Below are 164,790 nucleotides of genomic sequence, written 5' to 3' on the forward strand. Positions count from 1 at the left end.
TCGCCTCTGACGCAGGCCGGCTTGGTAGCCCTGGTTCGATGGTTCTATTTTTGCTGCTTAGTCATGCCTTAACAGTATGGGCCGGGTATGGGCCTCAGTGAGCACCACGCATTTCAACAAACGCTTTTTCCCCTTCGGGAGGTAAATGAGCCGCTGAAACGGCAAGCCTTTAGCCTTGAGCTCGGGATAGCGGAGCCAACCAGGATTTCTTGCGTCAATCCCCAGGGGCAATTGTCCAATCCCTCCAATTCGCAAGCCCGTCGTCACCATCATATAACCGATATAGTCATAAACGGGATCAATAGTAGACAGAGTCGGAGATAGCTGTAGGTATTCGTCGTTACTCAAGACAACTGCGGCAATGGTGGGTACTAAAGACGTCGCTAAATTTGCCTCCCAAGGGGCTGATGTAAATAGCGTAGTTACCGATGGGGCACGATCATAGCGTTCAAGCCAGGGAAGATTTTCGACGTATGTGCCGGACAGGCGCTGCCCAAGCGGCCGCGAGGCGATCCTCAATCCGCACCAGGTTGATGGCCGGAGCAGTAGTCGCGGTGCGCCGAATGCCCGGTGACCGTGCCGTCGATGGCGATGGTGCTGCAGGTAGAAGGATCGGGCGGCGCTCAAGATGTCGATGAGGGTTTCGGGACCGGTCATCTTTTCTTACATACGCCATATCTCGCGAATCAGTGCCAAAGCTATCGCTGGCTCACTCGAAGCTAGAAAGATCCAAAATATCCGTGGGAGTAAATGTGGGAGTAATTTTCAAGCATGAAAAAGCCCAACTTTTCCAGATTGGGCTAACTCATTGAAAAATATGGTCGGGACGGAGTGATTCGAACACTCGACCCCTAGCACCCCATGCTAGTGCGCTACCGGACTGCGCTACGCCCCGACTAGGCGTGGAACCTGTTCTTCATCTCGAAGAACGCTCAAGAATATATCGCAAGCTTTTGAAAACTGGAAGTATTCAAACGCAGTAAATTATTTCTTGAGGACAATCAGCACGTCTTCCAACTCAGCAATCATCTGCCGAATCATCTGCTTGTACTGAGTGGTGTCGTCTTTGGCTTCATCGCCGGACAAACGCAGGCGCGCGCCGCCGATGGTGAAACCCTGATCGTAAAGGAGCGCGCGGATCTGCCGGATCATCAGCACGTCTTGTCGCTGATAATACCGGCGGTTTCCGCGGCGTTTGACGGGGTTGAGTTGAGGAAACTCCTGCTCCCAGTAGCGCAGCACGTGTGGTTTTACCGCACACAGCTCGCTGACTTCACCAATGGTGAAGTAGCGTTTGCCTGGGATGACGGGTAGCTCGTCGTTATGACTTGGTTCCAGCATAAGCCTCAACTCGGGCCTTCAACTTCTGCCCTGGACGAAAGGTGACCACACGGCGAGCCGTGATCGGGATTTCTTCACCCGTTTTCGGATTGCGGCCAGGCCGCTGGCGTTTGTCCCGAAGGTCGAAATTGCCGAAACCGGACAATTTGACTTGTTCGTTGTCTTCTAGAGCGTGCCTGATTTCTTCAAAGAACAGTTCGACCAATTCCTTGGCCTCCCGTTTATTCAGGCCCAACTCCTCATACAGACGTTCCGCCATCTCAGCTTTCGTCAGAGCCCCCATACGTCACTTCCTTAACGTGGCGTTCAACCTTTGTTCGAGCGAGGTGAGGATATTTTGCGTCGTGTTATTCACCTCATCGTCATTAAGAGTGCGCGATGGATGCTGCCAGGTCAAGCCAACTGCAAGGCTTTTTCTATCAGGATCAATGCCTTTACCCTGATACACGTCAAATAGCCTGAGGTCCGTCAGCCATTCCCCTGCATTTTCACGGATTACGTCCAGTACGGCGCTGGCGGCGACGTCTTTTTCGGCGATCAGTGCAAGGTCACGACGCACTTCAGGAAAGCGCGACAACTCCTGGAATTTAGGCATTTTACCCAACGCCACTTCGGCCAGAACCAGCTCGAAGACGAAGACCGGACGGTCGAGACCGAGGGTTTTCGACAATTCAGGGTGGATCGCACCGACGTAACCCACCAGACGACCTTCACGCTCGATGCGTGCGGTCTGACCCGGATGCAGCGCCGGGTGCTTGCCTGGCACGAACGTGAACGAATCCAGCGCACCAGCGAAGCCCAACACCGCTTCCACATCAGCCTTGACGTCGAAGAAGTCCACGACATCGCGACCTTGCGCCCAGCCTTCCGGCAGACGACTACCGCAAACCACACCGGCCAGCATCGACTCTTGCTTCAAGCCTTCCAGCTGACCCACGAAACGCAGGCCGCTTTCGAACAGGCGGACGCGATCCTGTTGACGGTTCAGGTTGTGCTGAAGCGCCTTGACCAGACCCGGCCACAGGGACGAACGCATGGCCGCCATGTCGTTGGAGATCGGGTTGGCCAGCAACAGCGGTTCAACACCCGGATTAAACAGTTCGAACTGTTTCGGATCGATGAAGCTGTAGGTGATCGCTTCCTGATAACCACGAGCCACCAGCAGGCGGCGCAGTTCAGGCAGGTCGCTACGGGCTTCAGCCTTGGCTTGCGGTGCCAGGCGGGCTTGCGGGTAACGAACCGGCAGACGGTTGTAACCGTACAAACGGGCCAGCTCTTCGATCAGATCGACTTCCAGGCTGATATCGAAGCGATGGCTTGGCACTTCTACGCGCCACTGCCCTGCCCCATCAGCAGAAACAGCCAGGCCCAAGCCATTGAGCAGACGCTCAACTTCGACCGGATCCATTTCCATACCCAGCATCTGGGTGATGCGTTGCGCGCGCAGGGTCACCGGCGCGATTTTCGGCAGGTGCTGCTCGCTCACGGTTTCGGTGATCGGGCCGGCTTCGCCGCCAGTGATTTCCAGCAGCAGGCCCGTGGCGCGCTCCATGGCTTCACGGGCTAACTGCCAATCCACGCCACGCTCGTAGCGATGCGAGGCGTCGGTGTGCAGGCCATAGGAACGGGCTTTGCCAGCGACAGCAATCTGATCGAAGAACGCGCTTTCGAGGAACACGTCGCGAGTGGTCGCGGTGTTGACGCCGCTGTGCTCGCCACCCATCACGCCAGCAATGGCCAACGCGCGGGTGTGGTCGGCGATCACCAGCGTATCGCTACGCAGGCTGACTTCCTGACCGTCGAGCAGCACCAGCTTCTCGCCTTCTTCGGCCATGCGCACGCGGATGCCGCCATTGATTTCGGCGAGGTCGAACGCGTGCAGCGGTTGACCCAGTTCCAGCATCACGTAGTTAGTGATGTCGACGGCAGCGTCGATGCTGCGCACGTCGCCACGACGCAAGCGCTCAACCATCCACAGCGGTGTCGGCTTGGACAGGTCGACGTTACGGATCACACGACCCAGGTAACGCGGACAAGCGGCTGGCGCCAGCACTTCAATCGAACGCACTTCATCGTGTACGGCTGGCACTACAGGCACCACTGGACGGGTGACTTCAGCGTTATACAGCGCGCCGACTTCACGAGCCAGACCGGCCAGGGACAGGCAATCGCCACGGTTCGGGGTCAGGTCGACCTCGATGCTGGCGTCGTCCAGGCCCAGGTATTCACGAATGTCCTGACCGACCGGCGCATCGGCCGGCAATTCCATCAAGCCATCGTTGCCTTCACCGACTTGCAGCTCGGCTTGCGAGCACAGCATGCCGTTGGATTCAACGCCACGCAGCTTGGCTTTCTTGATTTTGAAATCGCCAGGCAGTTCGGCACCGATCATGGCGAACGGGATCTTCAGGCCCGGGCGCACGTTAGGCGCTCCGCAAACGATCTGAAAAGTCTCCGAGCCATTGCTGACCTGACAAACTCGCAACTTGTCGGCGTCTGGGTGCTGCTCGGTGCTCAGCACCTCGCCCACCACAACACCGGTGAATTCACCGGCGGCCGGCGTAACGCTATCGACCTCAAGACCGGCCATCGACAGACGAGCAACCAGCTCGTCGCGACTTACCTGCGGGCTTACCCAGCCACGCAGCCATTGTTCACTGAATTTCATCCTGCTCTCCTAAGAATTCGTTACGACTAGCGAAATTGCGCGAGGAACCGCAAGTCGTTGTCGAAGAACAGACGCAAGTCGTTCACGCCGTAACGCAGCATGGCCAGACGCTCAACGCCCATGCCGAAGGCAAAGCCCGAGAACTCTTCCGGGTCGATCCCGGACATGCGCAGCACGTTCGGGTGAACCATGCCGCAGCCCATGACTTCCAGCCAGCCCGTCTGTTTGCAGACGCGGCAGCCTTTACCGCTGCACATCACGCATTCCATGTCGACTTCAGCGGATGGCTCGGTGAACGGGAAGTACGAAGGACGGAAACGCACGGCCAGTTCTTTCTCGAAGAACACCCGCAGGAATTCCTCGATGGTGCCTTTCAGGTCGGCGAAATTGATGTCGCGGTCAACCAGCAGGCCTTCGACCTGGTGGAACATCGGCGAGTGGGTGATATCCGAATCGCTGCGATACACACGGCCTGGGCAGACGATGCGGATCGGCGGTTGTTTCGATTCCATGGTGCGGACCTGTACCGGCGAGGTATGGGTGCGCAGCAACATGTTGGCATTGAAATAGAAGGTGTCATGCATCGACCGGGCCGGGTGATGGCCTGGGATGTTGAGCGCTTCGAAGTTGTGGTAGTCGTCTTCGACCTCAGGGCCTTCGGCGATGCCGTAGCCGATGTGGGTGAAGAACTGCTCGATACGTTCCAGAGTGCGAGTAACCGGGTGCAGACCACCGGAGGTCTGGCCACGGCCAGGCAGGGTCACATCAATCGACTCGGCGGACAATTTGGCGGCTAGATCAGCCTCGTCAAACAGTGCCTTTCGCGCATTGAGAACCTCTGTGACACGCTCCTTGGCAACGTTGATCAGGGCGCCGACTTGCGGACGCTCTTCTGCCGGCAAATTCCCCAGGGTCTTCATCACCTGAGTCAATTCGCCCTTTTTGCCAAGGTAGTGAACCCGGATTTGCTCCAGGGCATTGATATCTTCAGCGCTTTGCACAGCCTCTAGAGCTTGAGCGACCAGCGCGTCCAGGTTTTCCATGTACAGACTCCAGATACAAAATAGGGGAAGAGCTTGAAGGCTCTTCCCCTATTTATGACGTTTAACACCTGACCCCACAGAGGTGAGGCCGGGTGACTGTCGGGGGTACTTAAGCCAAGGTGGCTTTAGCTTTCTCGACAATCGCAGCAAACGCCGCTTTTTCGTTCACTGCCAGATCAGCCAGAACCTTACGGTCGATCTCGATGGACGCTTTTTTCAGGCCGGCGATGAAACGGCTGTAGGACAGACCGTTGATACGTGCACCAGCGTTGATACGAGCGATCCACAGAGCGCGGAACTGACGTTTTTTCTGACGACGGTCACGGTAGGCGTATTGGCCTGCCTTGATTACCGCTTGCTTGGCAACACGGAATACGCGCGAGCGAGCGCCGTAGTAGCCTTTAGCAAGTTTCAGAATTTTTTTGTGACGTTTACGGGCAATGACGCCACGCTTTACACGAGCCATGAGTTACTTCCTCTATTCTTGACTAAATTAACGAAGGCGCAGCATGCGCTCGACTTTTGCCACGTCACACGGTGCCAGCAAGCTGCTACCGCGCAGTTGACGCTTACGCTTGGTCGACATTTTAGTCAGGATGTGGCTCTTGAAAGCGTGCTTGTGCTTGATACCGTTAGCAGTTTTCAGAAACCGCTTAGCAGCACCACTTTTAGTTTTCATTTTTGGCATGTTCGGATACTCCGCATTCAGTTGATAAACATAATCAGAAGGCCTGCCGTGCCCTATTGATTACTTCTTCTTTTTCGGGGCGATGACCATGATCAGCTGGCGTCCTTCCATCTTAGGATGCTGTTCGACCGAACCGTACTCGAGCAAGTCACCTTCAACTCGCTTGAGGAGTTCCATCCCCAGCTCCTGGTGGGCCATCTCACGGCCGCGGAATCGCAAGGATACCTTGGCCCTGTCCCCATCACTCAGGAAACGTACCAGGTTGCGCAGTTTTACCTGGTAATCCCCTTCCTCCGTCCCTGGACGAAACTTGATTTCTTTAACCTGGATCTGCTTCTGGTTTTTCTTGGCAGCGGCAACCTGCTTCTTCTTTTCGAAGATCGATTTGCCGTAGTCCATCAGTTTGCAAACAGGGGGCACTGCATCGGCGGAAATTTCCACCAAATCCAGTTTGGCCTCTTCAGCCTTAAGAAGCGCGTCTTCAATTGACACAATCCCAAGCTGCTCACCCTCAGCCCCAATTAACCGAACCTCGCGTGCCGAGATATTCTCGTTGATCGGGGCTTTCGGTGCAGCTCGTTTATCTTGTCTCATTTCACGCTTAATAGTAATTACTCCGAATCTGGGCGACCACGCCGGGAAACCGCTTGAGCGAGGAACTCAGCGAATTGGGCGACGGGCATCGAGCCCAGGTCAGCACCTTCACGAGTACGCACAGCGACAGTCTGCATCTCGACTTCCCGATCTCCGATAACCAAGAGATAAGGAACCTTGAGCAAAGTATGCTCGCGGATTTTAAAGCCGATCTTTTCATTTCTCAAGTCAGACTTGGCACGAAATCCGCTTTCGTTGAGAGTTTTTTCAACCTCGGCGGCGAAATCAGCCTGTTTATCAGTGATGTTCATGATCACTGCCTGGGTCGGAGCCAGCCACGCAGGGAACGCGCCCTCGTAGTGCTCGATCAGGATTCCGACAAAACGTTCGAAGGATCCGAGGATCGCCCGGTGCAACATAACCGGGTGCTTGCGACTGTTGTCTTCGGAGACGTATTCGGCTCCCAGACGGACAGGCAGATTAAAATCGAGCTGAAGGGTACCACACTGCCAGACTCGGCCAAGGCAATCTTTCAGCGAGAATTCGATCTTCGGACCATAAAAAGCACCTTCGCCCGGCTGCAAATCGTACGGCAAGCCAGCGCTATCAAGGGCTGCAGCCAATGCAGCTTCGGCGCGATCCCACAATTCGTCGGAGCCGACGCGCTTTTCCGGACGAGTGGACAGCTTCATCTCGACGTCTTTAAAGCCGAAGTCGGCATAAACGTCCATGGTCAGCTTGATGAACGCAGCGGATTCGGCCTGCATCTGCTCTTCGGTGCAGAAGATGTGGGCGTCATCCTGGGTGAACGCACGTACACGCATGATGCCGTGCAATGCACCCGATGGCTCGTTACGGTGGCAAGCACCGAATTCGGCCAGGCGCATCGGCAGCTCGCGGTAGCTTTTCAGGCCCTGATTGAACACCTGCACGTGGCACGGGCAGTTCATCGGCTTGATGGCGTAGTCGCGGTTTTCCGACTGAGTGGTGAACATGTTGTCGGCGTAGTTGGCCCAGTGCCCGGATTTCTCCCACAGGCTGCGGTCAACGACCTGCGGAGTCTTGATCTCCAGGTAGCCGTTATCGCGCTGCACCTTGCGCATGTACTGCTCAAGCACCTGGTACAGGGTCCAGCCGTTCGGGTGCCAGAACACCATGCCCGGCGACTCTTCCTGGGTGTGGAACAGGCCCAGGCGTTTGCCGATCTTGCGGTGATCGCGCTTTTCAGCTTCTTCGATGCGCTGGATGTAAGCTGCCAGCTGCTTCTTGTCCGCCCAAGCTGTGCCGTAGACGCGCTGCAATTGCTCGTTCTTGGCATCGCCACGCCAGTAGGCGCCGGACAACTTGGTCAGCTTGAATGATTTCAGGAAGCGCGTGTTCGGCACGTGCGGACCGCGGCACATGTCGACGTATTCTTCGTGATAGTACAGGCCCATGGCCTGCTCGTTCGGCATGTCCTCGACCAGGCGCAACTTGTAGTCTTCGCCACGAGCCTTGAACACTTCGATCACTTCGGCGCGCGGAGTGACTTTCTTGATCACGTCGTAATCTTTTTCGATCAGCTGCTGCATGCGCTGTTCGATCGCGGCCAGGTCGTCCGGCGTAAAAGGACGCTCGAAGGCGATGTCGTAATAGAAGCCTTCGTCGATGACCGGGCCGATGACCATCTTGGCCGTCGGGTACAACTGCTTGACCGCATGGCCAACCAGGTGGGCGCAAGAGTGGCGAATGATCTCCAGCCCCTCTTCATCCTTTGGCGTAATGATTTGCAGCGTGGAATCGCTGTCGATGATGTCGCTGGCGTCGACCAGCTTGCCATTGACCTTGCCGGCCACGGTGGCTTTGGCCAGGCCAGCACCAATGGATGCGGCGACCTCGGCTACGGAAACCGGGTGGTCGAATGAACGTTGACTGCCGTCGGGAAGAGTAATAGTTGGCATGGCGCCTCCTCTCCTAGTGGTGACCCCTACCAAAGGTCACGTGGGTTGGGATGAGCCAGTACAAGATCCGATCCAGGCCATTCAATGACGAACGCCTGCCTTACAGCGGCAGGAGCCTTGCGGCCAACCGGAAAACCGAACCAGAGTGACTGGGATTCAAATCAGGGGTTATTCGTGCCTTTGCCGCTGCCGGGACTGAACGTCATCCGCAGCCCGCAAAGGCCCGAGCGAGGCATGCTAGCACAGATGAACGGTCGTCGCGGTAGCGCGGTTTTCTGCTGCGGCAAATCAGGCGCTTTTATGCCAGAGTGCTGAACTTGAACGCCGTTTCACCCCTCTGATATCAAGACATTGACCCACAAGGAGCATCCCAGCATGCGTCTGAATCGTTTGTTCGCTGTAGTCGCACCCATCGTCCTGTTGTTGCCGCTGGCCGCCCATGCCGATTGGCCGAAGGGTGAACGCGAGAAATACATGGATCAGTGCACTCAGGCCGCCACTCCTCAGATTGGTGCGGCCGCGGCTAAGGCTCACTGTGCCTGTGGCGCTGACGCGATTAAATCGTACCCAGCCAAGGACCTTCAGGCCTTGATGGATAACAAGGCTGATGAAGCGCTGCAACGTAAGGCATTGACCCAGATCGGAGCGTGCAAAGCCGATAACAAGGCAAAAAAATAAGCCTAAAAGGACGCTTTGAAGGCCCCAATAGCCGATGAAAAGCCTCCAAAAAGCGCCTTTTCGTACAATTTATGCAGGTTTTACAGCTTTTTTTATCGTCTTTACTTTTGGCTGAAAGCCTTTTAAAACGGGGCTTTCAGCCTGATCAAGCAGCAAACAAGGCACGGTTTCAGGGCAAACAATCCCTCCGGGGGGCTCCCAAACCGTACATTTCGACTATGATAGTCCCGTGTGCCCAGTTGGCCTGAGCAGCACAGTACTACTGAAAATATATGTTTCTTGGAGATACACCATGTCTAATCGCCAAACCGGCACCGTTAAATGGTTCAACGATGAAAAAGGCTTCGGCTTCATCACTCCTCAAGGTGGCGGTGACGACCTGTTCGTACACTTCAAAGCTATCGAAAGCGACGGTTTCAAAAGCCTGAAAGAAGGCCAGACCGTTTCCTTCGTGGCTGAGAAAGGCCAAAAGGGTATGCAAGCTGCACAAGTTCGCCCAGAGTAAGTTTCTGGCGCACTAAAAAAACCCCGTCCATGTGACGGGGTTTTTTATGTGCGAAACAAAAGCGGTACAGCGATCAGCCGCAGTTGACGCGCGTGATCACCAGGTTGTCATCGGTGTTCAGGTTCAGGCGATCGGAACGGTATTCCATGGTCACCATATCGTCGGGCTTGAGGATCCGGGCATTCTGCGCGCCTGCGCGAGTACGCGCCTGCTCCAGCAGTTCCGGCGAGGCCTTTTTACCGATGGTGAATTGCGCCGCTTCTGAATCACAACGGCTATGGCCGGTGTCGGTCACCACAGGGTCCTTTGCAGCCGACTCGGTGGAGGGAGTGCTGCAACCGGCCAGCATGGCAACGGCCAGCAAAGTACCCAATGACGCGAGCTTCCAAGGCATGAAGCCTCCTTTATTCAATAGTTAAGCTGAGTTCGTGCGACCGCCATTCCGGCGTTTGGTTTCACAGGCAGCGCTATCGCCCCGCCCTCGACCTGGACAATCGCCGAGTTTGCCTGAGCATCGCCGTGTCGTTCACCACTGAATCGTGACTGAATATGAACAATGCTCAATAAACGTCGATGTAGTCGTAAAGCGGATGCGGCCAGTTCTCTTTCAACGCGTTGAAGATCTGCATGACCCAGACCTCGTCACTGGCCGCGACATTTCCCACATACCCCGAGCCCTTGGCCCACGTCTCCAGACGAAACAGCAGCCCACCGATGTCGGTGCCGCCGACGACGCCTGACGAAATGTAAGCGATGCCGCCCTTTGTTACCCGCAGCTGGGTGTGCTCATCATCGCTGGCAGAGGCCAGCAGTTGGCGCACGGCCTCAAGGGTCAAGCCGTCAGGAGTGTTCAAATCGATCTGCACAGCGCGGTCCTTGAAATCCATCAAAAACCAAGTGTCGCATAGCCCTCCCCTCATGCCTAAGTCGGAGTGCCAAATGCCGCGCAAAATGGTTAACTCGACGTTCAGACTTTTCCGACTTCACGAGCGCCATCATGACCACCGTAAGTATCGACGCCGACATCAAAGCCAAGTGGGCACAGGGCCACAGCTCTTACAGCCCCGGCAGCCCGGAGGAGCTGGCAATCATTGGGATCGATCTTTTGGTCAAGGAATTGGGGACACAAGCCGCCCAGTTGTTCATCACCCAGGTATTCGAAAAATACCCGGCGGATTACCTCGGCGTTGTGGAGTCAGGCAGGGAATAAAACCCGCAGGCTGGCACCTGCGGGTGTAACGCTTACTTCAGACGAGCCAGACGCTGGGTCAGCAGGTCGAAGAAGCCCTGAGCATCGCCATTCTCGACCCAGAAGGCATTCTTCGGAGCTTTCAGGCCGTCATACCAGTCAACGACGGTCTGGCCAAAGGTAATGCCTTCGCGGCTGTCGATCGCTACGTTGACCGAGCGACCGGTGAACAGCTCCGGCTTCAGCAGGTAGGCAATGACGGTGGCGTCATGCACCGGGCCACCCGGGATGCCGTAGTGCTCCATATCGCCTTTGACATATTCATTGAGAATATCGCCCACGATCTTGCCGGCATTGTTGTTGAGCGCAGCGATCTGCTTCAGGCGCGCGTCGCTGGTGAGGATCTTGTGGGTCACGTCCAGCGGCAGGTAGGTCAGCTTCACGCCACTCTTGAGCACCACTTCCGCAGCCTGAGGGTCGGCGAACAGGTTGAACTCGGCCACCGGGGTGATGTTGCCGCCATTGAAATGCGCACCGCCCATGATCACCACTTCCTTGATGCCCTGAACGATTTCAGGTTCCTGGATCAGCGCCAGGGCCAGGTTGGTCTGTGGACCAAGCATGGCGATGGTGATGCTGTGGGGCTTGGCGGCTTTCAGGGTATCGATCAGGTAGTTGACCGCATTGCCCTCGGCCAGGCCTTTCTTCGGTTCGTGCACGGTGACACCCGACAGGCCTTCCTTGCCATGGATGTTCTCGGCGTAGATCGGCGTGCGCATCAGCGGTTTCGGCGCGCCCGCGTAGACCGGCACTTCTTCGCGCCCTGCCCACTCGCGAGCCAATCGCGCGTTACGCGAGGTCTTGTCCAGACGCACGTTGCCGGCCACGGTGGTCAGCGCGCGGATGTTCAGTTCTTCCGGCGACGCCAGGGCAAACAGCAAGGCGACCACGTCGTCGGCACCCGGGTCGGTGTCGATGATCAAGTCGATTTTTTCCGCCGCCTGGGCGCTTGTTGCGGTAATCAGGGACAAAAGCAGCAGACTCCGGAGCAGATGATGCAGTTTCTGAGCATAGCGGTGCATAGCGCACTCCTTGTGCGTGGGACAGCAGAAAGGGATACAGCGGGTTAGAACGTCACCCCGGACACCAGCACGATGTTGCAGTACGGCGAGCATTCGCCGGTACGAACAATCGCCCGCGCCTGTCGGCTGAGGACTTTGAATTGGTCATGGCTGAGCAGTTCGCGCTGGCCCAATTCGCCTTCGGCATTCAGTTGATCCAGGGTCGCCAGGGCCACCGGTTGCTTGTCGAGGATCTCCTGGGCGAGCACATGGCTCTCGACCTGCATTTCGCTGAGCACCACTTTCAAGGTGCTGACGAAATCCGGAATCCCGTGGGTCAGGGCCAGGTCGATCAGTTCGACGCCCGGCGGTACCGGCAGGCCGGCATCGCCAATCACCACCATGTCGCCATGGCCCAGGGAGGCGATCAGCCGCGACAGCGCGACATTTAGCAAAGGTGTCTTTTTCATGGTGTCTTGAAGGCCTGTACGTCGGACAAGGTTGGAATGGAGGGCTGGGCACCGGCACGGGTCACGGACAGCGCCGCCGCGACCTGGCCGAAACGGATCGCCTCGGCCTCGGTTTTGCCTGACGCCAGCGCCGCGGCGAAACCGCCGACAAAGGTGTCACCCGCCGCCGTCGTATCCACCGCTTGCACCTTTGGCGCAGGGAAATGCGTGAAGCCTGTGCCGTCGGCAAACAACGAGCCTTGGGCGCCGAGGGTGATGATCACCTTGCCTGCGCCCATGCCGATCAGCCGGGTGGCGGCGGTTTCGGCGGTTTCGAGGGAATCCACCGGCAACCCGCTCAGGGCCGACGCTTCGCTTTCGTTGGGGATCAGGTAGTCGATGGACGCATACCAATCCGCCGGCAGCGGACGACTGGCCGGCGCCGGGTTGAGAATCACGGTCTTGCCCAGTTCACGACCGCGCTTGAGCGCATGCCCGACCGTGGCATCCGGCACTTCCAGCTGACAGATGATCACGTCCGCCGCTTGCAATACCGCGTCGAAACGATCGATCACTTCAGGCGTCAGCGCGCCGTTGGCGCCGGCGACAATCACGATCGCGTTCTGGCTGTTGTCATCGACCACGATCAAGGCCACGCCGCTGGCGCCGTCGACGAGGCTGACGGCCTGACAATCGATCTGCTCGGCCAACAGCGCCCCGCGCAGTTCCTGGCCATAGGCATCAGTCCCGACACAGCCGACCATCGCCACTTGGGCACCCAGTCGCGCGGCGGCCACGGCCTGGTTCGCACCCTTGCCGCCGGAGACGGTAGAGAACGACTGGCCGATCAGCGTTTCACCGCCACGGGGCAGCCGTGGCGCCCGGGTCACCAGGTCCATGTTCAGGCTGCCTATTGCCACTACTTTTGCTGGCATACGTCACTACTCATTAATTCGGTTTCTGCGGTGCTTTCAGCGGAATTCGGAGAACACACCGGCCAGCGGCGCAGTCGATTCCCGCAAGACAATGCTCGGGGTCACGATCCGTTGATCGGTGGCCAGGTCCGGCGTGGCAATCCGGCGCAACAACACTTCGGCGGCCATCTCACCCAGTTGCAGGATCGACTGGCCGACAGTGGTCAGCGCCGGGTAGACATAACGACTCATTTGAATGTCATCGAAGCCGATCACCGACAACTCGCTGGGCACTCGAATATTGCGCTCGGCGGCCGCTCGCAACACACCGATACCGATCATGTCGTTACCGGCAAAAATCGCGCTGGGCGGATTCTTTTCCAGCAGGATCGCCGCCGCACTGTAGCCGCCGGTACTGGTGAAGTCGCTTTCCAGCATGCGCTCGCGAGGCACTTCGACGCCCGCCTCTTTCAACGCCCGGCAGTAACCGGCCAGACGCATCTGCGCCACGCTAGTATCCGCCGGCCCGCCGATGGTGGCGATGTCCCGGTGGCCCAGTTCCAGCAGGTGCCGGGTGGCCAGGTAGGCGCCGTATTCGTGGTCGATGCGCACCAGGTCGGCGTTCACCCCTTCCAGCCCACGGTCGACAATCACCATTGGCGTGCGCACGCCGGCCAGGCCTTCGGCGAGCCCGACATCGCCACCGGCCGAGGCCACGATCAAGCCGTCGATGCGTTTTTCCAGCAGCACCCTTAAATAGCTGCGCTGCTTGTCCGGGTTGTCGTCGGAGTTGCAGAGGATCACGCAGTAGCCATTACGCTCGCAATAATCCTCGATGCCCCGGGCCAATTCGGCGAAGTACGGGTTGAGGCTGTTGGGCACCAGCAAACCGATGGTCGCCGTGGTTTTGGCTTTCAACGACCGCGCGACGGCGCTAGGCACGTAGTCGAGGCTCTTGATCGCCGCCTCGACTTTCACCCGCACTTCTTCGCTGACTGGCCGCGTCTTGTTCACCACATGGGACACCGTGGTGTAGGAAATCCCGGCAAGTGCCGCCACATCCTTGATCGTTGCCATGAATCAGGTCCGCCGGCTTGCGCGCTGACTGCGATAAGTATCCAGGACCACCGCCACCACGATAACCGCACCGGTGATGATGCGTTTGGTCGGCTCGGTCGCGCCGATCTGCGCCAGGCCGGCTGCCAGTACGGAAATGATCAATACGCCGAAGAACGTGCTGATCACCGAGCCACGGCCGCCCATCAGGCTGGTGCCGCCGATCACCACGGCGGCGATCACTTGCAGCTCCAGGCCGGAACCGGCATTCGGGTCCGCGGCTTCCAGACGGGAAATCTGGAACAGCGCGGCAATACCGGCCAGCAGGCCCATCAGGCTGAATACCAGAATCTTGTAAGGCTTTGGATTGATCCCGGCCAGGCGCACCGCTTCTTCGTTAGTGCCGATGCCGATCAGGTAACGACCGAACACAGTGCGGGTCAACACGGCCTGGGCGACGATGATGATCACAAAGGCAATGATGAACGAGGGCGAAATACCGAAGGCAATCGGGTTGGACAGCCAGGCGAAAGCATCACCGATGTAAGCCGTGCGCGAGCCGGTCATCTGGTACGCCAGGCCGCGGGCCATTTCCAGCACGCCGAGGGACACGATGAACGACGGGATCCGCCAGGCCACGGTGATCGAACCGGTAATGGTCCCGGCCAATGCCGCCACCGCCATGCCGAGCAAAGCCGCCGGCAACACGCTCCAGCCCCAGCCGAGAATCGCCACGCTGACCGCCGACGCAGCAAGTGCCAGCACCGAACCGACCGACAGGTCGATGCCGCCGATGATCAGCACGAAGGTCATGCCAACCGCCAGCACCATCAAGTCGGGAATCTGGTTGGCCAGGGTACTGAAGGTGTCGTACGACAGAAAATGGCTGCTCAACACCGAGAACAGCGCGACCATCGCCAGCAAGGCACCGGCCAGGCCCAGGTAGGTGCCGAGGCCGTAAAAATTGCCACTACGTTTACCGGCAGACGTTGCAGTTTTCATGGAAGATCCCTAGGCGCTGCTTCGTTGAGCAACGCATCACGTTTTTGGTAGCCGGCAAAAGCGGCGGCAAGCAAATCATCCTGGGTCCAGCTGTCGCGCTCGAACGTGTCGATCAGACGCCCCGCCGACAACACGCCGATCCGGTCGCAAATCAGCATCAGTTCCCGCAGGTCACTGGACACCACCACCAGCGCTTTGCCCTGGCGCGTCAATTCGCCGAGCAAGGCATAGATGTCGAACTTGGCGCCGACGTCGATGCCGCGGGTCGGCTCGTCGAACAACATCACCGAACAATCGCGCTCCAGCCAACGGCCGATTACGACTTTCTGCTGGTTGCCGCCGGACAGCTCGGACACCAGTTGCGTCGGGCTGGAACTGCGGATACGCATGGCATCGATCTGCCGCTGGGCCAGCGCCATTTCATCACCGTTGTTGACGACGCCCGCACTGGAAATCACCGGCATGTTGCCCAGGGCGATGTTGGCGCTGATCGATTGGGTCAGCAGCAGGCCTTCGCCTTTGCGGTCTTCCGTGATCAGCGCGATGCCATGAGCGACCGCGTCAGCCGGGGAACGAATGCTCACGACCTTGGCCGGTGACCCCAGCGCAACCGTGCCGCTGTCCGCCGTATCGGCGCCGAAGATCAGGCGCAGCAACTCGGTACGCCCTGCCCCGATCAATCCGGAAATGCCGTAGATCTCGCCGGCACGGACTTCGAAAGACACGTCACGCACCTTGTCGGAACGGGTCAGCCCCTTGACCGTCAAGGCTGGCGCGCCGATCTTGCGCACGCCCATGTCCATGTGTTCGCCCAGCTCGCGACCGACCATCAAGGTGACCAGTTGCTCGCTGTTGTAGTTGGCCATCGGTTCGACGCAGACCAGGTTGCCGTCGCGCAGCACCGCAATGCGCTGGGCGACGCGCGCCAGTTCTTCGAGGCGGTGGGAAATGTAGATGATCGACACGCCACGGGCTTGCAGGCGCGTGATCTGTTCGAAAAGCATCTCGACCTCACGGGCCGTAAGCATCGCGGTCGGTTCGTCGAGGATCAGCACATGGCAGTCGCCGATCAGGTTGCGGGCGATCTCGACCATTTGCTGGTGCCCGATGCCCAGTTCGCCGACCAGGGTGTCCGGGTCAATCGCGTCGAGGCCGACCTGGGCCATCGCTTCGATCGCGGCTTTACGCAATTGCTTGCGGCTGATCCAGCCACCGTTGCTCGGCAGGTTATCGAGAAACAGGTTTTCCGCCACCGACAGGGTCGGCAACAGATTGAGTTCTTGCATGACCATGCGGATGCCCAGGTCTTCGGCCTGGGTGCGGCTGCCGGGGCGGTATTCCTGACCCTGGAATTGCATCTGGCCGGTGGTCGGCGTGACCAGCCCGCCAATGATCTTCGACAGGGTGCTTTTACCGGCGCCGTTCTCACCGGTCAGCGCCAGCACTTCGCCGCGCATCAGCGTCAGGTCGATGCCGGTCAGGACCGGTTGGGCATAGGTCTTACCGATACCGCTGACCGAGAGGACAGCGTTCGGGGCGGAAACTGACATAAAAACTCTCCATGCGCTCGCCCGGACGGGCGAGCGCCGTTGTGTCGCCAGAAGGACTACTTGGTGACCAGCTCAACCGGAGTTTCAATCACACCGTTGGTGCCGCTGTCGACTTTCTCGCCCTTGATGATTTTCAGCGCTGTCTCGATACCGAACACGGCTTGCTTGGCGGCAAACTGGTCAGCGGTGGCCAGGACACGGCCATCCTTGAGCATCGGCTTGATGGCATTGATGTTGTCGTAGCCGACCACTTGCACTTTGCCCGCCTTGCCCGCTGCGCGAACGGCGGAAACGGCGCCGACGGCCATGCTGTCGTTACCGGCCAGCAGGGCTTTGACTTCCGGGTATTCGCTGAGGATCGAGGCGGCAACCTTGTTGCCTTTATCGATCTCCCAGTCCCCGGACTGCAGGGATACGACCTTGATATTCGCCGCTTCCATCGCGTCTTTAAAGCCCGCGGTACGCTGCTGGGCATTAGTGGTGGTGGACACGCCTTCGATGATGCCGACTTCGTCACCGGCCTTCAGTTGCTTGGCCAGGTATTCGCCCACCAGACGCGCGCCTTTGCGGTTGTCCGGGCCTACGAAGGGAACGGTGATGTTCTTGCTCTTGACCACGGCCGGGTCGAGTTGGTTGTCGATGTTGATCACGGTGATACCGGCGTCGACGGCTTTCTTGATCACCGGCACCATGGCCTTGGAGTCAGCCGGCGCGATGACCAGCGCATTGACCTTGGCCAGGATCATTTGCTCGACGATGCGCGTTTGGCCGGCGGTATCGGTTTCGTCCTTGATCCCGTTGGAGATCAGGTCGAAATCAGCGGTATGGTCTTTCTGATAGGCCTTGGCGCCGTCTTCCATGGTCAGGAAGAATTCGTTGGCCAGGGATTTCATGACCAGCGCGACTTTAGGTTTTTCAGTGTCGGCGAAAGCCGAAGAGAGGGGCAACGCGGCGGATGCGGCAGCCAGCATAGCGACAGCGAGAAGACGTCCAGCGAATGGCAGCTTCATGGGTTCACTCCGATCTTATGATTATTGTGAGCAACGCTTGCGCTGGCGCAGGCGACAGGGCAGTCAGAGTGGATCGAGCCATCATGACTGCCGCGCAAACGTTTGCGTAGACCGAACTATGCGAACCCTGCCAGGATTTGTCAACGATCAGAAACGACCATTTTGTGCCCTGGCCGGCAAAAACGAACTATAGCTTAAGCGGTGGTATTGACTACCGATCCGGTGCTGGCACCCTTGGCCAGTTCCTTGACCAGACTGGCGGCCACTTCCAGCAAGGCGCCGTTGGTGTCGGCAATCTGCCCTTGAATCGACATGAGCACGGTGGCCTTGGCTTCCGGTGTCGGATAGGACGCCGCCTGGGCCGCAGCCAATTGCTGCTGTTGCTCGCGCAGTTGCTGTTGCAGCTCTTGCATGCGCTTGAGCAGCATTTTCACCGCCAGACTCTGGTTGCTTTTTTCTTCGGCCGCCGCCTCGGTGCCGGAGCTTTTATCCAACCCCACCGGGCCGGTCTTGACGACCTTGCTGTCTTCTTCTTTTTTAGTGCCGAGCGCTTTGTCTGCCTCGGCCTGCGCGGCCTCGTTCAGCGCACGGATCGTCGCAGCGGATTTGCCACCAATGGTGACGCCTGCGGGGTTGGGAAGACCAACTGATAACGACATGTCCACTCCTGAAAGAAAGATCCCTTTAGATAACCATCGACCAGCGCGGCATTTTCTTAAGCACGGATTCGACATTCAGCAAGGTAATCAAATCAGCAAAGATCGTAGGCCCTTTCGGACAACCGAACGTAAATACTCAACGTATTCGGAAACCCGGACAGCAGCTTGTTGGACTTCACTGCCGTCCGCGTAAATACTGATATAAATCATCAACTTAAAGTTTTCTCTCATTCACAGTAGCGCTGGTACAGATCCTGCTCCTTCTCGTGCACCCCAGGCGTTCAGATCCGCCGGGGGCGTATCTAGATGAACCTGCATCAGCACCGTCTCACTACTAGAGAGAAAATAATGAAATCTGCTTTCAACACCTTTATTCCGGGCGCTTTGGCCCTCCTGCTGCTCCTGCCCACCGCCCTTCAGGCAAAAGAAGCCGAAACCCAACAGAAACTGGCTAACGTCGTCGTCCTGGCCACCGGTGGCACCATTGCCGGCGCTGGCGCCAGCGCGGCCAACAGCGCCACCTACCAGGCGGCCAAGGTCGGTATCGAGCAACTGATCGCCGGCGTACCGGAACTCAGCCAACTGGCTAACGTGCGTGGCGAACAAGTCATGCAGATCGCCTCCGAAAGCATCACCAACGACAACCTGCTGCAACTGGGCCGCCGCGTGGCGGAACTGGCCGACAGCAAAGACGTCGATGGCATCGTCATCACCCACGGCACCGACACCCTGGAAGAAACCGCCTACTTCCTGAACCTGGTGGAAAAAACCGACAAGCCGATCATCGTGGTCGGCTCCATGCGTCCAGGCACCGCGATGTCGGCCGACGGCATGCTGAACCTGTACAACGCCGTGGCCGTGGCCAGCAGCAAAGAAGCACGCGGCAAAGGCGTACTGGTGACCATGAACGATGAAATCCAGTCCGGACGCGATGTCAGCAAAATGATCAACATCAAGACCGAGGCCTTCAAAAGTGCCTGGGGCCCGCTGGGCATGGTGGTCGAAGGCAAATCCTACTGGTTCCGCCTGCCGGCCAAGCGCCACACCATGGACTCGGAATTCGACATCAAGAACATCAAGAGCCTGCCTGACGTAGAAATCGCCTATTCCTACGGCAACGTCAGCGATACCGCCTACAAAGCCCTGGCCCAATCGGGCGCCAAAGCGATCATCCATGCCGGCACCGGCAACGGTTCGGTGTCTTCGCGCGTCGTTCCCACCTTGCAAGCCCTGCGCAAGGATGGCGTGCAAATCATCCGTTCGTCCCACGTCAACGCCGGCGGCTTCGTGCTGCGTAACGCTGAACAGCCTGACGACAAGTACGACTGGGTGGTGGCGCATGACTTGAACCCACAGAAAGCACGCATCCTGGCCATGGTCGCGCTGACCAAGACCAACGACAGCAAAGAGCTGCAACGGATGTTCTGGGAATACTGATCCACCCTCGCCCGACCGGTTCCGGTCGGGCACCGCTTGCGCCACTCGCCCAAATGGGTGAGTGGCTAGCGTCCAACAAAATAATCTCCAGCGTCCTACACCAAACGGAAAAAACTACTGTCAGAGGATTTTCTTGAAATTTAAGCAGTTGCGAAAATGCCTACAGTTAAATACTGTATGCACGTACAGCTTAATAAGGATAATTCCGTGGCCTCTCCCTCTGCCTCTCCTGACTCCTTTGAACGCATGGGTCTGCGCGTTCAAAAAATCATCAATTCCCAAAGTGCCCAGAAGGCCAAAGCGGCCTTGATCTTTCGCCTGCCCGACGAACCGGTGGACGAATGGGAACGCCTGCTCGAGGAAATCGACGAAAACGATAACGTCACCCTCGCCTATCGCGACGATGGCGGCGTGCAGATTTTCTGGGTTGTGCCGAAGGAAGATTGAGTCAATGAGTGTCCGTTGTTTAGCTTTGCTGCTTCTGTTCATCGCCACGGGCGCCCAGGCTGCCGCGCCCCGTACCTTCAACGAAGCCAAGAAGGTCGCCTGGAAACTTTACGCACCGCAATCCACCGAGTTTTATTGCGGCTGCAAATACACCGGCAACAAGGTGGACCTCGCCGCCTGCGGTTATGTGCCGCGCAAAAGTGCCAAGCGGGCCGCTCGCATTGAGTGGGAACACATTGTTCCGGCGTGGCAGATCGGCCATCAGCGTCAGTGCTGGCAGTCGGGCGGACGCAAGAACTGCACGCGTTACGATCCGGTTTATCAAAAGGCCGAGGCCGATTTGCACAACCTGGTGCCGAGCATCGGTGAGGTGAATGGCGACCGCAGCAACTTCAGCTTTGGCTGGCTGCCGGTGCAATCGGGTCAATACGGTTCGTGCCTGACCCAGGTCGACTTCAAGGCGAAGAAGGTCATGCCCCGCCCTTCGATTCGCGGGATGATCGCCCGGACGTATTTCTACATGAGCAAGCAGTACGGTTTGCGCTTGTCCAAACAGGATCGCCAATTGTATGAAGCCTGGAACAAGACCTACCCGGTGCAAACCTGGGAGCGTCAGCGCAATCAAAGCGTGGCGTGCGTGATGGGACGCGGCAACGAGTTTGTCGGCCCGGTGGACATGAAAGCCTGCAGTTGAACACATGCTGGAAACGCAAAGGCCTCGGGTTTTAAAACCCGAGGCCTTTGTTCGTTCTAACCGCCGACTTTGTTGTAGCGCCAGTAGCCCATCAGGTTGAGCGACTCACGGGGAATGCCGCGTTCCTTGATCAAGTACTTGCGCAGGCTCATCACCGCGACCGTCTCCCCGGCGATCCAGCCGTAGAAACCCTCACTGGCCGAGTCGGAGGTTTCCCAGAGGATGTCCCCGTCGACATCGACTGGCGCCAATTCCACTGTTTCGGATGCTTTGGAGGTCAATGTCGGCAGGTTTGCCCGCTGGACGGCCTCGACCATCAGCGACCCCGCGCCCGCGTGGCCCCGAATCAGCCATTCAACAGACAGCCCGGGCCAGTCCGGCACCGGCAAGGCATCTTCCCGGCTGTCGACTTCAAAGAAAGCCTGGGTCACCGGCGGCTCGGCCATGGCCGCCAGCTCATCGAGTATCCCGAGTGCTGCCGGCAACGCAGTTCCATCAGCGATCAGCAACACTTGCTTGAGTGCCTGAGGCGGCTTCCATTCGAAACCGCCCGCATCCTGCGCCGAAAAATGCCGATCCGGCGCGGTGATCTGGATCGAGGCGCCCGGCAGCGCACGGATGGCCCAACGGGACGCCGGGCCGGTTTCACCGTGCAACACGAAATCGATATCGACTTCGCCCTGCTCGGCACGTAAATGACGGATGGTGTAGGTGCGCATCGCCGGACGCTGGGCCACCGGCATTAAGCGGTAGCGGGCGTACCAACCATCGTCATGCGCCAGACTGGCGGGCGATCCGTCTTCTGCCGGAAAGAACAGCTTCACCCGTTGATCCGGTGCCCAAGTGGCCATTTCGGTGACCATCGGCCCGGCCAGGGTGACGCGCATCATGTGCGGGCTCAGGGTCTGTTTGCGGCGCAAGACCGCGTCGAACATTTTGTAAGGATGGGTGGAGGCCATAGGGGGAGCTCCTTCTGGGAATCGACAATGACTACGTATAGATACGAGTCACCGTGGACACCCTTTAGGATTCCCCGCTGAACGGCGCCTGAACAAATGCGCGGTTATTGCGCCGCCGGACGCTCGATGATCAGCGATTCGATGTTCATCTTTTTCGCCCGGGTCAGGGCCGCGTTCAAGTCGGCCTGGCGGGCCTCAGCTTCGGCTTTGGTAGCGAACGGACCGAGCAGGATCCGGTCCTTGCCGTTTTCCCGGACCACATTGGACACGAAGCTGTGCTCGATCAACCAGCCGCTCAGGTCGCTGACCGCCTGGGTTGTTTCGCCGCGCACTTCGAGATCCCATTGCGGACCCGCTGCAACGACGGGGGGCGTTACCGGTGCGGAAACCGTCGCGGATGGCGTTTTTTGAGCGCTCGCATCCTTGCCTTCACCACATCCTGCCAACGCCAATACTGCGATTACCAAGGCCATTTTGCGCACAACGCTTCCCTCTGAATGCCAAAAGCGCGGATTTTAGCATTCATGAATACTTCCCGAGTGCCGCAAAATGGGCATAAAACAACGAGAATCATGGTTGCGGCCTCTGTATAGTTACGCCTTGGGAATTAATGCAGCATCTGCGCGTCAGAAAGAGGCACCCAAACCGTGAGACTTCGCACTAATCTATAACTACACCGACCTCTGCACTGTCTGAATCAGGTGCCCTACAAAGCAATCAAGGAGAAGACCATGCTGATACTCACCCGCAAAGTCGGTGAAAGCATAAACATCGGTGATGACATCACTATCACCATTCTGGGCGTTAGCGGCCAGCAAGTCAGGATCGGCATCAACGCTCCGAAAGACGTTGCCGTGCATCGCGAAGAGATCTATCAACGCATTCAGGCTGGCCTGACCGCTCCAGACAAGCCGCAAACACCCTGAATCCTGTTGCAGTCAGCAGCCAGCCCGTTCGCTTCAGCGCAATGGCTGGCTAAAGATTCATGCTCGGTATTTTGTTGAACGCTCGTCCCTCAATTCTTCCCGCATTTCGTGAGGCCGATACTAACGGCTTCGGCTACGCCATGGCTGTCAGACTTTTCGCTTTAACCCCGACGAATCCGGCACTGCTACCCGAAGGTCACCGCCCGAGCCATGCCGGTGGCCGCAATCACCATCAGCATCAACAACAACGCTTCGACATGGCTGATGCGGGCGAACAGTTTCGCCCGCCCCAAATCAATTGCCGTGCCCCGCCCCAAGGCGATCCGCCACTTGATCAAGGTGATCATCGGCGCCAGCTCGAGCAGCAGGATGATCACGAACAGCGTCATCTTGAGGTGAAACAGCGGCTGATGCAGGTAATAGTCGGTGCCTTTTTCATACCCGCCAAACGCCCGCATCAAACCGGTGACCAGCAATATCCCCGCCGAAATCCCCCACACGTTATCGGCCACCAGCACGTTACGGACCGGCGCCGTGCCTGCGGCCAGGCGGCTTAAAGCCGTGCCTCGGGTCAGCACGCCCCAGAGGCCCATGGCAAATGCCAAGAGGTGGATCGCCGCAAGAAACCAATGAAACAACATAAGGAAGCTCCTGACAGGGAAATGGAAAAAGGCTTGTCAGTAGTAGCCCAAAACCTGGAGATCTGCCTGCCGGCGTCCCACAGAAAAAGAGGCCAATTCTGACCAGCATGCGCTGAGTCAAATGGGCCAGAATGGCGACTCGCCAAGGAAGGAACACATGGACCGATCAAACCTGCCGACGCTTGTCCTGCTGCCGGGAATGGATGGCACAGGTGAACTGTTCGAACCGTTCGTGTCAGCCCTCGGGCACGCCTGCGACGTCATTGTCGTGACCTACCCCAGCGACATCCCGCTGAGTTACGAGGAACTGCAAGCCCTTGCCAGGCAGTCGCTGCCCACCGATCGCCCGTTCGTATTACTCGGTGAATCCTTCTCGGGACCGATCGCCCTCGCCCTCACGGCTTTGCGCCTACCACAACAAGTCGGGCTGGTGCTCTGCTGCACGTTTGCCCGAAACCCGCGACCGCTGTTCAATCGTTTGAGCTGGCTGGTCAACCTCCTGCCGATTGGCGCCGTGCCTGCCGGGTGGTTCAGCCCACTGCTGCTCGGTCGATTCTCCACCCCTGCCTTGCGCATGGCCCTGAGCCGAGCGATCAATCAGGTCAGCCCCTCGGTAATGCGCGCACGACTGCGGTCGGTGCTCGGCGTCGATGTGTCGGCGCAGCTTGCCCACATCGAGGTGCCCACGGTGTATCTACGCGCCACCCGGGACCGCGTGGTGCCCGAGGCTGCCGCGCAGTGGATCGTGGAACAGAAGCCGCACGTGCAAGTGCTCGACGTCAACGCGCCGCACTGCCTGCTTCAGGCCGCACCCGATGAAGCGGCGAGCCTCGTCATCGGGTTTCTGCAAGCGCGGCAAACCGGTTGAAGTCCCCGGTGCTTGCACATCCGGGCGTTGCGTCAGGCCGGGTTACCATTGGGAGGATCCTGGCGTCGGCGCAACCCCGAACGCTCGGCCAGCTCGCCCACCCTGTCGGCCCCGGAACGCGCCACATTGCCAAGCGCTGTCGTGCCGGAGTCGTAGGCTTCCCCGATGGCCGTCGTGCCAGAGGTGTAGGCATCACCAATCGCTGTGCCGGCCTCGGCCAAGCCTGCCTTGGCCGAGTCATAGGTGTCGCCGGCAAACTTGCCGGTGGCCTTCGCCCCGGTCTCAATGCCTTTCTGGGCACCGTCCGCCAGTTTCTGCGCCTTGGGTGGAATGTCTTCCTGAATCACCTTGACGCCTTTGTCCGTCGCTTTTCCGGCCAGCACACCCGCGGCACCGTAGGCGGCGAAGGTCAATGCCGAACCCGCGACGTTGACCGCATGGTCCGCTGCGGCAACGGCCCCCGCCGGCAACCCGTGACTGAGCGCCGCGGTCTTGGCCGCGTTTCGCGCCATGCTCGTCAACGCGAAACCGCCTGCCAACGCACCGCCATTAGTCAGGAGGTTGCCGCCTTCAAAAACCTTGCGCACAGAACTCAAGGTATCGGTCGCAACGTCCAGGGGAAATTTGGCGGCGCGTTTGGCGCCGTTGATGTATTGCCGGGAGGGACTGCAATCTCTCAGTTCAATGATTTGCTTTTCCCAGTCTTTACGCCCGAACAACTGCGCCCCACCGACCAGACCTGCGGCTTTTTGATGTTTATGCATGAGCATGGCATAGCCAGAGCCGGCAGCCATGCCGCCCAACGAACCAATGGCCGTATCTGCCGCCGCCGCAGCCTTGGGCCCGACCGTGGCATTGAGCGATGCCGCGACAGCCAGGCGCGCGACGTTACGCACGGTAAAGGTCTGCAGTGCCGTGGCGCTTTGCCCGGCCTGCTTGAGCGGATTGGCCTCGGTCTTGGTCTTCTGCGAGGCGGCCATGATGTCCTCAAGCTTGTCGGCCGGCGCCTTGAGCCACATCGAATCTTCGGTCGCCTTGGTCAGCAGCCCCGCGCCCACCACATCGGCCGCCCCCGACATGGCCCCGGCAATGAAACCGGTATAGCCCGGATTCCCGACAGCATCGGCCGTCACCCCGGGCACTTTGTCGAGCACCACGGTCACCACGCCGAACGGCAAGCCGCCCACGGCGCCCTGGGTCGGAACCGTCACCCGGTCCATGCGTTCGGCCTTGTCCAGCAACAGATCGACCGCGTTCGAGTCAATCCCCATTTCATGCAGCTTGTTGGCCCGCCCCTGCACCAACGCATCCATCTGAGCACCGTTTTCTTCGGTGCGGTCCCCCCTGAACAACTCGGTCATTTTTGCTTTCAGGTCTGTCAGGGCCTGTGGCTCGCCGTTGGTTATCGCCGTGGCAGCGCTGGCGGAAGTGGAGGCGCCGAGCGCCTGCATTTCGTGTTGAAGCAAAGGCTGCGTGCGGCTGGGAGATATCGAGTCCATGGTCAATCCTCGTGTGTGTTTTCAATAATCGGGCATCAGAAAAGAAGTCGATCAGTGCGCCTTGGGAATACCAAACTGCTCCAGGGTGGGATCGACGTTGTGGTCGAAATGCTTTTGCGCGGTGTGTTTCTTCACCGCCTCGATGATCGCAGCGATGCCGAAACCAATGCTCATGGCCGCGTCGATCACCCAACCGACGGGCCCGGCCGCCGCGCCGATGGCCGACGCCGCCGCCAGCCCCGCCGCCTCGCCCGCCACGGCCCCGGCGATCCGTCCACCGATGGAGCCAGCCATGCGACCGAGTCCGGCCGACGCTTCACGGCCGGCCAGCTTGCGCACCGCATCGACGCCATCCTTGGCCGACGAGAGGCCCTGCTTGGTGTTGTCGTAGGCGTCCTTGACTTGTTGGGCCTTGTTTTTCGGGGCCACGGCATCGGAAACAGAACCGGACCGCCCTGTGCCGTCACCGGCGTTTTCCAGCAGCTCGCGACCTTTTTTCGATTGCTGCAACTGGCCGACGGTGGCGTCGACATAACTGGCCTGCTGCCCCTGGACGAAGCTCTGCGGCAGCACCGCGTCATACGCGGCTTTTTGTGCATCACTGGTTTGCAGGGACTGGCCGGCGTCGGCCTTTTTCTGCCCCAGCAATTGCTTGAGCGAGCCGCCTTCACTGAAGTTGTTGACGTAGGACTGTTGCAACTTGCCCTGGACGTCCGGCTGGTTGCCGACCACTTGCGCGGCCGTCGGCAGGTTGGCCCCGGGGCCGAGCAGGTCCTGCTGCATTTGCAGTTGCGCCGATAGCCCGCCAAGGGCGGTGCTGTAATCGGGATTGGCGTCTTTCTTTGCGCGCTTGTCGGCACTGTTCATGTCGTTGCGCAGGGCCTGGCCACTGACCACGTTTTGCAATTGGCTTTTCACCGCTTTTTCCAGGGACGGGTCGCTGGCCACCAGCGCGCGTTCCTGACTGGGAATGGCCTGGTTCATGTAGGCCTGCACGTCGGGATCGTCCTGCAACTGGCCAATCTTTTGCGCCAGGGCCTCTTCAGTCTTGCCGGTCTTGCGCAGATCAGAACCGGCCACCACGCTCTGCTGGGTCTGTTGCAACTTGACCATCACCGCGGCTTTCTGGGCGCCGGTGTAGTTCTCCGGTTGCTCGAACACCTCTTTCCCCAGTTTGCTGATGTCCGTGCCCGCGACGGCGTTCAGGGTCGCCGCGTCGCTGAGCATTCCGGCGAACTCGCCGCCATTGGTCGGGGCCTGGTTCTTGATCCAGTTGCTGATGTTCGCCGCGTCGAATTTCTGGTCCGGGCCATGGGTGGCCAGGTCCCGACCTTTGAGGCCGCCCTGGTCGAGCATGTTCAGCAGGCCCGGTTGCGACCAGGTTTTCGACGCTTGCTTGAGCGGCCCGGCGAGCCCGGGGTTGTTGTCCTGCAAGGCTTTCAAACCGTCGGCGTCCATGTACTGATCGACTTTGGTCTCGCCCTCCGCGCCCGCCGCATGCTTGGGGCTGGCGGCGTTGGCCAGCGGGCCGTTGGCTTGCAGCAACGAAGCCGAGCGCACCATCTGCAACGACTGGGGATCCGCATTGGGGTGGTCTTTCTGATAATTCGCCAGGCCTTTGTCGGCGTTATCCGCCGCGCCTTGCATCTTCTTGGCAAACGCCTTGAGGTCGCCGTCGGTGATTTTGCCGTCGGCCTTGCCACCGTGCTTGCCGGTATCCACGGCGGTTTTCAGCGCCGGATTGTCATTGATGAACTTCATCGCCTTGGCCGCGTCCGGGCCTTTTTCCGTGGCCATCAGGGCCGCGGCTATGGGTCGATTGAGTTCCTTGGCCGCCTGTTCCCGTTGCTCCGGCGGCAGGTCCGCCACCAGCGGAGCCCAGCGTTCGAGTTCCTTGGGTGAGGAGTATTTCGAGTCGTCGAGCAACTGCGCTTCGGGACTGGTCGTCGCCGCCGGGTCGGAAGCTGTGGCATCGCTTGTTGCCGTGGCGCTGGCCGTGCGGGTCGCGGGCGTGACATCAGTGAGCGGCCGTGCGGGCGTGGTGCGTTCATCGCCGCCGAGCAAACGCTTCATCACCAGCCCCAACAGGTTCGGCGATTGGGCGTCTTGGGCCGGGCTGGCCAGAGTCTGGGACCCGGCCTGTTGACCGAACTGCACACCGCCACCCGGCGCGGAAAAGGCACTGGGCCTGGCATTCTCCGCCGTGGGCCGCAACGGCCTGTCGCCGCCCAACGAGGGAGAGCCAGTGCCAGGTAACGGTGTGTTGGAAATGCGCATGAGGGGTCGCCATTTTCAGTCGGACAGTGCCGATGTGTGGCATGACCGGCGCAAACGGTTCCAATCTGCGCGCAATGAAATCCCCCGACGCTCAAAAAACACAGGGCACACTGCGCTTGAGTTGCTCCCGCGCCCGGGACAGCCGCGAGCGCACGGTGCCGATGGGCACGCCCAGGCTCGACGCGGTGTCTTGATAGTTGCCGTCCATTTCCAGGCTGACCCGCAGCACTTGTTGCATGGTCATCGGCAAGGTGCCAATCGCGCGGACCACCCGCGCCAGTTGCCGGTGATCATGCACCTGGGCGCCGATGTCGCTGCCATCGCTGACTTCCTGCTCCTCGCGGTCCTCCCAGCTTTCCTGGAACGGCTGTTTGTACAGTTTGCGAAAGTGGCTGCGGATCAGGTTCAAGGCGATGCCGCACAACCAGGTTTGCGGCTGGGAGTCGTAACGAAACTTATGCTCGTTGCGCAGTGCTTCGAGGAACGTGCCCTGGAGGATGTCCTCCACATCGTCGAGGTTCATCACCCGTTTCTTGATGAAGATTCTTAGCTTGTGCACCTGCTCGGTACTGAGCTGGCGGAGGCCGGAAACAGGTGCTGGACAGGTCATCGAATTGCTGGAAAGCATCGCTATAAACCATTTCAGGATATGTCCCAGAGCTATAGCGATATGTATGCCAATTGATACATCTTCGTAACCGCGTGATTTTTAACGGTTTTAAAAACTGTTGCGGATGATGTCTGTGCAAGTTCTTGCACAAGCCGATTGGATCCAATACCGCAACTGGCACACCGGCCCTGTTTGCCATGCCGATGGAACCGGATGGCCAGGACCGGCCACTCACTGCGCATATCCCTGACAGACATGCGCCATGAAGATCGCGGCTCCGAACATTCCACATGTCCAGCAACCGACCCCGGCGACGCCTGTCCGGTCGGCGGCGCTGCTTGCCCAGAGCACGCCGCCGACCAATCAAGGCACCGCCACGCAGCAGGTCACGCGATTCGCTTCGGCGCTGATTCAGCAAAGCCGCACGCTGAGCCAACGCGACCTGATGGCCAGTACCAACGCGCTGCAATCCAAGGCCGTGAAGCTGGGCGAGCTGTATCAGTTGTTGATGGGCAGCCAGGACAAGGGCCTCGACAGCGCCGCGCGGGAACTGCGCAAGCAGCTCAAAAACCAGACCCCGAGCCTTGCGCAAGTTTTGGCATTCAGTGGCGACGACGCGGCCAAGGCCCATGTGATGCTCCAGGCGGCCTCGCGCCAGGCCTATAACGAAGGGGCCAGCGGTGAACATGTCAGCCTCAATCAGCAACTCAAATTGCTGCGGCGCGAACACGGCAATAAGGCCCAGGCCGGGATCAACACCGCCCGGGCGTTTGCCAAGTCCAGCCTCAACCCGCGACGCCGGCAAACCCTGCGCGATTTGTACTATTCAGGGGTGGTCGGCCAGCAAAGCATCTCCGGATTGATCGACACCCTGCTCGGCCAGGACGAAGGCGAACGCCAATTCGCCCCGACCCTGCGCGACCTGCGCGGCGCCATCGCCGATGACCTGGCGGCCCTCAGCCCGTCGAGCACCCAGCAGCAGTTGCGCAATCTTATGCACGGCCTGAACACGGCCCGGCATGTCGCGACCCTGTTGCAAACCAGCGAACACTTGCTGGGCCGCATGCGCGGCAAGAACCCCGCGCTGCAATTGAATGCGCCGACGTTCCTCAAGCACCTGCTGACGCTCTCGGGCAAAGGCATGAACCTGCACGAAACCCTGCAACTGACGCAATTTGTCGGCGGCAAACACCTCAAGCACCAACTGGCCTTTCTCAACGGTCTGCGCCCGATGCTGCAGCAGTTGCCCATTCTGTTATGGCGCGACCTCAAGGCCCGCCAGACCGCCCTGGGCAACTTGCTGACGTTGATGGCGGAGCTCACCCGTCAAGAGCAAAACCCGACCCAGGGGAACACTGCCTGATGCAATGGATTATCAACGCGCTCAATCAGATCGCCCTGGCGGCCATGCGGCGCTCGGAGATCGTGGGCGCGTTTGTCGTGCTCGCCATCGTGTTCATGATGATTACCCCGCTGCCCACCTGGCTGGTGGACATTCTGATCGCCATCAACATCTGCATTTCCTGCCTGCTGATCATGCTGGCCATGCACTTGCCGCGCCCGCTGGCATTCTCGACCTTCCCCTCGGTGTTGCTGATCACCACGATGTTTCGCCTGGCGCTGTCGATTTCCACCACGCGCCTGATCCTGCTGGACCAGGACGCCGGGCACATCGTCGAGGCGTTCGGGCAGTTCGTGGTCGGCGGCAACCTGGCGGTGGGCATGGTGATTTTCATGATCCTCACCGTGGTCAACTTCCTGGTGATCACCAAGGGCTCGGAACGGGTGGCGGAAGTCGGCGCGCGGTTCACCCTCGACGCCATGCCCGGCAAGCAGATGTCCATCGACAGCGACTTGCGCGCCAACCTGATCAGCGTCCACGAAGCCCGGCGCCGACGCTCGGAACTGGGCAAGGAAAGCCAGTTGTTCGGGGCCATGGACGGGGCGATGAAATTCGTCAACGGCGATGCCATCGCCAGCCTGATCATCGTCGCGATCAACATGATCGGCGGGATCGCCATCGGCGTGATCCAGCACGGCATGACCGCAGGTGACGCGGTGCAGCTGTACACCGTGCTGACCATTGGCGACGGCTTGATCGCGCAGATTCCGGCGCTGCTGATTTCTGTGACCTCGGGGATGATCATCACCCGGGTGTCCAACGACAACCCAGGGGTGGAAGCCAACATCGGCCGCGAGATCGCCGAGCAGATCACCAGCCAGCCCAAGGCCTGGATCATTGCCTCGGTGGCGATGCTCGGTTTCGCCGCGATGCCGGGGATGCCGACGGCGGTGTTTATCGTCATCGCGATCATTTGCAGCCTGGGCGGCGTGTTGCAAATGCAACGGGCCAAACCCAAGTCGAGCCAGGACCAACCGGTCGCCGTGGCGCCGGAGGACAACGGCAACGAAGACCTGCGCACCTTTACCCCGAGCCGGCAGTTCTTGTTGCAATTCCACCCCCAGCAGAACCGGGCGCAGATCGAAGCGCTGGTCAGCGAAATCCGCCAGCGGCGCAATCGCCTGGTGGTGCATTACGGCCTGACCCTGCCCTCGTTCATCATCGAAACCGCCGAGCACCTGGCGCCGGACGAATTCCGTTTTTCGGTCTATGAAGTGCCGATGCTCAAGGCCACGTTCAATCAGACCCACGTCGCCATCGACGTCGATACCCTGGACGCCGGGCAGTACGAGCAAGCGGTGGCCGGCAGTCTCGACCGCCAGGAAAGCCAATGGCTGTGGTTGCCGGCCGACGCCGCGCAGTTGCAGGACAACCCGGTGGAAACCATCAGCGCCGGCACCCTGATTGTCGAGCGCATGGAGCGCGCCCTGCAGGCCTGCGGGCCGCAGTTCATCGGGTTGCAGGAAACCAAGGCGATCCTCGGCTGGCTCGAATCCGAGCAACCGGAACTCGCCCAGGAAATGCAACGGGTGCTGCCGCTGGCGCGCTTCTCCTCGGTGCTGCAACGCCTGGCGTCCGAATGCGTGCCGTTGCGGGCGATCCGGGTGATTGCCGAAACCCTGATCGAACACGGTCAGCACGAACGCGACATCACCGCCCTCACCGACTACGTGCGCATCGCCCTCAAATCGTTGATCTACAACCAGTACTGCGGCGCCAACGGTTTGCTGGTGTGGCTGCTGACCCCGGAAAGCGAAGGCATCCTGCGCGACAGCCTGCGCCAGACCCAGACCGAAACCTTCTTTGCCTTGAGCAACGGCTCGAGCCTGCAACTGGTGCAGCAATTGCGCATCGCCTTCCCCCTGCGCACCGCCGAACGCGCCGTGCTGCTGGTCGCCCAGGACTTGCGCAGCCCGTTGCGCACCTTGTTGCAGGATGAATTCCACCACGTGCCGGTGCTGTCCTTCGCCGAGATCAGCAACGTCGCCGAAGTGAAAGTGATGGGCCGTTTCGATCTCGACGATGACCAGCAAGCTTTGGAGGACGACTATGCGGCCTGATGCCTGGAGACTGTCGTGATGTTTGAGCTGCGGGTATTGAGTGGCCTGCACCAGGGCGCCGCGTTGCCGTTGATTGGCGAGCAGTGGCTGATCGGTGCCGATGCCGAGCACGATCTGGCGCTGTACGACCCCGGCGTCGCCGCCCTGCATTGTCGGCTGACACGCACCGAGGACGGCTGGCAGTTGAAGGCCGAAGACAGCCTGATCAACGACGAAGAAGGCCATGCGCGCACAGTGACCGAACTGGCTCCGAACCAGACCTTCGCCCTGGGCAATGTCTGGTTGTGCCTGTCGGCGGCCGAGCAGGATTGGCCGCTGGTGCCCGTGGTCGCACCGAGCGAAACCCCTCAGGACAGCGCCGAACAATCGCCGCCGCTGGTGAACGTTTCGGGACGCTCGACGCGGTTCGACCGCATCGGCGCGGTGATCGTCGGCGTGCTGGTGGGCATCATGGGCAGCGCCTGGGGCTTGAGCCGCAGCACCAGCCCACCGAGCGAGGCCATCGCCGCGCCCGTGGCCGCCATAGCCGCGCCCGCCCCGCCGAAAACCACCGCAGCGGCATCGCCGCCGAAAGTGAAACTGGCCAGTCGCGACGCGGTCCGGCGCCAGCTCAACGCACTGCTCAGCGACCGGCTGTTGACCGACGTCAGCGTCGAAGACAGCGGCGAAGGCCTGGCCCTCAAGGGTGGCCTCAAAGACGATGCGCTGCTGGTTTATCAACGCATGCTGCAACGCTTCAACGAACGCTACGAACTGCCGGTGCCGTTGCTCGACGAAGTCGCCACGGCGGGTGTAGGCCTGCCGTTCGTGATCGTGCAGATCATCAGCGGCACCAACGCCCACCTGGTCACCAGCGAGGGCCAGCGCCTGTACATCGGCGATGTGCTGAACGGTTTGCGCCTGAGCCGGATCGACGAGCAACGCATCGAATTCGATGGCGAGCGGCACGTCGAGGTGCGCTGGTGAGCACCGCCCTGGCGCAATGGACCCGCGAGCAAACCACGCGGCTGTCGAACTGTTCGGCGGTGCGCATCAGTGGCCGGGTGTCGGCGGTCAACGGCATTCTGCTCGAATGCCAGGTGCCCACCGCGAAGATCGGCGACTTGTGCGAAGTGAGCAAGGCCGACGGCAACAGCATGCTCGCCGAGATTGTCGGCTTCACCCCGCAATGCACCTTGCTCAGCGCCCTCGGCACGCCGGACGGGATCCAGGTCGGCGCACGCATTCGGCCGCTGGGCATGGCCCACCGTATTGGCGTCGATGACCGTTTGCTCGGCCGCGTGCTCGACGGTTTCGGCCGGCCACTGCTGGGGGATGGCGACGGCGCGTTTGCCGGGCCGTATGACCGGCGCACCACCACCCCGGTGATCGCCGACGCCTTGCCGCCGATGCAAAAACCGCGGATCAGCACGGCGCTGCCCACCGGCATACGTGCCATCGACAGCGCCATCCTGCTCGGCGAAGGGCAACGGGTGGGGCTGTTCGCCGGGGCCGGCTGCGGCAAGACCACGTTGCTGGCGGAGATGGCGCGCAACATGGATTGCGATGTGATCGTGTTCGGTTTGATCGGTGAGCGCGGGCGCGAGCTGCGCGAATTCCTCGACCATGAACTGGACGACACCCTGCGTCAGCGCTCGGTGCTGATCTGCGCCACGTCCGACCGCTCCAGCATGGAACGCGCCCGCGCGGCGTTCACCGCCACCGCCATCGCCGAGGCCTTCCGCAAACGCGGGATGAAGGTTTTGCTGCTGATCGACTCCTTGACGCGGTTTGCCAGGGCCCAGCGCGAAATCGGCCTCGCCGCCGGCGAACCGTTGGGCCGTGGGGGTTTGCCACCATCGGTGTACACCTTGCTGCCGCAACTGGTGGAGCGCGCCGGCATGAGCGAAAACGGCTCGATCACGGCGATCTACACGGTGCTGATCGAACAGGATTCGATGAACGATCCGGTGGCCGACGAAGTGCGCTCGTTGCTCGACGGCCATATCGTGCTGTCGCGCAAACTCGCCGAGCGCGGGCATTACCCGGCCATCGATGTGCCGGCCAGCATCAGCCGGATCCTCAGCAACGTCACCGGCCGCGAACACCAGCAAGCCAACAATCGCCTGCGTCGGTTGATGACGTCCTATCGGCAAGTGGAGATGCTGCTGCGCCTGGGGGAATACCAGCCCGGGTCCGACCCGGTGACCGATTGCGCGGTGCAACTCAACGACGCCATCAACGACTTTCTGCGCCAGGACCTGCGTGAACCGGTGCCGCTGGAAACCACCCTTGAGCAGCTCATGCACATCACCTCGCAGTTGCCGGGTTGAGCATGGACGACGAACTCGAAGTGGACCCGGACCGCGCCGCCCTGGAGCACGTGATCGGTGTGCTGACGCCCTTGCGCCAACACCGCCAGGCCCGTGCCGAGCGCGCCCAGCGTCTGTTGCAGGACGAGTTGCAGGCGATGCACGAACAGTTGCGGCTCACCGAACAGTCGTGGGTGCAGGAACGGGACAACCAGAAGGTCCGGCGTCAGCAGTTGTCCGCCGCGCACCTGGAAAAAACCATGGCGCTGGATGCCGTCGACCGCTGGCATGACAAAGAACGCCGCATGCTCGATCGCCTCGCCTACATCCGCCAGAACGCCAACCAATTGCGCTATGGCATCGAGCAGCAACACCTGCGCATCGAACAAGCGCGACTGGAAGCCAAGGCCCGCCAGCGCGCCGTGGAAAAACTCGCTTGCATGAGCGAGGCCCTGAATGAGGAATGAGCCGTTGAACGCACCGATCCAGCACCCGGCACCGCGTCCGCCACAGAAACCGGCACCGGCGGCGATCCAGCCCCGTACCGACACTCCAGCGGCGGCCAATTCGCAGCCTCGGCGCAACGAGCCGGAGCGCAGCCGTTTGGCGGACAGTCGACTGATTCCGGGCCGCGACAGCACCCGTCACCTGGATGCCGATGGTTTGTTCTTCGAGCAACTGTTGCTGCCGTCGGGCAGCGGCAAGGGCAATCAGTCCGGCGCCGGTGGCGGTAGCCATTTCAACATGTTCGCCCCCGCCGACGGTGTGCCGACGCAGTTGATCGATGAACTGGCGCTGCAACTGCCGGCCTACGGCAGCCGCCCGTTCAGCGCCACGTTGCTGATGCCCAACCTGGGCAAAGTTCAGGTGCGGGCGAACAAGCGTGACAGCCGTTGGACGATCGAACTGGGCTTTGAGCGCAGCGACGTGCTGACGCGTTTGAGCGCCCGCCATCAAGCCTGCGAAGACGCGTTTGCCGACGCGCTGGGGCAGGACGTCGACCTGTCGATGGGGGCCGCATGAAGTCGCTGACCCTGCGCCAGGTGACGTCGAGCGTCGCTGCGGCGAGTCGCTTGTTGGGCCGTGGTTGCTGGCTGGATTTTTCCAGCGCGGAGGATGACGGGCGTCTGACCCTGAGCCCGCTGCCGTCCTTCGATAACGCGGCCAGCGTGCCGTTCGGCAGCGCCCGTGGCCTGTTGCGCCTGGGCAATGCCGATGCGCTGCTGAGCCTGTTCGGCACCGCGCCGGTGGTGTGCGCCGGGCCGATGCAGCCCTGGTATTGGCAATACGTGAATCAACAACTGAGCCCGACTTTGGCCGGGCTGTTCGCGCCGCTCGAACCCCTCGACGGCGTGGATGAACCGCTGCCCGAACGCTTCGATTGCCGCCTCACCGTGCAACGGGCCGGCGAAACCGTCCACGGCGTGTTGAGCTGCGGCGCCGACACCCTGCTGCGGCTGTTAGACGCCGCCCCGTGGCAGGCCATCGAACACCCGCTGTCGGCGGATTGGCCGCTGCACTACCCGGTGGCGCTCGGCCGCCTCAGCCTGACGATTCAGCAATTGGGCTCGCTGCGGGTGGGCGATGTGGTGCTGCCCAACGCGCTGGGTTTCGACAGCGAAGGACACGGCCACCTGCGCCTCGGTGCCCGTGATTGGGTGGTCGATGCCCAGGCGCTCGACAGCAATTTGCAACTGCGGCTGATCCGCGAAAAGGACCTCCACGATGGACAATGACCCGCTGTACGAAGACGAGTTGCCGGAGATTGTCGGCGACATCGCCGAAGCCGAGATCGACGTGGCCGAGCCCGTCGACGAGCCAGCGCCGGACGAATCGACGGCGCTGGCCCCGGACCCGGTCCTGCCCTCCTCGCCCCTGGCCGGTCTCAGCCTCGAGCTGACAGTGCGCAGTGGCGGCGTCAACCTGAGCCTGGAAGCCCTGCAACGCCTGGCGCCGGGTTCGGTGCTGGACGTGGCCGGCGTGGCGCCCGGCGAAGCCACCCTGTGCCATGGCGAGCGCGTGGTCGCCCACGGCGAACTGGTGGACATCGACGGTCGCCTCGGCCTGCAAATTACTCGCGTGGTATTCGACCGATGATCATGGAGGGGATGAACCCGATCATGCTCGCGCTGCTGCTGGGCGCGTTGTCATTGGTCCCGCTGTTTTTGATCGTCTGCACGGCGTTCCTGAAAATCTCCATGGTGCTGCTGATCACCCGCAACGCCATCGGTGTGCAACAAGTGCCGCCGAACATGGCGATGTACGGCATCGCCCTGGCCGCGACGCTGTTCGTCATGGCCCCGGTGGCGCACGAAATCCAGCAGCGGGTGCAGGACAACCCACTGGAAATGGGCACCACGGCAAAACTCCAGGTCAGCGCCAACACGGTGATGGAGCCGATCCAGCGCTTCATGAGCCGCAACACCGACCCGGATGTGCAGGCGCATTTGCTGGAAAACACCCACCGCATGTGGCCGGCGGAAATGGCGGAAAAAGCCAGCAGCAACGACCTGCTGCTGGCGATCCCGGCGTTCGTGCTCTCGGAGTTGCAGGCCGGGTTCCAGATCGGCTTTCTGATCTACATCCCGTTCATCGTCATCGACCTGATCGTCTCCAACCTGCTGCTGGCGCTGGGCATGCAAATGGTCTCGCCCATGACCATTTCGCTGCCGCTCAAGCTGTTGCTGTTCGTATTGGTGCAGGGGTGGTCGCGGCTGCTCGACAGTCTGTTTTATTCCTATATGTGAGGCCCACCGTGGAAGCATTGGCACTGTTCAAGCAAGGCATGTTCCTGGTGGTGATCCTCACCGCACCGACCCTCGGCGTCGCGGTGCTGGTCGGCGTACTGACGTCGCTGTTGCAGGCGCTGATGCAGATCCAGGACCAGACCCTGCCCTTCGGGATCAAACTGGCCGCCGTGGGCCTGACACTCGCCGCGACCGGGCGCTGGATTGGCGTGGAGCTGATCCAGTTCATCAACCTCTCGTTCGACCTGATTGCCCGCTCCGGCGGCGCCCATTGATGCCGTTCAACGCCGAACACCTGTTCGAGTTGATGCTCGGCATGGGCCTGGCCATCGCGCGGATTCTGCCGTGCCTGATCCTGGTCCCGGCGTTCTGTTTCAAGCACATCAAAGGGCCGTTGCGCTACGGCGTGACCTGCGCAATTTCCCTGGTGCCGGCGCCGAGCATCGGCCGGGTCCTGGCCCTGGAAAACGACAACTGGTACACCATCGTCGGCCTGCTGCTCAAGGAGTCGGTGCTGGGGGTGTTGCTGGGATTATTGCTGTACGCGCCGTTCTGGATGTTCGCCACGGTCGGCGCGCTGCTCGACAGCCAGCGCGGCGCCCTGAGCGGTGGGCAGATGAACCCCTCGCTTGGACCGGACGCCACGCCGTTGGGCGAATTGTTCCAGGAAACGCTGATCATGCTGGTGATTCTGTCCGGCGGTCTGTCGCTGATTACCCAGGTGATTTGGGACAGCTATGAAGTGTGGCCGCCCACCGTGTGGTTGCCGGGGATGAATGCCCAGGGCCTGGATATTTTCCTCGGCCAATTGAACCTGACCCTGCAACACGCGCTGCTCTACGCCGCGCCGTTCATTGGCTTGCTGCTGTTGATCGAGGCCGCGTTCGCCATCGTCGGCTTGTACGCCCAGCAGCTGAATGTCTCGGTGCTGGCGATGCCGGCTAAAAGCATGGCCGGGCTGGCGTTCCTGCTGGTGTACATGCCAACCCTGCTGGAACTGGGTAACGGCCAATTGCAAAAGCTGCTGGATATCAAGTTTCTGCTCGGGCATCTGGTGCTGGTGCCATGAGCGAAAAAACCGAAAAGGCCACGCCCAAAAAACTGCGCGATGCCCGGGAGAAAGGCCAGGTCGGGCAAAGCCAGGACCTGAGCAAACTGCTGGTGCTGATGGTGGTCAGCGAGGTCTGCCTGGGCATGGCCGATCAAAGCGTGGAGAAGCTGGAATACCTGCTGACCCTGTCGTTGAAGCGCATGAACGAACCGTTCCTCAGCACCCTGACCGAGCTGATCGGCGAGGCCACCTGGGTGCTGATCACCTTCATTCTGCTGAGTGTCGGCGTGGCCATGCTGATGCGCATGGCCGGCAGTTGGCTGCAGATCGGTTTTCTGTTCGCGCCCAAGGCGTTGAAAATCGACCTCGGCAAACTCAACCCCATCGGCCACCTCAAGCAGATGTTTTCCGGGCAGAACCTGACGACCCTGTTGCTGAGCATCCTCAAGGCCATCGCCATCGGCGCGACGCTGTACGTGTCGATCAAACCGGTGCTGGGCAAATTGATCCTGCTGGCGGACTCGGACCTGACCACCTACTGGCATGCGCTGCTGACGCTGTTTCGCAGCATCCTGCGCACCACCCTTGGTCTGCTGCTGGTCCTGGCCCTGGTCGACTACGCCCTGCAAAAGTACTTCCACGCCAAGAAAATGCGCATGAGCCACGAGGACATCAAGAAGGAATACAAGGAGTCCGAGGGCGATCCCCACGTCAAGGGTCATCGTCGGCAACTGGCCCACGAACTGCTCAACGAAGAACCGACCACGCCGGCCAAACCGCTGGAAGACGCCGACCTGCTGCTGGTCAACCCGACGCACTTCGCGGTGGCGTTGTACTACCGGCCGGGCCAGACGCCGTTGCCGCTGATCCACTGCAAGGGCGAAGACGAAGACGCCTTGGCGCTGATCGAACGGGCGAAACGGGCGAAGATTCCGATCGTGCAGAGCGTGTGGCTGGCGCGCACCTTGTACAAGGTCCGGACCGGCCGCCATATCCCCCGCCCGACCCTGCTGGACGTGGCGCACATCTACCAGGTAATCCGCCAGCTCGACGAGATCACCGACGAAATCATTCAGCTCGAAGACCACTGATACAGAGCGGCGCGTTCACGAAACTGCAACGTTAAAAGGCTTCAATGGCCTTCAAAACTTTCGGCAGTGCAGCTCATGAATTCGTCGCCGCTTACGCCCATTCCCGATGCCGCCACACCCTGGTTATTGAACGCCGCCAAACACCTTGGCGTGGCGCCGCCACTGTCCCGGGATTTCGCCCGCAGCGGCGAGTTGCAACTGCCGGGACTGACGCTGCAATTGATCCTTTGGCAGACCGAACCCTTCGCGCAGTGGATCGTGTTGGCACAACTGCCGCGCCCCGAAACCCTGACCCCGTTGCAATGGAACGAATTGCTGCTGCGGGCCAACTGCGCGATCAGCGCCATGAGTGCTTGCACCGCCGCGCTGGACGAACGCGGGCATGGCTTGCTGGTCAAGCGCCTGGGGTATCAGGCGTACGCGGATCACGCGGGCCTGGCCGCCGAACTCGACCAGATGATCGCCGTGGCGGAAAGCCTGGTCGCAGGGGCCACCGCGCTGACTTCAGGGCCGGCCCGCGCCGAAACAACGCCAGGTCCGGCCCCCGCGTCGAACCCGGCCACGGCGCCAGCGGCCAGGGCAGCCATGGACCAGCATTGGCATAGCCCCCTGCTGATTCAGGCAATGCAGCAACTGGGCATCGCCGCCCCGCCCGAGGCCCAGATTCAGACCGTCGGGGTGCTCCAGCTCGGCGCCCGGTCGTTCGAAGTGATCGCCGATGGCGACCTGCGCCACCTGCTGGTCAGCACGATCATCGACGCCCCACTGCGCAATGCCGCTCAACGTGAACTAGCCTTACGCGCCAACCTGCAATTAATGCTGCTGAGCGGTTGCGCCGTGGCCCTCGCGCCCCACGGCAGTTGCCTGCAAGCCCGCTGGGATTGCAAAGGGCTGGACGGCGAGGCCTTCGCCGACTGGCTGCTGGATGTTGCCCGACTGGCCGACAGTTTCGTCGCGCCTTCGCCCGCCGCGCTACCCAAGAGGAATCCGGCATGGACATGAGACCCGCAGCACCCGGCATCGCCCCGGCCCCGCCCACGCGCCTCGAACTGCAACCCCTGGGCCGCGACCGTACCCCGGCGGATCTGGAGCGCGGGCAGACACCGCCCCCACCCGGTTTCACGGCCCGGGCGGCACAAGCGGCGATGAGCCTGGGCCAGACGTTCCACCGCAGTTACCTGTCGCCGGCCTATGCCAGCGTCAGCAGCGCCGGGGGCGCGGCGCGCGACCAACTCAAGAGCGGCGCGATCCAGGCCTGGAGTGACAGCGCGGCGAATTTGCCGTCCGGGCGCACCACGCTGGCGGCGGCCGGCCAGACCCTGCAACAGATGGCCACGTGCGGCTTGCCGACTTACGTGCGCGAAGTCGCGTTCATGCACGCCTACAGCGCGTTGGCCGATGGCCTGGCGGAAAAAAGCCCTGGCGGTGCCCTGGTGCTGCAAGCGGCGATTTCCCTGGCCTCGATTGCCACTCAGGTCTACGTGCGCCAACCGCGCCTGGAGCGTCTGGGCGCCGAATCGAACGTCGCCGTGCGCGGCCACTTCGCCCTGAGCGAAGCCAAATGGAATGGCCTGACGCCCGACAACCAAGGCGCCCTGCGCACGCAGATGCAGCGCGATTCACGCAACGTCACCCGCAATCAGGTGGCCGCCGAAGCCATCTACCTGGGCCTCGGCGCACTCGGTGCCGCGCGCGGTGACGGCGCCTTGAGCGCACGGATTCTCTCGACCCAGCTGCGCAACGTGATCTACGCCGTGTCGCGCGAAGCCATGCAGGCCAGCCTGAGCATGACCGGCAAGCACGACGACACCAAGACCCACGGGGTCAATCAGGACAACATGGCCCTGCTCGGCTGGGCCTATGGCGCGATGACCCTGACCATGGGCTTCGTCCAGGATTCGGTCAGCCCGCAGACCTTGCCGCCGGGGCAAACCCTGTCGAGCCCGGCATTGACCGGCGCTGATCAGTTGCCACTGCGGGGTGAAGCGCTGGCCCAATCGATCCAGACCCTGGCCGGCACCCGCGCGGCGTTCAACACCGTGATCGCGATCATGGACAACCACCTGCAAAAGCATTTCGACACGCGCCAGGCCGGCACCACGCAACAGTTCGAAGCGAGCCTGCCGCTCAAGGATTACGGGCGGATACTCGATCAGTCCCCGGCGCGCGTGGCCTGGACCAGCCTGGCCAGCGCGATCAACATGGCCATGGGTGAAGTCACCCGCGGCAATACCTCGACGGCCCTCGGCAGTTTCCTCGGCAACGCCGGCACCGCCGCAGCCATGGGCCTGGCTTATCGCACCATGAACCAAACGTTCCAGGCCCACGGCAGCGTGCGCAAGGCTATCGACAACCCGCCAGCGCAGACACCGGCCGTCGTCGCCCAACCGGGCCTCGAACCTCAGGGCAGTGTCGTGATCAATCGCCGGGCCAATGCCGTGCGTGCGCGCATAGAGAACGCGCAGGACGCTCAGTGAGGGCCATCACCCAAGTGATCGAGCCCCGCCAGCAGCAATTGATGCTGGCGGATATCGTCCAGGGACACGTGGCTGCCCGGCCCCATCGGCGTGGCGTGCCACACCACGAAGTCGCGCTGGGAATCGAGGAACAGAAAGTAATCGGGAAACAGGTGCGATTGGGTGAAGCGCCGCTCCAGCGCGGTGCGCAGTTGTTGGGGTTTCAACGAACGGCTTTCGATGTGCAAGGCGATGCCCCAATCCTGGTGTTCGCGGCGACTGACGAACGAAATGCCCGCCGCGACCGGCCAGACTGCGGCCCTTTCGGCGGCGACTTGGGCGTAGAACGCCGACTTCTCTGAAACTCGGATCATAGCCTTCAATCCCTTAATGGCACGACGGTGAAGTCGAGCGTGCGCTCACGCGCTTCGAGGCCCTGGCGCATGTCCGCCGGCCACCAGATCACCAGTTCACGATCGTTGGAGTCGGGCCGGTCGCACGCCTCGGCCATACACCCGGAACCCGAGCCCGCGCAGCCGGCCAACAGCGCGCACAACACCAGCAACGCCCCACATAAAACCTGGTTCATGGTGTCGTTCCCTTGAGTAGCGAGGCGCGCGCCTGGGCGTTGGCCGTGAGTGATTTGGGTTGGCGCACGGCAATGAACACCTCGCTTTCTTCCCCCGGTTGCAACCAGGCCTTGGGCCAGGCGCTGACCCCCAATACCCAGCGCCCACCGCAGGTGCTTTCGTCGATGCGCTGGGGTTTGTCGCTGGTGTTGCGCGCCACCACCACCGCCACGCCCCATTGCTTCTGCGTGTACCACTGGGCGCGTTCGCCATCGATGGCCACGCCCGAATTCGAGTCGCACAAAGTGTTGGGAATGAACGGCAATTGATCGCTGCTGGTGAACCCGGCCGGGGCGATGCCATCGAGCAATTGGGTGAAGGCTTTCTGCACGTCGATGCGCGTCGGTTGCGCGCCGTCACGTCGACTATTGATGCGTTTGGACGCCGCATCCACGTCGTCCGGGTTGCCGTTTTCAACGTAGCGCGACGGGTCGACCTGATCACCGATCAGCCGTGGTGTGAGGATAAACAGCCGCTCGCGTTTGCTGGTGCGGTGGCTGCTGGAGGTGAACAACAATTTGCCGATCAGCGGAATGGCGCTGAGGTAAGGAATCTTGCGCACCTTGTCGTCGGACTCCAGCACATGGAAACCGCCGACCACCAGCGAACCATGCTCGGCGATCACGGCTTGGGTGCTGACATTGCCTTTGCGCACGCTCGGTTGCGAGGGGTTGAGTTCCGAGGCGTCGATCTGCCCGTCTTCGATGTCGAGGATCAACTGCACCTGGGATTTGCCTTCGTGGGTCAGCGAGCGCGGAATCACCTGCAAACTGGTGCCGGCGGTGATCGGCTGGATATCAGCGACCCGTTCGCCGGTGGCGGTCAGGTATTCGGTGCGACTGAAGTCGATCACCGCCGGTTGGTTTTCCAGGGTCAGGATCGACGGGTTGCCCACCACCGTCGCCGAGCCCTTGCCTTCCAGCGCATGAATGGCCAGGGCAAATCGACCGGAGTTCTCCACCGACAAGGTCGAGCTGGAACCGGAATCGAGTAGCGAAGCACTGACGTTGGTGCCGCCGGCCCAGATGTTCCAGCTGCTGGACAGTTCAGCCAGGTCTTCGCGGTTGATGTCGAGAATCACCGCATCGATCTCGATCAGGTTGCGCGGTTGATCGAGCTGTTTGACCAGCTTCTGATACAGCGCCTTGCGCTTGGGCAAGTCATAGATCAGCACCGCGTTGTTGCGCACATCGGCGCTGACGCGGATCCGCGACTTGCTGCCCCCGGCGCCTTTGCCTTTCTTCGAACCGGTGTTGGCCAGCACCTGGTCCAGGCCTTTTTGCAGGTTGTCGGTGTCGAGCCCGCCGAGCAGCGTCGAACCGCCGCCGTAGGGACTGCCACCGGCGCCCAACCCGGCGCCCTGGAGCAGGTTGACGCCGTTGATCGAATCCCCCCGGGAGCGGGTTTCGAGCAAGTCTTGAAGAATGCTCGCGACCCCGGCCACCGTCAGTTGCTGGTCGCGATAGCGAATGGTGCGGTCGGCGGCATTGGCGTACTTCAACGGCAGCACGACGATGTCTTGCTTCTCGTCCGGGGTGTCGACTTTCTTGCTGTAGTCGCGGACAAAATTGACGTACTTCGCCGGCCCGCGCACCAGCACCACGCCTTCGTCGGGCAAGGCGCCCCAGCCGAATCGCGAATCCAGCAGACCGACGTCGGTCAGGGCGCTCTTGAGGTCATCCACGGCATCCGGGGACACCTCGATGCGCGCCGAGGTCTGCTCGCTGGTCGGGCTGATGTAGAGCGTCTCGTTGTAGACGAACCACTGGAAGTGATGTTCCTGGCTCAATCGCTCCAGAAACGCCTGGGGGTTTGGCGCCTTGATGCGGCCGTCGACGATGCCGTCCACCGGTTCCATTTCAAAGCCCAGGCCAAACTCCTTGGCGAAGTCGGCCAGCGCCGTCGCCAGGTCTGCCTGACTCGCATCATAGGCGTACGCCGTGTGTTTCCAGGCCGGCGGCACGGCGGCGAAGGCCGAGGCACTCATCCAGATCAATAGCCAAGGCAACCACTTAAAGGCCTTCATTTCACGCTCCGGGTTGCCAGGTGTTGAGGGTCGAACGGGGCAGCGCGGCATTCGCCAGGCTGCCCAAAGAATGCTGTAACAGGCTGAGCATCGCGGCGCGCTGATTGGCCAGGTGTTCCAGGCGTTGCAGCAACACCAGGGCGGCACAGGGCGGCGCCTGCCAACAGACCAGCACCAGGCAGTGACTGTCGGGGTCCATCGCCAGCGCGCCTTCGCAGTGGCAAGCCACACCGGCGCTGCTCTGGATCAGCAGCGCGGTCAGGCGATCGGGGTCGGCGGCGTCGTACGGGTCCAGCACGTCGATGCTGCAACGCACGCCGTCTTCGCAGCGGGCGAGTCGGGCGTTGGGCTCGTCGATCCAACAGTCCAGCGGTGCGCCAGAACCTTGCTCGCACCACTGGCTGATCACCGCAACGAAGTCATTGAATTCCATCGATGATCGCTTTCGTCAAACCGTGCTGGGCGCGCAGGCCTTCGCTCAACACCGAGGTCGCGGTGGCCATTTTCTGCGACGCGTCGCTGAACGCCATCATGTCTTCGGGTGAGCCACTGTCCGCGGCGTCGAGGGCTGCTTCGTCAGTGTTGGTCTGGCTGTTGCTGAACGAATGGTCGAGGCGATGCTGCAAGGCTTTGAAACTGATCATGAAGAGTGCTCCACGGAAAGGGTCGCCAGTGAGTGGAGCAAAACCGTCAGCCGGTTCCACTTTTTGCAGCAGAGGGAGAAATGAGGCTGGCGCCGGGTCAGTCGCCCTGCCCCAACAGGCAACGGACCAACCCGGCCCAATCGAGGTCGAATTCCCCGACGTCGCTGCTCAGGCGCAGGGTCTGGGGCGGCATCGAGGCGTCTTCGCGCAACTGCCACAGCGCGGCGAAGCGACCTCCCGCGAGCCAGGTCTGTACGTCGGCGAATAACGCAGGGGGACAACTGAGGGTCGCGGTGCAGGCCTCGCTCTGGCTGGTCGCCAGATGCTTGAGCAGCGCGTGTCCGCGCTCGATGACACTGGCGTCATCGAACAACCGGGTCAGCGTCAGCGTAAGCAGGGCCTCGGCGGACTCCACCGCCGAACGTTGCAAGGCCTGGCGTTGGTCTTCCAGGGTTTGCAGAAAGGCATTGGCCTGATCCCAGAACTGTCCCGTCGCCTGATCGAGAGAACGCTGGCACTGGCCTTGAGCCTCGGCGATCAACGCCTCGGCCTCGGCCTGTGCGCCGAGCAGCAAGTCACTGGCCCGTTGCGCATCCGCGAGGTCTTCGCGGCGCAGGATCGGTTCGCGCAGCAAGGCCTCGGTGCCCAGGGACAAGCGTCGTCGAACCAGCATCAGCGCGGTACTCGGTGGAGGTTCATGGCGTCGAGACGCGCCACAACACGGCGCGCCACAGGGTATCGAGTTTGTTCGGCGGCAGGTCCGTGGCGAGTTCCCCGACCTCCCCCGGGGCCCATCCCAGGCGCAAGCGCGGCCAGATCGCCGGGCCCAGCCAGGCGCCGAGCAACGGGCGCATGTCGGTCTGTTGCGGGTCGGCCCAAAGCCCCGGTCGCAGGGCCTTAGCCAGGCTGCGGCACCACGCATCGTGCCGCGCGGCCACGGTGATTTCGGCGAGCAGCGGCGCGCAACAGATCGTTCGCGCAAGGGCCAGCGCTTGTTGACGTTGCTCCGGGCTCAGCGCCAGCCACGACAGCACATCGACGTCCGGTTCGGGTGGTTGGCTGGGGCGCACGCCGAGGCTGGCGAGTAAATCCGCCTGCCGGCTGCGATTCACAGCGGTGCACGCCTCGGGCTCCAGGCCCTGCAACGCGAGCACCTGCGCGTGCCAGCCCGGATGCGCCCAACGCCAGGTGCAACACCACCAGTTCACCCAGTCGCTCGCGGTCATAGGTTTGCCGGTAACGTCGAATCGCTGCGCCGGCCGGGCCACACACGGGCGAACAAGGCCACGCGCCAGTCACGACGCAACGCCAGGGTCAGCGCGGCCAGTAGCAACAACAAGCTGATCGGAATCACCATGGCCATGACGTGCCAGAAGCCGACGTCCGGGCTGTCGATCAGGAACGGGCCGAAACGCACGAGGTTTTCCTTGTCCTGAAACTCCACGGAGGGCACGAAGACAATCGCGAATTTTTTCGAGTTGGCCGCTTCCTGGGACATCCCCGGAATGCTGCTCGCGACCATTTGCTGGATGCGTCCGCGCACGCTGTCCGGATCCAGCGCCGCCGTGTGCTTGATGAACACCGCCGCTGACGCCGGTTGCACCGGTTCGCCCGGCGCAATGCGTTCCGGCAACACCACGTGGACCCGCGCGACAATCACGCCGTCGATCTGCGACAGGGTCGATTCCAGCTCCTGGGACAAGGCGTAGATGTAGCGCGCCCGTTCCTCCAGCGGTGTGGAAATCACCCCTTCCTTCTTGAAGATTTCACCGAGGCTGGTGCGCGACCGTCGAGGCAGGCCGGCGGCTTCAAGCACGCGCACGGCGCGATTGATGTCGCGGGCGGCGACGATGATGGTCACGCCGGTTTTCTGCATCTGCTTGCGGGCGTCGATGTGCTGGTCGGCGAGCTTGGCGATGACGTCGTTGGAGTCCGGCTCCGAGAGGCCGCCGAACAGTTCCGTGTCATCGCTGCAACCGCTGAGCAACAGCAGGCACAGCAACACAATCGGGGCAAAGAATTTCACGCGGGGCCTACTGCATGTTGGTCAATTTATCGAGCGCCTGGGCGCTCTTGCTCACCACCTTGGTGGTGATCGCCATTTGCAGCGAGTACTGGGACAGCGAGCGGCTCATCTTGACCATGTCCATCGGATCGGCCGAGCCGGCGGCGGTTTTCATCGAGCGCAACGCCTGCTGCGACAGCTGTTCCTGGGACTGGAGACGCTCGGACAACGCGCCCATCACACCGTCGGCCATATGCCCCGCCGGGGCGGCCTCGTTGCGCATGGCGCCATTGAATAAGTCGACATCCGCCTGCGCAGGTCCGGAAACCAGGCCTGGGTCAGGCTCGACCGGGACGCCCTTGGGTGCATTGATGGGGGAAAGACTCATGGGCGTTCTCCGGCAGACGGTGTCGAGGGGTGCGATGGATCACGGCAATCCTGGGATCAGGAAACGCCCGCGCTCATCACGTCGAGGATGTTTTGCGCCGCTTCAGCGGCCGAACTTTTCAGGCTGTGTTGTTGCAACTGCGGGCTCAAGCCGTTCTGCGCGAGGCTATCAGCGCCGCCCTCCGCGCCTTTGCCACCGGCCATCCCCAGGCCCATTTCCAGGCCTTGCTTGAAGATGTCCATCGGGTTGCTGCTGCCCAACAGTTGCGACAGATCGTTGGATTGGCCGCCCGAGGACGCATCGTTGGCCGACGGTTCCTGTTGCGGGCTGCCCAGACCGCCATTGCCCTGGGACGCTTGCGAGCCCTGGGCGCCACCGGCACCCATCTGCTGGGAAATCTGCTCCAGCGCCGCGCGGAATTTCGAGGTTTCACCCTTGTCGAGGAAGTTGTCCTTGCCACCGCCCTCGTCGAGTTCCTTGCTCCAGGACCCGGAATCCGGCGCACCGAACTCGGCCTTGTTCTGGTCCATGAAATTGGCGACCTGTTGCAGGATCGGCTTGTCGGCCTGGGAAAAAGTCGAGCCTTCACCCTTGTCGGTCAGCGCATTGTCCAGCGATGACTTGCCCAGACCTTGCAGGGTCTTGGACATCAAATCCTGCCCGCCCTGGCCCTGGCCCTTGCCACCAATGCCGGCATCCGCCGAGGCGCCGAAATTGCTGCCCAGTTTGTCCTTGATCAGATCGCCCAACGCTTTCTTGACGGCGTTCTCTTCACCGCCCTTCCCCCCGGCCAAGGCCATGAACGGGTTCTCTTTTTTAAGTTGTTGTTCAACCATCTTGCCCAAGGGCGAATCGGTATTGAGGTGGCCGCCAGACATCAGCGAACTGCTTAACTTGTCGACCACCCCTTTCATGGAATTAAGTGATTCGGAGGCCACGGAAGTTAGGGTCGCCGGAAGAGCGCCGCCCATTTTCAGAAGCGAACTGGCACCTGCTGCTAGAGGATTTAACATGGAAGATTCTCGCTAACGATCAAAAGCCCTCTGCGCAAACAGAGGGCATAGGGATGATTAATAGCTGATGCCTTTCGCACTTTGTGCGACGTTGGAAATTTGCTTGTTGGACGCGTCCGTCTGAGCGGAACTGATGGCCTGAAGTGTGTTGCGCTGTTCGGTTTGCATGGCCGCCTGGCCTTGCATGGTGATATTGCGGGCCGATTGCTCGTCCTGCATCTGCATCATTTTCATTTGTGCGTCGGCTGCTTTACCGCCGCCGGACATGTCGGCGGCTGCCGATTGGTTTTGTGCGTTGCCTTTAACCGAGTTCGCGGTCTCTTTAACTGAGTTGAAACCATTTACTGCAGTATTCGCAACGCCACCTACTCCACCCATACCAGCCATAGTCTTAACTCCACAATGAACACCCGCATCAGTGCGAGATATCCATGAGTGGAGCCGTGACGGATTTGGGTTCCACTTTTTTTTCCAGGGCATCGTGTTTGAGGAAGATATCCAGCGACTTGATGCGGTGATAAAGCGTGCGCCGGGGCACGCCCAATTCCATGCTCACCGCGTCGACGGACTGACCGTGGCGCTTGAGCGCCTCCTGGATCAGGATGCGTTCGATGACCCGCATCTGGGCCTTGAGGGTCTGGCTCTCCGGGTCTTCACCGGGACCGCCGCCGAGCAATGGAAAACCCAGCACGAAACGCTTGGCCGCCGACTTCAATTCACGAATGTTGCCGGGCCAGGAGTGGCTGAGCAGCACTTGGGTCAGCGCCGCGCCCAGCGCCTTGTGACCTCGCCCCAGGTCGCGGGCGGCGGCGTTGGAAAATTGGGAAAACAGCGGAATGATCTGGTCGCGACGTTCGCGCAATGCCGGCAACTGGATGGTCAGCACGTTGAGGCGAAAATACAGGTCGCGGCGAAACAGGCCTTGCTCGACCATTTCGTCCAGCGGCCGTTGGGCCGAGGCGATCACGCATAACTCCAGGGGAATGACCGTGGTCGAGCCGAGTCGCTCGATGGCCCGGACCTCCAGCACCCGCAGCAGTTTGGCCTGGAGATTGAGCGGCATGCTGTCGATCTCGTCGAGGTACAGCGTGCCGCCTTGCGCCGCTTCGATGTAGCCCATCCGCGAACGACTGGCCCCGGTGAACGCGCCGCTGACCACCCCGAACAACTCGCTTTCGGCCAGCGACTCCGGGATCGCCGCGCAATTCATCGCCACAAACCCGCCCTTGCGCTCCGACAACACGTGAATGCGTTGCGCCAGGGTGTCCTTGCCAGTGCCGGTTTCCCCCGACAGCAGCAGATCGATGCCCAGCGGCGAGGTGCTTTGCGCAATGATTTTTATGTCGGGGAGGTCGTTATCGCAGTCAAGCTCACAATCAAAGTAATCGTACACACTCATCTACGATCTCCAGATCGGTTTCCTTCAAGTTATGCCCCCGTCCATAGGCTCTGATCGTTGCCTTTGTACCGCTTGGTGACTTTAAGGGTTTATGACCCCTGCTATCGACCACGCAGCCAATTGCTTCCACGGGCGACACTTCATCCCCGGCACAACTTGCCGAGCAAATAAATAAAGCAATTATTCTAATTATTGGAAGAGTACAAACAATTCAGCAAGTTACTGCAGGGCCGTCGTCAGAAGTTGACGACACCATTGAATAAGGCGCGATTATCCAACAACCGTTAATACAGTACTGACGCGTAGAGTAATGCGGGTGAAACCGGTTACAGCTGCACTAATTTGGTGTTAAAGCACCCTAATGAAGCACAGCCAGATATCACCGACGCAGCAATACCAAACGAGCTTACTTAAACTTGATTTCAATGATCTGACGGATCATCAGCGTTGTTTGCCAATGAACAAAACCGCCGGTCTAATTTTCGGAAGTGAACATGAGCATACATTCGAAGTTATACATGTCAACTGTATTCTCAAAGTCTTGCTCCTCTGTACGAGTTCTTTTCTTCCTTGAGGAATTTCCGGCTCGAGGCCGATTTAAATCCCTCGGAAGAGAGACAAGCATTTCCCGGAAAGTTCCCGGTGAATGTTGATTCGATCAAAGTATCGATTTGCCACTGCGCCAATGTGTGACGCAACGCACGGTGATCGGCCCCCGGCCTGCTTACGTTGCCGAGTGATCGCGAGGCACAGGGAAAACTTTTTGAGTCTTACGCAAATTTTCGATGGAACCGAATGGCCTCGGTTGACCACTCAGCGCCGCCCGCGCCCCGAGTGCTGGCGAAGATTTCGGGTGCGACCACCATCGAGCTGCCCTCGAGCCATTTGTCGCGGATGTCCCACTCGAAAGAAATCGCCGACTTGATCCTCGAAGCCTCCGGCCGCCAGCCGTAATCCCGGGCCGATTTGCATTACAACTTTGTCATTCAACTGTTGGTCGGCTGTCCGGATCGCCTCGTTAACCTGAGCTCACTGCCCAGCCAACTGACGGCAGCCACCTTCACCCGGATTCAGAGAGAGACTCATCATGAAAATGTTAATCCTCGGTTTTGCCGCCCTCCTCGCCACCGGTTCGGCGTTTGCCGACACCCAGCCACAGGCCGCGGTGATTCATGACAAGACCGGTTTCTTCGTGCATATGGACGTCGCTAAAGTCCTGTCCACCACCGACATCTCACAACAGTGCGGCATTATTCCTGCCCGACTGGACTACCTGGACCACAAAGGCCAGGAGCATGTACTGGATTACCAGGTGGAAGGGTCCGGTTGCACCAATGACAATTGAGTGTGCGCGCCGACGATGTGTGGCCCGCGTCACGTGCAGATGATCGGGCTACACTGGCTCACGCCCTCCACGGCGCACTGACTCTTGATGGAAATCGACCATGAATATCCTTGTCGTTGAAGACGAGCCCAAGGCCGGCAACTACCTGCTCAACGGTCTACAGGAACTCGGTTACTCGGTCAGCCTGGCGCGCAATGGCGTGGATGGCCTGCACCTGGCCCTGGAAACCTCGTTCGACGTCATCGTGCTGGACGTGATGATGCCGAAAATGGACGGCTGGGAAGTGCTGCGGCGCTTGCGCAAGGAAGCCGATACGCCGGTGCTGTTCCTCAGCGCCCGCGACGACATCGCCGACCGCATCAAGGGCCTGGAACTGGGTGCCGACGATTACCTGATCAAACCGTTCTCCTTCGCCGAACTGGTGGCGCGCCTGCGCACCCTGACCCGTCGTGGCCCATCCCGGGAAGAAGAACAACTGCAAGTCGCCGACCTGCACATCGACGTGCTCAAGCGCCGCATCACCCGCGACGGCGTGCGGATCACCCTGACCAATAAAGAATTCGCCTTGCTGCACCTGTTCGCCACGCATCAGGGCCAAGTGCTGTCGCGCTCGCTGATTGCCTCGCGGGTGTGGGACATGAATTTCGACAGCGACACCAATGTGGTGGACGTCGCCGTGCGGCGGCTGCGCTTGAAAGTCGACGACCCGTTCCAGCTCAAGCTGATCCACAGCGTGCGCGGCATCGGCTATCGCTTCGATACGCAGCCATGAACCGCCGAGCGCATTCCCTGACCCTGCGCCTGGCCTTGCTGTTTGCCTTGCTGGCGTTTGCCTCGGTCATCACGTTGGGCGTGTGTTTGTATCGCGAGCTGGAGCGCGAGTTGGTCCGGCGCGACGATGCGGCGCTGATCACTCGGGTGGATCAACTGCGCACGTTTCTGAATGACAGCAACACCCTCGACCTGATCAAGAGCAAACCCGCGTTGTTCCAGAACATGCTCGGCAACCGCGAGTCGGTGCTGATGATCGGTGCGGCCGGACAAAAACCGTTGCTGGTGGTCAATCCCGGCAACCTCGACTTGCCGAACCTGTCGCCCGTGACCATGGACCATCCGCTGGTCCTGGCCGACGTGCAGCACTTTTCCGGCGTGGACGGCGTGCCCTTCGCGGCGCTGGCGGCGACCATCGACTCGGGCGACCTCGGCAGCCTGCAAGTCGTGGCCGGTCGACTGATGACCGAGCGCACCAGCGTGCTGGCCAACTACCGGTTGCGCGTGTACTTCCTGGCCGGCGTCGCCGCCCTATTGCTCGCGCTCTGCGGCTATTTGCTGCTGTATCGCGGGCTGCTGCCCCTGCGTCGCCTGGCCAGACACGCCCATGGCATCGGCGTCGGCAACCTCACCGAACGCCTCGACAGCCACGGCGCGCCGCTGGAAGTGCTGCCGATGATCGACGCCTTCAACGGCGTGCTCGACCGCCTCGCCAAAGGCTTTATCCAGCTCGGCCAGGTCTCCACCGACATGGCCCACGAACTGCGCACCCCGATCAACAACCTGCTCGGCGAAACCCAGGTCGCCCTCCAGCAAAACCGCAGCGTCGAAGCCTACCAACAACTGCTCGCCTCCAACGTCGAAGAACTCGAACGCCTGGCGCGCATGCTCGACAACATGCTGTTCCTGGCCCGAACCGACCCGGCCAGTGCCCTGCGCCAACGCCAGGAACTGGACGCGGCAGATGAGATGGAGCGCATGGCGGATTACTTTGAAGGACTGGCGGCGGACGCCGGGATCAGCATCAACGCCCACGGTAGCGGCGTGATCTGGGCCGAACCGATGTTGTTGCGGCGAGCGCTGGCCAACCTGTGTTCCAACGCCATCAAATATGGCGCGCCGGATTCGGAATTGGTGGTGAGTGCGACGCCTTCTGCTGATGGGATCAGCCTGCGGGTGAGCAACCACGGCACGACCATTGCGGCCGAGCATCTGCCGAAGCTGTTTGATCGGTTTTATCGGGTGGATGAGTCGCGGGAACGATCGGCGCAATCGAATGGGTTGGGGTTGTCGATTGTGGCGACGATCATGCAGTTGCATAACGGGCGGTATGGCGTCACCAGTGAGGGTGGGGTGACGTGTTTTGAGTTGTTTTTTCCGGGGCGGGTGTTGGAGGGATGATCCTTGCCGCGCTGATGAAGTAACGAGGGGGCAATCCCCTCGTTACCGTGCCTGATGACTATCCAGGCTTGTGGTTATCCAGTACGCGGTTGACCGCCAACTCACCCATCAGAATCACACGGGCCAGCACCAGCATCGTATGACGTCGCGGGTTGTCCGCCAGGTCGGCGAGATCGTTAACCATCTCGCGGGCTTGTGCGAACGATTCGCTGGCCTCGAGGAGCAACGTTTCGTCATCCACCGCTGCGTCGATGGTGAAGATGGTGCTGCGCTTGCGGGGCGGTATCGGCTCTTTCGTCGCCCCGGGGTTGAGGTAGAAGTTGAGTGCGCGGTCGGCCGCCAGTTTCATTTTCTTGGGATCAAGATCGAAAGAGGCGTCGTAGGGTACTGGATTGGTGTGCGGGGGATTCGGCGTTACTTTGAACATGTCTTAGCTCTCTAATTAGAGCTGTATCCCGTTCGCGACTAAACGAAAGGGAGGCAGCTGTGCACAGGTTAGTCGACCGATGAGCTAAGAAATCGGCGCACCCGAGGGTGCCCTGCGCACAGCTACCATCAAGTGCAGGCTGGGACACCTGACTGATTGGCACTTATGCGACTTAGCTACGACGGGCGACTAAACCCGACCACTGATGAGCAGTGGCAGGTAAACGATAGAGCCCTGGTCCAAGAGGCACAAGCCGGCGGATTCTGGCGCACGCGTAGGTAAAGGCGCAAGGATTTGTAGTCTTCAGGACGTTACACAGGGTGTCTTTAAACAATCCGTTTTCAACGGCTAAACACACCTCAAGAATCAGAGTCGATGCATCCGGGGGCCGGTCATGGCGGAACGATCACCGCGTCCGGCAGGTATCAAATTACAAAACCCACATGGAAACTACAGTGTATTGAAGCAATGGGTTTATCTGACTTTACACCCCATACTCAGGACCTGACTGCCGTTGAGATTCTTCGCATTGTTCATGCAATAGATCCACTCGTAGAGGGTGATTTCGAAACTGCAACACGCAAAGTCGCTGGGCGAAGGGAAGCGTTGCCATTGGGCCCAGGCCAAGCCAACCGTCCACTGAACGGACATCCTTCCGGCCAACTGTATATGCCGTATGACGAAGTTGTAACCACCTACAAAAAATTTGGCGGCACTACAAATGAAACCACATCATTTTATTTGCATCTTCCTGTGTTGCGTAAGCTTCTATGCAAACGCAACGGATGTACCCATCACAAAGGGAATGCTTTTTTTAAGTGCACGAAAAGCGTTGATAAAACACGGCTGGAAACCCTATATAACAAACGAGACAGAACTGATTGGCACTGAAGTCTTACTTAAAAGAAGAGGTATTGTAGAAATAGAACGATGCACCGAAGGAGTTAAATATTGCGAGTTCAACTACAAGAGAAACAATAAATGCCTGGTCGTTTCAACTACAGGTGAAGAAATAAAAGACTTAGTCATAAATAACTGGGGCTTCAAATGCCCAGCGGATGGCTCGCAAGCCGTGAACGACATACGCGGGCCGGCCGGCATAGCCGTCGACGAGCCATTGGTCGAGGCTAGGACCAAGCTCGTCAAACAAGGGTGGAAGCCTACACGGATGCATGCCAATGGCTATGAATATAGCGGCACGGAGCGGGAGCTCGCTGCACGCAAGTTCTTTGAGGTAGATGTCTGTTCTTTTGATAGCTCGCGCTGCATCTTGTTCTACTCAAAGAGCGGCGCCTGCTTGCGCGTCGACACCATTGGGGAGCAGTTCAATAACATGAGAGTTACGCGATGGGCCAATGAGTGTCCTGACGCGCCTCCAAGACCAAGCAGGGGCGGCATGGAATAGCGACCGACGATCATGAGCGAGAAATTTGGTGGAACCACGAAATGAAACTAAAAAATATTGCTTCCATCATTCTTTGTGGCGTTAGTAAAAAAAGGTGACGGATTTATTTAGGAAGCCTATGAAAAAATAGATCCGTCATCTTTTTGCATATTTATATCCGGCAGCAGCTCTCCACCGTACATCACCCTTTCTTACCTGGTATCGCATTGCCCCGGTCGCCGCCTGAGGGGTTGGGCGTTGTACTTGGCCAATTACCACCTGGCCCAGGATGACTCGAAGGTCCGCGAGAGCCGCTGGATCCTTTGCTCGGTCCACTGGAGTTACTTGAACTTTTACCACCTCCACTTTTGGGCATGATGATCTCCGGAGTAAGGAACTACCCCTCAAGAGTAGGCTATCGCGAACATGTGCTCACACTCCGCCTGTCCAGATTTCCCATCTCAACGAATCACACCAACCGCAAAAAGGTGACGGATTTATTTAACGACGCACCTACGAAAAATAGATCCGTCACCCTTATGGAGAAGAACCCGTCACCGCCGCCTCTCGCCAGCCGACGGCCAGAGCATGATGACACCCAGTGCAAACGGAAAGCCCAATCCCCAGAACAGCAAGGGAAGGAACCAGTTCTCCAAAAAGCTATCGAGCATCGCATGGCGCGGATTGCGTGGATCGTATCGGACAGCCACTTCATCGCCCGAGGAGTTCGAACCGCTACAGACTGAAGCACTGAATTCAAAGAGAACTTGATCGGGTGTGTGGAACGCCACCATCGCGCAACGGCTCGACTTCGATCCCCCGTGTCCGGTTGCTGTGATGGTTCCCACGGCTATTCCCGTCATTCGATCCTTTTCGCCCTGGCGGTGTTGCTGCATCAGAAAGCCAACCGTCAGCAACAAAGACGCCGTCAGAGCAAATGCGACAGGTATGGCCCAAGCGCCCGTGATGTATTCGACAAACGGCGACCTGACGCCGACGGGAGTCGACATGCAACCGGCGAAAATCCAGCACAAGAGACCGGCCCCAAAGAGCTCCACGGCATGGGACCAACGATCAGGTATTACATCCAGGAGAGCCTGATCGGGATGGTGTGGGTCATAGAACACCGTGATTGAATCACCGATCTCATTTTGAGAGCTTTTGGTGCAGCTCTTACCCTCGACTACCACCTGGCCCTGCCCGGCTGCTTCGAAACTGACCTGCGGGCACTTGTTTTTTCCCACTTCAACGAACGACACCAAGGTGCCGGTGGCTTGTTGCATGCTCTTTATTTCAATGGAGCGATGGAGAGGCTGAGCGATGCCCCCGAGGATCAGCAGTAGACCCAAAACCGCGAGCAAACGCCTCGACAGAGAATATTGACGTCGCGGGTGAGAGGTAGCTGCCATGGTGTGTGTCCTTACGCTGGCGGGTGGTTGGCTCCATAAACGTTATGGAGACAGCGCGCTTCAATGCATGCCTTTCGAGGGAACTGATGGGTCTGTGCGAATGCTTGGCAAATCGCAGCCAACAAAAAAGGGCCCACCTTTCGGTGAGCCCTTCTAGACCGCCCAGCAGAGCGGATTTTGTTTGGTAGGCGCGATTGGACTCGAACCAACGACCCCCACCATGTCAAGGTGGTGCTCTAACCAACTGAGCTACGTGCCTGCTGTGAGGCGGCATTCTACGGAATTCCGAAGGGGTGTCAACACCTTTTTTCGAGCTAACCCTATGAATATGCAAAATATTTAATTTCGCGGCTGCGACGGAGATTTTCCGGTGGCTGGCGGCGGTTTTTTAACTCGGGTAGGATCGGCGGACTCGTAAAATATATTAAACAGAGGCTGCAGGATGGCGAACACCCCCTACCCCGAGTCCTATTACGCTGCATCGGCGAATGCGGTGCCGCCGCGCCCGGCGTTGCAGGGTGACGTAGAGACTGATGTCTGTGTGATTGGCGCCGGTTACACCGGTTTGTCCTCTGCCCTGTTTTTGCTGGAGAACGGTTTTAAGGTCACGGTGCTTGAGGCGGCCAAGGTCGGGTTTGGGGCGTCGGGGCGTAACGGTGGCCAGATCGTTAACAGTTATAGCCGTGACATTGATGTGATCGAGCGCAGTGTCGGGCCCAAGCAGGCGCAGTTGCTGGGGCAGATGGCGTTCGAGGGTGGGCGGATCATTCGTGAGCGGGTCGCCAAATATAATATCCAGTGCGACTTGAAGGACGGCGGTGTGTTCGCGGCCATCACGGCCAAGCAGATGGGGCATCTGGAATCGCAGAAGCGGCTTTGGGAGCGCTTCGGGCATACGCAGCTTGAGTTGCTGGATCAGAAGCGCATCCGCGAAGTGGTGGCGTGCGATCAATATGTCGGCGGCATGCTCGACATGAGTGGCGGGCATATTCATCCGTTGAATCTGGCGCTCGGTGAAGCGGCGGCCGTGGAGTCGCTGGGCGGCACTATTTATGAGCAGTCGCCGGCGGTGCGCATCGAGCGCGGCGCGAAGCCGGTGGTGCATACGCCGCAGGGTAAGGTTCGGGCCAAGTTCATTATCGTGGCGGGCAATGCTTACCTCGGCAATCTGGTGCCGGAGCTGGCGGCGAAGTCGATGCCGTGCGGGACTCAGGTGATCACCACTGAACCGTTGGGCGATGCGTTGGCCAAGAGTCTGTTGCCGCAGGATTATTGCGTCGAGGACTGCAATTACTTGCTCGATTACTACCGTTTGACCGGGGACAAGCGTTTGGTCTTCGGCGGTGGCGTGGTGTATGGCGCCCGGGATCCGGCGAACATTGAGGCGATTATTCGGCCGAAGATGCTCAAGGCGTTTCCGCAGTTGAAAGACGTGAAGATTGATTACGCCTGGACCGGCAACTTCCTGCTGACGTTGTCGCGTCTTCCGCAGGTTGGGCGGCTGGGGGACAACATTTATTACTCCCAGGGTTGCAGCGGCCATGGTGTGACGTACACGCATTTGGCGGGCAAAGTGCTGGCCGAGGCGTTGCGGGGTCAGGCTGAACGGTTTGATGCGTTTGCGGATTTGCCGCATTACCCGTTTCCGGGTGGGCAATTGCTGCGTACGCCGTTTGCGGCGTTGGGGGCTTGGTATTACGGGTTGCGGGACAAGTTCGGGTACTGACCAACAACACGGTTCCGTGTCGGAGCGAGGCTTGCTCGCGAAGGCGGACCATCAGCCAACATGGATATTGAATGTGACGGCCTCTTCGCGGGCAAGCCTCGCTCCTACAGGGATTAGAGGCGATCCTGCGGGATGGCGCTACGACTCTGTAGGAGCAAAGCTTGCTCGCGATGGCGGACCATTAGCCAACAAAGATGTTGATTGTGATGGCCTCATCGCGAGCAAGCTTTGCTCCTACAAGGGGTCACAGCTGATTCCGTGGAATACCGCTGCGGATTCGCAGGATGTCGGCCAAGACTGCCAGGGCGATTTCCGCCGGGGTCTTGCTGCCCAGGTTCAAGCCAATCGGCGCATGAATCCGCGCCAACTCGGCATCGCCCAACCCACCAATCCGGCGCAACCGCTCGAAGCGCTTTTGCGACGTTTGCATCGACCCCATCACACCGATGTAAAACGCATCGGTACGCACCGCTTCCATCATCGCCAGGTCATCAATGCGTGGATCGTGGGTCAGCGCCACCACCGCCGTGTCGCTGTGGCAGCCACCATCGGCGATAAACACCGATGGCAATTGGCGACGAATTTCGACGCCGTCCAGCACCACGCCGTCCAGCACTTCATCCCGGGGATCGCACAGAATCACCTCGAACCCCAGGCCCACGGCAAACTCCGCACACGCTTGGGCAACGCTGGAATATCCGGCCAGCAACAACCGCTGCGCCGCACCGATCCGCACGCGCACTCGATCAATCTCGCGCTCGATACGCACACCTTGCTCACTGTCAGCAAACACAGCGCGCGCACCGCTGGCCAGATCGACCTCGCGAATCAACCGACGCTGACCCAACAGCGCCGACTCCAGCTCCCGCAGATGCGCCTGAACTTCGCAATCCGGCTCAAGCTTCTCCACCAGCACATCGAGCACGCCGCCACAGGGCAGACTCACCCCGTCGCCTGCCCCGTAACGCACCACGCTGACGGACTGATCGAACAAACCCTCGGCAACGCGCTCAAGGAAATCCTCCTCAACACACCCGCCGGACAGCGAACCGATCCACTGCCCCTCAACGTTCACCGCCAACAACGACCCCGGCGCGCGCGGCGCCGAGCCGTAAGTGGCCAGCACCGTGCACAGCCACACCCGCTGACCGGCGCAAGACCACTCCAGCGCCCGGCGCACCACTTGCAGATCGAGATGCTGCATGTCAGTGCGCCTTGTGCTCGGTCGGTGGTGCGTCCGCTTGCAGCTTCTGCACATCGCTCACCGCCAACTCAGCAGCCTGACCGCCCCAACCCTGACGCAGGTAATTCAGCAGATCGGTCAGTTGCTCATGGCTGAGTTTGTCGGCAAACCCCGGCATCGGTTGCATGCGTTCGAACCCGGCGAATTTCTGCTCGCCGATGCCGTCCTCGATCACCCGCAGCAGGTTGCGCGGATCGTCCAGGCGCAGCGTGGTGTTGCCGCGCATGGCCACGGCGATGTGCGGTTTGCCCTCGCCGTTCGGCGCGTGGCAACCGGCGCATACGTTCAGGTAGTCCTGGCGACCGCGTTGGGCGCTGGGGCTCATCTGCTCCAGCGGCACTTCAGTCAGCACCTTCGCCACCGGGGCAGGATCGCCCAGCAGGTACGTGGCCATGGCTGCCAGGTCCGGGTCGCTGAGGCCTTGGGTGCTGTTGTGGAACACCGGGAACATCTCGTTGAACATCGTGCCCTGGGCGCTCATCCCGTGCTTGAGGAAGGTGCTCAGGTCCTGCTGATTCCAGCCACGAGCGGCCAGGTCCGTCGCCAACAGGCTTGGCGCCAGGTAGCCGTTGAGCAGGCCGCCGGTCAGGCGTTTGTCCTGCTGCATCGCGCCGGGCAAGCCGCGAGGGGTGTGGCATTCGCCGCAGTGGCCGAGCACTTCGACCATGTACTCACCGCGCTTGAACGCCTCGCTTTTGCCGTCGGTGGGCGCCAGTTTCACGTCCTTGCCGTAGAGCATGTTCCAGCCCATCAGGCCCAGGCGCACGTTGAACGGGAAGCTCAGTCTAGTGACCGGGGCTGCGCGTTCGATGGGCTCGACGGTTTTCAGATACGCATGAATCGCGTCCGAATCTTCGCGCGGCATCAGGTGATACGAGGTGTAAGGCATCGCCGGGTACAGGTTCGCGCCATCGCGACGCTTGCCTTCGGTGAGCGCGGCGAAGAACTCGTCATCGTTGTACAAACCGATGCCGTGCTCTTTGCTCGGGGTGATGTTGGTGCCGTAGATCGTGCCAAACGGCGAAACGATCGGCAGCCCACCGGCAAACGGCGCGCCGCCCGGTGCGGTGTGGCAGGCCATGCAATCGGCGGCGCGGGCGAGGTATTCGCCGCGCTTCACTTGATCATCCGCGTGAGCCAGCAACACTGGCGCAGCCAAGCCAACCGCCAATGCCAGACGGGAAAGTAAACGGTTCATGGCTTAACCCTCCTTGACCAGGCCGAGATCGGTCAGCACGTTGCGCGTGGCGCTGTAATAGCGCACGTAGCCGGTGCAGCGGCAGATGTGGTGGCCGAGGCTGTCCTCGATGACTTTTTCCAGCTGACTTTTGACGATCGGCTGACGCTGCAGCTTTTCCACCAACACCGTCGCCGCGTTGACGAAACCCGGCGCGCAGTAGCTGCACTGGAACGCGAATTCATCGACGAAACGCTGCTGGATCGGGTTCAGCTCGGTGACCTTGCCTTGCTCGTCGCGGGTCGCGTGGCCTTCGATGGTCCGCACTTTCTTGCCTTCGAAATAGTGCGCGCCGGTGATGCAGGTGCGCACTTCTTCGCTGGTGCCGTCCGGGTTATCGACGATCACCACACAGGCATGGCAGATGCCCTGGCCGCAGCCGAGGCGCGAGCCGGTGAGGTTTTTGTATTCGTGCAGGTAATCGATCATCGGCAGGTCATCAGGGATGTCCACCGGGCCGACGGATTGACCGTTGAGGGTCAGTTGAAACGGACGGTTAGCCATTGAGGGCCTCCTTGATGCGTGCGGAAGTGATGGGCAGGTCGCGGACCCGTTTGCCGATGGCGTGGGCCACGGCATTACCGATGGCGCCGACCACCGGGATCATCAACACTTCGGCGATGCCCTTGGATGGATCGCTCGGCGACAGCGGCGGCAGGATCTCGGCGGTCTGGTTCCACACCGCAACGTGGCGCGCCATTGGCAAGCGGTAACGGTTGAAGTTCCAGTCACCCTCCCCCGGCCCGCCTTCGTAAAGCGGCATCTCTTCGAGCAGCGCATGGCCGATGCCCATGGCGATCCCGCCTTCGAGCTGGCCCCTGACCAGTTCTTCCACCAGCACCCGACCGCACTCGACCCACGAGTGATGGTTGAGCACTTGCACTTCGGCCGAGCCCTTGTTCACTTTCAATTCCACCAGCGTCGCGACCGGGCTGTAGTAAGTCACCGCCGCGTTGTTCAACTGGGTGTCCGGGTAGTGCACGTTCTGGCGATCCAGCAGGTGGAAACCGTTGCTGGTCATCTGTGCTTTCTTCGCGTTTGGCGCGCCGTCGCCGTACTTCACGGCCAAGCCATCCAGCGGTAGGCGTTCGCGCACACCGTCGATGCTGAACTCGGCCTCGGCCCAGCTCCAGCGGTTGAAACCGTGCACGGTCGCGCCCGTCACCAGGCCTTTTTCGTGGGCGTGTTTCGCCAATTGCTCAAAGCTCAGCGGCTGCATGCCGTTGGCGGTGAGTTTGCCGTCAACCCAATGCGCGTCTTCGCGGCGCACCACGTACGGGTTGGCCTGGCCGCCGTAAGGGCCCTGGCCCCAGATCTGCAACGCCGCCGGCCACAAGCCGTGGTTGAACAGCACGCGGGACGCTTCGCGGGTGGCGTGGCTGAAGTAGTACGCGGAGTTGGTCGCCGACGAGGCCGAGGCGAGTTTGCCGACCCAGCGCGGGTTGCGCAGGAAACCGTCCTGCTCGGCCTGGCTCATGATGTACGGGTTGCCGCCGGTGATCAGCTGCAACTCTTTCCATTCGGTTTCGCCGGTCTTCACTTCCGTGGCCGGGATGCCAATGAAATCCGCCACCACCAAGGCTTGGGAGGTGGACATGCCGGTGCCGATTTCGATGCCGATATGGCGCAGGGTCACGTGCCCTTCAGCAGTGAATTCGATGCTGGCCATCGGCGCTTCGGAACCGGTGCCAAAGTCTTTCTGGCAGATGGCGAAACCCACGCCATACCAGTGATCCGGGTCGGCGGCTTCACGCTGAAGCTTGATCAGGTCGCGGTTTTTCCAGACTTCGTGGACCGCGGCTTTGTCGAGGATTTCGTGCAGGCGCAAGGCACCGGCCGGGACCGCGCCCTGGGTGTTTTTCATGCCTGAGAGCATGGCGTTTTTCTTGCGCAGGTCGATGGCGTCGATGCCGAGGCGACCGGCGATTTCATCGACCATCATCTCGGTGGAGGCCATGCTTTGCAGGGTGCCGTAGCCGCGCATCGAACCCGCTTCAACGGCGCGGGAATGGTAAGCCGTGACCTGCAAATCGTTCTGCGGCATGTAGTAGATCGACTGCGCCGCCGTGGCGCCAACCGCCGCCACCGAAGGGCTGTAGTTGATCCGTCCGCCGCCGTCGACGCTCATCTCGGCGCGGAAAATCTGGAAGCTGTGATCGGTCTTGTCCACGGCCAGTTGGTAGCGGATGTCGAACGGGTGACGCTTGATGCCGCTCTGGAACTGCTCGTAGCGGTCGTTGGCCAGACGCACCGGCACACCGGCGCCGTACAACGCGGCCAGGGCGGCGTAGTAGACGAAGATGTTGTGGTCTTTCGAGCCGTAACCGACGGTGTAGCCCGGGTGCATGTTCAGGTTGGCCAGGCCGAAACGCGACGGCGCGATCATCTTCGCGGTTTCGGTGGCAGCTTCCAGCGGACATTGGGTGGCGACCACAAAGTGCAGGGTCTTGGTCGCCGGGTCGTACCAGCCGTTGCCGTTGTCCGGCTCCATCGCGGCCGGCTCGATCGACGGGGTTTTGTAGCGTTCGTCGAACACCAGCCAGTTGTCCGGCGGGCTGTCGATTTGCTGCTTCATGCGGTCGGCGTAAAACAATCCGCGCTCGGTCAGGTTGCCGTGCAGGTCCGGCTGGGAATTCCACACCGGGCGACGGTTTTTCAGCATCGGGAACAGGATCGAATCCTTGAGGCTGGCGAATTCGTCTTCGTCCGCCGAGGTCGCGCCGCCGACACGCACATAGCGGAAGCTGCCGTAGGGATCGCCTTCGTAGAACGGAACTTGGGCACCGTAGCGGATGGCTTTGTCATTGAATTTGAGCTTGGCCTTGGCCTGGCGGAACCGCTCGAAATCGTTCCAGATCAGAATCGCCACCGGGTGACCGATGAACATCGGCACTTTGCCTTCCGGCAGCAGCGGATCGGGGGCGTGCTCTTCCGGGAAGACGATGCCGTCCTTGTCCAGGTCGGCGGCGGTGACGATGCGGTCGGGCTGCAAGTCGGCGCCGAGCCACGCCAGGTCATAGCCGGCGTAGATGCGGTCGGCCTTGGTGATTTTCAGCAACATGGCGTGGCCCTGCTGCTGGGGCCAGCCCGGCATGTCCTTGGCGCGGATGTCGCGGGCAAAGACTTTGCTGCCGCAGACCTTGGACAAGGCGTCGTTACGTTGGCGCGCCTTGCCGTTGTTGCCGAGCCATTGCTCGGACGGCACGGTCACGCTGTTTTCCATCAAGGCCGCCAGCGCCTGGGAGCTGAGCGGTGTAAGCGTCACGCTCACACCCGCCACCAGCCCGCCCTGAAGGAACGAGCGCCGGGATATTTCACGGTTGGACATGGATCATCCTCTGGGCGGTTATGGGTCCGCCCTTCTGGTTATGTTCTGGGGATCTCGCGTCTTGCAGGAGCGCTTTTGGACGAAGCAAAAGGCTGAATAGACAGTGCAAAGCTGACCGAAAGGTTAACTTTAAAGGTTTCTGCGCTTGCGGCAAACAACCTGTTACAAAAAAACTGACCAAGGAATCAAAGTATTGCGGCGTTGCGCGGCAATAAATCGGGGAAATGCTGCGCTCTATCGATGAAAAACGCAGATCACCATCGATGAAAACGCAGAACCCTGTAGGCGCGAGGCTTGCCAGCGAAGGCGTCCTCACTGGCGCTAAAAGCTTCGCGGGCAAGCCTCGCTCCTACAGGTTTTGCGTATGCCGGGTTGCGAGTCTCTGGAGGAATTCCGCGCGGCGGCGTTGGTCGGTTTCTTCTTTGGCTAATAATTCGGGCAGTAGCTCGGCGGCTCGCCCGGCGTCGAGGATGAAGACGCCGTCATCGTCGCCGATGGCCAGATCGCCCGGATGAACTTGAATTTCGCCAATCTGAATCGGCTGATTCACCTCCCCTTGGGCACCAATGCCCCGGGTGGTGAACGCACTGACATCGCGACAAAACACCGGCAATCCATGTTGGCGTAGCGCGCTGACATCCGTGACCGCCCCGGACACCACCACCCCGGCCAACCCCTTAATCAACCCGGCCAACGTCCGCAACTCACCCCAACAACCGCACTCAGCGTCGCCCACACATTCAATCACCAGCACATCCCCCGGCTCACTCAGCAACAACGCCTCACGCAAAACGCTGCCATCCGGCGGGAAGACTTTGACCGTGATCACGTTGCCGACCATGCGGATGTTGTTGAACAACGGTTTGATCCCGCGCAGGAAGCCTTGGTCGGAAAAGTGACCGAGGGTGGAGGCCGGAATCGATCGGTATTTTTCGAGCAACAGCGCATCGAAATGTTGCTGGCGAGGGTTGATCTGATAACTCATCGGCACTTTTTCCCCGGGCGCAGCAGTGGGCAAGTCGAGCAATATTCCGCAGGCTCGGTGGCCAGGTAATAAAAACAACAGGTGCGGCGAAAACGAATGCTGCGTTGCCCATCGTCCACCAACGTCGGCGGTCGGCGGAAATGGCTCAACGGGTTGTAATCGAGACCGAACAACGCTGGCTCGGCCTGGGTCAGCAGCCACTGAAAGTCCGCTTCACAACGTTCGCGGATCACTGGATCGTCGATTTTCGCCATGCGTTTTTCATACAGCGAATACACGCGCACCGCCGTGTTTTCCCAGAGGATGCGCCGGGACACACCCGTGACTTTGTTGAAGGTCTGCCACAACGGTTTCAGCAATCCGGCGAACAGTCCCTGCACCAAAGCTTCCCGCCAGGCTTCGCGCTCGTTAGCGCCATAGGTCAGCGGCTGACCGTGAAGCAAAGGAAACGACGACGTCCACAACCCATCATCGTGGCCGTATTCGACCACCGTGTTGTCGAGGGTCAGCAGCAACCCTTTGTCATACACCGACATCGCATACAAACACGCGCCGGTCGCCAGGAACGACAAACGCTTGCCCAACAGCGAGGCAGTAATCGCCCGGGTTGGCGAGCCGATCACCGGGCCTAACGCATCCAGCAATTGCACGCAGACGTCCTCTTGCAACAACTCCCGAGCCATCAGCGCCCGCAACGGGTCGCGCTCGTTGCTGTCCTTGAGCCGCAACCCGCCGGACAGCACCGCCCATTCCGTCTCGGTGAAATGCCCCGCCAGATTCATTGCGGCAGTTCCCGGCCAAATGGAATGCACAACGGCGTGCCGAAAAACGGATCGGGGATGATCCGGCAATTGAGGTCGAACACGGTTTTGACCAACGCTTCGGTCAACACCTCATCGGGCCGGCCCTGGGCGAACGCGGTCTGGTTGTGCACGGCGACCATGTGGTCGGCGTAACGGCAGGCGAGATTGAGGTCGTGGAGCACCATGATGATGGTTTTGTTTTCGAGGCGGTTGAGGTCGCGCAACAGGTCCAGCACTTCGATCTGGTGCGCCAGGTCGAGGAACGTGGTCGGCTCATCGAGCAGCACGATGCCGGTGTCCTGGGCCAGGGTCATGGCGATCCACGCCCGCTGGCGCTGGCCACCGGACAATGCGTCCACCGGGCGATCCGCCAGGGTCAGCAAACTGGTCTGCGCCAGGGCGCGGTTGACCATGGCTTCGTCTTCCGCCGACCACTGTTGCATCCAGCTCTGGTACGGATAACGCCCCAGCGCCACCAATTGGCGAACAGTGATGCCCTCCGGCGCACTCGGGGTCTGGGGCAGGATCGCCAGTTCCCGGGCCACTGCCGCCGTGGACTTTTGCTGGATATCCACCCCGTTGAGAATCACCGAACCCTGCTGCGGTTTCAGCAGCCGGGCGAAGGATTTGAGCAGCGTGCTTTTGCCGCAGCCGTTGCTGCCGATCAATACCGAAATCTTGCCTTGGGGCAGTTGCATGTCCAGCGCGTCAATAATCACCTGGCGCTGATAACTCAGGGTCAGGCCGCGACTTGCAATCGACGTCATACGTTGAATTCCTTAATGACGTTGTTTAATCAACAGATAGAGAAAAAAGGGTGTGCCGAGCACGGCGACAAAGATCCCGGCAGGCAAATCCAGCGGCAAAAACAGCGTGCGCCCGGCCAGATCCGCCAGCACCACCAGATTGGCCCCGACCAACGCCGCCATCACCGCTTGACCGCCAAACCCCGACGCCACCAGGCGCTTGGCAATGTGCGGCGCTATCAGCCCGACAAACGCAATCGCCCCGCCCCAGGCAATCGCCGCCCCGGCCAACGCCACGCTGACCAGCAACAAACCGGCCCGCAGCCATTGCACGCGCACGCCGATGCCTTGGGCGAGGCTGTCATCCAGTTGTTGCACCATCACCTGCCGCGCCAGGAACACCAGCAGCGGACAAATGCCCAGCAACCACGAACCCAATGCCAACGGTTCCGGCCAACTGGCCCCGTACACGCTGCCGGTCAGCCAGACATAGGCGGACAGGGTCGTGGTCAAGGGACTGAACACCAGAATGAAGGTGGTGGCGGCGGTCAACATCGCGGAGATGCCGACGCCAATCAACACCAGCCGCAGCGGTGAAGTCCCTTGTTTCCAGGCCAGCAGATAGATCGCCAATGCCGCCAACCCGGCGCCGAGCATCGCCGCCAGCGGCAGATACTGCTGACCCAGCGCCACCGAGAAGAACGACAGATACAACACCGCCGCCGCACTCGCACCGCTGGTGATACCGAGCAAATCCGGCGAGGCCAACGGGTTGCGAATAATGCTTTGCAGGATCAGCCCGGACACCGACAACGCCGCCCCCACCAGCGCCGCCAGCAGCAGGCGCGGAAAGCGCAGTTGCTCGACGATAAACGTCAGGCTCGCGTCCTGGCTCGACAGCAAGATCCGCAGCACTTCCAGGGGCGAGAGCATGACTTTGCCCAGGGAAAGCGAGCCAAGCATGATCAGCGCGGTCACCATCACAGCAGCCAACAGCCGCCACAACGTCGCGACATTGATCCGCCGGGAAAACCCTCTGCGCCGCCAGGTCAGGACCTTATCCATAACGACCTCCACGCCGCGCCAACAGAATGAAAAACGGCGCGCCGAACAGCGCGGTCATGACGCCCACCGGCACCTCTTGCGGCAGGATCAATACCCGCGACAAGGTGTCCGCCAGCAGCAAAACAATCGCGCCGAGCAGCGCACATCCCGGCAACATCCAGCGATGGTCGATGGAAAAGCCCTTGCGCACCATGTGCGGCACCAGCAAACCGATAAACCCGATACTGCCGGCCAACGCCACCGCACTGCCCGCCAGACACACCACCAGCACCGCCATCATCAAGCGGATCAAACCCGTGCGCTGTCCGAGGCCAGTGGCAATCTCTTCGCCCGCGTTCAGCACATTGACCTGCCCCGCGAGCAACATCGACCCGAACAAGCCGAGCACGCCGCACAACAGCAACGGCGCAGCGACCGACAGGCTGCGTTCGGTCAGCGACCCCGCGAGCCAAAACAGCACCGTGTCCAGCCCATCCTGATTCACCACCAGCAACGCCTGGCTGAACGCGGAAAACAGCGCCGCCATCGCCGCGCCCGCCAGCACGATGCGCAATGGGCTGAGGCTGCCCTGCCCCATGTTGCCGATCAGCCACACCAGAGTGCCCGCCACCGCCGCGCCGAGAAACGCGCACCACAGCCACGCATCAGGCGACGCCAGGGCGAACAGCGAGGAACCGAGGATGATAAAAAACGTCGCCCCGGCGTTGATCCCGAACAGGCCGGGGGACGCCAGGGGATTGCGCGTCAAGGCCTGCATCAAGGCGCCGGCCACCGCCAGACTCGCGCCCACCGCCATGGCCATCAAGGTTCGCGACAGGCGCGTGGTGGTCACCAGCACATGGCTGACGCTCAATGGATCGGGATGCACAAACGCGGCGAAAATCTGCGACAACGGAATCCACGTCGCGCCGACCGCCAAGCTCAGTACGCAACTCAACAGCAACACCACGCCCGCGCTCCACATCTTTAACCCGTTGCTCATGAGGCAGCGACCAGACGCGCCACGTCATCGAGCATCAGGTTCGCGCCGAGCATGCCGCCGGACAGGCTCCAGGCCACGCCGTCGACCCGCCACACCTGCCCTTGCTGCGGCGCGCGCATTTGCTGCCACAGCGGGTGCTGCACCAGGCTTTCGTAGTTTCGCTGCACTGCCGCTTTCTCCGCGCGCAAGAAGATGAAGAAAATATCGGCATTCACCACCGCCAGGCTTTCCTTGCTGGTGAGTTTGATCGACACCCCGCTCGCCGCCCTGCTCGCTTCGCTCCAGTCAAAGCCCAACTCGGTGATGACTGAGCCCGGAAAACTCGCCGGCAAATAGCTGCGGATGTGGTCTTCGCGCACATCCAGAATCGACACCGTCGGCGGCCAGCGCCCGGCGAACGTCTGCTGCAATTGCAGGCGCAGTTGCGCCACACGCTGTTGCCATTGGCCGAGCAACTCATCGGCTTGCTGCTGGCGGTACAGGGCGATGCCCATCAGCGCCAAGGTCTTCTTGAACTCGAAGACCTCGTCCAGCATCACCACCGGGGCGATCTGCTTGAGCAACGGGGCGATGCGTTCATGGCGAAAGCGCGAGGCGACGATCACGTCCGGCTTCAGCAGCGCGATGTCCTCAAGGCTCGGCTGGGTTTCCAGCCCGACATGGGGCACCTGCTCCAACGCCCAACGCAAATAGTGATAGGTCGGTTTTTCGCTCCAGGAATCAACAATGCCGCACGGCGTAACGCCCAACGCCACGGCGCTGTCGGTGGCCCCTTGAAACAAGGTGATCACCCGCAGCGGCGCGGCGTCGGTTTGCGCCCATGCCGGTATCGAGTACCTCAGTGCAAGCATCCCCAAAGACAGGCGCAACAGCGTGCGCCTGGAGGGCTGACATCGTGGTTCAGGCTTCATTATTCAACCGGTGGAAGGGGTTCACCACATGGCCTTTGCCGAACGGCATGCTGCCGGGGCCGCCCGCGCGCTCGATCATTGGCGTGAGCAGCAGTTTTTGCGGCCAGTGGGGTGCTTCGAACAATTGCTGTTTAATCATCGCGCGAGCTTCGGGGTCGAAGTCGATGGTGTCAATCAACTCGTTCAACACTTCGCCCATCGCGGTCCACAAACCGCGTTCCGGCAAGGTGTATACCAGCGCCAGGGTTTCGATGATGGAGCGGAAGTTGACCTGGATGCCCAGGGTCTGCAACCAGAACAACAGGTCTTCCGCACGCTCGTGATACAGGGTGTTGGCGTGGCCCTTCTTCAGTCGATACGCCGGATCGGCGAGGCCGTTGCGTTCCAGCCACGGCACGAAGACGCGCAGCGAATCGTGATCGCGCAGCAACAGCCCTTGGGCATGACCGGCCTTCCACACCAGCACCGCGTTTTGCCCGTGGATCTCGCCGAGCATGCCGATGCGGAACATCCGCAGGTTGATGTCGAAGAAGCTGTGAGCCAGCTCGCGGAACAGGGTCATCACCGACGCGGCATTGGCCGGCAGTTGACGGTAGCTCATCCAGTCACCGAAGAAGTGCTGGTTGCTGCCCGGCAGCGGCGTGCCAAGGGCGGCCATGGGGATCAGGCGGGTGTCTTTATCTTCCAACAGCGCCGGCGGATAGCCACGGACCATGGCCGCCAGGTGACGCGGCGCTTCGTCGAACAGGGTCGCGTCCGGCGGCATGAACGCCCACCACTTGGTTTCATCGCACAGGTGCAGTTTCTGTTGCAGGGTTTCGTCTTTGTCCACGCCTTGACGCAGCAGCTTTTCACTCAAGCCGCCGTTGATCATTTTTACTGCCGGCAGGTAACGCGAAGCACCCAGGGAATAGATCGCCATCGGCAATTTGAGGTAGTCGGCGCTGTTGATGCACGGGGTCATCGAACGCAACGACGAGGTGGCGAAGAAGTCACCGTCGGTGAAGTCCAGACGCTGGCAGTCACCTTTGGCGAAGGCGTCGCCGAGTTGCGCTTCCAGCACGTGATCGAACTGCCACGGATGCACCGGCAGCGCGATATGGCTTTCGTAAATGCCCCGCTGCTGCATCTCGTGTTGCAGGCCGGCGTGCAGCGCGAATGGCAACAAGTAGTCGGCGGGACTTTGTTGCGCCAGGTCCGTCACGCCGTCGCCGCATTGCAGCAAGGTGCGGTCGATGGCGACCCAATTGAGCGCCACTGGCCGGGCAAATTCGGCTTGGTAGTGCTGATATTCCGCGTCGTTCAACCCCTGTTTGGCTTTGGCCAGCGGATGGTAAGGACGATCACGCAGCGACGCCCATTGCTCCATGGTCAGGAAAAAGTCGGCGTTGCTCTTTTCCAGCAAGTGCTCGCTGTTGACCCGATGGGCCAGGGACAACTCGGTCTGGCGCACGCTGGTGCGCAGCACGTCGAGAAACAGCGCAAAGCCCTTTTCATTGTCCTGATAGCGGTCGGTCATCCCGGCCAGCACTTGGGTCATGAAGGCTTCGGGCGACAGTTCGGTCAGTTGACCATTTTCACGACCCAACACCGGCGTGCCCGGTACTTTCTCCCAGACCTGAGTGATGCCGGGGCGCAGGGCGACGAGGATTGAACCGCGCCATTCCCAGATGCGCTGTTCGGCACTCAACCCGGTAAACGGCTGATCGGCAGCGGGCGCCGTCAGGTTCAGCGGTTCGGTCCCGAAAAAGTGTTCGGCCAGCAAACAATCGACCAGATCCTGCATCACCCTGTCGGCGGCCATTGTGGTGAAGTTCATCGGGTTATTTTCCTTCTGCTGAAGTGGCGGCCAACTTGGCCTGGAGGGCACGAAAAGCGATGCCACGCTCGTCACCCAAAACAAAACTGTTAACGCCGCGAGTCAACCAGCGTTCGTGGTCACCCGGCTGGCGTGGAATCGCGCAGTACGGCACGCCCACCGCGTTAGCGGCTTGCCAGGCACTGAGCAACGCCGCTTGCACTTCGGGGCGGTCGATCTGCCACGGCAGGCCCATCGATTGCGACAAATCCGCCGCCCCTTCAAGGATCATGTCCAGCCCCGGCACCGCGGCAATTTCCGCCGCGCGCCGCACGCCTTCGGCGCTCTCGATCATCGCCACGATCATGATTTGCTCATTGGCCAGGCCGATGTACTCCGCGAGGCTGTGCTTGCCAAACGCACCGGGACGCCCGGCATTCAGACTGCGGCCGCCCAGCGGGTGGTATTTGCAGGCACGGATGCTTTCGGCCAAAGGCTCGGGGCCTTCGATCATCGGCAACACGATGCCCTGGGCGCCGCCATCGAGCAGGCGCAGCAGGGTCTTCGGGTTGAGGTCCGCGACCCGCACCAGCGGCGTGAGCGCGTAGCTCTCGGCGGTGCGGATCATGTGCTCCACGGTTTCCGGGTTGATCAGCACGTGCTCCATGTCGATGATCACGAAATCGAACCCGGCTTCGGCAATCAACTCGATGGATGCCGGCGACGGAATCGAGCTGATCAGCCCGTAGGCCGACTCACCGTTCTGGAGTTTCTGCTTGAGCAGATTGGTCCTCAGCATGATTGCGGCCGGAAGGCGTGCAGCGGGTTCGGCACCTTTTTGAACCGACGTTCGCCATCGCCCAACAGACGACGCTTGGTCAGTTCCTCGACCTCATAGAACGGCGCGAACACATCAAATGCTTCATAACGCGCGCGGTGTTGCGGGTGTGCTTCCTGGTAACCGGTGACGACCTCAGCCGTCATCTGCCAGAACTCGCTTTCCGCCAGTTGATAGTGTTGGTGCAGGAAGATCGCCATCTCGGCCATGGCGATGAAGAAGAACGAATCACAGGAGAAGTCGCGCACCGCATCCACGTCGTCGGTAAGGATGAACGAGTTGCGGTTGAGCTTGGCGTGGCTGGCGGGCAGCGGTACCAGGCTCGGGGCCAGGTCGGGACGGCCGAGGTGCTGCGGCGAATAACGCACGCCGTCGTGGAAGTCTTTCAGGGCGATGCGTTGCGGCCACCCCTGCTTGACGATGAGGACGATGTTCTGGCCGTGGGATTCCATGCCGATGCCTTCGGCGTAGAGCATGTGAATGATCGGCGATGCCGCGACCTGCACCAGTTGACGGGTCCAGGCGTGCAGGCCGTATTGCTGGATCCAGGCATCGATAAACGGCGTCTGTTCACCGTCGCCGTAGCGATTGTCCACCGAGCTCAAACCGTTGAACGGTACCGCTTGCTCGTCGGCTTCCAGGTATTGATGAATGCTTTCGCGCCACAGGGTGCCCAGGGTGCCGTAGGCTTGGGACATGCGCGTGGCGGGCAAATGGTCGTAATCGAAACTGACGCCGACCACTTCGCCGAGAATCACAAAACCGAGGTCGCGGGCGGTGCTGTCGCTGCGTATCAACTGGTGCAGCCAGTCGGTGATGATCGGGCCGTTCATCACCGTGTGCCGCGCCAGAATGCGCGTGCTGGAGGTGTTGGTCATGCTCAGCGCGAGCTTGACGTAGGGCCGCTGTTTGTCCGTGACGTTGGCCAGGGTGCGGATCGATTGCTGCGCTTTGTAGCGATCATCCGTGGTGCCCAGGTGGATGATTTCACCGCTGACCAGTTCCGGGTAGAACACCGGGACGACGACGTTTTCCCACTGCCATGGATGCACCGGCATCAGCCAGTAATCGCCCATGGACTTGCCTTGGTCGGTGAGGCTTTCAGCCAGTGCTTGCCAGCGTTGAAGGCCGAATTCCTGCTGGATGAAGTCGTTGTAATTGAGGTGCTGGGAGATGTTCATCGCCCCGCAGGTTTTCGCCACGGCGAGCCAGACGATGGCCACCGGCGTGGCGAACTCTGGCCCGTAATTGGCGTTGTCTTTCAGCGAAAAACCGATGCGCGACTTGTAGCAAGGGTGATAGCTGTGGGCGTCCATGAAGTGCTGTTCCAGCGCATCGACGTCCAGTTGGTGGCTTGGCATGGCCGCTTGATAACCCTGGCTGCGCGATTGCAAATCCTTGAGCAGGGTCTGTTCGAGTTCATGGGTGAAGCGCGGCAGGTGTGGGCTGTCCTGAAGCTCACTCAGCAATTCGGCCAAGGCTTGATGCAAGTGCGGTTGGCTGTGTTTGCCGTTGGCATCCACGCGCTCAAGACTCGGGTAATCGAGGCGGATCAGTTCGAAACTGGCGCTGAGCAAACCGGTGCAGTGGTACTCCACGGGCTGTTGCTGCGCATCGATGCCGCTGACGACAAACCGGTATTGACTGCCACTCAGCAGTGAGTGGCGATACGGCAGTACGTTTTCATACAGCAGGGTTTGCAGCAGTTGCCCGACCACCCGCTGTTCCACTTGTTGGTAGCGCTGGGTGTCGGTGGTCGCCAGCCAGACGCCTGGAGCCTGAGGTGTTGCCTGAGAAGAGGTCGCCATGGTCATACCTATCGATTAAAGAATTAACGGTGTTCGAGGGCCGAGGGCAATGCCTCGGCCGGCTCGTCGGGTTCATGTACGGGAAAACGCCAGGCGCAGGGCAGCGCCAGCAAAACCAGGAGGCCGGTGGCCATGAACACTTCGCTGATCGCTCCTGGCGTGGCGGCGGAATCAAGCCCCTCCCCCAGGCGAAACTCGAGCCACAGCGAAGCAATGACGATGGCCAGCGATGACACAAGGCGTCGGGAAATGTTGTTCATCGCCGCGCCTTGCGTGACCATCGGTTCGGGCAAGGCGTTGAGCCCGGCGGTGGTGATCGGGATGTAGGACAGCCCGAGTCCGGCGCCGCGCACCATCATCAGGAAGAACACCGTGGCGATGGAGGACCCGGCGCCGAGCAGGCCCAGGCCGAGTGTCGCGGCACCGGTCATCAGCAAGCCCCAAAGCACTACGCCCCGTGGCCCGTATCGATCCAGCCAGCGACCGCCAAGGTTGCCGAGCAGGCTGGCAAACGCCGCCGTGCACAGCAGCGACAAACCGGTCCAGATCGCGCTGTAGCCCATCACCACTTGCACCAGCAGCGGCAACAACACCAGACACTCGAACATGCCCACCGACTGCACCACGGCGATGATCACGCTCAGGCGATAACCCCGCAGGGCGAAGATGCGCAGATTGAGCAGCGGCGAGGTGCGGTTCAGTTCCAGCTTCACGAAAGCGACCAGACAGACGATGGCCGCCAGCAACATGCCGAGGTTGAGCGGATCCGTCAGAGCATCAGCGTGGCGCAAACGACCGACCGCAATCATCAACAGGCCAATGCCCGCCGCAATCAGCAGGTAACCCGCCAGGTCGAACGGTTTGCGCTCGGACGCTTCCGACGCCGGCAGCACCGCCACGCCAAGCATCAGCGCGACAATGCCGATCGGCACATTCATCAGGAACAACGAACGCCAGCTGAACCACTCCAGCATCAGGCTGCCGCACAACGGCCCCAATGCCGGCGCCAGCATCACCGCTGCACCCCACAAACCGGTGACCCGGCCGCGCTCGCCCTTGGCATACACCGAAAAGATGATCGCCAGCGACAACGGGATCATCAGCCCGCTGGCAATCCCTTGCACCACGCGAGCGGTGATCACCAATGCGATGGAGTTGGCGAAAGCGCCCATCAGCGAGCCGCAGACAAACAACGCCACGCCCCACAGGTACAGGCGCTTGCGCCCTACCCGCTGGCTGAGAAAACTGGTGAGCGGCATGGTCATGCCCATGCTCACCATGAACGCCGCGACGATCCACGTCGCCAGCACCGGGCCGATATCGAAAGCGGTCATGAACGCCGGCAACGCCGGGTTGAGCGAGCTGTTGTTGAGGCTGACGGTCAAGGTGCCCAACAGCACATTGACCACCACCAGCCAGCGCGGAGCGGCCACCGTCAAACCCAAGAGGCGCCTCCTGCAAACAGCTGCGGCGGTCGTGGATGGCAGAGGAAATCGGCGTGGGAGATGTTGTAGCCGTAGGCGCCGGCGAGCGGCAGCACCAGCATGTCGCCGACCTCGACGCCGGTCAGCAGGCAATCGCGACTCAGCACATCCTTGGGCGTGCAGAGTTGCCCGACCACGGTCCACTTCTGCGCCACCGCGCCCGGCGTTACAGGGTTTTGGGGCAGATGAATGACCGGGTGATCGTGCCCCTGAGCCACCGGCAAACGGAAGTGGTGAGTGCCGCCACGACAGACCAGGAAGTGCTTGCCATGACTGGTTTTGCTGTCCAGCACTTCAATGGCGTAGTAGCCGCAATACGCACTGATGAATCGACCGGGCTCGAAACGCACAATCGGCGCATCGGCACACGCCGCCAGGGACTCGCCCAGGTGCGCGCACAAGCGCTGCCAATCAAACTGCTGCGGACCGAGGTAATTCACACCGATGCCGCCGCCGACATTGAGGTGAGTAATCGTCGCCGGACTGGCCGACAACGCCTTCCATTGCGGCCAGCGTTCCAGGTACAGATCAAGCAGTTGTTCGTGGCGTTCCACCAGCGACTGATGGGACATCGCATGCACATGAAAGCCCTTGAGCCGCAGATGACTGGCGTTATCCACCCAGCTAACGGCCTGGGCCAGTTCTGACTCATCAATGCCGAACGGCGTCGCAGTGCCGGCCATCGCCAGTTTGCTCGACAGCGGCGCCGGCAGTTCCGGGTTGATCCGCAGCAACACGTCCTGCACCCGCCCCGCTTCCAGCGCCAGTCGTTGCAGGCGGACGATTTCATTCAGGCTTTCGATGTGGATCGCTTCGACCTGATGCTGCAAGGCCGAGCGCAGATCGGAATCCAGTTTGCCGGGGCCGGAGAAGATGAAGGGCTTGGGCGTTGGGCAGGCCTGGACGCGATCGATCTCGCCGCCGGAGGAGATCTCAAGCCCGTGCACCAACGGCGCGACGGTGGCGAGGATCTGCGGTTCGCTGTTGGCCTTGATCGCGTAGTACAGCTCGACGCCTTTGGGCAGCGCCGCCATCACCTGAGTCACGTGTTGTTTCAACGCGTCCAGGTCATAGATGAACAGCGCCAACGGATCTTCCTGTTGTGTGCGGGCTTCGTCGATGGCGGCCAATACCGTGGCGGGCAGCTTATCCATGCTGAGCCTCCTTGCCCCATGGGGACACCAGCGTGACGTAGCCGGCCTGACGATCCGCCTTGGCCGCCAGCCGCACTTTGAGGTTGGTTTTGCAGGCAATCGGCTGGCCGGCGATCAGCGCATCCAGCTCCGGTGCCGCGCGGCTCAATTCGGCGCGGATGCTGATCAGTTGCTGCTCGACCCGTTGCCACATCAGCGGTGCCAGGTGCGGGCGCTCCCAGCTCAGGGCCAGCACCGCCTCGGACAGGTTGTTGACGAACAGGCAATAGACGATGCGGTTCCAGCCCTGCTGGCGGGAATAGAGCAGCGACTCGCGGACCCGCGGATGAACGTCGGTGTCGATCTTCGACGCACCCAGTTCCTCGGTCAGTTTCACCCCTTCGAAATCCCGCAGCAGCAGGCGTTGCGGGCGACCGTTGTCGTGCACCAGCACGCTGTTTTGCAGGTGCGGTTCCATGACGATGCCATGGTTGAAGAACAGCGCCAGCACCGGGCGCAGCAACAGCGCCTGATAGTCGTCGAACCAGCTCAACAACTGCTGATCGTCGATGTCGTTGCCGTTGAAGCGGGTGAGGAATTCGTGGACCAACGGCCGCAAATGCAGGCCCCGGGCGAACAGCGTACCGGCCATGATGCTGCAGTCGGTGCCGGTGTCGAGGCAGAAGTTCTCGCGCAGGATCGCCCCGGTCTGTTCGCGGAACCAATGGTTATCGGCTTCGCTGGCGCTGTGCGGCGCCCAGCTCAGCAGGCCCGGTTCGGCCACTACCGACAACCCGCCGAGGGTCTCGGGCTGGGTCAGTTGCAGGTTGCGGAAAATACGGTCGATCATCAGCGCGCTTTCCAACTCGTACCAGGCGTTTTTCCTGACGCAATTGGTGATGCGCACGTTCAGCGAGCCCTTGATAAAGAACTCATGACCTTCGATGTACCAGGTGCGGATCGACGCCGTGGGGTTGGCCATCAGACCCGTGGCGCCCAGGTCGACGATGTCTTTGTCTTTCAACAGACGTTGCATCCGACCGTCCTGCATAAACAGTTGCGCCTGCACCGGGTGCATGCAGATCACCGCGTGCCCCGGCCGGGCCTGGGACTGATCGGCAAAACCGGCCAGCACCTGGGCTTTGCTCAAGCCATTGGCACCCACGTTCAACCCTTCCATCGGCACCTCGAACAAGTGCATCGCGGTGCGCGCCTGGAATTCCGGGGCGTAGGTTTCCTGGGCCAGATGCGCCGGCCACAGCCGCGCCTTGGGCGCCGGGTGGTTCGGATGACCAAACCACAAGCCCTGCTCGCTGGCTAGGTAACCGCTGAGCGGGTCGGCGTCCATCGGCGTGTTGTGGCCGACGATAGCGGCGGTCAGCAACTGGCTCTGCAACACCTGATCCAGCAACTCGTCGTTGCTGGCGCGGGTCATGTGTTCGCACGCGGCGAGCAACTGCTCGACGAACTCGGCAAACCGCAGGCTCGACCAGTCGCCTTCACCGCGCCGGGCGTAGACGTCCGACAGGTAACGGTGACTGCCCAGCCCATCACGACGGTCCACCATCACAAAGAACTGCTGCTGGTTGGGCAGGTTGATGGTCAGGGGAATGCCCTTCCATTCCAGGCCTTCGAGGTAACTGCCCGGGGCGATGCCTTGCATCTGTGTCGGCCAACTGTAACTGAGGCAGTTTTCCGGCAAGGCGAACTCTTTAATTAAACAATTAAGCAACGCGCACGTTGTCGCCAGCTCGCTGACCATATTCGGTAAAACACTGCGATTTGGATGATTCATGGGTGCTCCACCGTAGCCCGCGAGGCCACTGGACACGTTATATGGCGAAAAAATTAGTTGTTGATCGACCGTTTTAATGGCCGACGAAACCCCACGTAACGACTTCACTTCACTGAACCTTTTAAACAATCAGACGACGACCAAAGTGATGCGCGCCAGCGTCATCAAACTGCAACTTGGCGATGTGTTAAACACTTCGATTAAATACTCAAGGACGCAATTGCAATAAAGCGGCGGCCATGGCGTTATCAAAACGCTGGATCACTTGCTGGCATTGTTCATCATCGATAATCAAGGGCGGCAACAAGCGGATGATATTGCCCTTGCGTCCGCCGCGTTCCAGCAGCAGACCTTGTTTAAAGCACTGTTGCTGAATGGCCACGGCCAGTGTCGGGTCCATCGGGAAATGCCCGTGGCGATCCGCCGGCTCACGTTCATCGACGATCTCGATGCCCAGCATCAGGCCGCGACCGCGCACCTGGCCAAGCGCCGGGTAATGCGCTTGCAACTCCACCAGTCGGTCCTTGAGCCACTGGCCACGGCGTTCGGCCTGGCCAGCGAGGTTTTGCTGTTGCAGCACCTGCAATGTCGCGAGCCCGGCGGCCATGGCCATCTGGTTGCCGCGGAAAGTGCCGGCGTGGTTGCCGGGCTCCCAGGCGTCGAACTCGCGACGGATGCCCAGCACTGCCATCGGCAAACCGCCACCGACGGCTTTGGACATGACGATCAGGTCGGGTTCGATTTCAGCGTGTTCGAAGGCAAACATCTTGCCGGTGCGACCGAAACCGGTCTGCACTTCGTCGAGAATCAGCAGGATGCCGTGCTTGTGCGTTACCTCGCGAATCGCCCGCAGCCAGCTCGCCGGGGCACAGTTGACGCCGCCCTCGCCTTGCACGGCCTCAAGAATGACCGCTGCCGGCAGTGACACGCCGCTTTCGACGTCTTCAATGAACTGGGTGAAATAGTGGGTCAGCGCCTCGACCCCGGCCTCACCGCCAATCCCCAGCGGGCAACGGTATTCGTGGGGGAATGGCATGAACTGCACCCCGGGCATCAGGCTGGCGATAGCATTTTTCGGCGCAGTATTGCCGGTCAGGGCCAGGGCGCCGTGGGTCATGCCATGGTAGGCGCCGGAGAAACTGATGATGTTGTTGCGCCCGGTATAGGTCTTGGCCAGTTTCAGCGCCGCCTCCACCGCATCCGCCCCGGACGGCCCGCAGAATTGCAGGCAGTAATCGCGGCCCCGGTTCGGCAACAGGCTGAGCAGGGTTTCGCTGAAGGCGTCCTTGACCACGGTGGTCAGGTCCAGCGTGTGCATCGGCAGGCCCGAGGCGAGGAAACTGTCGAGGCTGGCCATGATGGCCGGGTGATTGTGGCCCAAGGCTAAGGTGCCAGCGCCGGCGAGGCAGTCGAGGTAACTATTGCCTTCGACGTCGGTGACCCATACTCCGTGGGCCTTGGCGATTGCCAGTGGTAACTTGCGTGGATAACTGCGTACATTGGATTCGAACTTGCTTTGTCGAGCCAGATAGTCGGCATTGGTTTTTTGCAATGGATTAGAGTGCAATACGCCATCATTCAACATCGGTTTATCCTCGATAAGTTTCGATATGAAAACTATTCCCATTTGCAAAATGACGCAACTGTTTGATCGCTCTTTCTGGGAATATTTACACAACTCGATAATCGGTTATTAAAACCGTTCACGCACACAAAACCACAAGTTATGGGAACTTGTTCAAGCGATCACCAGTGCCATTATCCGGCCATGTTCTTGTTATAAATCTGACAACTTTGTTATTACCTTCGAACCGGCACTAACTTATAGAAAAGTATCGCGATAGATCATCAAGTGAAGATGGACATAGGATGTTTCCTCTGCAGGAATAAACGGATGAAACAACCGACGGCGCCCTTCCTTGTGGCGCAGCGCACGGTTGCATCGATTTAGAAGTCGACAGTCGCCGACAGCAGATAGGTTCGTGGTGTCGACAGCGTCAAGCCTGGCTCGCTGTCATCCGAAGCCCCGGCGGAACTCCAGTAGCGCTTGTTCGCCACGTTCTCGATATTGCCGCGCAGGGTGATGTTCTTGTCGTCGACCTTGAACGCATAGCGAGCGCCGACGTCCATGCGCGTCCAGGCGTCGATTTCCTTGACGTTGGACTGGTCCAGGTACTGCGAGCTGGAATAGATGGCGCGGCTGGTCAGGGTCAGGCCTTGCACACTGCGCACGTCATATTCGGCGCCGAGGTTGACGTTGTATTTCGGCGTGGCTGGGGCGCGGTTGCCGTCGAAGAGGCCGTCGGTGGTCTTCTTCAATTCGCTGTCGATGTACATGACGCCACCGAGCAGGCGGAAGCCATCGAGCGGTTCGCCGAACATGCTCACTTCCACACCGGTGTTTTCGCGTTTGCCGTTCGGGCCGAACACCCGCGTGTTGGCGTTGGTCTCGTAGGCCGGTTGCTTGATGCGGAACACGGCGGCGGTCACGGCGAACGGACCCGCATCGTACTTGGCGCCAACCTCGACCGAACGGCTGATGAACGGCGGGAAGATTTCGTCTTCGTTGACCGAGGTCGACGGTGCGATCTTGCCCTGGCTCAAGCCTTCCATGTAGTTGGCATACAGCGACAGCTTGTCGGTGGCCTTGAACAGAATGCCGCCCGACGGCGAAACCTTTTCTTCATCGTAGGCGGTGTCGCCTCTGACGTTATCGGTCCAGTCGTCAACCTTCACGCGCTGCCAGCGGGCGCCGAGGGTCAGCAGCACGCGGTCATCGAAGAAGCCCAGGGTGTCGGACAGCGCCACGCCGGTGGATCGGTTTTCGGTGTAGACCTTCGGATCCTGTCGCGTAGGTCTGTTGGGCGTCGGGGTTTCTACCGGGTTGTAGAGGTTGCTGGGGGCGGAGGCATAACGGGCGCCGCCGTTTTCGAAGTCCATGTAGTAGTAGCTGGCCGCCAGGTTGATTTCATGGCTTACCGGACCGGTATGGAACCAGTTGCGTACGCCAAAATTGCCTGTGCGGACATTCTCGTCACGGGTGAAGTCACGGGGCTGGACGCTGAAATCGCCGGCGTCGTTGGTGACGGAAACGGCGTGACGCAGAAAGTCATGATTACTTTTACGTGCGCCCACGCCGCCGTACAGCATGACCGAGTCGCTGACATCGAACTCACCACTGAACGTGCCGAAGGTGTCCTTGGTCCGCGCCTTGCTCCAGGGCTGCGCATAGTTGTTGCGCACTTCGCTGGCATGGGGAACCTGGGCGTTGGCGCCGACGATCACACGCTCCTGCGGCGCATCGGTATCACGCTCGGTGTGGCCGACGTCCGTCGAGAGGCGCAAGCGTTCGCCGCGAAAATCCAGGCCCAGTACAGCCATGTCGCGGTCGACACTCTGGTGATCCCATTCCGTGTCGCCGGACTGCTTCACGCCATTGAAACGAATCCCGAACTTGTCATCCTCACCAAAGCGCCGGCCGATATCCACCGCGCCACCGAGTTGGTTATTGGAGGCGTAGCTGCCGGTGAACGAGGTGATCGGCTTGTCGGTGGCGCGCTTGGGCACCACGTTGATCCCGCCACCGACGCTGCCACGCGGCGAGATGCCGTTGATGAGCTGGCTCGGGCCTTTGATGATGTCGACGCGGTCGGCCATCTCCATATCGATCGTATAGGTCGGCAGGACGCCGTAGAGGCCGTTGTAGGAAACATCACTGTTGAACAGGCTGAGCCCGCGAATGGTGAATTGCTCATAACGCCCACCCGCCGGGTTGGTCGCGCGAACCGATGGATCGCTGGCCACCAGGTCGCCCAAGGTCCTCGCCTGCTGGTTCTTCACCGCTTCGGCGGTGTAGGTGGTCATGCTGAACGGCGTTTCCATGAAGTCTTTGGAGCCAAGCATTCCTTGCGAACCTTTGCGCGCGACCTGGCCACCGGCATAGACCTCGGCGTCCGACCCGCCCGTGGCACCCAGAATCGAAGTCGGCGCCAGTTGCAGGCTGCCGGCGTCTGGTGCCGGGGTCAGGATGTAGGCCTGATCCCCCACCGGCTGCAATTGCAGACCGGAACCCTGCAACAACCGGGCAAAGCCCTCCTCGACCGCGAAGTCACCGGACAGCCCCGGGCTGTTGCGCCCGCTGACCAGCGCCGGGTCCACCGACAGATTGACCCCGGCCAACCCGGCGAAGCGGGTCAGCGCGGCGCTGAGGCTGCCTGCGGGCACTTGGTAGCTGCGTTTGGACGCATCTGCGGCCCAACCGGCAGTGATGAACAACGGACAGGCACTCAGGCTCAACAACAGACTCAAGTGCAACAACGGGCGCAGCCTGGAGGGAGTCAGACGCGTACTGCAAGGCATCACTGCGGGCATTGAGAATCTCTCTGATTTCGTTTCACTTGCCTTGAATGACAAGCGACGCAAAAAAAGGGGACACGCCCTAAGCAATATTTTTGCGCGGCAGCAGCGTTACCCAATAACGCGTACGCGAATGCACCTCCAGCGGCAGGCTGGCCGCTAACAATGCAAGGATGCGATCAGTGTCTTCCAAGCGGAAACTGCCGGTGACGCGCAGGGATTCCAGCTCAGGTTCCCAGCGCAACACGCCTGGGCGATAGGTGCTGAGTTCGCGCAAAAAATCCCCCAGCGGCTGGTTCTGCGCCATCAGCACGCCGTCGCGCCAGCCTGGGGCGAGCACATCGAATGGCTCCACATTGCCGGCGCCCGTCGCTTGAAGACTGACTTGCTGGCCACCGCGCAACGAGAACACCGGTCCGCGCAAAGGCTGCAACTGCACCGAACCTTTAAGGACCGACACCTTGCAGCCCGTCTGACCCTGGCGCACGCACACTTCGCTCTGACTGACGAGCACTTGCCCGAAGCGCGTCTGGATCCTCAGCGGCGAGGTCCCAGGCACCTTCAGCGCGATTTCACCCTCTACGAGTTTCAGCAGGCGGTTTTTCAGGTCGATGTCGACGGCGGTGGCCGTGTTCAGCTGCAACGAGCTGCCATCGGCCAATTGGACTTTCTTGCCCTCCCCGGTCGCGGTGCGCAGGTCGGCGCGCCAGACGTCCAGGGGCAACTGCCGACTGATCAGCCAGGCGGTCGGCACCAGCGCCACGGCGCCGACGGCGCGCTTGAGCACCGTGCGCCGACTGGCTTGTGGGCGATCCAGACTGGCCATGGCCAGTGCCGGCGGCAAATCGGCAAAGCGTTGGCGCAGCATTTGCGCTTTCTGCCAGGCCTGCTCGTGGCTGGAATGGCTATCGCGCCAGCTCTGCAGGTTGGCGCGATCCCGCTCGTTGGCGCTACCGGACTCCATCAGCGCCAGCCACTGCGCGGCGGCCCGCACAACCTGACGGGCTTCGGCTGACGGCGGCGAACCGATCACAGCTCCACCAGCAGGCAATGTTCGTAGGCCTGAGCCATGTAGCGCTTGATCGTGCGTTCGGAGACTTGCAGGCGTTCGGCGATTTCCGAGTAGCCCAGGCCTTCCAGCTGGCTCCAGAGAAACGCTCGTCGCACCGGGCTTGGCAAGCCATCGAGCAATTCGTCCAGGGCTTGCAGGGTTTCGAGGAGGATCCAGCGCTGTTCCGGGGACGGCACGCAGTCCTCCGGCAGCAACGCCAAGGCATTGAGGTAGGCTTGTTCGAGGCTGCGGCGCTTGTAGAAGTTGGTCAGCAGTCGCTTGCCGACTGTGGCCAGGTAGGCGCGGGGTTCTTGCAGGTCTGCGATGCGCTGGGAGCTGGCGAGCAAGCGCACGAACGTATCCTGACTGAGGTCTGCCGCATCACAGCCATTGCCCATGCGTCGACTCAACCAGCTTTCCAGCCAGCCACGGTGGTCGCGGTACAGGTCGTGGAAGGTTTGCCCCGTCGGCATCGCTGCATCACTCATCTAAAGGAACCCTGCGCGAAGAAATATTTTAAATGCGACTCATTCTAATTAGTGATGGGACTTCAAATAAAGCGCTTTGTGCGGTTTGCACCCAGTAAATACTTGAATAAGTGACTGACAGAGGGGGATTACGGCGCGTAAGCACCGGTTGGTCAGGGCTGCGGGCCATTGAGGGGAATTATCACGAAACGTCAGAATTCATTGCTGATCCGCGCTGGGTCGGCGGATGCGAATCCCTGAAGGCCAGGGCAAAGGAAGGAAAAGCCAAATCGCAGACACAAAAAACCCCGGTCTTTCGACCAGGGTCTTTGCTATCGACTCGAAGTCAGCCAGCGGCTTTTCTTCGTAGCTCCAAGGCGTTCAGTGGGCCTTGAGGCAGATATGGCGCAGCGGACGGGACTCGAACCCGCGACCCCCGGCGTGACAGGCCGGTATTCTAACCGACTGAACTACCGCTGCGTATCGCTTTGAGCTTTCGCTCAAGTAACTCGTCTGACTGAAAGCTTCGAGGCTTTCAATCTCGAACCAGGTAAAACCTGCTTCGCAAATATGGCGCAGCGGACGGGACTCGAACCCGCGACCCCCGGCGTGACAGGCCGGTATTCTAACCGACTGAACTACCGCTGCGCGTCGGTGGAGGCTTTTAAAAGCTTCCATCTTGCTTTCGCAAGACTCTCGGAAGTGGTGGGTGATGACGGGATCGAACCGCCGACATTCTGCTTGTAAGGCAGACGCTCTCCCAGCTGAGCTAATCACCCGGTTTGCATCTCCGAGGCCGCGAAATTTACGCAGGTAGCGAACCTAAGTCAATAGCAGGATTGAAGTTTTTTCAAAATAGCTGCAAGAAGGCAGCTTCAAGTCGCAAGCTACAAGCGACAAGTAAAAGCAGGATTGCGTATTCAAGCCTGCACGTGGTCGCCTTTACTTGCAGCTTGCCGCTAGAAACTTACAGCTCTCTACGCGTAGACCATCTTCTTGGTCATGCCGCCATCGACCACGAACTCCTGGCCCGTGACGAAACCGGCGTTGCGCGATAACAGCCACGCCACCATCGCCGCCACGTCCTCGACTGTCCCTACCCTGCCCGCCGGATGCTGGGCATGGTCGGCATCGGTCAGGGGTTCTGCACGCCGTGCAGCCGGGTCCCGGGCATCGATCCAGCCTGGGCTGACCGCATTGACGCGGATCTCCGGCCCCAGGCTGATCGCCAACGCGTGAGTCAGGGCCAACAGTCCGCCCTTGCTCGCCGCGTAAGCCTCGGTGTCCGGTTCCGACTGCCCGGCGCGGGTCGAGGCCAGGTTGACGATCGCACCGTTGTGGGCGCGCAGGTACGGCGCACAGTGCTTGGCCAGCAACATCGGCCCACTGAGGTTGACCGCCAATACACGGTTCCAGTACGCCAGGTCGAGGCTTTCAAGAGTGATGTTGTGCGGGTCGGCGACCGCCGCATTGCACACCAGCGCATCCAGGCGCCCGAACTGCCCCAAGACCTCAGCGACGCCCAATGCCACCTGCCCTTCGTTCGACACGTCCATGGCGATGAACCAGGCGTTGTCGCCCAGCACCTTCGCCACTTTCGAACCGCGCACGCGATCCAGGTCCGTCAGCACCACCTGCCAGCCTTCGCTGATCAGCCAGGCCGCGATGCCCAGGCCAATGCCCCGCGCGGCACCGGTGACCAGCGCAACGCGGCCATGGGTGCCTGTACTCGGCGTCGACAACTCGATCACAAGGCAGCCAAACCGCGCGCCAGATCGGCTTGCAGGTCGGCCACGTCTTCCAGGCCGACCGCAATGCGGATCAGGCTGTCACGGATCCCCGCGGCTTCACGCTCTTGCGGCGCCAGACGGCCGTGGGAGGTGGTGCTCGGGTGGGTGATGGTGGTCTTGGTGTCACCGAGGTTGGCGGTGATGGAAATCAAACGGGTCGCATCGATAAAGCGCCAGGCGCCCTCTTTGCCACCCTTGACTTCAAAACTCACGACCGCGCCGAAGCCTTTCTGCTGACGCAAGGCCAGTTCGTGCTGCGGATGGCTCTTGAGACCGGCGTAATGGACTTTCTCGATGCCGTCCTGCTGCTCCAGCCACTCGGCCAGTTGCTGGGCGTTGGCGCAGTGCGCCTTCATCCGCAGGTTCAGGGTTTCGAGGCCCTTGAGGAAGATCCAGGCATTGAACGGGCTGAGGGTCGGCCCGGCGGTGCGCAGGAAACCGACGATTTCTTTCATCTGTTCGCTACGACCCGCGACCACGCCGCCCATGCAACGGCCCTGGCCGTCGATGAACTTGGTCGCCGAGTGCACGACGATGTCCGCGCCCAACTTCAACGGTTGTTGCAGGGCCGGGGTGCAGAAGCAGTTGTCGACCACCAGCATCGCGCCCTTGGCGTGAGCGATGTTCGACAGTTCGGCGATGTCCACCAACTCGGCCAGCGGGTTGGATGGCGATTCGACGAACAGCAATTTAGTGTTGGCCTTGATCGCCGCATCCCAGCCGGACAAGTCCGCCAGAGGCACGTAATCGACTTCAATGCCAAAGCGCTTGAAGTACTTCTCGAACAGGCTGATGGTCGAACCGAACACGCTGCGCGAAACGAGCACGTGGTCACCGGCGCTGCACAGGCTCATCACCACCGCCATGATCGCGGCCATGCCGGTGGCCGTGGCCACCGCTTGCTCAGCGCTTTCCAGCGCAGCGATACGCTCTTCGAACGCACGCACGGTCGGGTTGGTGTAACGCGAGTAAACGTTGCCCGGCACTTCACCGGAGAAACGCGCCGCCGCGTCGGCAGCGGTACGGAATACATAGCTGGAAGTGAAGAACATCGGATCACCGTGCTCGCCTTCCGGCGTACGGTGCTGACCGGCGCGTACGGCCAGGGTATCGAACGCTACGCCATCGAGGTCGCTGTCCAGCCGACCGGCATCCCAATCCTGACTCATGCTGTCACTCCTTGCCTTGCTCGGTAGTAGATACAAAACCGGCCTGGAGGGGGACACCCGTTATTGTAGGAGCGAGGCTTGCCCGCGAAGGGGTCGCCACATTCAACATCACTGTTGCCTGTGACACCGCCTTCGCGGGCAAGCCTCGCTCCTACAGATACAGGCCGGTAGTTACTCAGTTGTTATACAGATCAATGATCGCACTGACTGCCTGGGTCTTGACCTTGGAGGCATCGTTACGTGCCTGCTCGATCTTGTTCAGGTAAGCCTCGTCGACGTCGCCGGTCACGTACTGGCCGTCGAACACCGCGCAATCGAACTTCTCGATCTTGATCTTGCCGCCGCCGACCGCTTCGATCAAGTCAGGCAAGTCCTGATAGATCAGCCAGTCGGCGCCGATCAGGTCAGCCACGTCCTGGGTCGAACGGTTGTGGGCGATCAGCTCGTGGGCGCTCGGCATGTCGATGCCATAGACGTTCGGGTAGCGAACGGCTGGCGCGGCGGAGCAGAAGTAGACGTTTTTCGCGCCGGCTTCACGGGCCATCTGGATGATCTGCTTGCAGGTGGTGCCGCGAACGATGGAATCGTCCACCAGCATCACGTTCTTGCCGCGGAATTCCAGTTCGATGGCGTTGAGCTTCTGGCGTACGGATTTTTTCCGTGCGGCCTGGCCCGGCATGATGAAGGTCCGGCCGATGTAGCGGTTCTTCACGAAGCCTTCGCGGAACTTGACGCCCAAGTGGTTCGCCAGCTCCAGGGCCGCGGTACGACTGGTGTCCGGGATCGGGATGACCACGTCGATGTCGTGCTCAGGACGCTCACGCAGGATCTTGTCGGCGAGCTTCTCGCCCATGCGCAGGCGGGCCTTGTAGACCGAGACGCCGTCGATGATCGAGTCCGGACGCGCCAGGTAGACGTGTTCGAAGATGCACGGGGTCAGGGACGGGTTGGTCGCGCACTGACGGGTGTGCAGCTTGCCGTCTTCAGTGATGTAGACCGCTTCGCCCGGTGCCAGGTCGCGAATCAGGGTGAAGCCGAGCACGTCCAGGGACACGCTTTCGGAGGCGATCATGTACTCGACGCCTTCGTCGGTGTGACGCTGGCCGAAGACGATCGGGCGGATGCCGTGCGGGTCACGGAAACCGACGATGCCGTAACCGGTGACCATCGCCACGACCGCGTAGCCACCGACGCAACGGTTGTGCACGTCAGTCACGGCGGCGAATACGTCTTCTTCGGTTGGCTGCAACTTGCCGCGCTGGGCCAGTTCGTGTGCGAACACGTTGAGCAGCACTTCCGAATCGGAGTTGGTGTTGACGTGGCGCAAGTCAGATTCGTAAATCTCCTTGGCCAGCTGTTCAACGTTGGTCAGGTTACCGTTGTGCGCCAGGGTGATGCCGTAAGGCGAGTTGACGTAAAACGGTTGAGCTTCGGCCGAGGTCGAACTGCCTGCGGTCGGGTAACGCACATGGCCAATGCCCATGTGACCGACCAGGCGCTGCATGTGACGCTGATGGAACACGTCACGCACCAGGCCATTGTCCTTGCGCAGGAATAACCGGCCATCATGGCTGGTCACGATACCGGCAGCGTCCTGGCCGCGGTGCTGGAGCACGGTTAGCGCGTCATACAGCGCCTGATTGACGTTCGACTTACCGACGATACCGACGATGCCACACATGCGACGCAACCCCTACTTAATGGATCTGAACTGAGCACCACTCACTGAGGCGTTTTGGCCGTCGGCAAGAGGTGTTCCTTGAACGGTAATTCAGCGGGTACGCTGATACCGCTGGCAAGCCACTGACTGCTCCACCCGAGAATCAGGTTTTTGGACCAATCTGCGACCAATAAAAATTTTGGCACGAGCTGTGATTCTTTCCACCAGCTGTCCTGCTGTACCGGCCCCAGGCTCAACAGCCCGACCGCCACGACCACCAGCAACACGCCACGCGCGGCGCCGAAGGCCATGCCGAGGAATCGATCGGTTCCGGACAACCCGGTCACACGAACCAATTCGCCGATAAGATAATTGATCATTGCGCCGACGATTAACGTGGCGATAAACATGATGGCGCAGCCCGTGATCACACGGGCCGATGGCGTTTCGATGTATCCGGCGAGGTACTCGGACAATGAACCACCGAACATCCAGGCAACAGCTCCTGCGATGATCCAGGTCACCAGCGATAACGCTTCTTTGACGAAGCCGCGGCTCAGACTGATCAATGCGGAGATGGCGACGATTGCAACGATCGCCCAGTCAACCCAGGTAAATGGCACAGTGCAGCCTACAGACGGATAAGGCGGCGCATTTTAGCAGAGCCCATGCTTATCGGTAAGCTGCGATTGTCAGTGCATTTCAAATCGGGGCGATAGTGTTAGCCACGCTCAGGCTGGAAACGTACGACAAAACCTTTCAGGTTCTGCTGGCGGCCCAACAAGTCACGCAGGCGATCGGCTTCTGCGCGCTCGATAAGCGGCCCGACAAACACCCGGTTCTTGCCATCGGCGGTACGGATGTAAGCGTTGTAGCCCTGGCTGCGCAGGGATTTCTGCAGGCTTTCGGCACTGGCGCGGCTCGACAGGCTGGCCAGTTGCACCGACCAACTGACCGACAGGCCATTGGCATCGACGCGGCTCTGGGTGGTGTCCGGTTTCGCCGGTGCGGCGGCAATTGGCTGGGACGGTGCCGGCTTGGCAGCAGGAGCCGGAGCCGAAGCGACTGGAGCAGCCGGTGCAATCGGCATCGTCGGTGCTTGCTGATCGGCGATTTCGTCGTCGCTCGGTACTGGTTCCTGAGGCAAGGCTTGCGGCTCAGGCACCACCACCGGTTCGACCTGCACTTGCGGTACCGCAGGGGCTTGCGGCGCAGACGGCGCCTGCACCGTGACCTGACGCTGTTCGTCCTGACGGGAAAACAGCATCGGCAAGAAAATCACCGCCAGCGCCACCAATACCAGGGCACCGACCATGCGCTGTTTGTACGCCTTATCCAGCAAAGCCATTTGCCGCTTCCTCCGTGGAGCGCCGAGCCAGCCATTCAAGGGCCTCGGCAACACAATAAAATGATCCGAACAACAGAATCTCGTCGTCGCTCGTCGCCAGTGCGCACTGCCCTTCCAGGGCGGCCGTCACACTGCCATAGGACGTTACCGACGCGCCAAGGTTCTGCAACGCCGCGTGTAATTCTTCGACCGGACGCGACCGCGGCGAATCCAGCGGCGCTACGGCCCATGACTGGACACTAGCATTCAATTCGCCAACGACACCATCCAGATCCTTGTCCGCCAGCAAACCGAACACCGCCAGGCGCTTGCCGACCGGCGGACGACTGGCCAGGCGCCGGGCCAGATACTCCGCTGCATGGGGATTGTGCCCCACATCCAGTAACAAATTCAGGCGCTTGCCTTCCCAGTCGAACTGTCGGCGATCAAGTCGACCAACGATCCGCGTAGCTTTCAACGCTTCAACAATCTGTGTATCGACCCACGGCAAACCCGTCAGCAAATAAGCCTGCAACGCCAACGCCGCGTTTTCCATCGGCAGATCGAGCAACGGCAGGTCATGCAGTTCGACCACATGCCCTTGAGCATCGAGGCCGCGCCATTGCCAGTTGTGATCGGTAATGCCAAGGTCGAAATCGCGCCCACGCAGGAAAAACGGGCAAGCCAGCTCGCGCGCCTTGTCCAGCAGGGGTTGGGGAGGATTCAGATCACCACAGAGCGCAGGCGCGCCCTGACGGAAGATGCCGGCCTTCTCGAAGGCCACGGATTCACGGGTATCGCCCAGGTAATCGGCGTGGTCCACGCCAATACTGGTGACGAGTGCGATGTCCGCATCGACCACGTTGACCGTGTCCAGACGCCCGCCGAGGCCGACTTCCAGCACCACCGCATCAAGACTGGCCTGTTGAAACAGCCAGAACGCCGCCAGGGTGCCCATTTCGAAGTACGTCAGGGACGTTTCGCCACGCCCGGCCTCGACCGCCGCAAACGCTTCGCACAGCTCGGCGTCAGTGGCTTCGACGCCATTGACCTGCACCCGCTCGTTGTAACGCAGCAGGTGCGGAGAATTGTAGACACCCACATTCAGGCCCTGAGCCCGCAGCAATGAAGCCACGAACGCACAGGTAGAACCCTTGCCGTTGGTGCCGGTGACCGTGATCACCCGAGGCGCCGGCTTGCCCAGTCCCATGCGGGACGCTACCTGTTGCGAGCGCTCCAGGCCCATGTCGATGGCCGAAGGGTGCAACTGCTCAAGGTAGGCGAGCCATTCGCCAAGGGTACGTTGGGTCATATGTTCGCAGGTACCGGTGGAACCACGATCGGCTCGATAGGGGCGGCGACGAATTTCGGCGTCGGCAGGCCCATCATTTGTGCCAGCAGGTTGCCCAGACGCGGACGCAGTTCCTGGCGGTGGATGATCATGTCGATCGCGCCGTGTTCCAGCAGGAACTCGCTGCGCTGGAAACCTTCCGGCAGTTTTTCACGCACGGTTTGCTCGATTACGCGCGGACCGGCGAAGCCGATCAGGGCTTTTGGCTCGCCGACGATCACGTCGCCCAGCATGGCCAGACTGGCGGAAACGCCGCCGTAGACCGGATCGGTCAGCACCGAGATGAACGGGATGCCTTCTTCACGCAGACGCGCCAGGACCGCCGAGGTCTTGGCCATTTGCATCAGGGAGATCAGGGCTTCCTGCATCCGCGCGCCACCGGAGGCGGCGAAGCAGATCATCGGGCATTTGTTTTCCAGTGCGTAGTTGGCGGCGCGCACGAAGCGCTCACCGACGATGGCGCCCATCGAGCCGCCCATGAAGGAGAACTCAAACGCGGAAACCACCACTGGCATACCCAGCAGGGTGCCGCTCATGGAGATCAGGGCATCTTTCTCGCCGGTGGCTTTTTGCGCGGCGGTCAGGCGGTCCTTGTACTTCTTGCCGTCGCGGAATTTCAGACGGTCAACCGGCTCCAGGTCCGCGCCCAGTTCGGCACGGCCTTCGGCGTCGAGGAAAATGTCGATGCGGGCGCGGGCGCCGATACGCATGTGGTGGTTGCACTTGGGGCAAACGTCCAGGGTCTTTTCCAGCTCCGGACGATACAGCACAGCCTCGCAAGACGGGCATTTGTGCCACAGACCTTCAGGCACCGAGCTCTTCTTGACCTCGGAACGCATGATCGAAGGGATCAGTTTGTCTACTAACCAGTTGCTCATGCTTTCTTTCTCCAGTACCGGCGGCCCGAACGCTTTGGTTCGCAGCCCCGCGTATGCCCTTGAGCTAAATTCATGTGTGTGGCGATGATCGCCGGATGGCCGGGTCAGAAAAACTGACCTGCGTACAACCCGAAAACCCTCAGCCTCTTTTCTACAGAGCTGTGGACGGCGGCAGTTAGCCAGCCGTCACATCACGTACCGCTTTGATGAATGCCTGGATCTTCGCGTGATCCTTGATGCCCTTGCTCGCCTCTACCCCGCCGCTGACGTCCACCGCGTAAGGCCGGACCCGCGCAATCGCCTCGGCGACGTTGTCCGGGGTCAAACCGCCGGCAAGGATAATCGGTTTGCTCAAGCCTTGCGGTATCAGTGACCAGTCGAACGCTTCGCCGGTTCCGCCGGGTACGCCTTCGACGTAAGCGTCAAGCAGGATACCGCTGGCACCTGCAAACGCATCGCATGCCGCACCAATGTCATCCCCGGCCTTGACCCGCAGGGCCTTGATGTAAGGACGATTCCAGCTTTCGCATTCGCCAGCGTCTTCGTCGCCGTGAAACTGCAACAGATCCAGCGGCACGGCGTCGAGGATTTCTCCCAACTCGCAGCGACTGGCGTTGACGAACAAACCCACGGTGGTCACGAACGGCGGCAAGGCCTTGATAATCGCCCTCGCCTGCGCAAACGTCACCGCCCGTGGGCTTTTGGCGTAAAACACAAAGCCGATGGCATCGGCCCCGGCCTCGACTGCCGCCAACGCATCTTCTATGCGGGTAATCCCGCAAATCTTGCTGCGAACGGCTGACATGTCGATAGAACCCCAAGGCAAATCCGAGAAAGTCCCGGATGGTAACAAATGCGTTCGAGGGCGTCAGCCGTCAAGTTCGGTGAAACCGGTGAGGAAGTGCGGCCCGATGTAACGCTCAGGCAACTGGAACTCGTCGTGGTACTCCACCTGCACCAGATACAGGCCGAAGGGGTGCGCCGTGACACCGCCGGAACGGCGAACGCGGCTCTCCAGCACTTCCTTCATCCACTCCACCGGACGCTCGCCCGTACCGATGGTCATCAGCACCCCGGCGATGTTGCGCACCATGTGATGCAGGAAGGAGCCGGCACGAATATCGATCACGATCATCTTGCCGTGACGGGTGACCCGCAGATGATGCAGTTTCTTGACCGGCGACTTGGCCTGGCATTGCCCGGCCCGAAACGCGCTGAAGTCATGGGTGCCGACCAGATACTGGGCAGCCTCGGCCATGCGCTCGACGTCCAGCGGGCGGTGGTTCCAGGTGATTTCTTCGTTCAGGTGCGCCGGGCGGATCTGATCGTTGTAGATCACATAGCGATAGCGCCGGGCGATGGCCTTGAACCGCGCATGAAAATCCGGCGGCATGACCTGGGCCCAGCTGACGCTGACGTCGTGGGGCAAATTGATGTTGGCGCCCATGACCCAGGCCTTGAGCGAACGCTCAACCTGGGTATCGAAATGCACCACCTGGCCGCAGGCATGCACGCCCGCATCGGTACGCCCGGCGCAATGCAGCGACACCGGTGAATCGGCGACTTTGGACAAGGCGTTTTCCAGGGTTTCCTGCACGGTCAGCACGCCAGAGGCCTGGCGCTGCCAGCCGCGATAACGCGAGCCTTTGTATTCCACGCCCAGCGCGATGCGGAAAAAGCCGTCGGCCGCCATTTCGGCGGCCGGATTATCTATATTTGCCAAGGGGTGACAGCCTGCTGATGTACGCAAAGGCGGGCATTATAAGGCCGCAGGTCCGGGACGCCAGAGCTGTGTGCCATTGCATCACGCCCGCCGACTTCGCTATATAGATAACTACACAACGAAAACACAAAAACCGAGACCTGATGATGACCGCCACATTGAACAAGGAAGCTGTCGGCCAGGCGTATAGCCTGGAAGGCATGCTGCACGCCAAACGCAAAACCTGGGAAGCCATCGACGCAATGGCCCGCCGCATCAAACCCGGCATGCTCGAGTCAGAAGCCCAGACAATGAGCCTCGAAGTGCTGAACGAACTGGGCATGGACCGCATCTGGCATCCGTCGAAAATTCGCTTCGGCGAAAACACCCTGAAAACCTTCAAGCAGCGTTCCGACGGCGATCCGGTGCTGGCTGAAAACGATATTTTCTTTATCGACCTCGGCGTGGTCTGGGATCGCCATGAAGGCGACTCGGGCGCGACGTTCACCGTCGGCAACGATCCCGAGATGCAGGCGTGCGCCGTGGCGGCGAAAACCCTGTTCGATCTGGTCCACGATTACTGGCGCACCCAGCAGGTGGCCGGTCCGCAGCTGTATCGCTACGCCGACGAACAGGCGACAGCGATGGGCTGGAAGTTGAACCTGGAGATCAAGGGGCACCGGGTCAGTGATTTCCCGCATGCGATCTATCGCGCCGGAGACCTGGGCAATTTCGAGGACTGCCCGAATGTAGGGTTGTGGATTCTGGAAATCCAGATTGCCCACCCTACCCGGCCGTTCGGGGCGTTTTATGAGGATTTGTTGGGTTAAGAGCAAAGACTGCGATCTTTTGCTTCACCAAACAAAAACGGCAGCCTCAATGGGCTGCCGCTTTGTTTACTACCGATTCCGGATCAAGCCAGACGCGAAAGCATTTCCTTGGCTTCGCTCTTCTGCCCTGCATCACCCTCGGTCACGACTTCATTGAGGATGTCCCGGGCGCCGTCGTTGTCGCCCATATCGATGTAGGCCTGGGCCAGGTCGAGTTTGGTGGCGACTTCGTCAGTGCCGGAGAGGAAGTCGAAATCCGGCTCGTCGGCCACGGAAGCGGCCGCGTCTTCGGCGGTGAAGGTTGGCTCACCCATGCTCTGGGACAAACGATCCAGCTCGGCGTTGACGTCATCCAGTTCAGCCGCAAATGCATCCTTCGGCTCAGGCACGTCCATTTCGTCCGCCAGGGACAGGTCGAAATCCGCCGGCAGTTCCAGGTCGTCCAGCGCCGCTTCGGTCACGGCCGGCGGTTCGACAGGCGGCAAGTCCTTGACGCCTTCGTCCAGGTCCAGCAGGAAATCGTCTTCGGCCAGGGTCGCAGGCGAAGCGTCGCCACCGAGGTCCAGGTCCAGATCGAAGTCCGACAGGTCGTCGAGGTTTTCCTTGATGTCGGTCTGCTGTTGCAGCACCGATTCAAAGCTCAGATCGTCGTCCAGCGGGAATTCGTCCAGTTCCGCCAAGGCTTCCGGCTCCGCTGCCGGAGCAACAACTGCCGGAGAAACGTTTTCCAGGTCATCCAGGCTCAAGTCGAATGCGCTGTCGAGATCATCGGCGGCCGGATCCGCTGCCGGAACTTCAGGCTCATCCAGCAACAGGTCCTTGACGTATTGCGCGTCCAGCTCGGCGGCAATAGCCGCGGCAGCGATACCGCCGGCTGCGGCGAGCGCCATGGCCGGGAAACGGCTTTTCAGCTGTTCGACCTGGGCGAAGTTTTCGCCATTGGCCACCAACTGACGCTCCTGGGCCACGAACGCATCACGATCGCCTTGCTGACCGTAGACTTCCATCAGCTTCAGGCGCAGGTCGCTGCGTTGCGGCTCTTGCTTGATACCGTCTTCGAGCAAGGCTGCCGCCTGATTCAGGCGACCGGCAGTGATGTGCGACTGAGCGTGAGTCAGGACGTCGTCATTGCGTTCAGCGGCCGGGGAAACCAGCGGCGCGGCAATCACGGGAGCGACCACGACGGGCTCAATGGTCGGAGCCGGCGCGGGTGCAGGCGTCGGCGCAGGTGCAGGCGTCTTGGCCAGCTTCACGGCTGGCGGCGGCACTTCAAGGCCTTCGAAGCTGCTTTCCGGCAAGTCTTGCTCGGGGGAAAACTCCTGCTCTTCAGCCAGGGCACGCGCCATGCGCAGATGCTTTTCGGCTTCTTGCTGGGCTTTGCGGCGACGGGCCAGCAGCAACAGCAACAGCAGCAGGACGATGGCGCCGCCACCCACCAGGCCCAAGAGGACTGGGTTGGTCAGCAGGTCGTTGAATTTCTGATCGTCGGAAGCCACAGGAGTCGGCTCGACGGGCGTTTCGGCCGGGGCCGGTGTGGCTTCAGGCGCGGTTACCACCGGTGCAGGGGTTGCCGGTGCCGCTTCCGTCGGGGTTGCCGCCGGTGCCGGCGTCAGCTCGGCCGATATTGCCGGAGCAGCCGCCACTGCTGGCGCGGCCGGAGCAGCCGGAGCAGCCGGAGCAGCGCCCTCAGCTTGCAGCTTGGCCAGTTGATTGTTTTTCAGCTCGATCAGGCGTTGCAGCTTGTCCAGCTGACTTTGCAGGTCGGTCATGCGGCTTTTCAGTTCCGCGTTGTCACGACGGGTCGTGTCGAGGCTTTCCTGGGTCACCGCCAGTTTGTTGCTCAGATTCTTCGCGTCGCCAGCGGCACCTTTACGACCCTTGCCAGATTCGGCTGACACCAGGCTCAACTTGTCTTTCGCCGCCTGGGCGGAACCGGCATCAGCACTGCCACGCTTGGTCGCATCGAGTTGCTGCTGGCCAGTGCCAGGCTTGGCCACATAACGGCGGCCCTGGCGCCACGCGGTGTTCTGCGCGGCGACTTCAGCGATGGCTTTAGGCTGCGGCAAGCTGGTGCTTTGCACCTGATCCGGCATGCGCAGGACCTGGCCGGTTTTCAGCAAGTTGATGTTGCCATTGATGAAGGCATCCGGGTTCAACGCCTGGATGGCCAGCATGGTTTGTTGCACCGAACCGCCATTACGCGCCTTGGCCGCGATTTCCCACAGGGTATCGCGCGGCGTAGTGGTGTAGGTCGACGGCTTGGTGGCGCCGGTCGCGGGTGCGGAGACCGCTTGGGACGGCGCAGGTTGCGCGGCCGCATCGGCGGTTTGCGGCGAGAATTTGGACGGATCGAGCAGCACGCTGTAGTCGCGCAGCAAGCGACCGTTAGGCCACATCACCTGCACGAGGAATTTCACCATCGGCTCGGAGAGCGGTTTGCTGGACGTCACGCGCAGGATGCTTTTGCCGCTGGCGTTGAGCACCGGGGTAAAGGTCAGGTCATTGAGGAATGCCTGGCGATCAACCCCGGCCTTGGCGAAATCGTCCGGCGAGGCCAGGCTCGGCACCACTTCGGCAGCGGTGAGGTCCTTGACGTCGAGCAGCTCGATTTCGGCCACCAGTGGCTGGTTCAGCGTGGACTTCAGGGTCAGTTCCCCGAGCCCGAGGGCATGCGCCATACCGGAGGACAGCGCCGAGGCGGCCGCTATTGCTAACACCAGTTTGCGAACTTGAACCATAGCCTCATCCTTTGTTTGAACATTCCTCGGCCAGCGAGAAGGTGTTGAAAGTCGCTGCCGTAAGGCATTGCGCGCGGCGGCGAAGGGTCGTCGCGCGCGATCATTTCTTTGCTGCCCGGGAAGCCCCACAGGGTGACTCGCCGTCAAGCACTCCGGCCAAGCATAGCGCTCGGTTAGAATCATTCGACAAATTGTTGCCAAGTATCTTTTACAGCAGGTCTTTTATCAACAATTCAGCCACCTGCACAGCATTGAGCGCGGCGCCTTTGCGTACGTTATCTGACGTCAGCCACAGATTTAGTTCCGACAGGTCGTCGACACCGCTGCGAACCCGACCAACGTAGACCACATCCTGCCCTACCGCGTCACCTACTGCCGTCGGGTAATCGCCGGCTTCCACCAGCTCGATGCCCGGCGCGTCTTCCAGGGCAGCGTTCACTTTGGCCAGGTCGACAGCGCTTGATGACTGCAAGGTCACGCTAAAGCTATCGCCAAAAAACACCGGGGCTTGAATGCAAGTTGCGGAAATCTTTAATAAAGGCAGCGACATGACCTGGCGCAGCTCGCGCACCAGGCGTTTTTCCAGCAGCGTATGGCCTTGTTCATCCGGCTTGCCGACCTGGGCAAGCAGGTTAAAAGCCATCTGCCGATCAAAGAAAGTCGGTTCCAGCGGACGCACGTTGAGCAATTCGGCCGTCTGGCGCGCCAGCTCGGTGACGGCTTCGCGGCCCTGGGCAGACACGGCGAGGCTGGCGGTGACGTTGATACGCTGCAGGTCGATGACGTCGAGCAACGGCGCAAGGACCACGGCCAACGTGGTGGCCGACGGGCTCGGGCTGCTGACCTGGAACGGCTTTTTCAGACCGGCCAGCACCTGGGCGTTGGCTTCCGGCACCACTTGCGGCGCTTCATCCGCTGGCAAGGCACCGGAAAGGTCGATCAGCGAGCAACCGGCGGCGCGGGCGCGGGATGCAAAACTCAGGGTCACGGCCGGGCCGGCGGCGAAGAACACCAGTTGCACCTTGCTGAAATCAAACTCATCGACTTCCCGCACCCGCACGTTCTTGCCGCGGAACGGCACCGAATGCCCGGCGGACTCGCTGCTGGCCAGCAGGTGCAGGTTGCCGACCGGAAAGTCGCGCTCTTCGAGAATCTGCACCAGCGTTTCGCCGACAGTTCCGGTGGCGCCGATCACGGCAATATCAAAGGACTGACTCATGGTTCTACCTCTGGCGAAACGGGGGGAGCGGCACTTTACCGGGTGGGTGGCTCACAGGCAATTCGGCCCACCCCGATCATTCCCACGCGGAGCGTGGGAATGATCGGTGGGCATAAAAAACCCGCACCTCTTTCAAGGCGCGGGTGCTTTCACAACTTCAAGCGATCAACGCTCAAGCAGGATCCGCAGCATGCGACGCAGCGGTTCAGCCGCGCCCCACAGCAGTTGGTCGCCAACGGTGAACGCGCCCAGATACTGCGTGCCCATGTTCAGCTTGCGCAGACGGCCCACCGGTACGTTCAGGGTGCCGGTGACTTTCGTCGGGCTCAGTTCCTGAATGCTGGCTTCGCGGCTGTTCGGCACCAGTTTGACCCAAGGGTTGTGCTGGCTGATCAGCCCTTCGATGTCGGCGATCGGCACGTCTTTGTTCAGCTTGATGGTCAGCGCCTGGCTGTGGCAGCGCATGGCGCCGATGCGCACGCAGATGCCGTCGACTGGAATCGGGCTCTTGAAGCGACCGAGGATCTTGTTGGTCTCGGCCTGGGCCTTCCACTCTTCGCGGCTCTGACCGTTCGGCAGCTCCTTGTCGATCCACGGGATCAGGCTGCCGGCCAGCGGTACGCCGAAGTTTTCGGTCGGGTACGCGTCGCTGCGCATGGCTTCGGCGACACGGCGGTCGATGTCGAGGATCGCGCTGGCCGGGTCGGCCAGTTGATCGGCGACAGCGGCGTGGGTCGCGCCCATTTGCTTGATCAGTTCACGCATGTTCTGCGCGCCGGCACCGGAGGCCGCCTGATAGGTCATGGCGCTCATCCACTCCACCAGACCGGCTTCGAACAAGCCGCCCAGGCCCATCAGCATCAGGCTGACGGTGCAGTTGCCGCCGATGTAGTTCTTGGTGCCCGCGTCGAGCTGCTGGTCGATGACCTTGCGGTTCACCGGGTCCAGCACGATCACCGCGTCGTCCTGCATGCGCAGGCTCGAAGCGGCGTCGATCCAGTAACCCTGCCAGCCGGCTTCGCGCAGTTTCGGGAAGACTTCGCTGGTGTAGTCGCCACCCTGGCAGGTCAGAATCACGTCGAGGGTTTTCAGCTCTTCAATGCTGTAAGCGTCCTTGAGCGGAGCAATGTCCTTGCCCACGGACGGGCCTTGGCCACCGACATTGGAAGTGGTGAAAAACACCGGCTCGATAAGATCGAAATCCTGCTCTTCCAGCATCCGCTGCATGAGCACGGAACCGACCATACCGCGCCAACCGATCAGACCTACACGTTTCATCGCAACTACACCTTCTTTAAAAAGTGGGCCGCTGCTTTCGAAGTTGAAAGTGGCAGCGGGCCCGAGAGATTACAGATTCCGCAGCGCGGCGACTACTGCGTCGCCCATTTCCTGCGTACCGACTTTAGTGCAACCGTTCGACCAGATGTCGCCGGTGCGCAGGCCTTGATCCAATACCAGGCTCACGGCCTTCTCGATGGCATTGGCCGCCTCCTGCTGATTGAAGCTGTAACGCAGCATCATCGACACGGACAGGATAGTCGCCAACGGGTTGGCAATGCCTTTGCCGGCGATGTCCGGCGCCGAACCGTGGCACGGCTCGTACATGCCCTTGTTGTTGGTATCCAGCGACGCCGACGGCAGCATGCCGATGGAACCGGTGAGCATCGACGCCTGGTCGGACAGAATGTCGCCGAACAGGTTGTCGGTAACGATCACGTCGAACTGCTTCGGTGCGCGCACCAGTTGCATGGCGGCGTTGTCGACGTACATGTGGCTCAGTTCGACTTCCGGGTAATCCTTGGCCACTTGCTCGACGATTTCACGCCACAGTTGGCTCGACGCCAGCACGTTGGCCTTGTCCACGGAGCAGAGCTTTTTGCTGCGCACCATGGCCATGTCGAAACCGACCCGGGCGATACGGCGAATCTCGCTTTCGCTGTAAGGCAGGGTGTCGTAGGCCTGACGCTCGCCGTTTTCCAGGACGCGGGTGCCACGTGGCGCGCCGAAGTAGATGCCGCCGGTCAGCTCACGGACGATCAGGATGTCCAGGCCCGCGACGATTTCCGGCTTCAGGCTGGAAGCCTCGGCCAGTTGCGGATACAGGATCGCCGGGCGCAGGTTGCCGAACAGGCCCAGTTGCGCGCGAATCTTCAGCAGACCGCGCTCAGGGCGGATGTCACGCTCGATGGTGTCCCATTTCGGGCCGCCCACGGCGCCCAACAATACGGCGTCGGCCGCGCGGGCGCGATCCAGGGTTTCGTCGGCCAGTGGCACGCCGTGTATGTCGATGGCAGCGCCGCCGATCACGTCGTGGCTCAGCTCGAAGCCCAGGTTGTACTGGGTGTTGGCCAGTTCCAGCACCTTGACTGCTTCGGCCATGATTTCCGGGCCAATACCGTCACCTGGGAGAATCAGAATCTGCTTGCTCATGCTTTCCTCATGTCATCAGTCGGTGCGCCTTGGGCGCGCCCGGAAAAATTCTATCGTTCTGCCATCAGCACCAGTACATCGGTACTAAACGAACCATCGGCTTCAATCTCAAAATATTCGCGCACTTCATTGCCCATCGACTGCTGCAACGCGCGGATCGCCCCGCGCATCACGTCGGGCGTGCGCATGCGTTCCACCCACGAGGTGTACTCCAGACGCAGTCGCTGACGGGTGGTGCTGCGGGTATGCAACCCCGCTTCGCTGACCTGACGCAACCACTCGCCGGCGGAATAATCACGCACATGGCTGGTGTCGCGCAGCACTTCGACGCTTTGCAGGTAGGTGTCGAACAACGGACTGCCCGGCGACAACACATCGACAAACGCCGCTACCCCGCCCGGCTTCAGCACCCGGCGCACTTCCCGTAGGGCCAAACCAAGATCGCTCCAATGGTGCGCCGAATAACGGCTGAACACGAAGTCGAACTCGCCATCGGCGAACGGCAGGCGCTCGGCGGCACCGTTGACCGTGGCGATATTACTGAAACCACGATCAGTCGCCGCTGCGGCCACCACGTCGAGCATCTGCTGGGACAGGTCGTAGGCCACCACTTCCTTGACCAGCGAAGCCACGTGAAAACTCACGTGACCGGCGCCGCAACCCAGGTCCAGCACGCGGGCGTCGCCCTGCCCGGCCAGTTCAGCCTGTAGCAGTGCGAATTCGGCGCCTTGAGCGTGAACGGCGCTGCTCAAGTAGGCCGAGGCCTGTTCACCGAATTGCTTTTGTACGACTTGGCTGTGCTGGGTCATGGGAAACTTCCTTTTTTTGGGGTGAAGTCTTGTGGCGTCTGGGCGGGCCTCTTCGCGGGCAAGCCTCGCTCCTACAGTTGAAATGCGATCCCTTGTAGGAGCGAGGCTTGCCCGCGAAGGCGTCATCCGGCCTTACACAAAATCAAACATCGCGAAACAACCAAGGCTGACTCGCCCGGTGCTTGCTTTCAAACGACGCAATCGCCTCGTGATCCATCAAGGTCAGGCCGATATCGTCCAGACCATTCACCAGGCAATGCTTGCGGAATTCATCCAGCTCAAAGTGATAGACCTTGCCATCCGGCCGGGTCACGGTCTGGGCTTGCAGGTCGACCGTCAACTGGTAGCCAGGATTCGCTTCAACCTGCTGGAACAACTCATCCACTTCAGCGTCGCTCAAGATGATCGGCAGCAAGCCGTTCTTGAAGCTGTTGTTGTAGAAAATGTCGGCGTAGCTCGGCGCGATGATGCTGCGGAAACCGTACTCTTCCAGGGCCCACGGCGCGTGCTCACGGCTGGAACCGCAACCGAAGTTCTCCCGGGCCAGCAACACGCTGGCGCCTTGGTAACGTTCGGCGTTGAGCACGAAATCCTTGTTCAGCGGCCGCTTGGAGTTGTCCTGGTAGGCATAGCCCACGTCCAGGTAACGCCACTCGTCAAACAGGTTCGGACCAAAACCGGTGCGCTTGATCGACTTCAAGAACTGCTTCGGAATGATCTGGTCGGTGTCGACGTTGGCCCGGTCCAATGGCGCGACCAAACCGGTGTGTTGGGTAAAAGCTCTCATGTGCGGTTCCTCAGATCAGTTCGCGAACGTCGATGAAACGACCGTTGACGGCAGCGGCAGCGGCCATCGCCGGGCTGACCAGGTGCGTACGGCCACCGGCGCCCTGACGCCCTTCGAAGTTGCGGTTGGAGGTCGAGGCGCAGTGCTCGCCCGACTCCAGGCGGTCCGGGTTCATCGCCAGGCACATCGAGCAGCCCGGTTCACGCCACTCGAAGCCGGCTTCGAGGAAAATCTTGTCCAGGCCTTCGGCCTCGGCTTGCGCCTTGACCAGGCCCGAGCCCGGCACCACGATGGCTTGCTTGATGGTCGAGGCGACTTTGCGGCCCTTGGCAATCACAGCCGCGGCGCGCAGGTCTTCGATCCGCGAGTTGGTGCAGGAGCCGATGAACACGCGATCCAGCTGAATATCGGTGATCGCCTGATTGGCGCTCAAACCCATGTATTTCAGGGCGCGTTCGATAGAGCCGCGTTTGACCAGGTCCATTTCCTTCGCCGGGTCCGGCACGTTCTGATCAACCGCCAACACCATCTCGGGCGAAGTGCCCCAGCTGACTTGCGGCTTGATCTGGGTCGCGTCGAGTTCAACCACGGTGTCGAACACCGCATCAGCGTCGGAAACCAGGTCTTTCCACGCCTCAACCGCCATGTCCCATTCCGCGCCTTTCGGGGCGAATGGACGGCCCTTGACGTATTCCACGGTTTTTTCGTCGGCGGCTACCAAGCCAACACGCGCACCGGCCTCGATGGACATGTTGCAAATGGTCATGCGGCCTTCGATGGACAAGTCGCGAATCGCGCTGCCAGCGAACTCGATGGCGTGGCCGTTACCGCCGGCGGTGCCGATCTTGCCGATCACCGCGAGGACGATGTCCTTGGCAGTCACGCCGAACGGCAACTTGCCTTCGACCGAGACGAGCATGTTTTTCATTTTCTTGGCGACCAGGCACTGGGTGGCGAACACATGCTCCACCTCGGAAGTGCCGATGCCGTGAGCCAAGGCGCCAAACGCGCCGTGGGTCGAAGTGTGCGAGTCGCCGCAGACCACGGTCATGCCCGGCAAGGTCGCGCCCTGCTCCGGGCCGATCACGTGAACGATGCCCTGGCGCACGTCGTTCATTTTGAACTCGGTGATGCCGTATTCGTCGCAATAGTCATCGAGGGTCTGAACCTGCAAACGCGAGACCTGGTCGGTGATCGCTTCGATCCCGCCCTTGCGATCCGGGGTGGTCGGCACGTTGTGGTCCGGGGTGGCGATGATCGAGTCGACACGCCAAGGCTTGCGCCCGGCCAGGCGCAGGCCTTCGAAAGCTTGGGGCGAGGTCACTTCATGGATGATGTGGCGATCGATGTAGATCAGCGACGACCCATCGTCGCGCCGTTTCACTTCATGGGAATCCCAGAGCTTGTCGTAAAGCGTTTTGCCGGCCATCAGACGGTCCTCATCAGCTTGCTTCTATTTTCTATGCCTTGGGTTGTGCAGCGGTTCAATAACCCCTTGGCTTGTGAGGTCGATCCTAGGGGGTTACATTAAATAACTCAAATTCATATTTTTTATGCTTTGGATAACCAACTGGAATACCACAATGGATCTGGCCAACCTCAACGCTTTTATCGCGATTGCCGAGACCGGCAGCTTCTCCGGCGCTGGCGAGCGGCTGCACCTGACCCAACCGGCGATCAGCAAGCGAATTGCCGGGCTGGAACAGCAACTGAAGGTGCGATTGTTTGATCGCCTGGGTCGTGAAGTCGGCCTGACCGAGGCCGGTCGCGCCCTGCTGCCCCGGGCCTATCAGATTCTCAACGTGCTGGACGACACCCGCCGCGCCCTGACTAACCTCACCGGCGAAGTCAGCGGCCGCCTGACCCTGGCCACCAGTCACCACATCGGCCTGCACCGCTTGCCGCCCTTATTAAGGGAATTCACCCGGCGTTACCCACAAGTGGCGCTGGATATTCAGTTCCTCGATTCGGAAGTGGCCTACGAAGAAATCCTCCATGGCCGTGCGGAACTGGCAGTCATCACGCTTGCCCCCGAGCCCCACGCGTTGGTCAAGGCGACGCCGGTGTGGGACGACCCGCTGGATTTCGTGGTGGCCCCGGAGCATTCGTTGATCAGCAACGGCCCGGTCACCCTCGCGGACATCGCCCTGCACCCGGCGGTGTTCCCCGGCGGCAACACGTTTACTCATCACATCGTGCAGCGCCTGTTCGAGGCCCAGGGCCTGACGCCGAACATCGCCATGAGCACAAATTATCTGGAAACGATCAAGATGATGGTCTCGATCGGCCTGGCCTGGAGCGTTTTGCCACGCACCATGCTTGATGAACAGGTGGCGCGCATACCTTTGCCGGGCATACAACTCACTCGCGAGCTAGGCTATATCCTGCACACGGAAAGGACGCTTTCGAATGCGGCACGCGCCTTTATGGCCCTGCTGGATGCACAAATTGATCTGCCAGGGACCCACGGCTAACTTGTGCTACTCCTATAGAGCTGCAAAACCCCGTGCCTAACGCCCCATTCAGCCCAAGGCCTGCTGCCAATGCCCAAATCTGTTGACCGTATTCCGCCGATGCCGCGTATTCAGGCCATTGACCCGCAGCGGTCCGAGCAGAGCTGGGAAAGCGCGCCGCAGTTACTGGCCGCGCTCAACGGTGCGCGCCTGGGCGCCTGGTATTGGGACATCGAACGCGGGCAGATCAGTTGGTCCCGGGGCACCCAGGCGCTGTTCGGCTTCGATCCCAAGCAACCTTTGCCGGCGGATCTGGAATACCTCGACCTGCTGCCCCCGGAAGACCGGGCGAAAACCATCCGCGCATTTCATCAGGTGATTGCCGGCGCGCCGCTGGAACAGGCGATGCACCACCGCATCCGCTGGCCCGACGGCAGCCTGCACTGGCTGGAGATCAACGGCAGCCTGTTGCCGGACAAACACGGTCGGCCGCGGATGATCGGGGTGATCCGGGAAATCACCCACCAGCGCCAACGCGAACAAGCCCTGAGCAGCTCCGAAAAGCGTTTCGCCACGCTGTTCCACCTGTGCCCGAACATGGTGTTGCTGACCCGCCAGGAAGATGGCCTGATCAGCGAGGCCAATCAATATTTCGAAAGCCTGTTCGGCTGGCCGGTGCAAAGCGTGATTGGCCGTACCACCCTGGAACTGGGCCTGTGGGTACATCCCGAGCAACGGGCGGTGCTGGTCAAGGCGACCAAGGCCAAGGGCGAACTGATCAGCATGGAAGTGCAGTTTCGCGCCAGCAATGGCCAGGTTCACGACGGCATCCTCAGCGCGCAAAAGGTCGAGCTCGAAGGCCAACCGTACTTGCTGAGCACCTTCCTCGACACCACCGAACGCAAAGCCGCCGAACATGCGCTCAAGGACAGCCAGGAACGCCTCGACCTGGCCCTGGATTCGGCACAACTCGGCACATGGGACTGGCACATTCCCAGCGGCATGCTCTACGGCTCGGCGCGGGCGGCGCAGTTGCACGGCATGGAGCCCAAGCCGTTTCACGAAGCCTTCGATGAATTTTTCGAAGGCGTGCCCGGCGAGGAACGGGACAGCATGCGCAACGCCTACCGCAGCCTGCGCGAAGGCCCGGCCGGCAATTATCAGTTGACGTATCGCGTGCAATTGCCCGACGGCAGTTCGCGCTTCCTGGAAAGCCGCGCCCGACTCTATCGCGATGAAAACGGTGTTCCGCTGCGGATGGCCGGCACCTTGCTGGACATCACCGATCAGGTCGAGCGCGAGCAGCTATTGGTGGCCTCGGAGGAGAAATTCGCCACGCTGTTCCAGGTCAGCCCGGACCCGATCTGCGTCACGCGCCAGGATAGCGGCCAGTTCATCGAGATCAACTCCAGCTTCACCCAGATTTTCGGCTGGACCGCCGCCGACGTGATTGGCCGCAGCGCCGATGAAATCGGCCTGTGGGACGCGTCGGCAAAGAGCTTGCAACGCATTGAACAGGTGATCCGCGAACAGGGCCTGAACAACGTGGCGATCATCGTCCAGCACAAGGACGGGCAATCCCTGACCTGCGTAATTTCCAGCCGCCAGATCAGCGTCGGCGAGCAGCCCTGCATCGTCACCACCCTGCGCGACATCACCCAGCAACAACGCTCGGAAGCGGCGCTCAAGGCCAGCGAAGAGAAATTCGCCAAGGCGTTCCACTCCAGCCCCGACGCCATCACCATCACCGAGCGCGACACCGGGCGTTATCTGGAGGTCAACGACGGTTTCTGCCGCCTGACCGGTTACCGCGCCGATGAAGTGGTGGGCAAGACCGTGTATCAGGTCGGCATCTGGGCTGAAGAGAAACAGCGCTCATCGCTGCTGGCGGAGCTGCAAATCAAGGGCCGTGTGCACCACCAGGAAATGCTCGGGCGCAACAAACGCGGGGATCTGCTCACCGTCGAAGTCTCGGTGGAACCGATCACCCTCAACGAGACCGCATGCCTGCTGCTGACTGCCCGGGATGTCAGCCTGTTGAAGAACGCCGAGGCGCAAATCCGGCATCTGGCCTACCACGACCCGCTGACCAACCTGCCCAACCGCGCACTGCTGATGGATCGCCTGAGCCAGCAGATCGCCCTGCTCAAACGCCACAACCTGCGTGGCGCCTTGATGTTCCTCGACCTAGACCACTTCAAGCACATCAACGACTCCCTCGGGCACCCGGTGGGCGACACGGTGCTGAAGATCATCACTGCGCGACTCGAAGCCAGTGTGCGGATGGAAGACACCGTGGCGCGGCTCGGCGGTGACGAGTTCGTGGTGCTGCTCAGCGGCCTGGAAGGTTCGCGCAGCGAGGTCAGCGAGCAGGTGCGGGACCTGGCAGACACCCTGCGCGAATTGCTCTCGGAACCGATGTTCCTCGACGGCCAGCGCCTGCAAGTCACGCCGAGCATTGGCATCGCGCTGATTCCCGATCACGGCTCGACCCCGACCGATTTGCTCAAGCGTGCAGACATCGCCCTGTACCGCGCCAAGGATTCGGGGCGCAACACCACGCAGATGTACCACAACACCATGCAGAAGGCCGCCAGCGAACGGTTGCGCATGGAAACCGACCTGCGCCTGGCCCTGTCCCGGGGCGAATTCAGTGTGCATTACCAACCGCAAGTCGATGCCCAGGACAACCGCATCATCGGCGCCGAAGCCCTGGTGCGCTGGAACCACCCGGAACTCGGTGCGCAATCGCCCACCGAGTTCATCAAGGTGCTGGAAGACAGCGGGCTGATTCTGGAGGTCGGGACCTGGATCCTCGACGAAGCCTGCGCGGCCTTCAAGCACCTGATCGCCAAACAACTGATCGACCCGCTCAACTTCAGCTTGTGCGTGAACATCAGCCCGCGACAATTCCGGCAGAACGACTTTGTCGAACGCATCGAGCGCAGCCTCAGCAGCCATGGCCTGCCCTGCTCGCTGTTGAAACTGGAAATCACCGAAGGCATCGTCATCCAGAACCTGGAAGACACCATCAATAAAATGCGCCGCCTGAAAAAACTCGGCGTGAGCTTTGCCATGGACGACTTCGGCACCGGTTATTCATCGCTGACCTACCTCAAGCGCCTGCCGGTGGACACGCTGAAAATCGACCAGTCCTTCATCCGCGACGCGACCACCGACCCCAACGACGCGGAAATCATCCGCGCCATCGTCGCCATGGCCCGCAGCCTGGCACTGGAAGTGATTGCCGAAGGGGTGGAGACGCCGGATCAACTGGAATTTCTGCAGGGATTGGGTTGCCATTTGTATCAAGGCTACCTGCACAGCCGGCCATTGCCGGTGGAGGCGTTTCAGACGTTGCTCAAATAAATCCCGGGAATTGCCAGTTTTTCTCTCAGCCTGTAGGGTCGCGTTTTTTGCGCCGCCTCAAAGAGATCAACCATGCAGGATGCAACCCTCCCCCGCCCGGCCTTGCTGGGTATCGACCTTGGGACCACCAACAGCCTGATCGCCGTCTGGCAGGACGGTCGGGCCCAGTTGATTCCCAACGCCCTCGGCGATGTCCTCACCCCGTCCGTGGTCAGCCTCGATGAAGACGACAGCATTCTGGTGGGCAAGGCTGCCCGCGCGCGCCTGACCACCCACCCGGAACGTACGGTGGCGGCGTTCAAGCGTTTCATGGGCAGCGACAAGCAATTTGAACTGGGCGGGCGCCCGTTCAGCCCGGAAGAACTGTCGGCGCTGGTGATCGGTTCGCTCAAGCAAGACGCCGAAGCCTGGCTCGGCCACCCGGTGCGCGAGGCGGTGATTTCGGTACCGGCGTATTTCAGCGACGAGCAACGCAAGCGCACGCTGTTTGCCGCCGAATTGGCCGGCCTGACAGTGTCGCGGCTGATCAACGAACCGACTGCCGCCGCCATGGCGTACGGGCTGCATGAGCAGAAGTTCGAGCGCACGCTGATTTTCGACCTGGGCGGCGGCACCTTCGACGTCACGGTGCTGGAATACGCCCTGCCGTTGATCGAGGTACATGCCTCCACCGGCGACAACTTCCTCGGTGGCGAAGACTTCACGGCGGCGTTGTTGCAGGCCTGCCTGAAAGACTGGCAACTCACCCCGTCCATGCTCGATGGCCAAGGCCTGGCCAGCCTCGGCGATGCCCTGGAACAACTCAAATGCAATCTCAACGAAGGCACTCAGCACCTGAGCTGGAACGGCGCTGGCGCATTGCGCGAATGGTCGCTGGATGAAGCCGGGGCGTTGAAAATCTGGGAGCCACTGCTGGCCCGGTTACGCGCGCCCATCGAGCAAGCGCTGCGCGATGCGCGGCTCAAGCCCCGGGACCTCGACAGCCTGGTGATGGTCGGCGGCGCCACGCGGATGCCGGCCGTGCAGCAAATGGTCGCCACGCTGTTCGGGCGCCTGCCCTATCGTCATCTCGACCCGGACACGATTGTCGCGCTGGGCGCCGCCACCCAGGCCGCGTGCAAGGCTCGCGACAGCGCCATCGAAGAACTGATCCTGACCGACGTCTGCCCCTACACCCTGGGCATCTCGACCAATCGCGGTGAAGACGTCAGCGGCGCTTTCTCGCCGATCATCGAGCGCAATACGGTGATCCCGACGTCCAGGGTCAAGCGTTTCTACACGACTCATCCCCAGCAAACCCAGATCCGCATTGAGGTCTATCAGGGCGAGCGGCCGTGGGTGCGGGACAATATTTACATCGATGCCTTCGACGTCGCGCTGACACCCAGCGAGCAGACCCAGGCCCTGGATGTGCGCTTCAGCTACGACATCAACGGCTTGCTCGAAGTCGACGTCACGCTGCTGGCCAGCGGCGAACGCCACAGCCACAGCATCGACCGCAGCCCCACCGGCCTCGACCCGCAGTCGCGGCAAAACAGCCATGAACGGCTCAGCGCCCTGAAAATCCACCCGCGCGACGCCCTGCCCAACCGCACGTTGCTGGCACGCCTGGAGCGGGCCTGGGCGCAAAGCCTGGGGGACGAGCGCGAGCAAATTGCCGATTGGCTGGATACCTTTACCGCCGTGCTCGGTGGCCAGCAATCGGTGCAGATTGCCAGCCATCGTTCACAGCTCAATAAAGCCCTGGATGAACTGCGCCTTTAGTTGTTAAGCCGCCGCAAAGCCATCTGCAAACCGCCGGACAAGGTGTCTGCACCGCCGCTGTCCGGCGGCACGCCGTAGCGGTTGGGCAGTTTGTCGCCGGGAAAGCCGAACAACAGCAACGGCATAAACGGCAGCACCGGCGACAGGCAGCCAAAAATCAGCAGTGTGGGGATCCCGCGCCCCATGTCATGCAGTCGACGCAGGATCGCGCCGAGCAACAACGCGGCGCCCAGCAGCAACACGCCAAAACCAGAGAGCGCCGTGCCGCTCATCAACGCCAGGTACGGGGTGATCAGCACACACCCCAGCACTTGCCAGATAAACGCCTTGCGCCCCAGTCGAGAACCGAGGCGCCAGAACGCCGTGGCCGGCACGGGGCGAGTGTCGCTGTGGGCCAGTAGCACGCGTTCGGTCCAGGACAACAGGGCCGTGAGCGCCAGGCGCAGGCCCACGCTGTTCTCGGTGTTGTCCTTGCCGTACTGCAGGATTGTCAGCACCTTGGTCCGCGGCACGCCCGCCGCGCCATAACGGACCAGGCTTTTCAGCGTATCGAGGAGTGAATAAACCACCAGTTTCTCGACACCGAAATCCTCCAACACTTTCTCAGGCGGCCACACCGGCTCGCCCTTGATCAAGCCATTGCGGAACCCTTCGAACCAGTCATCTTCGCAACTGACGGCAGCGATGGATTGCAACAGCGCGCGGTGCTGCTCGGCGTTCAGGCTCGGATCCTGGTACAGCACGCCCCAGAGCAGCATCAGGCCCAACACCTCTTCGCCGCAGGCATCAGGATCACTTTCGATGCAGGTGTAGAGTTGCGCATTACCCGGCAGCGTCGCGCTGTCGAGGGCCTGTTGCACATTGAACAGCTTCTGCACGAGCAAGCCATGCACCGGATCGCTGGCTTGCAACCAGCCCAGCAAACCGCTGCAACCGCCTTGCTCACGTTGCAAACGCCGTAGCAGCGGTTGGAGCCGACTCAGGGGATGCGCCGGGTTGACGTCGAGCCGCTCCAGACAGCTTGAATCGATCAACGCCAGCCAACGTTCCGGCTGATCGAGCAACGCCAGCAGGAACATGGTTTGCGCGTGCCATTGCCACACCGCCTCGCCTTGGCCAATCGGCGGCAATAGCATTTCGCGCTGTTCCAACTGGGCCAGCAGGCTCACACCGCGCAGGTCCACGTCCGCTTGCGCGTCTTGCAGATCAAATGCCTGATCGATCCGCACCAGAGCGGACGTATCGTAAGGCCGCAGCCTGCACAGCCAGAGGCGGCAAATGTCGTGCGGTTCGTCCTTTTTCAATTCTTCGGCCAATTGCGGCTGAACCGAACGGCTGCCGAGGAAGGCCTTCATCGCCAACGGGATGGGCGCCTGATTCAGCCAGCACAGTTGCTGTTCGGCCTGATACTTGAACCCGCTCAACACCAGGCTTTCGAGGGCGTCGAGCGGCTGCGGTTCATCGAGTATCTGTTGCAGCAACCCCACATCGCCACGGTGCAACGCCCAGGCATGCCGGTACAGCTGTTGCAGACGGGAATCCGCAGCATCGCCCAGCAGCAAGGCCAGCAGCGGCAGTTCATCCCCGGTCATCCGCCAATCGACAAAAGCGGCCGTAAAGCCTTGCAGGTCGAGTTGCCCGACCCCAAGCCAGCGCGCCAGCGTCTCGGGACGTTGTGAAGGGCTGCCATAGGTTTGGCTGACATCGGCGAGGTCAACAGGCCAGTCGCGGAAATGCTCCAGACGGTCAAAAGCCTGGATCAGCAGTGCCACAAAGTCCGGCTGACGCTTGGCGCACAGCTCCAGCAAACGGCTTTCGGCCTTGGGGTGGCGATGTTCCTGCCAGAGCCGGATCCAGCCAGGCAACGCCTGATCTTCCAGGCCCGCCAAGCTGTTCTGGCACGCCAATAAATACAGCCAGTCGGCATCGTCCGGGGCTTGTGCCTGCTGTTCGACGCACCATTGCCGCAGACCGGGACCGCCGATACCCGCCTGAGTGAACTGCACCAGCAGGCGCTGGATAAATGTGTCATCGGCCGGCAGCGGCAAACAGGTGTGGTGGCTGGCAAAGTCTACGAACTCACGCAGAGGACGATGCTGGAAGATGTAGTCGAGGCTGCGGGCATACCAGAGGGTTTCCAGCTGCGCAGGCTCGGGCCAATCGTCCATCAGCGTCGTGTCGAACGGGTCCGGGCCCTTGATGCGTTGCAGGAACGCTTCGACTTCTTTCGCCTGGTCGAACTCCAGCTCCATCAACTGCTGCTCCCAAGCCAGCCGTTGCGCCAACAGATTCGCGCAGCGGTAGGACAGCGGACCGGCGTTGGCCAATGGATGGAACAGACCCCAACTGAGGTCATCGAGGGCGTCCAGCGGCAATAGATCCAAAGCTTTGACGAAGGCTTGCCAGGCCTGCGGATTGAAACGCCGCGCCGGGTCTTCGAGCAGCGCGTAGAAATCCACGATGGTTTGCGGCATCTCAGGGGCGCCAGCCTCCTCTTCCGTTTCGTCCTCTTCCTGCCGGGCGAAACGGTTGGCGCTTTCATAGGCTTCACGCAATGCCTGGAAGCCTTCGGGATCACTTTCCGGGTGATGCTGCGGCAGACGCGCGCGGTAGGCATCCCGGATCAGTGCCTGGTCTTTGGTGGGCTCTATGCCCAGACGAATCCAGCAACTCATGACCAGTCGAACTCCCCTAAGGATGCCGGGCGCTGCGGCGGATCAAGCTCCAGATGCCAAGGCAAGTCGGCCAGGAAAGCGGGCATGTTCCGGCCCAGGCCGCGAGCGATACGCAGACTGCTCGAAAACTCACCTTGTCGGTCCAGTTCGTAAGCCAGGGTATCGTCGCTGCTGCTCAGGCAGCCCCAGAAGGCGCGACCGGTGAGAAATCCGTTGAAATAGGAATACCAGTCGTCGTAGTGATATTGCGCCCTGACGGCCAGGCGCCAATGCAGCCAGAGACTTTCGGCGAGATCGATCCACTGGTTGCGCACGCCACACCGCAACAGAAACCCCATGCGCCCCAGATCCCACGCCTGGATACCCCCCGAGCCGCAGCCCTCGAAGGTACGGCTGGCAAACTCATGCAAGATGCGCTCGCGGGGTTCCAGGGTCTGGAGCAACGCCTGCCACTCACCGGGCAAACAGCGTTGCCATGAGCGATACGCCTCTTTGAGGCGTGTGGCGTGACCGTCATCGGTCATTCTTTCGAGCATGCCCAACAATTGCGGCCGGTCATCAATGCCCCAGCTGCATTGCAGGTCGATATATTCCGGGCCGGAATAGAACGCGGGCTCGTCGTATCCGGCACGCGGATTGAGGGCGACCATTGGCGCGGAAAGACCGCACAGCCAGCGCTGTTGTAGCTCGTCCATGAAAAAAAGCTCCGGGCCGACCAGGCAGAATGGGAGTCGGCAAACTGGCGCGGATTGTAGAGAAACCGTCGCAAGGCGGCAAAGCCTACAGGGCTGTTTTTTCCCCGGACACAAAAAGGCCCCGACAGGTCGGGGCCTTCATTCAGCGGGTTACAGCCTGTTCAGACGAATGTGTGTCTTCGAATGACTCAGTGCTGCAGCGCTGGTTTTTGCGTCCCGTTGATCGGGATGCGTTTGGCTTTCGCCTCTTCCGGAATGACCCGCAACAGGTCGATGCTCAACAAACCGTTGCTCAGGCCGGCAGCCTTGATTTCGATATGGTCCGCCAGACGGAAAGACAGTTTGAAGGCACGCTGTGCGATGCCTTGGTACAGATAGGTGACGTCTTCGGTCGCGTCACGTTTACCGCCACTGATGGTCAGCACACCTTTTTCCACTTGCAGTTCCAGGTCTTCTTCCTGGAACCCGGCGGCCGCTACAACAATGCGGTATTGGTCATCGCCGTGTTTTTCCACGTTGTAAGGTGGATAGGTGCTGCCTGGCTCGTTGCGCAAGGCGGTTTCGAACAGGTCGTTGAAACGATCGAAACCTACCGAGGAACGGAACAGTGGTGCCATGGAAAATGCCGTCGTCATGATTCAAATCTCCTGAAAACATATCAGCAAGTTTTTTTGTCTCCGCGACCCGGATTCGGCATCGCGTAACCCTTAGATAGGGACCGCTGATTGCATTTCAAGAGACTTTTTGCAGATTTTTTTCAGGCAGCTTCGGCGACTTGCAGACCCAATAAACGGGAGACCTGATCCAGCTCAGTTTCACGCCGCAGCACGGTAAACAGCTCGACCGCTTCCGGATAATTGCGAGTCAGCATTGCCAGCCATTGCTTCAGGCGACCCGGCGATTGGCGCGGCGTCATCTGCGCCTTGGCCTGCAGCCAGAAGTCCTGAATCAACGGCAGCAGCTCGGCCCAGGTCATCTCGACCACTTCTTCACCGGCGCGCGCGGCGGCGATTTGCCGGGCCAGGTCCGGGCGCGACACCAGGCCACGACCAAGCATGATGTCTTCGACACCGCTGATCTCGCGGCAGCGGCGCCAGTCTTCGACACTCCAGATGTCGCCGTTGGCGAATACCGGCACCTTGACCACGTCCTGCACCCGCGGAATCCATTCCCAGTGGGCGGGCGGTTTGTAGCCGTCGGTTTTGGTCCGCGCGTGCACCACGATGTGCGCCGCGCCGCCTTCGGCCAGGGCCGTGGCGCAGACCAGCGCGCCGTCCGGGCTGTCGAAACCGAGGCGCATCTTGGCGGTGACCGGGATATGCGCAGGCACCGCGCGACGCACAGTTTCGACGATCTGGTTGAGCAGCTCAGGTTCTTTGAGCAACACCGCGCCGCCACGGGACTTGTTGACGGTCTTGGCCGGGCAGCCGAAGTTCAGGTCGATGACTTCGGAACCCAACTCGCAGGCCAGCGCAGCGTTTTCCGCCAGGCACACCGGATCGGAACCGAGCAACTGCACGCGCAGCGGTACGCCGGACGCGGTGCGGGCACCGGTCAGAAGCTCAGGGCCAAACTTGTGGTAATAGGCCGGCGTGAGCAGTTGATCGTTGATCCGAATGAATTCGGTCACGCACCAATCGATACCGCCGACGCGGGTCAGCACGTCCCGCAGGATGTTGTCGACCAACCCCTCCATGGGCGCCAAAGCAATTTGCATGGAAAACACACTCAACGAAAAACGTGCGGCAGTTTACTGGTTTCGGCGCGTAGAAGGTATTTCGTCAGACGGGGCGGTGGCGATTGTGATGACGCCTTCGCGGGCAAGCCTTGCTCCTACAGGTTTTGCGGCGTATGCAAACTGGGCGTACGGCACACATCTGTAGGAGCGAGGCTTGCCCGCGAAAAGGCCCGCCCAGACAACCTACGAAGGGATTGGCAACGCCGGGCCATAACCTTCGATAAATTCCGCCGGCATGCGTTTGGGCTTGCCGGTGGACAATTCGATGCAGACGAAGGTGGTCTGGGCGCGCAGCAGCGTGGTGTTGTCGCTGGGGCGCTTGAGCTGGAAGTGGCGGGTCATTTTCAGGCGCTGGTCCCAATCGACGATCCAGGTCGCCAATTGCAACTCATCGCCTTCATAGGCGGCGGCGAGGTAATCGATCTCGTGGCGCACCACGGCCATCGCCCGATCCAGCCGACGGTACTCGACCAGGTCCAGGCCGAGCCGTTGCGAGTGGCGCCAGGCGCAGCGTTCGAGCCAGGTCACGTACACCGCGTTGTTCGCGTGGCCCAGCCCGTCGATGTCCTCGGCGCCGACTTCCAGATCAATGATAAATGGCGTTGCCCGATCCCAGCCCATGCCCCACTCCCGGTCAGATAAATTCGACCGGCGCAGTGTAACGGATGCTCAGGCCGATTGCCGTGCTTGAAGGCTGCGCCCTGACAGCAGTGATAGCACCCCATCAATCACCCGAGGGTCTGCGAGCACACGCTGATGGCCGCCCTCTTCCAGGCGCAGCAGACGGCTGTCGAACCAGGCTTCGTGGATCAGCTGGGACTCTTTGGCTTGCACATAGCAATCGTCTTCGGCGTGGACGATCAGCCCCGGCATATCGAGTTGATAGTGCGCAACATCCAGGGTGGCCGCGCGCATGCCGACGTCTTTCTCGACCTGACGGATGAACGCCGAACGGGCTTTGGGCGGCAGTCGCACATAACGGGCGAACCCACGCAGCACGCCGAGAATCCGCGCCGGCGCAGCAATCGTGACCAGGGTTTCAGTGCGCAATCCCAACTGTACGGCGAGCATGGCACTGGCGCCGCCCATGGAGTGGCCAATGACCGCTTGCAGTGGCGGCAATTCGGCTGCCGCTTCGAGCATGGCCCGGGCGAACAGCACCACATTGGCCTCGCGACCCGGTGAGCGACCGTGGGCCGGGCCATCCAGCGCCACGACGGTGTAACCGGCGTCCACCAGCGCGGTGATCAGGCTGGCGAACTGGGTCGGCCGACCTTCCCAACCGTGCATCAGCAAGACCGTCGGGCCCTGCCCCCAGCGCAACGCCGAGAGGCCGAAGCGCAAGGTGATGCGCTCGGATTTTGCCAGCAGCGGCAACTCCCAGTCACGGGGTGCGAACGTGCGCGGCGTCATGAATGCCAGGCGCATTTTGCTCGCGACCATGTGCGGTGCGACCCAACCCAAGGTGCCATTAACGCCACGAACCCACTTTAACGTGCTCATCGCTCCACTCCCCAGGCCATTTTGCCTTCAGGTCATAGCACCGCTGATTTGGCGGCGCGCAGCAATCGATCGGACAACTCGCCTGGCCCCAACGCCCGGGCCAGGGCCAAACCACCGACCATCAAGGCCATGTCGGCCAAGGCTTTGTCGGTGTCTTCCGGGCTGGCCGCCAACTGCGCGACCATCAGTTCCACATGCTCATTCAACGCCACACGGAATTCTTCCGGCAGACGCCCCAGCTCACCGATCGAAGCCGGGATCGGGCACGCCGAGCCTGAGGAATCACGGTGTTTGCGCGACAGGTAAAACGCCGCCACCAAGGCGCGGCGCTCTTCACCGGTCAACTCGACATCCATGTCGGCAATCAGCTCACGGCGGTGGCCGAGCAGCTGCTTGAACGCTTCCAGCATCATCGCGTCCTTGCTTTCAAAGTGTGCGTAGAAGCCGCCGACCGTCAGACCGGCCGCGCCCATCACTTCGCCCACACTCGGCTCGGCCGGGCCGCGCTGGATCAGCGCTGCACTGGCAGCCTTGAGGATGCGTTCGCGGGTTTGAGCTTTTTTATCGTTCATCGTTGCCTCCGAATATTACGACTAGAATATTATTCGCATAATAAATTTGCGCAAGTCATGGCTGTGACCGCTGGTCTGAAGAACAGTTTTGAAGAAAAAGGAGAATTGGCCAAACGCCAGACAAACAAAAGGGCCATTCAATAATTGAATGACCCTTATAAATCCCGCAGAGCGGGTAATCGTGGCGTCCCCTAGGGGACTCGAACCCCTGTTACCGCCGTGAAAGGGCGGTGTCCTAGGCCACTAGACGAAGGGGACACAAACCCTTCTATACACTGACCAGCGCTGAGCGCTGATCGATTCAAGGCCGGTGTGGCCAGACCTTGAACTGTAAAATTGGTGGAGCTAAACGGGATCGAACCGTTGACCTCTTGCATGCCATGCAAGCGCTCTCCCAGCTGAGCTATAGCCCCGATTTATCGCCTGGCGGCGGAGCAGCATCTTGCGACACTGCTTCTGTAAAACTGGCGTCCCCTAGGGGACTCGAACCCCTGTTACCGCCGTGAAAGGGCGGTGTCCTAGGCCACTAGACGAAGGGGACGCAAACCCTTCTATACAACTGATCAACGCTGAGTGTTGATCGCTTCAAGGCCGGTGTGGCCAGACCTTGAAGTGTAAATTGGTGGAGCTAGACGGGATCGAACCGTCGACCTCTTGCATGCCATGCAAGCGCTCTCCCAGCTGAGCTATAGCCCCTCATCGCTGAGGACGGGGCGAATCTTAATGGCGCATCGGAAGGCTGTCAAACTTATTTTTAAAATATTTCAAAGTTTTTTGCCGACATAACAATCACTTACCGCCCTCCCCCCGAAAAACCGGGGGCTTGGGAAAGAACGCAGGCCCGTAGGAGCTGGCGAAGCCTGCGATCTTTTGGGGAACGCCGAAGTGCGAGATCAAAAGATCGCAGCCTTCGGCAGCTCCTACACGGCATCAAACGCTGTTCAGGCGATATTGCCCAACAGTTTTTCCCACTCCTTGTTTTCCTTCTTCGACACGCCACCGAGCAGGTCGAGGGCCTGGCGCAGACGGAAACGGGTCAGGTCCGGGCCGAGGATTTCCATCGCATCGAGCACCGACACCGAACTGGCCTGGCCAGTGATCGCGGCAAACATCAGCGGCATGGCATCACGCAGCTTCAACTCCAGGGATTCGACCACCGCTTGAATCGTTGCGGTGATGCTGTCCTTCTCCCACTGACGCAGGCTTTCCAGCTTCCACAGGATCAACTGCATCAACTGACGAACCTGATCACCCGAGAGCTTCTTGGATTCGAACAGTTTCGCGTCCGGGTTCACGCCACCGGCGAAGAAGAACCCGGCCAGCGGCGCAACCTGGCTGAAGGTTTCAACCCGGCCCTGCACGTGCGGGGCGATTTTCATCATGTATTCAGGGTTCAGCGCCCAGGTCTGCAAGCGCGAAGCGAACTCTTCCACCGGCAAGTCACGCAGCCACTGGCCGTTGAGCCACGACAGTTTCTCGATATCGAAAATCGGCCCACCGAGGGAGACGCGGCTCAGGTCGAAGTTGTCGACCATTTCCTGCAACGAGAACTTCTCGCGCTCGTCCGGCATCGACCAGCCCATGCGGCCCAGGTAGTTGAGCATCGCTTCCGGCATAAAGCCCATGCGCTCGTAGAACGTCACCGAGGTCGGGTTCTTGCGCTTGGACAGCTTGCTCTTGTCCGGGTTACGCAGCAGCGGCATGTAGCACAGCTGCGGTTGTTCCCAGCCGAAGTACTCGTACAGCAGGATCAGTTTCGGCGCCGATGGCAGCCATTCTTCACCGCGCAGGACGTGGGTGATGCCCATCAAATGGTCGTCGACCACGTTGGCCAGGAAGTACGTCGGCAGGCCGTCGGTCTTCATCAACACTTGCATGTCCATGCGATCCCACGGGATCTCGACATCGCCACGCAGCATGTCCGGCACCACGCACACGCCTTCGCTCGGCACTTTCATGCGGATCACGTGGGGTTCGCCAGCGGCCAGGCGACGGGCCACTTCTTCCTTGGACAGCAACAGCGCACGGCCGTCGTAGCGTGGGGTTTCGCCGCGAGCCATTTGCTCGGCGCGCATCTGGTCCAGCTCTTCGGCGGTGCAGAAGCACGGGAAGGCATGACCCATTTCAACCAGTTGCTGGCAGTACTTCTGATAGATGTCGCCGCGCTCGCTCTGACGGTAAGGACCGTGCGGGCCGCCGACGTCCGGGCCTTCGCTCCAGTCGATGCCCAACCAGCGCAGGGCGTCGAAAATCTGCTGTTCGGACTCGCGGGTCGAACGCAATTGATCGGTGTCTTCGATCCGCAGGATGAACTCACCGCCGTGCTGCTTGGCAAAGCAGTAGTTGAACAATGCGATGTAAGCGGTACCTACGTGGGGGTCCCCGGTAGGCGATGGCGCGATGCGCGTGCGGACGGTGGTCATGGCAAGTCTCGAATGAAGATAAAACAAAGGGCGAATGGTAACAGGCGACACCCGCCCGGCTCCAGTCAGCAGGGCATTTAAGCCAAGGTTGCGTCTACAACGCCCGTATACCGTGGTGAATGGCCGAATATCAGCGGATGGCATTTACCGTTTATCGGCTGTATGCCAGATTCGCCTGCTGATAACTTTCCTTACAATTCTCGACTACAGTCTGCCCCATGCCTGCCCAACTCAAGCGTCGCCTGTTCATTTTCCTGCTGATCGTCCTGCTGATTGCCGGGGGCTTCTTTGCCCATTGGTTTTTCAAGGGGCGCTTTTATGAAAGCACCGACAACGCGTATGTCCAGGGCGAGATCACTCGCGTCTCCAGCCAATTGGGCGCGCGCATCGACGAAGTCCTGGTGCAGGACAACCAGCACGTCGAAAAAGGCCAGTTGCTGGTCAAGCTCGAAGGCGATGACTTCCACCTCGCCGTCGACCGCGCCAACGCCGCCCTCGCCACCCGCGAAGCCGAGCGCCTGCAAGCCCAGAGCAAACTGACCCAGCAAGCCAGCCTGATCGCCGCCAGCGATGCGCAAGTGGTGTCCAGCCAGGCCAGCCTCGGCCGCTCGCAAATCGACCTGTCCCGGGCCGAGGCGCTGCGCAAACCCGGTTACGTTTCGGAGGAACGGGTGACCACCCTCTCTGCCGACAACCACATCGCCCGCTCGCAAGTGACCAAGGCCCAGGCCGATGCGCAAAGTCAGCGCCAGCAAGTCAACGCGTTGAGCGCCGAGATCAAGCGCCTCGACGCGATGATCGCCAACGCCAAGACCGATCTGGCCCAGGCGCAACTGAACCTGACCCGCAGCGAAATCCACGCGCCCATCAGCGGCTTGATCGGCCAGCGCGCCGCGCGCAACGGCCAGTACGTGCAGGCCGGCGCCTACCTGCTGTCGATCGTCCCGGACCAGGACATCTGGATTCAGGCCAATTTCAAGGAAACCCAGATCGGCCACATGCAGCCCGGGCAGAAAGCCGAACTGACGTTTGACGCCTACAGCGACACGCCGATTGAGGCGCGGGTCGACAGCCTGTTCGCCGCCTCCGGGGCGCAGTTCAGCCTGCTGCCGCCGGACAATGCCACGGGCAACTTCACCAAAGTCGTACAACGGATTCCGGTCAAACTGACCTTCGCTGCGGACAATCCGCTGCACGGCAAGATCCGCCCGGGGATGTCGGTCACCGTCAAAGTGAACATCAAAGACGCCCCTGACGATGGCCGGTGATCAACTGCTCCGCCCGGCCGGCGAGCCGACCCGGCGGGACTGGATTGCGGTGATGAGCGTGATGCTCGGCGCCTTCATGGCGGTGCTCGACATCCAGATCACCAACTCTTCGCTCAAGGATATTCAGGGCGCACTGTCGGCGACCCTGGAAGAAGGCTCGTGGATTTCCACCTCGTACCTAGTGGCCGAAATCATCATGATCCCGCTGACCGCATGGCTGGTGCAGCTGCTGTCGGCGCGACGCCTGGCGGTGTGGGTGTCGCTGGGTTTTCTCGGTGCCTCGCTGCTGTGCTCGATGGCCTGGAGCCTGGAGAGCATGATCATCTTCCGCGCCCTGCAGGGCTTCACCGGCGGCGCGCTGATCCCGCTGGCGTTCACCCTGACGCTGATCAAACTCCCGGAACACCACCGCGCCAAAGGCATGGCCATGTTCGCCATGACCGCCACGTTTGCGCCCTCGATCGGCCCGACCATCGGCGGCTGGCTCACGGAGAACTGGGGCTGGGAGTACATTTTCTACATCAACATTCCGCCCGGCCTGATCATGATCGCCGGCCTGATGTATGGCCTGGAGAAGAAAGAAGCCCATTGGGAGCTGCTTAAAAGCACCGACTACACCGGCATCCTCACCCTCGGTGTCGGCCTCGGTTGCTTGCAGGTGTTTCTTGAAGAAGGCCATCGCAAGGACTGGCTGGAATCGAACCTGATCGTAAGCCTGGGCAGCATCGCGCTGTTGAGCCTGATCACCTTTGTGATCGTGCAATTCTCCAAGCCCAACCCGCTGATCAACCTGCGCATCCTCGGCAACCGCAACTTTGGGCTGTCGAGTATTTCCAGCCTGGGCATGGGCGTCGGGTTGTACGGCTCGATCTATCTGTTGCCGCTGTACCTTGCACAAATCCAGAACTACAACGCCCTGCAGATCGGCGAAGTGATCATGTGGATGGGCGTGCCGCAGCTGTTCCTGATTCCACTGGTGCCAAAGCTGATGAAGTTCATCCCGCCGAAATGGCTGTGCACCATTGGTTTCGGGCTGTTTGGCCTGGCGAGTTTTTCCTCGGGGGTGCTGAACCCGGACTTCGCCGGACCGCAATTCAATCAGATCCAGATTATCCGCGCCCTGGGCCAGCCGCTGATCATGGTGACCATCTCGCTGATCGCCACCGCGTACATCCTGCCCCAGGACGCGGGGTCGGCATCGAGCCTGTTCAACATCCTGCGCAACCTCGGCGGCGCGATTGGCATCGCCCTCCTCGCCACGTTACTGGATGCGCGGACCAAGACTTATTTTGATTATTTGCGCGAGTCGATTGTGCCGACCAACCCGCAGGTCGCCGAGCGCATGGCGTCGATGGCGGACCGGTTTGGCAGTGATACGGCGGCGCTGGGCAAGATGAGTGAAATCGTGCATCAGCAGGCCTCGATCATGGCCTACAACGATGCGTTTCACTTTGTCGGGATTGCGCTGGGGATCAGCATGTTGGCGGTGTTGTTGACCAAGGCGTTGCCGGCGGGGTTGAAGGCTGGGGAGGCGCACTAGCTGAATTTCGCGGCGCTCATACGGACGCCTTCGCGGGCAAGCCTCGCTCCTACGGGTTTGCGGTGAACGACACAAATCCTGTAGGAGCGAGGCTTGCCCGCGAAGACGCCCTAACGGGCGCCGCTAATCTCAGACGGTGATCAACCGATCCCGCAATTTGCCAATCTCATCGCGCATCTGCGCCGCGGCTTCAAACTCCAGGTCGCGAGCCAACGCATACATCTTCTCTTCCAGCGCCTTGATGCGCTTGGCGATTTCACCCGGCGAGCGCAATTCGGCTTCGTACTTGGCGCTTTCCTCGGCGGCCTTGGCCATGCCTTTGCGCTTCTTGCTGCGCGAACCCGGCACGGTGGCGCCTTCCATGATGTCGGCGACGTCCTTGAACACACCTTTGGGCGTGATGCCATTGGCCAGGTTGAAAGCGATTTGCTTGTCGCGACGACGATCGGTCTCGCCGATCGCCCGCTCCATGGAACCGGTGATGCGGTCGGCGTACAAAATCGCCCGACCATTGAGGTTGCGCGCTGCTCGGCCAATGGTCTGGATCAGCGAGCGCTCGGAACGCAGGAAGCCTTCCTTGTCCGCATCGAGAATCGCCACCAGCGACACTTCCGGCATGTCCAGGCCTTCACGCAGCAGGTTGATCCCCACCAGCACATCGAAGGTGCCGAGGCGCAGGTCGCGGATGATTTCCACCCGTTCCACGGTGTCGATGTCCGAGTGCAGATAACGCACGCGCACGCCGTGGTCGGCCAGGTAATCGGTCAAGTCTTCGGACATGCGCTTGGTCAGCGTGGTCACCAGCACCCGCTCTTCCAGCGCCACACGTTTGCCGATTTCCGAAAGCAAATCGTCGACCTGGGTCAGCGCCGGACGGATTTCGATTTGCGGGTCCACCAGACCGGTCGGGCGCACCAGTTGCTCGACCACGCGACCGGCGTGTTCGGCCTCGTAGTTACCCGGCGTGGCCGAGACAAAAATCGTTTGCGGGCTGATGTTTTCGAACTCGTCGAAACGCATCGGCCGGTTATCCAGCGCCGACGGCAGGCGGAAACCGTATTCCACCAGGGTTTCTTTACGCGAGCGGTCGCCCTTATACATCGCGCCGACCTGCGGCACGCTGACGTGGGATTCGTCGATCACCAGCAAGGCGTCGGCCGGCAGGTAGTCGAACAAGGTCGGTGGCGCCTGGCCGGATTCACGACCCGACAGGTAGCGCGAGTAGTTTTCGATGCCGTTGCAGTAACCCAGCTCAAGGATCATCTCCAGGTCAAACCGGGTGCGCTGCTCCAGACGCTGGGCTTCCACCAGTTTGTTGTTGGTGCGCAGGTAGTCCAGGCGCTCCTGAAGCTCGACCTTGATCCCTTCGATGGCGCCGAGCAGGGTTTCCCGTGGCGTCACGTAGTGGCTTTTAGGATAGAAGGTGAAGCGCGGCAATTGCCGGGTGACTTCGCCGGTCAACGGGTCGAAGGCGGAAATCTTCTCCACTTCATCGTCGAACAGCTCAATGCGGATCGCTTCGAAATCGGATTCCGCCGGGTGGATATCGATCACATCGCCGCGCACCCGGAAGGTCGCCCGGGCGAAATCCATGTCGTTGCGGGTGTATTGCAGATCGGCGAGTCGGCGCAGTAATGCACGCTGATCGAGCTTGTCGCCGCGATCCACGTGCAAGACCATTTTCAGGTAGGTTTCCGGGCTGCCCAGACCGTAGATGCAGGACACCGTGGTGACGATGATGGCGTCCTTGCGCTCCAGCAGCGCTTTGGTCGCCGAGAGTCGCATCTGTTCGATGTGGTCGTTGATCGACGCATCCTTCTCGATGAAGGTGTCCGACGACGGCACATAGGCTTCGGGCTGGTAGTAATCGTAGTAGGAAACGAAGTATTCGACGGCGTTGTTGGGGAAGAACGCCTTGAACTCGCCGTACAACTGCGCGGCCAGGGTCTTGTTCGGCGCCAGCACCAGGGTCGGGCGCTGCACCTGGGCGATTACGTTGGCGATGCTGAAGGTCTTGCCCGAGCCGGTCACACCGAGCAACGTCTGGTGCGCCAGCCCGGCTTCGATGCCCTCGACCATCAGGCGGATGGCTTCCGGCTGATCGCCGGCGGGCTCGAAGCGGGTGACTAGCTGGAATTCAGACATGAAAAAACCTCTGGGTTCGCGCCTGTACGGTTAAACCGCGCAGCAACGAGAAAGACCGCAAACGACGTACGTCGCCCGAGGAAAAAACTGGATTGTGCTCAATGTGGAGCCGATTGCCCGCGCTTTCAAGGCAAACGTCCTACATCCCTCGAAGTCTTTGACGATGCCAATCGACTAACGGTCGAAAAATAATCGGAAAAACTTACGGTAAAAGCCGAATCGTCTGTCGCCAGCCATCGCAGATGGCCTCTATACTAGCTCCCCGTTTGTGCACCGCTCTAGTGCATTCGGCTGGAGCGCGACACGTCCCTCCACACTCCATTCAGAGCCGCCGCAAAAATGAGCCTGTTCTCCGCTGTCGAAATGGCACCACGCGATCCAATCCTGGGCCTCAACGAAGCATTCAACGCCGATACCCGTACCAACAAGGTCAACCTGGGGGTCGGTGTTTACTGCAACGAGGAGGGGCGAATTCCACTCCTGCGCGCCGTTGTCGAAGCCGAGACGATTCGCGTCGCTCAACACGCTTCCCGTGGCTACTTGCCCATCGACGGTATTGCCGCCTACGACCAGGCCGTGCAAAAACTGCTGTTCGGCAATGACTCGCCGCTGATCGCTTCCGGCCGTGTGCTCACCACTCAAGCCGTTGGCGGTACTGGCGCACTGAAAATCGGTGCCGACTTCCTCAAGCAACTGCTGCCGAACGCTGTCGTGGCGATCAGCGACCCGAGCTGGGAAAACCACCGCGCATTGTTCGAAACCGCCGGTTTCCCGGTGCAGAACTATCGCTACTACGACGCCGTGACCCACGACGTTAACCGCGCCGGCCTGCTCGAAGACCTGAACGCCCTGCCGAACGGCTCGATCGTTGTGCTGCACGCCTGCTGCCACAACCCGACCGGCGTCGACCTGAGCCCGGCGGACTGGAACAACGTGCTGGACGTGGTGAAAGCCAAGGGTCACGTGCCGTTCCTCGACATGGCCTACCAGGGCTTTGGCGACGGTATCGACGAAGACGCAGCGGCTGTGCGTCTGTTCGCGGAGTCGGGCCTGACCTTCTTCGTCTCCAGCTCGTTCTCCAAATCGTTCTCGCTGTACGGCGAGCGCGTGGGCGCCCTGTCGATCGTCAGCGAATCGAAAGAAGAAAGCGCGCGCGTGCTGTCGCAAGTCAAACGCGTGATCCGCACCAACTACTCCAACCCGCCGACCCACGGTGCAAGCATCGTCGCCGCCGTGCTGAACAGCCCGGTCCTGCGCGCCCAGTGGGAAGAGGAATTGGCCGAAATGCGCCTGCGGATTCGCGGCATGCGCGTGCAGATGGTCGAAGCATTGGCCAAGCAAGCGCCACAACGCGACTTCAGCTTTGTCGGCCGCCAGCGCGGCATGTTCTCCTACTCCGGCCTGACGGTTGAGCAAGTCACCCGTCTGCGCAGCGAGTTCGGTATCTACGCCCTGGACACCGGCCGCATCTGCGTGGCTGCACTGAACCAGAGCAACATCGATGCGGTGACCAAGGCCATCGTCGCGGTGATCTGAGTCTCGCGCGGTACGAAAAACGGGAAGCCGATGGGCTTCCCGTTTTTTATTTGTCGCAGATAAGTGTCAAAGCGCTATCTACGCCCTCTAAACTGCACACAATTATGCACTTGTAGGAGCGAGGCTTGCCCGCGAAGGCGTCATCACTGGCGCTAAAAGCTTCGCGGGCAAGCCTCGCTCCTACAGGGTTTAGGCACACCCTGGAATTCTGACGAGAACCCACATGAAAAACGATGACCTACGCGCTGACCGGGACGAGCTGGACCATTTCGTGCCCCGCACCCCGGCCAAACGCGGCAACAACCTGGTGCTGCAAGTGGCGGCCGGTGTGTTTCTCGGCGGCCTGGCCCTGTGGCTGGTGCAACTGGGCGCTACAGTGCTGTATGCCAAGCTGATGCTCGGCACCTTTACCTTCGGCGGTTAAGCCAGTTCGGTCGCGCGCTGGCTGGCGGCGTCGTCATAGGCGACGTAAAGCGACTCGGCGACCTGGCTCTTGATCGCCTTGGCGCTTTCCAGCCCCAGGACGAAACCTTCAGCCTTGCCACCGGCACGGTTCAATTCGTCAGCGGTGCTGGCCTGAGTGATCGCGTCGAACAGTTTCTCGGCGTGAGGGCCGACACCCTTGGGCAAGCTGATCTGGGCGATGCTCATGCGAACACCCCGTTGTTTGGCGATGTGAGTACTGGATGATTCATGGCGCTTACCTTTTCGGCGAATGGCCGGTAGCGCGTGTCACCACTTCCGGGCGGCTATGGTAGACCTCTGCTACGGTTCTGGTAACCGCCAATGAGCGTTAAAACACCGTTGGCGCCATAGAATCCGTCAAGTTAGCAATGGATGCTTGACTTCTCTTTTTGAATCAGTAACATACACGCCATTCCGCGATAGCTCAGTTGGTAGAGCAAGTGACTGTTAATCACTGGGTCCCTGGTTCGAGTCCAGGTCGTGGAGCCAGACAGAAGTACCGAAAAGCCCCTGAATCGAAAGGTTCAGGGGCTTTTTTGTGGGTGGCCATAAAGTCAAAAGATCGCAGCCTTCGGCAGCGCCCACAGGCGCGAGCTGCCGAAGGCTGCGATCTTTTGATCTACAGCCCTTTTAGCGAACGACTAACGTCAAACATGTTCCCCACTTTTCGCATGTGCCGCCCGCGGCTCTGCATGCCCATGCTCCGCCTCGACCACCGGGATCTCCTTGCCGTCGCAGTCATGCAGTTTGCCTTCGCTGAAGTAATCGCCTTCGCGCAATGCCGCCAGGTCCTGGTAGCGCAGGACGCGTTCGGTGCCGGCCGCGAACACCGACTGTTGATCCGAGTTGCCGGTGGTGAAGTGGTTGAAGGTCAGGTTCAGGACGATGGCCATGATCGCCGAGGAGCTGATGCCGGAGTGGAAGATCGTCGCGAACCAGCTCGGGAAGTGGTCGTAGAAGTTCGGTGCGGCGATGGGGATCATGCCGAAGCCGATGGAGGTGGCGACGATGATCAGGTTGACGTTGTTGCGGTAGTCGACCTTGGACAGCGTACGAATGCCGCTGGCCGCCACGGTGCCGAACAGCACGATGCCGGCGCCGCCAAGGACTGACGTCGGCACCGCCGCAATCACCCGGCCCATGAACGGCAGCAGGCCGAGGATCACCAGGAAGATGCCGCCGGTGGCGACCACGAAGCGGCTTTTGATCCCGGTCACCGCCACCAGCCCGACGTTCTGGGCGAAAGCACTTTGGGTGAAGGAACCGAAGATCGGCGCGATCATGCTCGACAGCATGTCAGCCCGCAGGCCATTGCCCAGGCGTTTGGAATCGACCTTGGTGCCAATGATTTCGCCCACCGCCAGGATGTCCGCCGAGGTCTCCACCAGGGTCACCATGATCACGATGCACATGGACAGGATCGCAGCGAAGTGGAAGGTCGGCATGCCGAAGTGGAACGGGGTCGGGAAGCCGAACATCGGGCCTTGGGTCACGGAGGAGAAGTCCGCCATGCCGAGGAACACCGCGATCACTGTGCCGATGACCATGGCCAGCAGGATCGACAGGCGGGAAATGGTCGCGCTGCCAATCTTGCTCAGCAGTAGCACCAGCACCAGGGTCACGGCCGCCAGACCGATATTGGCCATGCTGCCGAAGTCCGGGGCATGGCTGTTGCCGCCCATGGCCCAGCGCGCAGCCACTGGCATCAGCGTCAGGCCGATGGTGGTGATGACGATGCCGGTGACCAGCGGCGGGAAGAATTTGGTGATTCGCGAAAACACCGGGGTGATCAGCAACCCGATCAACGACGCGGCAATCACCGCCCCCAGGATCGACTGGAAGCCACCCTCCCCGCCGCTGCTGACAATCGCCACCATGGTCGCGACGCCGGAAAACGACACGCCCTGCACCAGCGGCAACTGACAACCGAAAAACGGTAACCCGAGGGTCTGCAGCAATGTCGCCAAGCCCCCCGCAAACAATGAAGCAGCAATCAACAAACCGATGTCCGCCGGCGAGAGCCCGGCCGCCTGGCCGATGATCAAGGGCACCGCGACGATGCCGCCGTACATGGTCAGAACGTGTTGCAGGCCGTAAGCCATATTCGCGCCGATCCCGAGATTTTCGTCTTCAGGCCGCTGGTGTGAAACATGGGGCGTTTTCATGGTTGGGGGTTCCCTGGTTTTTGTTATGCGCACACTGTATGCAAGACTCAGGACAAATGTCTATAGAGTTGTATACAACTGATCGGTCAGATTATGGACATCTGTTCATCCAGACCGTCGCACTGCGCATCCCATCCCTCTAAAACCTTGCAATACATCCATCCCGGCCCTCCTCCTTTCTCCCGCTAATCTTTTTCGTTCATGGCGACCGCCGGCACGGAGGCCCTCTTTTTTATACATATAAAGTATGCATAATGAAGCCATTCGAAATTCAGTACGACAAAGCAAAAAATGCAGCCAACAAACTCAAGCACCGAGGCATCAGCCTTGCAGAAACCGAGCCAGTGTTCGACGACGAGCGCGCCTTGACCCTACAAGACCGCGATCATGACGAGCAGCGCTGGATTATCGTGGGGCAGGACGCCAAGGGTCGTGTTCTGGTGGTGGCCTACACCTGGCGCGATCCGAATGTCGTTCGAATCATTTCGGCGCGCGCCGCGACCAAAAACGAGCGTCGCCAATACAAGGAGGCATGACCATGAAAGACGAGTACGACTTCAGTAAGGCCAAGCGCGGGGCGGTTGCCTCCAGCAAAGGCAAGACCCGCATTACCATCATGCTGGACGACGCCGTGATCGAGGCGGCTCGCGCGCTCGCGGAGAACGAAGGGTTTGGTTATCAGACGGTGATCAACAACACGTTGCGTCAGGCGTTGCTCAGCGACATTGGGCAAGTCGCGAAGTCCGCTCAACACGGTAGCGCCACGACAGGCCACCTCAAAACAGGCGTGACCGCCACCGACCTGAAAAGCCTCGAGAAGAAACTCGCAGACGCGCTCAGCGAAATCCGTCGGGTGATGGAACCGGATGTCCGCCCCTAGGCAACAACGCTGTCGTTCTTCGGAGCAACGGAACCACGGCGCTAGCGTCGAACCCCATGCAGAACCATAGCCATGAATGTGATTGAGCGATTCGCCCTGGTGCAGCATCACGGCCCCTATGAAGACTGGCCGAAGAAAACCCTCGTCATCATCAATGGCAGTGTCTCTTCGTTGGCGATCTCGGGCTTCAATCTATTGCGCCAATACGAAACGGCAGCCGGTTATCTGCTGGTAACCGACTTCGACTGTCCCTTCGAAGAGGCTGTTTGTTTTGTACTGATCAGCAAAGACCTTAAAACAGTGCTGAGCGAACGCACCGTCGGCCAGATGTACAACTCGTTTTTACTCAACGAGGTCTTCTGGCTGGATGATGCGCATTTCTACGCGACCTTCCACGACTACCCCGATTACCGGTTTTATTTCACCATTCGCCCCTACGGCGTGCCCTGGATCTATCCACGACTGGGGCTCGCGTGCAGGCGCTTTAATGCCAAGCGCGGGCAATGGCGGCGCGATATTCGTTAGGACGAGCGTCGATCAGCCCTGTTCGGCGGGCTCAATCAAGCGCTCAAGCACCTGTCTCAACCGCGCATTCACCGGCACCCGAAGCCCGAATTCGCTTTCCAGCAGCCCCAGCAATTCATCGACATCCGTCACCTGGCGCCGTTCGCTCTCGCTGCCGATCCGATGGATTGCAAAACTGCCGTTGTTCAGCGTCCGCCGCCAGCCTTCCCCGGTCCGCGCCACCATCAATTGCTTGGCGAACGACGAGTCCGGATAGGTCGAGACATACCAGTTGCCGACGGCGTAATCGATGTCCTCCTGACGCTGCAGATCGAAGATGTACATCGCCCGCCACTCATCCGCGACCTTCGCGCGAAGGGTGTAGCCGTCTTCATGGTGTTCAATGCGATAAGCCTCGTGAGGCGTGGGCTGTTCGGCGTCGGTATCGAGTATCAGCGGTGCGGTGGGCACCATGCCGCCGAAGCCGACATCACTGATGTAGTGCACGCCGTCCAGGGTCACCAGGCTCAAGCGGTGAGTGCGAGCGGTCCAGGCGCCTTCCGGCTGACCCATCACCACCCGACCGCTGATGCCGCGAGCCTCAAAACCCAGCGCCTGAAGCAGGGCCAGGAAGCTGTTGTTCAGTTCATAACAGTAGCCACCGCGCCCTTGATGGAGGATTTTCTGCTCCACGGACGGCAAGTCGATCAGGACCGGTTCGCCCGATAACGTGGTGAGGTTTTCGAATGGGAACGCGCCGGTATGCCGCAGCTGAAGTTGCCGCAGGGTGTCCAGGGTGGGCGCCGGGGCAGCGCTGTAACCCAGGCGTTGCAGATACAGATCCAGATTCGTCAGGCGGGGCTCGCTCATTGCTCAATCCTTATGCACGGGGCCGCAGGTCACTGCGCCGATGGGCGCCATTTATAAGGGATAACCCGGTTTGACCGACAATAGATTTCGCCAATCGCCACCCGCGCAGAATCACCGCCGCTTGCGCGCCCCCAGCCGAATCCACGTTGGCGCATGGTCGCTGGCATGGGGCTCGTTGCGCACCCAGGCATCGACGCCGGCCTCTTGCAGATAAGGACTCAGCGCCGGGTTCAGCAGCAGATGATCGATACGCAACCCGGAGTTTTTCTGCCAGTGCTGTCGGAAATAATCCCAGAACGTGTACAGGCGATCTTCCGGGTAAAGGTGCCGCAGGGAATCGGTCCAGCCCTGGTCCAGCAGCCGCTGATAACAATCGCGACTCTCGGGTTGCAGCAGCGCATCCTTGAGCCAGGAGCGCGGGTTGTAGATGTCCAGGTCGGTGGGCACCACGTTGTAGTCGCCGGCCAGCACCACCGGGTGGTCACTGGCTTGAAGGGCTTGTGCATAGTTGATCAGCCGCTCGAACCAGGCCAGTTTGTAATCGAACTTCGGCCCCGGTTGCGGGTTGCCGTTGGGCAAGTACAGACACCCCACCAGAACCCCGTGAACCGCCGCTTCCAGGTAGCGGCTCTGGGTGTCGGCGTCGTCACCGGGCAAGCCGCGACGACTCTCCAATGGCTGCGCATCCCGGGCCAGGATCGCGACGCCGTTCCACGAGGACTGACCCTGCCAGATCGCGCCATAGCCGACCGCCTCCAGCTCCGCGGCCGGGAACGCGCTGTCGAGGGACTTGAGCTCTTGCAGGCAGACGATGTCCGGTTGCTCTCGTGCCAGCCAGGCCAGCAGATTCGGCAAACGGGCCCGCAGGCCGTTGACATTGAACGTCGCGATTCGCAAAGGCTTCATCGGCCAGGGCTCCTGGTGAAGAGGTGTCTAGGGTGTGACAGCAGTCGGTTCTGGTGGTTGCGCCGGCAAAGCAATGTGCGGCGTAATAGGCGCCCAATGCCCCGCCTGATCTGCCGAGAACACCGACGTCATGGACACCCCCCTCGAAGGCAACAGAATCATCCTGCGCCCCCTGCAATACGCCGATGCCGAGGCGCTGGTGCGCGCGGCCGAAGACGGCGAACTGTGGAACCTGAGCGTCACCGTGGTGCCCTCCTCGACCACCGTCGACAGCTACCTGAAAAGAGCCCTCGATGGCCGCGATGCCGGTAGCGTCCTGCCGTTCGTCATCGTGCTCAAGGACACGGGCAACGTCATTGGCTCGACCCGGTTCTGGAAAGTCGACCGGCTCAACCGCAAGCTGGAAATCGGCAGCAGCTGGATCAGCGCCAGTTGGCAGAAAACCTTCGTCAACACCGAAGCCAAATACCTGATGCTGCGCCATGCCTTCGAAGCGCTCGATTGCGTGCGGGTGCAATTCACCACTGACGAAAACAACCAGGCATCACGCAACGCGATCCTCAGGCTGGGCGCGCAGCAGGAAGGCATCGTGCGCCACGAGCGCATCATGCCGGACGGACGCAAGCGCAATTCGGTGCGGTTCAGCATCATTGATGATGAGTGGCCGCAGGTTCGGCAAAACCTGGAAAAACAACTTTCTCGCTAACGCCACATTGGATCTTCACAAACGAAAAGGAAGTCGTCCCCATGCCTCTCCACTACCGCCTCGGCCAACCCGCTGACGCCCTGTGCATCAGCGGCCTCGCCACCCAGGTGTTCCTCGACACCTACGCCACCGACGGCATGCGCGCCGACCTCGCGCAAGAAGCCCTCACGGTCTACGCACCGGCACGTTTCGAAACGCGCCTGAATGATCCGGCGACTCGATTCGTACTGGCCGAACGCGATGGCCATCTCCAGGGTTTCGCCGAGATCGTCGCCCACGCGAAGGGGCCAATGCCCGGGCTATCGGCGGGAACGGAACTGGTTCGCTTGTACGTGCAACGCCATGCGCATCGACGAGGGATCGGGCAAGCGTTGCTCCAGCACGCCGAAGCGCTGACCCGTGAGGCCGGACAGCCCTTCCTGTGGTTGTCTGCCTGGGTTGAAAACCATCGCGCCCGAGGGTTTTACCAGGCTCAAGGCTATGAAGAAGTGGGCATCACTCACTACGAATTCGGCGGCAATGCCTATGAAAACCGGCTGTTGCAGAAACAACTCGTGCAGGGCTGAAGAGGTACCGCCAATGCGAGTTTTGCGCCACTGAAAGCCAACCATTCGTCATCCAACCGGCACCAACCGTGCCGCCCTGGGACCCATATCAGGTAACGACTCAATTCTGGAGACGTACCATGATCACGACAAAAATCACCTCGCTGCTGCTGGCCGGTTTGCTGTGCACCGCCTCTGTGGCCTATGCCGCCAACGATGCCGCTGATGGCACGGGCACCCAATCCGGCGGCGTCAGTGGTTCGACGCTGCCGCCCAACAGCACCCCCGGTGCACCATCAGGTGCCAACGGTTCGGGCAGCAATGGTTCCGGCTCATCGAGCACGGGCTCGGGCGTCAATGGCAGCAATGGCGGGACCAGTGGTTCGGGCGCGGGCGGTGGCACCGGTGCGGCTGGCGGCGGCACGGGCGGTGCCGGTGGTGGGACGGGCAGCTGAACGCGTAAAGGCAGCTTCTGATTTCGACGTCTGGGGTCAGGGCCTGCCTGTTCACCTCATCAACGATCCGAACGCAGCAAGGCTTCCACGCCCCCCTCCATGGACAGCACTGCCGAACGGTTCCGCCCTGAGTGTTTGGCTTGGTACAACGCCGCGTCAGCCCGCTGGATAAACACTTCGATGCTGTCCCGTCCGGTGGGCACGAACGAATAGCAGCCCAGGCTGACCGTCACGTAACCGGTGGGCGAATCGCTGTGGGTGATGTTTTTGTCCATGACGCTGCGGCGAATTTGCTCCGCAATCACCATCGCGCCGTGAATGTCAGTGTCCGGCAGTAAGACCGCAAACTCTTCTCCGCCGTAGCGCACCGCCAGATCGGCCTTGCGATGGCAACAGGTCTTCAGCGCTCGCGCCACTTCGGCCAGGCAATGATCCCCCGCCACATGGCCATAAGTATCGTTGTAGCGCTTGAAGAAATCGATATCGAGCATCACCAGACTCAGCGGGCTCGCCTGCCGGGCGCCGCGCCCGAACTCGATGTCCAGCGCCCGCTCGAACAGGCGCCGATTGGCCAGGCCAGTCAGGCTGTCGTGGGTCGCGATCAGCTCCAGCGCTTCCTGGGCCGCGCGCAGATCGGCCTCGATCCGTCCCCCATCACGCACCTGATGAATAAACACCCAGCCGAACAGCCCCACGCCCAGCACCACCAAAGCCACAATGACGCTGGATTGAAACGCCGTGGCGTACCAGTCCTTGAGAATCGCGTCTTTCGAGGACGCCGCCGACACCACCAGCGGATACGCCTCCAACTGCCGGTAGCCATACAAGCGAACCGTGCTGTCGACCACCGAGTTGATCATCGCGTTGCCCGCGTTGGCGTTGGGCAAGTGCTTCTGGAAAATCGCGCCTTGGGCCACCGACGTGCCGATCTGCGATTCGATGAACGGCCGACGGGCCAATAGCGTGCCGTCCGTGAGCGCCAGAAACATCGCGCCCTGGTCATCGATGCTGAAGCTTTTGAAGAACTGATCGAAGTACGCCATTTTGATGCCGGCCAACAGCACGCCCTGGAAGTTACCGTTCTTGTCATTGACCCGCTTGGACACAGGAATGATCCACTCGCCGTTCTCGCGACTGCGGATCGCCGGGCCAATGTGCGCCAGGGACGAGACGTTCTGCTGGTGGAACTTGAAGTACTCGCGATCCGACACCCCGGAGCCGCGAGGCAGGTCAGAGAACGAGGTAATGACCCACTGCCCCTGCTGGTCGAACAGGAAAATCCCGTGCAATTGATGCAGCGCCTGAACCCGACTGGCGAAAGTTTTCTGCAGATGCGGCAGCTGGGAGGCGTCATAGCCGTCCATCTGTATCCAGTCCGCCAGGCTGGTCAGCACCAGATCGGCCTTCATGAACGTATCTTCGGCCTGCTGCGCCATGGCCCGCGTGAGGTTCGACGACGCGACTTCGGCCAGTGCCAGGTCGTGGCGCCGTGATTGCTCCAATTGCAGGTACAGCAAACCACACAGGCACAGGCACACCGCCGCGATGAAAAACGCCGAAGCCTTGAGCAGAGGCAAACGTTTCAGTGCGCCGGGAGCGTGATGCGAGTCGTGAATGGGGATAGGCAAAGGGGCTTCCTGGAGGGCACGGCGTGGGCAAAGGCCCAAAACCCTTATTTTTTGTGAGCTTAGTCGATGGGGTTGTCCGGGGCCAATGGGAAAACCCTCTCTGCTAGGATGAAAGGCTTCAGCACCTGCCCTGCAGGTCTATCCACGGAGGAAAACATGAGCACTCAGTCTCACCCGGTCGCCTTCAATACCGCCGTGTTCGATCTCGGCAATGTACTTATCCGCTGGAACCCCAGAAACCTTTACAAAAAGTTGTTCGGTGACGACGTAGAGGCCATGGAAACCTTCCTGGCCGAGGTCTGCCACACCGCCTGGAACGAACAACAGGACCGGGGCCGGACCTGGCAGGCAGCAATCGAGGAAGCCATCAGTCGGCATCCGACCCAGGAAGCGTTGATCCGCGCCTACCACGAACGCTGGGAAGAAACCCTCGACGGTGCCATCGAAGACACCGTCGCCATCCTCGATGAACTGCATGCCAACGGCATCCGCCTGCTGGCGCTGACCAACTGGTCCGCTGAAACCTTCCCGATTGCCCTTGAGCGTTTTGAATTCTTGCAGCGCTTCGAAGGGATTCTGGTGTCGGGCGTCGAGGGCGTGATCAAACCGTCACCGGAAATCTTCCAGTTACTCGCATCACGCTATGACGTTGATATGAGTCGTGCGGTGTTCATTGATGATCACCAGCCGAATATTGAAGGGGCACAGCGGGTGGGGCTTCACGGGGTTCAGTTCGTTAACCCGGCGCAGTTGCGTGAGGATCTGCTGGCGTTGGGGCTGCCGGTTCGAGCAGGCTGAATGGCGGAAACCTCATCGCGAGTTCGCCCGCGATGAGGGCCTGTCGACCGCCACAAAAAAACTCACCCGGCCAACCGCCGCATCGCACTGTGCAAATGCGCACGGGCACTTTCGGCATCCCCCAAACGCATCTGCTCATACGCCCGCTGGGCAATGTCATGGGGCACAGGCTTTAACTCGCGCCGGGTCGCCATCGCCAGCAACTGCACCTGGGCGGCCCGTTCCAGGTAATACAAATCATCCCAGGCCTCGGCGATGGTCGGCCCGCAAACGATTACCCCGTGATTCTTCAAAAAAAGGACATCGGCAGCGCCCAGCACACTGGCAATCCGATCGCCTTCGGACTCATCCAGGGCCAGGCCGTTGTAGTCCTCATCCACCGCCGTGCGCCCGTAAAACTTCAATGCCGTCTGCCCCAGCCACAGCAGCGGCGGGCCTTGCAGCAAGCACAAGGCGGTAGCGTTGGGCATGTGCGTGTGGAACGCCACTTTGACCCGTGGCAGCTGTTTATGCAGCCGGGCGTGGATGTAGAACGCGGTCGCCTCTGGCTGCCCGTCACCCGCCACGACATTGCCGTGGAAGTCACAGACCAGCAGGTTTTCCGCGTTGACCTCGGCGAACGCATAACCGTAAGGGTTCACGAAAAACAGATCATCGCGCCCCGGCACCATGGCCGAAAAGTGATTGCAGATGCCCTCCTCCAAACCGTGCAGCGCCGCCAGTTGAAAGCACGCCGCCAATTCCGTGCGGGCAATGAGGGCGGCCTCCGAATCCAGGTTCAGATCGGCATAGCGCGCGAGGCGGGAACTGCCTGCAAGGGTGTGTGCCATAGCGACGACTCCATGTGTTACCAGCCAAGGGAGGTGAACAAGGGAACGACCTGGTCCAGGGTGTTGAGGATGGCGTCCGGCCGATAGTCCGGCAGTAATTGCCGACCGGTGCCGCGATCGATCCACACGCAACGAAACTGCATGTCCCGGGCGGCGGTGTGGTCGAGCATCGGGCTGGCGCAGACATGCACCACTTGGTCACGTCGCACCCCCAACTGTTGATGAGCGTAGTCAAACAACCGTGGATTGGGCTTGTAGGCGCCGGCCTGTTGCGCGGTGATGACCCGATCGATGTGCCCGCCGAGTTGCGCGACGTTACCGGCGATGATGTCGTCATCGGTGTTGGACACGATGCACAGCTTGAAGCCCATGGCCTTGAGCCGTGCCAGGGTCTGGACCACCTCGGGAAACGGCGACATCCGTGGAATCGCCCCGGCCAGGCGCTGACTGTCTTCGGGCAGGCTCGCCAGCCCCAACTCCTCCAGGGCCCGCTGCAAGCCGAGGGTGCTCAATTGGCGAAACGAACGGTGCGGCGGGGTCTGCTCCAAGTGATGTTCATGCCGGTCGTAGACCGCGATCAGGCGATCGAGTGCTCGCCCTTGTCCTGCAAGATGTCAGCGGCCACAGCTTTCAGGCCTTCATCCCACTGAATCAGCGTGCCGTAGCAATCGAAGGTCAGCCATTTGGGGCGCGGGGTGTGCTGCAGCGTCATGAGCGTTTCCTCTGAGATGAGAGCTTCAGCTTATGAGCGCATGGTGATAGTGTGAAATTAAATCTATACCGCCATCTCAGTTGATAATCGAATAACCAGGAGGCCGCCATGCTCGATCTTGAATTGCTCAAAAGCTTCGTCTGCGTGGTCGACGAAGGCAGCTTCACCCGCGCCGCCGAACGCGTGCACCGGACCCAGTCCACGGTCAGCCAGCAGTTGCGCAAACTCGAAGAGCTGATCGGGCATCCGCTGCTGATTCGCGACCGCACCGGGCAAAACGTCACAGTCACCGAACATGGCGAACGCCTGATCGGCTATGCCCGGCGCTTGCTCGCACTGTCTTCGGAAGCGGTACAGGCCCTGGCCAGCGACGTCGATCTGCAGATCCTGCGCCTCGGCGTGCCGGAAGACTTCGACGCCCGGCGCATGGCCATACTCCTCGCCGGTTTCAGCCAGGCCAGGCCCCACGCACGGCTGGAAACCATCAGCGGCATGAGCCTGGACCTCAAGCAGAAACTCGACGCCGGTGACATCGACATCGCCCTGATCAAACGCGAACCCGACAGCGGGCCGTGCTGGGCGGCCTGGCCGGAAGTGCTGGTGTGGGTCAAAGGTGCGGGGGTCGACTCGGCTAACGGAGTGTTGCCGTTGGCGCTGTTTCCCCAGGGTTGTATTTACCGGCAGCGGGCGACCCGATTGCTGGATGTGGCCCAACGGCCCTGGCGTGTGGCTTTTGGCAGCCATAGCTTGACCGGGATTCAAGCGGCGGTGGCTTCGGGGTTGGGGATTTCTGTGTTGCCGGAGTCGGCGGTGTTGCCGGAGCACACGGTGTGTACCGATTTGCCTGAATTGCCGGCATCGGAATTGGCGTTGGTCAGTCGCGAGGGCACGTTGACCGGGATGCAGCGGGCCTTGGTTGAATTTTTGAAGGGGGCGTTGAGTGAGGAGGCGCGGGGTTGAAGATCACGCCTCCGGGTTTTGTCAGTTGGATTTGGGCTTGTTGATTTCGCGTAGAAGGTCGGTGGTGGGGATGTGCAGGGTATTGGTGTAGTAAGGCTTGTAACCGTAGGCCGTAATGACGACCTTGCATGGAATATCTGCCTTATTTGCCAACATCGAGTTCAGTTCGCTGACTGAAAGATTTCTTCGGGAAGTTCCTTTATTACGTGTCTCGCTCAAAAAGGCGCGAGTGACATAATTGAACGCCCCTGGGGAATGAGCGATAGCACTTTTTTCAATCAAACCATAAGCGGAGCGTTCGATAATGTTGCCGACAGAGAAATCACTGTCATTTTCCAACGCGCAGACAAGCTTAGTTGAAGCCTGCCCCAATCCCTCGCCTTGCCCATAAAGGTCCTGCAGATTAACGCTGGCGCTGAAACTGACATCATAAAGAGGCAAGTCTCCTTCCCGCTCAATGGATACAAACGCCAAATCTGCTGAAGGCTTATTATGATCTTTGGCACATGATGCGCAGGCCAAAATCAAAAGAACCAGCACTATCCTTTTCATATCATGGGAACTCTTTCATGATGGATTCGTACATGATGTCGCCTGCAGACTTCGCACCTGCAATGGGTCTAGTTAGCATTGCGACTGCATTGTAATGATTGGTATCCATCGTGACGTTAATAGCGGGACCACCCGAAACCCGCCATTTCTCACCAAATTCTGCAACCGAGTCAGACTGATCCTTCTTCGTAGGCACTGCTTTTACATTTATCCATTGCTCAGCTACCGGGGTGGGCGTCTCCCGGTAGATATCCGAACCTAGCCAGACCAATGCGCCTTCACCCACTGGGTCGAGGGTGATCAACATTTTTATCTTGTACCCCCAATCAGACATTATTTTGGATAAATGCGCACCATTCCACCCGCCCAAACTATGCCCCACGATATATACAGGGCACGACTTATAGGGAATTACATCCAGTACGAATTTCTGAATGTCCTTTTTACCCCTGACTTCGTTATACCCTAACCATTCGGAACGATACTGACCTAGTTCTTTCAAGCATAGCGTTCGTGGATCGAATGCAGTCTGGGCATCTTGGGCGTTTCCAAACGTCCCGGAAAAATAGTATTTCTCCTTATCTCCCGCCCCACCCACAAAAAAGACAATTACCTTGGTACTCTCAATCGGCACCCTCTTCTCACTGACATCCTTCTTATCCGTCAGCGTGAATTCGCCTTGCTGCTTATAAGTAACACCTTTCGCACAAGTAACCGTTCCACCACTCATGCCTTACTCCTCCAAAAACAACTTGATGCTTTCAGGCAGATGCGAGCTGATCGCGTGGGTGAACCCCGCCGCATCAGACACCCCGTGCTCCTGCCGGCCATCCGCACGCAAAATCATGTACGGGTGGTTCGGCATCGGTTCGCCGGTCGTCGCGTTCACCAGTTTCAATTTGTCGGTGAAATTGACCGGCATCGGCAATAGCCCGGTGAATGGCGCCGTGACGACGGTATCGCCAATGATCACCGTGCCCGATCCGCCAATGAACACATTGCCGTGAGCCCCCACGCTGTCGAGGGTTGCGGCGTTCAAGCCGTTGATGAATACGGTGGCAGAGACGCCGCCGGTGATCGGGCTGCCACAGGCCGATTTGTCGGTCATGCGCGCCGCAGCGAGGCCATCGAAATTGACGTTGGGCGAACCGCTGGCGATGGGGTTCGTGCCGTGTCCCGGCAGCGGGCAGGCGGTGGGGTCGGTGAGGCGGGCGGCGGGTTTTCCGCTCATGCTAAAGCTCCTTGCAGGCTTTTCTGGCAATCCATTGAAGCGCGCAAGGATGAGGGATGTGGCGGATTTGATCAAATGCCGGGTTCTGGAACCCTCAAAAACTCGAACCGCTGCAAGCCCTGTGGGAGCGGGCTTGCCCGCGCCCACAGTTTCAGCGTTTTAACCGAGCGATTCAGCGCGACGGCGGCACCCGAATATCCCCATCACGACACGAGGTCTTCACGCCTTTCCCACATGCGCCGAACCCCAGATCCTTGCCCATGCACACCCGCACTTCCGACAACTCGGGGCCATTGCAGATCACCGCGATGCCATCCGCTGCAATCCCGGGATTGCTCTGGCGGAACAGGTTCGCGATCTCCTGGGCCTGGAAGTAATGGGTGCTGCTGAAGGGTTGCAGTTGCTCCGGGATCTTCACCGCGCCGACGGCTTTGTCCGCCGCGTCCAGATACCCCGTGGCGCCCAGGCCACTGCAGGTGCCGTGCTTGGCCCACTCGTGTTCGAGCAATTTGGGGGTCGGGAACAACGTCAGTCCTTGCGTCCGCTCGGCCGGTGACAGCGCCACCATGGGCGGGCACGACTCCGGCCAGCCGCCCTTGGCGTATTGCGGCCAGAGGCCGTGGAGCACGAAGCCATAGCCTTTGCCGGAACATTGCGCGTCGTCTTTGTGAGTCAGGCAGAACGTTGGCGACCAGGACAGCGTCAGCAAGTAGTAATCGAACACCCCCGCCACTGACTCGACCGGGGCCTTGCCTTGCTGCGATTGCCGAGCGCTGCTCAGGCCGATGTTGCCGAACGTTATCGCCAGGATAGCGATGACTGCGTAAAGCTTCTTCATATACCCACTCCTTGGGGATCGTGCCTGGCCGGATATCGGCCAAGGGATGGTTTTGTCACGCTTGTGTTGCAAGCGCATGACGCAGGGCAAAACGTGCATTACCTTGAAGGGGCTACGATCACACTTACATCACGACAGGGAATCGAAATGAGTAAGGCAGACGAGCTCGCCGCAAAACTGAAAGAAACCCGACACGCCGCTGATGCGACCACCGGCACCGATCAGGCAATCGACAGTTGGCCGGGCGAGGTTTACGCAATGTATCACCAGATCGAAACGTGGCTGAAGCCATTGCTTGAGGCTGGCCTGAGCATCCGCCGCAACCCGACCCATGTGTTCGAACGCCACCCTGAGGGTGCGACTTACGCCTACGCCATCGACCAATTGCTGATCGACGGCAACCACCACAACATCACCTTCGTGCCGATCGTGCGCTTCACCGCTGACGGTGCAGGCCGGGTCGAGATCCACCTCAAGGGCAAAGAGATTCCGCTGCTGCGAACCGTCAGCGAACACGGCGAAACGCAATGGTGGCTGCAGTCGATCGAGCAGTCCGGGCAACAGCCGGATGCCGTGGCGCTGACTGAGGTCAATCTGCTGTCGGTGGTGCAGGAAGGCCTGGAGCTATAAATCCTTGGTGCGAGCGAGCTTGCTCGCTCACACCGGTTTCAGCGCCTGGCTTTTTATTGGCTGACCACAATCTTGCCGATCATCTGCGGATGCAGCGCGCAGAAATACTCGAACTCCCCCGGCGTGTTGAACACCCAGGAAAAGCTGTCATTGGTATCCAGCGCACCCGAGCGAAACGCCTTGTGGGTTTCCGCCACGGTGTGCGGGATCTGGTCGTCGTTCACCCACGTCACTTTGGTGCCGACGGCCACGGTCAAATCCTTGGGGCCGAACATGAATTCCTTGATATCGATTTTCACGTCCTGTGCCCACACCGGCATCGACAGCAGCAGGCAGACCACGGCCAACAGTCGCGTTTTCATCTGAGCACCCTCCCCTAAACCAAAGTTGAATCAATCAGCGCCAGCGGATGCTCGCCCTGTGTCGCACGCACATCGGTGAGGCCCAGGTAATTGCGCAGTTGATCGGCGGCCACCGTCATCGGCCCGGGTGATGGCGCCGCACCCGGCGCGGGTTGGGGATAAGCCGTACCGCGAGCGGTGTGGAAGGTGATGTTGCCTTCGACCTTCTGGATCACCTGATGGATATGCCCGTTCAGCACCGTCACCGAACCGTACTTGCGCAACATCGCAATCGCCTGGTCGCCATCTTCGGTGCCCCAGCCCCACGGCTGATAAATCGTCCACAACGGAATATGGGTAAACACCACGATCGGCGTGCTGGTGCTCACGGCGCGCAAGTCATCGGCCAGCCAGGCCAGTTGATCGGCACCGAGGTTCGCTTCTCGCCCGGCCTGGAAATTGAAGACATTGACCAACCCGATGAAATGCACGCCGTGGTCGTCGAAGCTGTACCAGCCATTGCCTTTGGTGCCCTTGCCGTAGCGCTCCAGGTAGAGCTTGCCGCCGCCCTCGTCGAGGGTGTCGTGCTCGCCCGGTACGTAATGAATCGTCGACGGCAGGCCCTTGAGCAGTTGTGCGGCGGTGTCGAACTCTTCGGCTTTGGACAGGTGGGTGATATCGCCGGTGTGCAGGATCAGCGACGGCCGTTTTGGCAAGGCGATGACCTTGTCGATGGCCACCTGCAAGGTCTTCACCGGTTCCGGGTTGGCTTCCTTGTTGAAGCCGATGTGCGAGTCGCTGATCTGCACAAAATGGAAGGTACTGGCCAGTGCCTTGGGGTCGCTGACATTGCCGGAGCTGTCCAGTGCAAACGCTCGCGGAATGCCGCCGCTCAAGGCCCAGAGCACGCCGGCCCCGGCCCACGCCGAGCACTTGAGCAGCGTTCGACGGTCGACGCTCAGTGGACCGTCGGTGCGGCGTTGATGTTTTGCTTGAATGTCCATCGGTATGCCCTCGCTGGCGGACTACAGTGATGTAGCTGACACGAGGTACAACCTTGTGGGACCGATCTTTATTCCACGTCGAAAAATATGTTTTTTTCCGGGAATAAAACACGGCGCCTCACAGTTATAGGGGTGGGAAAGTGCGGAAACCACTATGAAGCGATTTGAGGAACTGTTTGCGCCCCACATGGACGCGGCGTACAACCTCGCGCGCTGGCTCACCGGCAACGACAGCGCCGCGCGCGATGTCGTGCAGGAAAGTGCGCTGCGGGCTTTTCGGTTCCTGCACCGCTTCGCCGATGGCAACGCCAAGGCCTGGTTCCTGACCATCGTGCGCAACGAAAGCTACACCTGGCTCAAGGCTTCGGCTGGCCACCACTGGGTCGCCATCGGCGATGAACTCCCCGAAGACGACGCCGCGTTGAGTCACGGCCAAACCCCGGAACTACTGGCCATCCACACGGAAAATTCGGCGCTGATCCAGCAAGCCCTGAGTGCCCTGCCCCCGGCGTTTCGCGAGGTCATCATTCTGAAGGAACTCGAAGACATGCCCTACAAGGACATCGCCCTGGTAGCCGACATCCCCATCGGCACTGTCATGTCGAGGCTGGCCCGCGCTCGCGCCATGCTCAAACTCGAACTATTAAAGTTGCACGATCATGAATGAACTCGACTGCACGGCTTGCCAGACGCTGATACAGGGTTATCTGGACAAGGAACTTGATTCGGCAATGACGGCGAAAGTGGCCGGGCATCTGGCCTCGTGCGCCGAGTGTGTGCGGTTGCTGGATGAGGCGCGATTGCTGATGGTCAGCGTGAAGCGGCATGCGCCGTATTACACGGCGCCGGCGTCGTTGAGTGCCAGCGTGTTTGCCCCTGTTGCGCCCCGGATCAGCATGATCGAACGCTGGCGAAACTGGTTAGCACCGGCCTTTTCAGCAGCAGCGCTGGCCTTGGCGGTGGTGCTTTTCGTGGCAACGCCTGGCAGCGAACAACCGTTGATGGACGAAGCAGTTTCCAGCCATGTCCGCTCGCTGATGGGCGAACATTTAAACGATGTAGTTTCGTCCGACCGACACACAGTGAAGCCCTGGTTCACCGGCAAACTCGACTTCTCGCCGCCAGTTTTCGATTACACGGCGCAGGGGTTTCCGCTATTGGGTGGACGACTGGATTATCTGCAACATCAGACCACCGCGGCGCTGAGTTATGGGCGGGCTAAACACATCATCAACGTCTTTATCCTGCCGACGACCGAAGCGGATAAACCGCCGCAGACGCGGTCGATTCGAGGTTTTAACGTGGTGTCGTGGGAAGAGAATCACATGCGGTTTGTGATGGTTTCGGATGTGGAGAAAGGGGAGTTGGAGGCGCTGGGTCAGTTGCTCAGGAATGGCGCCTGAGCGGGCTCAACGAAAATTGCTGAATGATCTCGGCTACCGCTTCATCGACCGACATTCGCGCGGTATCAATACCGAACGGCGCGCAGCTCCACGGCTCATAGTCATGATCCAACACCGATTGCCAATCGGGTGCTTTCAGACCAGGAACATCGATCTGGCCCGTCTCTACCCGCCGCCGATGTTCCTCCCGGTCAGAGCAAATAACTTCGATATCGATCAACGATGCTTGCGCCCGATGGGCCGTTTCACGCCAGGCATCGCGACTTTCCTGCACGGGGTTAACACAATCGACAACGACACGGCTGCCGATGTCGAGGTTGGTCAGCGCCAGCGCATTGGCAACCAGATAGCCGCTGCAACCGACATCACTCGCGAGCACATCAGCGTCTCGAATCGCCTGTTCTATCGAATCGATCCGCAAGTACAGCGCACCCAACCGGCTTGCCAGGCTTTTAGCAATGGTCGTTTTGCCAGTGCCCGGGAGCCCGCTGAAAACGATGAGCATGGGTTGTCCTTGAATATCCAATGGAGTTTATAGCCGGCCCGGCCCCGCCGCCGCCTGCAAATCCAGCGCCGGCAACTTCCCGGGTGAATTGAGTGCCTTCAACACCGGACTGTCGTAGCCATACACATCCGGTTTAAACGCCACCCGGCCATTGCTGCCCATGTCCACCGTCCAGTACGCCAGCAGCACCGGCACTTTTACCGGCAAGCGGATGTTTTCGGTCTTGCCATTGGCCAGTTGCTTTTGAATCCCGGCGCTGTTCCAGCGCACTGGGTCGTTGAACAGCAACTCCACCAACTGCAGCGGGTTTTCCACGCGGATACAGCCCGAACTGGTGGCCCGGACGTTCTTCGCAAACAGCTCGCGGTGGGGCGTGTCGTGCAGGTAAATCGCATAGTCATTGGGGAAGCGGATGACCACCTGGCCCAAGGAGTTTTCCGGCCCCGCGTCCTGACGCAAGGTGATACCCCGTGGATTACTCCAGTCGATCGTCGCCGGATCGAGCATGTTGCCTTCCCGATCCAGCGGACGGATGCGGTTGGCGCTGAGGTAGTTCGGGTTACTGAGAATTTTCGGCAACATGTCTTCTTTCAGAATCGTCGGCGGTACGGTCCAGGTGGGGTTGAACGTGACGTAAGTAATCTCGGCCTGAAAGATCGGCGTACTGCGAAACGGTTTACCGACCTGCACCCGGGAGCGCCAGATCGGCTGACCGTCGCGGTACAGCGCCACTTTATAACCGGCAATATCGACAATAACGAACGTGCCTTGCAGCTTATAAAGCAGCCAGCGCGCCCGCTCCATATTGACCCGCACCTGATCGATACGCGCCTGCACCGGCACGTTCAACGCAGCAAGGGTCGCCGCCCCGGCCACGCCATCCGCGCCCAGGTATTGCTCGGTCTGGTACTTCTTCACGGCGGCCATCACGGCGTCGTCGTAGTCATTATTTTTACTGTGTCGGGAGTCCAGATATCCCCCTGCCGCCAACCGCGCGCGCAACTGCGCAACAGCGGGGCCGTCCATCCCCGGCTTGAGCGATTGCCCTTCGGACACTTTAGGCCAACCGCCTCTGTCACGAATCGTGCGCAACTGCGCCAAGGCTTGCCGCAAACCGACATATACCGCCTCTTGCGGTGGCGCTTGCGCGAAGGCACTGGCCACATCATGCGTATCCAGTGCGATGAAGAACTTATTCACGTCGTCCCGGGGATCAGCGCCGGAAATATCGAAGTTCCAATGCATGTCCAGACGCGCCGGATCAACCTTGCCCCGACGCAACTGCAGCAATGCCGTGAGGTAAGTGCGGGTGGCCGCGAGATCGAAGGCTGCTTGCTGTTCCGGTGTGGGCGTCGTGTTCTGCATCGATGCCTGGGCCATGGCCAAATCATCGCCACGAAAATCTGTTGGCTCCAAGCCATCGACTTGCGTGTCGTTGAGGTTTTTCAACAGCTGCGTGACATCGTCAGGATTTGTCCAGGCCGCACGGAATTGCCGATGGGTATAAAAATCCAGGACCACCCGATTGACGTCGATGCGCTGGTGACGCGGCCGGGTCTGCAGCGGTGGGAACGCCGATATCATCGGCTCCAGCGTCGCGTGTATCACTTGGGCGACATTATCGTCGGGTATCGCCTCGATCATGCTGATCGGCGGAGTTTGCTCCACAATCGGCGAAGTTTCACCGAAGGCCGTGCCGCTGATCAGAAAGCCCATAAAAAAGATGCGGCTTATGACGAATAACCTTGATAGTTGCCTCATGGATAATCCTTAATCTCGTGCGTTCAGCACTTGTCGTTTGCCCTGCTAAACTCGAAATAACTTGATGAGACATCTCTATGGCGCTAAACCGCTTTGGCTTTCTATGCTCGGCCCTGCTGCTGACGTTAACGTCCATACCAGCAGCGTACGCCGATTCTCTCGCGGCCGCCCTCGCCAAAGCGGCCCCTGGCGCTAACGCCAAAGTCATCGGGCTGGCCGTACGCGCCTCCCAGTGCAGCATCGCCCGCGGCGCGGCCCCGGTTCAGAGGCTCGCCGTCATCGATTACTCGCTGCCTTCGACCGAACAACGCCTGTGGGTCTTCGATTTAAAGAAGCGCAAACTGCTGTTCCATGAACTCGTCGCCCATGGTCGCAACAGCGGCGAAAACATGGCCGTCAACTTCTCCAACCAGAACGAAAGCTTCGCCACCAGCCTTGGCTTATACCGCACCCAGGCCAGTTATGTCGGGCAAAACGGCTATTCGCTGCGCATGGAAGGCTTGGAACCCGGGTTTAACGACAACGCCTTCGAACGGGCGATCGTGATTCACGGCGCGCCGTACGTCAGCCCCGTCCTCGCCCGGGCCAACGGCCGGATCGGTCGCAGCCTCGGATGCCCCGCAGTGCGACCGGCGATAGCCCATCGGTTGATTGATTCGATGAAGAACGGGCAGTTGTTGTTTTCTTATTACCCGGATCAGCGCTGGCTGAAGACGTCTTCGTTTGTGAATTGCGGGAGTTCTACGGTGGCGGATGCCTCTGGGTTGAAAACTACTCGCTGAGTTGGGCTGCTCGTTTCAAGTCGATTCTCGCGGTCTTCGAACCAAGAAAAGGTGCCCACACGGAGCACCTTTTTTCACGCTGTGTTAAAAGCCCCCACTGAAATCCCACGACTCACCTGAAGGAACAGGCATGTCTATCACCGATGCCCGCGTCATTGATTTCTGGGGAATACCTAAAGAGAAGCCACAGGTTGTGCTGGCCATCACCGACCACCTGGAATGGGGCAACAAAGCCGAGGAAGGCGAGCATCTGTTGCTGCTGCAAGAGAAGATCAATACGTACGTCGCCTTCATCGAAAGCGGCGAAATCTACACCGAAATCCCCGGCGCCCTCGGCAAGTCCCCCACCATTCGCCTGATCGCCAAATACGAACTCCCAGAACAAGCGGAATACTTCATCGCCCGCGTGACAGAGGTGCTGGAAGGCGTCGGCATCGGAATGGAAGTTGAGCATCACTACGAATGACGGCATCGGTCTTGATGTCACATCAAAAAAACATGTTCACAAGGATTCAAGGATGAAAAAACTGATCGCTGTTGCCCTGCTGATTTTGTTGGGTGTGCTGAACATCGGGTACTACAACGCCCTCGAAGACGCCGACGTAGAAACCATCCTCTTCGTCAAGAAACACCCTACCTTGCAAATCAAGTTCCATAACATTCATGCCAATGACGGTGACACTCGAAAAGTGGAACGGCTGACGGATGAGCAGCGGGGGTTGATTATTGATTATTGTAAATATCGGTTGGGGATTGAGACGGAGTTGAAGACGCAGGGGGATGTTGAGAGGTGTAGCAAGAAGTAAGTGTTTGGCGGAACGCCTGGTTTAAAAAAGGGCAGCCTTCGCGGACGCCCTTTTGGTTTCATTGACACCCGTATACCTCTATCACGGTTTTTCCGGATAAGATCGATCACATTCGCTGAATAGCATGAATACACATCCTTTGGAGGCTCAGATGGCCACCAGTAAAAAAACCAACAAGCCCCACGGAAAGGTCATCCACAAGACACTGACGTTTCTGGATGTTCGGGAAGCCGCGCGTGAAGGGCAAAAAGTGTTCGATACGTTTGTGATCACTGGCAAGCTTCCTATTACAGAATAGAGCAGGTGCTGGTGATCCAAATTGCTTCAAGCTTGTCAGCAGCTCACTGATATCTGCGGAAGGCGTCTCGGTGATTAACCTAGCGACCTGAACAGCCTTTGCGTGTCTGGTGTTCAGATGTTGTGTTGCACGGTAGTCAGAATCTCTGGGTGACTCCCGATGAAGTTGTAGGCAAAATCCGAGAGTTGCGTAAGAGGGTACGTTTGCTGTGCTTTTGGGCACGATACCTCCTTGTTGGTCATATCCAGGTCTGGATACTCTCCAGACGTCGCTGCACATTCAGCGACCGGGCGTGAGACCCCGGATACCAATCAAGGCGCAAAGCGCCACAGAACCCATCGCGACGTTTTTTCGTCTGCGATACGGTTTTATGGCGGCTGTGCGTGGAAGGCCTTCGGGCCTACCGGTTACCTTGATTGCCGGGTCTCACACCACGCACGGCTGCCACCCAAGCTTTTGAGACGGCTAAGTGGCAGCTCCACCAATCAAGGAAACTATTAATGAACAAAGTAAATCCGTACAAAATTCGCCAACTCTCTCCGCGTAGCCCTACGCTTCGTAGCCTTCACCTGTGCATCAATGGAGGTTGCAAATGACCGAACCAACAGAAGCAAAAACCCTCGGCTTTACCCCCTGCATTTACTGCCCAGGCTCAGACCTGGCAATGTTCCACGTCAGCGCTGACGTACCCGTCAACGAAGCTTTATCAAAGGCGTCTGACCTGCTGTTCCTCGCCAAGGCGCTCGCACAGGACGCCGCTTTCGAAAGAGACACCGACCGTCACGCCTGGGCCGCGCACTATTTGACGGCGATGGGAAAGGCGATCATTGATGATGTGGTGAAGGCGGTTTCGCCGCGACCTGATCTGTCGGGTAAGAAAACCGCGAAATAGCGGTTAGCAATTCCCATATTCGCCCCGAATATTCGGGGCGTTTGATCGTGATTGAGCGGGCCAATATGCATACACAATGGAAACGGCTTATCTAATAGAAATAACGCGACTTATTTAATTACACCCGTGCGCTTCGCGCCCAGACTCGTCTGAACTCCAAAACCCCAATCCTGATAAACTCCCGTTCTCCCAGCCTCACCCAAACCAGATCCCCAAATGTCCCCAATCTCCGCCACACCCGCCCCACTCTCCCGCCGCTTCTCCGTCGCCCCGATGATGGATTGGACCGATCGTCACTGCCGCTTTTTCCTACGCCTCCTTTCCAAACACGCCCTCCTCTACACCGAGATGGTCACCACCGGCGCGCTCCTAAACGGGGACCACGACCGTTTCCTCCGTCACAACGAAGCCGAACACCCACTCGCCCTGCAACTCGGCGGCAGCGTCCCACTAGACCTCGCCGCCTGCGCCCGCATGGCCCAGGACCATGGTTACGATGAGGTCAACCTTAACGTCGGCTGCCCAAGCGATCGTGTTCAGAACAATATGATCGGTGCAGTGTTGATGGGGCATCCGCAGTTGGTGGCCGATTGTGTGAAGGCGATGCGTGATGCGGTGTCGATTCCGGTGACGGTGAAGCATCGGATCGGGATTAATGGGCGGGACAGTTACGCGCAGTTGTGTGATTTCGTCGGTACGGTTCGGGATGCGGGGTGTACGAGTTTTACGGTGCATGCGCGGATTGCGATTCTGGAGGGGTTGTCGCCGAAGGAGAATCGGGACATTCCGCCGCTGCGCTATGACGTGGCGGCGCAGTTGAAGCAGGATTTTCCGGAGTTGGAGATTATCCTCAACGGCGGGATCAAGACGCTGGAAGCCTGCCACGAGCATTTGCAGACGTTTGACGGTGTGATGCTGGGCCGTGAGGCCTATCACAATCCTTATGTGATGGCTGAGGTGGATCAGCAGTTGTTTGGCAGCACGGCGCCGGTGATTACTCGGGCCGAGGCGTTGGCGCAGTTGCGGCCTTATATTGCGGCGCACATTGAGGCCGGTGGGTCGATGCACCATATCACTCGGCATGTGCTGGGGCTGGGTACCGGGTTTCCGGGGGCAAGGAAGTTTCGGCAGTTGTTGTCGGTGGATATTCATAAGGCCAAAGAGCCTTCGGTGTTGCTGGACCAGGCGGCGGAGTTGCTTGAGGGGCGCTAGCCCCTCACGGTCAGGCCGCTGTCGCCGTCGTCCAGTTCACCCATCCAAACCACCAAGTGGCCAAAATCAGCAAACCGAAGGCAATCCGGTACCAGGCGAATGCCGCGTAGCTGTGGCTGGCGATGAACTTGAGCAAGCCACGCACGGCGATCATCGCAAAGATGAAGGCCGTGACAAAACCCAAGGCAAATACGGGCAAGTCGGCGGCCTGGAACAGGTCGCGGTACTTGTAGCCGGAATAGACGGCAGCGCCGACCATCGTTGGCATCGCCAGAAAAAACGAGAACTCGGTCGCTGTCTTGCGCGACAGTCCGAACAGCAATCCACCAATAATGGTCGAGCCTGAGCGGGAAGTACCCGGGATCATCGCCAAGCATTGTGCAAACCCCACTTTCAAAGCATCTGACCAGCGCATGTCGTCAACATGTTCGACGCGCACCACATGCTCCCTTCGCTCGGCCCACAACATGATGACTCCGCCCACTACCAGCGCCACGGCGACGGTGATCGGATTAAACAGGTGCTCATGAATTTTATCGGCGAATAACACACCGAGGACAACGGCTGGGAGAAAACCAATCAACATGTTCAACGTAAAACGTTGGGCGTTGCGTTGGGTCGGTAAGCCTTTGATGATCTCGAATATTTTCGGACGGAACTCCCAGACGACAGCCAGAATGGCACCCAGCTGAATAATGATATTAAACGCCATGGCGCGTTCGCCACCAAAGTCCAACAAGTCGGCGACAATAATCTGGTGCCCAGTACTGGAAATGGGCAAGAATTCTGTCAGCCCTTCTACCGCACCCAAAACAAGTACTTGTACAAATGTCCAAAAATCCATCAATCCTCCGTCAAGCCATTCTTAATGAACGGCGCATAATTATTTAATAACTGAGCAGTGTTAAATGGGCAGATACACATTCATCGCCTATAAAACAATTGGCACACCAGGATCATGTAGCGGAGGGTTCCAGCGGATAATAAGTCTTATCAAACCACGCACTCAAGACTTGTTATTAATCGTCCGACTAACGACTCACCAGAACTCCGAAGTATGGAGGCTAGAACCCGCCCGATAAAAATGTGACGGAGCGCACATATTCGCATTCTTAGAGGGACAATAGCCCGGAATCACCCGTCAATACCGTGATGGCCTTCTGACTATAAATACCACTCGCTGCTGAATCAAAATAGTGGCACAATTCCATATTGCCATCATCTAAGGGCGCCATTTCATTAGTTCAACTGCCTGCAAGAAGCAACTAAACGGTTGAAAACCTTTTGTTTATGTTAGAAAACTCGGAAATCCCGCCCTGAAATCCGATTTGAATGTTACCAATTGTCAGTCACAGATGAGAACCGGTGCTTTAACATCCTGATGTCAGCACCCATTCGAGTCAAAAAGCATGATGCTTACAGGGAAAATAGCGACTAGAAGCCAGCGCCCGACAAATGAGGAGCCAGGGGTTCTCACCTTGGGCCGTACTCGCAGCGTGGCGGAGAACTTTAGAGCATTAGTCGCAAGGCACGTGCACTCTGATATAACGCTTGATGCCAGTTCATACACTATTTCGCATAAGAAAAATGAACACCCGGATGGGTATCGTGCCATTTTCATCATTATCGACAGTGCTCAAGCATTCGATGAGAGCCTGGCGCTCGTGGAAAACCTCCGCGCCATCAATTTAAACCCAATCATCTGTGCCGTTATTACCGGCCGGGGCACTTACAACAAGATGAAGTACTATCTTGCGGGTGCCGACTGCTGCATAAAACTCAACACCCTGTCTGATGAAAGTTCCGCATTTCTGTCTGAGTTTTTCAGCAGTGATGAATGGCAAAGGGAAATAAACCTGGTATTGGACTCCACGCGTATATGCCTGTTGGGCACCCGCAACAAGCTGGACATTTCCTTTGCAGAAATGAAAATCCTGGAAGCCTTTGCGCAAACCAGCAACCACATATTAAGTCACGATGAAATCGCCAGGATCATGGGACTCAACACCAATTTTTATGACCCCAGGGCATTGGAAAAATCAATCAGTCGTCTTCGCGGAAAAATCAAAGACATGTATGGCACCAATGCCATTCAGAGCATTCGCGGGTATGGATACCGTTTGATGAGGGGTCTGATCTCGACCGACTGATTCAACCATGGAAGGAGTTGTTGAATGAATGCGACTGGAGGCATCTCGCCCGCAAACGCCCCGTATCGCTATCTGACCCGGCAACTGATCCTGTCACGTGACGATCGCCCGTTTGCCAGTGAGATAAGAACCACGCCCCACCTTTCCGCTCCGTCGTCCTGGACGTCGCTGGCGGCTCAACCGCGCGTGCGCAGGGCGTCGGCCTCCCTGAAAGACCCTCGCTCGCACACCCCAAAAAAATATTTGAACCGAACACTTCTATGCCTGTCTGAACCGAGCCTTGCCAGCTTTACGCTGGCCGACGAACTGATCCGGTCTGGCGACAACTTGCGTGATCTGGGCCATACACTGGTCGTGTCACTCGAAGAGCAACCATTCTGGGAAGTGGATTCCAAATATAAAAAAAACATTACTCATAATATGTATCGCCTGAAAGATCATGGTATAGAAATCGCGTTGGGTAGCGACACTCTCCAACGAGACACCCTTACACGCTTTAGCACTTTGAATCTGTTCAACTACATCAAGGTATCGGTTTCATCCCTGGACCAGTGTTTAAAACTCAATGGCAATCCTGAGTTTTTCAATCGACTCCATGACCGCATGGTGACACTGAGCCACAACAACAAGATTTCTTTTATTGCCGATCGTGTAGAGCATATCGAGAGCCATACATTGGCCAGGGCGCTGCCCTTTGATTACTTCCAAGGGAGTTACTACTCCCCTGCCGATCATCTTTTAACCGAACATTGGTGACTACTTTAGGAGAGAGACGTGGAAATCAGTACAACCCTCCCCAGAAAATATTTTGTCGTCGTGACTCACAGCACAACATCCCAGCGTGAGCTCGAGACCATACTGTCCAGCGAGCGTTTCAACTCGTTTGGTACTTCCCAGGCACAAATGTTTATCGAAGGTGTTAACCCGGCCTCTTCCGCCCCCGTGCTGATGGAGTTCACCTACCCAAGTGGGTCAAGGAAACATGTCGCCCACGCGATCGAACATGAAACGCAAAAGATACTTGCTACGCTCGAAGCAGAATGGTTGGCGGCGCGCTCCAGCCTTACACCTGACCCGGTAGAGTTCAGCGATATTTCCCGAGAACACGAGGTTGACAGCCCTTACAGCGAAGCCTGGCAACTCGACGACGATCAAAGTGTATTGATCAAGGAAAACGTCGAGATCAACCTCACTGGATTGGAAGCCGCCCTCGTCAAGAAGATGCTGCATCATGAAGATCGCGTCGTCAGTCGAGATGATCTGATTCTGAGCATCGGTAGAGAACCGGAGCAGTATCGCGGCCTGGAAATGTGTTTGAGCCGATTGCAGGACAAGTTCAAAAACGCGAGCAAAGGTGAACGACTCTTTCGCGCGGTGAGAAATCGCGGCTATTGCCTTATCCAGGAAGTGGTAACAGAGGCTCAACCGGCCTGACCCACCTCAACAAACATATGACAGTGCTATTACAAAAATAAAAAGTGCACTTTGTTTGTTATCCAGGCTTCATCCCCTCCTATACCCCCTGCTCAATATCGACCTTTTCTAACATCGAACACTTCCTCGATAAAAGTTGGCACTTTGCCACCTTGTTAGAACTCGTCAGACAGCATCCCCTATCAATAACTTAATCTATTGACTGACGACAGCTCGGCCTATTGGCGTTGTTAGTCCCAGGGCATTAGTTAAAACAATAACAATCCTGCTTAAACAACTCACGGTTCGACTGTCGATACCTGAATGGACGACTTTTGGGGATATCGCATGGATCTTACTCTTCGTATCAATCGAAATACCGGCCTCAAGGGACTTACCTTTTGGGGTCAATGGGCGCTGGCGCAGGGCTTTGCTGTTTCATTGTTGTTCATACTCGCTGAACAGCATACCGGCGCAGTCGAGTTCTATTACCGGGTATGCGCGACGCTGGCCGTATTGGCCTCGGTGCCGGCCTATACCTTCAGTGGCGTCTACCGAAAACGAGATAACTATCTGACAGGGCTGGGACGCCTGTTCATGGGCTGGTCAATGACCATGGCGGCGCTGGCTTTCATGGCTTTTATCTGCAAGGCCGACGCCCTGTTTTCCCGGCAGGTGATTCTCAGTTGGGCGGTGTACGGGTTCCTCGGGCAGGCGTTGCTGTACGCGCCGTTACACGGGTTCTCCAAGTACTACCAGCGGTCACGAAAAAGCGAGCATAGAACGCTGATCGTCGGGACCGGCGAGCTGGCGCTGGGCCTGGCCAAAAAGTTGAGCAGCGTCGAAAACCTGCCGTTGGTGGGTCTGGTCAGCACGGGCCCCGTTGCCGCGCTGGACCCGGATGCCCCACAGATCGTCGGTGCGCAGGAAGACCTTCTGGAACTGATCAGAATCCATGACATTCGACGCTTGTACATCACGCTGCCCCTGAGCGAAGCGGCAAAAATCGAAGCCATGTACGTCGATTTGCTGGGTGCCAACGTCGACGTGGTCTGGGTCCCGGACTTGAACTGCCTGACGCTGCTCAATCACTCGGTGCGGGTCGTGGACGGTCTGCCGGCGATCTACTTGAATGAAAGCCCACTGACCAGCCAGCCCACTGCCGCGCTAAGCAAGAGTCTGGTGGAAAAAGCCGTGGCATTGCTGGCCATCATCCTGCTGAGCCCGGTGCTGGCGGTGATTGCGCTGGCGGTGAAACTCACCTCCCCCGGCCCGATCTTCTTCAAACAGGATCGCCACGGCTGGAATGGCAAGGTGATTCAGGTCTGGAAGTTTCGCTCGATGCGTGTCCACGACGACCATGAAGTCAAGCAGGCCAGCCGCAACGATTCGCGCATTACCGCCGTCGGCCGCTTCATCCGTCGCACTTCGCTGGATGAACTGCCGCAACTGTTCAACGTGCTGCAAGGGCACATGGCCCTGGTCGGCCCGCGTCCTCACGCCGTCGCGCATAACCACTACTACTCGGGCAAGATTCTGGCCTACATGGCGCGCCACCGAATCAAGCCGGGCATTACCGGGCTTGCGCAAATCAACGGTTGCCGCGGCGAGACGGACACCATCGACAAGATGCAGAAACGTGTCGAGATCGACCTTAAGTACATCAACAACTGGTCGCTGTGGCTGGACCTGAAGATCCTGGTGAAGACGCCCTTCACGCTGCTCTCGAAGGACATCTACTGATGGCCTGAGCGCAAAAAAAGCAGCACCACAAGGGGACGCAAGTCCCCTTTTTCGTGGCTGTGATTTGGGTTGGGCGGATGTTTGAAGGGAGGCCAATCAAGCGGCGATCTACAGGACATGCAGCCTGTAGATCGCCAACGTTACTCGGTGATCTTCTCGAAGTTGCGGTAGAACATGTCGTTGTCGCGGCTGTCGGTCATCGAGTGCAACTGGAAGCTGCGATTGAGCCGTGCGCCACCGTCCCGGGTCAGCGGCGACCAGACGAGGTTGGCGCGGCGCATGGTCGACATGCTCATCAATTCATCGAACGGGATGGACAGGTACAGGCCCTTGTCGAAACTACCTTCGCCATATTCGGGGCCGGTGGCGGTGGTGATCGTCGCCCAGGCGCCGAACCGCACGCCGTTGGAGAACTCCCGCGACAGATCGATCGTGGTGCCCCAATCCCCGGCCAGGTAGCGTCCGACGCTGACCGCCGCCAGTGTGTCGTAGGGCAAGTCGGTATAGCCGGTGATATGGCCGGTGACGACCGAGTAGTCCCGCAGGCCGAAGCCCTGGTCGAATTCGCGCTGACGCACGTAGTTCAAATCCGCACCGACCGACCAGCGCTGGCCTTGCGGACGAAACAACACTTCACCGCCCACACCGGCAAACATCGATTCCAGATAACCGCCGTAGACCATGCCGTACAGGTCCTTGTCCAGCTGCTCGGCGTGGCTGACCTGGAACAGCGGCATGGTGACTTCAGAGGTGGTCAGGTATTGGCGCAAGTCCGTGCGCACCCGAGGCAAACCGCTGGGTGCGTCGTATTTGAAGCCGTCGAAGTTGTTCAGCAGATTGGCGCTGATCAGGCCGCTCCACCAGGTGTTGCGGTTGAAGCGATACTCGGCGTCGGCGTCGGCACTGAACTGATAGAAAAAGCCGTCAGGACCGCCGACGTTCTGTTTGAAGCCCAGCCCGGCGCCGTAGCTGAACGGGTCGCGGGCTTCGGTGTAGAGGGTCTTCTCGTTGTGCGGCATCGCCGGGTTGGTCTCGGTGGTGCGGTGCAACGCTTGCAGCGGTTCCTCGTTGTTGAGCACCTCGCGAAAGGTTTGCCGAGGCACGCTGGTTTCTTCCAGTGGCAGGTCGTAGCGCTTGTTCACCAGGGTGAACCAGTCGATGTCGGCATTGACGCTGTTGTCGAGAATCCGGCTGGCCCGACCGACCGCTTTGGCCGAATGAAAATAACGGCCCTGCTCGCCGTAGACGATCAGTTCGGGGCCACGCTGGCTGATGCGCTCGACCTTGTAGCCGGCATTTTGCTGCAGGCGTCGGGACACCTCCAGCCAGTCGACCTGATCCATCGCGACGGTCGGAGTCTTGGCCGGCAACGGCTCGGCGGGCGGGTCGAAGCGCTTGGTCGGGGCCTTGCGGCTGACGAAGTTGGTGTGGAAGGTCAGGCCGAACATCGCCGTGTTGCCGCGCTCCCAGGCTGCGCTGAGGTCCAGCGAATCGGTGACTTTGAACACGGCGCCCAGGTTGATCGGCGAGTCCTGCTGGATCACGTTGTCCTTGGGCTCGTGTTTATAGTCGTTGCCTTCGTACTCGAGTTTCAGGCTGAGCCGGTCCCATGGCGTCTGGTAGGTCACGCCGCCGAACAACGAAGGCTTGCCGCGAAAGTAGGCGCCGGCGTTGACGTCACCGGTGCCTTCCATGTTTGGCCGGGTCTTGAAGCGATCATCGAGATAGCCCGCCGGGTTGTCGAAGTCGCTGCGATTGCCCAGGTAACCCCAGGCAATGCCGGCGCTGAAATCAAAATCGTCGTAGCGCTTGTTGGCCACCAGGAACTCACTGGAGAACAGGCCAGTACCGCCGATGTCTCGGAAGCCCAGCGCGACGTCAGGCGCCCAGTGGGTTTCCTGCCACAACCGGACCTTGAGATCGACCGCCTTATCCTTATAGCTCTGGTTGCCGCTCAACGATTCGGGGCCGTAAGGACGGTTGGTGATGGCGGTGTAGCGAAACGCGCCTTCCAGCCAATCGAACGGCTGTAGCGCCACGCTGTAGCGACTGTAGGGCTCGGTGCGGTTGGCGTTCACGCTCAACTCGCCGGCCGGGGACATCCGGGCGGTGGGTGTCTGCCACAAGCCGACGCCGCCGAAATCATTCTGGGTAAGACGTGGCTCGGCATGCGCCAGTCCACAGGGCAATAACAACACAGCTGCAAAACGTAAATTCAATGAACCACCTCAGCCAATTGCGTGGCAAGAAATTCGGCCAACTGCTGATTCAGTTCAGGGATAGGCGGATCGAGATCATCATTTTTCACCGGCACCAGGATCTTGCTGCCCGCCGCAGGCACGTGCCCACTCTCGCGATTCCAGGGCGCGATACCGACCTGGCGGGTAACGCCATTGGGCTGGATCAGCCAAAGGTAATCGGCCTCGGCATCGGCCAGCTTTGCGCAGCCTTGCAGGTAATCCCGGGCTTCTTGCCGGACGACATGGGGCAAGCGGCACGGCTCGGCGACGGCGCCGAGCACTTCAACTTCATCGACGCGCGATGGATAGATCAGGCGATCACCGTCACTCAGCTGGACGTTGGGGGCGAACCCGACTTCGATGGCCACCGGGTCGAGCACCGTGACCTGGCGCCCGGTGACCGGCATGGCGCTGACCTGCTCAGACAGACGCGTCGCCAGCTCTGCCCGGCCCGGCCGGTCGAAGATCAAGGCTTCACGGCGCAACACCTGCAAATCGAACAGCACCCCGGTCTTGAGCCGGGCCTGCTCTTCCAGCAACGACTGACGCAGCAACGCCGCCGCCAGCCAATAGCTTTCGGCATTGGGCACGGCGACGCTGATCACATCCGTCAACCGCCCGCCCGGCGGCAACTCCACCGGCCCGGGGACTTGCACATCACCCGTGACAGTGACTGCCGCCTGGCTGACGCTGGTGATCAACAGCAGGCATGCCGACAGCTTCCGTACCCGCTTCAACGGGCAGCCCTGCGTTCAGGGGTCAATTGCACAATCTTGACCCGCAGGCGCGAGGTCAGTTGTTGCTCGCTCTGCACAATAAAACCGTCAACGGGATCGACCCAGTAACGATTGGTCGCACGCAGGCCAATGGCCGGGGCGTCAATCTGCTCATCGACACGTAGCACGGCGTATTCCTTGTTGAGGATTTCCAGGGTTTCCATGGATTTTCGCGAGAAGCGACTGTTCAAGGTCACGCCGGTTTCACTGCCTTGATACAGATCGATCCAGCGCTGGCTGGTGTAGCCATCCGGCAGGGTGTGCAGGCCTTGTTTGAAGGGCGAAGACGCCGCCAGTCGCGTGCCGTCCAGATCGCCTTCGACGCCCAGGCCAATGGTGCGCACCGCGAGTCCATCGCGCAGCAGCAACACCTGTTTACCGGACGCGACCCAGAACTGCAGGTCGCCCCGCTCACGCACCATCGCCAACACCCCGGAGCCGGATGGCGTGGTCAAGGTCAGTTGGGGAAACTCGACCCGAGCCACTTGCGCGGGGGTGACTTGCACCTCATCGGGGCCGATTACCGCGGCCTTGAAGTTGCCCAAGGACGCGGTCATCAGCGGGTTACAGCCACACAACAACACGGCCGCCATTACGCAGACGCCAACATTCAACGTTCTCACAGACCTGACCTTATTTGCCGTTGTCTCTGACTTCACTCAGGTTCTTCGCTGAGGAAGCCCCCACACCGAGGATGGCGGCCGAAGGCACCAACTGACTGATGAAACGGTTCCAGCGCGTCACGTTGGCGGGGCCCACGTAGACGATGTCCTGGGGCCTTACATTGAAATGCGTGGCGAGCGCCATGGCGGTCGGCGACTCGGCTTTCAACTGGTAGATTTTCGCCGGTTCCACATCCAGGTTTTCCACCCCGCGGATCACATACACGGCATTGCCGTTGGAGGTGGTCTGGCTCAAGCCGCCGACCGAGCCGAGGACATCGGACAGGTTCATGGTGCCGGTCTTGAAGGTCAGCGCCCGGGGCTGATTGACTTCGCCCATGACGTAGATGCGCTTGTTGTCGTTGTACGGCAGGTACAGCTGATCGCCACCCTTGAGGTAGACGTTCTGCAACTCGGAATCCTGCTGATTGAGCGCATCAAGATCCAGCGGATACACCCGCCCCTTGCGCGTCAGCAGCAGGCCGGACAAGTCGGCATTGACCGGGTCGATACCAGCCGCACCGAGGGCTTCGACCACGTTGAGCGGGTTGGTGGAAATCGGTTGCGCACCGGCCTTTGTTACCGCCCCCGACACCACGACTTTCTGGCTGGCGAAGCGCAACACGGCGACGTCCACTTGCGGGTCGGCAATGAAAGCCGACAGGCGTTCGGAAATGTCCGAGCGCAGTTGCTGGATGGTTTTGCCGGCCGCCTGCACTTCCTTGATATAGGGGTAATACAACGTGCCATCGGAACGCACCAGGCGACCGTTGGCATCGATCTGCTGTTGCGCGCCCGAGGGTGCCGTCAGCTCCGGGTGGTCCCAGACCGTGATGTACAACACATCGTTGCTGCCGATGCGGTACTCCGCCGGGGTCACCAACAATTCCGCCGGCAGCGACGTGCGTTTCTGCGTCGCCCGGTCCATCGCAATCAGCTTGGGCGTGATTGGAATCAGCTCGACGCGACTGCTTTCACTGCCCCCTTGGCGCGTGATATCGCTGGTGCTCAGGTATTGCCCCGGGGAAAACATACAACCTTGCAAAGCGAGACTGGCCAACATCAAAAAAGGAAAACTACGATTCATAATGGCACTACGCTATTCAAGGGCAAATCCAACAAGGGCACCCGACTTGCATCGGGCGACCTTGTATTACACCTACAGGGTTTTTCAGTTACTGGTGCCGGTGGTACCGGTAGTTCCTGTGGTCCCGGTAGTACCGCCGTTGGCGTTGCCGCCACTGTTGGAGGCAGCCACTGCACCTGCAACCATCGCCGTACTGGCCGCAGGCGCTTGGGAAGCGGCTACGTTACCGGCGACATTAGTTGCCTGTGTCAGCGGTGCTTCCGCTGCGGACGCCCAGTTGCCAAACATCGACAACAGGGCAATTGCCATCACTTTTTTCATATCAACTCCTTTCTAACGTTCGGCCTTGTTAACAAACAAAGCGTGCCGTTAGAGGTGGAAAGATCAAGCCGCAAAAACTGCGAACAAGAGCCATTGTTCATTCACAGTCAAACGCAACTGATAAATGTCGAACGGCAGGGCTTATATCTACGGATTTGCCGGAGGTAACTCCAGCCTAATTTCCCGACCTTACTTAACATGGCTGTCGGTTTATAACATTCGGCGCAATCACTACTTATTCGAGGTAGCCCTTCGGATGATTCGATTGCCAGCGCCAGGTGTCGGTCATCATTTGCTGCAAACTGCGTGTGGCCTTCCAGCCCAGTTCACGCTCAGCCTTGGACGGGTCGGCCAGGCTCTCGGCGACGTCACCCGAGCGGCGCGGCAATATCCGATACGGCACGGGCCGGCCCGACGCCTGCTCAAACGCGTGCAGCACTTGCATCACGCTGTAGCCGTCGCCCGTGCCCAGGTTCCAGATGTGGATGCCGGTGGTTTGGGAAATCGATTGCAAGGCCTTGATATGCCCGTCCGCCAAGTCGACGACGTGGATGTAGTCGCGCACACCGGTGCCATCCGACGTGGGGTAATCGTCGCCGAAGATCGACAACTCTTTCAGACTACCGACCGCCACCTGGCTGATGTAGGGCACCAGGTTATTCGGAATGCCATTGGGGTCTTCACCCAAGTGGCCACTGGCATGGGCGCCGATCGGATTGAAATAACGCAACAGCGCGACGCTCCAGCGCGGCTCTGCCGAGCACAGGTCGCGCAACACGTTTTCGACGATCAGCTTGGATTGGCCGTAGGGATTGGTCGGGCTGCCGGTAGGCACCTCCTCGCTGATCGGCATCTGCTCCGGCGCGCCGTACACCGTTGCCGATGAACTGAACACCAGACGAAACACCCCGGCGGCGGCCATCGCCTGGCACAGCGTGATGCTGCCGCCGACGTTGGCTTCGTAATACTCCAGCGGCTTGCGCACGCTTTCGCCGACGGCTTTAAGCCCGGCGAAATGCAGGACCGCATCAATGGCGTGCTGCTGGAAAATCCGGTCCAGCAAGGGTCGATCACACACATCCCCGTGAATCATCAGCGCACGTTTGCCGCAGATGGCTTCAACGGCGTGCAGCGCAGCGTCGGAACTGTTGGAAAGGTTGTCCAGCACCACCACTTCAAAACCCGCTTCAAGCAAAGCAAGTGTGGTGTGCGAACCGATATACCCGGTGCCACCCGTTACCAGAATTTTCATAGCGCGGTCCATAGTGGGATCGTAAAGTGCGCAATAACATGTACCGATCAATATGTAATTCGACCAGACAGTCATACCGGGTACTTATTTAGCACTATGAAACGCTCACCACTATCAACGGATACCGACGAAAAATAACTAACACGCAACAGACGGACAACTCATAACATTCCGTTGTTATATACCTGACACCAATTGCCATTAACAACCTATCTCAGGTATTAAAGTAGTCGCTTATTCAAGACACTGACAACCACTCATTATTTCCGTAGTGGGTTGCGATTAATGACTTCCAGGGTATTTTTATGATTCGTAAATGTTTGTTCCCCGCCGCGGGTTATGGCACGCGTTTCCTGCCGGCCACCAAAGCCATGCCCAAGGAGATGCTGCCCATCGTCAACAAGCCGCTGATCCAGTATGCGGTCGAGGAAGCACGGGACGCCGGCCTGCAACACATGGCCCTCGTCACCGGGCGGGGCAAGCGCGCACTGGAAGACCATTTCGATATCAGCTATGAGCTGGAACATCAGATTCGCGGCACCGAAAAAGAGAAGTTCCTGGCCGGCACCCGCGAGCTGATTGAAACCTGCATCTTCTCCTACACCCGCCAGGTGGAAATGAAGGGCCTGGGCCATGCGATTCTCAGCGGTCGCCCGTTGATTGGCGATGAGCCCTTCGCCGTGTCGCTGGCGGATGACCTGTGCCTGAATTTGAAAGGCGATGGCGTCCTGTCGCAAATGATCCAGCTCTACAAGCGCTACCGCTGCTCGATCGTGGCCATCCAGGAAGTGCCCCGGGACCAGACCCACAAGTACGGCGTGATTGCTGGCGAGTTGATCGCCGACAACGTTTACCGCGTCAGCAGCATGGTGGAAAAACCCGCCCCCGAAGACGCCCCGTCCAACCTGGCAATCATCGGCCGCTACATCCTGACGCCGGATATCTTTGACCTGATCGCCGACACCCAGCCCGGCAAAGGTGGGGAGATCCAGATCACCGACGCCCTGATGAAGCAGGCGCAAAACGGCTGCGTCCTGGCCTACAAGTTCGACGGCCTGCGCTTCGATTGCGGCGGTGCAGAGGGCTATCTCGACGCGACCAATTTCTGCTACGAGCACCTGTACCTCAAGGGCCTCTGACCAGGTCCTCAACCGTCGTCCACTCTTCTTTCAGGCAGGCCACTATGAACAATGCAAAACACACGGCAGACATTGAACGGGAGATGGGCAACGTCGGGATGATGGCCTGGTTGTCACGGTATCCGTCGTTGCCCTCTCCGGTTGAAGCCTGGCTGGGCTCCACGCTGATGGTGGAACGAATCGGCGTGTTCCCCTCCTCCGGGGAAATCCGTCGACCGATTCCCGACCCGGACGCCCTCCTCGCCCACCTGAAAGCGCTGTACGCCCAACAGGCGTTGGACGTCGATGAGCGCGACGGGCTGAAAGTGATTTTCAGCGACTGGCGATTCCTCGCGCGCAGTTGCGGCAACGACCCGGCCATCGTCATCACCGTGCAAACCCGCTGTGATCCGCAGTTGATGCCGCTCAAGACGGCTGAGTTGCTGAGTCAGTTGGAGCGCTTCGAGAAAGGCCTGCCAGATAAATAGACGAACACCGCCCCCCTGTAGGAGCGAGGCTTGCCCGCGAAGACGGTGTGTCAGTCGACATCATCGTTACTGACACACCGTCTTCGCGGG

General features: G+C 60.2%; 162 protein-coding genes, 10 tRNA genes and 3 pseudogenes. 60 read left to right on the forward strand and 115 right to left on the reverse strand.

What is annotated here, in order from left to right:
* Positions 1-435 precede the first annotated feature (435 nt).
* From FQ192_RS12120 to thrS, 10 genes and pseudogenes are all read right to left on the reverse strand, one after another.
* A pseudogene (locus FQ192_RS12120) lies at positions 436-663 on the reverse strand (DNA adenine methylase); the annotation flags it as partial.
* Between the two features lie 155 nt (positions 664-818).
* Positions 819-895, reverse strand: a tRNA-Pro gene (locus tag FQ192_RS12125).
* 89 nt (positions 896-984) lie between these two features.
* Positions 985-1,341 (reverse strand): MerR family transcriptional regulator, encoded by a 357-nt coding sequence (locus tag FQ192_RS12130; RefSeq protein WP_093218077.1) that lies wholly within the window; start codon positions 1,339-1,341, stop codon positions 985-987.
* Complete coding sequence (gene ihfA / locus FQ192_RS12135; protein ID WP_002553164.1) at positions 1,322-1,624, reverse strand: integration host factor subunit alpha; 303 nt, start codon at positions 1,622-1,624, stop codon at positions 1,322-1,324. Before ihfA ends, FQ192_RS12130 begins: the two co-directional genes overlap by 20 nt.
* A 3-nt stretch (positions 1,625-1,627) precedes the next feature.
* Positions 1,628-4,009, reverse strand: a complete 2,382-nt coding sequence (gene pheT, locus FQ192_RS12140; protein WP_149658826.1) for a phenylalanine--tRNA ligase subunit beta — start codon at positions 4,007-4,009, stop codon at positions 1,628-1,630.
* Between the two features lie 26 nt (positions 4,010-4,035).
* Complete coding sequence (gene pheS, locus FQ192_RS12145) at positions 4,036-5,052, reverse strand: phenylalanine--tRNA ligase subunit alpha (RefSeq protein ID WP_123403705.1); 1,017 nt, start codon at positions 5,050-5,052, stop codon at positions 4,036-4,038.
* Between the two features lie 109 nt (positions 5,053-5,161).
* A complete protein-coding gene (gene rplT, locus FQ192_RS12150) occupies positions 5,162-5,518 on the reverse strand; it encodes a 50S ribosomal protein L20 (RefSeq protein WP_007905879.1) in 357 nt (118 codons plus the stop codon).
* Between the two features lie 27 nt (positions 5,519-5,545).
* The gene (gene rpmI / locus FQ192_RS12155; RefSeq protein WP_008145659.1) at positions 5,546-5,740 is read right to left on the reverse strand and encodes a 50S ribosomal protein L35; all 195 of its coding nucleotides are present in this window, start codon (positions 5,738-5,740) and stop codon (positions 5,546-5,548) included.
* 60 nt (positions 5,741-5,800) lie between these two features.
* Entirely contained in the window at positions 5,801-6,352 is a 552-nt protein-coding gene (gene infC / locus FQ192_RS12160) for a translation initiation factor IF-3 (protein WP_176469887.1), read from the reverse strand.
* Positions 6,352-8,274, reverse strand: coding sequence for a threonine--tRNA ligase (gene thrS / locus FQ192_RS12165; RefSeq protein ID WP_010455934.1), 1,923 nt, complete (start codon positions 8,272-8,274; stop codon positions 6,352-6,354). The genes infC and thrS overlap by 1 nt, the downstream gene beginning before the upstream one ends.
* Positions 8,275-8,649: 375 nt before the next feature.
* On the opposite strand from thrS, the gene FQ192_RS12170 reads away from it, so the two are divergent.
* Positions 8,650-8,952 carry a hypothetical protein gene (locus FQ192_RS12170; protein WP_149658827.1) on the forward strand — a complete coding sequence of 101 codons (303 nt, stop codon included), beginning with the start codon at positions 8,650-8,652 and terminating at the stop codon, positions 8,950-8,952.
* 292 nt (positions 8,953-9,244) lie between these two features.
* On the forward strand, positions 9,245-9,457 hold the full coding sequence (locus tag FQ192_RS12175) for a cold-shock protein (protein WP_003179963.1): 213 nt from the start codon (positions 9,245-9,247) through the stop codon (positions 9,455-9,457).
* 73 nt (positions 9,458-9,530) lie between these two features.
* On the opposite strand, the gene FQ192_RS12180 is transcribed toward FQ192_RS12175, so the two are convergent.
* On the reverse strand, positions 9,531-9,851 hold the full coding sequence (locus tag FQ192_RS12180) for an I78 family peptidase inhibitor (protein ID WP_149658828.1): 321 nt from the start codon (positions 9,849-9,851) through the stop codon (positions 9,531-9,533).
* A 166-nt stretch (positions 9,852-10,017) separates the two neighbouring features.
* Positions 10,018-10,323 carry a hypothetical protein gene (locus FQ192_RS12185; protein WP_133837002.1) on the reverse strand — a complete coding sequence of 102 codons (306 nt, stop codon included), beginning with the start codon at positions 10,321-10,323 and terminating at the stop codon, positions 10,018-10,020.
* 131 nt (positions 10,324-10,454) lie between these two features.
* On the opposite strand from FQ192_RS12185, the gene FQ192_RS12190 reads away from it, so the two are divergent.
* On the forward strand, positions 10,455-10,667 hold the full coding sequence (locus FQ192_RS12190; protein WP_149658829.1) for a hypothetical protein: 213 nt from the start codon (positions 10,455-10,457) through the stop codon (positions 10,665-10,667).
* A gap of 32 nt (positions 10,668-10,699) precedes the next feature.
* Here FQ192_RS12190 and FQ192_RS12195 read toward each other — a convergent pair whose 3' ends face one another.
* The 8 genes from FQ192_RS12195 to FQ192_RS12230 form a co-directional block, all read right to left on the reverse strand.
* Entirely contained in the window at positions 10,700-11,728 is a 1,029-nt protein-coding gene (locus tag FQ192_RS12195) for a nucleoside hydrolase (protein ID WP_149658830.1), read from the reverse strand.
* A 44-nt stretch (positions 11,729-11,772) separates the two neighbouring features.
* Positions 11,773-12,177, reverse strand: a complete 405-nt coding sequence (rbsD, locus tag FQ192_RS12200) for a D-ribose pyranase (RefSeq protein ID WP_149658831.1) — start codon at positions 12,175-12,177, stop codon at positions 11,773-11,775.
* Positions 12,174-13,091 carry a ribokinase gene (gene rbsK, locus FQ192_RS12205; protein ID WP_149658832.1) on the reverse strand — a complete coding sequence of 306 codons (918 nt, stop codon included), beginning with the start codon at positions 13,089-13,091 and terminating at the stop codon, positions 12,174-12,176. Before rbsK ends, rbsD begins: the two co-directional genes overlap by 4 nt.
* 36 nt (positions 13,092-13,127) lie before the next feature.
* Positions 13,128-14,147 (reverse strand): LacI family DNA-binding transcriptional regulator, encoded by a 1,020-nt coding sequence (locus FQ192_RS12210; RefSeq protein WP_149658833.1) that lies wholly within the window; start codon positions 14,145-14,147, stop codon positions 13,128-13,130.
* Between the two features lie 3 nt (positions 14,148-14,150).
* Positions 14,151-15,128, reverse strand: a complete 978-nt coding sequence (locus FQ192_RS12215) for an ABC transporter permease (RefSeq protein ID WP_123599265.1) — start codon at positions 15,126-15,128, stop codon at positions 14,151-14,153.
* Positions 15,125-16,678 (reverse strand): sugar ABC transporter ATP-binding protein, encoded by a 1,554-nt coding sequence (locus FQ192_RS12220; protein ID WP_149658834.1) that lies wholly within the window; start codon positions 16,676-16,678, stop codon positions 15,125-15,127. The genes FQ192_RS12215 and FQ192_RS12220 overlap by 4 nt, the downstream gene beginning before the upstream one ends.
* A gap of 56 nt (positions 16,679-16,734) precedes the next feature.
* Positions 16,735-17,688, reverse strand: coding sequence for a sugar ABC transporter substrate-binding protein (locus FQ192_RS12225; RefSeq protein ID WP_149658835.1), 954 nt, complete (start codon positions 17,686-17,688; stop codon positions 16,735-16,737).
* A 194-nt stretch (positions 17,689-17,882) separates the two neighbouring features.
* On the reverse strand, positions 17,883-18,347 hold the full coding sequence (locus FQ192_RS12230) for a hypothetical protein (RefSeq protein WP_133836994.1): 465 nt from the start codon (positions 18,345-18,347) through the stop codon (positions 17,883-17,885).
* Between the two features lie 348 nt (positions 18,348-18,695).
* On the opposite strand from FQ192_RS12230, the gene FQ192_RS12235 reads away from it, so the two are divergent.
* The 3 genes from FQ192_RS12235 to FQ192_RS12245 all read left to right on the forward strand — a co-directional run bounded on the left by FQ192_RS12235 (position 18,696) and on the right by FQ192_RS12245 (position 20,925).
* Positions 18,696-19,784 carry an asparaginase gene (locus FQ192_RS12235; RefSeq protein ID WP_149658836.1) on the forward strand — a complete coding sequence of 363 codons (1,089 nt, stop codon included), beginning with the start codon at positions 18,696-18,698 and terminating at the stop codon, positions 19,782-19,784.
* 156 nt (positions 19,785-19,940) lie between these two features.
* Positions 19,941-20,231 carry a DUF1654 domain-containing protein gene (locus tag FQ192_RS12240; RefSeq protein ID WP_149658837.1) on the forward strand — a complete coding sequence of 97 codons (291 nt, stop codon included), beginning with the start codon at positions 19,941-19,943 and terminating at the stop codon, positions 20,229-20,231.
* A gap of 4 nt (positions 20,232-20,235) precedes the next feature.
* Positions 20,236-20,925 carry an endonuclease gene (locus tag FQ192_RS12245; RefSeq protein ID WP_149658838.1) on the forward strand — a complete coding sequence of 230 codons (690 nt, stop codon included), beginning with the start codon at positions 20,236-20,238 and terminating at the stop codon, positions 20,923-20,925.
* Between the two features lie 56 nt (positions 20,926-20,981).
* On the opposite strand, the gene FQ192_RS12250 is transcribed toward FQ192_RS12245, so the two are convergent.
* Positions 20,982-21,884: a siderophore-interacting protein gene (locus FQ192_RS12250; RefSeq protein ID WP_149658839.1), complete on the reverse strand. Its 903-nt coding sequence runs from the start codon at positions 21,882-21,884 to the stop codon at positions 20,982-20,984.
* 104 nt (positions 21,885-21,988) lie between these two features.
* On the reverse strand, positions 21,989-22,366 hold the full coding sequence (locus tag FQ192_RS12255; RefSeq protein ID WP_149658840.1) for an SPOR domain-containing protein: 378 nt from the start codon (positions 22,364-22,366) through the stop codon (positions 21,989-21,991).
* Positions 22,367-22,615: 249 nt separating this feature from the next.
* Between FQ192_RS12255 and csrA the strand changes: the two genes are divergently transcribed.
* The gene (gene csrA / locus FQ192_RS12260) at positions 22,616-22,810 is read left to right on the forward strand and encodes a carbon storage regulator CsrA (RefSeq protein WP_007938114.1); all 195 of its coding nucleotides are present in this window, start codon (positions 22,616-22,618) and stop codon (positions 22,808-22,810) included.
* A gap of 185 nt (positions 22,811-22,995) precedes the next feature.
* On the opposite strand, the gene FQ192_RS12265 is transcribed toward csrA, so the two are convergent.
* Entirely contained in the window at positions 22,996-23,451 is a 456-nt protein-coding gene (locus FQ192_RS12265) for a DUF2214 family protein (protein ID WP_149658841.1), read from the reverse strand.
* A 157-nt stretch (positions 23,452-23,608) separates the two neighbouring features.
* Between FQ192_RS12265 and FQ192_RS12270 the strand changes: the two genes are divergently transcribed.
* Positions 23,609-24,319, forward strand: a complete 711-nt coding sequence (locus FQ192_RS12270; RefSeq protein ID WP_149658842.1) for an alpha/beta fold hydrolase — start codon at positions 23,609-23,611, stop codon at positions 24,317-24,319.
* A 32-nt stretch (positions 24,320-24,351) separates the two neighbouring features.
* Here the strand turns inward: FQ192_RS12270 and FQ192_RS12275 are convergent, their stop codons facing one another.
* From FQ192_RS12275 to FQ192_RS12285, 3 genes are all read right to left on the reverse strand, one after another.
* Entirely contained in the window at positions 24,352-25,818 is a 1,467-nt protein-coding gene (locus FQ192_RS12275; protein WP_149658843.1) for a hypothetical protein, read from the reverse strand.
* A 51-nt stretch (positions 25,819-25,869) separates the two neighbouring features.
* Entirely contained in the window at positions 25,870-28,095 is a 2,226-nt protein-coding gene (locus FQ192_RS12280; protein WP_149658844.1) for a type III effector HrpK domain-containing protein, read from the reverse strand.
* Between the two features lie 91 nt (positions 28,096-28,186).
* Positions 28,187-28,723, reverse strand: a complete 537-nt coding sequence (locus FQ192_RS12285; protein WP_149658845.1) for an RNA polymerase sigma factor — start codon at positions 28,721-28,723, stop codon at positions 28,187-28,189.
* A 244-nt stretch (positions 28,724-28,967) separates the two neighbouring features.
* On the opposite strand from FQ192_RS12285, the gene sctW reads away from it, so the two are divergent.
* The 14 genes from sctW (at position 28,968) to FQ192_RS12355 (ending at position 41,824) form a co-directional block, all read left to right on the forward strand.
* Positions 28,968-30,068 (forward strand): type III secretion system gatekeeper subunit SctW, encoded by a 1,101-nt coding sequence (sctW, locus tag FQ192_RS12290; RefSeq protein ID WP_133836983.1) that lies wholly within the window; start codon positions 28,968-28,970, stop codon positions 30,066-30,068.
* Entirely contained in the window at positions 30,068-32,167 is a 2,100-nt protein-coding gene (sctV, locus tag FQ192_RS12295) for a type III secretion system export apparatus subunit SctV (protein ID WP_149658846.1), read from the forward strand. The genes sctW and sctV overlap by 1 nt, the downstream gene beginning before the upstream one ends.
* 18 nt (positions 32,168-32,185) lie before the next feature.
* Complete coding sequence (locus tag FQ192_RS12300) at positions 32,186-33,133, forward strand: FHA domain-containing protein (protein ID WP_149658970.1); 948 nt, start codon at positions 32,186-32,188, stop codon at positions 33,131-33,133.
* Positions 33,130-34,479, forward strand: coding sequence for a FliI/YscN family ATPase (locus FQ192_RS12305; RefSeq protein WP_149658847.1), 1,350 nt, complete (start codon positions 33,130-33,132; stop codon positions 34,477-34,479). The genes FQ192_RS12300 and FQ192_RS12305 overlap by 4 nt, the downstream gene beginning before the upstream one ends.
* Positions 34,480-34,481: 2 nt before the next feature.
* On the forward strand, positions 34,482-34,925 hold the full coding sequence (locus tag FQ192_RS12310) for a type III secretion protein (protein ID WP_149658848.1): 444 nt from the start codon (positions 34,482-34,484) through the stop codon (positions 34,923-34,925).
* 4 nt (positions 34,926-34,929) lie between these two features.
* Positions 34,930-35,481 carry a type III secretion system HrpP C-terminal domain-containing protein gene (locus tag FQ192_RS12315; RefSeq protein ID WP_256672274.1) on the forward strand — a complete coding sequence of 184 codons (552 nt, stop codon included), beginning with the start codon at positions 34,930-34,932 and terminating at the stop codon, positions 35,479-35,481.
* Positions 35,478-36,194 carry a type III secretion system protein gene (locus FQ192_RS12320; protein WP_149658849.1) on the forward strand — a complete coding sequence of 239 codons (717 nt, stop codon included), beginning with the start codon at positions 35,478-35,480 and terminating at the stop codon, positions 36,192-36,194. Before FQ192_RS12315 ends, FQ192_RS12320 begins: the two co-directional genes overlap by 4 nt.
* Positions 36,184-36,555 (forward strand): FliM/FliN family flagellar motor switch protein, encoded by a 372-nt coding sequence (locus FQ192_RS12325; RefSeq protein ID WP_149658850.1) that lies wholly within the window; start codon positions 36,184-36,186, stop codon positions 36,553-36,555. Before FQ192_RS12320 ends, FQ192_RS12325 begins: the two co-directional genes overlap by 11 nt.
* On the forward strand, positions 36,552-37,205 hold the full coding sequence (gene sctR, locus FQ192_RS12330) for a type III secretion system export apparatus subunit SctR (protein ID WP_133836977.1): 654 nt from the start codon (positions 36,552-36,554) through the stop codon (positions 37,203-37,205). Before FQ192_RS12325 ends, sctR begins: the two co-directional genes overlap by 4 nt.
* 8 nt (positions 37,206-37,213) lie before the next feature.
* A complete protein-coding gene (gene sctS / locus FQ192_RS12335; protein ID WP_123365535.1) occupies positions 37,214-37,480 on the forward strand; it encodes a type III secretion system export apparatus subunit SctS in 267 nt (88 codons plus the stop codon).
* A complete protein-coding gene (gene sctT, locus FQ192_RS12340) occupies positions 37,480-38,274 on the forward strand; it encodes a type III secretion system export apparatus subunit SctT (RefSeq protein ID WP_149658851.1) in 795 nt (264 codons plus the stop codon). The genes sctS and sctT overlap by 1 nt, the downstream gene beginning before the upstream one ends.
* On the forward strand, positions 38,271-39,347 hold the full coding sequence (sctU, locus tag FQ192_RS12345) for a type III secretion system export apparatus subunit SctU (protein WP_149658852.1): 1,077 nt from the start codon (positions 38,271-38,273) through the stop codon (positions 39,345-39,347). The genes sctT and sctU overlap by 4 nt, the downstream gene beginning before the upstream one ends.
* Positions 39,348-39,422: 75 nt before the next feature.
* Positions 39,423-40,349, forward strand: a complete 927-nt coding sequence (locus FQ192_RS12350) for a type III secretion system chaperone (protein WP_149658853.1) — start codon at positions 39,423-39,425, stop codon at positions 40,347-40,349.
* A complete protein-coding gene (locus FQ192_RS12355; protein WP_149658854.1) occupies positions 40,340-41,824 on the forward strand; it encodes a hypothetical protein in 1,485 nt (494 codons plus the stop codon). Before FQ192_RS12350 ends, FQ192_RS12355 begins: the two co-directional genes overlap by 10 nt.
* On the opposite strand, the gene FQ192_RS12360 is transcribed toward FQ192_RS12355, so the two are convergent.
* From FQ192_RS12360 to FQ192_RS12415, 12 genes are all read right to left on the reverse strand, one after another.
* Positions 41,818-42,177: a type III secretion protein HrpV gene (locus FQ192_RS12360; protein WP_149658855.1), complete on the reverse strand. Its 360-nt coding sequence runs from the start codon at positions 42,175-42,177 to the stop codon at positions 41,818-41,820. The two genes, FQ192_RS12355 and FQ192_RS12360, sit on opposite strands and share 7 nt — an antisense overlap.
* 5 nt (positions 42,178-42,182) lie before the next feature.
* Positions 42,183-42,392 carry an HrpT family type III secretion system protein gene (hrpT, locus tag FQ192_RS12365; protein WP_149658856.1) on the reverse strand — a complete coding sequence of 70 codons (210 nt, stop codon included), beginning with the start codon at positions 42,390-42,392 and terminating at the stop codon, positions 42,183-42,185.
* Complete coding sequence (sctC, locus tag FQ192_RS12370) at positions 42,389-44,458, reverse strand: type III secretion system outer membrane ring subunit SctC (protein ID WP_149658857.1); 2,070 nt, start codon at positions 44,456-44,458, stop codon at positions 42,389-42,391. The genes hrpT and sctC overlap by 4 nt, the downstream gene beginning before the upstream one ends.
* Position 44,459: 1 nt before the next feature.
* Positions 44,460-44,891, reverse strand: a complete 432-nt coding sequence (locus tag FQ192_RS12375) for a type III secretion protein (RefSeq protein WP_149658858.1) — start codon at positions 44,889-44,891, stop codon at positions 44,460-44,462.
* The gene (locus FQ192_RS12380; protein ID WP_133836968.1) at positions 44,878-45,102 is read right to left on the reverse strand and encodes a type III secretion protein; all 225 of its coding nucleotides are present in this window, start codon (positions 45,100-45,102) and stop codon (positions 44,878-44,880) included. The genes FQ192_RS12375 and FQ192_RS12380 overlap by 14 nt, the downstream gene beginning before the upstream one ends.
* Before the next feature lie 97 nt (positions 45,103-45,199).
* Complete coding sequence (sctL, locus tag FQ192_RS12385) at positions 45,200-45,775, reverse strand: type III secretion system stator protein SctL (RefSeq protein ID WP_149658859.1); 576 nt, start codon at positions 45,773-45,775, stop codon at positions 45,200-45,202.
* 22 nt (positions 45,776-45,797) lie between these two features.
* Complete coding sequence (locus FQ192_RS12390; RefSeq protein WP_149658860.1) at positions 45,798-46,328, reverse strand: type III secretion protein; 531 nt, start codon at positions 46,326-46,328, stop codon at positions 45,798-45,800.
* The gene (sctJ, locus tag FQ192_RS12395) at positions 46,325-47,128 is read right to left on the reverse strand and encodes a type III secretion system inner membrane ring lipoprotein SctJ (RefSeq protein ID WP_149658861.1); all 804 of its coding nucleotides are present in this window, start codon (positions 47,126-47,128) and stop codon (positions 46,325-46,327) included. The genes FQ192_RS12390 and sctJ overlap by 4 nt, the downstream gene beginning before the upstream one ends.
* A 7-nt stretch (positions 47,129-47,135) precedes the next feature.
* Complete coding sequence (gene sctI, locus FQ192_RS12400; protein ID WP_149658862.1) at positions 47,136-47,495, reverse strand: type III secretion system inner rod subunit SctI; 360 nt, start codon at positions 47,493-47,495, stop codon at positions 47,136-47,138.
* Positions 47,496-47,551: 56 nt separating this feature from the next.
* Positions 47,552-48,508 carry a hypothetical protein gene (locus tag FQ192_RS12405; protein WP_149658863.1) on the reverse strand — a complete coding sequence of 319 codons (957 nt, stop codon included), beginning with the start codon at positions 48,506-48,508 and terminating at the stop codon, positions 47,552-47,554.
* A gap of 57 nt (positions 48,509-48,565) precedes the next feature.
* Positions 48,566-48,895: a hypothetical protein gene (locus FQ192_RS12410; RefSeq protein WP_133836963.1), complete on the reverse strand. Its 330-nt coding sequence runs from the start codon at positions 48,893-48,895 to the stop codon at positions 48,566-48,568.
* A 28-nt stretch (positions 48,896-48,923) separates the two neighbouring features.
* The gene (locus FQ192_RS12415) at positions 48,924-49,907 is read right to left on the reverse strand and encodes a sigma 54-interacting transcriptional regulator (RefSeq protein WP_149658864.1); all 984 of its coding nucleotides are present in this window, start codon (positions 49,905-49,907) and stop codon (positions 48,924-48,926) included.
* An 828-nt stretch (positions 49,908-50,735) separates the two neighbouring features.
* Between FQ192_RS12415 and FQ192_RS12420 the strand changes: the two are divergent.
* From FQ192_RS12420 to FQ192_RS12435, 4 genes and pseudogenes are all read left to right on the forward strand, one after another.
* Positions 50,736-50,861, forward strand: a pseudogene (locus FQ192_RS12420) (alpha/beta hydrolase); the annotation flags it as partial.
* Between the two features lie 133 nt (positions 50,862-50,994).
* On the forward strand, positions 50,995-51,252 hold the full coding sequence (locus FQ192_RS12425) for a DUF2790 domain-containing protein (RefSeq protein ID WP_149658865.1): 258 nt from the start codon (positions 50,995-50,997) through the stop codon (positions 51,250-51,252).
* Positions 51,253-51,352: 100 nt separating this feature from the next.
* Positions 51,353-52,024 (forward strand): heavy metal response regulator transcription factor, encoded by a 672-nt coding sequence (locus FQ192_RS12430; protein WP_149658866.1) that lies wholly within the window; start codon positions 51,353-51,355, stop codon positions 52,022-52,024.
* Positions 52,021-53,424: a heavy metal sensor histidine kinase gene (locus FQ192_RS12435; protein ID WP_149658867.1), complete on the forward strand. Its 1,404-nt coding sequence runs from the start codon at positions 52,021-52,023 to the stop codon at positions 53,422-53,424. The genes FQ192_RS12430 and FQ192_RS12435 overlap by 4 nt, the downstream gene beginning before the upstream one ends.
* 58 nt (positions 53,425-53,482) lie before the next feature.
* Here the strand turns inward: FQ192_RS12435 and FQ192_RS12440 are convergent, their stop codons facing one another.
* Positions 53,483-53,851, reverse strand: coding sequence for a DUF6124 family protein (locus FQ192_RS12440; protein ID WP_133836957.1), 369 nt, complete (start codon positions 53,849-53,851; stop codon positions 53,483-53,485).
* 721 nt (positions 53,852-54,572) lie between these two features.
* Here FQ192_RS12440 and FQ192_RS34445 point away from each other — a divergent pair.
* Entirely contained in the window at positions 54,573-55,256 is a 684-nt protein-coding gene (locus FQ192_RS34445) for a hypothetical protein (protein ID WP_256672276.1), read from the forward strand.
* A gap of 533 nt (positions 55,257-55,789) precedes the next feature.
* On the opposite strand, the gene FQ192_RS12450 is transcribed toward FQ192_RS34445, so the two are convergent.
* Together FQ192_RS12450 and FQ192_RS12455 are read right to left on the reverse strand one after the other, a co-directional pair.
* Entirely contained in the window at positions 55,790-56,644 is an 855-nt protein-coding gene (locus FQ192_RS12450; protein WP_149658868.1) for a DUF3592 domain-containing protein, read from the reverse strand.
* A 182-nt stretch (positions 56,645-56,826) separates the two neighbouring features.
* Positions 56,827-56,903: transfer RNA gene (locus FQ192_RS12455), tRNA-Val, on the reverse strand.
* Between the two features lie 183 nt (positions 56,904-57,086).
* Between FQ192_RS12455 and FQ192_RS12460 the strand changes: the two genes are divergently transcribed.
* Complete coding sequence (locus FQ192_RS12460; RefSeq protein ID WP_149658869.1) at positions 57,087-58,370, forward strand: FAD-binding oxidoreductase; 1,284 nt, start codon at positions 57,087-57,089, stop codon at positions 58,368-58,370.
* Positions 58,371-58,614: 244 nt separating this feature from the next.
* Here FQ192_RS12460 and FQ192_RS12465 read toward each other — a convergent pair whose 3' ends face one another.
* The 32 genes from FQ192_RS12465 to truA all read right to left on the reverse strand — a co-directional run bounded on the left by FQ192_RS12465 (position 58,615) and on the right by truA (position 94,268).
* Positions 58,615-59,574, reverse strand: a complete 960-nt coding sequence (locus FQ192_RS12465) for an XdhC family protein (RefSeq protein WP_149658870.1) — start codon at positions 59,572-59,574, stop codon at positions 58,615-58,617.
* A 1-nt stretch (position 59,575) separates the two neighbouring features.
* Positions 59,576-60,811 (reverse strand): cytochrome c, encoded by a 1,236-nt coding sequence (locus FQ192_RS12470; protein WP_149658871.1) that lies wholly within the window; start codon positions 60,809-60,811, stop codon positions 59,576-59,578.
* Between the two features lie 3 nt (positions 60,812-60,814).
* Entirely contained in the window at positions 60,815-61,354 is a 540-nt protein-coding gene (locus tag FQ192_RS12475) for a (2Fe-2S)-binding protein (protein WP_123403637.1), read from the reverse strand.
* Positions 61,347-64,178 carry a xanthine dehydrogenase family protein molybdopterin-binding subunit gene (locus tag FQ192_RS12480; protein ID WP_149658872.1) on the reverse strand — a complete coding sequence of 944 codons (2,832 nt, stop codon included), beginning with the start codon at positions 64,176-64,178 and terminating at the stop codon, positions 61,347-61,349. Before FQ192_RS12480 ends, FQ192_RS12475 begins: the two co-directional genes overlap by 8 nt.
* Positions 64,179-64,527: 349 nt before the next feature.
* Positions 64,528-65,163: an RraA family protein gene (locus FQ192_RS12485; protein WP_149658873.1), complete on the reverse strand. Its 636-nt coding sequence runs from the start codon at positions 65,161-65,163 to the stop codon at positions 64,528-64,530.
* Positions 65,160-65,945, reverse strand: coding sequence for an IucA/IucC family C-terminal-domain containing protein (locus FQ192_RS12490; RefSeq protein ID WP_149658874.1), 786 nt, complete (start codon positions 65,943-65,945; stop codon positions 65,160-65,162). The genes FQ192_RS12485 and FQ192_RS12490 overlap by 4 nt, the downstream gene beginning before the upstream one ends.
* Positions 65,942-66,733 (reverse strand): ABC transporter ATP-binding protein, encoded by a 792-nt coding sequence (locus FQ192_RS12495; RefSeq protein ID WP_133836944.1) that lies wholly within the window; start codon positions 66,731-66,733, stop codon positions 65,942-65,944. Before FQ192_RS12495 ends, FQ192_RS12490 begins: the two co-directional genes overlap by 4 nt.
* 12 nt (positions 66,734-66,745) lie before the next feature.
* Complete coding sequence (locus FQ192_RS12500; protein ID WP_149658875.1) at positions 66,746-67,777, reverse strand: iron chelate uptake ABC transporter family permease subunit; 1,032 nt, start codon at positions 67,775-67,777, stop codon at positions 66,746-66,748.
* On the reverse strand, positions 67,770-68,759 hold the full coding sequence (locus FQ192_RS12505) for an iron ABC transporter permease (RefSeq protein WP_149658876.1): 990 nt from the start codon (positions 68,757-68,759) through the stop codon (positions 67,770-67,772). Before FQ192_RS12505 ends, FQ192_RS12500 begins: the two co-directional genes overlap by 8 nt.
* Complete coding sequence (locus FQ192_RS12510) at positions 68,756-69,670, reverse strand: ABC transporter substrate-binding protein (RefSeq protein WP_149658877.1); 915 nt, start codon at positions 69,668-69,670, stop codon at positions 68,756-68,758. Before FQ192_RS12510 ends, FQ192_RS12505 begins: the two co-directional genes overlap by 4 nt.
* Positions 69,660-71,489: an IucA/IucC family siderophore biosynthesis protein gene (locus tag FQ192_RS12515; RefSeq protein ID WP_149658878.1), complete on the reverse strand. Its 1,830-nt coding sequence runs from the start codon at positions 71,487-71,489 to the stop codon at positions 69,660-69,662. The genes FQ192_RS12510 and FQ192_RS12515 overlap by 11 nt, the downstream gene beginning before the upstream one ends.
* Before the next feature lie 4 nt (positions 71,490-71,493).
* Positions 71,494-72,267: an HpcH/HpaI aldolase/citrate lyase family protein gene (locus tag FQ192_RS12520; RefSeq protein WP_178129102.1), complete on the reverse strand. Its 774-nt coding sequence runs from the start codon at positions 72,265-72,267 to the stop codon at positions 71,494-71,496.
* A complete protein-coding gene (locus tag FQ192_RS12525; RefSeq protein ID WP_372242340.1) occupies positions 72,261-74,120 on the reverse strand; it encodes an IucA/IucC family siderophore biosynthesis protein in 1,860 nt (619 codons plus the stop codon). Before FQ192_RS12525 ends, FQ192_RS12520 begins: the two co-directional genes overlap by 7 nt.
* Before the next feature lie 17 nt (positions 74,121-74,137).
* On the reverse strand, positions 74,138-75,553 hold the full coding sequence (locus FQ192_RS12530) for a DHA2 family efflux MFS transporter permease subunit (protein WP_149658973.1): 1,416 nt from the start codon (positions 75,551-75,553) through the stop codon (positions 74,138-74,140).
* Positions 75,550-76,752, reverse strand: coding sequence for a type III PLP-dependent enzyme (locus FQ192_RS12535; RefSeq protein WP_149658881.1), 1,203 nt, complete (start codon positions 76,750-76,752; stop codon positions 75,550-75,552). The genes FQ192_RS12530 and FQ192_RS12535 overlap by 4 nt, the downstream gene beginning before the upstream one ends.
* Positions 76,745-78,526: an IucA/IucC family siderophore biosynthesis protein gene (locus FQ192_RS12540; RefSeq protein ID WP_149658882.1), complete on the reverse strand. Its 1,782-nt coding sequence runs from the start codon at positions 78,524-78,526 to the stop codon at positions 76,745-76,747. Before FQ192_RS12540 ends, FQ192_RS12535 begins: the two co-directional genes overlap by 8 nt.
* A gap of 208 nt (positions 78,527-78,734) precedes the next feature.
* A complete protein-coding gene (locus FQ192_RS12545; RefSeq protein ID WP_149658883.1) occupies positions 78,735-80,111 on the reverse strand; it encodes a diaminobutyrate--2-oxoglutarate transaminase in 1,377 nt (458 codons plus the stop codon).
* Between the two features lie 362 nt (positions 80,112-80,473).
* A complete protein-coding gene (locus FQ192_RS12550; RefSeq protein ID WP_149658884.1) occupies positions 80,474-82,897 on the reverse strand; it encodes a TonB-dependent receptor in 2,424 nt (807 codons plus the stop codon).
* Positions 82,898-82,964: 67 nt separating this feature from the next.
* Positions 82,965-83,915: a FecR domain-containing protein gene (locus FQ192_RS12555; RefSeq protein ID WP_149658885.1), complete on the reverse strand. Its 951-nt coding sequence runs from the start codon at positions 83,913-83,915 to the stop codon at positions 82,965-82,967.
* A complete protein-coding gene (locus FQ192_RS12560; RefSeq protein ID WP_149658886.1) occupies positions 83,912-84,421 on the reverse strand; it encodes a sigma-70 family RNA polymerase sigma factor in 510 nt (169 codons plus the stop codon). Before FQ192_RS12560 ends, FQ192_RS12555 begins: the two co-directional genes overlap by 4 nt.
* Positions 84,422-84,803: 382 nt before the next feature.
* Positions 84,804-84,880: transfer RNA gene (locus FQ192_RS12565), tRNA-Asp, on the reverse strand.
* Positions 84,881-84,971: 91 nt separating this feature from the next.
* Positions 84,972-85,048 (reverse strand) — tRNA-Asp (locus FQ192_RS12570).
* Positions 85,049-85,103: 55 nt separating this feature from the next.
* Positions 85,104-85,179 (reverse strand) — tRNA-Val (locus tag FQ192_RS12575).
* A gap of 198 nt (positions 85,180-85,377) precedes the next feature.
* Positions 85,378-86,151 carry an SDR family oxidoreductase gene (locus tag FQ192_RS12580; RefSeq protein WP_123512539.1) on the reverse strand — a complete coding sequence of 258 codons (774 nt, stop codon included), beginning with the start codon at positions 86,149-86,151 and terminating at the stop codon, positions 85,378-85,380.
* Positions 86,148-87,359, reverse strand: coding sequence for an O-succinylhomoserine sulfhydrylase (locus tag FQ192_RS12585; RefSeq protein WP_149658887.1), 1,212 nt, complete (start codon positions 87,357-87,359; stop codon positions 86,148-86,150). Before FQ192_RS12585 ends, FQ192_RS12580 begins: the two co-directional genes overlap by 4 nt.
* A gap of 175 nt (positions 87,360-87,534) precedes the next feature.
* The gene (purF, locus tag FQ192_RS12590) at positions 87,535-89,040 is read right to left on the reverse strand and encodes an amidophosphoribosyltransferase (RefSeq protein ID WP_123512535.1); all 1,506 of its coding nucleotides are present in this window, start codon (positions 89,038-89,040) and stop codon (positions 87,535-87,537) included.
* Positions 89,041-89,081: 41 nt separating this feature from the next.
* Positions 89,082-89,642, reverse strand: a complete 561-nt coding sequence (locus tag FQ192_RS12595) for a CvpA family protein (protein WP_149658888.1) — start codon at positions 89,640-89,642, stop codon at positions 89,082-89,084.
* A 98-nt stretch (positions 89,643-89,740) separates the two neighbouring features.
* Complete coding sequence (locus FQ192_RS12600; RefSeq protein WP_149658889.1) at positions 89,741-90,367, reverse strand: SPOR domain-containing protein; 627 nt, start codon at positions 90,365-90,367, stop codon at positions 89,741-89,743.
* Positions 90,351-91,658 carry a bifunctional tetrahydrofolate synthase/dihydrofolate synthase gene (folC, locus tag FQ192_RS12605; RefSeq protein WP_149658890.1) on the reverse strand — a complete coding sequence of 436 codons (1,308 nt, stop codon included), beginning with the start codon at positions 91,656-91,658 and terminating at the stop codon, positions 90,351-90,353. The genes FQ192_RS12600 and folC overlap by 17 nt, the downstream gene beginning before the upstream one ends.
* Positions 91,655-92,575 carry an acetyl-CoA carboxylase, carboxyltransferase subunit beta gene (gene accD, locus FQ192_RS12610; RefSeq protein ID WP_054052935.1) on the reverse strand — a complete coding sequence of 307 codons (921 nt, stop codon included), beginning with the start codon at positions 92,573-92,575 and terminating at the stop codon, positions 91,655-91,657. The genes folC and accD overlap by 4 nt, the downstream gene beginning before the upstream one ends.
* Positions 92,576-92,750: 175 nt before the next feature.
* Positions 92,751-93,380, reverse strand: a complete 630-nt coding sequence (locus tag FQ192_RS12615) for a phosphoribosylanthranilate isomerase (RefSeq protein WP_149658891.1) — start codon at positions 93,378-93,380, stop codon at positions 92,751-92,753.
* Positions 93,381-93,443: 63 nt separating this feature from the next.
* Positions 93,444-94,268, reverse strand: a complete 825-nt coding sequence (truA, locus tag FQ192_RS12620; protein ID WP_149658974.1) for a tRNA pseudouridine(38-40) synthase TruA — start codon at positions 94,266-94,268, stop codon at positions 93,444-93,446.
* Between the two features lie 176 nt (positions 94,269-94,444).
* On the opposite strand from truA, the gene FQ192_RS12625 reads away from it, so the two are divergent.
* On the forward strand, positions 94,445-95,107 hold the full coding sequence (locus tag FQ192_RS12625; protein ID WP_149658892.1) for a M24 family metallopeptidase: 663 nt from the start codon (positions 94,445-94,447) through the stop codon (positions 95,105-95,107).
* 83 nt (positions 95,108-95,190) lie between these two features.
* On the opposite strand, the gene FQ192_RS12630 is transcribed toward FQ192_RS12625, so the two are convergent.
* The 7 genes from FQ192_RS12630 to leuC form a co-directional block, all read right to left on the reverse strand.
* The gene (locus tag FQ192_RS12630) at positions 95,191-97,845 is read right to left on the reverse strand and encodes a FimV/HubP family polar landmark protein (RefSeq protein ID WP_149658893.1); all 2,655 of its coding nucleotides are present in this window, start codon (positions 97,843-97,845) and stop codon (positions 95,191-95,193) included.
* Positions 97,846-98,053: 208 nt separating this feature from the next.
* Positions 98,054-99,064 (reverse strand): aspartate-semialdehyde dehydrogenase, encoded by a 1,011-nt coding sequence (locus FQ192_RS12635; protein ID WP_149658894.1) that lies wholly within the window; start codon positions 99,062-99,064, stop codon positions 98,054-98,056.
* 165 nt (positions 99,065-99,229) lie between these two features.
* The gene (gene asd / locus FQ192_RS12640; protein WP_149658895.1) at positions 99,230-100,342 is read right to left on the reverse strand and encodes an aspartate-semialdehyde dehydrogenase; all 1,113 of its coding nucleotides are present in this window, start codon (positions 100,340-100,342) and stop codon (positions 99,230-99,232) included.
* 69 nt (positions 100,343-100,411) lie between these two features.
* Positions 100,412-101,494 carry a 3-isopropylmalate dehydrogenase gene (gene leuB, locus FQ192_RS12645; RefSeq protein ID WP_149658896.1) on the reverse strand — a complete coding sequence of 361 codons (1,083 nt, stop codon included), beginning with the start codon at positions 101,492-101,494 and terminating at the stop codon, positions 100,412-100,414.
* Positions 101,495-101,544: 50 nt separating this feature from the next.
* On the reverse strand, positions 101,545-102,303 hold the full coding sequence (locus tag FQ192_RS12650) for a class I SAM-dependent methyltransferase (protein ID WP_149658897.1): 759 nt from the start codon (positions 102,301-102,303) through the stop codon (positions 101,545-101,547).
* A gap of 142 nt (positions 102,304-102,445) precedes the next feature.
* Positions 102,446-103,090: a 3-isopropylmalate dehydratase small subunit gene (leuD, locus tag FQ192_RS12655; RefSeq protein WP_149658898.1), complete on the reverse strand. Its 645-nt coding sequence runs from the start codon at positions 103,088-103,090 to the stop codon at positions 102,446-102,448.
* A 10-nt stretch (positions 103,091-103,100) separates the two neighbouring features.
* Positions 103,101-104,519, reverse strand: coding sequence for a 3-isopropylmalate dehydratase large subunit (gene leuC, locus FQ192_RS12660; RefSeq protein WP_149658899.1), 1,419 nt, complete (start codon positions 104,517-104,519; stop codon positions 103,101-103,103).
* Between the two features lie 154 nt (positions 104,520-104,673).
* On the opposite strand from leuC, the gene FQ192_RS12665 reads away from it, so the two are divergent.
* From FQ192_RS12665 to FQ192_RS12675, 3 genes are all read left to right on the forward strand, one after another.
* Positions 104,674-105,564, forward strand: coding sequence for a LysR family transcriptional regulator (locus FQ192_RS12665; RefSeq protein ID WP_149658900.1), 891 nt, complete (start codon positions 104,674-104,676; stop codon positions 105,562-105,564).
* A gap of 69 nt (positions 105,565-105,633) precedes the next feature.
* Positions 105,634-108,912 carry a PAS domain S-box protein gene (locus tag FQ192_RS12670; RefSeq protein ID WP_149658901.1) on the forward strand — a complete coding sequence of 1,093 codons (3,279 nt, stop codon included), beginning with the start codon at positions 105,634-105,636 and terminating at the stop codon, positions 108,910-108,912.
* A 72-nt stretch (positions 108,913-108,984) separates the two neighbouring features.
* Positions 108,985-110,676 carry a molecular chaperone HscC gene (locus FQ192_RS12675; protein WP_149658902.1) on the forward strand — a complete coding sequence of 564 codons (1,692 nt, stop codon included), beginning with the start codon at positions 108,985-108,987 and terminating at the stop codon, positions 110,674-110,676.
* On the opposite strand, the gene FQ192_RS12680 is transcribed toward FQ192_RS12675, so the two are convergent.
* The 12 genes from FQ192_RS12680 to gltX form a co-directional block, all read right to left on the reverse strand.
* Positions 110,673-113,351, reverse strand: a complete 2,679-nt coding sequence (locus FQ192_RS12680) for a DUF805 domain-containing protein (RefSeq protein WP_149658903.1) — start codon at positions 113,349-113,351, stop codon at positions 110,673-110,675. The two genes, FQ192_RS12675 and FQ192_RS12680, sit on opposite strands and share 4 nt — an antisense overlap.
* Positions 113,348-114,046 carry a DUF1266 domain-containing protein gene (locus FQ192_RS12685; protein ID WP_149658904.1) on the reverse strand — a complete coding sequence of 233 codons (699 nt, stop codon included), beginning with the start codon at positions 114,044-114,046 and terminating at the stop codon, positions 113,348-113,350. Before FQ192_RS12685 ends, FQ192_RS12680 begins: the two co-directional genes overlap by 4 nt.
* 188 nt (positions 114,047-114,234) lie before the next feature.
* Positions 114,235-114,681: an Hsp20 family protein gene (locus FQ192_RS12690; RefSeq protein WP_123403565.1), complete on the reverse strand. Its 447-nt coding sequence runs from the start codon at positions 114,679-114,681 to the stop codon at positions 114,235-114,237.
* A 122-nt stretch (positions 114,682-114,803) separates the two neighbouring features.
* Positions 114,804-115,763 (reverse strand): tRNA-dihydrouridine synthase, encoded by a 960-nt coding sequence (locus FQ192_RS12695; RefSeq protein ID WP_149658905.1) that lies wholly within the window; start codon positions 115,761-115,763, stop codon positions 114,804-114,806.
* Between the two features lie 204 nt (positions 115,764-115,967).
* Complete coding sequence (locus FQ192_RS12700; RefSeq protein ID WP_149658906.1) at positions 115,968-116,405, reverse strand: thioesterase family protein; 438 nt, start codon at positions 116,403-116,405, stop codon at positions 115,968-115,970.
* A 48-nt stretch (positions 116,406-116,453) separates the two neighbouring features.
* On the reverse strand, positions 116,454-117,287 hold the full coding sequence (locus FQ192_RS12705) for an alpha/beta fold hydrolase (RefSeq protein ID WP_149658907.1): 834 nt from the start codon (positions 117,285-117,287) through the stop codon (positions 116,454-116,456).
* A 32-nt stretch (positions 117,288-117,319) separates the two neighbouring features.
* Positions 117,320-117,859: a TetR/AcrR family transcriptional regulator gene (locus tag FQ192_RS12710; protein WP_149658908.1), complete on the reverse strand. Its 540-nt coding sequence runs from the start codon at positions 117,857-117,859 to the stop codon at positions 117,320-117,322.
* 182 nt (positions 117,860-118,041) lie between these two features.
* Positions 118,042-118,117: transfer RNA gene (locus FQ192_RS12715), tRNA-Glu, on the reverse strand.
* A 79-nt stretch (positions 118,118-118,196) separates the two neighbouring features.
* Positions 118,197-118,272 (reverse strand) — tRNA-Ala (locus FQ192_RS12720).
* A gap of 52 nt (positions 118,273-118,324) precedes the next feature.
* Positions 118,325-118,400: transfer RNA gene (locus FQ192_RS12725), tRNA-Glu, on the reverse strand.
* A 79-nt stretch (positions 118,401-118,479) separates the two neighbouring features.
* Positions 118,480-118,555: transfer RNA gene (locus FQ192_RS12730), tRNA-Ala, on the reverse strand.
* A gap of 245 nt (positions 118,556-118,800) precedes the next feature.
* Positions 118,801-120,282 (reverse strand): glutamate--tRNA ligase, encoded by a 1,482-nt coding sequence (gene gltX / locus FQ192_RS12735; RefSeq protein WP_149658909.1) that lies wholly within the window; start codon positions 120,280-120,282, stop codon positions 118,801-118,803.
* A 218-nt stretch (positions 120,283-120,500) separates the two neighbouring features.
* Here gltX and FQ192_RS12740 point away from each other — a divergent pair, with 218 nt between their 5' ends.
* Positions 120,501-121,550 (forward strand): HlyD family secretion protein, encoded by a 1,050-nt coding sequence (locus tag FQ192_RS12740; protein WP_149658910.1) that lies wholly within the window; start codon positions 120,501-120,503, stop codon positions 121,548-121,550.
* Positions 121,551-121,599: 49 nt separating this feature from the next.
* Positions 121,600-123,090 carry an MDR family MFS transporter gene (locus FQ192_RS12745; protein WP_178129108.1) on the forward strand — a complete coding sequence of 497 codons (1,491 nt, stop codon included), beginning with the start codon at positions 121,600-121,602 and terminating at the stop codon, positions 123,088-123,090.
* Positions 123,091-123,219: 129 nt separating this feature from the next.
* Here FQ192_RS12745 and uvrB read toward each other — a convergent pair whose 3' ends face one another.
* Positions 123,220-125,235 (reverse strand): excinuclease ABC subunit UvrB, encoded by a 2,016-nt coding sequence (gene uvrB, locus FQ192_RS12750; protein WP_149658912.1) that lies wholly within the window; start codon positions 125,233-125,235, stop codon positions 123,220-123,222.
* Positions 125,236-125,574: 339 nt separating this feature from the next.
* On the opposite strand from uvrB, the gene FQ192_RS12755 reads away from it, so the two are divergent.
* Together FQ192_RS12755 and FQ192_RS12760 are read left to right on the forward strand one after the other, a co-directional pair.
* Positions 125,575-126,771, forward strand: coding sequence for an amino acid aminotransferase (locus FQ192_RS12755; RefSeq protein ID WP_149658913.1), 1,197 nt, complete (start codon positions 125,575-125,577; stop codon positions 126,769-126,771).
* 223 nt (positions 126,772-126,994) lie between these two features.
* The gene (locus FQ192_RS12760; protein WP_149658914.1) at positions 126,995-127,195 is read left to right on the forward strand and encodes a hypothetical protein; all 201 of its coding nucleotides are present in this window, start codon (positions 126,995-126,997) and stop codon (positions 127,193-127,195) included.
* Here FQ192_RS12760 and FQ192_RS12765 read toward each other — a convergent pair.
* On the reverse strand, positions 127,192-127,422 hold the full coding sequence (locus tag FQ192_RS12765; RefSeq protein ID WP_033061947.1) for a hypothetical protein: 231 nt from the start codon (positions 127,420-127,422) through the stop codon (positions 127,192-127,194). The genes FQ192_RS12760 and FQ192_RS12765 overlap by 4 nt on opposite strands.
* A gap of 227 nt (positions 127,423-127,649) precedes the next feature.
* On the opposite strand from FQ192_RS12765, the gene FQ192_RS12770 reads away from it, so the two are divergent.
* Positions 127,650-127,725, forward strand: a tRNA-Asn gene (locus FQ192_RS12770).
* A 158-nt stretch (positions 127,726-127,883) separates the two neighbouring features.
* Here FQ192_RS12770 and FQ192_RS12775 read toward each other — a convergent pair.
* Entirely contained in the window at positions 127,884-129,401 is a 1,518-nt protein-coding gene (locus FQ192_RS12775; protein WP_149658915.1) for a nucleobase:cation symporter-2 family protein, read from the reverse strand.
* Positions 129,402-129,655: 254 nt separating this feature from the next.
* Here FQ192_RS12775 and FQ192_RS12780 point away from each other — a divergent pair, with 254 nt between their 5' ends.
* From FQ192_RS12780 to FQ192_RS12790, 3 genes are all read left to right on the forward strand, one after another.
* Complete coding sequence (locus FQ192_RS12780; protein ID WP_149658916.1) at positions 129,656-129,937, forward strand: BrnT family toxin; 282 nt, start codon at positions 129,656-129,658, stop codon at positions 129,935-129,937.
* Between the two features lie 2 nt (positions 129,938-129,939).
* Positions 129,940-130,281, forward strand: a complete 342-nt coding sequence (locus FQ192_RS12785; RefSeq protein ID WP_256672277.1) for a BrnA antitoxin family protein — start codon at positions 129,940-129,942, stop codon at positions 130,279-130,281.
* Between the two features lie 72 nt (positions 130,282-130,353).
* Positions 130,354-130,806 (forward strand): hypothetical protein, encoded by a 453-nt coding sequence (locus FQ192_RS12790; protein ID WP_149658918.1) that lies wholly within the window; start codon positions 130,354-130,356, stop codon positions 130,804-130,806.
* A 12-nt stretch (positions 130,807-130,818) separates the two neighbouring features.
* Here the strand turns inward: FQ192_RS12790 and FQ192_RS12795 are convergent, their stop codons facing one another.
* Both FQ192_RS12795 and xth read right to left on the reverse strand, forming a co-directional pair.
* Positions 130,819-131,655: an arylamine N-acetyltransferase gene (locus FQ192_RS12795; RefSeq protein ID WP_149658919.1), complete on the reverse strand. Its 837-nt coding sequence runs from the start codon at positions 131,653-131,655 to the stop codon at positions 130,819-130,821.
* 111 nt (positions 131,656-131,766) lie between these two features.
* Positions 131,767-132,561, reverse strand: coding sequence for an exodeoxyribonuclease III (gene xth, locus FQ192_RS12800; protein ID WP_149658920.1), 795 nt, complete (start codon positions 132,559-132,561; stop codon positions 131,767-131,769).
* 130 nt (positions 132,562-132,691) lie between these two features.
* Between xth and FQ192_RS12805 the strand changes: the two genes are divergently transcribed.
* From FQ192_RS12805 to FQ192_RS12815, 3 genes are all read left to right on the forward strand, one after another.
* Positions 132,692-133,267: a GNAT family N-acetyltransferase gene (locus FQ192_RS12805; protein WP_149658921.1), complete on the forward strand. Its 576-nt coding sequence runs from the start codon at positions 132,692-132,694 to the stop codon at positions 133,265-133,267.
* 41 nt (positions 133,268-133,308) lie between these two features.
* Positions 133,309-133,833 carry a GNAT family N-acetyltransferase gene (locus FQ192_RS12810; protein WP_149658922.1) on the forward strand — a complete coding sequence of 175 codons (525 nt, stop codon included), beginning with the start codon at positions 133,309-133,311 and terminating at the stop codon, positions 133,831-133,833.
* Between the two features lie 119 nt (positions 133,834-133,952).
* On the forward strand, positions 133,953-134,267 hold the full coding sequence (locus FQ192_RS12815) for a hypothetical protein (protein ID WP_149658923.1): 315 nt from the start codon (positions 133,953-133,955) through the stop codon (positions 134,265-134,267).
* 59 nt (positions 134,268-134,326) lie between these two features.
* Here FQ192_RS12815 and FQ192_RS12820 read toward each other — a convergent pair whose 3' ends face one another.
* Complete coding sequence (locus tag FQ192_RS12820; protein ID WP_149658924.1) at positions 134,327-135,895, reverse strand: GGDEF domain-containing protein; 1,569 nt, start codon at positions 135,893-135,895, stop codon at positions 134,327-134,329.
* 156 nt (positions 135,896-136,051) lie between these two features.
* On the opposite strand from FQ192_RS12820, the gene FQ192_RS12825 reads away from it, so the two are divergent.
* Entirely contained in the window at positions 136,052-136,693 is a 642-nt protein-coding gene (locus FQ192_RS12825; RefSeq protein ID WP_149658925.1) for an HAD family phosphatase, read from the forward strand.
* A 62-nt stretch (positions 136,694-136,755) separates the two neighbouring features.
* On the opposite strand, the gene FQ192_RS12830 is transcribed toward FQ192_RS12825, so the two are convergent.
* Positions 136,756-137,523 (reverse strand): aldolase, encoded by a 768-nt coding sequence (locus FQ192_RS12830; RefSeq protein WP_149658926.1) that lies wholly within the window; start codon positions 137,521-137,523, stop codon positions 136,756-136,758.
* A gap of 17 nt (positions 137,524-137,540) precedes the next feature.
* A pseudogene (locus tag FQ192_RS12835) lies at positions 137,541-138,235 on the reverse strand (haloacid dehalogenase type II).
* A 108-nt stretch (positions 138,236-138,343) separates the two neighbouring features.
* Between FQ192_RS12835 and FQ192_RS12840 the strand changes: the two are divergent.
* On the forward strand, positions 138,344-139,195 hold the full coding sequence (locus FQ192_RS12840; RefSeq protein ID WP_149658927.1) for a LysR substrate-binding domain-containing protein: 852 nt from the start codon (positions 138,344-138,346) through the stop codon (positions 139,193-139,195).
* A gap of 21 nt (positions 139,196-139,216) precedes the next feature.
* Here the strand turns inward: FQ192_RS12840 and FQ192_RS12845 are convergent, their stop codons facing one another.
* The 4 genes from FQ192_RS12845 to FQ192_RS12860 form a co-directional block, all read right to left on the reverse strand.
* Complete coding sequence (locus FQ192_RS12845; protein WP_149658928.1) at positions 139,217-139,747, reverse strand: hypothetical protein; 531 nt, start codon at positions 139,745-139,747, stop codon at positions 139,217-139,219.
* Between the two features lies 1 nt (position 139,748).
* Positions 139,749-140,477 carry an alpha/beta hydrolase gene (locus FQ192_RS12850; RefSeq protein ID WP_149658929.1) on the reverse strand — a complete coding sequence of 243 codons (729 nt, stop codon included), beginning with the start codon at positions 140,475-140,477 and terminating at the stop codon, positions 139,749-139,751.
* 3 nt (positions 140,478-140,480) lie between these two features.
* Positions 140,481-140,978 (reverse strand): PAAR domain-containing protein, encoded by a 498-nt coding sequence (locus FQ192_RS12855; RefSeq protein ID WP_149658930.1) that lies wholly within the window; start codon positions 140,976-140,978, stop codon positions 140,481-140,483.
* A 172-nt stretch (positions 140,979-141,150) separates the two neighbouring features.
* Positions 141,151-141,816, reverse strand: a complete 666-nt coding sequence (locus tag FQ192_RS12860) for a ribonuclease T2 (RefSeq protein ID WP_149658931.1) — start codon at positions 141,814-141,816, stop codon at positions 141,151-141,153.
* A 147-nt stretch (positions 141,817-141,963) separates the two neighbouring features.
* Between FQ192_RS12860 and FQ192_RS12865 the strand changes: the two genes are divergently transcribed.
* Positions 141,964-142,446 (forward strand): hypothetical protein, encoded by a 483-nt coding sequence (locus FQ192_RS12865; protein WP_149658932.1) that lies wholly within the window; start codon positions 141,964-141,966, stop codon positions 142,444-142,446.
* A 53-nt stretch (positions 142,447-142,499) separates the two neighbouring features.
* Here FQ192_RS12865 and FQ192_RS12870 read toward each other — a convergent pair whose 3' ends face one another.
* Positions 142,500-142,808, reverse strand: a complete 309-nt coding sequence (locus FQ192_RS12870; RefSeq protein ID WP_149658933.1) for a cupredoxin family copper-binding protein — start codon at positions 142,806-142,808, stop codon at positions 142,500-142,502.
* A gap of 14 nt (positions 142,809-142,822) precedes the next feature.
* Entirely contained in the window at positions 142,823-143,791 is a 969-nt protein-coding gene (locus FQ192_RS12875) for a metallophosphoesterase (protein ID WP_149658934.1), read from the reverse strand.
* Between the two features lie 154 nt (positions 143,792-143,945).
* Between FQ192_RS12875 and FQ192_RS12880 the strand changes: the two genes are divergently transcribed.
* Complete coding sequence (locus FQ192_RS12880; RefSeq protein ID WP_149658935.1) at positions 143,946-144,458, forward strand: sigma-70 family RNA polymerase sigma factor; 513 nt, start codon at positions 143,946-143,948, stop codon at positions 144,456-144,458.
* Entirely contained in the window at positions 144,451-145,194 is a 744-nt protein-coding gene (locus FQ192_RS12885) for an anti-sigma factor (RefSeq protein WP_149658936.1), read from the forward strand. The genes FQ192_RS12880 and FQ192_RS12885 overlap by 8 nt, the downstream gene beginning before the upstream one ends.
* Here the strand turns inward: FQ192_RS12885 and FQ192_RS12890 are convergent.
* Both FQ192_RS12890 and FQ192_RS12895 read right to left on the reverse strand, forming a co-directional pair.
* Positions 145,178-145,699 carry an AAA family ATPase gene (locus FQ192_RS12890; RefSeq protein WP_149658937.1) on the reverse strand — a complete coding sequence of 174 codons (522 nt, stop codon included), beginning with the start codon at positions 145,697-145,699 and terminating at the stop codon, positions 145,178-145,180. The genes FQ192_RS12885 and FQ192_RS12890 overlap by 17 nt on opposite strands.
* 27 nt (positions 145,700-145,726) lie before the next feature.
* Entirely contained in the window at positions 145,727-147,460 is a 1,734-nt protein-coding gene (locus FQ192_RS12895; protein ID WP_149658938.1) for a murein L,D-transpeptidase, read from the reverse strand.
* A 77-nt stretch (positions 147,461-147,537) separates the two neighbouring features.
* Between FQ192_RS12895 and FQ192_RS12900 the strand changes: the two genes are divergently transcribed.
* The 6 genes from FQ192_RS12900 to dusA all read left to right on the forward strand — a co-directional run bounded on the left by FQ192_RS12900 (position 147,538) and on the right by dusA (position 151,450).
* Positions 147,538-148,242 carry a murein L,D-transpeptidase catalytic domain family protein gene (locus FQ192_RS12900; RefSeq protein WP_149658939.1) on the forward strand — a complete coding sequence of 235 codons (705 nt, stop codon included), beginning with the start codon at positions 147,538-147,540 and terminating at the stop codon, positions 148,240-148,242.
* Positions 148,243-148,372: 130 nt separating this feature from the next.
* Positions 148,373-148,708, forward strand: coding sequence for a DUF6572 domain-containing protein (locus FQ192_RS12905; protein ID WP_149658940.1), 336 nt, complete (start codon positions 148,373-148,375; stop codon positions 148,706-148,708).
* Positions 148,709-148,760: 52 nt separating this feature from the next.
* The gene (locus FQ192_RS12910) at positions 148,761-149,048 is read left to right on the forward strand and encodes a hypothetical protein (RefSeq protein WP_149658941.1); all 288 of its coding nucleotides are present in this window, start codon (positions 148,761-148,763) and stop codon (positions 149,046-149,048) included.
* Positions 149,049-149,199: 151 nt separating this feature from the next.
* The gene (locus FQ192_RS34040; RefSeq protein ID WP_178129103.1) at positions 149,200-149,346 is read left to right on the forward strand and encodes a hypothetical protein; all 147 of its coding nucleotides are present in this window, start codon (positions 149,200-149,202) and stop codon (positions 149,344-149,346) included.
* A 592-nt stretch (positions 149,347-149,938) separates the two neighbouring features.
* Positions 149,939-150,238 carry a DUF3077 domain-containing protein gene (locus FQ192_RS12915; protein WP_149658942.1) on the forward strand — a complete coding sequence of 100 codons (300 nt, stop codon included), beginning with the start codon at positions 149,939-149,941 and terminating at the stop codon, positions 150,236-150,238.
* A 216-nt stretch (positions 150,239-150,454) separates the two neighbouring features.
* Positions 150,455-151,450, forward strand: a complete 996-nt coding sequence (gene dusA / locus FQ192_RS12920) for a tRNA dihydrouridine(20/20a) synthase DusA (protein ID WP_149658943.1) — start codon at positions 150,455-150,457, stop codon at positions 151,448-151,450.
* Positions 151,451-151,460: 10 nt separating this feature from the next.
* On the opposite strand, the gene FQ192_RS12925 is transcribed toward dusA, so the two are convergent.
* Positions 151,461-152,294, reverse strand: a complete 834-nt coding sequence (locus FQ192_RS12925; RefSeq protein WP_149658944.1) for an undecaprenyl-diphosphate phosphatase — start codon at positions 152,292-152,294, stop codon at positions 151,461-151,463.
* Between the two features lie 565 nt (positions 152,295-152,859).
* Here FQ192_RS12925 and FQ192_RS12930 point away from each other — a divergent pair.
* From FQ192_RS12930 to FQ192_RS12945, 4 genes are all read left to right on the forward strand, one after another.
* Positions 152,860-153,600 carry a winged helix-turn-helix domain-containing protein gene (locus FQ192_RS12930; RefSeq protein ID WP_149658945.1) on the forward strand — a complete coding sequence of 247 codons (741 nt, stop codon included), beginning with the start codon at positions 152,860-152,862 and terminating at the stop codon, positions 153,598-153,600.
* A 24-nt stretch (positions 153,601-153,624) separates the two neighbouring features.
* A complete protein-coding gene (locus FQ192_RS12935) occupies positions 153,625-154,356 on the forward strand; it encodes an EAL domain-containing protein (RefSeq protein ID WP_149658946.1) in 732 nt (243 codons plus the stop codon).
* Between the two features lie 18 nt (positions 154,357-154,374).
* Positions 154,375-155,034: a helix-turn-helix domain-containing protein gene (locus FQ192_RS12940; RefSeq protein ID WP_149658947.1), complete on the forward strand. Its 660-nt coding sequence runs from the start codon at positions 154,375-154,377 to the stop codon at positions 155,032-155,034.
* A gap of 327 nt (positions 155,035-155,361) precedes the next feature.
* Positions 155,362-156,756 carry an undecaprenyl-phosphate glucose phosphotransferase gene (locus FQ192_RS12945; protein ID WP_149658948.1) on the forward strand — a complete coding sequence of 465 codons (1,395 nt, stop codon included), beginning with the start codon at positions 155,362-155,364 and terminating at the stop codon, positions 156,754-156,756.
* 140 nt (positions 156,757-156,896) lie between these two features.
* On the opposite strand, the gene FQ192_RS12950 is transcribed toward FQ192_RS12945, so the two are convergent.
* The 6 genes from FQ192_RS12950 to galE all read right to left on the reverse strand — a co-directional run bounded on the left by FQ192_RS12950 (position 156,897) and on the right by galE (position 163,094).
* Positions 156,897-158,975 (reverse strand): YjbH domain-containing protein, encoded by a 2,079-nt coding sequence (locus tag FQ192_RS12950; protein WP_149658949.1) that lies wholly within the window; start codon positions 158,973-158,975, stop codon positions 156,897-156,899.
* On the reverse strand, positions 158,972-159,733 hold the full coding sequence (locus FQ192_RS12955) for a capsule biosynthesis GfcC family protein (protein ID WP_149658950.1): 762 nt from the start codon (positions 159,731-159,733) through the stop codon (positions 158,972-158,974). The genes FQ192_RS12950 and FQ192_RS12955 overlap by 4 nt, the downstream gene beginning before the upstream one ends.
* On the reverse strand, positions 159,730-160,395 hold the full coding sequence (locus tag FQ192_RS12960; RefSeq protein WP_149658951.1) for a YjbF family lipoprotein: 666 nt from the start codon (positions 160,393-160,395) through the stop codon (positions 159,730-159,732). The genes FQ192_RS12955 and FQ192_RS12960 overlap by 4 nt, the downstream gene beginning before the upstream one ends.
* Before the next feature lie 10 nt (positions 160,396-160,405).
* Positions 160,406-161,521, reverse strand: coding sequence for a polysaccharide biosynthesis/export family protein (locus tag FQ192_RS12965; RefSeq protein ID WP_372242341.1), 1,116 nt, complete (start codon positions 161,519-161,521; stop codon positions 160,406-160,408).
* Positions 161,522-161,605: 84 nt separating this feature from the next.
* Entirely contained in the window at positions 161,606-161,842 is a 237-nt protein-coding gene (locus FQ192_RS12970; protein WP_123403467.1) for a hypothetical protein, read from the reverse strand.
* Between the two features lie 235 nt (positions 161,843-162,077).
* Positions 162,078-163,094: a UDP-glucose 4-epimerase GalE gene (galE, locus tag FQ192_RS12975; RefSeq protein ID WP_149658953.1), complete on the reverse strand. Its 1,017-nt coding sequence runs from the start codon at positions 163,092-163,094 to the stop codon at positions 162,078-162,080.
* Between the two features lie 305 nt (positions 163,095-163,399).
* Here galE and galU point away from each other — a divergent pair, with 305 nt between their 5' ends.
* Both galU and FQ192_RS12985 read left to right on the forward strand, forming a co-directional pair.
* Positions 163,400-164,233 (forward strand): UTP--glucose-1-phosphate uridylyltransferase GalU, encoded by an 834-nt coding sequence (gene galU / locus FQ192_RS12980; RefSeq protein WP_149658954.1) that lies wholly within the window; start codon positions 163,400-163,402, stop codon positions 164,231-164,233.
* 44 nt (positions 164,234-164,277) lie between these two features.
* Complete coding sequence (locus FQ192_RS12985) at positions 164,278-164,700, forward strand: mannose-1-phosphate guanylyltransferase (RefSeq protein WP_149658955.1); 423 nt, start codon at positions 164,278-164,280, stop codon at positions 164,698-164,700.
* Positions 164,701-164,790: the final 90 nt, after the last annotated feature.

Origin of the sequence: Pseudomonas sp. ANT_J12, assembly GCF_008370045.1 — a bacterium.
Lineage (GTDB): Bacteria > Pseudomonadota > Gammaproteobacteria > Pseudomonadales > Pseudomonadaceae > Aquipseudomonas.

What these genes read in the sequence shown, in the direction of transcription:
- thrS (WP_010455934.1), bottom strand. Translation starts at nt 8,274, where the DNA reads ATGCCAACTATTACTCTTCCCGACGGCAGTCAACGTTCATTCGACCAC.
- FQ192_RS12910 (WP_149658941.1), top strand. Translation starts at nt 148,761, where the DNA reads ATGAAAAAACTGATCGCTGTTGCCCTGCTGATTTTGTTGGGTGTGCTG.
- FQ192_RS12840 (WP_149658927.1), top strand. Translation starts at nt 138,344, where the DNA reads ATGCTCGATCTTGAATTGCTCAAAAGCTTCGTCTGCGTGGTCGACGAA.
- FQ192_RS12740 (WP_149658910.1), top strand. Translation starts at nt 120,501, where the DNA reads ATGCCTGCCCAACTCAAGCGTCGCCTGTTCATTTTCCTGCTGATCGTC.
- FQ192_RS12860 (WP_149658931.1), bottom strand. Translation starts at nt 141,816, where the DNA reads ATGAAGAAGCTTTACGCAGTCATCGCTATCCTGGCGATAACGTTCGGC.
- FQ192_RS12485 (WP_149658873.1), bottom strand. Translation starts at nt 65,163, where the DNA reads ATGAGTTATCAGATCAACCCTCGCCAGCAACATTTCGATGCGCTGTTG.
- FQ192_RS12500 (WP_149658875.1), bottom strand. Translation starts at nt 67,777, where the DNA reads ATGGATAAGGTCCTGACCTGGCGGCGCAGAGGGTTTTCCCGGCGGATC.
- FQ192_RS12540 (WP_149658882.1), bottom strand. Translation starts at nt 78,526, where the DNA reads ATGAATCATCCAAATCGCAGTGTTTTACCGAATATGGTCAGCGAGCTG.
- FQ192_RS12805 (WP_149658921.1), top strand. Translation starts at nt 132,692, where the DNA reads ATGGACACCCCCCTCGAAGGCAACAGAATCATCCTGCGCCCCCTGCAA.
- FQ192_RS12765 (WP_033061947.1), bottom strand. Translation starts at nt 127,422, where the DNA reads ATGAGCATCGCCCAGATCAGCTTGCCCAAGGGTGTCGGCCCTCACGCC.
- FQ192_RS12890 (WP_149658937.1), bottom strand. Translation starts at nt 145,699, where the DNA reads ATGCTCATCGTTTTCAGCGGGCTCCCGGGCACTGGCAAAACGACCATT.
- FQ192_RS12930 (WP_149658945.1), top strand. Translation starts at nt 152,860, where the DNA reads ATGATGCTTACAGGGAAAATAGCGACTAGAAGCCAGCGCCCGACAAAT.
- FQ192_RS12525 (WP_372242340.1), bottom strand. Translation starts at nt 74,120, where the DNA reads ATGACCATGGCGACCTCTTCTCAGGCAACACCTCAGGCTCCAGGCGTC.
- FQ192_RS12280 (WP_149658844.1), bottom strand. Translation starts at nt 28,095, where the DNA reads ATGCGCATTTCCAACACACCGTTACCTGGCACTGGCTCTCCCTCGTTG.
- FQ192_RS12775 (WP_149658915.1), bottom strand. Translation starts at nt 129,401, where the DNA reads ATGAAAACGCCCCATGTTTCACACCAGCGGCCTGAAGACGAAAATCTC.
- FQ192_RS12360 (WP_149658855.1), bottom strand. Translation starts at nt 42,177, where the DNA reads ATGATCCGAGTTTCAGAGAAGTCGGCGTTCTACGCCCAAGTCGCCGCC.
- leuC (WP_149658899.1), bottom strand. Translation starts at nt 104,519, where the DNA reads ATGGCCGGCAAAACGCTTTACGACAAGCTCTGGGATTCCCATGAAGTG.
- sctW (WP_133836983.1), top strand. Translation starts at nt 28,968, where the DNA reads ATGAAGATCGCGGCTCCGAACATTCCACATGTCCAGCAACCGACCCCG.
- FQ192_RS12810 (WP_149658922.1), top strand. Translation starts at nt 133,309, where the DNA reads ATGCCTCTCCACTACCGCCTCGGCCAACCCGCTGACGCCCTGTGCATC.
- FQ192_RS12935 (WP_149658946.1), top strand. Translation starts at nt 153,625, where the DNA reads ATGAATGCGACTGGAGGCATCTCGCCCGCAAACGCCCCGTATCGCTAT.
- FQ192_RS12855 (WP_149658930.1), bottom strand. Translation starts at nt 140,978, where the DNA reads ATGAGCGGAAAACCCGCCGCCCGCCTCACCGACCCCACCGCCTGCCCG.
- rplT (WP_007905879.1), bottom strand. Translation starts at nt 5,518, where the DNA reads ATGGCTCGTGTAAAGCGTGGCGTCATTGCCCGTAAACGTCACAAAAAA.
- FQ192_RS12425 (WP_149658865.1), top strand. Translation starts at nt 50,995, where the DNA reads ATGAAAATGTTAATCCTCGGTTTTGCCGCCCTCCTCGCCACCGGTTCG.
- sctU (WP_149658852.1), top strand. Translation starts at nt 38,271, where the DNA reads ATGAGCGAAAAAACCGAAAAGGCCACGCCCAAAAAACTGCGCGATGCC.
- FQ192_RS12175 (WP_003179963.1), top strand. Translation starts at nt 9,245, where the DNA reads ATGTCTAATCGCCAAACCGGCACCGTTAAATGGTTCAACGATGAAAAA.
- FQ192_RS12490 (WP_149658874.1), bottom strand. Translation starts at nt 65,945, where the DNA reads ATGAATCTGGCGGGGCATTTCACCGAGACGGAATGGGCGGTGCTGTCC.
- sctL (WP_149658859.1), bottom strand. Translation starts at nt 45,775, where the DNA reads ATGCTGGTTCGACGACGCTTGTCCCTGGGCACCGAGGCCTTGCTGCGC.
- FQ192_RS12710 (WP_149658908.1), bottom strand. Translation starts at nt 117,859, where the DNA reads ATGAACGATAAAAAAGCTCAAACCCGCGAACGCATCCTCAAGGCTGCC.
- FQ192_RS12815 (WP_149658923.1), top strand. Translation starts at nt 133,953, where the DNA reads ATGATCACGACAAAAATCACCTCGCTGCTGCTGGCCGGTTTGCTGTGC.
- FQ192_RS12825 (WP_149658925.1), top strand. Translation starts at nt 136,052, where the DNA reads ATGAGCACTCAGTCTCACCCGGTCGCCTTCAATACCGCCGTGTTCGAT.
- FQ192_RS12235 (WP_149658836.1), top strand. Translation starts at nt 18,696, where the DNA reads ATGAAATCTGCTTTCAACACCTTTATTCCGGGCGCTTTGGCCCTCCTG.
- FQ192_RS12670 (WP_149658901.1), top strand. Translation starts at nt 105,634, where the DNA reads ATGCCCAAATCTGTTGACCGTATTCCGCCGATGCCGCGTATTCAGGCC.
- purF (WP_123512535.1), bottom strand. Translation starts at nt 89,040, where the DNA reads ATGTGTGGCATCGTCGGTATCGTCGGTAAGTCGAACGTCAATCAGGCG.
- FQ192_RS12505 (WP_149658876.1), bottom strand. Translation starts at nt 68,759, where the DNA reads ATGAGCAACGGGTTAAAGATGTGGAGCGCGGGCGTGGTGTTGCTGTTG.
- rpmI (WP_008145659.1), bottom strand. Translation starts at nt 5,740, where the DNA reads ATGCCAAAAATGAAAACTAAAAGTGGTGCTGCTAAGCGGTTTCTGAAA.
- FQ192_RS12985 (WP_149658955.1), top strand. Translation starts at nt 164,278, where the DNA reads ATGAACAATGCAAAACACACGGCAGACATTGAACGGGAGATGGGCAAC.
- gltX (WP_149658909.1), bottom strand. Translation starts at nt 120,282, where the DNA reads ATGACCACCGTCCGCACGCGCATCGCGCCATCGCCTACCGGGGACCCC.
- FQ192_RS12475 (WP_123403637.1), bottom strand. Translation starts at nt 61,354, where the DNA reads ATGGCTAACCGTCCGTTTCAACTGACCCTCAACGGTCAATCCGTCGGC.
- rbsD (WP_149658831.1), bottom strand. Translation starts at nt 12,177, where the DNA reads ATGAAAAAGACACCTTTGCTAAATGTCGCGCTGTCGCGGCTGATCGCC.
- FQ192_RS12900 (WP_149658939.1), top strand. Translation starts at nt 147,538, where the DNA reads ATGGCGCTAAACCGCTTTGGCTTTCTATGCTCGGCCCTGCTGCTGACG.
- pheT (WP_149658826.1), bottom strand. Translation starts at nt 4,009, where the DNA reads ATGAAATTCAGTGAACAATGGCTGCGTGGCTGGGTAAGCCCGCAGGTA.
- FQ192_RS12790 (WP_149658918.1), top strand. Translation starts at nt 130,354, where the DNA reads ATGAATGTGATTGAGCGATTCGCCCTGGTGCAGCATCACGGCCCCTAT.
- uvrB (WP_149658912.1), bottom strand. Translation starts at nt 125,235, where the DNA reads ATGTCTGAATTCCAGCTAGTCACCCGCTTCGAGCCCGCCGGCGATCAG.
- FQ192_RS12915 (WP_149658942.1), top strand. Translation starts at nt 149,939, where the DNA reads ATGACCGAACCAACAGAAGCAAAAACCCTCGGCTTTACCCCCTGCATT.
- FQ192_RS12220 (WP_149658834.1), bottom strand. Translation starts at nt 16,678, where the DNA reads ATGTCAGTTTCCGCCCCGAACGCTGTCCTCTCGGTCAGCGGTATCGGT.
- FQ192_RS12785 (WP_256672277.1), top strand. Translation starts at nt 129,940, where the DNA reads ATGAAAGACGAGTACGACTTCAGTAAGGCCAAGCGCGGGGCGGTTGCC.
- FQ192_RS12350 (WP_149658853.1), top strand. Translation starts at nt 39,423, where the DNA reads ATGAATTCGTCGCCGCTTACGCCCATTCCCGATGCCGCCACACCCTGG.
- FQ192_RS12545 (WP_149658883.1), bottom strand. Translation starts at nt 80,111, where the DNA reads ATGTTGAATGATGGCGTATTGCACTCTAATCCATTGCAAAAAACCAAT.
- FQ192_RS12190 (WP_149658829.1), top strand. Translation starts at nt 10,455, where the DNA reads ATGACCACCGTAAGTATCGACGCCGACATCAAAGCCAAGTGGGCACAG.
- xth (WP_149658920.1), bottom strand. Translation starts at nt 132,561, where the DNA reads ATGAAGCCTTTGCGAATCGCGACGTTCAATGTCAACGGCCTGCGGGCC.
- FQ192_RS12520 (WP_178129102.1), bottom strand. Translation starts at nt 72,267, where the DNA reads ATGCTGAGGACCAATCTGCTCAAGCAGAAACTCCAGAACGGTGAGTCG.
- FQ192_RS12285 (WP_149658845.1), bottom strand. Translation starts at nt 28,723, where the DNA reads ATGCTTTCCAGCAATTCGATGACCTGTCCAGCACCTGTTTCCGGCCTC.
- FQ192_RS12390 (WP_149658860.1), bottom strand. Translation starts at nt 46,328, where the DNA reads ATGACCGCGAGCGACTGGGTGAACTGGTGGTGTTGCACCTGGCGTTGG.
- FQ192_RS12275 (WP_149658843.1), bottom strand. Translation starts at nt 25,818, where the DNA reads ATGGACTCGATATCTCCCAGCCGCACGCAGCCTTTGCTTCAACACGAA.
- FQ192_RS12755 (WP_149658913.1), top strand. Translation starts at nt 125,575, where the DNA reads ATGAGCCTGTTCTCCGCTGTCGAAATGGCACCACGCGATCCAATCCTG.
- FQ192_RS12300 (WP_149658970.1), top strand. Translation starts at nt 32,186, where the DNA reads ATGTTTGAGCTGCGGGTATTGAGTGGCCTGCACCAGGGCGCCGCGTTG.
- hrpT (WP_149658856.1), bottom strand. Translation starts at nt 42,392, where the DNA reads ATGAACCAGGTTTTATGTGGGGCGTTGCTGGTGTTGTGCGCGCTGTTG.
- FQ192_RS12440 (WP_133836957.1), bottom strand. Translation starts at nt 53,851, where the DNA reads ATGTTCAAAGTAACGCCGAATCCCCCGCACACCAATCCAGTACCCTAC.
- FQ192_RS12760 (WP_149658914.1), top strand. Translation starts at nt 126,995, where the DNA reads ATGAAAAACGATGACCTACGCGCTGACCGGGACGAGCTGGACCATTTC.
- FQ192_RS12510 (WP_149658877.1), bottom strand. Translation starts at nt 69,670, where the DNA reads ATGAAGCCTGAACCACGATGTCAGCCCTCCAGGCGCACGCTGTTGCGC.
- FQ192_RS12925 (WP_149658944.1), bottom strand. Translation starts at nt 152,294, where the DNA reads ATGGATTTTTGGACATTTGTACAAGTACTTGTTTTGGGTGCGGTAGAA.
- FQ192_RS12435 (WP_149658867.1), top strand. Translation starts at nt 52,021, where the DNA reads ATGAACCGCCGAGCGCATTCCCTGACCCTGCGCCTGGCCTTGCTGTTT.
- FQ192_RS12965 (WP_372242341.1), bottom strand. Translation starts at nt 161,521, where the DNA reads ATGAATCGTAGTTTTCCTTTTTTGATGTTGGCCAGTCTCGCTTTGCAA.
- FQ192_RS12180 (WP_149658828.1), bottom strand. Translation starts at nt 9,851, where the DNA reads ATGCCTTGGAAGCTCGCGTCATTGGGTACTTTGCTGGCCGTTGCCATG.
- FQ192_RS12780 (WP_149658916.1), top strand. Translation starts at nt 129,656, where the DNA reads ATGAAGCCATTCGAAATTCAGTACGACAAAGCAAAAAATGCAGCCAAC.
- FQ192_RS12675 (WP_149658902.1), top strand. Translation starts at nt 108,985, where the DNA reads ATGCAGGATGCAACCCTCCCCCGCCCGGCCTTGCTGGGTATCGACCTT.
- sctT (WP_149658851.1), top strand. Translation starts at nt 37,480, where the DNA reads ATGCCGTTCAACGCCGAACACCTGTTCGAGTTGATGCTCGGCATGGGC.
- FQ192_RS12355 (WP_149658854.1), top strand. Translation starts at nt 40,340, where the DNA reads ATGGACATGAGACCCGCAGCACCCGGCATCGCCCCGGCCCCGCCCACG.
- sctI (WP_149658862.1), bottom strand. Translation starts at nt 47,495, where the DNA reads ATGAGTCTTTCCCCCATCAATGCACCCAAGGGCGTCCCGGTCGAGCCT.
- FQ192_RS12625 (WP_149658892.1), top strand. Translation starts at nt 94,445, where the DNA reads ATGACCGCCACATTGAACAAGGAAGCTGTCGGCCAGGCGTATAGCCTG.
- FQ192_RS12585 (WP_149658887.1), bottom strand. Translation starts at nt 87,359, where the DNA reads ATGAGTCAGGATTGGGATGCCGGTCGGCTGGACAGCGACCTCGATGGC.
- galU (WP_149658954.1), top strand. Translation starts at nt 163,400, where the DNA reads ATGATTCGTAAATGTTTGTTCCCCGCCGCGGGTTATGGCACGCGTTTC.
- FQ192_RS12550 (WP_149658884.1), bottom strand. Translation starts at nt 82,897, where the DNA reads ATGCCCGCAGTGATGCCTTGCAGTACGCGTCTGACTCCCTCCAGGCTG.
- rbsK (WP_149658832.1), bottom strand. Translation starts at nt 13,091, where the DNA reads ATGCCAGCAAAAGTAGTGGCAATAGGCAGCCTGAACATGGACCTGGTG.
- FQ192_RS12905 (WP_149658940.1), top strand. Translation starts at nt 148,373, where the DNA reads ATGTCTATCACCGATGCCCGCGTCATTGATTTCTGGGGAATACCTAAA.
- FQ192_RS12515 (WP_149658878.1), bottom strand. Translation starts at nt 71,489, where the DNA reads ATGAACTTCACCACAATGGCCGCCGACAGGGTGATGCAGGATCTGGTC.
- FQ192_RS12875 (WP_149658934.1), bottom strand. Translation starts at nt 143,791, where the DNA reads ATGGACATTCAAGCAAAACATCAACGCCGCACCGACGGTCCACTGAGC.
- sctV (WP_149658846.1), top strand. Translation starts at nt 30,068, where the DNA reads ATGCAATGGATTATCAACGCGCTCAATCAGATCGCCCTGGCGGCCATG.
- FQ192_RS12460 (WP_149658869.1), top strand. Translation starts at nt 57,087, where the DNA reads ATGGCGAACACCCCCTACCCCGAGTCCTATTACGCTGCATCGGCGAAT.
- leuB (WP_149658896.1), bottom strand. Translation starts at nt 101,494, where the DNA reads ATGAGCAAGCAGATTCTGATTCTCCCAGGTGACGGTATTGGCCCGGAA.
- FQ192_RS12700 (WP_149658906.1), bottom strand. Translation starts at nt 116,405, where the DNA reads ATGGGCTGGGATCGGGCAACGCCATTTATCATTGATCTGGAAGTCGGC.
- FQ192_RS12405 (WP_149658863.1), bottom strand. Translation starts at nt 48,508, where the DNA reads ATGTTAAATCCTCTAGCAGCAGGTGCCAGTTCGCTTCTGAAAATGGGC.
- pheS (WP_123403705.1), bottom strand. Translation starts at nt 5,052, where the DNA reads ATGGAAAACCTGGACGCGCTGGTCGCTCAAGCTCTAGAGGCTGTGCAA.
- FQ192_RS12130 (WP_093218077.1), bottom strand. Translation starts at nt 1,341, where the DNA reads ATGCTGGAACCAAGTCATAACGACGAGCTACCCGTCATCCCAGGCAAA.
- sctR (WP_133836977.1), top strand. Translation starts at nt 36,552, where the DNA reads ATGATCATGGAGGGGATGAACCCGATCATGCTCGCGCTGCTGCTGGGC.
- FQ192_RS12210 (WP_149658833.1), bottom strand. Translation starts at nt 14,147, where the DNA reads ATGGCAACGATCAAGGATGTGGCGGCACTTGCCGGGATTTCCTACACC.
- ihfA (WP_002553164.1), bottom strand. Translation starts at nt 1,624, where the DNA reads ATGGGGGCTCTGACGAAAGCTGAGATGGCGGAACGTCTGTATGAGGAG.
- FQ192_RS12245 (WP_149658838.1), top strand. Translation starts at nt 20,236, where the DNA reads ATGAGTGTCCGTTGTTTAGCTTTGCTGCTTCTGTTCATCGCCACGGGC.
- FQ192_RS12375 (WP_149658858.1), bottom strand. Translation starts at nt 44,891, where the DNA reads ATGGAATTCAATGACTTCGTTGCGGTGATCAGCCAGTGGTGCGAGCAA.
- FQ192_RS12870 (WP_149658933.1), bottom strand. Translation starts at nt 142,808, where the DNA reads ATGAAAACGCGACTGTTGGCCGTGGTCTGCCTGCTGCTGTCGATGCCG.
- FQ192_RS12705 (WP_149658907.1), bottom strand. Translation starts at nt 117,287, where the DNA reads ATGAGCACGTTAAAGTGGGTTCGTGGCGTTAATGGCACCTTGGGTTGG.
- FQ192_RS12325 (WP_149658850.1), top strand. Translation starts at nt 36,184, where the DNA reads ATGGACAATGACCCGCTGTACGAAGACGAGTTGCCGGAGATTGTCGGC.
- FQ192_RS12450 (WP_149658868.1), bottom strand. Translation starts at nt 56,644, where the DNA reads ATGGCAGCTACCTCTCACCCGCGACGTCAATATTCTCTGTCGAGGCGT.
- truA (WP_149658974.1), bottom strand. Translation starts at nt 94,268, where the DNA reads ATGGCGGCCGACGGCTTTTTCCGCATCGCGCTGGGCGTGGAATACAAA.
- FQ192_RS12970 (WP_123403467.1), bottom strand. Translation starts at nt 161,842, where the DNA reads ATGAAAAAAGTGATGGCAATTGCCCTGTTGTCGATGTTTGGCAACTGG.
- FQ192_RS12310 (WP_149658848.1), top strand. Translation starts at nt 34,482, where the DNA reads ATGGACGACGAACTCGAAGTGGACCCGGACCGCGCCGCCCTGGAGCAC.
- dusA (WP_149658943.1), top strand. Translation starts at nt 150,455, where the DNA reads ATGTCCCCAATCTCCGCCACACCCGCCCCACTCTCCCGCCGCTTCTCC.
- FQ192_RS12470 (WP_149658871.1), bottom strand. Translation starts at nt 60,811, where the DNA reads ATGAACCGTTTACTTTCCCGTCTGGCATTGGCGGTTGGCTTGGCTGCG.
- FQ192_RS12690 (WP_123403565.1), bottom strand. Translation starts at nt 114,681, where the DNA reads ATGACGACGGCATTTTCCATGGCACCACTGTTCCGTTCCTCGGTAGGT.
- FQ192_RS12630 (WP_149658893.1), bottom strand. Translation starts at nt 97,845, where the DNA reads ATGGTTCAAGTTCGCAAACTGGTGTTAGCAATAGCGGCCGCCTCGGCG.
- FQ192_RS12665 (WP_149658900.1), top strand. Translation starts at nt 104,674, where the DNA reads ATGGATCTGGCCAACCTCAACGCTTTTATCGCGATTGCCGAGACCGGC.
- FQ192_RS12380 (WP_133836968.1), bottom strand. Translation starts at nt 45,102, where the DNA reads ATGATCAGTTTCAAAGCCTTGCAGCATCGCCTCGACCATTCGTTCAGC.
- FQ192_RS12680 (WP_149658903.1), bottom strand. Translation starts at nt 113,351, where the DNA reads ATGAGTTGCTGGATTCGTCTGGGCATAGAGCCCACCAAAGACCAGGCA.
- asd (WP_149658895.1), bottom strand. Translation starts at nt 100,342, where the DNA reads ATGAAACGTGTAGGTCTGATCGGTTGGCGCGGTATGGTCGGTTCCGTG.
- FQ192_RS12225 (WP_149658835.1), bottom strand. Translation starts at nt 17,688, where the DNA reads ATGAAGCTGCCATTCGCTGGACGTCTTCTCGCTGTCGCTATGCTGGCT.
- FQ192_RS12615 (WP_149658891.1), bottom strand. Translation starts at nt 93,380, where the DNA reads ATGTCAGCCGTTCGCAGCAAGATTTGCGGGATTACCCGCATAGAAGAT.
- folC (WP_149658890.1), bottom strand. Translation starts at nt 91,658, where the DNA reads ATGACCCAACGTACCCTTGGCGAATGGCTCGCCTACCTTGAGCAGTTG.
- FQ192_RS12170 (WP_149658827.1), top strand. Translation starts at nt 8,650, where the DNA reads ATGCGTCTGAATCGTTTGTTCGCTGTAGTCGCACCCATCGTCCTGTTG.
- FQ192_RS12430 (WP_149658866.1), top strand. Translation starts at nt 51,353, where the DNA reads ATGAATATCCTTGTCGTTGAAGACGAGCCCAAGGCCGGCAACTACCTG.
- FQ192_RS12480 (WP_149658872.1), bottom strand. Translation starts at nt 64,178, where the DNA reads ATGTCCAACCGTGAAATATCCCGGCGCTCGTTCCTTCAGGGCGGGCTG.
- leuD (WP_149658898.1), bottom strand. Translation starts at nt 103,090, where the DNA reads ATGAGAGCTTTTACCCAACACACCGGTTTGGTCGCGCCATTGGACCGG.
- FQ192_RS12270 (WP_149658842.1), top strand. Translation starts at nt 23,609, where the DNA reads ATGGACCGATCAAACCTGCCGACGCTTGTCCTGCTGCCGGGAATGGAT.
- FQ192_RS12230 (WP_133836994.1), bottom strand. Translation starts at nt 18,347, where the DNA reads ATGTCGTTATCAGTTGGTCTTCCCAACCCCGCAGGCGTCACCATTGGT.
- FQ192_RS12685 (WP_149658904.1), bottom strand. Translation starts at nt 114,046, where the DNA reads ATGGACGAGCTACAACAGCGCTGGCTGTGCGGTCTTTCCGCGCCAATG.
- FQ192_RS12240 (WP_149658837.1), top strand. Translation starts at nt 19,941, where the DNA reads ATGCCTACAGTTAAATACTGTATGCACGTACAGCTTAATAAGGATAAT.
- FQ192_RS12865 (WP_149658932.1), top strand. Translation starts at nt 141,964, where the DNA reads ATGAGTAAGGCAGACGAGCTCGCCGCAAAACTGAAAGAAACCCGACAC.
- FQ192_RS34445 (WP_256672276.1), top strand. Translation starts at nt 54,573, where the DNA reads ATGAAACCACATCATTTTATTTGCATCTTCCTGTGTTGCGTAAGCTTC.
- FQ192_RS12945 (WP_149658948.1), top strand. Translation starts at nt 155,362, where the DNA reads ATGGATCTTACTCTTCGTATCAATCGAAATACCGGCCTCAAGGGACTT.
- FQ192_RS12635 (WP_149658894.1), bottom strand. Translation starts at nt 99,064, where the DNA reads ATGAGTCAGTCCTTTGATATTGCCGTGATCGGCGCCACCGGAACTGTC.
- accD (WP_054052935.1), bottom strand. Translation starts at nt 92,575, where the DNA reads ATGAGCAACTGGTTAGTAGACAAACTGATCCCTTCGATCATGCGTTCC.
- FQ192_RS12895 (WP_149658938.1), bottom strand. Translation starts at nt 147,460, where the DNA reads ATGAGGCAACTATCAAGGTTATTCGTCATAAGCCGCATCTTTTTTATG.
- FQ192_RS12320 (WP_149658849.1), top strand. Translation starts at nt 35,478, where the DNA reads ATGAAGTCGCTGACCCTGCGCCAGGTGACGTCGAGCGTCGCTGCGGCG.
- csrA (WP_007938114.1), top strand. Translation starts at nt 22,616, where the DNA reads ATGCTGATACTCACCCGCAAAGTCGGTGAAAGCATAAACATCGGTGAT.
- FQ192_RS12850 (WP_149658929.1), bottom strand. Translation starts at nt 140,477, where the DNA reads ATGAGTGGTGGAACGGTTACTTGTGCGAAAGGTGTTACTTATAAGCAG.
- FQ192_RS12410 (WP_133836963.1), bottom strand. Translation starts at nt 48,895, where the DNA reads ATGGCTGGTATGGGTGGAGTAGGTGGCGTTGCGAATACTGCAGTAAAT.
- FQ192_RS12465 (WP_149658870.1), bottom strand. Translation starts at nt 59,574, where the DNA reads ATGCAGCATCTCGATCTGCAAGTGGTGCGCCGGGCGCTGGAGTGGTCT.
- FQ192_RS12830 (WP_149658926.1), bottom strand. Translation starts at nt 137,523, where the DNA reads ATGGCACACACCCTTGCAGGCAGTTCCCGCCTCGCGCGCTATGCCGAT.
- FQ192_RS12600 (WP_149658889.1), bottom strand. Translation starts at nt 90,367, where the DNA reads ATGGCTTTGCTGGATAAGGCGTACAAACAGCGCATGGTCGGTGCCCTG.
- FQ192_RS12215 (WP_123599265.1), bottom strand. Translation starts at nt 15,128, where the DNA reads ATGAAAACTGCAACGTCTGCCGGTAAACGTAGTGGCAATTTTTACGGC.
- FQ192_RS12195 (WP_149658830.1), bottom strand. Translation starts at nt 11,728, where the DNA reads ATGCACCGCTATGCTCAGAAACTGCATCATCTGCTCCGGAGTCTGCTG.
- FQ192_RS12695 (WP_149658905.1), bottom strand. Translation starts at nt 115,763, where the DNA reads ATGCAAATTGCTTTGGCGCCCATGGAGGGGTTGGTCGACAACATCCTG.
- FQ192_RS34040 (WP_178129103.1), top strand. Translation starts at nt 149,200, where the DNA reads ATGGCCACCAGTAAAAAAACCAACAAGCCCCACGGAAAGGTCATCCAC.
- FQ192_RS12795 (WP_149658919.1), bottom strand. Translation starts at nt 131,655, where the DNA reads ATGAGCGAGCCCCGCCTGACGAATCTGGATCTGTATCTGCAACGCCTG.
- galE (WP_149658953.1), bottom strand. Translation starts at nt 163,094, where the DNA reads ATGAAAATTCTGGTAACGGGTGGCACCGGGTATATCGGTTCGCACACC.
- FQ192_RS12880 (WP_149658935.1), top strand. Translation starts at nt 143,946, where the DNA reads ATGAAGCGATTTGAGGAACTGTTTGCGCCCCACATGGACGCGGCGTAC.
- FQ192_RS12650 (WP_149658897.1), bottom strand. Translation starts at nt 102,303, where the DNA reads ATGACCCAGCACAGCCAAGTCGTACAAAAGCAATTCGGTGAACAGGCC.
- FQ192_RS12885 (WP_149658936.1), top strand. Translation starts at nt 144,451, where the DNA reads ATGAATGAACTCGACTGCACGGCTTGCCAGACGCTGATACAGGGTTAT.
- FQ192_RS12415 (WP_149658864.1), bottom strand. Translation starts at nt 49,907, where the DNA reads ATGAGTGTGTACGATTACTTTGATTGTGAGCTTGACTGCGATAACGAC.
- FQ192_RS12560 (WP_149658886.1), bottom strand. Translation starts at nt 84,421, where the DNA reads ATGAGTGATGCAGCGATGCCGACGGGGCAAACCTTCCACGACCTGTAC.
- FQ192_RS12535 (WP_149658881.1), bottom strand. Translation starts at nt 76,752, where the DNA reads ATGGATAAGCTGCCCGCCACGGTATTGGCCGCCATCGACGAAGCCCGC.
- FQ192_RS12250 (WP_149658839.1), bottom strand. Translation starts at nt 21,884, where the DNA reads ATGGCCTCCACCCATCCTTACAAAATGTTCGACGCGGTCTTGCGCCGC.
- FQ192_RS12495 (WP_133836944.1), bottom strand. Translation starts at nt 66,733, where the DNA reads ATGACGTCGATTGCAAGTCGCGGCCTGACCCTGAGTTATCAGCGCCAG.
- sctC (WP_149658857.1), bottom strand. Translation starts at nt 44,458, where the DNA reads ATGAAGGCCTTTAAGTGGTTGCCTTGGCTATTGATCTGGATGAGTGCC.
- FQ192_RS12265 (WP_149658841.1), bottom strand. Translation starts at nt 23,451, where the DNA reads ATGTTGTTTCATTGGTTTCTTGCGGCGATCCACCTCTTGGCATTTGCC.
- FQ192_RS12845 (WP_149658928.1), bottom strand. Translation starts at nt 139,747, where the DNA reads ATGAAAAGGATAGTGCTGGTTCTTTTGATTTTGGCCTGCGCATCATGT.